204 protein-coding genes, 3 tRNA genes and 6 pseudogenes (1 of these 213 running past the window's edge) are annotated in these 230,686 nt (G+C 59.7%); 97 read left to right on the top strand and 116 right to left on the bottom strand.

Annotated elements, in window-relative coordinates; genetic code table 11:
- Positions 1 to 35: 35 nt before the first annotated feature.
- A pseudogene (locus JFT66_RS13105) lies at positions 36 to 266 on the bottom strand (fatty acid desaturase); the annotation flags it as partial.
- A 301-nt stretch (positions 267 to 567) separates the two neighbouring features.
- Between JFT66_RS13105 and JFT66_RS13100 the strand changes: the two are divergent.
- Positions 568 to 984, top strand: coding sequence for a GNAT family N-acetyltransferase (locus JFT66_RS13100; protein ID WP_198859368.1), 417 nt, complete (start codon positions 568 to 570; stop codon positions 982 to 984).
- A 64-nt stretch (positions 985 to 1,048) separates the two neighbouring features.
- On the opposite strand, the gene def is transcribed toward JFT66_RS13100, so the two are convergent.
- The 3 genes from def to JFT66_RS13085 all read right to left on the bottom strand — a co-directional run bounded on the left by def (position 1,049) and on the right by JFT66_RS13085 (position 2,911).
- Entirely contained in the window at positions 1,049 to 1,588 is a 540-nt protein-coding gene (gene def, locus JFT66_RS13095; protein ID WP_034115687.1) for a peptide deformylase, read from the bottom strand.
- Positions 1,585 to 2,544 carry a YihY/virulence factor BrkB family protein gene (locus tag JFT66_RS13090; RefSeq protein ID WP_034115688.1) on the bottom strand — a complete coding sequence of 320 codons (960 nt, stop codon included), beginning with the start codon at positions 2,542 to 2,544 and terminating at the stop codon, positions 1,585 to 1,587. The genes def and JFT66_RS13090 overlap by 4 nt, the downstream gene beginning before the upstream one ends.
- A 181-nt stretch (positions 2,545 to 2,725) precedes the next feature.
- Complete coding sequence (locus JFT66_RS13085; RefSeq protein ID WP_058414423.1) at positions 2,726 to 2,911, bottom strand: CsbD family protein; 186 nt, start codon at positions 2,909 to 2,911, stop codon at positions 2,726 to 2,728.
- Positions 2,912 to 3,108: 197 nt separating this feature from the next.
- On the opposite strand from JFT66_RS13085, the gene JFT66_RS13080 reads away from it, so the two are divergent.
- Positions 3,109 to 3,486, top strand: coding sequence for a hypothetical protein (locus tag JFT66_RS13080; protein WP_034115690.1), 378 nt, complete (start codon positions 3,109 to 3,111; stop codon positions 3,484 to 3,486).
- Positions 3,487 to 3,539: 53 nt separating this feature from the next.
- Here the strand turns inward: JFT66_RS13080 and fadD1 are convergent, their stop codons facing one another.
- Positions 3,540 to 5,231 (bottom strand): long-chain-fatty-acid--CoA ligase FadD1, encoded by a 1,692-nt coding sequence (gene fadD1 / locus JFT66_RS13075; RefSeq protein ID WP_034115691.1) that lies wholly within the window; start codon positions 5,229 to 5,231, stop codon positions 3,540 to 3,542.
- Between the two features lie 382 nt (positions 5,232 to 5,613).
- Positions 5,614 to 7,302 (bottom strand): long-chain-fatty-acid--CoA ligase FadD2, encoded by a 1,689-nt coding sequence (gene fadD2 / locus JFT66_RS13070; protein WP_153839045.1) that lies wholly within the window; start codon positions 7,300 to 7,302, stop codon positions 5,614 to 5,616.
- 209 nt (positions 7,303 to 7,511) lie between these two features.
- On the opposite strand from fadD2, the gene JFT66_RS13065 reads away from it, so the two are divergent.
- Together JFT66_RS13065 and JFT66_RS13060 are read left to right on the top strand one after the other, a co-directional pair.
- Positions 7,512 to 8,456, top strand: coding sequence for an alpha/beta hydrolase (locus JFT66_RS13065; RefSeq protein WP_153839046.1), 945 nt, complete (start codon positions 7,512 to 7,514; stop codon positions 8,454 to 8,456).
- A gap of 57 nt (positions 8,457 to 8,513) precedes the next feature.
- Positions 8,514 to 8,984 (top strand): MaoC family dehydratase, encoded by a 471-nt coding sequence (locus tag JFT66_RS13060; RefSeq protein WP_034115694.1) that lies wholly within the window; start codon positions 8,514 to 8,516, stop codon positions 8,982 to 8,984.
- 55 nt (positions 8,985 to 9,039) lie between these two features.
- Here JFT66_RS13060 and JFT66_RS13055 read toward each other — a convergent pair whose 3' ends face one another.
- A complete protein-coding gene (locus JFT66_RS13055) occupies positions 9,040 to 9,507 on the bottom strand; it encodes a ferritin-like domain-containing protein (RefSeq protein WP_198859367.1) in 468 nt (155 codons plus the stop codon).
- 204 nt (positions 9,508 to 9,711) lie between these two features.
- Between JFT66_RS13055 and JFT66_RS13050 the strand changes: the two genes are divergently transcribed.
- Positions 9,712 to 9,948, top strand: a complete 237-nt coding sequence (locus JFT66_RS13050; RefSeq protein ID WP_198859366.1) for a DUF3820 family protein — start codon at positions 9,712 to 9,714, stop codon at positions 9,946 to 9,948.
- Positions 9,949 to 9,958: 10 nt separating this feature from the next.
- Positions 9,959 to 11,134 carry an aminotransferase class V-fold PLP-dependent enzyme gene (locus tag JFT66_RS13045; RefSeq protein ID WP_198859365.1) on the top strand — a complete coding sequence of 392 codons (1,176 nt, stop codon included), beginning with the start codon at positions 9,959 to 9,961 and terminating at the stop codon, positions 11,132 to 11,134.
- 134 nt (positions 11,135 to 11,268) lie between these two features.
- Here the strand turns inward: JFT66_RS13045 and JFT66_RS13040 are convergent, their stop codons facing one another.
- From JFT66_RS13040 to zwf, 3 genes are read right to left on the bottom strand one after another with little or no spacing between them, the layout of a single operon-like run.
- Complete coding sequence (locus tag JFT66_RS13040; protein ID WP_065930484.1) at positions 11,269 to 11,934, bottom strand: bifunctional 4-hydroxy-2-oxoglutarate aldolase/2-dehydro-3-deoxy-phosphogluconate aldolase; 666 nt, start codon at positions 11,932 to 11,934, stop codon at positions 11,269 to 11,271.
- 17 nt (positions 11,935 to 11,951) lie between these two features.
- A complete protein-coding gene (gene pgl, locus JFT66_RS13035) occupies positions 11,952 to 12,665 on the bottom strand; it encodes a 6-phosphogluconolactonase (RefSeq protein ID WP_034115696.1) in 714 nt (237 codons plus the stop codon).
- Positions 12,652 to 14,118 carry a glucose-6-phosphate dehydrogenase gene (zwf, locus tag JFT66_RS13030; protein WP_034115697.1) on the bottom strand — a complete coding sequence of 489 codons (1,467 nt, stop codon included), beginning with the start codon at positions 14,116 to 14,118 and terminating at the stop codon, positions 12,652 to 12,654. Before zwf ends, pgl begins: the two co-directional genes overlap by 14 nt.
- A 219-nt stretch (positions 14,119 to 14,337) precedes the next feature.
- On the opposite strand from zwf, the gene JFT66_RS13025 reads away from it, so the two are divergent.
- A complete protein-coding gene (locus JFT66_RS13025) occupies positions 14,338 to 15,198 on the top strand; it encodes a MurR/RpiR family transcriptional regulator (protein WP_198809839.1) in 861 nt (286 codons plus the stop codon).
- Positions 15,199 to 15,317: 119 nt separating this feature from the next.
- Here the strand turns inward: JFT66_RS13025 and JFT66_RS13020 are convergent, their stop codons facing one another.
- The 10 genes from JFT66_RS13020 to JFT66_RS12975 form a co-directional block, all read right to left on the bottom strand.
- Positions 15,318 to 16,163 (bottom strand): D-hexose-6-phosphate mutarotase, encoded by an 846-nt coding sequence (locus JFT66_RS13020; RefSeq protein WP_034115699.1) that lies wholly within the window; start codon positions 16,161 to 16,163, stop codon positions 15,318 to 15,320.
- 99 nt (positions 16,164 to 16,262) lie between these two features.
- Positions 16,263 to 17,618, bottom strand: a complete 1,356-nt coding sequence (locus JFT66_RS13015) for a carbohydrate porin (RefSeq protein ID WP_034115700.1) — start codon at positions 17,616 to 17,618, stop codon at positions 16,263 to 16,265.
- Positions 17,619 to 17,703: 85 nt separating this feature from the next.
- Positions 17,704 to 18,864, bottom strand: a complete 1,161-nt coding sequence (locus JFT66_RS13010) for an ABC transporter ATP-binding protein (protein ID WP_034115701.1) — start codon at positions 18,862 to 18,864, stop codon at positions 17,704 to 17,706.
- 2 nt (positions 18,865 to 18,866) lie between these two features.
- Complete coding sequence (locus tag JFT66_RS13005) at positions 18,867 to 19,712, bottom strand: carbohydrate ABC transporter permease (protein WP_034115702.1); 846 nt, start codon at positions 19,710 to 19,712, stop codon at positions 18,867 to 18,869.
- On the bottom strand, positions 19,705 to 20,613 hold the full coding sequence (locus tag JFT66_RS13000; RefSeq protein WP_034115703.1) for a carbohydrate ABC transporter permease: 909 nt from the start codon (positions 20,611 to 20,613) through the stop codon (positions 19,705 to 19,707). Before JFT66_RS13000 ends, JFT66_RS13005 begins: the two co-directional genes overlap by 8 nt.
- A gap of 92 nt (positions 20,614 to 20,705) precedes the next feature.
- Complete coding sequence (locus tag JFT66_RS12995; protein ID WP_034115704.1) at positions 20,706 to 21,992, bottom strand: ABC transporter substrate-binding protein; 1,287 nt, start codon at positions 21,990 to 21,992, stop codon at positions 20,706 to 20,708.
- A 104-nt stretch (positions 21,993 to 22,096) separates the two neighbouring features.
- The gene (locus JFT66_RS12990) at positions 22,097 to 23,356 is read right to left on the bottom strand and encodes a D-mannose isomerase (RefSeq protein WP_034115705.1); all 1,260 of its coding nucleotides are present in this window, start codon (positions 23,354 to 23,356) and stop codon (positions 22,097 to 22,099) included.
- A 252-nt stretch (positions 23,357 to 23,608) separates the two neighbouring features.
- Positions 23,609 to 24,433, bottom strand: a complete 825-nt coding sequence (locus JFT66_RS12985) for an ATPase (RefSeq protein WP_153839048.1) — start codon at positions 24,431 to 24,433, stop codon at positions 23,609 to 23,611.
- Positions 24,434 to 24,560: 127 nt separating this feature from the next.
- Positions 24,561 to 25,559, bottom strand: coding sequence for an NAD-dependent epimerase/dehydratase family protein (locus tag JFT66_RS12980; RefSeq protein WP_034115707.1), 999 nt, complete (start codon positions 25,557 to 25,559; stop codon positions 24,561 to 24,563).
- A gap of 52 nt (positions 25,560 to 25,611) precedes the next feature.
- Positions 25,612 to 26,505 (bottom strand): LysR family transcriptional regulator ArgP, encoded by an 894-nt coding sequence (locus JFT66_RS12975; protein ID WP_034115708.1) that lies wholly within the window; start codon positions 26,503 to 26,505, stop codon positions 25,612 to 25,614.
- A 100-nt stretch (positions 26,506 to 26,605) separates the two neighbouring features.
- On the opposite strand from JFT66_RS12975, the gene JFT66_RS12970 reads away from it, so the two are divergent.
- The 7 genes from JFT66_RS12970 to JFT66_RS12940 all read left to right on the top strand — a co-directional run bounded on the left by JFT66_RS12970 (position 26,606) and on the right by JFT66_RS12940 (position 34,161).
- Positions 26,606 to 27,007 carry an ACT domain-containing protein gene (locus JFT66_RS12970; protein WP_153839049.1) on the top strand — a complete coding sequence of 134 codons (402 nt, stop codon included), beginning with the start codon at positions 26,606 to 26,608 and terminating at the stop codon, positions 27,005 to 27,007.
- A 5-nt stretch (positions 27,008 to 27,012) separates the two neighbouring features.
- The gene (locus tag JFT66_RS12965) at positions 27,013 to 27,612 is read left to right on the top strand and encodes a LysE/ArgO family amino acid transporter (RefSeq protein ID WP_034115710.1); all 600 of its coding nucleotides are present in this window, start codon (positions 27,013 to 27,015) and stop codon (positions 27,610 to 27,612) included.
- A gap of 178 nt (positions 27,613 to 27,790) precedes the next feature.
- Complete coding sequence (locus JFT66_RS12960; RefSeq protein WP_003212997.1) at positions 27,791 to 28,387, top strand: superoxide dismutase; 597 nt, start codon at positions 27,791 to 27,793, stop codon at positions 28,385 to 28,387.
- A 150-nt stretch (positions 28,388 to 28,537) separates the two neighbouring features.
- The gene (locus JFT66_RS12955) at positions 28,538 to 28,723 is read left to right on the top strand and encodes a hypothetical protein (RefSeq protein ID WP_153839050.1); all 186 of its coding nucleotides are present in this window, start codon (positions 28,538 to 28,540) and stop codon (positions 28,721 to 28,723) included.
- A gap of 228 nt (positions 28,724 to 28,951) precedes the next feature.
- Positions 28,952 to 31,003: a putative bifunctional diguanylate cyclase/phosphodiesterase gene (locus tag JFT66_RS12950; protein WP_153839051.1), complete on the top strand. Its 2,052-nt coding sequence runs from the start codon at positions 28,952 to 28,954 to the stop codon at positions 31,001 to 31,003.
- Between the two features lie 126 nt (positions 31,004 to 31,129).
- Positions 31,130 to 32,458 (top strand): imelysin family protein, encoded by a 1,329-nt coding sequence (locus tag JFT66_RS12945; RefSeq protein ID WP_153839052.1) that lies wholly within the window; start codon positions 31,130 to 31,132, stop codon positions 32,456 to 32,458.
- Between the two features lie 248 nt (positions 32,459 to 32,706).
- On the top strand, positions 32,707 to 34,161 hold the full coding sequence (locus JFT66_RS12940) for a TrkH family potassium uptake protein (RefSeq protein ID WP_034115714.1): 1,455 nt from the start codon (positions 32,707 to 32,709) through the stop codon (positions 34,159 to 34,161).
- On the opposite strand, the gene JFT66_RS12935 is transcribed toward JFT66_RS12940, so the two are convergent.
- Complete coding sequence (locus JFT66_RS12935; protein WP_034115715.1) at positions 34,118 to 35,176, bottom strand: AraC family transcriptional regulator; 1,059 nt, start codon at positions 35,174 to 35,176, stop codon at positions 34,118 to 34,120. The two genes, JFT66_RS12940 and JFT66_RS12935, sit on opposite strands and share 44 nt — an antisense overlap.
- A 160-nt stretch (positions 35,177 to 35,336) precedes the next feature.
- On the opposite strand from JFT66_RS12935, the gene JFT66_RS12930 reads away from it, so the two are divergent.
- A complete protein-coding gene (locus JFT66_RS12930) occupies positions 35,337 to 35,648 on the top strand; it encodes an Mpo1-like protein (RefSeq protein ID WP_034115716.1) in 312 nt (103 codons plus the stop codon).
- A gap of 10 nt (positions 35,649 to 35,658) precedes the next feature.
- Here JFT66_RS12930 and JFT66_RS12925 read toward each other — a convergent pair whose 3' ends face one another.
- Positions 35,659 to 35,997, bottom strand: a complete 339-nt coding sequence (locus JFT66_RS12925) for a hypothetical protein (RefSeq protein ID WP_162524927.1) — start codon at positions 35,995 to 35,997, stop codon at positions 35,659 to 35,661.
- A 14-nt stretch (positions 35,998 to 36,011) separates the two neighbouring features.
- Between JFT66_RS12925 and JFT66_RS12920 the strand changes: the two genes are divergently transcribed.
- Both JFT66_RS12920 and JFT66_RS12915 read left to right on the top strand, forming a co-directional pair.
- Positions 36,012 to 36,194, top strand: coding sequence for a hypothetical protein (locus JFT66_RS12920; protein WP_032879737.1), 183 nt, complete (start codon positions 36,012 to 36,014; stop codon positions 36,192 to 36,194).
- A 103-nt stretch (positions 36,195 to 36,297) separates the two neighbouring features.
- Positions 36,298 to 37,494: an MFS transporter gene (locus JFT66_RS12915; RefSeq protein WP_153839055.1), complete on the top strand. Its 1,197-nt coding sequence runs from the start codon at positions 36,298 to 36,300 to the stop codon at positions 37,492 to 37,494.
- Here JFT66_RS12915 and arfB read toward each other — a convergent pair.
- The 3 genes from arfB to JFT66_RS12900 all read right to left on the bottom strand — a co-directional run bounded on the left by arfB (position 37,491) and on the right by JFT66_RS12900 (position 40,127).
- A complete protein-coding gene (arfB, locus tag JFT66_RS12910; RefSeq protein WP_034115719.1) occupies positions 37,491 to 37,904 on the bottom strand; it encodes an alternative ribosome rescue aminoacyl-tRNA hydrolase ArfB in 414 nt (137 codons plus the stop codon). The genes JFT66_RS12915 and arfB overlap by 4 nt on opposite strands.
- A 12-nt stretch (positions 37,905 to 37,916) precedes the next feature.
- Complete coding sequence (locus JFT66_RS12905; protein WP_034115720.1) at positions 37,917 to 38,600, bottom strand: pentapeptide repeat-containing protein; 684 nt, start codon at positions 38,598 to 38,600, stop codon at positions 37,917 to 37,919.
- Positions 38,601 to 38,705: 105 nt separating this feature from the next.
- A complete protein-coding gene (locus tag JFT66_RS12900; RefSeq protein ID WP_034115721.1) occupies positions 38,706 to 40,127 on the bottom strand; it encodes an amino acid permease in 1,422 nt (473 codons plus the stop codon).
- Between the two features lie 648 nt (positions 40,128 to 40,775).
- Here JFT66_RS12900 and JFT66_RS12895 point away from each other — a divergent pair.
- Positions 40,776 to 40,913, top strand: a complete 138-nt coding sequence (locus JFT66_RS12895) for a hypothetical protein (protein WP_003237751.1) — start codon at positions 40,776 to 40,778, stop codon at positions 40,911 to 40,913.
- 73 nt (positions 40,914 to 40,986) lie between these two features.
- Positions 40,987 to 41,946 (top strand): hypothetical protein, encoded by a 960-nt coding sequence (locus JFT66_RS12890; RefSeq protein WP_034115722.1) that lies wholly within the window; start codon positions 40,987 to 40,989, stop codon positions 41,944 to 41,946.
- Between the two features lie 95 nt (positions 41,947 to 42,041).
- Here the strand turns inward: JFT66_RS12890 and rluB are convergent, their stop codons facing one another.
- The 6 genes from rluB to JFT66_RS12860 all read right to left on the bottom strand — a co-directional run bounded on the left by rluB (position 42,042) and on the right by JFT66_RS12860 (position 46,980).
- Positions 42,042 to 43,253, bottom strand: a complete 1,212-nt coding sequence (gene rluB, locus JFT66_RS12885) for a 23S rRNA pseudouridine(2605) synthase RluB (protein ID WP_071484392.1) — start codon at positions 43,251 to 43,253, stop codon at positions 42,042 to 42,044.
- A gap of 144 nt (positions 43,254 to 43,397) precedes the next feature.
- Positions 43,398 to 43,589: a DUF1289 domain-containing protein gene (locus tag JFT66_RS12880; RefSeq protein ID WP_034115724.1), complete on the bottom strand. Its 192-nt coding sequence runs from the start codon at positions 43,587 to 43,589 to the stop codon at positions 43,398 to 43,400.
- Between the two features lie 126 nt (positions 43,590 to 43,715).
- Positions 43,716 to 44,642, bottom strand: a complete 927-nt coding sequence (gene scpB / locus JFT66_RS12875) for an SMC-Scp complex subunit ScpB (protein ID WP_034115725.1) — start codon at positions 44,640 to 44,642, stop codon at positions 43,716 to 43,718.
- Between the two features lie 12 nt (positions 44,643 to 44,654).
- Complete coding sequence (locus JFT66_RS12870; RefSeq protein WP_178115112.1) at positions 44,655 to 45,353, bottom strand: segregation and condensation protein A; 699 nt, start codon at positions 45,351 to 45,353, stop codon at positions 44,655 to 44,657.
- A 120-nt stretch (positions 45,354 to 45,473) separates the two neighbouring features.
- Positions 45,474 to 46,103, bottom strand: coding sequence for an L-threonylcarbamoyladenylate synthase (locus JFT66_RS12865; RefSeq protein ID WP_034115727.1), 630 nt, complete (start codon positions 46,101 to 46,103; stop codon positions 45,474 to 45,476).
- A 13-nt stretch (positions 46,104 to 46,116) separates the two neighbouring features.
- Positions 46,117 to 46,980: a PHP domain-containing protein gene (locus JFT66_RS12860; protein ID WP_198859364.1), complete on the bottom strand. Its 864-nt coding sequence runs from the start codon at positions 46,978 to 46,980 to the stop codon at positions 46,117 to 46,119.
- An 87-nt stretch (positions 46,981 to 47,067) separates the two neighbouring features.
- Between JFT66_RS12860 and JFT66_RS12855 the strand changes: the two genes are divergently transcribed.
- The 7 genes from JFT66_RS12855 to JFT66_RS12825 all read left to right on the top strand — a co-directional run bounded on the left by JFT66_RS12855 (position 47,068) and on the right by JFT66_RS12825 (position 52,557).
- Positions 47,068 to 47,664, top strand: coding sequence for a septation protein A (locus JFT66_RS12855; protein ID WP_034115729.1), 597 nt, complete (start codon positions 47,068 to 47,070; stop codon positions 47,662 to 47,664).
- A 1-nt stretch (position 47,665) separates the two neighbouring features.
- Positions 47,666 to 47,965 (top strand): YciI family protein, encoded by a 300-nt coding sequence (locus JFT66_RS12850; RefSeq protein WP_153872490.1) that lies wholly within the window; start codon positions 47,666 to 47,668, stop codon positions 47,963 to 47,965.
- Between the two features lie 106 nt (positions 47,966 to 48,071).
- Entirely contained in the window at positions 48,072 to 48,479 is a 408-nt protein-coding gene (locus tag JFT66_RS12845) for a translation initiation factor 2 (protein WP_034115731.1), read from the top strand.
- A 7-nt stretch (positions 48,480 to 48,486) separates the two neighbouring features.
- On the top strand, positions 48,487 to 49,164 hold the full coding sequence (locus JFT66_RS12840; RefSeq protein ID WP_034115732.1) for a response regulator transcription factor: 678 nt from the start codon (positions 48,487 to 48,489) through the stop codon (positions 49,162 to 49,164).
- Between the two features lie 130 nt (positions 49,165 to 49,294).
- Positions 49,295 to 49,756 (top strand): LTXXQ domain protein, encoded by a 462-nt coding sequence (locus tag JFT66_RS12835; RefSeq protein ID WP_034115733.1) that lies wholly within the window; start codon positions 49,295 to 49,297, stop codon positions 49,754 to 49,756.
- A gap of 67 nt (positions 49,757 to 49,823) precedes the next feature.
- Positions 49,824 to 51,167, top strand: a complete 1,344-nt coding sequence (locus JFT66_RS12830) for a sensor histidine kinase (protein ID WP_198859363.1) — start codon at positions 49,824 to 49,826, stop codon at positions 51,165 to 51,167.
- Positions 51,168 to 51,207: 40 nt separating this feature from the next.
- Positions 51,208 to 52,557: a CoA transferase gene (locus JFT66_RS12825; RefSeq protein ID WP_034115735.1), complete on the top strand. Its 1,350-nt coding sequence runs from the start codon at positions 51,208 to 51,210 to the stop codon at positions 52,555 to 52,557.
- A gap of 131 nt (positions 52,558 to 52,688) precedes the next feature.
- On the opposite strand, the gene arcD (JFT66_RS12820) is transcribed toward JFT66_RS12825, so the two are convergent.
- Entirely contained in the window at positions 52,689 to 54,116 is a 1,428-nt protein-coding gene (gene arcD / locus JFT66_RS12820; RefSeq protein ID WP_034115736.1) for an arginine-ornithine antiporter, read from the bottom strand.
- 433 nt (positions 54,117 to 54,549) lie between these two features.
- Here arcD (JFT66_RS12820) and arcD (JFT66_RS12815) point away from each other — a divergent pair, with 433 nt between their 5' ends.
- The 12 genes from arcD (JFT66_RS12815) (at position 54,550) to JFT66_RS12760 (ending at position 68,938) form a co-directional block, all read left to right on the top strand.
- Positions 54,550 to 55,977, top strand: coding sequence for an arginine-ornithine antiporter (arcD, locus tag JFT66_RS12815; RefSeq protein ID WP_034115737.1), 1,428 nt, complete (start codon positions 54,550 to 54,552; stop codon positions 55,975 to 55,977).
- A 33-nt stretch (positions 55,978 to 56,010) separates the two neighbouring features.
- Positions 56,011 to 57,267 (top strand): arginine deiminase, encoded by a 1,257-nt coding sequence (gene arcA / locus JFT66_RS12810; RefSeq protein ID WP_153839060.1) that lies wholly within the window; start codon positions 56,011 to 56,013, stop codon positions 57,265 to 57,267.
- 69 nt (positions 57,268 to 57,336) lie between these two features.
- The gene (locus tag JFT66_RS12805; protein ID WP_005790837.1) at positions 57,337 to 58,347 is read left to right on the top strand and encodes an ornithine carbamoyltransferase; all 1,011 of its coding nucleotides are present in this window, start codon (positions 57,337 to 57,339) and stop codon (positions 58,345 to 58,347) included.
- 71 nt (positions 58,348 to 58,418) lie between these two features.
- Positions 58,419 to 59,348 (top strand): carbamate kinase, encoded by a 930-nt coding sequence (gene arcC / locus JFT66_RS12800; RefSeq protein ID WP_034115739.1) that lies wholly within the window; start codon positions 58,419 to 58,421, stop codon positions 59,346 to 59,348.
- Between the two features lie 18 nt (positions 59,349 to 59,366).
- The gene (locus JFT66_RS12795; RefSeq protein ID WP_034115740.1) at positions 59,367 to 59,729 is read left to right on the top strand and encodes a DUF5064 family protein; all 363 of its coding nucleotides are present in this window, start codon (positions 59,367 to 59,369) and stop codon (positions 59,727 to 59,729) included.
- A gap of 209 nt (positions 59,730 to 59,938) precedes the next feature.
- Positions 59,939 to 61,447 (top strand): sigma-54-dependent transcriptional regulator, encoded by a 1,509-nt coding sequence (locus tag JFT66_RS12790; protein WP_153839062.1) that lies wholly within the window; start codon positions 59,939 to 59,941, stop codon positions 61,445 to 61,447.
- Positions 61,448 to 61,875: 428 nt separating this feature from the next.
- A complete protein-coding gene (gcvH, locus tag JFT66_RS12785) occupies positions 61,876 to 62,259 on the top strand; it encodes a glycine cleavage system protein GcvH (protein ID WP_032879722.1) in 384 nt (127 codons plus the stop codon).
- Positions 62,260 to 62,269: 10 nt separating this feature from the next.
- Complete coding sequence (gene gcvP / locus JFT66_RS12780; RefSeq protein ID WP_198859362.1) at positions 62,270 to 65,107, top strand: aminomethyl-transferring glycine dehydrogenase; 2,838 nt, start codon at positions 62,270 to 62,272, stop codon at positions 65,105 to 65,107.
- Between the two features lie 96 nt (positions 65,108 to 65,203).
- Entirely contained in the window at positions 65,204 to 66,580 is a 1,377-nt protein-coding gene (locus tag JFT66_RS12775; protein ID WP_198859361.1) for an L-serine ammonia-lyase, read from the top strand.
- Between the two features lie 39 nt (positions 66,581 to 66,619).
- Positions 66,620 to 67,744: a glycine cleavage system aminomethyltransferase GcvT gene (gene gcvT, locus JFT66_RS12770; protein ID WP_153839065.1), complete on the top strand. Its 1,125-nt coding sequence runs from the start codon at positions 66,620 to 66,622 to the stop codon at positions 67,742 to 67,744.
- Positions 67,745 to 68,138: 394 nt separating this feature from the next.
- A complete protein-coding gene (locus tag JFT66_RS12765; RefSeq protein ID WP_198859360.1) occupies positions 68,139 to 68,354 on the top strand; it encodes a cold-shock protein in 216 nt (71 codons plus the stop codon).
- A 95-nt stretch (positions 68,355 to 68,449) separates the two neighbouring features.
- Positions 68,450 to 68,938 (top strand): RDD family protein, encoded by a 489-nt coding sequence (locus JFT66_RS12760; RefSeq protein WP_153839067.1) that lies wholly within the window; start codon positions 68,450 to 68,452, stop codon positions 68,936 to 68,938.
- A 138-nt stretch (positions 68,939 to 69,076) separates the two neighbouring features.
- On the opposite strand, the gene nadA is transcribed toward JFT66_RS12760, so the two are convergent.
- The gene (gene nadA, locus JFT66_RS12755) at positions 69,077 to 70,135 is read right to left on the bottom strand and encodes a quinolinate synthase NadA (protein WP_034115747.1); all 1,059 of its coding nucleotides are present in this window, start codon (positions 70,133 to 70,135) and stop codon (positions 69,077 to 69,079) included.
- Positions 70,136 to 70,615: 480 nt separating this feature from the next.
- Here nadA and JFT66_RS12750 point away from each other — a divergent pair, with 480 nt between their 5' ends.
- The 3 genes and pseudogenes from JFT66_RS12750 to JFT66_RS30195 form a co-directional block, all read left to right on the top strand.
- Entirely contained in the window at positions 70,616 to 72,331 is a 1,716-nt protein-coding gene (locus JFT66_RS12750) for a ShlB/FhaC/HecB family hemolysin secretion/activation protein (RefSeq protein WP_162524931.1), read from the top strand.
- Positions 72,332 to 72,452: 121 nt separating this feature from the next.
- Complete coding sequence (locus JFT66_RS12745; RefSeq protein ID WP_198859359.1) at positions 72,453 to 77,408, top strand: hemagglutinin repeat-containing protein; 4,956 nt, start codon at positions 72,453 to 72,455, stop codon at positions 77,406 to 77,408.
- A 32-nt stretch (positions 77,409 to 77,440) separates the two neighbouring features.
- Positions 77,441 to 77,527 (top strand): annotated as a pseudogene (locus JFT66_RS30195) (outer membrane lipoprotein carrier protein LolA); the annotation flags it as partial.
- A 25-nt stretch (positions 77,528 to 77,552) separates the two neighbouring features.
- On the opposite strand, the gene JFT66_RS12740 reads toward JFT66_RS30195, so the two are convergent.
- From JFT66_RS12740 to JFT66_RS12575, 34 genes and pseudogenes are all read right to left on the bottom strand, one after another.
- On the bottom strand, positions 77,553 to 78,020 hold the full coding sequence (locus tag JFT66_RS12740) for an SRPBCC family protein (protein WP_153872483.1): 468 nt from the start codon (positions 78,018 to 78,020) through the stop codon (positions 77,553 to 77,555).
- A 19-nt stretch (positions 78,021 to 78,039) separates the two neighbouring features.
- Positions 78,040 to 81,516 carry an amino acid adenylation domain-containing protein gene (locus JFT66_RS12735; RefSeq protein WP_198859358.1) on the bottom strand — a complete coding sequence of 1,159 codons (3,477 nt, stop codon included), beginning with the start codon at positions 81,514 to 81,516 and terminating at the stop codon, positions 78,040 to 78,042.
- Between the two features lie 12 nt (positions 81,517 to 81,528).
- Entirely contained in the window at positions 81,529 to 82,458 is a 930-nt protein-coding gene (locus JFT66_RS12730) for a diiron oxygenase (RefSeq protein WP_034115751.1), read from the bottom strand.
- A gap of 25 nt (positions 82,459 to 82,483) precedes the next feature.
- Positions 82,484 to 82,831 (bottom strand): DUF4437 domain-containing protein, encoded by a 348-nt coding sequence (locus JFT66_RS12725; protein ID WP_034115752.1) that lies wholly within the window; start codon positions 82,829 to 82,831, stop codon positions 82,484 to 82,486.
- Positions 82,828 to 83,604 (bottom strand): DUF3050 domain-containing protein, encoded by a 777-nt coding sequence (locus tag JFT66_RS12720; protein ID WP_153839070.1) that lies wholly within the window; start codon positions 83,602 to 83,604, stop codon positions 82,828 to 82,830. The genes JFT66_RS12725 and JFT66_RS12720 overlap by 4 nt, the downstream gene beginning before the upstream one ends.
- 448 nt (positions 83,605 to 84,052) lie before the next feature.
- Positions 84,053 to 85,597, bottom strand: coding sequence for an MDR family MFS transporter (locus JFT66_RS12715; RefSeq protein WP_153872481.1), 1,545 nt, complete (start codon positions 85,595 to 85,597; stop codon positions 84,053 to 84,055).
- The gene (locus JFT66_RS12710; RefSeq protein WP_198859357.1) at positions 85,590 to 86,762 is read right to left on the bottom strand and encodes an HlyD family secretion protein; all 1,173 of its coding nucleotides are present in this window, start codon (positions 86,760 to 86,762) and stop codon (positions 85,590 to 85,592) included. The genes JFT66_RS12715 and JFT66_RS12710 overlap by 8 nt, the downstream gene beginning before the upstream one ends.
- Positions 86,759 to 88,252, bottom strand: coding sequence for an efflux transporter outer membrane subunit (locus JFT66_RS12705; RefSeq protein WP_034115756.1), 1,494 nt, complete (start codon positions 88,250 to 88,252; stop codon positions 86,759 to 86,761). The genes JFT66_RS12710 and JFT66_RS12705 overlap by 4 nt, the downstream gene beginning before the upstream one ends.
- A gap of 209 nt (positions 88,253 to 88,461) precedes the next feature.
- The gene (locus tag JFT66_RS12700; protein WP_153839072.1) at positions 88,462 to 89,202 is read right to left on the bottom strand and encodes an AraC family transcriptional regulator; all 741 of its coding nucleotides are present in this window, start codon (positions 89,200 to 89,202) and stop codon (positions 88,462 to 88,464) included.
- A gap of 1 nt (position 89,203) precedes the next feature.
- On the bottom strand, positions 89,204 to 90,898 hold the full coding sequence (gene leuA, locus JFT66_RS12695; protein WP_034115758.1) for a 2-isopropylmalate synthase: 1,695 nt from the start codon (positions 90,896 to 90,898) through the stop codon (positions 89,204 to 89,206).
- A gap of 391 nt (positions 90,899 to 91,289) precedes the next feature.
- Positions 91,290 to 91,889, bottom strand: coding sequence for a hypothetical protein (locus tag JFT66_RS12690; protein ID WP_034115759.1), 600 nt, complete (start codon positions 91,887 to 91,889; stop codon positions 91,290 to 91,292).
- 13 nt (positions 91,890 to 91,902) lie between these two features.
- The gene (locus tag JFT66_RS12685; protein WP_198859356.1) at positions 91,903 to 92,487 is read right to left on the bottom strand and encodes a papain-like cysteine protease family protein; all 585 of its coding nucleotides are present in this window, start codon (positions 92,485 to 92,487) and stop codon (positions 91,903 to 91,905) included.
- A 391-nt stretch (positions 92,488 to 92,878) separates the two neighbouring features.
- Complete coding sequence (locus tag JFT66_RS12680; protein ID WP_198859355.1) at positions 92,879 to 95,482, bottom strand: autotransporter family protein; 2,604 nt, start codon at positions 95,480 to 95,482, stop codon at positions 92,879 to 92,881.
- A gap of 69 nt (positions 95,483 to 95,551) precedes the next feature.
- A complete protein-coding gene (locus JFT66_RS12675; RefSeq protein ID WP_198859354.1) occupies positions 95,552 to 96,139 on the bottom strand; it encodes a hypothetical protein in 588 nt (195 codons plus the stop codon).
- Positions 96,136 to 96,765 (bottom strand): hypothetical protein, encoded by a 630-nt coding sequence (locus tag JFT66_RS12670; RefSeq protein ID WP_153872476.1) that lies wholly within the window; start codon positions 96,763 to 96,765, stop codon positions 96,136 to 96,138. The genes JFT66_RS12675 and JFT66_RS12670 overlap by 4 nt, the downstream gene beginning before the upstream one ends.
- 36 nt (positions 96,766 to 96,801) lie before the next feature.
- Entirely contained in the window at positions 96,802 to 97,083 is a 282-nt protein-coding gene (locus JFT66_RS12665) for a hypothetical protein (RefSeq protein WP_065892966.1), read from the bottom strand.
- Between the two features lie 148 nt (positions 97,084 to 97,231).
- Positions 97,232 to 97,732: pseudogene (locus tag JFT66_RS12660) on the bottom strand (POTRA domain-containing protein); the annotation flags it as partial.
- 401 nt (positions 97,733 to 98,133) lie between these two features.
- Positions 98,134 to 98,209 (bottom strand) — tRNA-Lys (locus JFT66_RS12655).
- A 133-nt stretch (positions 98,210 to 98,342) separates the two neighbouring features.
- On the bottom strand, positions 98,343 to 98,990 hold the full coding sequence (queE, locus tag JFT66_RS12650) for a 7-carboxy-7-deazaguanine synthase QueE (RefSeq protein ID WP_153839076.1): 648 nt from the start codon (positions 98,988 to 98,990) through the stop codon (positions 98,343 to 98,345).
- A 165-nt stretch (positions 98,991 to 99,155) separates the two neighbouring features.
- Positions 99,156 to 99,986, bottom strand: coding sequence for a tol-pal system protein YbgF (gene ybgF, locus JFT66_RS12645; RefSeq protein ID WP_034115765.1), 831 nt, complete (start codon positions 99,984 to 99,986; stop codon positions 99,156 to 99,158).
- A gap of 6 nt (positions 99,987 to 99,992) precedes the next feature.
- Positions 99,993 to 100,493, bottom strand: coding sequence for a peptidoglycan-associated lipoprotein Pal (gene pal / locus JFT66_RS12640; protein WP_003193861.1), 501 nt, complete (start codon positions 100,491 to 100,493; stop codon positions 99,993 to 99,995).
- Positions 100,494 to 100,548: 55 nt separating this feature from the next.
- Complete coding sequence (tolB, locus tag JFT66_RS12635) at positions 100,549 to 101,829, bottom strand: Tol-Pal system beta propeller repeat protein TolB (protein ID WP_034115766.1); 1,281 nt, start codon at positions 101,827 to 101,829, stop codon at positions 100,549 to 100,551.
- 17 nt (positions 101,830 to 101,846) lie between these two features.
- Entirely contained in the window at positions 101,847 to 102,920 is a 1,074-nt protein-coding gene (tolA, locus tag JFT66_RS12630; RefSeq protein ID WP_198859353.1) for a cell envelope integrity protein TolA, read from the bottom strand.
- Positions 102,920 to 103,372 (bottom strand): protein TolR, encoded by a 453-nt coding sequence (gene tolR / locus JFT66_RS12625; RefSeq protein WP_161793227.1) that lies wholly within the window; start codon positions 103,370 to 103,372, stop codon positions 102,920 to 102,922. The genes tolA and tolR overlap by 1 nt, the downstream gene beginning before the upstream one ends.
- Before the next feature lie 23 nt (positions 103,373 to 103,395).
- Positions 103,396 to 104,091 (bottom strand): protein TolQ, encoded by a 696-nt coding sequence (gene tolQ / locus JFT66_RS12620; RefSeq protein ID WP_034115768.1) that lies wholly within the window; start codon positions 104,089 to 104,091, stop codon positions 103,396 to 103,398.
- A gap of 1 nt (position 104,092) precedes the next feature.
- Positions 104,093 to 104,548 (bottom strand): tol-pal system-associated acyl-CoA thioesterase, encoded by a 456-nt coding sequence (ybgC, locus tag JFT66_RS12615; protein ID WP_034115769.1) that lies wholly within the window; start codon positions 104,546 to 104,548, stop codon positions 104,093 to 104,095.
- Positions 104,549 to 104,686: 138 nt separating this feature from the next.
- Positions 104,687 to 105,745, bottom strand: a complete 1,059-nt coding sequence (gene ruvB / locus JFT66_RS12610; RefSeq protein WP_034115770.1) for a Holliday junction branch migration DNA helicase RuvB — start codon at positions 105,743 to 105,745, stop codon at positions 104,687 to 104,689.
- Positions 105,746 to 106,357, bottom strand: a complete 612-nt coding sequence (gene ruvA / locus JFT66_RS12605) for a Holliday junction branch migration protein RuvA (RefSeq protein WP_003175802.1) — start codon at positions 106,355 to 106,357, stop codon at positions 105,746 to 105,748. It abuts the gene before it with no gap.
- A 68-nt stretch (positions 106,358 to 106,425) separates the two neighbouring features.
- Positions 106,426 to 106,950 carry a crossover junction endodeoxyribonuclease RuvC gene (ruvC, locus tag JFT66_RS12600; protein WP_024077147.1) on the bottom strand — a complete coding sequence of 175 codons (525 nt, stop codon included), beginning with the start codon at positions 106,948 to 106,950 and terminating at the stop codon, positions 106,426 to 106,428.
- 130 nt (positions 106,951 to 107,080) lie between these two features.
- Positions 107,081 to 107,827 carry a YebC/PmpR family DNA-binding transcriptional regulator gene (locus tag JFT66_RS12595; protein ID WP_153839083.1) on the bottom strand — a complete coding sequence of 249 codons (747 nt, stop codon included), beginning with the start codon at positions 107,825 to 107,827 and terminating at the stop codon, positions 107,081 to 107,083.
- Positions 107,828 to 107,963: 136 nt separating this feature from the next.
- Positions 107,964 to 109,739, bottom strand: a complete 1,776-nt coding sequence (aspS, locus tag JFT66_RS12590) for an aspartate--tRNA ligase (RefSeq protein ID WP_034115772.1) — start codon at positions 109,737 to 109,739, stop codon at positions 107,964 to 107,966.
- Between the two features lie 107 nt (positions 109,740 to 109,846).
- Complete coding sequence (locus JFT66_RS12585) at positions 109,847 to 110,068, bottom strand: FmdB family zinc ribbon protein (RefSeq protein ID WP_003193872.1); 222 nt, start codon at positions 110,066 to 110,068, stop codon at positions 109,847 to 109,849.
- A 170-nt stretch (positions 110,069 to 110,238) separates the two neighbouring features.
- On the bottom strand, positions 110,239 to 110,592 hold the full coding sequence (locus JFT66_RS12580) for a ribbon-helix-helix domain-containing protein (RefSeq protein ID WP_034115773.1): 354 nt from the start codon (positions 110,590 to 110,592) through the stop codon (positions 110,239 to 110,241).
- 181 nt (positions 110,593 to 110,773) lie between these two features.
- The gene (locus JFT66_RS12575) at positions 110,774 to 111,247 is read right to left on the bottom strand and encodes a Dps family protein (RefSeq protein WP_003193874.1); all 474 of its coding nucleotides are present in this window, start codon (positions 111,245 to 111,247) and stop codon (positions 110,774 to 110,776) included.
- 428 nt (positions 111,248 to 111,675) lie between these two features.
- Here JFT66_RS12575 and JFT66_RS30020 point away from each other — a divergent pair, with 428 nt between their 5' ends.
- The gene (locus tag JFT66_RS30020) at positions 111,676 to 112,278 is read left to right on the top strand and encodes a cold-shock protein (protein WP_005790922.1); all 603 of its coding nucleotides are present in this window, start codon (positions 111,676 to 111,678) and stop codon (positions 112,276 to 112,278) included.
- A 72-nt stretch (positions 112,279 to 112,350) separates the two neighbouring features.
- Here JFT66_RS30020 and JFT66_RS12565 read toward each other — a convergent pair whose 3' ends face one another.
- Positions 112,351 to 112,557 carry a SlyX family protein gene (locus tag JFT66_RS12565; RefSeq protein WP_003193876.1) on the bottom strand — a complete coding sequence of 69 codons (207 nt, stop codon included), beginning with the start codon at positions 112,555 to 112,557 and terminating at the stop codon, positions 112,351 to 112,353.
- Positions 112,558 to 112,560: 3 nt separating this feature from the next.
- Positions 112,561 to 112,986 carry an HIT domain-containing protein gene (locus tag JFT66_RS12560; protein ID WP_034115774.1) on the bottom strand — a complete coding sequence of 142 codons (426 nt, stop codon included), beginning with the start codon at positions 112,984 to 112,986 and terminating at the stop codon, positions 112,561 to 112,563.
- A gap of 744 nt (positions 112,987 to 113,730) precedes the next feature.
- On the opposite strand from JFT66_RS12560, the gene JFT66_RS12555 reads away from it, so the two are divergent.
- Positions 113,731 to 115,026 (top strand): OprD family porin, encoded by a 1,296-nt coding sequence (locus JFT66_RS12555; RefSeq protein ID WP_034115775.1) that lies wholly within the window; start codon positions 113,731 to 113,733, stop codon positions 115,024 to 115,026.
- Positions 115,027 to 115,208: 182 nt separating this feature from the next.
- Here JFT66_RS12555 and JFT66_RS12550 read toward each other — a convergent pair whose 3' ends face one another.
- Together JFT66_RS12550 and JFT66_RS12545 are read right to left on the bottom strand one after the other, a co-directional pair.
- On the bottom strand, positions 115,209 to 116,051 hold the full coding sequence (locus tag JFT66_RS12550) for a mechanosensitive ion channel family protein (RefSeq protein ID WP_034115776.1): 843 nt from the start codon (positions 116,049 to 116,051) through the stop codon (positions 115,209 to 115,211).
- A gap of 136 nt (positions 116,052 to 116,187) precedes the next feature.
- Positions 116,188 to 116,673 carry a YajQ family cyclic di-GMP-binding protein gene (locus JFT66_RS12545; RefSeq protein ID WP_034115777.1) on the bottom strand — a complete coding sequence of 162 codons (486 nt, stop codon included), beginning with the start codon at positions 116,671 to 116,673 and terminating at the stop codon, positions 116,188 to 116,190.
- Positions 116,674 to 116,796: 123 nt separating this feature from the next.
- Here JFT66_RS12545 and JFT66_RS12540 point away from each other — a divergent pair, with 123 nt between their 5' ends.
- From JFT66_RS12540 to JFT66_RS12530, 3 genes are read left to right on the top strand one after another with little or no spacing between them, the layout of a single operon-like run.
- Positions 116,797 to 117,714: a putative 2-dehydropantoate 2-reductase gene (locus JFT66_RS12540; RefSeq protein ID WP_034115778.1), complete on the top strand. Its 918-nt coding sequence runs from the start codon at positions 116,797 to 116,799 to the stop codon at positions 117,712 to 117,714.
- A gap of 46 nt (positions 117,715 to 117,760) precedes the next feature.
- A complete protein-coding gene (locus JFT66_RS12535; RefSeq protein ID WP_198859352.1) occupies positions 117,761 to 119,797 on the top strand; it encodes a sensor histidine kinase in 2,037 nt (678 codons plus the stop codon).
- A gap of 2 nt (positions 119,798 to 119,799) precedes the next feature.
- A complete protein-coding gene (locus JFT66_RS12530; protein ID WP_198859351.1) occupies positions 119,800 to 120,378 on the top strand; it encodes a cob(I)yrinic acid a,c-diamide adenosyltransferase in 579 nt (192 codons plus the stop codon).
- A gap of 129 nt (positions 120,379 to 120,507) precedes the next feature.
- Here the strand turns inward: JFT66_RS12530 and JFT66_RS12525 are convergent, their stop codons facing one another.
- From JFT66_RS12525 to secA, 3 genes are all read right to left on the bottom strand, one after another.
- The gene (locus JFT66_RS12525; protein WP_034115781.1) at positions 120,508 to 121,452 is read right to left on the bottom strand and encodes a Nudix family hydrolase; all 945 of its coding nucleotides are present in this window, start codon (positions 121,450 to 121,452) and stop codon (positions 120,508 to 120,510) included.
- A 19-nt stretch (positions 121,453 to 121,471) separates the two neighbouring features.
- Entirely contained in the window at positions 121,472 to 122,689 is a 1,218-nt protein-coding gene (argJ, locus tag JFT66_RS12520) for a bifunctional glutamate N-acetyltransferase/amino-acid acetyltransferase ArgJ (protein ID WP_034115782.1), read from the bottom strand.
- 124 nt (positions 122,690 to 122,813) lie between these two features.
- Positions 122,814 to 125,549 (bottom strand): preprotein translocase subunit SecA, encoded by a 2,736-nt coding sequence (gene secA / locus JFT66_RS12515; RefSeq protein ID WP_034115783.1) that lies wholly within the window; start codon positions 125,547 to 125,549, stop codon positions 122,814 to 122,816.
- A gap of 305 nt (positions 125,550 to 125,854) precedes the next feature.
- Between secA and JFT66_RS12510 the strand changes: the two genes are divergently transcribed.
- Entirely contained in the window at positions 125,855 to 126,310 is a 456-nt protein-coding gene (locus JFT66_RS12510) for a DUF721 domain-containing protein (RefSeq protein WP_034115784.1), read from the top strand.
- Positions 126,311 to 126,314: 4 nt separating this feature from the next.
- On the opposite strand, the gene JFT66_RS12505 is transcribed toward JFT66_RS12510, so the two are convergent.
- Entirely contained in the window at positions 126,315 to 127,793 is a 1,479-nt protein-coding gene (locus tag JFT66_RS12505; RefSeq protein WP_198859350.1) for a helicase HerA-like domain-containing protein, read from the bottom strand.
- A gap of 203 nt (positions 127,794 to 127,996) precedes the next feature.
- On the opposite strand from JFT66_RS12505, the pseudogene JFT66_RS30190 reads away from it, so the two are divergent.
- The 4 genes and pseudogenes from JFT66_RS30190 to JFT66_RS12490 all read left to right on the top strand — a co-directional run.
- Positions 127,997 to 129,028: pseudogene (locus tag JFT66_RS30190) on the top strand (HAMP domain-containing protein); the annotation flags it as partial.
- 93 nt (positions 129,029 to 129,121) lie between these two features.
- Entirely contained in the window at positions 129,122 to 129,886 is a 765-nt protein-coding gene (locus JFT66_RS30185) for a methyl-accepting chemotaxis protein (RefSeq protein WP_411829037.1), read from the top strand.
- A 159-nt stretch (positions 129,887 to 130,045) separates the two neighbouring features.
- The gene (locus tag JFT66_RS12495; protein WP_034115787.1) at positions 130,046 to 131,167 is read left to right on the top strand and encodes a glycosyltransferase family 4 protein; all 1,122 of its coding nucleotides are present in this window, start codon (positions 130,046 to 130,048) and stop codon (positions 131,165 to 131,167) included.
- Positions 131,160 to 131,912, top strand: coding sequence for a DUF2334 domain-containing protein (locus JFT66_RS12490; RefSeq protein WP_153839090.1), 753 nt, complete (start codon positions 131,160 to 131,162; stop codon positions 131,910 to 131,912). The genes JFT66_RS12495 and JFT66_RS12490 overlap by 8 nt, the downstream gene beginning before the upstream one ends.
- Positions 131,913 to 131,943: 31 nt before the next feature.
- Here the strand turns inward: JFT66_RS12490 and JFT66_RS12485 are convergent, their stop codons facing one another.
- A complete protein-coding gene (locus tag JFT66_RS12485) occupies positions 131,944 to 132,129 on the bottom strand; it encodes a hypothetical protein (RefSeq protein ID WP_034115789.1) in 186 nt (61 codons plus the stop codon).
- Between the two features lie 84 nt (positions 132,130 to 132,213).
- Positions 132,214 to 133,062 carry a formyltetrahydrofolate deformylase gene (gene purU / locus JFT66_RS12480; protein ID WP_034115790.1) on the bottom strand — a complete coding sequence of 283 codons (849 nt, stop codon included), beginning with the start codon at positions 133,060 to 133,062 and terminating at the stop codon, positions 132,214 to 132,216.
- Positions 133,063 to 133,413: 351 nt separating this feature from the next.
- Here purU and mvaT point away from each other — a divergent pair, with 351 nt between their 5' ends.
- A complete protein-coding gene (mvaT, locus tag JFT66_RS12475) occupies positions 133,414 to 133,788 on the top strand; it encodes a histone-like nucleoid-structuring protein MvaT (RefSeq protein WP_005790963.1) in 375 nt (124 codons plus the stop codon).
- Positions 133,789 to 133,878: 90 nt separating this feature from the next.
- On the opposite strand, the gene sbcB is transcribed toward mvaT, so the two are convergent.
- Positions 133,879 to 135,306, bottom strand: coding sequence for an exodeoxyribonuclease I (sbcB, locus tag JFT66_RS12470; RefSeq protein ID WP_034115791.1), 1,428 nt, complete (start codon positions 135,304 to 135,306; stop codon positions 133,879 to 133,881).
- Positions 135,307 to 135,473: 167 nt separating this feature from the next.
- Between sbcB and JFT66_RS12465 the strand changes: the two genes are divergently transcribed.
- The 11 genes and pseudogenes from JFT66_RS12465 to JFT66_RS12415 all read left to right on the top strand — a co-directional run bounded on the left by JFT66_RS12465 (position 135,474) and on the right by JFT66_RS12415 (position 150,053).
- The gene (locus JFT66_RS12465; RefSeq protein ID WP_034115792.1) at positions 135,474 to 136,166 is read left to right on the top strand and encodes an RDD family protein; all 693 of its coding nucleotides are present in this window, start codon (positions 135,474 to 135,476) and stop codon (positions 136,164 to 136,166) included.
- On the top strand, positions 136,163 to 137,143 hold the full coding sequence (locus JFT66_RS12460; RefSeq protein ID WP_034115793.1) for a stage II sporulation protein M: 981 nt from the start codon (positions 136,163 to 136,165) through the stop codon (positions 137,141 to 137,143). The genes JFT66_RS12465 and JFT66_RS12460 overlap by 4 nt, the downstream gene beginning before the upstream one ends.
- The gene (locus tag JFT66_RS12455; RefSeq protein ID WP_034115794.1) at positions 137,130 to 138,653 is read left to right on the top strand and encodes a DUF4129 domain-containing protein; all 1,524 of its coding nucleotides are present in this window, start codon (positions 137,130 to 137,132) and stop codon (positions 138,651 to 138,653) included. Before JFT66_RS12460 ends, JFT66_RS12455 begins: the two co-directional genes overlap by 14 nt.
- Positions 138,650 to 139,801, top strand: a pseudogene (locus JFT66_RS12450) (DUF4350 domain-containing protein); the annotation flags it as partial. The gene JFT66_RS12455 and the pseudogene JFT66_RS12450, both read left to right, overlap by 4 nt.
- A 541-nt stretch (positions 139,802 to 140,342) precedes the next feature.
- Positions 140,343 to 140,909, top strand: coding sequence for an SLATT domain-containing protein (locus tag JFT66_RS12445; protein ID WP_198859348.1), 567 nt, complete (start codon positions 140,343 to 140,345; stop codon positions 140,907 to 140,909).
- Complete coding sequence (locus JFT66_RS12440) at positions 140,906 to 142,270, top strand: reverse transcriptase domain-containing protein (RefSeq protein WP_198859347.1); 1,365 nt, start codon at positions 140,906 to 140,908, stop codon at positions 142,268 to 142,270. The genes JFT66_RS12445 and JFT66_RS12440 overlap by 4 nt, the downstream gene beginning before the upstream one ends.
- 216 nt (positions 142,271 to 142,486) lie before the next feature.
- Entirely contained in the window at positions 142,487 to 143,476 is a 990-nt protein-coding gene (locus JFT66_RS12435; protein WP_045791667.1) for an AAA family ATPase, read from the top strand.
- 155 nt (positions 143,477 to 143,631) lie between these two features.
- Positions 143,632 to 145,989: a S8 family peptidase gene (locus tag JFT66_RS12430; protein WP_269836381.1), complete on the top strand. Its 2,358-nt coding sequence runs from the start codon at positions 143,632 to 143,634 to the stop codon at positions 145,987 to 145,989.
- 668 nt (positions 145,990 to 146,657) lie between these two features.
- On the top strand, positions 146,658 to 147,572 hold the full coding sequence (locus tag JFT66_RS12425; protein ID WP_198859346.1) for an AbiJ-NTD4 domain-containing protein: 915 nt from the start codon (positions 146,658 to 146,660) through the stop codon (positions 147,570 to 147,572).
- Positions 147,573 to 147,718: 146 nt separating this feature from the next.
- Positions 147,719 to 148,714 (top strand): AAA family ATPase, encoded by a 996-nt coding sequence (locus JFT66_RS12420; protein WP_198859345.1) that lies wholly within the window; start codon positions 147,719 to 147,721, stop codon positions 148,712 to 148,714.
- A gap of 7 nt (positions 148,715 to 148,721) precedes the next feature.
- Positions 148,722 to 150,053, top strand: coding sequence for a DUF58 domain-containing protein (locus JFT66_RS12415; protein ID WP_198859344.1), 1,332 nt, complete (start codon positions 148,722 to 148,724; stop codon positions 150,051 to 150,053).
- A 10-nt stretch (positions 150,054 to 150,063) separates the two neighbouring features.
- Here the strand turns inward: JFT66_RS12415 and JFT66_RS12410 are convergent, their stop codons facing one another.
- Complete coding sequence (locus tag JFT66_RS12410) at positions 150,064 to 150,423, bottom strand: PilZ domain-containing protein (protein ID WP_034115997.1); 360 nt, start codon at positions 150,421 to 150,423, stop codon at positions 150,064 to 150,066.
- 222 nt (positions 150,424 to 150,645) lie between these two features.
- Positions 150,646 to 151,020 carry a tetratricopeptide repeat protein gene (locus JFT66_RS12405; RefSeq protein ID WP_034115798.1) on the bottom strand — a complete coding sequence of 125 codons (375 nt, stop codon included), beginning with the start codon at positions 151,018 to 151,020 and terminating at the stop codon, positions 150,646 to 150,648.
- Between the two features lie 175 nt (positions 151,021 to 151,195).
- On the opposite strand from JFT66_RS12405, the gene pyk reads away from it, so the two are divergent.
- Positions 151,196 to 152,647 (top strand): pyruvate kinase, encoded by a 1,452-nt coding sequence (gene pyk, locus JFT66_RS12400; protein ID WP_034115799.1) that lies wholly within the window; start codon positions 151,196 to 151,198, stop codon positions 152,645 to 152,647.
- A gap of 160 nt (positions 152,648 to 152,807) precedes the next feature.
- Here the strand turns inward: pyk and JFT66_RS12395 are convergent, their stop codons facing one another.
- Complete coding sequence (locus JFT66_RS12395; RefSeq protein ID WP_034115800.1) at positions 152,808 to 153,740, bottom strand: iron-sulfur-binding ferredoxin reductase; 933 nt, start codon at positions 153,738 to 153,740, stop codon at positions 152,808 to 152,810.
- Between the two features lie 216 nt (positions 153,741 to 153,956).
- Here JFT66_RS12395 and JFT66_RS12390 point away from each other — a divergent pair, with 216 nt between their 5' ends.
- The 5 genes from JFT66_RS12390 (at position 153,957) to JFT66_RS12370 (ending at position 161,057) form a co-directional block, all read left to right on the top strand.
- Entirely contained in the window at positions 153,957 to 155,480 is a 1,524-nt protein-coding gene (locus JFT66_RS12390) for a fumarate hydratase (protein WP_005790979.1), read from the top strand.
- A 147-nt stretch (positions 155,481 to 155,627) separates the two neighbouring features.
- A complete protein-coding gene (locus tag JFT66_RS12385; RefSeq protein WP_034115801.1) occupies positions 155,628 to 157,385 on the top strand; it encodes an ATP-binding protein in 1,758 nt (585 codons plus the stop codon).
- A 2-nt stretch (positions 157,386 to 157,387) separates the two neighbouring features.
- Positions 157,388 to 158,713: a sigma-54-dependent transcriptional regulator gene (locus JFT66_RS12380; RefSeq protein ID WP_198859343.1), complete on the top strand. Its 1,326-nt coding sequence runs from the start codon at positions 157,388 to 157,390 to the stop codon at positions 158,711 to 158,713.
- Between the two features lie 284 nt (positions 158,714 to 158,997).
- A complete protein-coding gene (locus tag JFT66_RS12375; protein ID WP_034115803.1) occupies positions 158,998 to 160,317 on the top strand; it encodes an MFS transporter in 1,320 nt (439 codons plus the stop codon).
- A 107-nt stretch (positions 160,318 to 160,424) separates the two neighbouring features.
- Positions 160,425 to 161,057, top strand: a complete 633-nt coding sequence (locus JFT66_RS12370) for a flavin reductase family protein (protein WP_034115804.1) — start codon at positions 160,425 to 160,427, stop codon at positions 161,055 to 161,057.
- Between the two features lie 70 nt (positions 161,058 to 161,127).
- Here JFT66_RS12370 and JFT66_RS12365 read toward each other — a convergent pair whose 3' ends face one another.
- Both JFT66_RS12365 and JFT66_RS12360 read right to left on the bottom strand, forming a co-directional pair.
- Positions 161,128 to 161,406, bottom strand: coding sequence for a hypothetical protein (locus JFT66_RS12365; RefSeq protein ID WP_198859342.1), 279 nt, complete (start codon positions 161,404 to 161,406; stop codon positions 161,128 to 161,130).
- An 8-nt stretch (positions 161,407 to 161,414) separates the two neighbouring features.
- Positions 161,415 to 161,756 carry an antibiotic biosynthesis monooxygenase family protein gene (locus JFT66_RS12360; protein WP_198859341.1) on the bottom strand — a complete coding sequence of 114 codons (342 nt, stop codon included), beginning with the start codon at positions 161,754 to 161,756 and terminating at the stop codon, positions 161,415 to 161,417.
- A gap of 328 nt (positions 161,757 to 162,084) precedes the next feature.
- Between JFT66_RS12360 and JFT66_RS12355 the strand changes: the two genes are divergently transcribed.
- The gene (locus JFT66_RS12355) at positions 162,085 to 163,014 is read left to right on the top strand and encodes an AraC family transcriptional regulator (RefSeq protein ID WP_034115807.1); all 930 of its coding nucleotides are present in this window, start codon (positions 162,085 to 162,087) and stop codon (positions 163,012 to 163,014) included.
- A gap of 122 nt (positions 163,015 to 163,136) precedes the next feature.
- On the opposite strand, the gene JFT66_RS12350 is transcribed toward JFT66_RS12355, so the two are convergent.
- The 4 genes from JFT66_RS12350 to edd all read right to left on the bottom strand — a co-directional run bounded on the left by JFT66_RS12350 (position 163,137) and on the right by edd (position 168,278).
- The gene (locus tag JFT66_RS12350; protein ID WP_034115808.1) at positions 163,137 to 164,606 is read right to left on the bottom strand and encodes an ATP-binding protein; all 1,470 of its coding nucleotides are present in this window, start codon (positions 164,604 to 164,606) and stop codon (positions 163,137 to 163,139) included.
- A complete protein-coding gene (locus JFT66_RS12345) occupies positions 164,596 to 165,330 on the bottom strand; it encodes a response regulator (RefSeq protein WP_034115809.1) in 735 nt (244 codons plus the stop codon). Before JFT66_RS12345 ends, JFT66_RS12350 begins: the two co-directional genes overlap by 11 nt.
- A gap of 168 nt (positions 165,331 to 165,498) precedes the next feature.
- Complete coding sequence (locus tag JFT66_RS12340) at positions 165,499 to 166,455, bottom strand: glucokinase (RefSeq protein ID WP_034115810.1); 957 nt, start codon at positions 166,453 to 166,455, stop codon at positions 165,499 to 165,501.
- On the bottom strand, positions 166,452 to 168,278 hold the full coding sequence (gene edd, locus JFT66_RS12335) for a phosphogluconate dehydratase (protein WP_153839097.1): 1,827 nt from the start codon (positions 168,276 to 168,278) through the stop codon (positions 166,452 to 166,454). The genes JFT66_RS12340 and edd overlap by 4 nt, the downstream gene beginning before the upstream one ends.
- 222 nt (positions 168,279 to 168,500) lie before the next feature.
- Between edd and gap the strand changes: the two genes are divergently transcribed.
- From gap to JFT66_RS30175, 8 genes and pseudogenes are all read left to right on the top strand, one after another.
- A complete protein-coding gene (gap, locus tag JFT66_RS12330; RefSeq protein ID WP_005791003.1) occupies positions 168,501 to 169,502 on the top strand; it encodes a type I glyceraldehyde-3-phosphate dehydrogenase in 1,002 nt (333 codons plus the stop codon).
- A gap of 226 nt (positions 169,503 to 169,728) precedes the next feature.
- Positions 169,729 to 170,247 carry an RNA polymerase sigma factor gene (locus JFT66_RS12325; RefSeq protein WP_034115812.1) on the top strand — a complete coding sequence of 173 codons (519 nt, stop codon included), beginning with the start codon at positions 169,729 to 169,731 and terminating at the stop codon, positions 170,245 to 170,247.
- A gap of 74 nt (positions 170,248 to 170,321) precedes the next feature.
- Positions 170,322 to 171,290 carry a FecR family protein gene (locus JFT66_RS12320; protein ID WP_034115813.1) on the top strand — a complete coding sequence of 323 codons (969 nt, stop codon included), beginning with the start codon at positions 170,322 to 170,324 and terminating at the stop codon, positions 171,288 to 171,290.
- A gap of 117 nt (positions 171,291 to 171,407) precedes the next feature.
- A complete protein-coding gene (locus JFT66_RS12315) occupies positions 171,408 to 173,969 on the top strand; it encodes a TonB-dependent receptor (RefSeq protein ID WP_198859340.1) in 2,562 nt (853 codons plus the stop codon).
- A gap of 137 nt (positions 173,970 to 174,106) precedes the next feature.
- Positions 174,107 to 174,715 (top strand): biliverdin-producing heme oxygenase, encoded by a 609-nt coding sequence (locus JFT66_RS12310; RefSeq protein WP_034115815.1) that lies wholly within the window; start codon positions 174,107 to 174,109, stop codon positions 174,713 to 174,715.
- A gap of 95 nt (positions 174,716 to 174,810) precedes the next feature.
- Complete coding sequence (locus tag JFT66_RS12305; protein ID WP_034115816.1) at positions 174,811 to 175,212, top strand: YbaN family protein; 402 nt, start codon at positions 174,811 to 174,813, stop codon at positions 175,210 to 175,212.
- A 64-nt stretch (positions 175,213 to 175,276) separates the two neighbouring features.
- Positions 175,277 to 176,632 (top strand): annotated as a pseudogene (locus JFT66_RS30180) (PDC sensor domain-containing protein); the annotation flags it as partial.
- A gap of 102 nt (positions 176,633 to 176,734) precedes the next feature.
- Positions 176,735 to 177,490: a methyl-accepting chemotaxis protein gene (locus tag JFT66_RS30175; RefSeq protein ID WP_411829036.1), complete on the top strand. Its 756-nt coding sequence runs from the start codon at positions 176,735 to 176,737 to the stop codon at positions 177,488 to 177,490.
- Between the two features lie 71 nt (positions 177,491 to 177,561).
- On the opposite strand, the gene JFT66_RS12295 is transcribed toward JFT66_RS30175, so the two are convergent.
- The gene (locus JFT66_RS12295; RefSeq protein WP_153839100.1) at positions 177,562 to 178,125 is read right to left on the bottom strand and encodes an NAD(P)H nitroreductase; all 564 of its coding nucleotides are present in this window, start codon (positions 178,123 to 178,125) and stop codon (positions 177,562 to 177,564) included.
- 140 nt (positions 178,126 to 178,265) lie between these two features.
- Between JFT66_RS12295 and JFT66_RS12290 the strand changes: the two genes are divergently transcribed.
- From JFT66_RS12290 to JFT66_RS12280, 3 genes are read left to right on the top strand one after another with little or no spacing between them, the layout of a single operon-like run.
- The gene (locus JFT66_RS12290) at positions 178,266 to 179,693 is read left to right on the top strand and encodes a di-heme oxidoreductase family protein (RefSeq protein ID WP_198859339.1); all 1,428 of its coding nucleotides are present in this window, start codon (positions 178,266 to 178,268) and stop codon (positions 179,691 to 179,693) included.
- A 31-nt stretch (positions 179,694 to 179,724) separates the two neighbouring features.
- On the top strand, positions 179,725 to 180,789 hold the full coding sequence (locus JFT66_RS12285) for an imelysin family protein (RefSeq protein ID WP_034115820.1): 1,065 nt from the start codon (positions 179,725 to 179,727) through the stop codon (positions 180,787 to 180,789).
- Between the two features lie 2 nt (positions 180,790 to 180,791).
- Positions 180,792 to 181,889, top strand: a complete 1,098-nt coding sequence (locus JFT66_RS12280; protein WP_153872540.1) for a DUF1513 domain-containing protein — start codon at positions 180,792 to 180,794, stop codon at positions 181,887 to 181,889.
- Positions 181,890 to 181,953: 64 nt separating this feature from the next.
- Here the strand turns inward: JFT66_RS12280 and JFT66_RS12275 are convergent, their stop codons facing one another.
- The 5 genes from JFT66_RS12275 to colR all read right to left on the bottom strand — a co-directional run bounded on the left by JFT66_RS12275 (position 181,954) and on the right by colR (position 185,724).
- A complete protein-coding gene (locus JFT66_RS12275) occupies positions 181,954 to 182,181 on the bottom strand; it encodes a hypothetical protein (RefSeq protein WP_034115822.1) in 228 nt (75 codons plus the stop codon).
- The gene (locus JFT66_RS12270; RefSeq protein ID WP_034115823.1) at positions 182,178 to 182,897 is read right to left on the bottom strand and encodes a lipopolysaccharide kinase InaA family protein; all 720 of its coding nucleotides are present in this window, start codon (positions 182,895 to 182,897) and stop codon (positions 182,178 to 182,180) included. The genes JFT66_RS12275 and JFT66_RS12270 overlap by 4 nt, the downstream gene beginning before the upstream one ends.
- Before the next feature lie 4 nt (positions 182,898 to 182,901).
- Positions 182,902 to 183,582, bottom strand: coding sequence for a class I SAM-dependent methyltransferase (locus tag JFT66_RS12265; protein ID WP_034115824.1), 681 nt, complete (start codon positions 183,580 to 183,582; stop codon positions 182,902 to 182,904).
- Positions 183,583 to 183,770: 188 nt separating this feature from the next.
- Entirely contained in the window at positions 183,771 to 185,051 is a 1,281-nt protein-coding gene (locus JFT66_RS12260; protein WP_198859338.1) for a sensor histidine kinase, read from the bottom strand.
- Positions 185,041 to 185,724: a two-component system response regulator ColR gene (gene colR / locus JFT66_RS12255; protein ID WP_003208587.1), complete on the bottom strand. Its 684-nt coding sequence runs from the start codon at positions 185,722 to 185,724 to the stop codon at positions 185,041 to 185,043. The genes JFT66_RS12260 and colR overlap by 11 nt, the downstream gene beginning before the upstream one ends.
- A gap of 201 nt (positions 185,725 to 185,925) precedes the next feature.
- On the opposite strand from colR, the gene JFT66_RS12250 reads away from it, so the two are divergent.
- From JFT66_RS12250 to JFT66_RS12235, 4 genes are all read left to right on the top strand, one after another.
- Positions 185,926 to 187,875, top strand: coding sequence for an LTA synthase family protein (locus tag JFT66_RS12250; RefSeq protein ID WP_198859337.1), 1,950 nt, complete (start codon positions 185,926 to 185,928; stop codon positions 187,873 to 187,875).
- A gap of 75 nt (positions 187,876 to 187,950) precedes the next feature.
- Entirely contained in the window at positions 187,951 to 188,649 is a 699-nt protein-coding gene (locus JFT66_RS12245) for a response regulator transcription factor (protein ID WP_034115827.1), read from the top strand.
- Entirely contained in the window at positions 188,639 to 189,937 is a 1,299-nt protein-coding gene (locus JFT66_RS12240) for a sensor histidine kinase (RefSeq protein WP_034115828.1), read from the top strand. The genes JFT66_RS12245 and JFT66_RS12240 overlap by 11 nt, the downstream gene beginning before the upstream one ends.
- A gap of 83 nt (positions 189,938 to 190,020) precedes the next feature.
- Entirely contained in the window at positions 190,021 to 191,451 is a 1,431-nt protein-coding gene (locus tag JFT66_RS12235; protein WP_198859336.1) for a glycosyl hydrolase family 8, read from the top strand.
- Between the two features lie 198 nt (positions 191,452 to 191,649).
- Here JFT66_RS12235 and JFT66_RS12230 read toward each other — a convergent pair whose 3' ends face one another.
- The 7 genes from JFT66_RS12230 to JFT66_RS12200 form a co-directional block, all read right to left on the bottom strand.
- Positions 191,650 to 191,874: a DUF2188 domain-containing protein gene (locus JFT66_RS12230; protein WP_047282339.1), complete on the bottom strand. Its 225-nt coding sequence runs from the start codon at positions 191,872 to 191,874 to the stop codon at positions 191,650 to 191,652.
- A gap of 114 nt (positions 191,875 to 191,988) precedes the next feature.
- Positions 191,989 to 193,650, bottom strand: coding sequence for a group II intron reverse transcriptase/maturase (gene ltrA, locus JFT66_RS12225; RefSeq protein ID WP_083331120.1), 1,662 nt, complete (start codon positions 193,648 to 193,650; stop codon positions 191,989 to 191,991).
- A gap of 1,036 nt (positions 193,651 to 194,686) precedes the next feature.
- Positions 194,687 to 196,333 (bottom strand): chaperonin GroEL, encoded by a 1,647-nt coding sequence (groL, locus tag JFT66_RS12220; RefSeq protein ID WP_034115830.1) that lies wholly within the window; start codon positions 196,331 to 196,333, stop codon positions 194,687 to 194,689.
- A gap of 50 nt (positions 196,334 to 196,383) precedes the next feature.
- The gene (locus JFT66_RS12215; RefSeq protein WP_003175874.1) at positions 196,384 to 196,680 is read right to left on the bottom strand and encodes a co-chaperone GroES; all 297 of its coding nucleotides are present in this window, start codon (positions 196,678 to 196,680) and stop codon (positions 196,384 to 196,386) included.
- Between the two features lie 248 nt (positions 196,681 to 196,928).
- A complete protein-coding gene (locus tag JFT66_RS12210) occupies positions 196,929 to 197,405 on the bottom strand; it encodes an FxsA family protein (protein WP_198859335.1) in 477 nt (158 codons plus the stop codon).
- 66 nt (positions 197,406 to 197,471) lie between these two features.
- Positions 197,472 to 198,203 (bottom strand): HugZ family pyridoxamine 5'-phosphate oxidase, encoded by a 732-nt coding sequence (locus JFT66_RS12205; RefSeq protein WP_034115832.1) that lies wholly within the window; start codon positions 198,201 to 198,203, stop codon positions 197,472 to 197,474.
- A gap of 103 nt (positions 198,204 to 198,306) precedes the next feature.
- Positions 198,307 to 199,314, bottom strand: a complete 1,008-nt coding sequence (locus JFT66_RS12200; RefSeq protein ID WP_034115833.1) for a DUF481 domain-containing protein — start codon at positions 199,312 to 199,314, stop codon at positions 198,307 to 198,309.
- 194 nt (positions 199,315 to 199,508) lie between these two features.
- Here JFT66_RS12200 and JFT66_RS12195 point away from each other — a divergent pair, with 194 nt between their 5' ends.
- From JFT66_RS12195 to JFT66_RS12180, 4 genes are all read left to right on the top strand, one after another.
- Positions 199,509 to 199,823 (top strand): MGMT family protein, encoded by a 315-nt coding sequence (locus JFT66_RS12195; RefSeq protein WP_233097089.1) that lies wholly within the window; start codon positions 199,509 to 199,511, stop codon positions 199,821 to 199,823.
- 43 nt (positions 199,824 to 199,866) lie between these two features.
- Positions 199,867 to 201,399, top strand: a complete 1,533-nt coding sequence (locus JFT66_RS12190) for an AmpG family muropeptide MFS transporter (protein ID WP_153839108.1) — start codon at positions 199,867 to 199,869, stop codon at positions 201,397 to 201,399.
- Between the two features lie 217 nt (positions 201,400 to 201,616).
- Positions 201,617 to 203,332, top strand: a complete 1,716-nt coding sequence (locus JFT66_RS12185) for a proline--tRNA ligase (RefSeq protein WP_198859333.1) — start codon at positions 201,617 to 201,619, stop codon at positions 203,330 to 203,332.
- A gap of 20 nt (positions 203,333 to 203,352) precedes the next feature.
- On the top strand, positions 203,353 to 204,306 hold the full coding sequence (locus JFT66_RS12180; protein WP_034115837.1) for a lipoprotein: 954 nt from the start codon (positions 203,353 to 203,355) through the stop codon (positions 204,304 to 204,306).
- A 132-nt stretch (positions 204,307 to 204,438) separates the two neighbouring features.
- On the opposite strand, the gene dinB is transcribed toward JFT66_RS12180, so the two are convergent.
- Positions 204,439 to 205,497 (bottom strand): DNA polymerase IV, encoded by a 1,059-nt coding sequence (gene dinB, locus JFT66_RS12175; protein WP_034115838.1) that lies wholly within the window; start codon positions 205,495 to 205,497, stop codon positions 204,439 to 204,441.
- Between the two features lie 278 nt (positions 205,498 to 205,775).
- On the opposite strand from dinB, the gene JFT66_RS12170 reads away from it, so the two are divergent.
- The 4 genes from JFT66_RS12170 (at position 205,776) to JFT66_RS12155 (ending at position 210,307) form a co-directional block, all read left to right on the top strand.
- A tRNA-Met gene (locus JFT66_RS12170) sits at positions 205,776 to 205,852 on the top strand.
- Positions 205,853 to 206,028: 176 nt separating this feature from the next.
- Positions 206,029 to 206,105, top strand: a tRNA-Met gene (locus JFT66_RS12165).
- Positions 206,106 to 206,384: 279 nt separating this feature from the next.
- A complete protein-coding gene (gene mprF / locus JFT66_RS12160) occupies positions 206,385 to 209,027 on the top strand; it encodes a bifunctional lysylphosphatidylglycerol flippase/synthetase MprF (protein ID WP_034115839.1) in 2,643 nt (880 codons plus the stop codon).
- Positions 209,027 to 210,307 (top strand): virulence factor family protein, encoded by a 1,281-nt coding sequence (locus JFT66_RS12155; protein WP_198859332.1) that lies wholly within the window; start codon positions 209,027 to 209,029, stop codon positions 210,305 to 210,307. Before mprF ends, JFT66_RS12155 begins: the two co-directional genes overlap by 1 nt.
- 137 nt (positions 210,308 to 210,444) lie before the next feature.
- On the opposite strand, the gene recJ is transcribed toward JFT66_RS12155, so the two are convergent.
- Together recJ and JFT66_RS12145 are read right to left on the bottom strand one after the other, a co-directional pair.
- The gene (gene recJ, locus JFT66_RS12150; RefSeq protein ID WP_198859331.1) at positions 210,445 to 212,154 is read right to left on the bottom strand and encodes a single-stranded-DNA-specific exonuclease RecJ; all 1,710 of its coding nucleotides are present in this window, start codon (positions 212,152 to 212,154) and stop codon (positions 210,445 to 210,447) included.
- A gap of 85 nt (positions 212,155 to 212,239) precedes the next feature.
- Positions 212,240 to 212,782 (bottom strand): YaeQ family protein, encoded by a 543-nt coding sequence (locus JFT66_RS12145; RefSeq protein WP_003193952.1) that lies wholly within the window; start codon positions 212,780 to 212,782, stop codon positions 212,240 to 212,242.
- A gap of 148 nt (positions 212,783 to 212,930) precedes the next feature.
- On the opposite strand from JFT66_RS12145, the gene JFT66_RS12140 reads away from it, so the two are divergent.
- Together JFT66_RS12140 and JFT66_RS12135 are read left to right on the top strand one after the other, a co-directional pair.
- On the top strand, positions 212,931 to 214,130 hold the full coding sequence (locus tag JFT66_RS12140) for a CaiB/BaiF CoA transferase family protein (RefSeq protein ID WP_034115842.1): 1,200 nt from the start codon (positions 212,931 to 212,933) through the stop codon (positions 214,128 to 214,130).
- On the top strand, positions 214,130 to 215,017 hold the full coding sequence (locus tag JFT66_RS12135; protein WP_198859330.1) for a TIGR02285 family protein: 888 nt from the start codon (positions 214,130 to 214,132) through the stop codon (positions 215,015 to 215,017). The genes JFT66_RS12140 and JFT66_RS12135 overlap by 1 nt, the downstream gene beginning before the upstream one ends.
- A 183-nt stretch (positions 215,018 to 215,200) precedes the next feature.
- On the opposite strand, the gene JFT66_RS12130 is transcribed toward JFT66_RS12135, so the two are convergent.
- Positions 215,201 to 215,485 (bottom strand): DUF3509 domain-containing protein, encoded by a 285-nt coding sequence (locus JFT66_RS12130; protein ID WP_153839114.1) that lies wholly within the window; start codon positions 215,483 to 215,485, stop codon positions 215,201 to 215,203.
- Positions 215,486 to 215,692: 207 nt separating this feature from the next.
- Here JFT66_RS12130 and JFT66_RS12125 point away from each other — a divergent pair, with 207 nt between their 5' ends.
- A complete protein-coding gene (locus JFT66_RS12125) occupies positions 215,693 to 216,355 on the top strand; it encodes a response regulator transcription factor (protein ID WP_198859329.1) in 663 nt (220 codons plus the stop codon).
- On the opposite strand, the gene JFT66_RS12120 is transcribed toward JFT66_RS12125, so the two are convergent.
- The 6 genes from JFT66_RS12120 to xerD form a co-directional block, all read right to left on the bottom strand.
- On the bottom strand, positions 216,324 to 217,568 hold the full coding sequence (locus JFT66_RS12120) for an EAL domain-containing response regulator (protein WP_198859328.1): 1,245 nt from the start codon (positions 217,566 to 217,568) through the stop codon (positions 216,324 to 216,326). The two genes, JFT66_RS12125 and JFT66_RS12120, sit on opposite strands and share 32 nt — an antisense overlap.
- A gap of 75 nt (positions 217,569 to 217,643) precedes the next feature.
- On the bottom strand, positions 217,644 to 221,222 hold the full coding sequence (locus JFT66_RS12115; protein ID WP_198859327.1) for an ATP-binding protein: 3,579 nt from the start codon (positions 221,220 to 221,222) through the stop codon (positions 217,644 to 217,646).
- A 120-nt stretch (positions 221,223 to 221,342) separates the two neighbouring features.
- Entirely contained in the window at positions 221,343 to 222,752 is a 1,410-nt protein-coding gene (gene thrC, locus JFT66_RS12110; RefSeq protein WP_034115846.1) for a threonine synthase, read from the bottom strand.
- A 67-nt stretch (positions 222,753 to 222,819) separates the two neighbouring features.
- Complete coding sequence (locus JFT66_RS12105) at positions 222,820 to 224,124, bottom strand: homoserine dehydrogenase (protein WP_034115847.1); 1,305 nt, start codon at positions 224,122 to 224,124, stop codon at positions 222,820 to 222,822.
- Positions 224,125 to 224,253: 129 nt separating this feature from the next.
- On the bottom strand, positions 224,254 to 224,985 hold the full coding sequence (locus JFT66_RS12100; protein WP_034115848.1) for a disulfide isomerase DsbC N-terminal domain-containing protein: 732 nt from the start codon (positions 224,983 to 224,985) through the stop codon (positions 224,254 to 224,256).
- A gap of 149 nt (positions 224,986 to 225,134) precedes the next feature.
- On the bottom strand, positions 225,135 to 226,031 hold the full coding sequence (gene xerD / locus JFT66_RS12095) for a site-specific tyrosine recombinase XerD (RefSeq protein WP_153839117.1): 897 nt from the start codon (positions 226,029 to 226,031) through the stop codon (positions 225,135 to 225,137).
- 107 nt (positions 226,032 to 226,138) lie between these two features.
- Here xerD and JFT66_RS12090 point away from each other — a divergent pair, with 107 nt between their 5' ends.
- Positions 226,139 to 227,947: a cation:proton antiporter gene (locus tag JFT66_RS12090; protein WP_198859326.1), complete on the top strand. Its 1,809-nt coding sequence runs from the start codon at positions 226,139 to 226,141 to the stop codon at positions 227,945 to 227,947.
- Here the strand turns inward: JFT66_RS12090 and JFT66_RS12085 are convergent, their stop codons facing one another.
- The 6 genes from JFT66_RS12085 to ffh all read right to left on the bottom strand — a co-directional run.
- Positions 227,948 to 228,361, bottom strand: coding sequence for an acyl-CoA thioesterase (locus JFT66_RS12085; RefSeq protein ID WP_034115851.1), 414 nt, complete (start codon positions 228,359 to 228,361; stop codon positions 227,948 to 227,950). It lies immediately after the preceding gene.
- Positions 228,362 to 228,443: 82 nt separating this feature from the next.
- A complete protein-coding gene (gene rplS, locus JFT66_RS12080) occupies positions 228,444 to 228,794 on the bottom strand; it encodes a 50S ribosomal protein L19 (RefSeq protein ID WP_003175895.1) in 351 nt (116 codons plus the stop codon).
- Positions 228,795 to 228,839: 45 nt separating this feature from the next.
- Positions 228,840 to 229,613, bottom strand: coding sequence for a tRNA (guanosine(37)-N1)-methyltransferase TrmD (gene trmD, locus JFT66_RS12075; protein ID WP_198859325.1), 774 nt, complete (start codon positions 229,611 to 229,613; stop codon positions 228,840 to 228,842).
- On the bottom strand, positions 229,595 to 230,131 hold the full coding sequence (gene rimM, locus JFT66_RS12070; protein WP_003175898.1) for a ribosome maturation factor RimM: 537 nt from the start codon (positions 230,129 to 230,131) through the stop codon (positions 229,595 to 229,597). The genes trmD and rimM overlap by 19 nt, the downstream gene beginning before the upstream one ends.
- A 5-nt stretch (positions 230,132 to 230,136) precedes the next feature.
- Complete coding sequence (gene rpsP, locus JFT66_RS12065) at positions 230,137 to 230,388, bottom strand: 30S ribosomal protein S16 (RefSeq protein WP_003175899.1); 252 nt, start codon at positions 230,386 to 230,388, stop codon at positions 230,137 to 230,139.
- Between the two features lie 251 nt (positions 230,389 to 230,639).
- A protein-coding gene (gene ffh / locus JFT66_RS12060; RefSeq protein WP_034115852.1) for a signal recognition particle protein crosses the window boundary here: on the bottom strand, positions 230,640 to 230,686 show its end. 1,330 nt of this gene lie beyond the right edge of the window; only the last 47 of its 1,377 coding nucleotides appear in the window; its start codon lies off the right edge, out of view; its stop codon occupies positions 230,640 to 230,642.

The raw sequence follows: 230,686 nt of genomic DNA, 5'->3' as shown, positions 1-230,686 counted from the left end.
GCGCGATGCAAGGCCACTAGTCAGCCAGCATTGCCAGGATGACCAGGGAGCAACTCGTGTTGCAACGACAGCCAGAGTGTCACCCGCAGGATCAGTAGCAGAGTGCTGCACCACAGGCCCAGCCAGTGGCTGGCGAGCAACACACCGAACCAGCCGGCATACACGCCGAGCAACAACAGCCAGGTCGGCCATTCGGCCTTTGCGGTGAAACTTCGTACCAGGGCTTCGATTTCCCGGCGGTGGGTCAGATCAAGGTAGTTGGCCATCGGCAGCTCAGAGCAGTGTTTCCTGCTCTGTGCAGCGAGGCGCGCAAAACGTGCAGATCGTAGGGTTCTAAGGTTGTAACTCAGTGACCGAACAGGCCGGTCTCAGACTTCTTGGCTTTCTTGTCGGCGCGTTTTTCATCGGCGGTCTTTGCCGGTTTTTTCTTCGCGGCTTTCTTTGAATCCATACCTTTGGCCATGATGCATGCTCCACTGAAAGGGGATGTAGCACTGGGTATACCACCTATTGCCCAGCAGAAGGCGCTTATAATCCCCGCCCCCTGACAATGCTGGCCCAAAGACCATGCCCGAACTGCACATCGAACCGCTGGCCGAGCCCCTGTGGCCACTATTGAACAAGTTTTACCGCAGTCACAATTCGCCGATGAAGGCCCAAAAGGGTGGGCGCTTATGGGTGGCGCGAGACAGCGAGATAGTGGCCGGGCTATGCCTGACTCAAGTGGTCGGCGGGCAGTTTCTGACCGGCGTGTTTGTCGATCCGACCTATCGCGGCCAGGGGCTGGCGGCGCGTTTGATTCGCCAGGCGGTAGCTGAAGTGGACGGCACGGTGTGGCTGCTGTGCCATCCGGATCTGGAGGGTTTGTACCAGCGTCTAGGGTTCTCTCAAGACACCGTGCTGCCGCAATCGCTCAGTGAGCGGTTGGTGCGCTACAAGCGGAACAAGCCGATGATTGCGATGGGGCTTCAATCACCTGAATGATGCAGGACAAAAATGTGGGAGGGGCAAGCCCCCTCCCACATTTTGATCTCATGCTGTCAGAACGTTACTCGTCAGCCGTTGGGTCCATCTCCGGGAACATCACTTCGATAAACCCGAACTTGCTGAAATCGGTAATCCGCGACGGGTACAACCGACCGATCAGGTGATCACACTCATGCTGCACCACCCGCGCATGAAAACCATCGGCAAACCGCACAATCGGCTCGCCCTTGGGATCGAAACCCTCGTAGCGAATCTGCTGGTACCGGTCCACGGCCCCGCGCAGTCCGGGTACGGACAGGCAACCTTCGTAGCCCTCTTCCAGCACCGGGCTCAAGGGGGTAATCAGCGGGTTGATCAGGATGGTCTGTGGCACCGGTGGCGCATCCGGGTAGCGTTCACTGGCTTCAAAACCAAAGATCACCAGTTGCAGGTCGACGCCAATCTGCGGTGCGGCCAGCCCCACCCCGCCCACATGCTCCATGGTCTGGAACATGTCGTCGATCAGTTGCCACAACTCCGGGCTGTCGAACATTTCCGGTGGTACCGGCGGGGCGATACGCAGCAGGCGTTCGTCGCCCATTTTCAGGATTTCACGGATCATCGATCAGGCACTTCATCAGGGGTAGGTTTGGAGTGGTCCCGGCCTAGGCCCGAGACGTGCTGTTTTTCATCGGTATGGGCCGGTTCGTCGAATTCCTTTTCACCCGGGTCTTTGCCTTCGGCCGACATGTGTTCGATTACCGCATTCATTTCCGCACCCAGCAACAACACGGCAGCGGAAATATAGAAGTACAGGAGCAGGACAATGATCGCACCGATGCTGCCGTACATGGCGTTGTAGTCGGCGAAGGTTTTGACGTAATAGCCAAAGCCCAGGGAGGCAACGATCCACACCACCACTGCCAATACCGAACCCGGGGTGATAAAGCGAAACTTCTGCTCCACGTCTGGCATCACGTAATACATGAGGGCCACGGCGAACATCAGCAGGATCACGATCAGCGGCCAGCGCAGGATGGTCCACAGGGTGACGACGAATTCCTGCATGCCGATCTGCCCGGCAAGCCATTCCATGACCTGTGGGCCAAGCACCATCAGTGCGGCGGCGGCCAGCAACATGCCGGCGATGCCGACGGTGTAGAAAATCGACAGCGGGAAACGCTTCCAGATCGGCCGGCCTTCGACCACATCGTAGGCGGCGTTCATGGCACTCATCATGAGGCGTACACCCGCGGAGGCGGTCCACAACGCGATGACGATACCCACCGAGAGCAGGCCACCCTTGGATTGCTGCAACTGGTCGATCACCGGGTTGACCTGCTCCAGCGCCTGGGGCGGCAACACCAGCTCCGATTGCAGGCGCAGCCAGGTGAAGAAGTCCGGCAGGTGCAGGAAACCGATCAGGGCAATGAGGAACAGCAGGAAGGGAAACAATGAGAACAGCATCTGGTAGGCCAGTGCCGAGGCATAGGTAGGCATCTCGTCATCGACGAATTCCTTGACGGTGCGTACCAGCACCTTGTGCAGCTTGAGACCATCGAGTACCGGAAAAATCATAGCGTCTCCTTTCGCCGCAAAGAGGTTGAGTTCGTGGGCGACTCAGGGGCCGTTTTCTACATCAAAGTAGCCCATTTGGCGACTTTGAAACAATTTCCAAAGTTTAGTTGCACCGGTTCACATAAAAACGGCCATCCATGGATGGCCGCAGGGCTGCGAGAAACCAGCCGGCGAAGCAGGATTACTTGGTGGCTTTTTTTACCGCGTCTTTGGTATCGCCGACCGCTTTCTGCACTTCGCCTTTCTTCTCTTGAACCACGCCTTCAGCGCGCAGCTTGTCGTTGCCGGTGACTTTGCCGACACCTTGCTTGATGTTGCCGACCGCTTCGTTCGCCAAACCTTTTGCCTTATCCGATGTGCTGCTCATGGTATTTCTCCTGGAAAAATCGAGGTTTTTGGTCATTACGTAGGAATTGACCCAGGGCTCCGCGGCAGAGTTTCAAATATTTTCGGCAGGCATTTCATCGCAGGCCGCAGGTTTGGCTTTATGTTTTGCGGCCAACCCACGAGAATGCCCGGCAGATTCAGGCTGCAAGGCTGAATAACAGATCCCGTAGGAAGGTTATGAAACTCAATAAAGCACAGGCCATCGCCCGTAGAAACCAGGAACTGGGCGGTGCCGTACTCGGCGTCAACAACTGCCACTTCACCGACCTGGACCACAAACGCAACATCTGGTGGTTCGACCTGCCAGTGGCGCGGATTGCCGTGGGCCAGTACGAGTGGATCCACCTGTTGATGCACAACGCCGAGACTGACCAGTTGCTGCACCTGAAGGTGCCGACCGTGTTCCTGCGTGAAAAACTCGAAGGGTTGGTGGTGCGCAATGCAGGCAAGCGCAAGCCGGAAATCACCCTGGAGCTGAGCGCGGACAAGGATTCCTTCCTCAAGGATGTGCGCCCGGCGGGTGCGGGTGTGAGCTTCGCGCAGTTCGCCCTGTAAGAGCGTAGTAAAAAATGTGGAAGGGGCTTGCCCCCTTCCACATTTGAAGTGCGTTACTTTTTAAGACCGAGTTTCTTCAATTCTTCATCGCGCAATTCACGCCGCAGGATCTTGCCCACGTTGGTGGTCGGCAGCGCATCACGGAACTCCACGGCCTTGGGCACCTTGTAGCCGGTGACGTTGGCGCGCATGTGTTCCATCACCTGGTCCTTGGTCAGGGTAGCCCCTGGCTTGACCACGATGAAGATCTTGATGTGCTCGCCGGACTTCTCGTCCGGCACACCGATGGCCGCGCATTGCAGCACGCCCGGCAGGGTCGCCAGCACGTCTTCCAGTTCGTTGGGGTAGACGTTGAAGCCGGAGACCAGAATCATGTCTTTCTTGCGGTCGACAATGCGCATGTAGCCGTCTTGCTGGATGATCGCGATGTCGCCGGTCTTCAGCCAGCCTTCGCTGTCGAGCATCTCGGCAGTGGCGTCTTCGCGCTGCCAGTAGCCCTTCATCACCTGCGGGCCCTTGACGCACAGCTCGCCGGTTTCGCCCAGCGCCAGTTCGGTGCCGTCGTCGGCGATGACTTTACACACCGTGGACGGCACCGGAATGCCAATGGTACCGATCTGGATATTCTGGATCGGGTTCACCGTGGCCACCGGGCTGGTTTCGGTCATGCCGTAGCCTTCGCAGATGCCACAGCCGGTCACGGCCTTCCAACGCTCTGCCGCTGCCAGTTGCAAGGCCATACCGCCCGACAGGGTGACCTTCAGCGCGGAAAAGTCCAACTTGCGGAAGGCTTCGTTATTGCACAGCGCCACGAACAGGGTGTTCAAGCCGACAAAGCCGCTGAACTTCCACTTCGACAGTTCCTTGACCATCGCCGGCAGGTCGCGCGGGTTGCTGATCAGGATATTGTGGTTGCCAATCAGCATCATCGCCATGCAATGAAAGGTGAAGGCATAGATGTGGTACAGCGGCAGCGGCGTAATCAGGATCTCGCAGCCCTCGTTGAGGTTGGAGCCCATCAGTGCCTTGCACTGCAGCATGTTGGCGACGAGGTTGCGATGAGTCAGCATCGCGCCCTTGGCCACGCCAGTGGTGCCGCCGGTGTATTGCAGCACGGCGACATCACTGCTGGCCGGGCTGGCATCGTTGACCGGCTGGCCATGACCCTTGGCGAGTACGTCGTTGAACCTGATCGCCTGGGGCAAGTGATAAGCCGGGACCATCTTCTTCACGTACTTGATCACGCTGTTGATCAGCAGGCGCTTGAACGGCGACAGCAGGTCGGCGACTTCGGTGACGATCACATGCTTGACGGCGGTCTTGGGCACGACTTTTTCAGCCAGGTGCGCCATGTTGGCCAGGCAAACCAGGGCCTTGGCCCCGGAATCATTGAATTGGTGTTCCATTTCCCGCGCGGTGTACAGCGGGTTGGTGTTGACCACGATCAGGCCCGCACGGATGGCGCCGAACACGGCAACCGGGTATTGCAGGACGTTGGGCAGTTGCACGGCGATTCGATCGCCAGGCTTCAAGTCGGTATGCTGTTGCAGGTAGGCGGCGAAAGCGCCGGACAATTCGTACAGTTCACCGTAGGTGATTGTCTTGCCCAGGTTGCTGAAAGCCGGTTTGTTGGCGAAGCGCTGGCAGGACTGCTTCAGTACCGCCTGAATATTTTGATACTCGTCTGGATTGATCTCTGCAGCAATCCCGGCGGGGTACTTATCCTTCCAAAAGTCTTCGTTCATGGAAGCCCACTCCTCAGCGACGCGAATTCATCATCGCATTTGATGCGATTATTATTGGTGTATGTTTTTTAAGGTGAATCTGGCGCTTTCAAGCAGGCCGAGACGTCACAAAGCGCGCCGAGAGTAGCAGCTTTGCCAAGGGCCGCCTAGAGCCAAAAGAGGCCCCTACAGTCATAAACATGACTCAAGAATACGTAATGGTCACTTTTAGAGCAAAAATTCTATATCGCTGAAGTCTGCTCTGGAATGGGCCTTACGGGCGACAAATAACAATTGTGGGAGGGGGCTTGTCCCCGATAGCGATGGTCCAGTCAATTAACCAGGTGACTGACACTCCGCAATCGGGGGCAAGCCCCCTCCCACATTTTGACCCTATTTCAAATCAGGCGCTGTCACGCAGCTCCCGCCGCAGGATCTTGCCCACCGGCGTCATCGGCAATGACTCCCTCAGCACAATATGCTTGGGCACCTTATAGCCGGTGAAGTTGGCCTTGCAGTACGCCTTCAACTCCTCAAGGGTCACCCCCTGGGCTCGCGCCACGACGAACAGCTTTACCGCCTCCCCCGTACGCTCATCCGGCACGCCGATCACCGCGCAGTTGGCCACGGCCGGGTGGGCCATGACCACGTCTTCGATTTCGTTGGGGTACACGTTAAAGCCCGAGACGATGATCAAATCCTTCTTGCGATCCACAATGCTGACGTAGCCATCGGTATCGATCACCGCAATGTCACCGGTCTTGAGCCAGCCTTCGGCGTCCAGGGCCTCGGCGGTGGCAACCGGCTGCTGCCAGTAGCCCTTCATCACCTGCGGGCCCTGGATGCACAGCTCGCCGCGCTCGCCCAACGGCAGTTCGTGCCCCTCATCATCAATGACTTTCATCGCCGTGCCCGGCACCGGGATACCCACGGTGCCCAGGCGCGATAGGCCGCCGTACGGGTTGGTGCTGGCCACCGGTGAGGTTTCGGTGAGGCCGTAGCCTTCGCCGATGGAACAGCCGGTCAGCGCCTTCCAGCGTTCCGCCGTGGCCTTGACCAGGGCGGTGCCGCCGGAGTTGGTGATCTTGAGATGAGAAAAATCCAGGGTCTTGAAATCCGGGTGATCCATCAATGCCACAAACAGGGTGTTGAGCCCCAGCAGGCAGGAGAACCGCCACTGCTTGAGCTCCTTGATAAAACCGCCAATGTCCCGTGGGTTGGTGATCAGCACGTTGTGGTTGCCGGACACCATCATGCACATGCAGTTCGCCGTGAATGCATAGATGTGGTACAGCGGCAGCGGCGCAATCATCACCTCCTGCCCATCCTTGACCAGCGGATGGCCGTCTTCGCCCAGTTGCGACATGCACGCGCGCACTTGCTGCATGTTCGCCACCAGGTTGCCGTGGGTGAGCATCGCGCCCTTGGCCAGGCCGGTGGTGCCACCGGTGTATTGCAGCACGGCGATATCGTCCAGGGCCACCGGATGCCGCGTCACCCCAAGGCCCGCGCCCATGCGCAAGGCGCGCTTGAACGACACCGCCCGTGGCAGGCGGTAGGCCGGGACCATCTTCTTTACCTTGTCGACCACAGTGTTGACCAGCCAGCCCTTGGCGGCGGGCATGAAGTCGCCCATCCTGGCTTCGATCAGGTAGTCGATCTCGGTATCGGTACAGACCTCCTGCACCCGCGCCCCGAACAGGTTGAGGTAGACCAGCGCCCGTACGCCCGCGTCCTTGAACTGGTGGCGCATTTCGCGCGGGGTATACAGTGGGTTGGTATTGACCACGATCAGCCCGGCCCGCAGTGCGCCGAAAACCGCAACCGGGTAATGCAGCACGTTGGGCATCTGCACTGCGATGCGCTCGCCGGGCTTGAGGTCGGTGTGCTGTTGCAGGTAACCGGCGAACGCCGCACTCTGGCGTTCAAGCTCGGCGTAGGTCAGGGTAATGCCCATGTTGCTGAACGCCGGACGGTCGGCAAAGGTCTTGCAGGAACGCTCGAAGACCTCGATCACCGACTTGTAAGTCGTGAGGTCGATGGCATTGGGCACGCCCGCCGCGCGTTTGTCATTCCAGAAATCAGGTTGCATTGTTCTTGTCCTCTTACCTGAGTGTGTCCGGCCGCTTTATACATTTATAACAAGCGGAGCTTTGGGGACGTTAGCAGCTATAACCAAACAGGCAAATACGCTAAATCGTGTCATTGATTGTGTGAATCTAGCGGCTAACGTGTAGGCAGATGCTCCGCCCCTCTGCCGATGAGCTATACACTGCAACGACCCTGAGCAAAGGAATCGCCATGAACCACAGTACCTTCTGGCTGAATGCGAACGACCGCAGCCGCCTGTACGTCAACCAATGGTTGCCAGACGGCCCGCCCAAGGCCCTGGTGATGCTCTCCCATGGCATGGCCGAGCACAGTGGTCGTTATGCCCGCCTGGCCGAAGCCCTGTGCGGCGCTGGCTACGGTGTGTATGCGCTGGACCAGCGCGGCCATGGCCGTACTGCTGACGAGGGCACATTGGGCCTGTACGCCGAAAAGGATGGCTGGAACAAGGTGGTGGGCGACCTGGCCAGCCTCAACCAGCATATCGGCCAGCAACAGCCGGGTGTGCCGATTGTTTTGCTCGGCCACAGCATGGGCAGCTACATCGCCCAGGCCTACCTGCTGCACCACAGCGCCAGCCTGCATGGGGCGATTCTCAGTGGTTCGAATTTCCAGCCGGTGGCGTTGTACGGCGCGGCGCGGGTAATCGCTCGGGTCGAACGCCTGCGCCAGGGTCTGCGCGGCCGGAGTGCGTTGATCGAATTCCTGTCGTTCGGCTCGTTCAACAAAGCGTTCAAACCCACGCGCACGGCGTTCGACTGGCTCAGCCGCGACCCGACTGAAGTCGACACGTACATCAACGACCCGCTCTGCGGCTTCCGCTGCACCAACCAGCTGTGGGTCGACCTGCTCGGCGGCTTGCAGCAAATCAGCAAAGCGTCCAATCTCAGTCAGATCGACCCGGGCCTGCCGATCCTGGTAATGGGCGGCGAATGTGATCCGGTGAGCGAAGGCAAGCGTCTCAAAAGCCTGGCCCACGCCCTGCGAGAAGCCGGCTGCCAGAACCTGCAATTGAATCTCTACCCGCAGGCGCGTCACGAAGTGTTCAATGAAACCAACCGTGATGAAGTCACAGCGGATGTATTGAAGTGGCTCGACCAGGCCCTGGCCTTGCGCAGGCCGGCCCGCTGCGAATAACTTTTCGTTTAAAATCAGATTATTAAATTACCGATTAGCCACAGGATGCCGCTTTAGATGACCCAGGTAACCAACACCCCGTACGAAGCCCTCGAAGTCGGCCAGACCGCCAGCTTCAGCAAAACCGTCGAAGAGCGTGATATCCAGTTGTTCGCCGCCATGTCCGGTGACCACAACCCCGTACACCTGGATGCCGAATACGCCAAGGCAACCATGTTCAAGGAGCGTATCGCCCACGGTATGTTCAGCGGCGCCCTGATCAGCGCGGCAGTCGCCTGCGAACTGCCTGGGCCGGGCACTATTTATATCGGCCAGCAGATGAGCTTCCAGAAGCCCGTCAAGATCGGCGACACACTGACTGTGCGCCTGGAGATCCTCGAGAAGCTGCCGAAGTTTCGCGTGCGCATTGCCACGCGAGTGTTCAACCAGCGCGATGAGTTGGTCGTGGATGGCGAAGCGGAGATTCTGGCGCCCCGCAAGCAGCAGGTTGTGACCTTGACCGAGTTGCCGCCGATCAGCATTGGCTGATCGTCGCACATAAAAAAGCCCCGCATCTGCGGGGCTTTTTCTATTCAGACAGGTCTTATGACTGAGCACGAGCCTGGTTACGCAGGGCTTTCACCTGGTCGTGGTTGCGCTGTACACCGTGGTACTGACGCTCAACCAGGTCACGAATGCCCAGCAGGTTGTGCTTGTTGATCTTCTCGATGGCTTCTTTATAAGCCTTCAGAGCGTGGTCTTCACCGCGCTCGGCTTCGTTCAGTACAGCCTCTTCGTCTTTACCGGTGACCATCGATTTTACGTCGACCCAACCACGGTGCAGAGTGCCGGCTACGCTACCGGAATCTTCCGGGTCGCCACCCAGTGCGCGTACTGCAGTTTTCAATTCAGCGGCGGCAGTCGCGCAATCGGCAGAACGCTTGGCGAACAGCGCCTTGAGTTCTGGGTGTTTGATATCTTCGGCACATTCCTTGAAACCCTTTTGGCCGTCGATGCTGGTCTCGATCAGGTCGTTCAGTACGGAGATCGATTCTTTATTGATGTCAGTCATTTTTCAATTCCTTGTACGGGTTAGAAGGTTGTCTTAGTTATTGCAGCGCCCGTGCCAGGTTTTCAAAAACAAAATTAACCAATAATTTCAAATACTTACGAATTATTGAACCATCTGTATCGATGTTATTTGCATGATCTGTCATTTGGCCTTCATGCAGAATGCCTGTATTTTCGAAGACCTCGCCTCTATCGCACGAAGCTCATGAACCCCGAAAAACTCGAACTGCTGATCACCCGCGAAATGCCCTTCGGCAAATACAAAGGCCGGATCATCGCCGACTTGCCCGGGCCCTACCTGAACTGGTTCGCCCGTGAAGGCTTCCCCCACGGGGAATTGGGTGGCCTGCTGGCCCTGATGCAGAAAATCGACCATAACGGCCTGTCCGAACTGCTCGAGCCGCTGCGCGTTAAACACGGTAAACCTGCCCCACGTCATTAAGAGACTCGCCATGCCAAGGAATGCAGATAACGAACCCCACTGGCACGCCATCGCCCAGCGCTATGACGTGGAGCCTGGGCCGATCAACCTGGAAAACGGCTATTTCGGGCGCATGAGCCGTGCAGTACAGGCGCACTACCTTGAGCACATCAGCTTTATCAACCGCAGCAACTCAGTGCATGTGCGCCAGCGCTTTGAGCAGGGTGAAAACGTCGAGATCCGCCGCGAGCTGGCGGGGTTGATCGATGTCGACCCAGAGTCCGTCGCCTTCACTCGCAACGCCACCGAAGCCTTGCAATCGCTGATTCGCAACTACAACCGCCTGCAACGGGGAGACCAGGTGCTGATCAGCGACCTGGAGTACGACACGGTCAAAGGCGCCATGCGCTGGTTGGCAGGTAGTCGCGGCGTGGAGGTAATCGAGGTGTCCCACAACCACCCGGCCAGTTTCGACAGCCTGGTGCAGACGTATCACGACGCGTTCGTTAAGTACCCACGCCTCAAATTGATGGCCCTGACCCATGTCACCCACCGCACCGGCCTGGTCATGCCCGTTGCGGCCATTGCCAAGGCCGCACGCGAACAGCATATCGACGTGATCCTCGACGGCGCCCACGCCCTGGGCCAGTTCGAGTTCAACCTGGCTGAACTGGGCATTCAATTCGCGGGGTTCAACCTGCACAAATGGATGGGTGCACCGCTAACCCTGGGCTTTATATATATCGCCCCCGAGCGCCTGGCAGATATCGACCCGGACATGGGCGAGTTTCACTACCCGGCCACTGATGTGCGCGCTCGTACGTCCTACAGCACACCGAACTTTCCCGCGCTGATGACCTTACCGTTGGTATTTGAAGAACATCGGCAATTGGGTGGCGCCGCGGCCAAGGGTGCGCGTGTCAATTACCTGCGGGATCTGTGGGTAAGCCAGGTGCGCCCCTTACCGGGGATTGAAGTGCTGACCTCGGATGATCCGCGACTGTATTGCGGGATCACCGCGTTCAAGTTCATCGGGCGGGATCAACAGGTGATGGTGGATAGGCTGCTCAAGGAGTATGACGTGTTCACCACGACCCGCTCGGGGGCGGCGTTTGGCACCTGTATTCGGGTAACGCCGGGGCTGGTGACGTCAGCGGCGGATATCAATGTGTTGGTCAACGCGATTACCGAGCTGAACAAAGATTGAAACTGTGGGAGCTGGCTCCCACATTTGGACTTGTGGTGGGTCGAGTTTTCTACAGGCAAAAAAAAACGGCGCACCGACCAAGTGCACCGCAAAAATGCCGTTAAGCACAGCAACAACGATTCAGTAAAAGCAGATCAATCCAGCAGCGCCAGCGCCTGCGCGGTGACTTCCTGGATACGCGCCCAGTCGCCGTTCTTCACCCATTCAGGGTCAAGCATCCAGCTACCGCCTACGCACATCACGTTTTTCAACGCCATGTAGTTCTTGATGTTGGCCGGGCCAACGCCGCCGGTAGGGCAGAATTTCACTTCGCCAAACGGACCACCGAGGGCCTTGATGGCCGCGACGCCGCCGCTGACTTCGGCCGGGAACAGCTTGAAGCGGCGATACCCCAGGCCATAGCCTTCCATGATGCCCGAAGCGTTGCTGATCCCAGGCAGCAGCGGGATCGGGCTGTGCACCGAAGCTTCCAGCAGGTCACGGGTAATGCCGGGGGTGACGATAAATTGCGAGCCGGCCACTTCAGCCGCTTCGAGCATGTGGCGGTCGAGCACAGTACCGGCGCCGGTGCACAGCTCCGGACGTTGCTCGCGCAATACCTGGATGGCCTTGAGGCCGAACTCAGAACGCAGGGTCACTTCCAACGCGGTCAAACCGCCGGCTGCCAGGGCGTCGGCCAGCGGCAGGATGTCCTGTTCGCGGGCGATGGTGATCACCGGCAGGATCCGCGCCCTGGCGCAGAGGCTGTCGATCAAGGCAACTTTATCCGCCATGGACACGGTCGGTTGAGGGCTTTTCATAGCGGCTGATCCTTGGCTCATGGGCACCAGTAAATCTCTAGAGTAGGTTGCAAAAACGCGCGAATCGGCATGGCAGCAACATCGTCACTGGCCAGGGCGGCGCTCAAGGTGGTCAATTTCGAGCTGCCGGAAATCGACAGCACGGTGTAGTCGGCCGTGGCCAGCAGCGCACGACTCATGGTCAGGCGCTGGTGCGGCACGGTGGGCGCCAGCATCGGCCAGCAACGGCGGGTACCGTCGGCCTTCAGCGCTTCGCCCAGGTTCGGGCTGTTGGGGAACAGCGATGCGGTGTGGCCGTCATCGCCCATGCCCAGCACCAGCACATCAATGGCTGGCAGTTCGGCCAGTAGGCGATCGGCCTGCTCGGCAGCGTCTTCGAGGTTGGCAGCAGCGCTGTACAGGCTGAGGAACCTGGCCTTGGCCGCCGGGCCTTGCAACAGGTACTGCTTCAACAGGCCGGCGTTGCTGTCGGCGTGTTCTACCGGCACCCAGCGTTCATCGGCCAGGGTGATGGTGACCTTGGACCAGTCCAGGCCCTGCTTGGCCAGGTTCTGGAAAAATGCCACGGGGCTGCGCCCGCCGGACACCACTAACGTCGCCTCGCCACGGGCACTGATGGCCCCGCGCAGTTGTTCCGCCACGTCATTGGCCAGGCCATCGGCCAGCAGCGCGGGCGTGCGGTACTCATGGGCAGTGACGCCCTGAGGCAGTTTCAATTCAGATATCGCCATACCACGACCTCCCATCCCGCGTGATCAGTGCAATCGAGCTCATCGGCCCCCAGGACCCCGCCGCATACGGCTTGGGAGCATCACCGGATTTTTTCCACCCGGCGATCAACTGGTCGCACCACTTCCACGCAGCTTCGATTTCATCTTTGCGAACAAACAGGTTCTGATTGCCGCGCATTACTTCCAGCAACAACCGCTCGTAGGCATCGGGAATCCGTGCGCTGCGATAGGTGTCGGAAAAATTCAGTTGCAGTGGTCCGCTGCGCAGTTGCATGCCCTTGTCCAGGCCCTGCTCCTTGGTCATCACGCGCAAGGAAATACCTTCGTCCGGCTGCAGGCGGATGATCAGCTTGTTGCTGATCTGCAGGCGCTGCTCCGGGGCGAAGATATAGTGGGACGGTTCCTTGAAATGGATGACGATCTGCGACAGCTTTTGCGGCATGCGCTTGCCGGTGCGCAAGTAGAACGGCACCCCGGCCCAACGCCAGTTACGGATATCGGCACGCAGGGCGACGAAAGTCTCGGTGTCGCTCTGGGTGTTGGAATTGTCTTCTTCCAGGTAGCCCGGCACGGCTTTACCAGCGCTGTAGCCGGCGATGTACTGGCCGCGCACGACCTGGGTGGTCAGGCCCTCGGGGCTGATCGGCGCCAGGGCCTTGAGCACCTTGACCTTCTCGTCACGGATGCTGTCGGCGGACAGGTCGGCCGGCGGGTCCATGGCAATCAGGCAAAGCAGTTGCAGCAGGTGGTTCTGGATCATGTCGCGCAGCTGGCCGGCCTTGTCGAAGTAACCCCAACGGCCTTCGATGCCGACCTGCTCGGCCACGGTAATTTCCACGTGGGAGATGTAGTTCTGGTTCCACTGGGTTTCGAACAGGCTGTTGGCGAAACGCAGGGCGATCAGGTTCTGGACGGTCTCTTTGCCCAGGTAGTGGTCGATGCGGTAGGTGCGGTTTTCCGGGAAAAACTGCGCCACGGCGTCGTTGACCTTGCGCGAGGATTCCAGGTCCGAGCCGATGGGTTTTTCCAGCACCACCCGGGTATTTTCCGCCAGGCCGACCTTCGCCAGGTTCTCGCAGATCGCGCCATACACCGCCGCTGGGGTGGCGAAGTAGGCGATCAGACGTTGTTCGCTGCCGACATTTTCGGCGAGAGCGACATAGTCGTCGGCCTTCATGAAGTCGACATGCACATACGCCAGGCGCGCTAGAAAGCGTGCGGCCACAGCTTCGTCGAGTTCCTTGCCGACGTACTTACGCAATTCTTTTTCGATATGGCCCATGTGCTGCTGCTCGGACCCGGCTTCACGGGCCAGGGCCAGGATGCGCGTGTCGTCGTGCAACAACCCGGCGCCATCGAGTTGATAGAGAGCAGGAAATAACTTGCGCAGCGCCAGATCACCCAAGGCGCCAAACAGGGCAAAGGTGCAGGGTTCTACGGTTATCGAAGGCATGATGTTTGTTCTTTTATCAAGTTAAGCTACAAATACCTTTTTTCAAGGCATCACTCAAGGAAAAATGTAGTAATAAACACAACATTTTCCCGTAATTCGCATTCCGAGTGGTGGTGTTCAGCTACCCTCAGTAGGATAGGCCACCGCAAAGGGCCACTCATCGATTGGCCACTGCCCTTTATTTGCATCGTCGCCCGAAGGAAAGACTGAATGGACCGCGTGCGAAATCTTCTGGAACAGATCCGGAACCGCCTCGAAGAATTGAACAAGGCCGAGCGCAAAGTCGCTGAAGTCATCCTGCTCAACCCGCAGCAGGCCACACGCTTCTCGATCGCCGCCCTCGCCCAGGCCGCCTCGGTCAGTGAACCGACGGTCAACCGTTTCTGCCGTTCGTTCGGTGTCAGCGGTTACCCTGAACTCAAATTGCAGCTGGCGCAAAGCCTGGCCAGTGGCGCTGCGTATGTCAGCCGCGCCGTGGAGGCCGATGATAACCCCGAAGCCTACACCCAGAAGATCTTTGGCAGTGCCATTGCGTCCCTGGACAGCGCCTGCCAGGCCCTGGACCCGGCCCTGATCAGCAAGGCCGTGGACTTGTTGATCCAGGCGCGGCAGATCCACTTCTTTGGCCTGGGTGCTTCGGCCCCGGTAGCCATGGACGCCTTGCACAAATTCTTCCGGTTCAACCTGTCGGTGACCGCGCATGCGGACGTGCTGATGCAGCGCATGATCGCTTCGGTGGCGCATACCGGTGAGTTGTTTGTGATCATTTCCTACACCGGGCGTACCCGAGAGCTGGTGGAAGTGGCGCGTATCGCCCGTGAAAACGGTGCCTCAGTGCTGGGCGTCACCGCCGAGAACTCGCCGCTGGCCAAGGCCAGCACAGTGAGCCTGAACATCCCGTTGCCCGAAGACACCGACATTTATATGCCGATGACTTCGCGGATCATTCAGTTGACGGTGCTGGATGTGCTCGCAACCGGCATGACGTTGCGTCGCGGAGTGGATTTCCAGCCGCATTTGCGCAAGATCAAAGAAAGTTTGAATGACAGCCGGTATCCGGTGGGGGATGAATTCAACTGAGTCAGTCTGTGTTGGCTTCACTGGCCTCATCGGGAGCAAGCCCCCTCCCACAGTTTGATGTGTGAATACCGTCAAATGTGGGAGGGGGCTTGCTCCCGATGAGGCCATCAGCCACACCATTAAGCCCCTGCCCTGGCCTGCAAACTCAAATGCGCCCTCTCCCCCGGCGCCAGGCTGGCTGCCGCCATCGCCGACTCCACGCACACAAACCCCGACGCCTCGTTAAAGCTCACGCCCAATAGTGGCCGGCTGCCCGGGTGCCACACCACGGTGTCGGCGCTGTCGCCGGTGTCGATGCACAACTCACGCTGCCAGGCGTGATCCTTGAGCTGTAACTCGCCCTCATGCTGGAACACCCGCTGGCAACCGCCATCGACCCGCAGTTCGCCTTCCTGCTGGCAAACCTGACGATTGAGTTGGTCGTAACCCTGCGCCCCGTCGAGCCCAGACAGCGCTACCTCATCAACGTGACCGATACGCCAGTAAGCGTGCAACGCATGGCTCAACTGGCACGGCAGTTCGTCCTGATGCTCGGTGCTCAGGCGCAGCTCCAGGGTTTCGCCCAGGTGCGCGTGCAAGTCCACCTGCCAGTCGCACAACTGCAATTGCCAGTGCAGGCGCACGCCATCGTCGTCGGTGCTGCTGTCGAGTAGCTTCCAGTCGATCAACCGCGCCCAACCATGGGAAGGCCAGGCGTTTTCGCTGGGATGGCGGCCATACCACGGCCAGCACACCGGCACGCCACCACGGATCGCGCCGACTTGCGGCCACTTGGCGGCGCACCACAGCCAGGGTTTCTGGCCCGTGGGCTGAAAGTGCAGCAATTGCGCGCCCTGGCGACTGAACACCGCCTGGCACAGGGGATGGTCGATCACCAACACGTCGCGCATCTGAAAGCGCTCCCAGGCGAACACCGGACGCTCGCGCAGGGATTTGAAAAAGCGTTGCAACGGTTGCTCATGCATGTGCCCAGGTCCCGAATATCACAGTGCAACCCAAAAAAAAGCGGATAGCCATGGCTACCCGCAAATGCGCACAGAGAGAAGGAGCTTATCGCAACCGCATTAGAACACCGACTGAATTTTCAGGCCGGCGACCAAGGCGTTGTCGATCTCGTCATTGCCACCTGGGTGGGTGACGTATTGCAGGTTCGGGCGCACGGTCAGCCAGTTGGTCACGTGGAAGCCGTAGTTGATTTCGTAGTTGTATTCGGTGCTGCGCACCGGTGTGAAACCGGCTTGGGTGTAGTCGGTGAAACCACCGCCTGCGTTCAGCAGCTCCGCGTTTTTCTTCACATCATCGTTGACATGGATACGGGCGAAACCGATACCGACGTCATCTTTCGGACGCGCATCGAATGGGCCTTTGTACACAAACATCAGCGACTGGTAGTTGTCGATGAAGTTAGTGTCTTTGTCGTGGAAGGTCGCGTTGGCTGCAATGTTCAAACCGCGAGAGGCGTCGCCGTTGTGTGTGGTGAGTTGTTGTTGAATGACGCCCCAGTAGCCGTGTTTGCTGCTGTGAACGCGGTAACCGTCACCGCTGAGGGCAGCGTCATTACCATTGGCATCTTCACGCACGTCATTGGCGTCAGCCGTGCTCTTGTAGTAACCCACACGGTATTCGCCCGGCAAGCCATTGACCTTGGGCGACCAAACCAGTTCTACCGGCAATACGGTGCCTTTGGTGCCGCTGCCGCTGAGCTTGAAGCCGTTGCCGTGTTCAAGCTGCGATGGGTTCTGGTTGTACGCGCCGATTTGGGCATACAGCTCTGGCGTGATGTTGTATTTCACGCGCAGAGCGGCTTGGCTGACCGGCCAGTTGTACCAGATGTTGGTGGCCCAGTTACCCACTTGGGACCCGCAGAACGCCAGGTTCTGGAAGTCGCATGGGAAAGTGTTGAAGTCTTCGCCTTCACCGAAGTAACCGGCTTTCACGTCCAGTTTGCCGTCGAGGAACTGATGCTGGATCCACAATTGAGTCAGTCGCACCATGTGGCCGCGACCGTAGACTTCTTGAGAAGAACTCAAGGTCGCCGGACCTCTGCTGGAGTCGCCAACCCGGTCATTGGAGATGTTTTGGCCATTACGGTTAGTCAACTGGATCTTGGCCTGGGTGTTATCCCAGCCCCACAGCTTTTGCAGGTCCAGTGCCACGCCCAGACCAAACTGGTCGGAGTAACGACCGGTCTTGTCATCGTTAAAGCCGCCGTGGGCGTTGTAGCCCATTTCCCCAACGTAGTCGGCCTTGATGTCGATACCTTGCTCGATCAGCTTGGTGCGCTCGCCGCCCCAATCGCCGGTCATCCATTTGGAATCGGCACTGAAGGCTTCGTCCGCCATCGCATTGGCGGACAAAACCAGGGCTGCTACTGCTGACAGTTGGCAGATCAGCCGGGTGTTGTTGTGTTGCTTTTTCATCCCTACATCCTCGTCTTTATTGTTATTAAACTGTTTTTATCTAACGCGGGTTACATTTTTTAACTAAAACAACTGCTTATCTGCTTCAGCGACCCTTGAACTGGGTCACATTGTCGGCATGCCCCTGTGCCGCCAGCGAAGCAGCGGTACCCAGTCGCTCACCGGTCTTGGCGTCAAACAGCAATACCTTGGCCGGGTCAAATTGCAGGGTCAGGGTCTCGCCTACCTGCGGCGCCACGTCTGGTGCCAGGCGGCAGCAGACCTTGGTGTCGTTGAGCTGTACGAACACCAGGGTGTCCGGGCCGGTCGGCTCGGTGACCTGGACTTCGGCACGAATGCTCGAGGCACTGTTGCCCTCACCTGTCGCCAACATGATTTGCTCCGGGCGCAGGCCCAGGATCACGTCGCGGTCTTCCAGGCCCGCGTCAGTCACGTTCAGCGCCAGCTCGCAACGGGCCTGGCCGCTGTCGAGCAGCGCCACCAGGCGACCGTCCTTGCGTTGCAGGCGCAGGGGTACGAAGTTCATCGGCGGCGAACCGATAAAGCTCGCCACGAACTGGTTGGCCGGGTTGTTGTAGATCTCTTTGGGCGTGCCGAACTGCTGGATGATGCCGTCCTTCATCACCGCCACTTTGTCGCCCAGGGTCATCGCTTCGATCTGATCGTGGGTGACGTAGACGGTGGTGGTTTTCAGGCGCTGGTGCATCAGTTTCATTTCGGTACGCATCTCCACGCGCAGCTTGGCGTCGAGGTTGGACAGCGGTTCGTCGAACAGGTAGATCTTCGGCCGACGCGCCAGGGCACGGCCCATGGCCACGCGCTGTTGCTGGCCGCCAGACAGTTGGCCAGGCTTGCGGTTGAGCAGGTGTTCGATCTGCAGCAGCTTGGCCACCCGCGCCACTTCGGTGTCGATATCAGCCTGGGGCATCTTGCGGATTTTCAGGCCGAATTCGATGTTCTCGCGCACGCTCATGGTCGGGTACAGCGCGTAGGACTGGAACACCATGGCGATGTCACGGTCCTTGGGGCTCATGCCGCTGACGTCCTGGTCGCCGATCATGATCGCGCCACCGCTGATGGTCTCAAGGCCGGCAATGCAGTTCATCAGCGTGGATTTACCACAGCCCGACGGGCCGACCAGGATCAGGAATTCACCTTCCTTGATCGACAGTTCGATGTTCTTCAAGGTGTCGGGCAGGCCGGCGCCATAGGTCTTGTTTACATTGCGAAGTTCAAGCGTAGCCATGATTACCCCTTGACCGCGCCGGCCGTGAGGCCGCGCACGAAATACTTGCCTGCGATCACATAGACCAGCAGGGTCGGCAGCCCGGCGATCATCGCCGCCGCCATATCCACGTTATATTCCTTGGCCCCGGTGCTGGTGTTGACCAGGTTGTTCAGCGCCACCGTTATGGGCTGGGAGTCACCGCTGGAGAACACCACGCCAAACAGGAAGTCGTTCCAGATCTGGGTGAACTGCCAGATCAGGCAGACCATGATGATCGGCGTCGACATCGGCAGAATGATCTGACGGAAGATGGTGAAGAAACCCGCACCGTCCAGGCGTGCCGCCTTGATCAGCGCATCCGGGATGCTCACGTAATAGTTACGGAAGAACAGCGTGGTGAACGCCAGGCCGTAGACCACGTGCACAAACACCAAGCCGGTGGTGGTGCTGGCCAGGCCCATCTTGCCGAGGGTGAACGACGCCGGCAGCAGCACGGTCTGGAACGGCAGGAAGCAGCCGAACAGCAACAGGCCGAAGAACAGCTGCGAACCCCGGAAGCGCCAGAACGACAGCACATAGCCGTTCAAGGCACCGATGGCGGTGGAAATCAGCACTGCCGGAACGGTGATCTTGATCGAGTTCCAGAAGTAGCCATCCACGGTAGCCCAGGCCTTGACCCAGCCGATACCGCTGACCACAGTCGGCCAGCTCAGCAGGTTGCCGGTGCTGATATCTTCCGGGGTCTTGAAGCTGGTGAGCAGCATCACCACCAGCGGTACCAGGTACAGCAGCACCGCGAGGATCAGCACCGCGTAGATCGCGATGCGACTCAGGCTGATGGCAGGTTTGGCAGCGAGACTAGTCATTGCGCTTGGTCCTCAGCTCGGAATACAGGTACGGCACGATGATCGCGAGGATCGCACCCAGCATCAGGATTGCACTGGCCGAGCCCATGCCCATCTGGCCGCGGCTGAAGGTGAACGAGTACATGAACATGGCGGGCAGGTCGGACGAATAGCCCGGGCCACCCGCGGTCATTGCCGCGACCAGGTCGAAGCTCTTGATCGCGATATGCGCCAGGATCATCACCGCACTGAAGAACACCGGGCGCAGGCTGGGCAGCACCACGCTCCAATAGATGCGCGGCAGGCTGGCACCGTCGATCTGGGCAGCACGGATGATCGACTGGTCGACGCCACGCAGGCCGGCGAGGAACATTGCCATGATGAAACCGGAGGCTTGCCACACGGCGGCAATCACCAGGCAGTAAACCACGCGGTCCGGATCGATCAGCCAGTCGAGACGAAAGCCTTCCCAGCCCCAGTCACGCAGGAGTTTGTCCAGGCCCATGCCCGGGTTGAGCAGCCATTTCCAGGCGGTACCCGTGACGATCATCGAGAGCGCCATCGGGTACAGGTAAATGGTGCGGATAAAGCCTTCACGGCGGATTTTCTGGTCGAGGAAAATCGCCAGCGTCACGCCGATCACCAGGGTGATGCCAATGAACATACCGCCGAACACGGCCAGGTTTTTGCTCGCTACCCACCAACGGTCGTTGTCGAACAACCGCTCGTACTGCGCAAGGCCCGCCCACTTGTAGCTGGGCAGGAACGTGGACGTGGTGAACGACAGCACGAACGTCCACAGGATGTAGCCATAAAAGCCCACCAGCACGATGAACATGCTGGGCGCCAGCACCAGTTTAGGGAGCCAGCGCTGCAGTGCATCGAACGGCGAGGCCTTGCTGAACACAGCAACAGAACTCATGGGAAAATCCAGTACAGGGAAAAAGGACTACAGAAGCATGCCTTGTGAGGGGTCAGGGGGTTTCCCCTCACAAGGACCAGCAGTGCTAACCGTTACTTGGCCGACTTGATCGCCGCGCCAAGTTTTTTGGCGGTATCGGCCGGGTCGGCTTTCGGGTCGTTGATGTAGTTAGTCACGACATCAAAGAACGCACCTTGTACCGCCAGGGTGGTGGCCATGTTGTGGGCCATGCTTGGCTGCAGGCCGCCGGTCTTGGCGTCGGCCAGGAAGTCCTTGGCGGCAGTCTGGGCGCAGGAGTCGAAACCGAGCTTGTCCATTTCAGTGAGCATGTCGGTGCGAACAGGGATCGAGCCCTTGTTGATGCTGAAGACTTTCTGGAAGTTTTCACCCAGCACGACTTTGGCGATGTCTTGCTGGCCAGCAGCAGTGCCTTTGTCTTTCTGCTTGAACACCGCCAGGGAGTCGATGTTGTAGGTGAAGGCTTTGTCGGTGCCAGGGAAGGCTACGCACTCGTAGTCCTTGCCGGCGACTTTCTTGGCCGCGGTCCACTCGGACTTGGCCCAGTCACCCATGATCTGCATGCCGGCCTTGCCGTTGATGACCTTGCCTGCTTCGAGGTTCCAGTCTTGGCCTTTGCCGTCGACGTCCATATAGGTCGCGACTTTCTTCAGCTCGGTGAGTGCCTTGACCATTTCCGGACCGGTCAGTGCACCATTATCCAGATCGACCAGGGCTTTCTTGTAGCCATCGGCACCCATCACCGACAGAACCACCGCTTCGAACACGGTGCTGTCCTGCCAAGGCTGGCCGCCATGGGCGAGCGCAATGAAGCCCGCGGCTTTGAGCTTGTCGCCGGCCGCATAGAATTCTTCGAGGGTGGTGGGGTTCTTGGTAATACCGGCTTTCTTGAAGACTTCCGGGTTGATCCACAACCAGTTCACACGGTGAATATTCACCGGTACGGCAACGTAATCACCGTCGTATTTCACGGTATCGGAGACTTTCTTGTCGAGCAGGGAGTCCCACTTTTCTTCTTTGGCGACGTCTTTGAGCACGTCGGTGTCGAGCAGGCCGGTGGACGCCCATTCCTGGATGTCAGGGCCTTTGATCTGGGCAACGCCTGGCGGGTTGCCGGCGACCGCACGGCTTTTCAGCACGGTCATGGCGGTGGCGCCACCGCCACCTGCAACGGCACCGTCTTTCCAGGTGAAGCCGTCTTTCTCAACTTGGGCCTTCAGGACATCCACAGCCGCTTTTTCACCGCCGGAGGTCCACCAATGCACCACTTCAACCGTTCCTTTGGAGTCGGCGGCAAATGCACTGAGGGGAAATAACGAGGCAATGGAAATAGCGACGGCGAGGCGATTAATCGCGTTCATCTGAGTACCTTTTCTTGTTGTTATGCATGCAAGTCTAGAGCTTGCGCTGCACGGAGTTTAAACATGGAGTTTCGGGGTGCAGGTAACAAAGGGACGCACAAATGTCACCACTTGGTGACATAACCGCCCCGGGCTAAAGCGCTGGTCATACTGGGTGACAAGGGTAGCGCAGGCAGCACCACCGCTTGCCAGGCATGGTACAGGTCGGGTTTGCCGCCCCAGATCTTGCTGCTGGGCTGGTTGTGGGGGCTGAGCTCGTGGTGCCAGCTCCCGTTGATGCGGTCGATAAAGTGGGTTTCGCAGAACTCCCAGAATCGACGGTACCAGGTCTCGTAATGCAGCTCGCCGGTACGCTTGAGCAAGGCTTGCGCTGCGGCGCTGGCTTCGGCGTGGGTCCAGTGCAGACGCTCGCGTACCACCGGGCGATGATTCCAGTCCAAGGTGTAGACGATGCCGGCAGCGCCATCCACAGCCCAGGCGTATTCGCAGGCGCTGGCAAACAGGTTTTTGGCGTCGCTCACCAACCAATCTGGCGTGCTGAGCCCTGCCTGCTGGCGAGCGGCTTCCAGGTGCAGCACCAGCCGCGCCCATTCGAAACCATGGCCAGGGGTGATGCCGTAGGGGCGAAAGCCGTCGGCGGGGTGGTCTTCGTTGTAGCCCAGTAGCGGCTTCCACTGCGCATCGAAATGCTCGATCACCATGAACTGGTTGCCGGCGGCGTGGGTATGGATCACCCGCTCGACGATGCGCAGCGCACGGTCCAGCCAACGGGTATCTGCGGTGACATCGGCCAGGGCCAGGAAGGCTTCGGTGGCGTGCATGTTGCTGTTGGCGCCGCGATAGGCTTCAACGCCGCTCCAGTCCTGGGCAAAGGATTCGAGCATGACGCCCTCCTCCTCGCTCCAGAAGAACTGGTCGATGATATGGATAGCGTCGTTCAACAAGGTCTGCGCACCGGGTGCGCCGGCCACCACGGCAGAGCTGGCGGCCAGGGCTACAAAGGCATGCAGGTAAGCGGCTTTGCCGGTGTTGCCATCGAGGGCGTTGGGCGCGGCGAACCAGCCACCGTGCTCGCTGTCGCGCAGCGGCCCGCTGAGGGCATTGACGCCATGCGCCACCAGCTCCGCGTAACCGGGCAGCCCCATGGCATGGGCCATGGCGAAACTGTGGGTCATGCGGGCGGTGTTCATGGTTTCGGCGTGGGCATTGGCCGGCAGTTGGCCTTTATCGTCCAGGTTGCCGAAACCGTCCGGGAGCCTCGACGCCTTGGCGAACGCCAGCAGGCGCTGGCCTTCGGCGGCGAGCCAGGTGTGATGGGCAGGTGCGTTCAGCCAACTGCTGGCAGGCAGTGGTTGCGTGGTCATGGGGAGCCCTTATTGTTTTTTGTGGGATGACCGGAGTCTAAACAAGGGCGTGGGAGGGGCAAGTAACGAAGGGGAAAAGAAATGTCACCGGGTGGTGACAATCGAAGCCCTGAGGATCGTGGATATCTAAATGTGGGAGGGGGCTTGCTCCCGATGGCGGTGTATCAGCCACTCTATTGGGTGACTGACATACAGCTATCGGGAGCAAGCCCCCTCCCACATTTAGACCTCATTTACAGCTTATAACTGTGGTCATTGACCCAACGGAGTAATCGCCGCCGGCGCATTGAGGCGCTGATGCAGGTTCTGAACCTGGCTCTGCAAGGTGGTGATGTTGCGGGTGGTCTGGATGCGGAACACGTCGAACTCCTTGTTGGTTGGCGCATCGATGTTGGCTGGCTGGTTTTCCTGGGTGCTCTTGAGTACCAGCAAGTCCTGCTCGAGGCGGGCGATGGCCGCGCTTGGGTTGCCCTGCTTTTTCAAGGCCGCCACATCGGTGGACAGGTCCTTGATCTCACCCTGTGCTGCCTTGAGGGTGGCAACGGCGTCGGTCAGGGCCTGCACCTCGCCTTGCAACTTGGCGTTCGCCGTCGTCAGCTCGGTGGTGCTGGCGCTCATTTGAGCCAGGCGGCTGTCCAGCTCGGTGGCTTGGCCGGCTACGCCCATCTGTTGCTTGCCCTGCTCCTGCAACTGGTCTTGCAACTGCTTGATCTGCAGTTTCAATGCTTCGCTGCCGTTGTTGACGTTGGCTTCGCTGGCCACGACCTTGCCGGAAATAGCCTGCAGGCGTCCCGCTGCTTCCTCACTGATACGTGCAAAGCTTTCCTGGGTGGCGACCAACTGCTGGCCCATCAGGGAAATCTGCTGAAAGCTCCACCAGGCCAGGCCGGCGAAGGCGATCAGCAGTGCGCCGACCAATGCCCATAACGGGCCGGTGCTGGCGCTCTTGACCTTGACCACGGGCGTCGTTCGCGAGCGCACCGACGTGGCTGGAGTCGGCACGAAATCATCGTCGTCCCCATGGTCGGCCCGCAGGGTGGGAACGTTGTCGAGATCGTCGTTTGCATCGTTACGCATGAATCTACCCTGAATCAATGAGATGGCTGGCTGGGAAGCCGAGCGGCAGGAGTATAAACCGCACTCCCGGCGCATGGATCGACCGGGAACCTGGAATTCGGTTCCCGATGTGTTGCTGGTTATGAGCTTATTTGAGGCCCGGGTCCTGGGCCTTCCACCAACTGCAGAACTCGTCGAGCGCGGCCCACAGGCTGACCTTGGGCTCGTAGTCGAGATAATGCCTGGCGCGGCTGATATCGAGGCTGAAATCTTTGTTCATCACTTGCATGCCCAGGCGCGACAAGGCCGGCTCGGGCCGCCCCGGCCACATCGCGCAGAAGGCTTCATTCAGGGCCGCTACGCTATAGGACAAACCGTAGGAGCGGTAACGGGTCACCTGAGGCAACTCCATTTGCCGCATCACATAGTTGACCACATCCCACACCGGCACCGGCGCGCCATTGCTGATGTTGTAGGCCTTGCCCAACGCCGAGCCGGGGGCGAGCAGGCTGCTGAGCAGTGCTTCGTTAAGGTTATGCACGCTGGTGAAGTCGACCTTGTTCAGGCCGTCGCCGACAATGGCCAGGCGATTTTTGCGCTGCATCTTCAGCAGGCGCGGGAAGATGCTCATGTCGCCGGCACCGGTGACAAACCGCGGGCGCAGCGCCAGCACTTCGAGGCCGAACTCCTGGGCACCGAAGACCTTCTGCTCGGCCAGGTATTTAGTCGCGGCATAGGGATGCTTGAAACGCTTGGGTACCTGCTCTTCGGTGAGCCCCACGTGGTCGCGGCCATCGAAGTAGATCGACGGCGACGACAGATGCACCAGGCGCCCGACGCGCTGCTTGAGGCAGGCTTCAACGACGTTTTCGGTGACCAGCACATTGCCTTGATGAAAGTCCTGATACTTGCCCCACAGCCCAACGGCACCGGCGCAATGCACCACGGCTTCGACATCGCGGCACAGGTCGCGTACCAGGTCGGCATCATTCAAATCACCCTGGATAAACTCGGCACCGCGCCGTACCAGGTGTTCCACACCTTCGGCGCGCCGCCCGTTGACCCGCACATCCAGGCCCTGCTCAAGGGCGAAACGCGCAAAGCGCCCGCCGATGAAGCCGCTTGCGCCGGTGACCAGAATTTTCATGTAGTACTCCGTGTTCTTTCGTTTTTCATCGCTGTTGCCTTGACGTCCGCCGCTACTCCAACGGCACCAACCATTGACCACACGCCTGGGCCAGATGGTCGGTCAACAAGCCCAACAGTTGCCCGCCACTGCGCCAATGATGCCAGTACAGCGGCACGTCGATGGGCTTATCTGGCAATAACTCGACCAATACGCCGGTTTCCAACTGGTCGCGCACCTGCAATTCAGGCACCAGGCCCCAACCCAGGCCGGCTTCCGTCAGGCGGATAAAGCCTTCAGATGAGGGGCATAAATGGTGTTCGAAACCACCGTCCACCCCGAGGGAGGCCAGGTAACGGTGTTGCAGGAAGTCATCCGGGCCGAACACCAGCGCCGGCGTGCGTGCCAATTGGTCCGCCCGCACGCCCTCGGGAAAATGCCGGGCTATAAAGGCTGGGCTGGCCAGCGCCCGATAACGCATGGCGCCCAGCAACAGGCTGCGAGCGCCGGCCACCGGGCGCTCGCTGGCGCAGATACAGGCCGCCACTTCACCGGCACGCATGCGTTTGAGGCCGACAGTCTGGTCTTCCACCACCAGGTCCAGCAACAAATGCTGTTCGGCACAGAAATCGCTGACGGCCTCGGCCCACCAGGTGGCAAGGCTGTCAGCATTCAGGGCGATACGCAGGCGCTCGGGCATGCCCTCTTCATCAAGGGCCGGCACCTGGCTTTGCAGGTCACGTTCGAGCAAGCGCACCTGTTGCACATGGTTGAGCAGGCGCCGACCGATATCGGTGGGCGTCGGCGGCGAGGCACGTACCAGCACCGGCTGGCCGATGCGCGCCTCCAGCAACTTGATGCGTTGGGAGATGGCCGACTGCGACAACCCCAGCACCTGGGCACCGCGTTCAAAGCCAGCCTGTTCCACCACCGCCGCCAGGGCAGACAGCAATTTATAGTCGAACATCAGTTTCTCTAATGAGCGATCAGCAATATTGGTTTTTCTTATACAGCCTCCGCCGTGACAATGACCAGCATTGCTTCCCCCTCTTTTAAGGAAACCTCACATGGCTGGCGAAACCGCCCTGGCTACCCTGCTGCGCAGCATGAGCCCGCACTTGAATGACGGCGACTATGTGTTCTGCACATTGCCTGATAACCACATTCCTCAAGGGTGTGAAGTCATCGGCAGCTTTCGTGAACAGGAAGGGCTGACGTTGATTGTCGAACGACAACAGGCTGAACAGGCCGGGTTGAACGTCGACTATGTCGCCGCATGGATCACTCTCAACGTGCATTCCGCGCTCGAAGCCGTGGGCCTGACCGCCGCTTTCGCCAGCGCGCTGGGCAAGGCAGGTATCAGTTGCAATGTGATTGCCGGCTACTACCACGACCATCTGTTTGTCGGTCGCGCCGATGCCGAGCGGGCCATGGACGTATTGCGGCAACTGGCAGCGGACGCGGAGTAAACCCTATGTGGCAAAGTTATGTGAACGGTTTGCTGGTAGCCCTCGGCCTGATCATGGCGATCGGCACCCAGAATGCGTTTGTATTGGCGCAAAGCCTGCGGCGTGAACATCACCTGCCGGTGGCGGCACTGTGCATCGTGTGCGATGCCATTCTGGTGGCGGCCGGGGTATTCGGCCTGGCCACGGTGCTGGCGCAAAACCCGCTGCTGCTGGCGATTGCCCGCTGGGGTGGCGCAGCGTTTTTGTTGTGGTACGGCACCCTGGCCTTGCGTCGGGCGTTTTCGAAACAGAGCCTGGAGCAAGGGGCAAACCTCAAGGTGCGTTCATTGCGAGCTGTATTGCTCAGTGCCTTGGCCGTGACGCTGCTCAACCCCCATGTGTACCTGGACACCGTACTGCTGATCGGCTCACTGGGTGCTCAACAAACCGAACCTGGCGCCTATGTCGCGGGAGCGGCCAGTGCTTCGTTCCTGTGGTTTGCCACCTTGGCCCTCGGTGCCGCATGGTTGGCCCCCTGGCTGGCTCGACCGGCCACCTGGCGTTTACTGGACTTGCTGGTCGCCGTGATGATGTTCTCTGTGGCCTATCAATTGATCAGTGCCTGAGGAATATTCCAAAACGCTCTGGAACCTCTATCCCACACAGTTGTTGCGTGGTTTTGCCGCAACCCCGGTGCTATGATCCGGACCCTGCGCCGCAAAGAGTACAAACTCCCCGGCGCTTGTTTGGCCGCCCGTGATCGGCCTTGCGCTCACCGCAACTGACCTGATTAGGAGAATCATCATGGCTTTCGAATTGCCGCCGCTGCCCTACGCACACGATGCCCTGCAGCCGCACATCTCCAAGGAAACCTTGGAATACCACCACGACAAGCACCACAACACCTATGTCGTGAACCTGAACAACCTGGTGCCAGGCACCGAGTTCGAAGGCAAGACCCTGGAAGAAATCGTCAAGTCTTCCTCGGGCGGTATCTTCAACAACGCCGCTCAGGTCTGGAACCACACCTTCTACTGGAACTGCCTGGCGCCAAACGCCGGCGGCCAACCTACCGGCGCACTGGCTGAGGCCATCAACGCTGCGTTCGGTTCGTTCGACAAGTTCAAGGAAGAGTTCACCAAGACGTCCGTCGGCACCTTCGGTTCCGGTTGGGGCTGGCTGGTGAAAAAGGCTGACGGCTCCCTGGCCCTGGCCAGCACCATCGGCGCCGGCAACCCGCTGACCAGCGGCGACACCCCGCTGCTGACCTGCGATGTGTGGGAACACGCCTACTACATCGACTACCGCAACGTGCGTCCAAAGTATGTGGAAGCGTTCTGGAACCTGGTCAACTGGAAGTTCGTGGCTGAGCAGTTCGAAGGCAAGACCTTCACTGCCTAAGCAACGCTTGCAGTAGAAAGAGCCCGGCAATTGCCGGGCTTTTTTATGGGCGCCGGACTGATAGGCCAGAAATACCGGAACTCAACAGTAACAATTCACCACACAAACGCCAGGAGGAATAAACCTCCTAACTCAATGTGGAGAGTGACGATGGATCCTATTTCGATGGCAGCGGGGGTTGCGGGTGCAGTCCCAATCGTAGCGGGTATTGTTGATAAAGGGCTGGACCTGGCAGACGGCGCAATGGACCTGGCAAACAAAGTCCTGGACACGGTCGGTGAAGGCGCGAAGGTCGGTGGGGAAGAGCAACAGCCTCAAGGTCAGGTCAATTTTTAAAAACGTCGACAACTAGAAGGCGGATCTCCTCCGCCTTCTTCCTGCTGGGCTTCGCCCCCTAACCTTCCTCGCTTCTGACAAGCCCGGACATAAGCGAGCGCCTCTCTAGGCTTATCCAGCCAAAACCTCAATTGCACTCAGGTCCCAATGTCCCTTTGACTGCCCTCTCGAGATTGCCAATACTCATGGCATATTGAAGGCCACCCGCATGAGACAAGGAATGCCCCTTTGAAGCTGGAACTCAAGAACAGCTTGTCGGTGAAGTTGCTACGGGTTGTGCTGCTGTCGGCATTGATCGTGGGCGTGGCGCTGAGCGTGGCGCAGATCGTTTTCGATGCCTACAAGACGCGCCAGGCCGTGGCCGGCGATGCCCAGCGCATCCTCGACATGTTTCGCGACCCATCGACCCAGGCCGTCTACAGCCTGGACCGCGAGATGGGCATGCAGGTGATCGAAGGGTTGTTCCAGGACGACGCGGTGCGCATGGCCTCCATCGGCCATCCCAACGAGACCATGCTCGCGGAAAAAACCCGCGCCTTGCAGCAGTCCCCCAGCCGCTGGTTGACCGACCTGATTCTTGGCCAGGAACGCACGTTCACCACCGCATTGGTCGGCAAGGGCCCTTACAGCGAATATTACGGCGACCTGAGTATCACCCTCGATACGGCCACCTACGGCAAAGGCTTTATTGTCAGCTCTGTGATCATCTTTATTTCCGGCGTCCTGCGCGCCCTGGCCATGGGCCTGGTGCTGTACCTGGTTTATCACTGGCTGCTGACCAAACCACTGTCGCGGATCATCGAGCACCTGACCTCGATCAACCCGGACCGCCCCAGCGAGCACAAGATCCCTCAGCTCAAGGGTCACGAACGCAACGAGCTGGGGCTGTGGATAAACACCGCCAACCAGTTGCTCGAATCCATAGAGCGCAATACCCATCTGCGCCACGAGGCTGAATCGAGCCTGTTGCGCATGGCCCAATACGACTTCCTCACCGGCCTGCCGAACCGCCAGAAGTTGCAGGAGCAACTGGACAAGATCCTCACCGATGCCGGCCGTCGCCAACGACGCGTGGCGGTGTTGTGCGTGGGGCTGGATGACTTCAAGAGCGTCAACGAACAATTCACCTACCAGGCCGGCGACAAACTGCTGCTGGCCCTGGCCGACCGCTTGCGCGCCCACAGCGGTCGCCTTGGCACCCTCGCCCGCTTGGGCGGCGACCAGTTCGCCCTGGTGCAAGCCGATATCGACCAACCTTACGAAGCCGCCGAACTGGCGCAAAGCATCCTCGACGACCTGGAAGCTGAGTTCGCCTTAGACCATGACCTGATCCGCCTGCGCGCAACCATCGGCATCACGCTGTTCCCGGAAGATGGCGACAGCACCGAGAAGCTGCTGCAAAAAGCCGAGCAGACCATGACCCTGGCCAAGAGCCGCTCGCGCAACCGCTATCAGTTTTATATCGCCAGCGTCGACAGCGAAATGCGCCGGCGCCGCGAGCTGGAAAAAGACCTGCGTGACGCCCTTGGCCGCGACCAGTTCCACTTGGTGTACCAACCGCAGATCAGCTACCGCGACAACCGCGTGGTCGGCGTGGAAGCCCTGTTGCGCTGGCACCACCCGGAACACGGCCTGGTACCGCCTGACCTGTTTATCCCGCTGGCGGAGCAGAACGGCACCATTATTCCGATTGGCGAATGGGTGCTCGACCAGGCGTGCCGGCAACTGCGCGAATGGCATGACCTGGGCTTCACCGCGCTGCGCATGGCGGTCAACCTGTCCACCGTGCAATTGCACCACACCGAGTTGCCGCGCGTGGTCAACAACCTGATGCAGATCTATCGCCTGCCGCCGCGCAGCCTGGAGCTGGAAGTCACCGAGACCGGCCTGATGGAAGACATCAGCACCGCCGCCCAGCACCTGCTGAGCCTGCGTCGCTCCGGGGCGCTGATCGCCATTGATGACTTCGGCACCGGCTATTCATCCCTGAGTTACCTCAAAAGCCTGCCGCTGGACAAGATCAAGATCGACAAGAGCTTCGTTCAGGACCTGCAGGATGACGACGATGACGCAACGATCGTGCGCGCCATTATTCAACTGGGCAAAAGCCTGGGCATGCAGGTGATTGCCGAAGGCGTGGAGACCGCTGAGCAAGAGGCTTACATCATTTCCGAGGGTTGCCACGAGGGGCAGGGCTATCACTACAGCAAACCGCTGCAGGCGCGGGAGTTGGCGGCTTATTTGAAACAGTCCGAGCGCAATAACGCGGTGAGTCTTTGAACTAACAGACCGATACTAAATATTTCCCGCGCATAAGCCTTTACACAAAATGCAAATCTTTCGCATTATGTCGCAGCTTTTGCGCTCCCCGCGCGCCCTATTCACAATCGAAGCAGGATGTTCGCCATGATTCGTATGCCCCTGGCCACCGCCAGTCTGCTGGCCATTGCCATTTCTCTTGCCGGTTGCGGCGAAGGTAAAGACAAGGCCGCCGCGCCTCAAGCACCCGCTGCCGCCAGCACTACCGCACCGGCGGCAGGCCAGGTCGACGAAGCGGCCGCCAAGGCCGTGGTCGCGCACTACGCGGACATGGTATTTGCCGTCTACAGCGATGCCGAATCCACCGCGAAAACCCTGCAGACCGCGATCGATACTTTCCTCGCCAACCCGAACGACGATACCCTGAAAGCGGCCCGTACCGCCTGGATCGCCGCTCGCGTGCCGTACCTGCAGAGCGAAGTGTTCCGCTTCGGCAACACCATCATCGACGACTGGGAAGGCCAAGTGAACGCCTGGCCGCTGGACGAGGGCCTGATCGACTACGTCGACAAATCCTACGAGCACGCACTGGGTAACCCGGGCGCCACTGCCAACATCATCGCCAATAACGAGATCCAGGTTGGCGAAGACAAGATCGACGTCAAGGAAATCACTCCGGAAAAACTCGCCAGCCTCAATGAACTGGGCGGTTCCGAAGCCAACGTTGCCACCGGCTACCACGCCATCGAATTCCTGCTCTGGGGCCAGGACCTCAACGGCACCGGCCCAGGCGCGGGCAACCGCCCGGCCTCGGACTACATGACCGGTGACGGTGCAACTGGCGGCCACAACGAGCGCCGTCGCACTTACCTGCGCGCCGTGACCCAACTGCTGGTCAGCGACCTGGAAGAAATGGTCGGCAACTGGAAGCCCAACGTCGAAGACAACTACCGCGCCACCCTGGAGTCGGAACCTGCCACCGACGGCCTGCGCAAAATGCTGTTCGGCATGGGCAGCCTGTCCCTTGGTGAGCTGGCCGGTGAGCGCATGAAGGTGTCCCTGGAAGCCAACTCGCCGGAAGACGAGCACGATTGCTTCAGCGATAACACCCACAACTCGCAGTTCTACGACGCCAAGGGCATCCGCAACGTCTACCTGGGCGAATACACCCGTGTTGACGGCACCAAACTGACCGGTGCCAGCCTGTCGTCCCTGGTGGCCAAGGCCGACCCGACGGCCGATGCAGCCCTCAAGGCTGACCTGGCGGCGACCGAAGCCAAGATCCAGGTGATGGTAGACCGCGCCAACGACGGCGAGCACTACGACCAGTTGATCGCCGCCGGCAATGAAAAGGGCAACCAGATCGTACGCGACGCCATCGCCGCACTGGTCAAGCAGACCGGTTCGATCGAAGCGGCTGCGGGCAAACTGGGCATTACCGACCTGAACCCGGACAGCGCTGATCACGAGTTCTGATCCGTACGCAGTTGAGAAAGGCGACCTTCGGGTCGCCTTTTTCATACCCGCGACCAAACACCACAGATCCCCTGTGGGAGGGGGCTTGCCCCCGATAGCGGTGGACCAGCAGCCACATTCTTCACTGACCCACCGCAATCGGGGGCAAGCCCCCTCCCACATTTGATCGGCATCGTCTGGGGCAGCCCGGTTTACATGCCCTGCACCACAGGTAGAATGGCGCCACTCCCCATACCCGAGCGAATTTCATGGCGTTGCCGACCCTACGCATCATCGGTTTCATCATCGGCATCTTCCTGATCACTCTTGCGATCGCCATGGTCATTCCAATGGCCACCCTAGTGATCTTCGAACGTACCAGCGATTTGCCCTCGTTCCTGTGGGCCAGCATGATCACCTTTATCGCCGGCCTGGCCCTGGTCATCCCCGGTCGCCCCGAACATATACACCTGCGCCCCCGGGACATGTACCTGCTGACAGTCAGCAGTTGGGTGGTGGTGTGCATCTTCGCCGCCCTGCCCTTTTTGCTGACCCAGCACATCAGCTACACCGACTCCTTCTTCGAAAGCATGTCGGGCATCACCGCTACTGGCGCCACCGTATTGAGCGGCCTGGACAGCATGTCGCCGGGCATCCTGATGTGGCGTTCGCTGTTGCACTGGCTCGGCGGTATCGGCTTTATCGGCATGGCGGTGGCGATCCTGCCGCTGCTGCGCATCGGTGGCATGCGCCTGTTCCAGACCGAATCCTCGGACCGTTCGGAAAAGGTCATGCCCCGTTCGCACATGGTGGCGCGGCTGATCGTAGCCGCGTATGTGGGCATCACCATCTTAGGCAGCCTGGCATTCTGGTGGGCCGGAATGGGTTTGTTCGATGCGATCAACCACGCGATGTCGGCGATTTCCACCGGTGGGTTTTCCACCTCGGATGAGTCCCTCGCGCACTGGAAACAACCGGCGGTGCACTGGGTCGCGGTGGTGGTGATGATCCTCGGCAGCTTGCCATTCGCCCTGTATGTGGCCACGTTGCGCGGCAACCGTCGGGCACTGATCAAGGACCAGCAGGTGCAAGGTTTGCTCGGCCTGTTGCTCGTGACTTGGCTGGTACTCGGCACATGGTACTGGTGGACCACCGACTTGCACTGGCTCGATGCCTTGCGCCATGTGGCGCTCAACGTGACGTCAGTAGTGACGACCACCGGCTTTGCACTGGGGGACTACAGCCTGTGGGGCAACTTCTCACTGATGTTGTTCTTCTACCTGGGCTTTATCGGCGGCTGCTCGGGCTCCACGGCCGGCGGTATCAAGATCTTCCGTTTCCAGGTCGCCTATATCCTGCTCAAGGCCAACTTGAACCAACTGATTCACCCACGCGCGGTGATCAAGCAGAAGTACAACGGCCATCGCCTTGACGAAGAAATCGTGCGCTCGATCCTGACCTTTTCGTTCTTCTTCGCCATCACCATCTGCGTGATCGCCCTGGCCTTGTCATTACTGGGTGTGGACTGGATGACCGCGTTGACCGGCGCCGCCAGTACCGTCTCCGGAGTCGGCCCGGGCCTTGGCGAAACCATCGGCCCGGCCGGCAACTTCGCCACCCTGCCGGACGCCGCCAAGTGGATCCTGTCGCTGGGCATGCTGCTGGGCCGACTGGAAATTATTACGGTGTTTGTGCTGTGCATTCCGGCGTTCTGGCGCCACTGACCGCCGACATTTCCAGCAATCGCGCCCGGTACTCGCCGGGCGTAGCATCGAACCAGCGACGAAACGCGCGGAAAAAGTTGCTCGGGTCGGCAAAACCCAGCAGGTAGGCAATTTCCAGCAAGGTCATGCCTGGCTGCGCTAGATATTGCTCGGCCAGTTCGCGCCGGGTGTCATCGAGCAAGGCCTGGAAGCTGGTGCCTTCTTCCTGTAAACGCCGCTGCAACGTGCGCTGGGACAGGTGCAGCGTCTGGGCCACCGCTTCGCGCTTGGGTTCGCCCTGGGGCAAAAGGCGGCACAACACCTGCCGCGCCTTGTGGGTCACGCGGCTTTCGGAAAAGCGCGCCAGGTATTCACCGGCAAAGCGGTCGTGCAACCGCGCCATGGCTTCGTTGGCCGTGGGCAACGGCGCGTCCATGTCGGCTTGCTCGAAGATCAGCGCGTCATAGGGTGCATTGAATTGCAAAGGCGCATGGAACGCCTGTTTGTAAGGCGTCAGGTCCGCCGGTTGATCGCCCTGCAGCAGCACTTTGCGCGGTTGCAGGGTGCGCCCGGTAAGCCAGCCGCACAGGGCCAGGGCGCTGGCCAACGAGGCTTCGGCGCTTTGTCGGGTCGGTGGCAGGTGATCGCCATGGACCGTCAGAATCAACGCATAGCCTTCGGGTAAGAGTCGGAAACTCAAGTCGGCGCTTTCGGCGATGATGCGCTGGTAACGCACCAGTCGCCTAAAACCTTCGGCGAGGGTGTTGCTCGACATCAGGGCATAACCGGCGACATGAAACGAGGCCGGGCGCACCACCTTGCCCATGTTCAGGCCAATTGCCGGGTTGCCCGACACCTCCACCGCACGCTGCCACAGCCGGGTCATGGCGTCCTGAGGGAAACGCGCGTCGGGGTCACTCAGGGCCGCATAATCCAGACCCAGTTGTTTGAACAAGGCACGGCAATCCAGGCCGTCCATTTCCAACGCCTTGACTATCCCCATCGCCCAGCTTGCAGAAGTTGTTCGTTCGCTCATGGCGTCTTCTTGATAAAGCAGGCTCAAACAGCAGCCAGGAAGCCAAGGATACTAAAGTGGCATCTATTGTCACTGGCTGTTACCACTGATCACTCTAGACTCAAATAAGCTCCCCGCCGAACACCTGTTGGGCGGCACAACAACCAGAGGGCCGGTCACCGTGGAAAACGTCAAGAAATTCAACAGCTTTTCCGAATTCTACCCGTACTACCTGAGCGAACACGGCAATAGCACCTGTCGGCGCCTGCACTTTATCGGGACCACTTTGGTGATCGGTATCCTCGCATACGCCGTTGGCAGAGGTTCACTGCTCTTGCTGCTGGCCGTGCCGGTTGCGGGCTACAGCTTTGCCTGGATAGGGCATTTCTTCTTCGAAAAGAACCGCCCGGCGACCTTTCAGCATCCGTTCTACAGCTTGTTGGGGGATTTTGTGATGTACCGCGACATGATTCTGGGCAAGGTGCCCTTCTAGGGGTGTGACGTCATGTCACTTGCGTTTGAACCATGAAAAATTCTGCATACGTGGAGATAAAAGTCTTTTTGTCATTTACGGTGCTGTATCCTGCCAAGGCTTTTTGAGAGCGCGGAATTACCTGCGATTGAAAAAACAGACCTTGCGAGGAGCGACGACGATGCACGAGATACCTAATCTCCCCTTCCCAAGCCTGCACCCAACTGAGCAGCCAACACCGCAGCAGGCCAGCGATAAGCAGCCTGAGGCCAAAGAAGCAAAACCAGTCGACAGCAAAAGCCAGGACTGACGCCGTACCAGACCGTGTGGAAAGCGCACCTTCAAGCGCTTTCCACACTGCCTGAATCATCCGAGACCCCCATCATGACCACTACCCTCCCCGATACGCCGGACGCTGCTGTACTCGACGCTGCCTTGCAGATGGTCGAAGTCTGGAACCGCCTCAGCGCAGACAAGCAAGCGGCACTGCTCAAGCGTTTCGGCACCCAGGAAAACGCCCTGGCGGCCCTGGTGACCACCCAACTGCTGGCCCCCGCCCAGGCCTGATGCGTTCTTGATCTGACGTTTTACATTTTTGCCGCCCTGCCCGGCCTTCGCGCCGGTATCATTAGCAGCCTATCTTTGCCTGCTGCGACAGTGGACCTCTCCCATGCCAGATACCCAGCGCCCCATGGCGGTCACGCTGCAAGTCGTTTCCATCGTGCTGTTTACCTTTATTGGCTACCTGAATATCGGCATTCCCCTGGCCGTATTGCCGGGCTATGTGCATAGCCAATTGGGCTATGGCGCGGTGATTGCCGGGCTGGTGATCAGCGTGCAATACCTGGCTACCCTGCTGAGCCGTCCCTATGCCGGCAAGATCATCGACAACCTGGGCAGCAAGCGCGCGGTACTGATTGGCCTGGTGGGGTGTGGCCTGAGTGGCGTGTTCATGTTGCTCGCGGCGTGGTTTGCCAGCCTGCCGGCCATCAGCCTGGGCAGCCTGTTGATCGGTCGACTGGTGCTGGGCAGCGCTGAAAGCCTGGTGGGCTCGGGTGCAATTGGCTGGGGCATCGGCCGCGTCGGAGCGGCGAATACGGCCAAGGTCATCTCCTGGAACGGTATCGCCAGTTACGGCGCGCTGGCCGTCGGCGCACCGCTGGGGGTGCTGCTGGTCAGCCACTTCGGGCTGTGGAGCATGGGCCTGAGCATCATTCTGCTGGCGGTGGTGGGCGTGCTGTTGGCCTGGAAGAAAGAAGCGGCGCCGATTGTGCCCGGTGTACGTTTACCGTTCATGAATGTACTGGGGCGGGTGCTGCCCCATGGGTGCGCGCTGGCGCTGGGCTCCATCGGCTTTGGCACCATCGCCACCTTTATCACGCTGTACTACAGCACCCAGCAGTGGGATAACGCGGTGTGGGCCTTGAGCTTGTTCGGCGCCAGCTTTATCGGTGCTCGCTTGCTGTTTGGCAATTTGATCAACCGCATTGGCGGCTTTCGGGTCGCGATTGCCTGCCTGTCGGTGGAAGTGCTCGGCCTGCTGTTGTTGTGGCTGGCGCCGGATGCACATCTGGCCTTGGCTGGCGCTGCATTGAGTGGCTTCGGCTTTTCCCTGGTGTTCCCGGCGCTGGGCGTGGAGGCGGTCAATCTGGTGCCAGCCTCCAGCCGTGGCTCGGCGGTGGGCGCCTATTCGCTGTTTATCGACTTGTCGCTGGGCATCACCGGGCCGCTGGCCGGTGCCGTGGCGGCAGGCTTCGGCTTTGCGTCGATCTTCCTGTTCGCCGCCCTGGCCGCGTTCGCTGGCTTGTTGCTGAGTGTGTACTTGTACCGCCAGGCCCCCAAGGCCCGGGAAATACGCGACGCCTAGAAGTCGACCTTGCCGCGCCCGGCCTTGATGCTGCCGCGCTTGGTCTTGGACTCCAGGCGGCGCTTTTTCGAGCCCAGGGTAGGCTTGGTCGGCCGGCGCTTTTTCTCCACCTTGGTGGCGCTCTGGATCAATTCCACCAAGCGTTCCAGCGCATCGGCGCGGTTCTGTTCCTGGGTACGATATTGCTGGGCCTTGAGCACCAGCACGCCTTCGCTGGTGATACGGCTGTCGCGCAACGCCAGCAGGCGCTCCTTGTAGAACTCCGGCAACGACGACGCCGGGATATCAAAACGCAGGTGCACCGCACTCGACACCTTGTTGACGTTCTGCCCGCCGGCGCCCTGGGCACGAATGGCGGTCAGCTCGATCTCGGCATCGGGCAGGTGCACAGTGTTGGAAATTACCAGCATCAATCAAAAACCCTAGGCAACGGACAAGCCCAACTCGGATAACAGCATCGACGCCTGGGCTTTGGAAATCACGGCGCCTTTGAACAGTTTGGCATCATTGAGGCGAAACCCGCTCAAATCTGCACCGCGCAGGTCGGCTCCGGCGAAATTGGCGCCATTGATGCGGGCATGGGCGAGGCTGCAGTCGATCAGTTCAGCCTTGCGAAAGTCTGCATCCGACAAGTCGCTGTCGGAGAAATCCAGATTGTTGAGCACAGTGCGGGCAAACGACAGGCCGGATAAAAAGGCACTGTTAAGCAGGGTTTCGCTGAAGCTCAACCCCAATGACGCGCAATGAGTGAAATTGGCGCCGGTCAGCTTGCACTGGGTGAAATTCGCCTGGGACAGTTTGCTGCGTTGCCAGCGGGTGTTGTTCAAGTCGCAGCTATTGAACTGCGCCTCCAACAGGTTCGCCGCCTCGAACACGGCCTGGCCGGCGCGGCAGCTTGTCCACTGCGTGCCTTCAAGGCGCGCACCGAGAAAAGACGCCTGGGCCAGGATGCAGCGCTCGAACACCCAATGGTCCAATACCATCCGCGACAGATCGGCCCCACTCAAATCCACCCCAATCAACCGTAACGGCTCGCTGTGCTGGTCGATCAGGTCTTCCAGATCAGAGCGCTGCAAGGTGCCGCCGTCGATATCGGTGTGCTGCATAGGACCTCCGGGCAAGGGTCGACAAAAAACGAGGGGCGAGTCTACCCTGCTCGCGCCCACAAAAAACCCGGCTTGGCGCCGGGTTTTCTGTTTATCGGAAACGGCCTACTCCAAAACCGTCCTCGCTGTGCCCTCGGCGGCTTGTGCCTTGCGTCTGTTCTTGATCCAGTAGCACAACCCCATGAACGCCACCCATACCGGGATCGCGTACACCGAGCGGTCGATGCCGGGGATCATCAACATGGTGCCCAGGATAAACACCACGAACGCCACGCAGAGAATGTTGCCGTACGGGTACCACAGCGCCTTGAACAACGGCACCTGGCCGGTGCGGTTCATGTGCTGGCGGAACTTGAAGTGCGAGAAGCTGATCATCGCCCAGTTGATCACCAACGTGGCCACCACCAGCGACATCAGCAGTTCCAGCGCGTTATGGGGCATCAGGTAGTTCATCAGCACCGCCACCAGGGTGATCGCCGCCGAGGCCAGGATCGAACGCACCGGCACGCCGCGCTTGTCGATCTTCGCCAGGGCCTTCGGTGCGTCGCCCTGCTCGGCCATGCCCAGCAGCATGCGGCTGTTGCAGTAAGTGCCGCTGTTGTACACCGACAGCGCCGCGGTCAGTACCACGAAGTTAAGGATATGCGCAGCGGTGTTGCTGCCCAGCATCGAGAACACCTGCACGAACGGGCTGCCACTGTAGGCATCGCCGGACGCATTGAGGGTCGCCAGCAGGCTGTCCCACGGCGTCAGTGACAGCAGCACCACCAGGGCACCGATGTAGAAAATCAGGATGCGGTAGATCACCTGATTGATCGCCTTGGGGATCACGGTGCGTGGCTGGTCGGCCTCGGCTGCGGTAAAGCCGAGCATTTCCAGGCCGCCGAAGGAGAACATGATGATCGCCATGGCCATCACCAATCCGCCGACGCCATGGGGGAAGAAGCCGCCGTGTTCCCACAGGTTACTGACCGAGGCTTGCGGGCCGCCGCTGCCGCTGACCAGCAGGTAGCTGCCCAGGGCAATCATGCCGACGATAGCCACCACCTTAATGATGGCGAACCAGAACTCGGCTTCACCGAAGACTTTGACGTTGGCCAGGTTGATCACGTTGATCAGCACGAAGAAGGCCGCCGCAGAAACCCAGGTCGGTATCTCCGGCCACCAGTAGTGCACGTATTTGCCGACGGCGGTCAGCTCCGACATACCCACCAGGATATACAGGATCCAGCAGTTCCAGCCCGACAGGAAGCCGGCGAAACCGCCCCAGTACTTGTGGGCAAAGTGGCTGAAGGAACCGGCGACCGGCTCTTCGACAATCATTTCGCCAAGCTGGCGCATGATCATGAAGGCGATAAAGCCGCAGATGGCATAGCCCAGGATCATCGACGGGCCGGCGGACTTGAGCACCCCGGCCGAGCCCAGGAACAGGCCGGTGCCGATGGCGCCACCGAGGGCGATCAACTGGATATGCCGATTTTTCAGGCCGCGTTTCAGCTCGCCTGAAGAGGAATGGGGTCCACTCATGAAAAGGGTCTCACGCAAGGTTTGAGGAGGTTGAATGCAGGTTGCTGCCTTGAATTACCGACTCAAGCAGCGCCGCTCAAACCCCAGCGCAGGCACCAGGAGTACAGCGTCTTTCTAACGGTCATGCGTCACCTGTTTGTTTTTATCTGTGACGAAATCGAACCCGTCCGGCTCGTGGCCAGGCGGAGTGATCAGGGGAAACAAACCCTGGGGTCTTGGCCTTTTGCGTGGGTACGCAAGGGGGGTCACAGTAAAACGCGGCGCATTGTACACCGCTCGACCGCTTCGGGCCGAGCCCACAAAGCAGCTAAGACAAACTGTCAGACATTCCTTACGCCGCTGCCATGACTAATGGCAGCTGGACATTATCGTAAATTTATCGTTACACCCCGGAAAACCTGCGTTACAGGTAGCTTTTATCGTCAGCCAACAGAAAATTGTCGGTGGGACGTTTCCGAAGAATCGGTTCAGCCAATTCGCTGTTTTGCTTGAATAAAAAAACCGTCGAAAAAACAGAAGAAAAAATCCAAATGAAACCGTGTCAATAAATTTTTTGCATTTCGAAACACTCTCTTCTAGGTTCTTTCCACTTGCTTGCGAAGCCCGCGGGCAAGCCGTTCTCAAACAACGTCCTCTAGGAGATCCACCATGCAAGCACTGGAAAAAGACCTGGAAACCGAACTGCAACTTGACGATTGGTTTGAAGCGCCGACCCATGAGGCCGCCGTTGAAATGATGCAAGCCGATGCCGTTGTGCCTTTCGGCACTGCGATGTGGCCTTTCTAACACCCGGCAGGCATCCGGCAGGTGCTGTGCACGGCACCTGCCCCCTTACCCAAGGCACAGAAGGACACCCGTCATGGACAAGGCCCGCGCCGTCGAACACTTTCTCTACTACCTCGCACACCACCCGGCCCTCAGCGGCCTGAGTCGCCCCACCGTGCTGCTGGGCCACACCGAACGCTACGACGCCATCGCCCAGGCAATCACCCACGGCAGCGCCGCCCGCTTCAACTTCCAGTTGCAACGCCTGGACCTGACTCCCAGCGAAACCCTGGCCCAAGCCATCGAAGCCAGCGACCTGTACCTGTTTCTCTACGATTCCTCCACCCTGCCCAACCCACGCGCCGAAGGCCCGGACTTTATCCGCGCCCTGCAAGGGGTGATGGCTGAGCATTGGAAGAAATCCCTGCTGTTCAAGGATTATGGCGACTATTTCTACGACACCTTCAGCGTCGAACCGCAACGCATCGCCGACCTCAACGCCACCCTGATCCGGCGTATGTCCCAAGCCAATGTGCTGAGCTTTACCGACAAGCACGGCTCGCGCCTGGAAGCGCCGATGAGCAGCATCAAGAAGTGGACCAATATCAATGGCGTCGGCAACCACGACCTGGCCCCCGGCGAAATCGCCACCCACAGCGAAGCCATCAACGGCCAGGTGCGATTTGTCGGCACCTTCCTCAGCACCATTCCGTTTGCGCGCAAATACGGCGTGCTGCAATCACCGCTGGAGTTGTGGATCGAGAACTCGACCATTTGCAGCGTGGCCAGCGACGTGCCGGGGCTGGCGGATGATTTCAACAAGTACCTGAATGCCAACCCGTCCAACCGTCGTGTGGAGGAACTGGGGATTGGTACCAATGAAGGGGTCAAGGATTTGTATGCACGCAACGCCGGGTTCGAGGAGCGCCATTGCGGGTTGCACCTGGGCCTGGGCGGTGGGCAGAAAGGCAGTCATCACCTGGACTTGATCTTTGCCAGTGGGGTGTTGGCGCTGGATGACAAGCCGGTGTTTGATGGCTCCTTTGCCTTCTGAACACAGGGCTCGAAAACACAGTTGATTGCATTTCAAATTTAGATCAAAAAAAACGCCAACCCTGAGGTTGGCGTTTTTGTGTAGCACTTAAAGCATCACTGCGGCTTCTTGCGACCAAAGCCCGGACGCTGGCCGGAACCGGCCGGTGCGCCGCGGCGCTTGCCCGACGGCTCATCGGCTACCAGCTTAGGGCCAGGGCGCTTGTTAGCGGCCGGCTTGGCCGGACGCTTGGTGCTGGCGTTGTCAGCTGGGCGATCGGCTTCACCACGGTTGCTGCGACCCCCCGCCGGGGCTGGGCGTGGTGTGCGTGGAGCACGGTCGCCTTCCTGACGGGACGGCGCGGTTGGGCGACGCTCGCCTTCGATCTGCGGCTCACGGGAGATACGCCCGCCAGTGGCTGGTGCATTCAGCGCCGGGCGCAGCGTGCGGGCCACGCGCTCGGTACGCGCTACCGGGCGCGAAGATTTACGCTGCATACGCTCAAGCTTGTCTTTGCTCTTGGCGTTCATCTGCGGCATGGCGACGGGCGTCAGGCCAACTTCGGCGCTGAGGATGTCGACTTCGTACTGGCTCATTTCGCGCCAGCGGCCCATCGGCAGGTCGGAGTTCAGGAACACCGGGCCGAAACGCACGCGTTTCAGGCGGCTGACCACCAGGCCCTGGGACTCCCACAAGCGACGCACTTCACGGTTACGGCCTTCCATCACCACGCAGTGGTACCAGTGGTTGAAACCTTCACCACCTGGCGCCTGCTTGATGTCGGTGAACTTGGCCGGGCCGTCTTCCAGCACCACGCCCGCCTTGAGGCGTTCGATCATCTCGTCATCGACTTCACCACGTACACGCACGGCGTATTCACGGTCCATCTCGTAGGACGGGTGCATCAGGCGGTTGGCCAGTTCACCGTCAGTGGTGAACATCAGCAAGCCGGTGGTGTTGATGTCCAGACGGCCGATGTTGATCCAGCGGCCTTCTTTGGGCTTGGGCATCTTGTCGAACACGGTCGGACGGCCTTCCGGGTCGTCACGGGTGCAGATCTCGCCATCGGGCTTGTTGTACATGATCACGCGGCGTACCGATTCGGCAGCCTCTTCACGCTTGATGACCTTGCCATCAATGGTGATTGCATCGTGCAAGTCAACGCGTTGGCCGAGGGTGGCCTCGACGCCGTTGACCTTGATGCGCTTCTGGGTGATCCAGGCTTCGACGTCGCGGCGCGAGCCCACGCCGATACGCGCCAGCACCTTTTGCAGTTTTTCGCCTGCTGGGCCGATTTCCTGGCTGTCGTTCTGGTCTTTGTCGTTCATCTTAAGCACCTCCCGGTGGGTCGATTCAGGCGTGGCCTGAAGAGTGTTGAAAGCGGGGCCTTGGACGAAGAGGTCGCCAAGGGGTCGCGAATCATACGCGCATGGCGCGTGTTGCGCATCACAGACTAGTCGATAAGCACCAAGTCATTTGCTTTTCCGCCGACCGGTGGCACCCAGGGCCAGCAAGCGCAGCTCGGCTTCGGCCAATACTGTGCGCTTGTCGACTTTATCGAGTTTCTTCCAGGCGCGGATTTCACGCTTGCTGCGCCCGCAGCCGACGCAGATGTCGTCGTTGAATTTGCAGATGCTGATGCACGGGTCTTTGGTGGAGTTCATGTTTTCTCCCAGGCAATGGGGATCAAATGTGGGAGGGGGCTTGCTCCCGATGGCAGTGGGTCAGTTGATGCAACTGTTGACTGACACACCGCTATCGAGGGCAAGCCCCCTCCCACATTGACCGCATCAATCTTCGAATTCGCGGCGCTCCGCCTCAATAGCTTCGGCCAACGCCCGGGCTTCGTCTTCTTCGTCGCTCAGCGGTGGCTGTTCTAGGGCAGCGACAGCGGCCAGGAGTTTTTCCCGGGCTTGGGCCACGCCGAGGATATCTTCCTCGGCTTCTGCTTCGACTTCAGGCTCAACTTCAACGTTCACCTGGGTTTCAGGTTCAGCCGCGCCGTCACGCAGCAAGTCGTCGAAATCGGTCTTGAGCCCCTGCTCCATATCGTCCAGCTCAAGCAGCAAGGTATGGAAACTGGTTTCATCCTTGGGCTCTTCAGGCTCGGCGCTGGCGTCGGCCAGTTCCTGCAGGCTGGCCGGGACCGGCGCATCGTCGAAGTCCAGCACCGGCTCGGCCTCCATTTCGCGCAGTTCGGCCAGGGGCGGCAAATCGTCGAGATTTTTCAGGTTGAAGTGATCGAGGAACACCTTGGTGGTAGCGAACATCGCCGGTTTGCCCGGCACGTCACGGTAGCCGACGATGCGGATCCACTCGCGCTCCAGCAGGGTCTTGACGATATGGCTGTTGACCGCCACGCCCCGCACATCTTCGATTTCGCCACGGGTGATCGGCTGGCGATAGGCGATCAGCGCCATGGTCTCCAGCATCGCTCGGGAATAACGCTGCGGGCGTTCTTCCCACAACCGGCCGACCCACGGCGAAAATTTCTCACGAATCTGCAGACGATAACCCGACGCCACTTCGCGCAATTCAAAGGCGCGGCCGTCGCAGGATTTGCGCAGGATCTCCAGGGCCTTCTTGAATACCGGCGGCTCCGGGCGCTCGGCTTCCTCGAAGAGTTCGAACAAGCGCTCCAGGGATTGCGGTTTACCCGAGGCCAGGAGAAAGGCTTCCAGCAAGGGTGCCAGTTCGCGGGGTTCAGTCAGATTCATCGATTCAGCTCTTTATTCGGCTCGCGCCCGCACGTGGATAGCCGCAAAAGGCTCATTCTGGACCAGCTCCACCAAGGACTCCTTGACCAGTTCAAGGATCGCCATAAAGGTCACCACGACCCCAAGTCGCCCCTCCTCGGCGGTGAACAGCTCGACAAACGGCACAAAACCACCGCCTTTGAGACGCTCCAGCACATCGCTCATGCGCTCGCGGGTGGACAGCGCCTCACGGCTGACCTGATGGTGTTCAAACATGTCGCCACGGCGCAGTACTTCGGCCATGGACATCAGCAATTCTTCCAGGCTCACATCCGGCAGCAATTTGCGCGCACGCGCTTCGGGCGCATCGAGCTTGGGCACCACCACATCACGGCCCACACGGCTCAGGCCGTCGATGCCTTCGGCAGCGGCCTTGAAGCGCTCGTATTCCTGCAGGCGACGGATCAGCTCGGCGCGCGGGTCATCCTCTTCGGCTTCCACCGTTTCCGAGCGCGGCAACAGCATGCGCGACTTGATCTCGGCAAGCATGGCGGCCATCACCAGGTACTCGGCGGCCAGTTCCAGGCGCACCGACTGCATCAGCTCGACGTAGCCCATGTACTGGCGGGTGATTTCCGCCACGGGGATGTCGAGGATATTGATGTTCTGCTTGCGAATCAGGTACAGCAGCAAGTCCAGCGGGCCTTCGAAGGCTTCAAGAAACACCTCCAGGGCATCCGGCGGGATGTACAGGTCCAGGGGCATTTCCATGACCGCCTGGCCATACACCATGGCAAACGGCAGTTCCTGCTGGGCGCCGGCCTGGGGATCAGCGGTTTCCACGACCGACATTCAGGCCTCGACCATGAACGGGGTCGGATCGCCGCAACCCACGCGCACCACCTCCGGTTCGCCGTCGGCGAGGTTGATCACGGTGGAGGCCTTGTTGCCGCCGTAGCCGCCGTCGATGATCAGGTCGACGTGCTTTTCCAGCAGGCGCCGCATTTCGTAAGGGTCGTACAGCGGCTCGGTTTCACCCGGCAGAATCAACGACACGCTCATCAGCGGTTCACCCAGTTCAGCCAGCAGCGCCAGGGCTATCGGGTGTTCCGGCACACGCAGGCCGATGGTACGTTTCTTCGGGTGCAGCAACAGGCGCGGCACTTCGCGGGTGGCGTTGAGAATGAAGGTATAGGGCCCCGGCGTGTGGGCCTTGAGCAGGCGGAAGGTGCCGGTGTCGACCTTGGCGAACAGCCCCAACTGGGACAGGTCGCTGCAAATCAGCGCGAAGTTGTGCTTGTCGTCCAACTGGCGCAGGCGCCTAACGCGCTCGACCGCGCCCTTGTCGCCGATCTGGCAACCAATGGCATAGGACGAATCAGTCGGGTAGATCACCACGCCGCCGGCACGGATGATCTCCACGGCCTGTTTGATCAGGCGCGCTTGAGGGTTTTCCGGATGAATCTGGAAGAATTGACTCACGTGTTCTACCTGTTCAGACGGTGGCAATAATGGGGTCATGCTTGAATCGCCCCCACAACAGCGGCAGATCTTCCGGGACCTGGCGATACTCACCAATCTCGGACCAGCCGCCTGGGCCATGAAAATCACTGCCGGCACTGACCAGCAGACCAAATTCGCGGGCAAGAATCGCCAGGCTACCCACCTGTTCGGCGGGTTGATGCCCGTTAACCACTTCAATTGCGTGGCCGCCCGCTCCAATATAGTCGCTGATCAGCTTGCGACGCTTGCTGCGGGTGAAATCGTAATGCCAGGGATGCGCCAGGCTGACCCAGGCGCCGGAGGCCCGCAAGGTCTCTACGGTGTCTTCCAGGGTCGGCCAATGCAGCTTCACATCGCCCAACTTGCCGGCCCCCAGCCATTTGCGAAAGGCTTCGGCGCGATCCTTGACATAACCTTCGCGCACCATCCAGTCGGCAAAATGCGGACGGGCCGGTGCGTTACCGCTGTCGCCCAGTTCCTGCTGGATGGCGCGGGCGCCGTCCAGGGCACCGGGCATGCCTTTAAGGCTGAGCTTGCGGCTTATTTCTTCGGACCGCAGCCAGCGGCCATCGTGCAATTGGGCGATGGCCGCTACCAGTGGCGGGGCATGTTGATCGAAACCATAGCCGAGCACATGAATGGTGGCGCCGCCCCAGGTGCAGGACAATTCCACACCGTTGACCAGTTGCATGCCCAGGGAGTGCGCAGCTTCACGGGCTTCATCGAGGCCCTCGAGGGTGTCATGGTCGGTCAACGACAGGACTCGCACGCCTTTTTCAAACGCACGCGCAACCAGTATCGCGGGCGCCAGGGCGCCGTCGGAGGCTGTGCTGTGGCAGTGCAAATCAACATTCACGGGGGTGTGTAACCTCAAGTCAGCTGGCGCTATCGCAACCAAGGATGTTTGTTATTATGCCGCCACATCCAGCTTCTGGCTCTTACTGTGAAACAATTCATCGACTTCATCCCGCTGTTGCTGTTTTTCATCGTTACCAAACTCGACCCCAGGGTCATCGAAATCGCCGGTCACCCGCTGTCCTTCGGGGGCATCTACAGTGCCACTGCCGTGCTGATCATCAGCTCTATCGTGGTCTACGGCGCCATCTTCATCTCCCAGCGCAAGCTAGAAAAAAGCCAATGGCTGACCCTCGTCGCCTGCCTGGTCTTCGGCGGCCTGACCCTGGCCTTCCACAGCGAAACCTTCCTTAAATGGAAAGCCCCGGTCGTCAACTGGCTGTTCGCGCTGGTGTTTATCGGCAGCCACTTCATTGGTGACCGCCTGCTGATCAAGCGGATCATGGGCCACGCGCTGACCTTGCCGGAGCCGGTGTGGGTACGCCTGAACGTGGCCTGGATCGTGTTTTTCCTGTTCTGCGGTGCCGCCAACCTGTTCGTGGCCTTTACCTTCCAGGACTACTGGGTCGACTTCAAAGTGTTCGGCAGCCTGGGCATGACCGTGTTGTTCCTGATCGGTCAGGGTATCTACCTGTCGCGTCACCTGCATGACACCGCCCCTACCACGCCGAAAACCGAGGACTGACATGCTCTACGCCATCATTGCTACCGATGTTGCCGACTCACTGGAAAAACGCCTGAGCGTGCGCCCGGCCCATGTCGAACGCCTCAAACAGCTGCAGGCCGAAGGCCGAATCGTGCTGGCCGGCCCGCATCCTGCGGTGGACAGCAATGACCCGGGCGAGGCCGGTTTCACCGGTAGCCTGATTGTCGCCGAGTTTGCCTCCCTGGCCCACGCCAAGGCCTGGGCCGATGCTGACCCGTATGTCGCGGCAGGTGTCTACGCCAATGTCGTGGTCAAGCCGTTCAAGCAAGTCCTGCCTTGAGCCCGGCGGCGCCGAACCAAATCGGTTCGGCGTACTCCTAATGGCTCATTATTCCCGGTAACCTGCCGACAACGTTCTGAATATTCGTGTGGAATCAGGAGTTCCGATGCGCTTACGTCAGTTGTGCCTGTTGGCAGTGTTAACGATCGGGGCTACGGCCCACGCTGAAGAGGCCTCGAACACCGGCGCTGCCGCGCCCCTGCCCTCGAGTGCCGACGCCCAGGTCACCGAGTTGCAGCAACGTTTGAAAGACAGCGAACGCCAGCGTGAAGAACTGAGCAAACAACTGCAACGCGCAGACGCTACCCGCGAAAGCGCTCAATTAAGTCGTTTGCGCCAAGAGAACCAACGCCTGGCCCAGCAACTCAAAGAGACGCAGGGCGGGGCCTTGACCCGCTGGCTGACCGAACAGCAGCAATGGTTCGTCACCGGCGGGGCCGTCGCCCTGATCGCCCTGCTGTGTGGGATCTTCGCCAGCGGTGGGCACCGTCGCCGTCGACAATGGCTAAATTGAGTGAGTCATGAGCGAGCTGTTACTGATTGATGATGACCAGGAGCTCTGTGAGCTGCTGACCAGTTGGCTGAGCCAGGAAGGTTTCCAGGTGCGCGCCTGCCACGATGGCTTGAGCGCCCGCAAAGCCTTGGCCGAAGCCGCCCCGGCGGCGGTTGTGCTGGATGTGATGCTGCCTGACGGCAGCGGCCTGGAGCTGCTCAAGCAATTGCGCAACGACCATCCGGAGCTGCCGGTGCTGATGCTCTCGGCCCGTGGCGAACCCCTGGACCGCATCCTCGGCCTGGAACTGGGCGCCGACGATTACCTGGCCAAGCCCTGCGACCCTCGCGAGCTGACTGCGCGCCTGCGCGCGGTACTGCGCCGCAGCCATCCGGCCGCGGTGTCGACCCAGCTCGAACTGGGCGACCTGTGCTTCAGCCCGGTACGCGGCGTGGTCAGCATCGATGAGCAGGAATTCACCCTCACCGTCTCCGAAAGCCGCCTGCTCGAAGCCCTGTTACGCCAACCCGGCGAGCCCCTGGATAAACAGGAATTGGCGCAGATCGCCCTGGGTCGCAAGCTGACCCTTTACGATCGCAGCCTGGACATGCACGTCAGCAACCTGCGCAAAAAGATCGGCCCGCACGCGGATGGCCGGCCACGGATCGTGGCGTTGCGCAGTCGCGGTTACTACTACAGCCTCTAGGGGCAGCTTGCCGCTTGAAGCTGCCACCCCCAGCCTTACCAAACCTTTACCCTCTCCTGACGGCGGCTGACCTTGTTCTGCGTAACCTACTCACATCCGGACTCACCGGAATAGAGACAGGAGAATCACCATGCGCAAGACCCTTATCGCTTTGATGCTCGCCGCTGCACTGCCTACCGTTGCCATGGCCATGCCAGAAGGCGCAGGCCCGATGGGCGAACCTTCCGGCCACATGATGGGTGGCCCGGGCCACGGTGGTGAACACGGTCCGCGTGGCAAAGGTGGCCCGTTCAGCCAACTGGACCTGAGCAAGGAACAGCGCCAGCAGATCGGCAAGCTGATGGGTGATCAATGGCACGCTCGCAAAGACCTGGTCAAAAAGTACCTGGACAAACTCCCGGCCGCTGACCAGAAAGCTATGCAAGACGAAATCGCCGCCGGCAAGCAGAAAACCCAGGCCGACATCCGCGCCCTGCTCAAGCCCGACCAACAGAAGAAATACGACGAGATCGTCAAGAAGCAAGCCGAGCGCCGTGCCGAGTGGAAGGAATTCCAGGCCTGGAAAGCCCAGCAAGCGCAAAAAGCGCAATAATGCGCGAGCGTTAAGCCTACAGCCCAGTGGTTCACGCCACTGGGCTTTTCCTGTTTGAGGGTTTCCTGTGCGTTCATTGTTCTGGCGTATCCTGGCAAGTTTCTGGCTGGCTATTGCCCTGGTTGCCGGGTTGTCGATCCTGCTTGGGCACATGCTCAACCAGGACGCCTGGATTCTCAGCCGCCACCCCGGCCTCAACAACCTGGCGCAAGAGTGGACGCAACTCTACGAAGCCCAGGGCGAGGACGCCGCCCAGGATTTGCTGCAACAGCGCAAACGCCAGTACCACATCGACGTGCAAGTGCTCAACGAAAGTGGCGAGCCAGTGGTGCGCGGCACCTTCCCGCGCCGCGCCGCCGCCTTCGAAGCCCGGCAGAATGACAGCCAGGACGGCCACCTGCCCTGGCGGCGTCTGACCGCCGAGTACACCAGCGACAAAACCGGCGACACCTACCTGTTGATCTACCGCATTCCTCACCCGGAGCTGGACGCCTGGCACCGCAGCAGCCTGTTGTGGCCGTTCAGTGCATTGGCGATTACCCTGGTGGTGCTGACCCTGTTCAGCCTGTTGGTGACGCTGTCCATTACCCGCCCACTCAGCCGCCTGCGCGGCGCGGTGCATGACCTGGGCCGAGCCACTTATCAACAAAACAGCCTGGCGCAATTGGCCAATCGGCGCGATGAATTCGGCGTGCTGGCCACCGACTTCAACCGCATGGGCGCGCGCCTGCAAAGCCTGATCGGCAGCCAGCGCCAGTTGCTGCGCGATGTCTCCCACGAACTGCGCTCGCCCCTGGCGCGCTTGCGTATCGCCTTGGCCCTGGCCGAACGCGCCAGCCCCGAAGAACGCGAGAAACTCTGGCCGCGCCTGACCCGCGAATGCGACCGCCTGGAAGCCTTGATCAGCGAGATCCTGGTACTGGCACGGGTCGACGCCGACAATGCCAGCGCCGAAGACATCGACCTCAACCCGCTGCTCAAGACCCTGCAAAAGGACGCTCAGCTCGGCGCGCCGGACCAAGCGGTGCAATTGCGCACCGACGCCGACCTGCACCTCAAAGGCTGGCCGACCATGATCGAACGGGCCGTGGATAACCTGCTGCGCAACGCCCAACGCTTCAACCCGGTCGGCCAACCGATTGAATTGCAGGCCCAGCACCAAGGCGGGCGCATTCTGATCAGCGTACGCGACCACGGCCCCGGCGTTGACGCCGAGCACCTGAGCCAACTGGGCGAGCCGTTCTACCGCGCCCCCGGCCAGGTTGCTCAAGGCCATGGCCTGGGGCTGGCCATCGCGCGTCGCGCTGCCGAGCGCCATGGCGGCAACCTGATCCTGGCCAATCACCCTGACGGCGGTTTTATCGCCAGCATCGACCTGCCGCTGGAACCAGGCGTTCTCACACCCGTGTGAAGATCTTCTATAGTGGCCCTTCTCTTACGGAGGGCCTTTGATGACTGACCTGCTGACTCCCATCCAAGCCGCACTCGATCTACCACACACCGCGCCGCCCATGACTGAAGTCGGCGCGCTGCCCTCGACCTTCGCCGTCACTGACCTGGCCGCCGCCAGCATCGGCGCTGCCGGCCAGGCTGTCGCCCAGTTGATCCAGCTACAAACCGGGCGCCTGCCCAGCGTCAGTGTGGACCGACGCCTCGCGTCGCTGTGGTTCTCCTCTTCGATTCGCCCAGTGGGTTGGCAAGTGCCACCGCTATGGGACCCGGTGGCGGGCGACTACGCCAGTACCGACGGCTGGATTCGTTTGCACACCAATGCGCCCCATCACCGCGCAGCGGTCGAGCGGGTGCTGGGGCGTGTTGCCGACCGCGCCGAGATGGCGACCAAAGTCGCGACATGGAGCGCCGCTGACCTGGAACAGGCGATCGTCGACGCCGGCGGTTGTGCGGCGCAGATGCGTTCGTGGCAAGCCTGGCAGCAGCACCCACAAGGCTTGGCGGTAAATGCCGAGGAATTGATACAGCGGCAGGTCTTCGAAAGCGCCACCGACAAACCCTGGCTCGGTTCGGCTGCCCGCCCGTTGGCCGGCGTCAAGGTGCTGGACTTGACCCGCGTGCTCGCCGGCCCCGTGGCCAGTCGCTTCCTTGCAGGATTAGGTGCGGACGTATTGCGCATCGACTCGCCGACCTGGAACGAACCCGGCGTGGTACCGGAAATGACTTTGGGCAAGCGCTGCGCCCGCCTCGACCTGAAAAGCCCTGAAGGCCGGCAGGTATTCGAAGCGTTGCTCAAGGACGCTGACGTGCTGTTCCACGGTTACCGTGCCGATGCACTGGAGCAACTGGGTTACACCGCTGGCGAACGGCAACACCTCGCCCCCGGGCTGATCGACGTCAGCCTCAACGCCTACGGGTGGAGCGGGCCGTGGCGCAATCGTCGCGGTTTCGACAGCCTGGTGCAGATGAGCAGCGGCATTGCCGAGGCGGGCATGGCCTGGAAGCAGGCGGATAAACCGGTGCCGCTGCCGTTGCAGGCGCTGGATCACGCCACCGGCTACCTGATGGCCGCCAGTGCGATCCGGGCCTTGAGCGAACGCCTGGCATCCGGCCGGGGTGGGTCAGCGCGCTTGTCATTGGCGCGCACGGCGAAGTTGTTGGTGGATGCGGGGCAAGTGCCGGAGCAGGTAGCGTTGCGTGCCGAAGAGCCAAGCGATCAGGGGTTGGTGGTGGAGCAGACGGCGTGGGGGCAGGCCCATCGGTTGCTGTCTCCGTTGAGCATCAGCGGCACGCCCTTGCAGTGGGATTTGCCAGCCGGGGAATTGGGCGCGCACCGGCCTCAGTGGTGACCTGAAGACCGCCATCGGGGGCAAGCCCCCTCCCACATTCGGCCGCATTTCAAAGGAACTACTCGGTCAAGTGTGGGAGGGGGCTTGCCCCCGATGAGGCCAGTACAGCCACCCTCCATCCAATGCCCCTCTCACAACGACAAAACCCCGCTATACAACCCGTACGCCGCCACCCCGGCGCCCGCGATCACACAGCTGAAAATGCCTTTTTCCATGTGGGTAAACAAGGGTTGGCCCTGCTCACGCTTGGCCAGGGCGAACAGGATCACACCCGGCGCATACAGCAGTGCCGACAGCAGCAAGTACTTCAAGCCCCCCGCATACAACAGCCATACCGCGTAACCGAGGGCAATCAGCCCCACCAGTAAATCCTTCATGCGCTGGCGCTGGGCGCCGGCATAGGTTTCGCCGCGCCCGCTCAACAGCACCGCATAGGCCGCCGACCACAGGTAGGGCACCAGGATCATCGACGACGCCAGATAGATCAGCGTGGTGTAGGTGCTCTGCGAAAACAGCGTGATCACCAGGAAGATCTGAATCATCACATTGGTCAGCCACAGGGCGTTGACCGGCACCTGGTTGGCATTTTCCTTTTTCAGGAACGCCGGCATGGTTTTATCGTGAGCAGTGGCGTAGAGGATTTCGGCGCACAACAGCGCCCAGGACAGCAGCGCGCCGAGCAGCGACACCGCCAGCCCGAGGCTGATCAGCATGGCGCCCCACGGCCCGACGATATGCTCCAGCACGCCGGCCAGGGACGGGTTCTGCAATTGCGCCAGTTCCGGCTGGCTCATGATGCCCAGGGACAGCACATTCACCAGCACCAGCAATGCCAGCACCCCCAGAAATCCAATCAGCGTGGCGCGCCCCACATCCGAGCGTTTCTGCGCCCGCGCGGAGTACACACTTGCACCTTCGATGCCGATAAACACAAACACCGTGACCAGCATCATGTGGCGCACCTGCTCGACCACACTGCCCATTTGTGGGTTGCCCAGGCCCCAGATATCGCGGGTGAAGATATCCGCCTTGAACGCGACAGCGGCGATCACGATGAACACCAACAGCGGCACGATCTTCGCCACCGTGGTGATCTGGTTGATAAACGCGGCCTCCTTGATCCCGCGCATCACCAGGAAATGCACCGCCCATAGCAACAGCGATGCGCAGCCGATCGCCAGCGGTGTATTGCCCTGGCCGAACGCCGGAAAAAAGTAGCCGAGCGTGCTGAACAGCAACACGAAGTAGCCAACGTTGCCCATCCACGCGCTGATCCAGTAACCCCAGGCGGATGAGAAACCCATGTAGTCACCGAAACCGGCCTTGGCATAGGCATATACGCCGGAATCCAGTTCGGGTTTGCGATTGGCCAACGTCTGGAAGACAAACGCCAGCGTCAGCATGCCGATGGCGGTGATGCCCCAGCCGATCAATACAGCGCCCACCTCTGCACGGGCGGCCATATTTTGCGGGAGCGAGAAGATCCCACCACCAATCATTGAGCCAACCACCAGGGCGATCAGGGCACTAAGCCGAAGTTTGTGGGCCGGTTGCGGCATGAAGTCTCCTGAATTAACTAACAACTTGAGCTGACACGTGTGCACTCAATATTAAACGGGGGGAGTGTAGCGTTTATTGGCGACCGTATTTAAACCAACAGGTTCATAACTTATGGGTCTTCAAGAGGTGAAGTTTAGGCTTATTTAGAATTTAAATACGCCTAAATCAAACGCTCGTCGAACACAGCCGAAAAAGGTTGCACATTCGGGAATAGGGTCTAGTTTCAACTGTCCATGCCCACCGCAAAATAATTCGAAATAAGTGCAAAGGCCGCTCTGGATCGCGCCTTTCCAAGGTTCTTATTGCCCACTGATTTGCGTCCCAAGTCATTAATTCACAATGGAATGTGCCAATGAAGTGATCTGAGTCAGCTGTTTGATTAGCGCACGGATTTATTCTGTGGTCTCTCTTCTCCTGCATTGGAGTCATGCAATGTCTGAAACTCCCGGAAAACTTCGATTAGGCGCCCTGGTCGCTCTTGTCGTGGGCTCGATGATTGGCGGCGGGATCTTCTCACTGCCGCAAAACATGGCCGCCAGCGCCGATGTAGGCGCGGTGTTGATCGGTTGGGTAATTACCGCCATCGGCATGTTGACCCTCGCATTCGTGTTCCAGACCCTGGCCAACCGCAAGCCTGACCTCGACGGCGGTGTATACGCCTACGCCAAGGCCGGTTTTGGCGACTACATGGGTTTCTCATCCGCCTGGGGTTACTGGATCAGTGCCTGGCTGGGCAACGTCGGCTACTTCGTGCTCTTGTTCAGCACCCTCGGCTACTTTTTCCCGATGTTTGGCGAAGGCAATACGCCGGCGGCGGTGATCGGTGCGTCGGTGCTGTTGTGGGCCGTGCATTTCCTGGTGCTGCGCGGGATCAAAGAGGCGGCGTTCATCAACCTGGTGACCACCGTCGCCAAGGTGGTGCCGCTGCTGCTGTTCGTGCTGATTGCATTGTTCGCGTTCAAGCTGGACATCTTCACCGCTGACATCTGGGGCGTGAAAAACCCCGACCTGGGCAGTGTGATGAACCAGGTGCGCAACATGATGCTGGTGACCGTCTGGGTGTTTATCGGCATCGAAGGCGCGAGCATCTTCTCGTCCCGTGCAGAGAAACGTAGCGATGTGGGCAAGGCCACCGTGATCGGCTTTATCACCGTGCTGCTGTTCCTGATGCTGGTGAACGTGCTGTCCCTGGGGATCATGACCCAACCGGAATTGGCCAAACTGCAGAACCCTTCGATGGCCGCCGTGCTGGAACACGTGGTGGGCCACTGGGGCGCGGTGCTGATCAGCGTCGGCCTGATCATCTCGCTGCTGGGTGCGTTGCTGTCGTGGGTGCTGCTGTGTGCGGAGATCATGTTCGCCGCCGCCAAGGACCACACCATGCCGGAGTTCCTGCGTAAGGAAAACGCCAACCATGTGCCGGTCAATGCCCTGTGGCTGACCAACGCGATGGTGCAGATCTTCCTGGTGATCACGCTGTTTTCCGCCAGCACCTACCTGTCGCTGATCTACCTCGCCACCTCGATGATCCTGGTGCCTTACCTGTGGTCGGCGGCCTACGCCCTGCTGCTGGCGGTGCGTGGTGAGACCTACGAAAACGCCCTCAAGGAGCGCAAGAAAGACCTGTTCATCGGCGCCATCGCCCTGATCTACGCGATCTGGCTGTTGTATGCCGGCGGCACCAAGTACCTGCTGCTCTCCGCCCTGCTCTATGCCCCCGGCGCGATTTTGTTCGCCAAGGCCAAGCGTGAACTGGGCAAACCGATTTTCACCAACGTCGAGAAGCTGATTTTCGCCGCAGTGGTCATTGGCGCCCTGGTGGCGGCCTATGGGCTCTACGACGGCTTCCTGACTCTGTAACCCAAGATGAATGTGTTCACTGGAGGATCTGTAATGACCACGGAAAAAGTGAAGTACGGCGTACATTCCGAAGCCGGCAAACTGCGCAAAGTCATGGTGTGCTCCCCAGGTTTGGCCCACCAGCGGCTGACCCCCAACAACTGCGATGAACTGCTGTTCGATGACGTGCTGTGGGTGGCCCAGGCCAAGCGCGACCACTTCGACTTCGTGACCAAGATGCGCGAGCGGGACATTGATGTGCTGGAAATGCACAACCTGCTCACCGATATCGTCGCCATCCCCGAAGCCCTCGACTGGATCCTGGAGCGCAAGATCACCGCCAACACGGTGGGCCTGGGCCTGGTCGATGAAGTCGGCTCGTGGCTGCGCAGCCTTGAGCCGCGCAAGGTCAGCGAGTTCCTGATTGGCGGCGTGTCGGCCGATGACCTGCCGAGCAGCTTCGGTGGCAAGACTATCGAGATGTTCCGCGACTTCCTCGGCCACGCCAGTTTCATTCTGCCGCCGCTGCCCAACACCCAGTTCACCCGTGACACCACCTGCTGGATCTATGGCGGTGTGACGCTCAACCCGATGTACTGGCCGGCGCGACGCCAGGAAACCCTGCTGACGTCCGCCATCTACAAGTTCCACCCCGAGTTCACCAACGCCGACTTCCAGATCTGGTACGGCGACCCCGACCAGGAACACGGCGCTGCCACCCTGGAAGGCGGTGACGTGATGCCGATTGGCAATGGCGTGGTGTTGATCGGCATGGGCGAGCGCTCGTCTCACCAAGCCATTGGCCAACTGGCGCGCAACCTGTTCAAGAACAAAGCCGTGGAACGCGTGATCGTTGCCGGCCTGCCGAAATCCCGCGCAGCCATGCACCTGGACACCGTGTTCAGCTTCTGCGACCGCGACCTGGTTACCGTCTTCCCCGAAGTGGTCAACCAGATCGTGCCGTTCACCCTGCGCCCTGACGAAACCAAGCCGCACGGTATCGACATCCAACGGGAAAAAACCAACTTCCTCGAGACCGTCGCCGCAGCCCTCAACCTCAAGGCACTACGTGTGGTCGAGACCGGCGGCAACAGCTTCGCCGCCGAACGCGAACAGTGGGATGACGGCAACAACGTGGTGGCTGTAGAGCCTGGCGTGGTGATCGGCTACGACCGCAACACCTACACCAACACGCTGCTGCGCAAAGCTGGTGTGGAAGTCATCACCATCAGCGCCGGTGAGCTCGGCCGTGGCCGTGGCGGCGGCCACTGCATGACCTGCCCGATCATCCGCGACCCTATCGACTATTAATTTCCAGGCCTTGGCCGGCGCCCATAAGGCGCCGGCCAGGGGGATAACCTAAACAGAAGGAGATCCATCATGGCTTTCAACATGCGCAACCGCAGCCTGCTGTCGCTGATGCACCACACCACCCGCGAGCTGAACTACCTGCTGGACCTGTCCCGCGACCTCAAGCGCGCCAAATACACCGGCACCGAGCGTCCGCACCTGCAAGGCAAGAACATCGCGCTGATCTTCGAAAAAACCTCGACCCGCACCCGCTGCGCCTTCGAAGTCGCGGCCCATGACCAGGGCGCCCACGTCACCTACATCGACCCGGTGTCGTCGCAGATCGGCCATAAAGAAAGCATGAAAGACACCGCCCGCGTATTGGGTCGGATGTTCGATGCGATTGAATACCGTGGCTTCGAACAGGAAATCGTCGAGGAGCTGGCCAAGTTCGCCGGCGTGCCGGTGTTCAACGGCCTGACTGCCGAATTCCACCCGACGCAAATGATCGCCGACACCCTGACCATGCGCGAACACAGCGACAAGCCGCTGCATGACATCAGCTACGCGTACCTGGGCGATGCACGCTACAACATGGGCAACTCATTGCTGATGATCGGCGCCAAGCTCGGCATGGACGTGCGCATCGGTGCGCCCAAAGCGCTGTGGCCGCACGAAGATTTCATCAAGCAATGCCAGGCGTTTGCCGAGGAAAGCGGCGCACGCATCACTATCACCGAAGACCCTAAGGAAGCGGTCAAGGGCGTGGACTTCATCCACACCGATATCTGGGTGTCCATGGGTGAGCCGGTCGAAGCGTGGGACGAGCGTATCGAGCAATTGCTGCCGTACCAGGTCAACGCCAAGATGATGAAAGCCTCGGGCAACCCTCGGGTGAAATTCATGCACTGCCTGCCGGCGTTCCATAACAGCGAAACCAAGGTCGGCAAGGACATCGCTGCGCGGTATCCGCACCTGGCCAATGGCGTGGAAGTGACCGAGGAAGTCTTCGAGTCGCCGGCCAACATTGCCTTTGAGCAGGCGGAAAACCGCATGCATACCATCAAGGCGATTCTGGTGTCGGCGTTGGCGGATATCTAATTTTTCCTGCTGGAACACAGTCAATGTGGGAGGGGGCAAGCCCCCTCCCACATTTCAAAAGGACATTCTTTATGCGCATCGTCGTAGCCCTGGGCGGCAACGCCCTCCTGCGCCGTGGTGAACCCATGACCGCGGACAACCAACGCGCCAATATCCGTATCGCCACCGAACAGATCGCCAAGATCCACGCCGGCAATGAGCTGGTGATCGCCCACGGCAACGGCCCGCAAGTCGGCCTGCTGTCGTTGCAGGCGGCGGCCTACACCAGCGTCTCGCCCTACCCGCTGGACGTGCTGGGCGCCGAGACCGAGGGCATGATCGGCTACATCATCGAACAGGAACTGGGCAACCTGCTGGACTTCGAAGTGCCGTTCGCAACGCTGCTTACCCAGGTCGAAGTGGACGCCAAGGACCCGGCGTTCCAGAACCCGACCAAACCCATCGGCCCGGTGTATTCCAAAGCCGAAGCAGAAAAACTCGCCGCCGAAAAAGGCTGGGCCATTGCGCCCGATGGCGATAAATACCGCCGTGTGGTCGCCAGCCCGCGCCCCAAACGCATCTTTGAAATCCGCCCGATCAAGTGGCTGCTGGAAAAAAGCGCCATCGTGATCTGCGCCGGCGGCGGTGGCATCCCGACGATGTATGGCGAAGACGGCAAGCTGAAGGGCATCGAGGCAGTGATCGACAAAGACCTGTGCTCGTCGCTGCTGGCCTCGCAACTGGACGCTGATTTGCTGGTAATCGCCACCGACGTCAACGCCGCCTTTATCGACTTCGGCAAGCCCACGCAGAAAGCCATCGGCCAGGCCCACCCGGACGAAATGGAAAAACTCGGCTTCGCCGCCGGCTCCATGGGCCCCAAGGTGCAAGCGGCCTGCGAGTTCGCCCGCCAGACTGGCAAAACCGCAGTGATCGGTTCACTCTCGGACATCGAAGCCATCGTCCAGGGCAGCGCCGGCACCCGCATCAGCACGGCAAAACCTGGCATCACCTACCTGTGAAGTAGAGGAGCAACGCCTATGGCCACCTTTGAACCCGGTCACCTGCACGTCGAACGTCACGCGCTCAACAAAGACGACTACAGCTACAACCTGTGTATCGACTACGAAGTCAGCCAGGACCCAAAGGAAGGCAAGGGAATGCTCTTCAAGTTGCACGGTTCGGTAGAAGGCAAGGAGCTCAAAGAAGAGTTCTTCCTGCCCAAGGACCAGGCCTTCGACTTTGCCCGGCATGCGATGAACATTGCGCAGAAATACGGCATGCCGAAAGTCGCGGTGCTCAATGGCTCGATGCACAAGCAGTACGACTTGATGTTCGAGGATGTGCGGCATCAGCTGGATGTGAAATCAGGTGATCCAGTCAAACCCGAACACCTGGAGTAACACGCCTGCACTGACACAATGCAGTTCAAACTGTGGGAGGGGGCTTGCTCCCGATAACGGTGTATCAGCCAATCAACCTGTGGCTGACACACCGCTATCGGGAGCAAGCCCCCTCCCACATTTTGATCTTCATCATTTGTCAGATTTCACCTGCGCCCCGCGCCAAGGCATACTTGCCGCCTCTGCTCTCCAGAATTGCCAATCGCCCCATGCGTATCCACGTCAGCTTCATCGACCGCGTCGGCATCACCCAGGAAGTCCTGGCCTTGCTCGGTGGGCGCAATCTCAACCTGGATGCGGTGGAGATGGTGCCGCCCAACGTCTATATCGACGCGCCGACCCTCAGCGCCGAGGTGCTTGAAGAACTACGCGACGCGTTGTTCAGCGTGCACGGCGTGCAGGCGGTGAAGGTGGTCGACATCCTGCCGGGCCAACGCCGCCACCTGCAACTCGACGCATTGCTGGCGGCCATGACCGACCCGGTACTGGCCCTGGACAGCGCGGGCAAGATCCTGCTGGCCAACCCGGCACTGATCGCGCTGTACGGGCGCGAGCCGGCCGGGGAAAGCATCGCCGAGCTGTTCAACGACCCGGCACTGCTGGACACCTTGCTGGAGCACGGCTTTCGTTTGCCGTTGCGCGAGATCAGCGTCAACGGCCAGACCTTGCTGCTGGACGCCACACCGATCACCGACGCCGGCGCCCTGCTCACCCTCTACCAGCCCAACCGCATCGGCGAACAACTGTCGGCGCTGCACCACGACCATGCCGAAGGCTTTGATGCACTGCTGGGCGAATCCCCGGCGATCCGCACCCTCAAGGCGCGGGCGCAACGCGTGGCGGCGTTGGATGCACCGCTGCTGATCCAGGGCGAAACCGGCACCGGCAAAGAGCTGGTGGCGCGTGCCTGCCACGCCATCAGCACGCGCCACAGTGCGCCGTTTCTGGCCCTGAACTGCGCGGCGCTGCCGGAAAACCTCGCCGAAAGCGAGTTGTTCGGTTACGCCCCGGGCGCCTTCACCGGTGCGCAGCGCGGCGGCAAGCCGGGGCTGATGGAACTGGCCAACCAGGGCACGGTATTTCTGGATGAAATCGGCGAGATGTCGCCATACCTGCAAGCCAAGCTGCTGCGGTTTCTCAATGACGGCAGCTTTCGCCGCGTAGGCGGTGACCGCGAAGTGAAGGTCAATGTGCGCATTCTGAGCGCCACCCACCGCGACCTGGAAAAGATGGTCAGCGAAGGTACCTTTCGCGAAGACCTGTTTTACCGCCTCAATGTGCTCAATGTCGAGGTACCGCCCCTGCGCGAGCGCGGCCAGGACATCCTGCTGCTGGCCCGCTACTTCATGCAGCAGGCCTGCGCGCAGATCCAGCGCCCGGTCTGCCGCCTGGCGCCCGGCACTTACCCGGCGCTGCTGGGCAACCGCTGGCCGGGTAATGTGCGGCAACTGCAAAACGTGATCTTCCGCGCCGCCGCCATCTGCGAAAGCAGCCTGGTGGACATCGGCGACCTGGACATCGCCGGCACCTCCGTCGCACGCCAGAGCGATGGTGAAGTCGACAGCCTGGAACAGGCGGTAGAAGACTTCGAGCGCAACCTGCTGGAAACCCTCTACACCAGCTACCCCTCGACGCGCCAACTGGCCAGCCGCCTGCAGACCTCCCATACGGCGATTGCCCATCGCTTGCGCAAGTACGGCATTCCCAGCAAGCACTGACTGCAAGGGTGTGGGATCTAAATGTGGAATACAGACAATGTGGGAGGGGGCTTGCTCCCGATAGCGGTGGGTCAGCTATAGATTAGTTGCCTGACATACAGCTATCGGGAGCAAGCCCCCTCCCACAGTGGAATGCATTCCAAAATATTTTGGTCTGAGAACGACATCGGCTGTACTGAAAGCGCTACAGCGTAACGATATCGCTACAACCCTGTTTTTTACGCGCCATGCAAGGCTTTGATCCACATAGGCTTTTTTTCACGCACCCGACTGTAGCGAAATCGCTACACCCAAATACACTAACGTCATAACCAATTTTATTAACTCTTTGATTTGTAAAGAATTAGTAACCTTGGCCGCAATATTGCTAAGCAACTCCCATTATTCCAATCCCGTCCACCAGACGATTCTGGCCCTGAGGAGTTTCCATGAGCGAGTTGCGTTTCACTGAAGATCACGAATGGCTGCGCGCCGAAGCCGATGGCAGCGTCACCGTGGGCATCACCGCTTTCGCGCAGAACGCGCTGGGTGATGTGGTTTTCGTGCAACTGCCGGAGTTGCAGGCTTACGACAAGGGCGCCGAAGCGTCTACCGTAGAATCGGTCAAGGCCGCCAGCGGCGTATACATGCCGTTGGACGGCGAAGTACTCGAAGTCAACGACAAACTTGATGGCAGCCCGGAACTGGTCAACGAAGACCCGATGGGCGAAGGCTGGTTCTTCCGCTTTAAACCGGCCGATGCCGAGGCGGTAGCTAAACTGTTGGATCAGGACGCGTACGACCGCCTGATCAAAGCCAACGCTGAAGCCTGAGGAGCGCGCCATGACCGTTAATCTCACGACCGCCAACGAATTCATCGCCCGCCACATCGGCCCACGCCAGGAAGACGAGCAGCAAATGCTCGCCAGCCTGGGTTTTGATTCCCTGGAAGCCCTGAGCGCCAGCGTGATCCCGGAAAGCATCAAGGGCACCAGCGTGCTCGGCCTGGAAGACGGCCTGAGCGAAGCCGAGGCCCTGGCCAAGATCAAGGCCATCGCCGGCAACAACCAACTGTTCAAGACCTACATCGGCCAGGGCTACTACAACTGCCACACACCCTCACCGATCCTGCGCAACCTCCTGGAAAACCCGGCCTGGTACACCGCTTACACGCCGTACCAGCCTGAGATTTCCCAAGGCCGCCTGGAAGCACTGCTGAATTTCCAGACCCTGATCAGCGACCTCACCGGCCTGCCGATTGCCAACGCTTCCCTACTCGATGAAGCCACCGCCGCTGCCGAAGCCATGACTTTCTGCAAGCGCCTGAGCAAGAACAAGGGCAGCAACGCCTTCTTCGCTTCGGTGCACAGCCATCCGCAAACCCTCGACGTACTGCGCACCCGTGCCGAGCCGCTGGGCATCGACGTGGTGGTCGGCGATGAGCGCGAACTGACCGACGTCAGCGCGTTCTTCGGCGCCCTGCTGCAATACCCGGCGAGCAACGGTGACGTGTTCGACTACCGCGAACTGACCGAGCGCTTCCACGCCGCCAACGCCCTGGTGGCCGTGGCTGCTGACCTGCTGGCCCTGACCCTGCTGACGCCACCGGGTGAGTTCGGTGCCGACGTCGCCATCGGCAGCGCGCAACGCTTCGGCGTGCCGCTGGGCTTTGGCGGCCCGCACGCGGCGTACTTCTCCACCAAGGATGCGTTCAAGCGCGACATGCCTGGGCGCCTGGTCGGTGTTTCGGTCGACCGCTTCGGCAAGCCGGCCCTGCGCCTGGCCATGCAGACCCGCGAGCAACATATCCGCCGCGAGAAAGCCACCAGCAACATCTGCACCGCCCAAGTGCTGTTGGCCAACATCGCCAGCATGTACGCCGTGTACCACGGCCCCAAAGGCCTGACCCAGATCGCCCAGCGCATTCACCAACTGACCGCGATCCTGGCCAAAGGCTTGACCGCCCTGGGCCTGAAGGTCGAGCAGAAAAACTTCTTCGACACGATTACAGTCAACACCGGCGCCAACACCGCCGCCCTGCATGACAAGGCCCGTGCCCAGCGCATCAACCTGCGCGTGGTAGATGCCGAGCGTGTCGGCCTGTCGGTCGACGAAACCACCACCCAGGCCGATATCGAAGCCTTGTGGGCCATCTTCGCCGACGGCAAGGCCCTGCCGACCTTCGCCGCAACCGAAAGCACGCTGCCGAGCGCCTTGCTGCGCCAGTCGGCGATCCTCAGCCACCCGGTGTTCAACCGCTATCACTCCGAAACCGAGCTGATGCGCTACCTGCGCAAGCTGGCTGACAAGGACCTGGCCCTGGACCGCACCATGATCCCGCTGGGCTCGTGCACCATGAAGCTCAACGCCGCCAGCGAAATGATCCCGGTGACCTGGGCCGAATTCGGCGCCCTGCACCCGTTCGCGCCAGCCGCACAAAGCGCCGGCTACCTGCAACTGACCACCGAACTGGAAGCCATGCTCTGCGCGGCCACCGGTTACGACGCGATCTCCTTGCAGCCGAACGCCGGTTCCCAGGGTGAATACGCAGGCCTCTTGGCCATCCGTGCCTATCACCAGAGCCGTGGCGAAGAACGTCGCGACATCTGCCTGATCCCGTCGTCGGCCCACGGCACCAACCCGGCGACCGCCAACATGGCCGGCATGCGCGTGGTGGTGACCGCTTGCGATTCGCGTGGCAACGTCGATATCGAAGACCTGCGCGCCAAAGCCATCGAACACCGCGAGCACCTCGCCGCGCTGATGATCACCTACCCGTCCACCCACGGTGTATTCGAGGAAGGCATCCGCGAAATCTGCGCGATCATTCACGACAACGGCGGCCAGGTGTACATCGACGGCGCCAACATGAACGCGATGGTCGGCCTCTGCGCACCGGGCAAGTTCGGCGGCGACGTATCCCACCTGAACCTGCACAAGACCTTCTGCATCCCCCACGGCGGTGGCGGCCCGGGCGTTGGCCCGATTGGCGTCAAGTCCCACCTCACGCCATTCCTGCCCGGCCACGCGGCCATGGAACGCAAGGAAGGCGCGGTGTGTGCGGCACCGTTCGGCAGCGCGAGCATTCTGCCGATCACCTGGATGTACATCAGCATGATGGGCGGCGCCGGCCTCAAGCGCGCTTCGCAGTTGGCGATCCTCAACGCCAACTACATTTCCCGTCGCCTGGAAGAGCACTACCCAGTCCTCTACACCGGCAGCAACGGCCTGGTGGCGCATGAATGCATCCTCGACCTGCGCCCGTTGAAAGACAGCAGCGGCATCAGCGTGGATGACGTGGCCAAGCGCCTGATCGACTTCGGTTTCCATGCGCCGACCATGTCCTTCCCGGTGGCCGGCACCTTGATGATCGAGCCGACCGAAAGTGAATCCAAGGAAGAACTGGACCGCTTCTGCGACGCCATGATCGCCATCCGCGAAGAGATCCGCGCGGTGGAAAACGGCACATTGGACAAGGACGACAACCCACTCAAGAACGCGCCGCACACCGCTGCTGAATTGGTAGGTGAGTGGTCGCACCCCTACAGCCGTGAACAAGCGGTGTACCCGGTTGCGTCGCTGATCGAAGGCAAATACTGGCCGCCGGTTGGCCGGGTCGACAACGTGTTTGGCGATCGCAACCTGGTGTGTGCGTGCCCTACAATCGAGAGCTACGCGTAACCTGAGGCTGAAATCAATCAAATGTGGGAGGGGGCTTGCTCCCTCCCACACTGACCGAGTGCACCCGATACATAATAAGAAACCGGAGAACAACTCATGTCTTTAAGCGTGTTCGACCTGTTCAAGATTGGCATCGGCCCCTCCAGTTCCCACACTGTCGGCCCGATGCGTGCGGCGGCTCGATTCGTCGAGGGCCTCAAGCGTGACAACCTGCTGAGCGCCGCCACCGGCATCAAGGTGGAACTCTATGGATCGCTGGGTGCTACCGGCAAAGGCCACGGCAGCGACAAGGCCGTGCTGCTGGGCCTGGAAGGCGAACACCCGGACACCGTGAATACCGAAACCGTCGCTGCACGCCTGGCGCAGATGCGCAGTGACGGGCGCCTCAACCTGCTCGGCGAACACAGCATCGCGTTCAACGAGAAAGAACACCTGGCGATGATTCGCAAACCCCTGGCCTATCATCCCAACGGCATGATTTTCCGTGCCTTCGACGCCGCCAATATCCAGATCCGCAGCCGTGAGTACTACTCGGTGGGCGGCGGTTTTGTGGTGGATGAAGACGCGGCTGGCGCCGACCGGATCGTCGAAGACGCTACGCCCCTGACCTTCCCGTTCAAACACGCCAAGGACTTGCTTGGCCATTGCACCACCTATGGGCTGTCTATCAGCCAAGTGATGCTGACTAATGAAAGCGCCTGGCGCCCGGAAGCGGAAACCCGCGCCGGCCTGCTGAAAATCTGGCAGGTCATGCAGGACTGCGTGGATGCCGGCTGTCGCAACGAAGGCATCCTGCCCGGAGGCTTGAAGGTCAAGCGCCGGGCGGCGGCGTTGCACAGGCAGTTGTGCAAGAACCCTGAGTCTGCACTGCGTGACCCGCTGTCGGTGTTGGACTGGGTCAACCTCTATGCGCTGGCGGTCAACGAAGAAAATGCCAACGGCGGCCGGGTGGTCACCGCGCCCACCAACGGTGCGGCAGGTATCGTGCCGGCGGTGCTGCATTACTACATGCGCTTTATCCCCGGCGCGAACGAAGACGGCGTGGTGCGCTTCCTGCTCACCGCCGCCGCCATCGGCATCTTGTACAAGGAAAACGCCTCGATCTCCGGCGCCGAAGTCGGCTGCCAGGGCGAGGTCGGCGTGGCCTGTTCCATGGCCGCAGGCGCCTTGTGCGAAGTGCTGGGCGGCAGCGTATCCCAAGTGGAAAACGCCGCCGAGATCGGCATGGAACACAACCTCGGCCTGACCTGCGACCCGATTGGCGGGTTGGTACAGGTGCCGTGCATCGAGCGCAATGCCATGGGCTCGGTGAAGGCGATCAATGCGGTACGCATGGCCTTGCGCGGTGACGGGCAGCACTTTGTATCCCTCGACAAGGTCATCCGCACCATGCGCCAGACCGGCGCCGACATGAAAAGCAAATACAAGGAAACCGCCCGTGGCGGTTTGGCGGTCAACATTATCGAGTGCTGACGCCTACAAGCGCGCCGGCACGTTTTTCAGGAGCTGAATATGTCCACCGAAACCCTGTTGAAAACCCCATTGCACGCCCTGCACCTCGAACTGGGCGCACGCATGGTGCCCTTCGCCGGCTACGACATGCCGGTGCAGTACCCGCTGGGCGTGATGAAGGAACACCTGCACACCCGTGAGCAGGCCGGGCTGTTCGATGTGTCCCACATGGGCCAGATCCGCCTGACCGGCGCCAATGCCGCCAAGGCCCTGGAAACCCTGGTGCCGGTCGACATCATCGACCTGCCGGTGGGCATGCAGCGCTACGCAATGTTCACCAACGAGCAAGGCGGTATCCTCGACGACCTGATGGTCGCCAACCTGGGCAACGACGAACTGTTCCTGGTGGTCAACGCCGCCTGCAAAGACCAGGACCTGGCACACCTGCGCCAACATATCGGCGACCAATGCACCATCGAGCCGCTGTTCGAAGAACGCGCCCTGCTGGCCCTGCAAGGCCCGGCAGCGGTGAAGGTACTGGCGCGCCTGGCGCCGCAAGTGTCCAAGATGACCTTCATGCAATTTGCCACCCTGCGCCTGCTGGGCGTGGACTGCTACGTCAGCCGCTCCGGCTATACCGGTGAAGACGGTTTTGAAATCTCGGTACCGGCAGCCAACGCCGAAAGCCTGGCCCGTAGCCTGCTGGCAGAAACCGAAGTACAAGCCATTGGCCTGGGCGCTCGCGACTCCCTGCGCCTGGAAGCCGGCCTGTGCCTGTACGGCCATGATATGAACGCCGACACCACGCCTATCGAAGCCAGCCTGTTGTGGGCCATTTCCAAGGCCCGTCGCGCTGACGGCGCACGCGCTGGCGGCTTCCCGGGTGCCGACCGGATTTTCACCCAGCAGCAAGCCGGGGTCAGCCGCAAGCGCGTGGGCTTGTTGCCCCAGGAACGTACCCCGGTGCGTGAAGGTGCCGAAATCGTCGACGAACACGGCACGGTGATCGGTAGCGTGTGCAGCGGCGGCTTTGGCCCGACCTTGGGCGGCCCGCTGGCAATGGGTTACCTGGACAGCGCATTTGTCACACTGGATACCGAAGTCTCAGCGCTGGTACGTGGGAAAAAGGTGCCATTACGTGTAAGTAAAATGCCATTCGTACCGCAACGTTACTATCGTGGTTGAGTTACTGTTTCTATAAGTAACGCGGTTGCGTTAACGCGCACTAATCTGTAACGCAACCGCCATAAAACAGTGCATTGTCGATAGTCTTTTCTATTGGAAAGTTTCTATAACAAGTGAACATCTCTATCGAATAAGCCACGCCCACCGACATTCAACAAAGTGTCATGACCCCAGCAAAACCTGGGGTTTTGTCAGGGCTTGTGTTTTTCATCTTAGTTGGCGTAGAGTTTGCCCACTGTGTTTGCATGGGTCGCTTGGAACCTGGACCTGGGCAGTAGCTGAAGTAGTTGTGCTACAACCCGTTCGACGTCTCTTACTTTCCTGCAACCCAGCCCAGTACTCTTTCATGTGAAAGGGGCTGTCATTAATTTCAAGCGTCAAAGGAAAGAAGAAAATGGCTGAACGTCAGAGCGGTCTCGTCAAGTGGTTTAACGACGAAAAAGGGTTTGGTTTTATCACGCCAGAAAGCGGCCCGGATCTGTTTGTGCATTTCCGCGCTATCCAGGGCAACGGCTTCAAGAGCCTGAAAGAAGGCCAGAAAGTGACCTTCGTGGCTGTTCAAGGCCAGAAAGGCATGCAGGCTGACGAAGTACAAGCAGAGAACTCCTGATCCTTCCTGCGACAAAAAGCCCCTGATATGACATCAGGGGCTTTTTTATGGGCGTTTGTCCGTAAAATGCTGCTTTTCCTCCAGAGAGCCCTGCCATGTCCAAGCACCTGCTAAGCCCCCAAGGCCAATACCCCGCCGTTGGCCTGGGCCGTCGCCTGGCAGCGATGTTCTACGACTTTCTGTTGTGCACGGCCCTGCTGATCGTCACAGCATTTGCCTACAAGCTGGTGTGGATCGCCTTCGTGGGCGAAGCGAAAATGCGCACGCTCACCGAGTCCGGTGCGCTGGACGGTGACCCGTTGCTGTCGACGATCCTGTTGTTTGTGCTGTTCGGTTTCTTTGCCAAATTCTGGACCCATTCCGGGCAAACCCTGGGCATGCAGGTGTGGGGCGTGCGTGTGCAGAACGCCGACGGTTCGCGCATCAGCCTGTGGCAGGCGCTGTTGCGTTTTGTGGTGTCGATTGCGTCGTGGTTGTGCGTGGGGCTGGGTTTTTTCTGGTCGTTGTTCGATAAACAGAAACGCAGCTGGCATGACATCTATTCGGACACGCAGTTGGTACGGATCCCGAAGCAAAAGAAGTAACGCCCTGCCAAGTGGAGATCAAAAATGTGGGAGGGGGCTTGCTCCCGATGGCGGTGGGTCAGCCACAGATGTATTACTGACACGCCCTCATCGGGAGCAAGTCCCCTCCCGCATTTTGAAAATGTGTTCACACCTGGGTTATGCGTTGCCGGCCAGTTTGAGGCGCGCAGCCTGGGTGAAGTCCAACATCCGCTTGAGCGGCCGCACAGCCTGCGGAATCACCGACGGCTCGACGAAGATCTCGTTACTGCCCTCACGCAGACACTGCAACGTACGCTCCAGCGTATTCATCGCCATCCACGGGCAGTGCGCGCAACTGCGGCATGCCGCGCCGTTACCGGCGGTAGGGGCTTCAATGAAGACCTTGTCCGGGCACAACTGCTGCATCTTGTAGAAAATGCCGCGGTCAGTCGCAACGATAAAGGTCTTGTTCGGCAAGCGCTGCGCCGCGGCAATCAACTGGCTGGTGGAACCCACCGCGTCGGCCAGTTCGATGACCGAGGTCGGCGACTCCGGATGCACCAGGATTGCAGCGTCCGGGTACAGCGCCTTCATGTCTTCCAGCTGTTTGGACTTGAACTCTTCGTGGACGATGCAGGCTCCGTCCCACAGCAGCATGTCGGCGCCGGTCTGGCGCTGGATGTAGGTGCCCAGGTGTTTGTCCGGACCCCAGATAATGGTCTCGCCGTTGTCCATCAGGCTTTCGACGATTTCCAGTGCGCAACTGGAGGTCACCACCCAGTCCGCCCGGGCTTTGACCGCCGCCGACGTGTTGGCATACACCACCACGGTGCGCTCGGGGTGTTGGTCACAGAACGCGGAAAACTCATCCACCGGGCAACCCAGGTCCAGGGAGCACGTGGCTTCCAGGGTCGGCATGAGGATGCGTTTTTCGGGGGTGAGGATCTTGGCAGTCTCGCCCATGAACCGCACACCGGCCACCAGTACGGTCTTGGCCGGGTGAGCGGCGCCGAAGCGGGCCATTTCCAGTGAGTCGGAAACACAGCCACCGGTTTCTTCGGCCAGGGCCTGAATCACTGGGTCGCAATAGAAGTGGGCAACCAGCACCGCATCCTGAGCTTTGAGCTCGGCGGCGATGGCGGTACGCAGGCTCGCCTCTTCGGCGGCGCTAAGCACCTTGGGCTGCTTGGCGTCGAGGTGGGCTTGAACCAGTAGGCGTTCGGAAATTTGCGTCATGTTCGCAAGACCTGCAGGCGCAGTAGCGCGAAAGTCGAGTGTACCACCGGCTCTGGAGCCCTTCGGGCGCCGCCGGATGAAGTGTTGGTATTCATCAAGCACGGGTAAAAGTGAGGCTGCGCAAGGCTACAGAATATCGAATGGATTCAAAAGCCAAATCTGGTGTGCCTGGACGCGCCTGCTGGGTGAATCACCACCACTATAAACACAATGATTAAGCGCTTTAAATGCAACAATCAAAAAACATCTGCATCCCCCTCACCCCCTAAAATACGACACATGAGCTTACCACTCACGCATCACGCACCTATTTTGTGCGTTTTTTCCCTAAATAACGTGGTATTCCTCACGTTTTGTGCAATAAATCCCCCGCCCGTGTAACAAACCGTTTAATGATGACTCCAGTGTGGCAATACCCCTGGGCTGACGGTTTGGCCCAGGAAGCAAAGATCGTGTGTATTTCTACGTTAAGGATGTCGAGTGCCAAATCAGCCCTCAACCGGTCACCTGTGTTGTCTCCAGAAACTGGGCATCACCTTGCTCTGCCTGTGTGCGCTGCCAGTCGCTGCCGCAGACGGGCCTCAGCCAGGCCAGGAAGCATTGCGCTTGCAACAGCAACAGCAGCGCGACTTGCAGCAATTACAACTGGAGCAACGCCAGCGCCAGATGCAACGTGGCAGTTTCGGTACGCAACCGGTCACCCCAGCCTTGCCGAAGGACATCGCCCAAGATGAACGCTGCTGGCCGCTAAATGGCACGCGCCTGGCCGGGGTCACGCTGTTCAACCGTACCGAGCTGAACAAACGCATCGAGCCCTATGTGGCGCCTTGCATGGGCGTCACCCAGATCAACCGCCTGCTGGCGCAGATCACCCAGCTGTACGTCGAGGCCGGTTACATCGCCAGCCGGCCGTACCTGATCAGTGCACCGGCCGCCGGCCAACCGTTGGATATTCACGTCGAAGAAGGCTACCTCGAAGCCATTGAGCTGGCTGACCAGAGCCTGCCCGTGTCTTTAGGCGGGGCGTTTCCCGGGATGCTCGGCAAGCCGCTGAACCTGCGCGACCTGGAACAGGGCCTTGACCAGCTCAACCGCCTGCGCTCGGTCGACCTCACCGCCGATATCGCCCCCGGCAGCGAAGCCGGCGCCTCGCGCATCATTCTGCGCTCGCGCAGCAGTGCCTCGCGCTGGGCCCTGGGGCTTGGGGTGGATAACCTCGGCAGCGCCGGCACCGGGCGCGATCGCCATGCCATCAGCTTGAGCCTGGACAGCCCGCTGCAGCTTAACGATTCACTCAACCTGAGCTTCAGCGACACGCTCAACCATGGGCCGCGCTACAGCCGCAGCCACAGCCTGTTCTATTCCATCCCCTACGGCTACTGGACCTACAGCCTGTTCGCCAGCCATGCCGAATACCGCTCGCCGTTCAAGCTCAGCCGCACGACGCTTTACAACAGCGGCCGCACCGATCAAGTCAGCCTGCGCAGCGACCGGGTATTGTGGCGCGACCAGGGCCATCAACTGAGCGCCAACCTGCAACTGGCCTACAAGGACGTCGACAGTTACCTGCAAAAGGCCCGCCTGAACATCCAGAGCCCGACGCTGACAGTCGCCGAAGCCGGCCTGAACCTGTTCTGGCTCAACAGCGCGGTGTGGAACCTGGACGTCAATTACGCCCAGGGCCTGACCTGGTTCGGCGCAGATCGCGATGCCGGCCAGGTGCAAAAAACCCGGCCCCAGGCACAGTTCCACAAGTACCGCGCCAACCTCACCCAATGGCGCAACGGCCAATGGGCGGCACAACCGTGGCAGTGGCAGAGCCAGTTGTCGGTGCAATACAGCCCGGACGCCCTGCCCGCCATCGAACAACTGTTGGTCACCGACGACTCGGCGGTGCGCGGCTACCGCGAAAACAGCAGCTCCGGCGCGATGGGCGCGGTGTGGCGCAATACCCTGCGCCTGCCGCTAAACAGCGACTTACCGGTGAAGATCACCCCGCGCCTGGGCCTGGACAACGGCTGGGTCAAGCGCGAACACGGCGCCCAGAGCCAACGCCTGAGCGGCGCCAGCGCGGGGCTCAACCTGAGCTGGAAGAACGTGCAGCTCGACTTCGATTACCAACGCAACCTCAACACACCCTCAGGTTTTCGCCAGGAGCCGGAGGTCTGGCTGACACGCCTGAGCTTACAGATATAAGCCTGCAACTATGAACCAACACCTGTTTTAGCCTGAGTTAACCGCCGTACCTGAACCACCACAGCAGCGTTGCAACGAACAACGCACGTCGCGGATCAGCCAACACAGAGCGATATTATTTATGCCGACTATTCCCCACAGCTTTCACCTTTCTCCCCAGGGCAAACTGCGCTGGGCCATTGCCAGCCTATTCCTGTTGCCGCAGCTTGTGCTCGCCGCAGGCGTGACCGTCGCCGAAGGGCCTAGCGGCACGCCGCAACTGCAAAACCAGGGGGGGGTGCCGATCGTCAACATCGTCGCGCCGAATGCCGGCGGCCTGTCCCATAACCAGTTTCTGGACTACAACGTCGACCGCCAGGGCCTGGTGTTGAACAACGCCTTGCAGGCCGACGTCTCCAAGCTCGCCGGGCAACTGGCGGCCAACCCGCAGTTCCAGGGCCAGGCGGCGAGCGTGATCCTCAACGAAGTGATCAGTCGCAACGCCTCGGCCCTCAACGGCGCCCAGGAGATTTTCGGCCAGGCTGCCGATTATGTGCTGGCCAACCCCAACGGCATTTCGGTGAATGGCGGCAGTTTCATCAACACCCCGAATGCCAACCTGGTAGTGGGCCGCCCTGAGCTCAACGACGGCAAACTGCAAGCCTTGAGCACCCGCGATGCCAACGGCCAACTGACGGTGCAAGGCCAGGGCCTGCAAAACCGCGAGGGTTCCATCAACCTGATCGCGCCGCGCATCGACAGCGACGGTCGCGTCAGTGCCCGTGATCAATTGAACCTCACGGTCGGCCGCAACCAGGTCGACTTCGCCAGCGGCCAAGTCAGCCAGGTAGACCCTGCCAGCAAGACCCAGGACCAGCGCATCGACGCACGCCTGTTCGGAGCGATGCTGGCCGGGCGCATCAATATCATCAGCACTGCCGAAGGCGCCGGTGTGCGCGTGGGCGGCGTGCAGGTGCAAGGCACTGACGGCGTGAAGATCAGTTCGGCCGGCGACCTCGATATCAGCGGCCAGGTCCACGCCAACAGCCTCGACGCCACCCGCGCCGGCGTGCAGAGCCGCCAAGGTGACGTCGACTTGCACAGTGCCAAGGACCTGAACCTGGCCGCCACCGACGTCAGCGGGCGCAACGTCAAACTCGATGCCAGCCGCAACCTGACCCTCAGCAGCCTGGAAAGCCGCAAGCTCCAGGAAAAACGCGAACAGTGGAACAACAGCAACTTCCTGTTCACCTACGAAACCTACGACCGCACCACGACCGACAAGGACTCGCGCCAGCACGGCAACCAGGTTGTCGCGCAACAAGATGCCGCGCTGTCGTCCGGCGCCAAGACCGAGATCAAAGCCAGTCACGTGGAGGCGGGCAACGCCTTGCGCGTCAACAGCGGCGCCGACCTGCAGGTAAACGCCGCCACCGAAACCCATGAAACCCGCGACCAGGGCAACCATCGCAAGCACCTGTGGAAAGCCAACTGGGACAAGTCCAGCAGCGAACAACGCAGCATCACCAGCAGCCTCAAGGCCGGCAACACGCTGGAGCTGACCAGCAAGCAAAAACTGCAATTGCAAGGCGCCGAACTGAAATCCCCAGGCGACATCCAGTTGGCTGGCCGCCAAGTGGAAATCGCCAGCGCCAGCCGTACCCAGAGCAGCAGCGACAACGCCTACTCCGGTGACCTGACAGGTGGCAGCTTCTTCGGCAAGAACGGCGACGGCAACCAAGGCAAGACCTTGAACACCGGCAGCAAGGTCAACGCCGACGGCAAGCTGATCGTCAAGGCTGACGACGTGCGCATCAGCGGCAGCCAGGCTCGAGGTGGCAAACAGGCCAGCGTCATCAGCGACAAAGGTTCACTGGTGATCGACGGCGTGCAGGACACCTCCCACGACAACCGCTACAGCAACGACAGCAAGTTCTTCGGCATCTCCAAGGATGAAAGCCGCAAGAACCTCAAGGACAGCACCGTTGTCGCCAGCAACCTGCGCTCGGACAGCAACCTCAAGCTGCAAAGCGCCAAGGACATCACCGTCAGCGGCTCGCAGGTGTCTGCCGCCGGCGAACTGCAGGCGGATGCCAAAGGCGATATCAAGGTGGTTGCGGCTGAAAACACCCGCCATGACACCACTAGCACGCATACCCGTGGCTTCGACGGCTACGCCAAGGAAACCGCCGACGTCAGCCGTCAGTACCGTGCGGGCGTGAGCTATGAAGACCAGCAGCAAACCCGCAAGACCGACACCACCCGGCAGCAGGCTTCCGGCCTTGAAGGCGGCAGTGTGGTGGTCAACGCCGGTGGCGATGTGAGCATCAAGGGTTCCAACGTCAAGGCAACCCAGGGTGATGCCAGCTTGAGCGGCAAGAATGTCGAGCTGTTGGCGGCCGACGACAGCAGTACCCAAGCCGTCGACAAGACCACCACCGGCGGTAGCTTCTACTACACCGGCGGCCTTGATCGAGCTGGCAACGGTGTGCAACTCAGCCACCAGAGCAGCCAGGACACCAGCAGCAAAACTACCGCGCACACCAGCACCGTGGCAGCGGCCGGCAAGCTGACCATCAACGCCGGCAACACCCTCACCAGCCAGGGCGCGCAGGTAAAGGCTGGCTCCGAGTTGCTGGTCAATGCAGGCCAGATCGACAACCAGGCAGCCCATTCCACCGAGACCAGCACCCATAAGGAAAACGGCTGGACCGCCGATGTCGGCGCCAATGTGGAATACAAAGGCATCACCCGCCCGATCGAAAAAGCCGTCGAAGGCGTGGCCCAGGCCAAATTCCATCAGCCGGGCCTGCTGGACGCGTTCGAGCAGCCCAATGTCGGGCTGGATGTGGAAGTCGGGCATACCAACAAGACCCGCACACAACAGGACAGCACGGCGGTGGTCAGCCAGTTCAGTGGTGCCACGGTGCAGGTCGATAGCGCCGGCAAGTTGCAGGATGAAGGCACTCAATACCGGGCCACCGATGGCGGGTTGAAGATCAGTGCTGGCGAGCATATCGCCACGGCCGCCGCCAATACCCACAGCAGCAGTGAGCAAGGCGTGGACGCCAAAGTCGGCGTGCGGGTCTACACCACTACCGGTGAAGACGTGAACGTACGCGGCAGCGGTGCAGGCGGTAGCAGCGATGTACGCGAATCCACCAGCACGGCGGTAGTCGGCAGCTACGCGGGCACTCAAGGCGTGAACATCGAGACCAAGGGCGATGCGCGTTACGAAGGTAGCCAGTTCAATGGCGGCCAGGCGAGCGTCAATCTCAAGGCTGGTGGTGAGTTGGCGCTCAACCAGGCCAACGACACACAAAGCAAAAACAGCAGTACCTTGCGCGGCAACGCGTCATTGACTGTGGGCACCGCACCGGGCGCCAATGGCACCAACGTCAACCTCGGGGCCGGCGTGCAACTGGATAACAAACGCCTGGACACTCAGGACAGCCAGGCCCGCGTCGCGACGATTCAGGGCAGCGGGCCGATCCAGCTCAGCAGCGGCGGCGACATGACCCTGCAAGGCACCCAGATCGGCACCGCCAGCGCCAAGACCGGCGATATCAGCCTCAATGCTGGCGGCAAGCTCGACCTGCAAGCCGCCACCGACAGCCACGTCAGCAACGGTAGCAACCTGGGCGGCGGCCTGACTGCCGGCGCCGGCAAGACCAGCAGTGCCGAAAGCAGCAGCAAGACCGGCAGCCTCAGTGCCAATTTCAACATCGGCAAAGTGGCGGAAAATGACCAGGGCGTTGTGGTCGGGCAGTTGCACAGCAACGGTAAGGTCAGCCTCACCAGCGGCGCCAATGCAGCCGATGCCGTTCACCTGCAAGGTACCCAAGTCACGGCTGCCAGCGTCAGTCTCGACGCGCAGAACGGCGGCATCCTGCAAGAGTCCGCGCAGTCGACCCAGGCCCATGACAGCTGGGGCGTAACCCTGGGCGCAGGCGGCAGCGGCGGCAAGACCACTTTGGCCGATGCCGGTGAGCACGACACACCCAAGACCCAGCACGGCATCAATGCGCGGGCCAAGGTCGACGTGGATCACCTGCAAGGCACCACCCAGCATGACAGCCTGATCAAGGCCGACAACGTGGTCATCAACAGTGCCGGCGATACTCATCTGGCGGGCGCACGCATCGACGCCAAGCAGGTGACCGGCAAGGTTGGCGGCGACCTCGTTGTCGAGAGCCGCAAGGACCAGGTCAACAGCACCCAGGTCAATGTCGATGCCAGGCTGGATGTCGAGAAAAACCAGCCAGGCGTGGTCGATAAACTCGCCAAGACCACCGGCCCGCTCAAAGACACAGTAAAAGCCAAGGCCGAAGGCGCGTTCGACAAGCATCGCGACAAGCTGGAGAACGTCGTCGACAAAGGCACCGGGCACCTGGCCTCGGCCAAAGACAAGGTGGTCAACAGCGCCGTCAACGCCAAGGAGCGCCTGGAGGAAAAATTCACCCGCAGCGGTAGCTACGACGTGAATCCCGAGCCCCGTGGCGCCTTTGGCACCCGCGTGGACAAGGCCAAAACCTACCTGGCAGAGAAGAAGGAGGCCCTCGGCACGCGCTTGTCAGGCTTCAAGGATAAGGTCTGGCCAAAAACCAGCGACAGCTATGTCGTCAGCGGCAAAAACACCACCGGCAGTTCGGTGGCCAATACCGCCGAAAGCGTGTTGTTCGGTGACAAGAGCGGCAACACCAACTACACCCCGACCCTGTATCTGGATGTCAGCCATGTGGCCAAGGACAGCGTCACCCAGGCCTCAGGCATTCGCGGCAGCCAAGGCGTCAACCTGCAGGTGAGTGGTGATACGCGCCTCACGGGTGCGCGAATCAGCGCCGAGCATGGCAAGGTCGACCTGGGGGGCTCCAAGGTGACCGCCACGACACTGGCCGGCAGCGACTATCGTGCCGATGTCGGGCTGAACGTATCGAAATCACCGGTCAACCTGGCACTGGGGGCCAAGGACGAACTGACCCAGAAACAGGACGACGCCACGCGCAAGGATCAAGCCTTCAACCTGGGACTGCTGCGAGCGGGTGGGCACAGTGAGAGCCAGGCCTTGCAGGCGGGGATTGATCAGGGCATTAACTAAAGGGTAATGCCCACCCCTCTGTAGGAGCGAGCTTGCTCGCGAAGAACGTTAACGATGACGCTGGCATGCTTGGAGTACGCGGCGCCCTCAGGTTTTTCGCGAGCAAGCTCGCTCCTACACAGGCATTGCAGCCTGCGCGTTAGGTCAGTTGAAGAGCGCCTGTACGTTCTTCATTGCATCATCGGCAAAGCCTTGCAGGAATGCCTCGAACGCCGGCACGTCTTCCTTGCCGCCGGTGTAGGGCTGGCCAATGATGGTCCAGGTCGCCAGGCTCCGGTTCTCGCCTTGGGGAACGACTTCCATCACGGCCCACAGGTTGCCGATATTCAGTGAGGTGTAAATCAGTGACCACGTCATGTTCATGGCTTGGTCGTCATGGGTATTGAGTTGCTCAATCACCACATTGCCATCCTTGAACAGTTTCTTGCGTACCGAACGTATGCCCTCGCCGGTCATTTCGATATGGGACAACGCAGGAATAAACTTCGCGAAACCGGCGAAATCTCCGACGATCTTCCACACGCTGCGGGCATCGCCATTCACGGTCACGCTGGCGACAACAGGGTTGCCCACGGGGTTGCGGACCAGGGTATCGGGTTCAAAATGTGGCATGAGAAAGCTCCTTTTTTGTTCAGATAAAATCGATTTGCTTGAGGTAGTCACAGCCTTTTTGCAGCAGCGCACTGTTCTTGGCCGGGTAGTCTTCACCCATGCTCTGGATGCCTGAGAGCGCATTGCGGTACTCGATCATCGAGATATCGCCGATGTCTTCTTCAAACCCATTGAGGTAGAACCCGACCACGCCGAACAGCGCGTTATCACTGTCGATGGCCGACAGGCGTTGCTGCCATTGCGTCACCGGGACCATCTGGAAATCGTGACCGGCCGCGCGGAACGCCTCCAGATAGTGGGCCCAGGTCAAAGGCAGCGGGTTGTGCAAGTTGAACACCGCCTTGGCGCGGTTATGGCGGCTGGCGTGAAACGCAATAAAGCGGGCAAGAAAGTCCACCGGCATCAGGTCGAAGTTGAGCGCCAGTTCGGGCACTTCCTTAAGCTGCAAGGAGCCTTTGAGCATCAACATCAAACGGTTCTGATGTGGCTGGCACACGCCGGTACGCGTATTGAAGGCAATGTTTCCCGGGCGGTAGAGGTTGACCCAGACGCCCGACTCACTGGCGTTCCACAAGATGCGCTCAGCCACCCACTTGGAAAGGTTGTAACCATTGCGAATGTAGATCGGCGGCGTGAATGCCGGCGGCTCTTCCAACACCCGGCCCTGTTCATCCACCGTGCTTGACGCAGACAGAGTGGAAATGAAGTTGAAAATCTTCTTGCTGCGCCCTTCACACAGTTGCAGACATTCCAGCACTGGCGTGACGTTGTCCTTGACTAGCGACTCGTAGTCGAGCACGTGGTTGACGTTGGCCGCGTTATAGATCAACACGCCGTATTCACGGTCCAGCCATTCATAGTCATGCTCGGATAAACCCAGGCGCGGCTTGCTGATATCGGCCGCCAGTACCTTTACCCGGCTCAGGTCCAAATGCTCGAGGCGGTTCTGGATCAGCGCATCCTCGAACCGCTGCTGGGCAGTCATCCCGCCCGACTCGCGCACCAGGCAAGCCACTTCAGTGCTGCCCAGTTCCAGCAGTGCCTCGACAATATGCACGCCCAGAAACCCATTGGAACCGGTCACGATGACCTTGTGTATGTTGCCCAGCCGACTGATGGGCAGCACATCCAGCTCAGGTCGCAGCATCGCGTCTTGCAGTGCCTGGGGGCTGACCGTTGCAGTGGCCTCGACGTCCTGGTCTATCAGGTTGGCGAGGTTGACCAAGGTCGGTTGCTCAATAAAGCGGTTGATCGACACCCCTTTGCCGAACGCCTCGCGAATCCCCATGAGCATCTGCGACAACAGGATCGAATGGCCGCCCAGGTTAAAGAAACTGTCGTCCACGGAAATGTCCGGCCCGGGCAAGTCGAGCAGCTTGGACCACAGGTCCAGCAACTGCGCCTGGGTGGCATTTTGGGGGGCCAGGCGTGGTCCTTGGGTCTTGTAGTTGACCGGCAAGTCTTTCAAGGCTTTGCGGTCGACCTTGCCATTGGCCGTGGCCGGCAACCGCTCCAGCAGGCAATAGGCGCTTGGCCGCATGTAGTCGGGCAAATGCTTGAGCGCGTAAGCCTGCAACTGTTCACTGGCCGCTTGGCCCTCGCCACTTTGAGGCTGGGAGAAAAACGCCAGGATGCGGCGCTGGTGATCGATGACCACCGCCAGTTGCCGGAACAACTGACTCGATTGCAGCAGGTGTTCGATTTCTTCTGGCTCGACCCGAAAGCCGCGAATCTTCACCTGGTTATCCAGGCGCCCGATAATCTGGATACCCTCCTGGGTCCACCGCGCCAGGTCGCCGGTACGGTAGAGGCGTACAAGCTGGCCGTCGGGCAATTCGTGCAGCCGATATCGCTCGGCAGTCATTTGCACAGCGCCCAGGTAGCCGGCCCCCACCCCTGGCCCTTCAATGTGGATCTCACCGCTGTCGCTTTCGCCAACCGGTTGGCCGTGCTCATCGAGCAGGTGGATTGAGGTATTGGCAATCGGCACACCCAGGTTGCGATTGTTGTCCCCCGGCTGGAAGGTGCGGCAGGTGGCGAGCACCGTGGTCTCGGTGGGCCCGTAGATGTTGTGCAGGGCACAGTGGCCCACCAGTTGTTCGATCACATGGGGCTCGCACACATCGCCGCCCGTTACCAGATGCTGCATGCCGTAGAGCGATTCGAGCTGGATGATGCTGAGCAGGGCCGGCGGCAAAAAGGCGTGGGTGACGTGCTCCTGCTGGATCAACTCGGCAAGCGCCACCGGATCGCGGCGCTGGTCTTCGGTCGGCACGATCAACTCGCCGCCCTCGATAAGCGTCGGGAAGATATCCAGCAACGAAGCATCGAAATTGATGGTCGAGAACTGCAAGGCACGGCTGGTGTGGCCCAGTTCCACATAGCGTGAATACCACGCACAGAAGTGGCTCAAGTTATCGACCGTCAGCAGCACGCCCTTGGGTTGCCCGGTGGTGCCCGAGGTGTAGATCGCCACGCAGGGCGCCGAACCCGCCAATGTAACGCGCAGCAGACTCTGGTCCGGTGCCAGGGCTACCCGGCTATAACCCTTGGCACCATGGTGGAAGAAATCCAGATGGCCGATATCGAGGGTGGCCAGGCCCGGTAGCGGGTTACCCGCCTCCGTATCCTGGATCAGCAAGCTGGCGCCGGCATGCTTGAGGATGGCCGCGCGACGTTCGACAGGATGGCTCGGGTCCAACGGCAGATACACAGCACCGCAGCCAATCACCGCGAGGATCGCTGCATACAGCGCCGTGCCCTTGGGCAATGAGATGCCGACCACCACCAGCCCACCCGCGGACACTTCAAGCAATGGCTGCAAGCGTTCCTGAATCGCCACGCTGTAGGCGTGCAGTTGGGCGTAGGACATACCCCGCCCTTGTACTTTCAGGGCGTTGCGCTCGGCATTGGCCAGCAGGCTGTCGGCCAGGCGTTGTACAAAGGGGCGTTTGGCCTCTTCCAGAATCCCGGCATTGGCGGTCGCATTGTGACGATGACGCCACGCCAGACGGTCCACCAGGGTCAGGCTCGACAGCCGGTCAATCGCCTGCACCGGCTCACGCGGTACATCAAGGTAGTCGACGCTGCGCGAAAAACGGCCGATGTGCACACTGGCCATTTCTACCACTTGCGCTACAGCTTCGCGTGCCAGGTCAGCACCGTTGCCCGCAGCGTTGGCGCAGACGTCACGATGCCCCAGCAGCATCCAGTCGCCATCGCCAGGTCGCCACAGGCAATCGACCTGCACGGGCGCAAAGACATCGCTGGCATCGCCGGACTGCGCCCGCAAAGACAGGTGGTGACACGACGGATAATGCGGGAGTTGCGCCGTGCTGGCGTCGTCTATCAGCAAGTCCGGCGCCGGTAACCGGCAAAGCTCAATGGCGTTATCACTGGTTAACAAATGGGCCGTATGCCCCATCTGTTCCAGCTCTTGCGTAAGGCAGGCGAGCGCATGGCTGCGCCCGCACAGAACGATATCAAGATGTCTCATTGAAGGTGTCCTCTAGCGCAGATAATCGGCGAGCGCTTCCTGCATGCAGGGAGCGTCGAGCAAGGCGCTGTGTTTGAAGAATCGGACGATGTTGCCTACCAGTGGGTGAGACGGCGTGATCGGAAAACTCATGCCTTCGACCTCCTCACGCAACGCCGCCTTGACGCCGGGGCTCACGGGCAGTTGCTCGATCAGCGCGAAATCAAACCCCTGCTGGATCTCGTTGGTCAGGTACTCACCCAGGAACACCGGCATGATCGAGGCCAGGGCACGCTTGTCCTCCTCACTCGCGGTACTCCAGTAAATACGCGTCAACTTGGCCCAGAAACCGGAGTGTCGACCCTCGTCAGCCAGGTGGTCTGCCATCAAGCCCTTGACCGATGCCTTGACCGAGTCGTCGCGGGCAAAGGCCGCGACATCGTTGGTCAGGGTGTTTTCCGCGATGGCGACACAGATCAGCTCGACCGCCGCCTTGAGGTGGTCGGGCGCCATGGCCAATGCCTTGGGAATCGACCGACTGAGTTCGATTTCCGCCGGCAAGCTGATGGGTTGGATTCCGGTCAGCTCGATGGTCTGTTGCATGTAGTCCATCGCCACCAGCGCGTGATAGTCCTCATCGACCACCACGGTCATCGCGTCATATCGACAGGCAAACGGGAAGCGGATGGCGAAGTTATCTTTCGCAATGCTCCTGGCGGTTTTGTCGACAATTTCCGTTTCGAAAATCACTACATCATTAATGAACTTGTACAAGCTTTGAACGAGCACAAAATGTTGTAAGTGAGCACACTCCCGCATAAAGGTCGCGCCCATTACCAGCGGCTGGCGACTGATCGGGAATATTAACTTCCCATCATCTTCCAGACGCCGCCTGGGACGCGTGCGAATGGTCGCCCGCTCCTCCCACGCCTCGGAAAATGATTGATATTCTTCAGCTCTCATGAAGCGTTCCCTTTGTTCATGATGATCAGTAGTAGTGCACTTCAAACAACAGACATCCGTCTTTTGAATTAAACGGACCGTGCTCGGTATGTGCAGCCCTGAAGAAGTAACTGCCGTCGCGGTAGGTTTTCTCTGGGCGCCCCTCACTGGCCTGTTCAGTCTGGTCGCCTTCAATCAAATACACTTCTTCGTGATAATCGTGGGTGTAGATTTCACGGGTGCCGCCCCCTGGATGAAAACGTACCAACCGCGTACGTACACCGGTTTTGGCAATGGGGTCCAAAGTGTCCTTGAAGACGGTCAGGGTGATGCCGCGTTCAGACGTCACCTCGAACCATTGAGCCTGGTCGGCCTCGATGACTTCGAAGTTCATGCCACACACTCACTGACTGTTTCACGCATGGCCACGCGCAGGTTGTCCCACAACGCCAAGCGGCTTTGCACCGCCGCGATGGCCGATACATAGACCTCTTCCTGACGCTGGGGATCGCCATTGACCAGGCGCGCCAACAGGCTTTCTGCCGCTGGGCCGTGATCTTCCGAGTCGACTTCGATGTGGCGTTGCAGGTAATAGCGGAACGTTGGCGCGTCGTCGGCCGTGATGTCCCAATCATCGAGAATGCGCTGGAACATCTCCGGGATGACGCTCTCGCGGCCATGCAGGAACGCGGCAGCAACACTGTGGGTGGAGGCGTTAATGGCGGTTTCGATGGTGTCGGTGACAAAGGCCGAGGCTGCCAGGCCCGCGCCGCAACGCGTCAGGGCAGATTGCAAGTCGACGCCCTCGCGCATCAGTTTGACAAAGTATTCGATCTTGTCGGTGCTGGCGCCCACTTCCCGCATGGCATGCAAGTAGAGCTCGAAGTGGCTGTAGTGACCGCCTTGCAAGTTCTGGTCAGACTCTTCGCCCAGGATGATTTCGTTGATCAGGTGCGCGGCAGCCGGATCCACCGGTGGTAGCCAAGGCAGGCAAGTACAGGTCAGGTCCTGTTGCAGGCGCTTGGCCAGGGACATGAAATCCCACACGGCAAACACATGGGTCTCCATAAAGGCGCGCAGCACCGGCATTGAATTGATTTCAGCAAAAATCCGGTGATTACCCAGTTCCACTTTCTTTGCATTCAACAGCGTCTTTTTATTTTCCATGTTGCGCTCCTTATCAGACTTTAGTTAGCACCGACCACCTGGCAAATACCGGCTGATCTTTTTCCAGGCATAAGCAGGCCTGTCTCGCCATCGACGGCCAGTGCTAAGTCTTATTCAAGTTAGTTATACGCTTAAGCTTCGTTAGCACGAGAGGTCTGCCGCCGAAGCAAGACGAAACTTAGAGGAAGTTCATAACGATCAGCAAGTGTTTTTTCTAAAATTAATACAATTTATTTCCACACTACAAAACAACCAACAACAGAAGCCCGACCAAAGTTAATAACATCAACTTCGTCAGGCAATAGTTGGCCGACACCCCCAATGGAGTGCACATAACCTTTATGTAGTTGCTAAGTTAGCAATTCATGAGTCTATTAAGAGTCTTACCATTCAAGTTCCCTCTTGCAGCTGACAAGAGCCCGCGCACTGCCTGCGGGCCATGATGGTTTCAGTTCTTTGCTTGTTGTCGTAATGCCAAGGCCGCTACACCACACAAGATCAAGGCGATACAGGACACGTAGAACGCATCGCTGTAGGCCATCAGGTACGCCTCACGACGCACGGTGTGGATCAACCCCTCAAGGACCTGCTGTTGAGCGGGTAACAATTGGTTGAAGATAAAATCCTCGCTGTCGGCCATGCCGGCACGCAGGCGCTCCTGCAAGGACGGAGAAAACAAGGTGATCGACTCCCCTACCCGCTCGGAGTGAAAGCGCTCGCGCATGGCGACGATCTGCGTCAAGCCCGCAGTGCCCACGGCACCGCCCAGGTTACGCAGCATGGAGAACAAGGCAGAGGCGGAACCGGCTTCATCCTTGGCCAGGCCAGACACCGCCAGCACCGACAACGCCACCATGATCAGCGGCTGTCCGATACCGCGCACCACCGTGGAAGGAATGATCACGTTGGCGGCGCTATCAACATTCAGGTGCGCGCCGAGGTAGCAACCCAGGGCCATGATGAAAAAGCCGCTGGCGACCATCAGTTTCGGGTTGAGCCACTTCATCAGGCGCGGCATGAACGGCGCCAGCACCAGCTGCACCATGCCGTAGGCGATCAGGCTGATACCAATTTCCCGGGCGTTATAGCCCTGCAACTGGGAAAGGTAATTGGGCACCAGGAACACCAGGCCGAAGGTCGCCCCGCCGAAAATGAACATCGCCGCACTGGCCACCCCGAAGTTGTAGCTCTTGAGCAGGCGCAGGTTGATGAAGGAACGGCTGCCATACAGCTGCGACAGCACGAAGTACACCAGGGCAATGCCGGCGACCAGTGACATCCACACAATGAAATCGGAGCCGAACCAGTCCTTGCGCCCGCCTTCCTCCAGCACGATCTGCAAACCGCCCAGGCCGACGATCATGGCAATGATTCCGCCCCAGTCGCCGCGTTTGAGCAGGCTCAACTGCATGGGCTTGGCATCGATGGACCACGCCACCGCCAGCAGCAAGAGAATGCCTGGGGCCAGTTGCAGGTAGAAAATCCAGCGCCAGGAATAGGCATCGGTCAGCCAGCCGCCAATGGACGGTCCGGCGGCCTGGGCAACGCTGTTGGACAAGGCGAACAAGGCCATGCCCATTGCAATCTTGCTGGGCGGCAGCTCGGTGATGATCAACTGGAATGACAAGGGGATCAGCACCGCGCCGGCGGCGCCCTGGATCACCCGGATGATGATCATCACTTCCAGGTTGGGCGCCCAGGAACAGGCAATGGACGCCACTAGAAACACAAACGAACCGACGAGCATCACCCGGCGCAGGGAGAACACCTGGACCAGCCAGGCGGTCAGCGGAATCATCACGATCTCCGCAACCAGGTAGGCGGTGGAGATCCACGAGCCTTCCTCGAAGGTCGCCCCCAGGGAACCTTCGATTTCCGGCAACGCGGCGCTAGTCACATGCACGTTCATACCGGCCATGAAACAGCCGAACAGCCCCCCGATCACGGCCACCCAGGCGCGAAAGGAAACACTTTTTTCAGCGGCTTCAGTCATGTGCAACGCCCTGGGCAGCGGGCCGGGTATCCACGGTGGTGATCACCGACATGCCCGGCAGGATAGGCCCGCCCTCATCATGCTCATCGATGACGATCTTCACCGGGAAGCGCTGCACGATCTTGGTGAAGTTGCCGGTGGCGTTGTCCGACGGCAACAGCGCGAACACCGCCCCGGAACCTGGCGAAAAACTCACCACGTGGCCTTTGAGCTTTCGTCCCGAATAGCTGTCAACGCTGATGTCCACGGGTTGGCCGGCACGCATGTCGCGCAACTGGGTTTCCTTGTAGTTGGCCACCACGTAGGCCTGTTGCAAGGGCACCACCGCCAGCAGCGGCAAGCCGGGCGCGACATATTGGCGGGTACGCACCTTGCGCTGCCCCACCACCCCATCGATGGGCGAACGGATCAATGTGTCCTCCAGCGCGTGGGTCGCCAGGTTCAACTGCGCCTCGGCCTGGCTGCGCCGGGCAATCTGCTGTTGAAGCGAGGCTTCGGCCAATTGGTGCCGGGTAATGGCGACGGTCAGCCGCGTTTCCTGTTGGCGCTGCATCGCCTTGGCAATTTCCACGGCGGCATTGGCCTGGGTGTAGCTGGCGGCAGCGGTTTCCAGACGCTGGGCGCTGGCGGCGTGCTCGCGGACCAAGCCTTCGTAACGGCGCTGGTCGAGGCTGGCGCGGCGCAACTCGGCACCGACGCTGCGGGAGTGGGCCTCAGCTTGGGCGACGCCGGCCTTTTGCTGGGCGATCAGGCTGTCGGTAACTTGCAGGTTGGCCTGTTGCGCCGCCACCGAGGCTTGGGTTTCGGCCAGTTGCGCGCGGGCCTGCGCCAAGCGTGCCTGGTAGTCACGGTCCTCGATGCGCACCAGCACATCCCCAGCCTTGACCGGCTGATCATCCTCCACCATGACCTGGGCCACATACCCGGAGACCTTCGGGCTGATGGGAATCCAGTCGGCACGCACATAGGCATCATCGGTCTCTTCCAGGTAACGACCCACTGTCATCCAGTACACCCCGAACACCACCGCCGCGATCAACAGTGCGGCGCCGCCCAACAGGATCAGATTGCGTTTGTGGCGTTGCTTGCGCGCATGCATGAGTTGCTCGACCACATTCTCCTGCTCGTCCTGGAAAGCGGTTTTTTCATCAACGGCGATATTCATGGCTGGGTACCGGAAAAAGAGGTGGAAGCGTGGGCGACCGGGGTATTGGCGGAGGCGGACTGCCAACCGCCGCCAAGGGCACGAAACAGGCTGATCTGGCGTTGCAGCAACTGGCCATCAGCGTCGGCGCGCGTGGCCTGCAAACGGATCAGCTCACGTTCGCTGTCCAGCACGTCAAGAAAGTCGATTGAGCCTGCGTCGTAGTTGAATTGGGCCAACTTGTAAGCGTGGCGGCTGCTGTCCAGCGCCTGGCTCAGGGCCGCGTGGCGCTGCCGTTCGCCGTCATACAACGCCAGCGCCTGGCGTACATCCTTGAGGGCCTTGAGTACGCTGGCCTCGAATTGCGCCACCTCCACCTGCTCGAGCGCCCGCGCCTGGTTGACCCGCGCGCGGTTGGCTTTCCAGTTCGGAAATTGCCAGGTAATCAGCGGGCCGATGCCGAACATGACGGCGCTGCTGTCCCCCAGTTCATGGGGTTTATTGGCGGACGAAGACACTGAAGCGCCGAAGGTCACCTTCGGGTACAGGTCGGCCTGGACGATATCCACTTGCAGCGTGGCCGCCTGCAGCGCTCGCTCGGCCTGACGGATGTCGGGGCGGCGCGCCAATAATTGCCAGCCATCACCCACCGGCAATTCGGCATTCAGTTGCGGCACCACCTCACAGGTCGCGGCGCCAGAGCCTTGTTCCAGGTCGGCGACGCCGGTGAGCATCGCCAGCTCGTACAGCGCAGCTTGCCGGCGCGCCTCCAGCATCGGCAGCAAGGCCAGGGTTTCGCCCTGCAACGCCTGCATGCGGGTGTATTCAAGGTCCGTCACCACACCGGCCTGACGCTGGCGATCGGTCAACGCCAGGCTGTGGCCGACCACGTCCAGCGAATGCCGCTGGACCTTGGCGCGTGCGCCGAGCGCGCAAGCATTGACATAGGCGCGGGTGGTTTGTGCCACGACGGTGATGCGCAACAGGTCTTCGGCGTCCTGCGCTGCTGCGGCTTGCACCTGAGCCCGTTCGATGGTGCGCTGAACCTGGCCCCAGACATCCACTTGATAAGCCAGTTCGAAGCCTGGGTTGAACGCCCACTGTGACGGAGCATGACTATCGGTGGCCTTGGCCAGGGTCTGATCATCGGCCGTCTTGCCGTACTCGGCGCCCAGTGACGCCTGGGTGGACGGCCAGCGCTCGGCATCGGCCTGCATGATCCCGGCCAGCATGGATTGCACATGGGCCTGGGCCGCCGCCAAGTCGCGGTTGTGCAGCAACGCCTGCTGCACCAGCGCATCGAGTTTCGGATCGTTGTACAACTGCCACCAGCGCTCGGGTAACGCTTGGGCCGAAACACCTTGCGGCAGGCGGCTCAGGGCATTGATGCGTTCCGGGTGTGGCTGTGCCGGCGTATGAGCGACCCAGGACGAGCAACCCGCCAACAACACCACCGCCACGCCAACGAGCGAAAGACGGCCATGCCGTGGGGAAAAAGAAGGCGAACCCATCGAAGAAATCCAGAATGCCAAGTAGAGACGCAGGGTAAAAGAGCAACGGGCTGCGCATCTCCCGAGTTCCAGACAACCATCGTTTCGATTGGGACAACGTGTCTGCGACCGCTCTGGATCAAGGGCCCCATACGCCGGGCAGGCAAAAACATGGCCCTGCCTGGCGGCGGGCCATGTTCAATGGGAGGCTGTGCTATCGCCAGGGCGAATCAGACCAGGCGGCAGTTGCTCGGGGTGTACCCCATGGTGCGTTTGAACATCGCAGTAAACGCACTCGGGCTCTGATAGCCATGCTCCAGCGCCACTTCCAGGATCGACACGCCGCAGGCCAACCGCTGCATGCTGAGCAAAAGTCGCGTGCGCTTGCGCCACTCGCCATAACTCATACCCAACTCTTTCTGGAACAACCGAGCCAGGGTGCGCGAACTCATATTGAGTTGCGCCGCCCAACTCTCCAGTTTCGACTCCTGGGAAGGGTTGTCGATAAAGTCCGCACACAGCGACTTGAGCCTGGGCTCATCCGGAATCGGCACATGCGCCAGCACTCTTTGCGCCCTGTCGAGCTCCGAGAAAATCAGCTCGACAATCTGTACATGACGCAACAACGCCGGCTCGCTGTCAGGCTCATCGCCGGCGGCGACGATCAGCTCACGCAGCAACGGCGAGACCCTGATGACCTGGCACTCTTCGGTCAACCGGCGGTGCGCCCCCGGCGAGATCAGCAAGGTGCGCATACGCACCTCGCCGGTCATGCGGATCTGATGCTCCAGCCCCGAAGGCACCCACAGGGCATGCCCGGAAGGCACCACCCACGTCGTCTCCTCCACCGACACGAGCATCACGCCATTGATGGCGTAGACCAGTTGGCCCTCATCATGTCGGTGGGAAGCCACGATATCTCCGTGCCCATAGTTACCGGCGAGTGCCGCCAATGCGGTATGCGCGTTCATGTCAGGACGGCACCGCAGCGTTCACCACGCTGAGCAGGCCCAGGCGCGATGCGCGATTGACGGCACTCGTCACCGCCTTGAGGGATGCCAGCAAGCTGCTGCCATCGCGTGCGGCTCCGAACAGCAACTGGTTACCCACGCGAATTTCCACATAGGCCAATGCTTCGGCCTGGGCCCCGTCACGGGTGGCATGCTCGTGGTAATCGGCGATATCGAAGTGGATCCCTCGCTGGGCAAAGGCATCGACCAGCGCCGCCAGTGGCCCGTTACCCTCGCCGCTCAAGTCAATGCGCTGTGCACCCTGCTCGAGGGTGGCTTCCAGATAAGTCACGTCGCCCTCACTGACCAGTTTTGGCGCACGTAACGCGTAAGGCTTGCCCTGCTCCAGGTAGTGCCGGGTAAAGCAGGCCAGGATCATCTCGCCGCTGATTTCCTGACCGGAGCCATCTGCTTCCTGTTGCACCAGGCTGCTGAATTCCATCTGCAAGCGCCGCGGCATCACGATGCCGTGCTGCTCCAGCAGATAGGCCACGCCGCCTTTGCCCGACTGACTGTTGACGCGGATCACTGCTTCATAGCTGCGGCCCATATCGGCGGGGTCAATCGGCAGGTACGGCACTTCCCACATGCCGTGAGGGTTAGCCTGGCGCGCCGCAAAACCTTTCTTGATCGCATCCTGGTGCGACCCGGAAAAAGCGGTGAACACCAACTCACCGGCATAAGGGTGGCGTGGGTGGGTTGGCAACTGATTACAGAACTCCACCTCACGCTGGACGTGGAGGATGTCCGAGAAATCCAGCTGCGGGTCGATGCCGCTGGTGTAGAGGTTCATCGCCAGCGTCAGGATATCCACGTTGCCGGTTCGCTCACCGTTACCGAACAACGTGCCCTCGACACGCTCGGCGCCGGCCAGGCACGCCTGCTCCGCGGTGGAAACTCCGGTGCCACGGTCATTGTGCGGGTGGACGCTGATCACCACACTGTCACGACGGCTGAAGTGTCGGCAGAACCATTCGATCTGATCGGCGAACACATTGGCCGTGGAAACTTCAACCGTGGTCGGCAGGTTCAGGATCATTTTGTTGGCCGGGGTAGGCCCGAAGGTTTGCGTCACCGCCTCACACACCTCAAGGGCAAAATCCAGCTCGGTGAAGCAGAAGGTTTCCGGGGAGTACTGGAACGTCCACTGCGTCTCTGGGTTCGCGTCCATATGCTGCTTGATTTCCCGGGTGGCCTGGGTAGCAATCTCGATGCAACCCGCCCGATCCACGTTAAATACAACCTCTCGGAACACCGGTGCCGTCGCGTTGTAAACGTGCACGATGGCGCGCGGCGCGCCCTTCAGCGCCTCAAACGTACGCTCGATCAGATGGCTGCGCGCCTGGGTCATGACCTGGATCGTCACATCATCAGGAATCGCACCGCTTTCAATCAGTTCGCGGACGTAGTCAAAGTCGGTCTGCGAAGCGGCAGGGAAACCCACCTCGATTTCCTTGAAACCGACCTTCACCAGCAGATCGAAGAAACGGCGCTTGCGCTCGGCATTCATCGGCTCGATCAACGCCTGGTTGCCATCGCGCATATCCACACTGCACCAGGTAGGTGCTGCGGCTTGGACAGTACTGGGCCATGTGCGATCCGGCAGGTTGACCGTGGTGAAGTGGCGATATTTGCGGGAAGGGTCCTTCAGCATCATGGCATTTCTCCTTTTTATAACAGTGCGTCTGTGGCGATGGGCGCAACCTGCACGTCGCCTGATTGGATCCAATACTAAACGAACATAGTTTGATACAAATTGCGTTGTTGGCGTGGGAAGATGAAAAAAACCGTATAAATAGCCAATATTAGCGACGTAATTGGTTATTTATTGCATGTGCATATGAGATATCACAATTTAATGACTGTAACTCGTAGGTTTTTGGCAAGCGAAGTGATACGCAGGGGCAGGCGCTGGTGAGGAGTCAGGGAGGAGGGAAAGGAGATAAATGTATTACTCGACAGTACAATACAGCGCGCCGCCTTTTTACAGGCGGCGCCTTTTTTACAAGGCAAACCCGGACAGCGTCCGGTTTTTACCCAAGGGTTTATCAACTGCCCAACAGTCCACTGGTGTCCGCGTCGAAGCGCTTGCGGGCCTGATCAGCCGCCGGTTTGAGCAGCATGAGCAGCGCCGCCTCACTGTACAACTGAGTGACCGCCAGTTCCTTGGGGGTCGGCTCAATCGGGATCAGCACATCTTCGCTGTCGGCGTGTAGCCAGATTGCCACAACGTGCAATGCCGAGATGAACAGCACTCGCAGCTCAACGGTTTTACCTTGCAATTGCGGGGACTGTTCCGCCAGTTTCAGCGCATCCACCGTCGCCGCTGCCACGGGCCCGTGGTTGAGCGAAGCGAACTCGACATGCCCGCCTACGTCGGCCAATTGCGCATCCGCAATCGTCACGCCATCGGCAAATACCAAGTAACGCCAATCGCCGACCTCAGCGTCTTTTAGGCCTTTACCGTGAGTCAAATCCTCGAGGCTGAGCGAATAGCCACGATAGGCTTCGCTCAGCCTGATGTTGCCCGGTGCGGCGGCCGCGAATGAGTGATTGCGCCCCAGGCCCTGGGTTTGCAGCGCGGCTTGCAACGCCGGACGCAGTGTCTGTACACCGTTTGAGGGCGCCTTTGGATAAATCAGTTGCATGATGCAGCCCTCCTCAGTTTTTTACGGTGAAGTAAGTGTTGGTCCAATTGCCGCCGCCGTTGTACGAACCAGGGAACGCGTTCAACGCACGGGTCGAGTAGCCGTAGATCGAATCTGCGATCAACAAGTAGTTGCCGTTGGTCCCGTAGATCACCAAAAAGTGCGCACCGCCACCGTACCAGGCACAACGCAAACCGATGGGGCGGCCCCGGTTGATCTGGTTCTGGATGGCCGACATCTGCAACGAGCCTTGATTCATGCCGTTGTAGCTGCGCGTAGTTCGTAAGGCGGAATCCAGATAGCCGTAGACGTTGCACGGTCCAGGTTGATTGCAGCAGTTGCGGTCAAGCTCGCTGCTGGCTACACCGCACTGGGTCCAGGACCCGGTGCCGTAGTAGTTGCCGACCGAGGCAGAGAGCGCCGCCCAGCACCAATTGCTCTGGGTTTGTCTCTGCATGCTGAAATTGAGACTGGCGGCAGCCATTGCTTGGGGCTGAGCAGCCGCTTTGACTTCGACCAGTTGCGGATCGAGCAGATGGCCGATCAGGCAATTGGGCGGTGTGTCGCCGGTGAGTCGGGTTGTTTCAGTGGATAACATTTTTCAATCCTCCATGAATGAAAACCAGCGTCCTGCTGGTAAGCGTGTAGCGGTGCTGCTGAGCTATCGACGTTCAAGGTGACCCATATTTGATGGGGGCGTTGCGATCTGGCTCGGGGTAACCCTAGATGTGAATATGCGTTTACGCAAATATATAAATGCGCTAATGCATAATTACTGATAAGGGAGTGCGGTTTGTCGGGCGGGGACAAAGGGGGACAGATTTATTTATTCAGAAAAAGTAAATCCGTCAACTTTTCAGGACGGGACAGGCCAATAAAATGAATCTGTCCCTTTTTCCTTAAATATCGGGGAATAGATTTCAACGAAGAAAGATTATTGCTTTTGGGAGTAACAGGGGCTCGCAAAGAGCCCCTGTTCGGGTTTAACCCTAAAACGCGTAACGCGCCTTGACCATCACCCCATCAGCATCAAACCCGCTACGCGCCTGGCGGGTATAGCTGGCGCCCACCGTCAGCGCCGACACCTGGTAATTCAGGCTCAGGCTGGCTTCGTAACTGTCACGTGCGACCGAAGCGCCCGTGACGGTAAACGCCGAACCGCCCAGCACAAAGCTGGAGGTTTGCGCCACGCGGTCGCCCATCAGGTCGTGATAAGCCATCAAGGTCGCCTCCGGTTGCAGGCTGCCGGTGGCCAACGGGAAGTTGCCAGCCAAGCGCACACCCGCGCCCAACTCACCCACTTCATAGCGTTGCGAGCCGGTGCTCAGCGCCGCTGAAGAGCCCTTCTCGGTAAAGCTGTCCATGCGCACGTTGGAGTAACGCGCCGCCACTCGCGGTTCTATCACGGCAGCATCCGACAGCTTGAAGCTGTAGCCGCCCAGTACGCTGGCCGACAACACATTGCTGTCGTAACTGCCCTTGGCGGTAGTGCCCGCCACACGACGCTTGCTGTCATTGTCGTTATGGCCATAGCTCAGGCTGCCGTCGACGAACCAGTTCTGCAGCGACCAGTTGCCGTACAACGACAGCGCATTGCCCTGCACGTCGGTCTTGGTGCCCAGGTCCGAATGGATGTTGGAATTGAGGTAGCTGTAAGCCACACCCACCGTGGTGCTGTCGTTCAACCGACCATCCACACCCACCGCCATGCCGCTGCTGTTGGCCGAATAACCGTTCTCGCCGCTGCGGCCATCCTGATCCATGTTGCTGCTCAAGCCTTGCAACCACACACCCACGGCTTCGCGATTATCACGCTGGCCCGAGAGGCGATTGAGGATCGCGCCATTGATCACCGTCTGGCGCGACAAGGCCACGTCCAGCGCACCACGGTTGACGTCCGGCTTGAGTTGCTCGCCCACCTGCGCCAACTGCTGCGCCGTGCCCGCGTTGGCCAGGGCCTGGAACACCGGATCATCCGTTGCCAACTGCCCGAGCACGTCATTTTTTGCTTCGTTGACCACAGTGACAACCGGCTCAGTGGCGCCCGCGCCGGTCAGTTCCTCTTGCACTTGCTGATTGCTCTTCAAGCCCACCACGGCCTTGACCGTTTGCGCGTCGGCCGAGTAACTCAGCACGTCCAGCAACGACGAAGTGCTGGCAACCGACAGGCCGCTGTTCTGCACACTGCTGGCTTGCAGCAAGGTGTACTCGGTGCCGCTCGGCACGGCGGTGAAATCACCAGGGGTGGCGCTCAAGGTCACTGTCGATGCCTGGGCGAAATTCGCCGCACCATTGACCGTCAGGTATGGCGTGGTCGGCACTACGCTGTTGGACAGGCGCATATCAATGCCTGCACCGCTGGCGATGTTGAGGTCACCGGTGAGCACAGTGCTGGGGGTCGACAGATTCAAGGAACCCGAGTTGATCGACACTGGCGCGATGATGCGGCTGCCGGAAAAGTCAGCCTGGCCAGCGATGTTCATCGCGTTGACGTTGAGTACGTCGCCGACGATTTTGCCGCCGGTCCAGTTGAGGGTGGCGCGGTTGGCTGCATCGATAGCGATGCCGGAATTGCTGCGGATTTCACCGGCTTGCTGGTTGATTTCGAAGACGGAAGTTTGCTCGGCTGCGTCGACAGAGATGGCCGTGCCATCGGCAGTGATCGTGCCGCGGTTGATGATGCCGCGGGAGCCAGTGGGGCTGTTTTGGGTGAAGGTGGCACCCAGGAGGTCGATCGCTTTGGCGTTGGTGCCTTTGGCTTCGAGGGTTCCGGTGTTGAGGATGGAGTCGACGGTGCCGGCATAAAAAACAATACCGGAAGCATCTGCGCCGTTCACAGACAGCAGGCCACTGTTTTCAATGCGCAGCGGGCTCGTGGTGGTTTCAACTTCTATGCCCCAGGCGCGCTGGCCCGTTGCCGAGATGGTACCGGAGTTGATGATTTTACCGCCGATATTGATCGGGAAATCACTCGGGCCATCCACTGCCAGCGCCACTACTTCATCGCCGACCACCTCGATCACGCCCGTGTTAGCAACGTCGCCTGCCACTTGCGTGTTATGCAGGAACATACCCTCGCCGCCCACCGTGCCACCAAAAGCAGAAGTGCCCGATACAACGGGAGTTGTTTTAATGGTGCCGGAGTTGATTACGCTGCCCCCAATCACGGCTTCACCGATCTCAAAACCTTCATAACCCCCATTGTTCATGGTGATGTTACCGGCCTGAATCAGATCGCCCGTAATTGTGCTGGGGGTTGAAGTTCCATCTCTGAAACCGAATGGGTCCACGGCAAACGCTCGGATGGAGCGCCCGTCCGACGTCATCACAATATCGGCACGATTTATCAGCGAACCTTGGATGTGGGTTTCGGAAACACTGACTCCCATCAACGCAGTAGTGCCAGACTCAGGGGTGGGCGTTTGATTGGTTGCTTCAGTCAGCCTCCCGATGAAGGTCAGAGATTCGTTAAACGTCTCGCCCTTCCACGAGGTTTTGCCTTGACCCAGATCTACTTCAACGGCCAATGCCTGGCTGCTGATTGCACCGACCACCACGGCCAACAGTTTTTGCTTGAATGGATTTCGCTTCATTTGAAAACTCCATGTACGACAGAAAGCAACGCCACAAACCCATGGCGATTACAGATATAAAAAGAACGACTACAACAAGCGCCGCTGCACCGCCTCATCCAACGTGCTGCGGGTCAGGGCTTGCACCACCTCGTGGGTGTCCTGGCGGAAAGGCACGGCAACGATCAACAACAATTGCATCCAGGTACGCAGCGACTCACTCTTGCGCACACGACCCAGCTCCTTGCCGTCCTTGTTCTTGAATACGGTCTCCAGGGTGAAGGTGTTCTTCGCGGTAGAAGGGATAATGAAAAACGTCACCCCGGTGATGATGGCCGACGCCATGCTGAACTGTTCGTTGTTGTACAAGGTGGCCTCAACATAGAGATCCGCCTCGGACTTATCCGTACTCACCCACGCAAAACGCCCAGATTCACGAAAGCCCTCGGCAACCGTCGCTTCCCCAACCGCTGCCGCAGCCCCCGCAGCCGTATTGGCCGGCCCACCGTTGACCTGATTCATGACCGTGGTGCGCACGAACACCTTCGGCTTTTGCTGCGGCACATTGGCCGTGGGTGGCCACGCCTGCACGGGAGGCAACTCGTTTTGCGAATACGTCACGCAACCAGACAGCAAAATCGCAGCGAGCACCACACAGTGCTTGATTGAACCGATCATTTTTGTTCTGCCTTAAGTTGTGGTTGTGCCAACTTTGCCGTGGCGTTATCGAGCAGGGTTGAAAGCGCGAGGACGGGAATACGCTGCGCGGGATCGGTGATGTCATACACATGCTGCTCACAGCCCGCGCCGACGATCACGAACTCCACCAGGTAAACCTTCTGCTTCTGAGGCTTGAACGCCGAGCTCATAGGGCCGCAGGCGTAGACAATTTTTTCGGCGTAGCGGTAGTAGTTCGAGTCATACACCCGCGACTCGCCCAATACCTCGATTGTCTGCCCCGGATCAGCCAACACTTCCAACTGCGGGAAGCGCTTGACCGCCGCGCTGTTGGCAACCTCACTCATCTTGGCGATCCAGCCGAACACCTTGCCCCGGCCCGAATCCACCACCGTGCCGAGGATCTCCGGCCGCTGATCGGCATCACTGCCACGGCGCACGGAGAACTGCACAGGGTAGGTAAAACCGGTGGCCCGCATGATCACCTTGGCTTGCTCGGCATCGGCCACAACCGTGTTCTGCTGCAACTGCACGCCGTCTTTGAGCAGACTGGACGACGAGTCGCGAGCATTGGAGTGACAGCCCGCGAGGATCAAGGCCGAGAGGATAAAGGCAACTTTTCTCATAAGGGTTTTCCGTATAGATACATGGCCATGCAAGGATCAAAAACTCAAAAAAAATACGACCCCGTATAAAAACAGGGCGAAGCCGGCCAACGCCGCTCGCCACTCCGGGTCGGCATCCTTACTCATGCCGCCCGGCGCGATGGCCACCCTGGCGCCTCGCGCATAGCTGTAGACCGCCTGGCCAAACCACAACTGCACCAGCACCATGAGGAAAAAGCGCTTCCAGCTACCGTCAAATCGTAGAAAGCCATTGAGTAGCGCAGCCAGGAGTAAGACCAGGCCAATGCCGTGCTGATATTTGTATAAGTTCGCGATCATGCTACCCACCCTTGACTGTACCTTTGAGGCCTTCAACCAACTTGTCCCACACCCCCGCAGTACCCAAGGCATTGGAAAGTCACGAAGCGGTTTGCGGCGTAACGCCCTTGGTCACTGCAAACGTTTCAAAGTCCATGCTGAGTGCGTTACCTGTGGCCGCTTCCGGAAGTTCTTCTTTCAAGTAGCCAGGTTTGCCCTCCACCACCAGCACTTGCAGGTGCCCCTTGGACATGTCTTGCTGCGGCAAGTAAGCGCGGCTGGTGACCAGGCCTTTGTCGATGTAGTAGTCGGTGATGACCTTGAGCAATGCATTGAGCTGGGAGACGCCCGAGCACTCGCCGATATAGGGCTTGAGCAGGCGTTCGCGGTCAGGCGCTGGCAGGCTGTCGGCGCCCTTGAGTTCGATGTTTTGAATCGGGAAGCAACGGCTGTCCACCGGGGTTGCCAGCGCCTCGGGCTTGACCTCTTTGCCCGGCAACTCCTTGAGTTGTTCAAGGCGCCGCTGCTGTTCTTCGAGCAGGCGATTTTGGCGGTCGCGGATCAGGTCCTGATCACCCGGCAGGTTGGCGGCCATCACGCTATGGGAAGCGAGGCAAGCGAGCAGGAGAATGCCCAGTGAATACCGGGTCCGTGGCAGTAGGGGCGACATGTTCGATCCATCGAATTGCGAAGGGCGGCAAACTAACATCGTCGCCCTGGCTAGCCAATAATCTGACCCAAATTTAGAAATCCTCCTAAATAGTTACTAACTACATGATAAGTAAGGAATATTTTTATGCGGGAAGGAATATCGTATGAAGTTGAACGCTGTTTTCCGACCAGCGGTATCAGATTTGATACACATTAAGGACGCATGCGAATGACCGGACTATCCGGTCAGTGCCGGTCCGGAATATGAATATTTAGATTAAAGGGATGCGCTTGAACGGCAACCTGCCTCTGAGCACGGATGACGCCCTGTCGATTTGAACGGGCCAAATTTCAGGCAAAAAAAAAAACCCGGAAATCCTCACTTGCGTGGGCCTTCCGGATTTTCTAAACCGCCAAAAATGGTGGGTCGTGTGGGATTCGAACCTACGACCAATTGGTTAAAAGCCAACTGCTCTACCAACTGAGCTAACGACCCGCTGTGTGGTGGCGCGTATAATACTGATTTCTAAGGATTATTCAACACCTTATTTGAAATAAATCAGAAATAACGCGTTGGGGCCGTAATTGGGCAGGGTTGAAAGCCCGCCGTAGTCCCCTGATCAGCCTTTTCAGCGCCCCGGTTCGTCGTTCCACAGGTACTTATGCAGCTGCAATTGCAAGCGCACCGGCAGGTTGTCCGCCACTACCCAGTCCGCCAACTCACGGGCATTCAGGTCATGATGGCTGGGCGAGAACAACACCTCCCCCGCGCGGCGCTCCAGGCCGTACTGGATCAGCTTGGAAGTCGCCCAGTCATAATCGTCACGGGAACAGATGACGAACTTGACCTGATCGTTGGCCGTCAGCAAGTCCATGTTCTCGTAGCGGTTGCGGTGGGCCTCTTTGGAATCTGGGGTCTTGAGGTCGACCACCCGGCTTACACGCGGGTCGACAGCGGAAATGTCCAAGGCGCCACTGGTTTCCAGCGAGACCTCGTAACCGGCGTCACACAGCTGCTTGAGCAAAGGAATGGCATTGGGTTGCGCCAATGGCTCACCACCCGTCACACAGACGTAGCGCGGCCGGTAGCTGGCAACCTGTTCCAGGATGTCGTCGAGGGTGCGCACGGTGCCGCCACTGAAGGCGTAGGCGCTGTCACAGTATTGGCAACGCAATGGGCAGCCGGTCAACCGTACAAATACGGTGGGCAGGCCAGCAGTGCGCGTTTCACCCTGTAACGAGTAAAAAACTTCGGTGATGCGTAATGTGTCTTGCATAGTCGCCACGGGCGTAACAGCTAAACAGGCTGTCCGCCTCCGTCAGGCACTTCATGGGATTGCGCCAACGCGCCAACCCCAAAAAGCGTATTTCATAAAAGGGCGTGGATTCTAACGAAAAAACCCGCGCCAGGCGCGGGTTTCTTCTAAACGGGAAAGGCGCGCTTACAAGCGCTGTAGATCCCGTTGGGCCAACTGGGCAGCGGAAGTACCGGGATACTGGGCAACCACCTGCTGCAGAATGCCTTTGACCTTGTCGGTATGACCCAGGCGGCGCTCTACGTCAGCGAGTTTGTACAGTGAGTCCGGCACCTTGGCGTGCTTTGGGTACAGCTGGCTGACCTTGGCAAATGCCTGGCCCGCAGCTTGCAAATCACCCTTTGCCAGGTTCACCTCACCCAACCAGTACTGGGCATTGCCCGCGTATTGGCTGTTGGGGTACTTGCGCAGGAATGCGGTAAAAGCCTGGCTGGCCTTATCGAAATCCTTGGCCTTGATCAGGTCGAAGGCTGCATCGTAATACAGTTTTTCCTTCGCCGGATCACCCGGTTCACTACTGGCAGCGGGGGCGGCAGCTGCGGCCCCCGCTGCTGCGCCACCGGCAGCGGCGCTAGGCGCGCCACCGGCAGAAGAATTATCAGGAGTAGCGGCAGGTGCAACACCGGCTCCAATACGACGATCAAGATCCTGGTATCGCTCCAGGCCTTCTTGCTTCAGCTGGTTCACTTGATTCTGCAGAACTTCAATGGCGCCTTGTTGCTGCGACAATTGATCCTGCATGCGTTGCAGCTGGTTGAACAGTTCGCCCTGTGCCGAGGGTGCGGACGTAGCCGCTCCCCCAGCATAGGCGCCGTTCGTGCCATAACCCGCTGGCGGATAACTGCTCCCGCTATTGTTATAGCCTGAGTTGCTATCCGTTACAGGAACCGCAGCCCACACCGCAAGCGGTGCGAGGCTGAGAGCCAATACAGTTAGAGCACGACGGCACGTTCGCATGACGAATTACTTACGCAGTTCGACGCGACGGTTCTGAGCCCACGACTGTTCGTCGTTGCCAGTTGCAACTGGGCGCTCTTTACCGTAGGAAACCAGTTCCAGTTGGCCTGGAGCAACACCTTGCAGTACCAGGTAGCGCTGAACGGCTTTCGCACGACGCTCGCCCAGTGCCATGTTGTACTCACGAGTACCACGGGCGTCAGTGTTACCTTCCAGAACAACGCGAGCGCCGTTAGCTTTCAGGTCCTTGGCGTGAACGTCCAGAGCGCGCATGGCTTCTGGCTTCAGGTCCGAACTGTCGTATTCGAAGTAGAAAGTGGTGATAGCGCGCAGAGCAGCTTCTTCGCTCAGGGAGCCGTCAACTGCACCAGTGTTAGCGCCGTAACCAGCGTTTGGATCAACAGCAGCGCCTTCACCGGCATTGTCGCCGCCTTTAGAGGAGCAACCAACGGCTACGGACAGAGCCAGAGCCAGAGCAGCAAACTTACCAAACTTCAGCATTTCCATCGTGAAACTCCTAATGAACCCCAGTGTGTTAAGTACTTCTTTTTGTAGCGCCGCGTCAGTTCAGGTAAGGGGACCAGGATGGTTCTCTGACTTCGCCTTGTGCGGTAGGAAGTGGGAGCCTTACGCGTCCATTAATGGACACGAGCATCAAGACTCCCCGGCCCTGCTGGCGGGTGGCGTAGATTACCATGGTGCCGTTGGGTGCAACAGTGGCTGACTCATCAAGGTTGGTATCTGTAAGGATTTTTACGGTTCCGCGCTGCAAATCCTGGGCCGCAACCCGGAAATTAGTGAAACCATCCTGACGGTGAATCATCACCAACGTCTTTTCATCCGCCGAAAGCTTAGGGTTGGCGTTGTAGTTACCGATAAAGGTCACACGCTCAGCACCGCCACCGTTCACGTTTGCCTTGTAAACCTGAGGCTTGCCGCCACGGTCGGAAGTGAAATAGATGGTCGAACCATCTTTACCCCAGAACGGTTCGGTGTTGATACCCGGGCCGCTGGTCACACGGCTGAGCTGGCGCGAGGCCATGTTCATCACGTAGATATCCGGGTTGCCGTCCTTGGACAGCACGAAAGCCAGGCGCGAACCATCCGGCGACCAGGCCGGTGCACCGTTGAGGCCTTCAAAGTTGGTGATCTGCTCACGACGGCCAGTATCAATGTGCTGCACGAAGATACGCGGGCGGCGCTGCTCGAACGAAACATAGGCGATTCGCTTGCCGTCCGGCGCGAAGCGCGGCGACAGGATTGGCTCACGGGACTGCAGCAAGGTCACTGCGCGGGCACCGTCGTAGTCCGAACGTTGCAGGGTGTAGCGAGTGTTGTCTACCGAGAACCGCTCAGCCGTCACATACAGCAGGCGCGTGGAGAACGCCCCCTTGATACCGGTGAGTTTTTCAAACGATTGGTCCGAGATGTAGTGGGCCATGTCGCGCAGTTGTTCGGCGGTACCCGAAACGCTGCCGGTCAAGACCTGCTGCTCGGTGGCCACGTTGAACAACGTGTACTGGATCTGCAGGCGACCGCCGGCTGGCGTGATGTTGCCAACCATCAGGTACTGCGCGCCCACGGCTTTCCAGTCACGGAACACGACTTCGCTGGCCTGGTTGGGCTGGCTGATCATGTTGCCTTTCGGAATCGGCGCGTAGTAACCGGAGTTACGCAGGTCGTCGCTGACGATCTGGGCCATGTCGTCCGGCAGCACGCTGCCGCCCTGCCAACCGAACGGTACAACTGCAATCGGGGTGGCCCGATCGCTACCGCTGGTAACCAGGATGTTCTTTTCATCCGCCGCCGCTATCCCTGCCATACAGCAAATAACGACAAGCATTCCTCGAAGAAGGTTTCTCACAAGGCTAGATCCTCAGGTGTGAATGTCATCTTGAATGAACGATAGGGAGCGAAGTCACTTGGTTTCATTCCCTGCATCTCGGTCAACCGGCCAATATTCTTGACCGCGGCAACCGCCGAACTGTCGAACGAACCGTCACCACTGGACTTGGCCACGCTGACCGAAGTCACCGTACCGTCCGGCAACATGCCGATCTGCAGCACTACTGTCATGCCTTTACGTGCCGAAGGTGGACGTGTCCAACCTTCCGCTGCCCGTGCCCGAATCAGGTCGTCGAAACTGCCCGCGACTTCATCACCACGCTCATCGGCCAAGGCTTGCTGACGTTGCGGCGTGTCGGAAAGCAAATCTGCCAGGGCCTGGGCCTTTTTCTCTTCGGCGGATTTACGGGCTGCTTCCTGGGCCTTTTTCTTGGAGGCGTCGGCGGCAGCTTTCTTCTTCGCGTCGTCGGCGACTTTCTTCTTCGCCTCGTCTGCTTCAGCTTTTTTCTTGGCGTCTTCGGCGGCTTTCTTCTTCGCGTCTTCGACTATCTTTTTCTTGGCTTCTTCAGCGGCCTTTTTCTTGGCCTCTTCTTCGGCAGCCTTTTTGGCTTCTTCTTCAGATTTCTTCTTGGCTATATCAGCCAATTGTTTCTCTTCGGCCTTTTTCGCTTCGGCAGCTTTCTCGGCTTTCTTGGCCTCATCAGCCTTTTTCGCTTCGTCGGCTTTCTTCGCTTCGTCAGCCTTTTTCGATTCCTCGGCCTTTTGAGCCGCCTCTTCTTTCTTTTGTTCCGCAGCAGCCTTCACCGCTTCCTGCTCGACCTTCTTCTGTTCCATCTGCTCGACTTCAGTCTGGCGCGCAGCCGACTTCTGGGCCTCACCCGCGATCTTCTGATTGGTCTGGGTGGTGGCCTGGCTTTTCGATTTCATCTGATACAGGGTCGCCTGCACGATCGGCTTGGCTGGCGGCAGGTCCGGGGTCATGGCAAAGCTGACGAACAGCATGCCGAACACCAGGACGTGCAGGGCTATTGCCCACACGCCAGGCCAGAAGTAGCTTTCCGAGGCGGACGGCTCTCGCTGTTGCTGCATCAGGGCGCCTCGGTAATCAAGCCAACGTTACCGACGCCGGCCTTCTGCAGCCCGCCCATGGCGCCCATGACGGAGCCGTAGTCGACCGATTTGTCGCCGCGGATAAATACCTGGGTGTGCTTGCCGCCTTCGTTGCCGGAGCGAATGATCTTGGTCACCGCATCGGTCATCGCCGGCAAGGTCAGGGCCTTGTCCTGCTGCTTCTGCGTGTCGACTTCGCTGCCAAGGTTCCAGTAGTAGGTCTTGTCAGCCTTGATCGAAATGGTCAGGACCTGAGTGTTGTTGTCCTGCGGCAAGGCTTCACTGGAAACCTTGGGCAGATCAACCTTCACGCCCTGGTTGAGCATCGGCGCGGTCACCATGAAGATGACCAGCAGCACCAGCATCACGTCGATGTAGGGCACTACGTTCATCTCGGCGACCGGCTTGCGCTTTTTGCGAGCTCGAGCGATTAAAGCCATTGGGAATTACCTGCTTATTCTTCGCTGGTGTGCACTTTACGGTGCAGGATCGCCTGGAATTCATCGGCGAAGGTGTAGTAACGGCCGATCAACGTTTCGCTGGTTGCAGCAAAACGGTTGTAGGCGATTACTGCGGGGATAGCGGCGAACAGGCCGATCGCGGTGGCGATCAGGGCTTCGGCAATACCCGGGGCCACGGTGGCCAGTGTGGCTTGCTGGGCCTGGGCCAGGCCGCGGAAGGAGTTCATGATCCCCCACACAGTACCGAACAGACCGATGTACGGGCTGACGGAGCCTACGGTGGCAAGGAACGGCAGGCTCTGTTCCAGCTTCTCTTCTTCACGGGAGATAGCCACGCGCATGGCACGCGCTACGCCTTCCATCACCGCTTCCGGGTCAACCCCAGGCTGCTGGCGCAGGCGGGAGAATTCCTTGAAGCCGGCACGGAAGATCTGCTCGACGCCCGAGTCCGGGTCCGGGTTGCTACCGGCCTGGCGGTACAGCTTGGACAGGTCGATACCCGACCAGAAGCGCTCTTCGAAGCTCTCCAGGGCACGTCGACCGGCGCGCAGCAGGTTGCTGCGCTGAAAAATCATGACCCAAGAGGTAACCGATGCGGCTACCAGGGTCAGCATGACCAGTTGAACCACGATACTGGCATTGCTGACCAGGCTCCACATGGAGGAATGGTCGACGACGGTAGGTTCCACGCTAAATCTCCTGCTTTGATTGTTGACCCGCGCCGCTCACGGCAGCAAAGGCCGCACGTAGAGTTTCGGGAATGGCCCGAGGTTTCAAGCTGTTGGTGCGCACACACGCCACCAGGAACTGCCCCTCACAGAGCAGCGTTGCATCCGTGGCCCGCCTGACCTGCTGTTTGAAACGCAGGCTGGCACGGTTCAATTCGATTACTTCAGCGCTGACCAGCAGCTCGTCGTCCAGTCGCGCCGGTGCGTGGTAACGCGCCTCGCTGGAATGCACGACGAATAACAGGTCCTCCCCTGCCAGCATGGACTGGGCAAAGCCCAGCTCCCGTAGCCGCTCGGTTCGAGCCCGCTCCATGAACTTGAGGTAATTGACGTAATACACGATGCCGCCAGCATCGGTGTCCTCGTAATAAACGCGACAGCGATGTGCGAACGACTGATCCCCGTTTTGCGCGCGCATACTCTAGTGCTTACTCCTCAGGTTGCCAATTGGCTGGGCAACTGTTTTTTCATTAGCTGAAACATTTGTACTGCCTGAATGACGACGCCAGCCACTAGGACAGCACAAACCTCAGATAAATCGTCTGGCGTGACCTTTTTAATCGTCCACTGCATCAAGGAATTCGTCTACCGCAGGCATCTCCCCCAATCGTGACGGAATGTTTAGCCCAAAGTGCAGATAAGCGTGGCGCGTCACCACCCTGCCCCGCGGTGTACGCATGATGTAGCCCTGCTGGATCAGGTATGGCTCCAGCACGTCCTCGATAGTATGACGCTCTTCACTGATGGCCGCGGCCAGGCTGTCCACGCCGACCGGGCCACCGTCGAACTTCTCGATCATGGTCAAGAGTAGACGCCGATCCTGGTGATCGAAGCCATGCTCGTCCACGTCCAACAAGTTCAACGCCAGGTCCGCCACCGGCTTGGTGATGTGGCCCTTGGCGCGCACCTCGGCAAAGTCGCGCACGCGGCGCAGCAGGCGGTTGGCAATCCGTGGCGTGCCACGGGCGCGGCGGGCGATTTCAAAGGCGCCTTCCGGGTCCAGGGGCAAGCCGAGAATGCTCGCCGAGCGGCTGACGATGGTCGCAAGATCGGCGGTGCTATAGAACTCTAGACGTTGGACAATGCCGAAACGGTCTCGCAGCGGGTTTGTGAGCATGCCCGCACGCGTGGTCGCCCCCACTAGGGTGAACGGCGGCAGGTCGAGCTTGATCGAACGGGCCGCCGGGCCTTCACCGATCATGATGTCGAGCTGGAAGTCTTCCATGGCCGGGTACAGCACTTCCTCGACAATCGGCGACAACCGATGGATCTCGTCGATAAACAGCACATCGTGGGGCTCAAGATTGGTCAGCAGCGCCGCCAAGTCGCCAGGACGCTCCAGCACCGGGCCGGAGGTGGACTTGATCGACACGCCCATTTCCTGGGCAATAATATTGGCCAGGGTGGTCTTACCCAGCCCCGGCGGGCCGAAGATCAAGGTGTGGTCCAGGGACTCACTGCGCCCACGCGCGGCCTGGATGAACAGCTCCATCTGCTCGCGCACGGTAGGCTGGCCGATGTACTCGGCCAGGCTCAGGGGGCGGATGGCCCGGTCCTGGACTTCTTCACGGTCACGCGGGCCGGTGGCCGCGATCAGACGGTCAGCTTCAATCACTTAAATCATTCCCTTCAGGGCTCGGCGGATCATGTCTTCGCTGCTCAGGTTCTTGTCCTTGATGGCCGATACCGCCTTGCTGGCCTCCTGGGGCTTGTAGCCCAGGGAGATCAACGCACTGACCGCATCGCTTTCGGCACTGGCGACCTGGCCTGCCGGCATATCCGGCTGGTTCGGCACCAGGGCAAACATGCTCGGCACCACCTCCCAGGCTTTGAAACGGTCCTTGAGCTCTACCAACAGGCGCTCGGCGGTCTTCTTGCCCACGCCCGGCACCTTGGTCAGGGCCGAAGTGTCCTGGGCAGAAACGGCACGTACCAGTTCATCCACTTCCAGGCTCGACATCAGCGCCAGGGCCAATTTCGGCCCCACGCCATTGAGACGGATCAGCTCGCGGAAGAAATCGCGATCACGCTTGCCGATGAAACCATAGAGCAGTTGCGCGTCTTCGCGCACCACCAAATGCGTGTGCAAGGTTATCGGCTCACCGACCGAGGGCAAGCGATACAAGGTGGTCATGGGCACTTCAAGCTCATAACCCAATCCATTCACATCCAGAATCAGGTGCGGCGGCTGTTTCTCAGCCAGGGTGCCGCGCAAGCGTCCAATCACGGTTCAGATCCTTAAAGCTTGGGGGTCAGATCAGGGCCTGACCGCAACTAACAATTGCGCTGATGCTATCAGAGACGCAGCCGCCCGCCACGACTACGTGCGGTGCCCAAGCCGTGAGGCAACAGGCTGGAGCGGGTGTGTGCATGGCAAATGGCAATGGCCAGGGCGTCGGAGGCGTCGATCTGCGGTTTTGAGGTGAGTTTGAGCATGTGCATGACCATCATCTGCACCTGCTCCTTGTTGGCCGCGCCGGTGCCGACAACCGCCTGTTTGACCTGGGTCGCGGTGTACTCAGCGATCTCCATGCCCTCCTCGGCACCTGCCACGATCGCAGCGCCACGGGCCTGGCCAAGCTTCAACGCCGAGTCGGCGTTCTTGGCCATGAACACCTTTTCGATGCCCATGGTGACCGGGCCATAGGTCTGAATGACTTCACGTACGCCACGATAGACGATCTGCAAGCGCTCGGCCAATTCACCCGCGCCGGTGCGGATACAACCCGAGGCCACGTAAACACAGCCGCGCGGGGTGTGTTGCACCACGCCAAAACCGGTGATGCGCGAACCGGGGTCGATACCTAGGATTAAAGTCATAACGCCTGCGGTTTGGATGAACACATTTTTTGATACACAGAGAATCCAATGTGGGAAGGGGGCTTGTGTGGGAGGGGGCTTGCACCCTCCCACACAAGCCCCCTTCCCACATTTGGACCTACATCGTTCTTCAGGCTAGCTGTTCGGCTACAGACTCGGGGATGTCGGCATTCGAATAAACATTCTGCACATCATCCAGGTCTTCAAGCATATCCAGCATCTTCAACACCTTCTGCGCACCCTCAAGGTCCAGCTCGGCACTGGTGGTCGGCAGCATCACGATTTCAGCGTCGGTACCTTTGAACCCGGCGGCTTCCAGGGCGTTACGCACCGCGTAGAAGCCGGCAAACGAGGTAAACACATCGATGGAACCGTCTTCGTTGGTCACCACGTCGTCGGCATCCGCCTCCATCGCCGCTTCCATAAGCGCGTCTTCATCGGTGCCAGGCGCGAAGGAAATCTGGCCCTTGCGCTCGAACAGGTAGGCCACCGAACCATCCGTGCCAAGGTTGCCACCGCACTTGCTGAACGCATGGCGCACGGCTGCGGCGGTGCGGTTGCGGTTGTCGGTCATGCACTCGACCATCACCGCTACGCCGCCCGGGCCGTAGCCTTCGTAGGTCAGCTCGACCATGTCGTCGGTATCGGCCGCGCCGGCACCACGGGCCACAGCGCGGTCAATGATGTCGCGGCTCATGTTGGCGCCCAGTGCCTTGTCCAGCGCCAGACGCAGACGCGGGTTGGAGCCTGGGTCACCGCCACCCTGGCGGGCAGCGACGGTCAGTTCGCGAATCCACTTGGTGAATATCTTGCCCTTCTTGGCATCCTGACGCTCTTTGCGGTGCTTGATGTTCGCCCACTTGGAATGGCCAGCCATAACACAACTCCGAAATTCTCTAGAAACCTTATCAATCCCGCCCCAGGCAGGATTTCCTTCTTTTAAACGCAAAGGCGCATCCGAAGATGCGCCTTTTTGACTGCGTACAACCTTATCGCGCTTTCACGCTGCAGCCTTACTCAGCCTTCGGCGTCTCGCGCAGACGGATGTGCAGCTCGCGCAGCGCCTTGGCATCCACCACACCCGGAGCCTGGGTCATGACGTCCGCAGCGCTCTGGGTTTTCGGGAAGGCAATCACTTCACGGATCGACTGGGCGCCGGTCATCAGCATGACCAGACGGTCCAGGCCGAACGCCAGGCCACCGTGTGGCGGTGCGCCGTACTTCAGGGCATCGAGCAGGAAGCCGAACTTCTCTTCCTGTTCCGCTTCGTTGATGCCCAGCAGGCGGAACACCGCCTGTTGCATCTCTTTGCGGTGGATACGGATCGAGCCGCCACCCAGCTCAGTACCGTTCAACACCATGTCGTAGGCACGGGACAACGCGCCTGCCGGGTTGGCTTCCAGCTCTTGCGGGGAGCACTTCGGTGCGGTGAACGGGTGGTGCAAGGCGCTGAAGCTGCCGTCGTCGTTCTCTTCGAACATCGGGAAGTCGACGACCCACATCGGTGCCCATTCGCAGGTCAGCAGGTTCAAGTCGTGGCCGAGCTTGATGCGCAGGGCGCCCAGGGCTTCGCTGACGATCTTGGCCTTGTCGGCGCCGAAGAACACGATGTCGCCATCAACTGCGCCAACGCGGTCGAGGATCGCGTTCAGGTTGTCCAGTGGAATGTTCTTCACGATCGGCGATTGCAGACCGTCAACGCCATTGGCGCGCTCGTTGACCTTGATGTACGCCAGGCCCTTGGCACCGTAGATGCCAACGAACTTGGTGTAGTCGTCGATCTGCTTGCGCGGCATGCTCGCGCCGCCAGGCACGCGCAGGGCGGCGATGCGGCATTTAGGGTCGTTGGCCGGGCCGCTGAACACCTTGAAGTCGACGTCCTTGAGCTGGTCGGCCACGTCCACCAGTTCCAGCGGGTTACGCAGGTCGGGCTTGTCGGAGCCGTAGCGGCGCATGGCTTCTTCGAAGGTCATGTGCGGGAATTCGCCGAACTCCAGGTCCAGCACTTCCTTGAACAGGTTGCGGATCATTTGTTCGGTCAGGCCCATGATCTCTTTTTCATCGAGGAAACTGGTCTCGATGTCGATCTGGGTGAATTCAGGCTGGCGATCCGCACGCAGGTCTTCGTCACGGAAGCACTTGGCGATCTGGTAGTAACGGTCGAAGCCGGCCACCATCAGCAGTTGCTTGAACAGCTGCGGCGATTGCGGCAAGGCGAAGAAGCTGCCGGCGTGGGTACGGCTAGGCACCAGGTAGTCACGCGCGCCTTCCGGAGTCGCCCGGGTAAGGATTGGTGTTTCGACGTCAAGGAAGCCGTTCTCATCGAGGAAGCGGCGGATGCTGGTGGTCATGCGCGAACGCAGGCGCAGCTTCTCGGCCATTTCCGGACGACGCAGGTCCAGGAAGCGGTAGCGCAGGCGGGTTTCTTCGCCCACGTCGGAGTATTCGTTGAGTGGGAACGGCGGGGTTTCCGATTCGTTCAGCACTTCCAGCTCGTAGCCCAGCACTTCGATACCGCCGGACGCCATGTTCTTGTTCACAGCACCGGCCGGGCGCAGGCGCACCTTGCCGGTGATTTTCACGACGTATTCGCTACGCACGCGGTCGGCGGCGGCGAAGCTCTCGGCGCGGTCCGGGTCGAACACCACCTGGGCCAGACCATCACGATCACGGATATCGAGGAAGATCACCCCGCCGTGGTCGCGGCGACGGTGAACCCATCCGCAAAGGGTGATTTCCTGACCTTCCAGGGTCTCGTTCAGTTGGCCGCAATAGTGGCTGCGCATCATGGTCGTGGTTTCACTTCTCGTAATTCGAAATTCGGTGGAGGCCTGCCTCGTCACCGTACAGTTAAGCAGGAGACGGATAATGCAGGAGCCTGCGCGTAGAGTTCAACTCAGTCTGCTTTGTCGCCGCCCGCCAGGTTCTTCTTGGCGCCGGTCTTGAAATCGGTCTCGTACCAGCCGCTGCCGCTCAGGCGGAAGCCCGGCATGGACAACATCTTCTTCAACTCAGGTGCCTGGCAGGCAGGGCAATCGACCAGCGGTGCTGCGCTGATCTTCTGAATGGCTTCCAACTGGTGACCACAGGAAGCGCATTGATAGTCGTACATGGGCATGGAGATGTCTCGGCGATCAGATCGTTACAGCGCCACGCCCTGCCCTGTGCATAAAGCCCGGCATGCGCAGCAAAGCGCGGGATTATATCTGGTAAATCAAGGCAGCGCAGCCGGCTTTCTGCCCCAGGCCCGGCCCGCGGGGATGAAGGGCCGGCCCCAAAGCCTGCCGCCTATTGCACAAGCGTGTCCGCAGACGTGAGGGCGGCGCGATCTTTTAGCACATGCACCACGCACACTACCCTCACCAACCCACTGAAGTTCTTGACGCCCCCGTAGCGCAAATGCACTTCCCTATCGACATAAGACAACAACGCACTGACTGAACAGGTATTGATCCTGGCGATCTCCGTCAGGATGTTCCAATAGATCTGTTCAAGCCGCAGACAGGTGGAAAACCCGTTGAGCCTGACCGACCGGGACAATGGCTTGGCCATCCCCATGTCAAACCCTTTATCAAAGGGGTCGATCTTTATCTTGTGAAAACCACAGGTTTCCATCACTCCCTTACCCACTCCACGTGACATACACCTGACACTCCATTGCCAAACAGCAGCCAATGGGCTTCTCCCATTGGGCGATGGGTCTATAAAACAGCAGGAGGCGCGGAGCAGCCAGAAGACGGGGAGTTGTTAGTCGTAGGACAACTCCAGGAAGCGCAGGGAAATAAGCAGGCAGCGCCCAAAAGGCGCCGCCCGGGTTCGGCAGTTACTGGTTTTCAAGCAGGGAACGCAGCATCCACGCGGTTTTTTCGTGGACCTGCATACGCTGGGTCAACAGGTCCGCCGTCGGTTCATCGCTGACCTTGTCGAGCAGCGGGAAGATGCCTCGCGCGGTACGCGTGACCGCTTCCTGGCCGGCGACCAGTTGCTTGATCATCTCTTCGGCGCTCGGCACACCCTCCTCTTCCTTTATCGAAGACAGGCGGGCGTAAATCGAATAGGCGCCCGGTGCCGGGAAACCCAGGGCACGGATGCGCTCGGCGATGGAGTCCACTGCCAGCGCCAGTTCGTTGTACTGCTCCTCGAACATCAAGTGCAGCGTACGGAACATGGGGCCAGTGACGTTCCAATGGAAGTTGTGGGTCTTCAGATACAGAACATAGGTATCGGACAGCAGCCGCGAGAGTCCGTCGACGATGGATTTACGGTCTTCTTCACTGATACCAATATCGATTGCCATGTTTTTTTCCTTCAATTGACGAGCATTCATTGATCAGGTGCAGGACCACTCTAGCAAGAGAGCGAGCCCCTTGCAGCCCGACACACCCAGGCAGCATGCGGCAAATCGCCCTTGCACCACCCGCAGACGTGAATTGGCAAGCCTTTCTACCCGTAGGAAGAGTCTCCAGCATGCCACTCAAAAAACCTGCACCTGTCTAGGACAAGCGTTTGCCGCAGAAATGCCGTGCCCGACGCAACACCCCGAAATGCTTGATTTGAGTAGGCACAGCCTTTGCTGTTAAATAGACGGCGTGTGGCTGCCGTTTATTTCTGCGGCACGCCACATAGGCTGATACCCGCGTACGTGCCCAACGCCTCCCATTGTTCAGAAGCGAACCGTGCCGGTCAGCTCTTCCTTGTGATCCGTCTTAACGTGAGTTAATCAAAATGTTGAAAATCGTCCACCTGCTAACGGGCGTTGCAGCGTTGCTGCTGTCCTTTATCCCGAGCCTGCAGCCTGAAAGCCTGCCCTACCTGCAACAACACGACGCTCTGTACCTGGCCTTGTTCGGCCTTCTTAACCTGACGCTCGCACCGGTAATCCCTTACTGGAACAAAGGCACGCGTCATCAACTGCAAAACCTGGTCAGTGCGCTGCTGGTGCTGACTGTTGTCGTACAAACCCTCACCCTCCTGGCGCCCATGCCTGAAGTCGGTGGCCACCCGGCCATCCTGCTCAGCCTGGTGATTGCTGTGGTCGCCATCGTTCTTCATTTGGCCATCAGCTTCTACCGTTCGTCCCCTGCGGCCGCGTCGCAAAACTACGACATGACCAACCGGGATACCGGGACCGTCAAGTGGTTCAACACCTCCAAAGGCTTCGGCTTCATTTCCCGCGATTCGGGCGACGATATCTTCGTCCACTTCCGGGCTATCCGTGGCGAAGGCCACCGCGTCCTGGTCGAAGGCCAGCGCGTGGAGTTCTCGGTGATGAACCGCGACAAGGGCCTGCAAGCCGAAGATGTAATCGCTGCCCTGCCGCGTCGCTGACCCCAGCCTTCGCTGCAAAAAAAACCGCGATCCAGCGTTGGCTGGATCGCGGTTTTTTATTGCCTGCACCTTTCAATAGTGCGGCGGTGGCGCTTCTTCTTCGGATGACTCGAACTGGCCGCCCATTTCTTCCTGGCGCTTGAGCAATGCGGTCATTTGCAATTGCAGGCGCTCAACCGCCCGTTGCTGTGCGACCAGGATGTCATTGAGTGTCTCGATGGTGTCGTCCTGGAAGGCCAGGCGGCTCTCCAGGTCGGTGACGCGCTCTTGCAGGTCCATGGTTCAGTCCTGGGTAAAGATAAAGTCGGCAGGCAACAGCTCACGCATACGGGCGCGAATCGCCGCCACTTGCTCGTCGGTATAAGGCCGGGCTGGGTGCTTGCCCCACACCGGCGCCGGCCAGGCGACGTCGTCACGCCTGCGTACGATCACATGCACATGCAACTGGCTGACGACGTTGCCCAGCGCACCGATGTTCATCTTATCGGCGGCCAACCCTTCGTTAAGCAACTGCGCCAGGGCCGTGGTTTCTTTCCACAACGTTTGTTGAGCGGCGACATCCAGTTGAAACACTTCGCTGATACCGTCGATGCGCGGTACCAGGATGAACCAGGGGTAGTTCGAGTCATTGGACAGCAGCAGGCGACAGAGCGGGAAGTCCCCAATGGCCAAGGTGTCTTGTTGCAGGCGTTGATCTAGGGCGAACACGTGGGCACTCCGTTCGGCAGGTCGGTTTCAGGCGCCCAGCATACCTTCGAATGCCCAAGGCTTCACGGCGAATACGGGGAGCCTTGAGGCAACCGGTTAAAAAAACGCACCCTTTAGAGGCAGGCAAATATTTGAACTACGCTAGGCCGGGCTTCAACGGGCCGCACCAAAATGACCCACTTATGCGTCAAAGGGCTCCCCCGACTACCCACTGATGAGGGTGAACCGGTAACGTTTTGCCCAGGTGCAGGTTTTGTGTACTACCGGTCAGGTGTAACACGCGGGCGTCAAGCCCGAACCAAATGGCGTAAAAAGCCCGTGCTTATGCGGTTTTTACACTCCCGTAACGCTTTTCACGAAAAAATGACATTCGGTTGGCGGTTTGTGCACGCTTGTTGCATTCACCACCGTATCGTCGGCAACGGCACCCGCTTGGAAGCAGGTGTTTCGCGATAAAAAACAGCAGCGATTCAGTGCGTATCAAGGAAGAGTTCAAACTTTGAAAGAAGTAGGAAAAGAGCATTGAAGTTGTCAGCCTGGTTACATTCAGGCTGTGAATTTGCGACATGGATCTAGCGATTTACGACAGCCTCGTAAAGAAGCTGAAAGGAAAGATGGGCAAGTATCGTCATTAGAGTCTGCGTGATATAACTTTGCGCCGACACAAATAAAGAAAGAGCCGCCCAGATAAAAATACAGGTGGGACGGCAGTTACTCTTCCTAAAACCAAAGGAGCAAATCACGATGCGCGTGATGAAGTGGAGCATGATCGCCCTGGCTGTTTCAGCAGGCACCTCGCAGTTCGCAATGGCGTCCGCCCAAGATGATTCCAAGGGCTTCATTGAAGACAGTACCGCCAGCATTCTGACGCGTACGCTGTACTTCAGCCGCGACTTCCGTAACAACGATACAGGCCAGAGCCGTCGTGAAGAGACCGGTCTCGGTTTCCACGGCCTGTTCAGTTCGGGTTACACCCAAGGCACCATCGGTGTCGGTGTAGATGTCATCGGCTTGATGGGCATCAAACTGGACAGTGGCAAGGGCCGCGCCAACACTGGGCTGTTCCCTAACGGCTCCGATGGCCGCGCACAGGATGAGTACTCAAAGGGTGGCGCCGCGGTGAAATTCCGCATTTCCAACACCGTGCTGAAAGTCGGTGATCAATACACCACCGCACCGGTGTTTGCCTCGGATGACAGCCGTTTGCTCCCGGAACTGCCGCAGGGCATCTCCATCACCAGCAACGAAATCAAAGATCTGAAACTGGAGGCCGGTCACTTCACCTCGATTGTGGCGCAGGACCAGACCTACAGGGACAGTATCGGCAGCTCAGAGCCAGATTCAAACCGCGGCCTGCGAGACGCCAACTTCGTGGGCGGTGTATACGCTTGGAGCCCGGAGTTCACCACCAGCCTCTACTACTCGAAAGTGGAAGACTACTGGAGAAAGCTCTACGCCAACGTGAACTGGACTCACGCGCTGAGCGATGACCAATCCGTGGCTGTCGACTTCAACATCTACGACACCAAGAGCGACGGCGCTGGCCTGGTACGTGCTGACAAGGACAGTACTACCAAGCTCGACAACCGCGCGTTCAGCTTGCAAGGCGCGTATACCATTGGCGCCCACACCTTCACCCTGGCAGCCCAGAAGGTCAGCGGCGACGGCCAGTACGGCTACGGCGTAGACGGCGGCGGAACGATTTTCCTGGCCAACTCCATCGCCCGTTCCGACTTCAACGCTGAAGGTGAGAAGTCCTTTCAAGCTCGCTACGACATCAACATGGCGACCTTTGGTATTCCTGGCCTGAGCTTCATGACTCGTTACGTAACGGGTAGCGGCGCCAACACCAACCTCACTAGCAACGGCAAAGAGTGGGAGCGTGATATCGAGGCTAAATACGTAATCCAGAGCGGTGCGGCAAAAGATCTGAGCCTGCGCCTGCGTCAAGCGACTTATCGCTCGTCTGATAACGTGTACGGATCGCCGTCCCTGGACGAACTGCGTCTGATCGCGCAATACCCGCTGAACATCTTGTAATTACCCATTTAATTACGAAGATGACTTAAGGCTTCGGCTTTAAACAAAAAAGCCGCTCCTGTGTTCAAACAGGGAGTGGCTTTTTTATTGCAGTTTTGTTTCACTGGAAAAATAACTAGCAAGCTAACTAACGAGAGCATTGAACCTGACCTTTCGGCCAAGTTCGATAGCGTCACGCCAAATTATTTTGTGACACTTTCCTGCATCACGCGAATAACCCGCTGCGGAAACGGAATATCAATCCCGGCAGCTTTCAAACGGTCACGCGCCAGTTCATTAAACATAAACATTACGTCCCAATAATCCGGGGTATTGGTCCAGCAGCGCAGGGAAACAGTGATGGAGCTGTCGCCCAAGGTCGAAACCACCGCCACTGGCGCAGGGTCTGCCAGCACGCGCGGGTCTTTGGCCAACTCCAGCAGGACTTCGCGGGCCTTCTGCAGGTCTGCCTCGTAATCCACACCTACATCAAACACCACCTTGCGGGTCGGCTGGCGATTGGTGTTGGTGATGATGCCGTTGGACAGGATGCCGTTGGGCACGATTACTGTCTTGTTGTCACCGGTGCGGATCACCGTGTGAAAGATCTGAATGCTATCGACCGTACCGGAAGTACCCTGGGCTTCGATCCAGTCACCAATGCGGAACGGGCGGAACAGCAGAATCAACACGCCACCGGCGAAGTTGGCCAGGCTGCCCTGCAATGCCAGGCCGATGGCCAGGGTTGCGGCACCGATAGCGGCGACGAATGAGGTGGTTGCCACACCGATCATTGAGGCTACGCTGACAATCAGCATGACCTTCAGCGCGATATTTGCCAGGCTGGTGATGAAATGTTGCAGCGCCAGGTCGGCATTGCGGATAGCCAGCAAACGCCCCACTCGGTGGGTCAACACGTTGATCAGCCACCAGCCAATGGCCAGGGTGATGACGGCCAGCAATACCCGGCTGCCGTATTCCATGATCATCGGGATCCACGACTGGGAGGTCTTGATCAGGTGATCCATTTCAGCGTTCAAATCCATCTACATTCTCCTGTTTACCGGATGTGCGGCTTTTTTGAGTACCCACTAACGCAATCGAGCCCCGCAGGGCTCAAGAGTAGGCGTAAGTTCTGGGGCGTGGGACGTCAAAAACGCCCACAGGTTCCCCAAAGTGCCATCAGTCGCGGAAGTTATTGAACTGCAGCGGCATGTCGAAGGTCTTGGCACGCAGGGCCGCAATGGCGTCTTGCAGGTCGTCGCGCTTCTTGCCGGTGACACGAACCTGTTCGCCCTGGATGGCGGCCTGGACTTTCAGCTTGGCATCCTTGATATGCGCGACGATCTTCTTCGCCAGCTCCTTGTCGATACCTTCCTTGAGCACGGCTTCCTGCTTCATCAGTTTGCCGGAGGCGTAGGCGTCCTTGACTTCAAGGCACTGCACGTCGATCTTGCGCTTGACCAGCGCCAGCTTGAGGATCTCGATCATCGCTTCCAGCTGGAAATCGGCTTCAGCGGTCAGGTTGACGGTCAGTTCCTTTTCCTTGAATTCGAAGCTGCCCTTGCCTTTCAAGTCATAGCGACGGTCCAGCTCCTTGACGGCGTTCTCGACGGCGTTGGTGACTTCGTGTTTGTCCAGTTCGGATACCACGTCGAACGAAGGCATGTCATTTCTCCAATATAAGGGGCGGGCTCAGTAGAGATGGAGCGCGCCCGAGCTAAAATGCCGAGGCATTATAGCGGTTCTTTCGCCCCGTTCACTGTGAGCGACCCTACGGAGCACAAACTGATGTCGACCCCCTGGCATATTCTCGGCGCTGGCAGCCTGGGCACCCTCTGGGCCACGCGGCTGGCGCGCGCGGGCGTGCCCGTCAGGCTGATCCTGCGCAATGAGGCGCGCCTGGCCAGCTATCGAGCCGGCCAAGGGCTGACCCTGGTAGAGCACGGCGTAGAACATACCTATGCGGTGATCGGCGAAACGCCTGAAAGCCCCGAGCCGATTCATCGCCTGCTGGTGGCGTGCAAAGCCTACGATGCCCAAAGCGCTATCGCCCAATTGCAACATCGGCTGGCACCGGACGCCGAACTGATCCTGCTGCAAAACGGCTTGGGCAGCCAGGACGCAGTGGCTGCGCAAGTGCCGTCAACCCGCTGCATCTATGCCTCCAGCACCGAAGGCGCATTCCGCGATGGCGATTGGCGGGTGGTGTTTGCCGGCCATGGTTACACCTGGCTGGGAGACGCGGGCCATCCCACACCAGCGCTGTGGCTGGACGACCTGCAAGCGGCCGGCATTCCTCACGAATGGGCGACCGATATCCTTACGCGCCTGTGGCGCAAGCTGGCGCTCAATTGCGCCATCAACCCGCTGACCGTGCTCTACCAGTGCCGCAATGGTGGCTTGCAAGCCCATCAGTGTGAAGTGGCAACCTTGTGCGCCGAATTGGCCGAGCTGCTGGAATACTGCGGCCAGCCCGCGGCAGCAGAGGATCTGCACGCTGAAGTGGAGCGCGTGATCCAGGCCACCGCGGCCAATTACTCCTCCATGTACCAGGACGTCGCCAACGCCCGACGCACCGAAATCAGTTACCTGCTGGGCTACGCTTGCCAGGCGGCGGCCCGCCACCAGTTGGTCTTGCCGCATCTGCAACAGTTGCAGGCGCGGCTGGTCGAGCATTTGCTCGCACGCGGATTGGCCAGCGACTGAGGCACGCGCTACCCTGCCTACCTGTCTATCACCTGGGAAAACCCTGATGCCACTGCGCCAGCGTCTTGAAAATCTACCGGTAGGGCAGAAACTGCTGGCGGCCTTGCTGGTGCTATTGACCACCGTATTACTGGTGGCCAACCTGACGTTTATCAGCGCCGCCTACTGGATCTCCCAGGAAAGCATGGCGCCCCAGGCATTGCAGGCGATTGGCCGACTGGTGTCCAACCCGTCGCTCGCCGCCGAGGCCCTCGAATCCCCAGCCAAGGCCGAAGCGCTGCTCAATGAACTGACCAGTTATTCCCCACTGCGTGCCGCCGCCCTGTACGACGGCGAAGGCAACCGCCTGGCGCAGCTGCAGCACGGCGACCGCCTGCACCTGCCGGACAACTACCGGCATATCGAGGCCTGGCGCGTCACCGAGTTTCGCAGCAACCAGGTCATCACCCTGCCCCGTGGCGCCCAGCCTTCCGGGCATTTGCTGCTGGTGGCCAGCAGTGAACTGCCGGTGGCTTTCTATACCGGTACGCTGACCGCGAGCCTGGGCATCCTGATTTTCAGTGTGTTGCTGTGGCTGGTCATCGCCCGGCAGATCAAGCGCCTGATCACGCGCCCGATCCATGAACTGGAAGAACTGTCCCGCCAGGTGACCCGCGAAGAGAACTACGCCCTGCGCGCCGGGCGTGGCAACCATGACGAAATCGGCAGCCTGGCCGAAGCCTTCAATACTATGTTGTCGCGCATCGAAGCCCGCGAGCAGCAGCTCAAGCGTGCGCGTGACGACTCCCAGGCCGCTTACGACCAGGCCCAGGGGTTGACCGAAGAAACCCGGCATACCAACCGTAAGCTGGAACTGGAAGTCCAGGTGCGCAGCAAGATCGAGAAAAAGCTCACCGGGTTCCAGAACTACCTCAACAGCATTATCGACTCGATGCCCTCGGCGCTGATCGCTCTGGACGAGCAGCTCTATGTCACCCAATGGAACCAGGAAGCCACCGCCCTTTCCGGTACGCGCCTGGACGAAGCCCTGAACCAGCCGATTTTCCTCGCCTTCCAGCCGCTCAAGCCGTACCTGCCGCAAATCAAGGCCACGGTGGAGCAGCACACGGTGGAACGGATCGAGCGAGTCACCTGGGTCAAGGACGACGAGCCCAAGCATTACGCACTGACGTTCTACCCGTTGATGGGCGGTGCCGGGCGCGGCGTGGTGATCCGTATCGACGACATCACCCAGCGCCTGTCCCTGGAAGAGATGATGGTGCAGTCGGAAAAAATGCTCTCCGTCGGCGGCCTCGCCGCCGGTATGGCCCACGAGATCAACAACCCACTGGGCGCGATCCTGCATAACGTGCAGAACATCCGCCGCCGCCTGTCCCCGGACCTGCCCAAGAACCTGGAGCTTGCCGAGCAGGTGGGCATCGAGCTGGATACAGTCAATCGTTACCTGCAAGGCCGCGAAGTCCCACAGTTGCTCGACGGCATTCAGCAGGCCGGTGCACGTGCGGCGAAAATCGTCACCCATATGCTCAGTTTCAGCCGTCGCAGTAATCGCCAGATGGCCCCCTGCGATTTGCCGGCCCTGATCGACCAGGCCGTGGAAATCGCCGGCAACGACTTCGACCTGACCATCGGTTTCGATTTCAAGGGCCAAGCGATCATCCGCCAGTTTGACCCGCAACTGGGCCCGGTGCCCGGCACCGCCAACGAGCTGGAGCAAGTGCTGCTCAACCTGCTGAAGAATGCCGCCCAAGCCATCCACCTGCGTGACAACGACAGCGAGCCGGGGCGCATTATCCTGCGCACCCGCCTCAACCCGCCGTGGGCAGAAATCCAGGTGGAAGACAACGGCATCGGCATGAGCGAAAACGTGCGCAAGCGCACCTTCGAACCGTTCTTCACCACCAAGGAAATCGGCCAGGGCACCGGGCTTGGGCTGTCGGTGTCGTATTTCATTATTACCAACAACCACAAGGGCCAGATGGAAGTGCATTCCACCCTGGGCCAAGGCACCTGCTTTACCTTGCGTCTGCCCCTGGCCGGCAGCCAATTGTCCCCCGCAGAACTTACCCAACTGGAGCACTGACCATGGGCTTTCGCCTGTCGAAGATCTACACCCGTACCGGCGACAAGGGCGAGACCGGCCTCGGCGACGGCCGCCGCGTGCCCAAGGACCACCCGCGCGTGGAGGCGATTGGCGAGGTAGATACGCTTAACAGCCAATTGGGCCTGTTGCTGGCCAACCTGGAAGAGCAAAGCGGCAAGCACCCGGCGCTGATGGACGTGATTGAGGTGCTCACACCGTGCCAACATCGTTTGTTCGACCTGGGCGGTGAGCTGGCGATGCCGGTGTACAAGGCGTTGAATGCAGCGGAAGTGGATCGGCTGGAAGCGGCGATTGATCGCTGGAACGAAGAAGTCGGGCCGTTGGAGAACTTCATCCTACCCGGTGGCTCAGCCTTGATTGCCCAAGCCCATGTGTGCCGCAGCATGGCGCGCAGTGCTGAGCGGCGCTGTCAGCAGTTGAATACGGTGGAGCCGTTGGAAGGCGTGGGGTTGGCGTACATCAATCGGTTGTCGGACTTGTTGTTTGTGGCGGCCAGGGTGATTGCCCGGCGCCAAGGTGTTGCTGAAGTGTTATGGCAGGCCGCTGCCAAGCCACACTGACATTTCCCAGGGGACTGACGGGGCCTCATCGGGAGCAAGCCCCCTCCCACATTCAGACCACATTCCAAAGTTGGAACTCGGTCGAATGTGGGAGGGGGCTTGCTCCCGATAGGGCCCGTCAGAACACCATCAAACCTGCGGCCAGAACGCCCTGATACCTGCCACACCCTGCGCCCCAGCCTCCCAAGCCTTCTCCCGCTGCGCAGGCCCAACCCCGCCCAACAGGAAAACTGGTTTGCTGAACCCGCGAATCAATTCCTGCGCCTGCTCCCAACCCAACGGCTGCGCATCCGGATGGGTCTGGGTCGGCTGCACCGGCGACAGCGTGACAAAATCCACGTCCATCATCTCGGCCAGCGCCAGTTCTTCAGCGTTGTGGCAGGACGCGGCCAACCAACGGTCTTTGGGCAGCGGGCGACCCTTGCTGGCGTATTTGCGCAACTGCGCCGAGGTCATGTGCCAGCCGGCGGCAGGGAAATCCCCCAGCCATTCAAACGGCCCCTTGAGCATCAATTGCGCCTTGCCAGCACACAGGCCAACCGCATCCACCGCCAGGTCACGGTATTTGGGGTCATAGCCATTGGGCGCACGCAGTTGAACCAGCTTGGTGCCACCGGCGATAGCCTTCTGGATACCACGCAACAGCGTCGGGGCTTCCAGCTCGCCCGGGGTGATCAAATACTCGGCGGGCAAGCGTGCAGCAGCTACAATCGGCGCATTCGCCGCCGGGAACTCATAGTTGACCAAGTCCCGTGGCGTCACCCATTCCAACGGCTGCCCTTCGGCGCCATGGGGCTCGCCGGTAAAGGCCGAGACTTCCCAGACATCCAGCAACACCTGCTTGTCCGGATAATCATGCTGCACCTTGATCAGCGGTCGCGCCGTGGTGACCTGGATGCCCAACTCTTCCTGCAGTTCACGGGACAAGGCCGTGGCGACCGATTCATCGGCCTCCACCTTGCCCCCGGGAAACTCCCAGAGGCCGCCTTGATGCTGGGTATCGGCACGGCGCGCCAGCAGGATCCTGCCGTCGACACCGCGGATCACCGCTGCTGCTACATGCACTCGTTTCACCGCCAGTTTCCTCTTGGTATCAGGTACGGTATTCCGCATTGATCTTCACGTATTCGTGGGACAGGTCCGTGGTCCAGATGGTTTCGCTGCACGCGCCACGACCCAATTCGATGCGGATGGTGATTTCTTCCTGCTGCATGACCGCCGAGCCCTGGGCCTCGGTGTAGGTTTCGGCGCGAGCACCACCGCTGGCGATGCACACGTCGCCGAGGAACACGTCAATCTTGCTCACGTCCAGGTCCGGCACACCGGCACGGCCAACCGCCGCCAGGATACGGCCCCAGTTCGGGTCCGACGCAAACAGCGCGGTCTTGATCAGCGGCGAGTGAGCCACGGTGTAGCCCACGTCCAGGCATTCCTGGTGGTTGCCGCCGCCGTTGACTTCAACAGTGACGAACTTGGTCGCGCCCTCGCCGTCCCGCACGATGGCCTGGGCTACGTCCATGCACACTTCAAATACTGCCTGCTTCAACGCCGCGAACAGCGGGCCGCTGGCTTCGGTGATGGGCGGCAGGCTGGCCTGGCCGGTGGCGATCAGCATGCAGCAGTCGTTGGTCGAGGTGTCGCCATCGATGGTGATGCGGTTGAACGACTTGTTGGCAGCGTCCAGGATCAGGCTTTGCAGCACCTCGCGCGAGACTTTGGCGTCGGTGGCGATATAGCCGAGCATGGTGGCCATGTTCGGGCGGATCATGCCCGCGCCCTTGCTGATGCCGGTTACGGTAACCGTCACGCCGTCGTGCACAAACTGGCGGCTCGCACCTTTGGGCAAGGTGTCGGTGGTCATGATGCCGGTGGCCGCAGCCGCCCAGTTATCCACAGACAGGTCATCCAAGGCAGCTTGCAAAGCGCCTTCGATTTTTTCCACCGGCAGCGGCTCGCCGATCACGCCGGTGGAGTATGGCAGCACTTGGCTGGCGTCCACGCCGGTCAGTTGGGCCAGCTTGGCGCAGGTGCGCGCAGCAGCCACCAGGCCTGGCTCGCCGGTGCCGGCGTTGGCATTGCCGGTGTTGGTCAGCAGGTAACGGATCGTGCCGGCCACACGTTGCTTGGCCAGGATCACCGGCGCAGCGCAGAAAGCGTTGAGGGTGAACACACCGGCAACGGTCGAGCCTTCGGCACAGCGCATCACTACCACATCCTTGCGCCCCGGGCGCTTGATGCCGGCCGAAGCGATACCGAGCTCAAAACCGGCAACCGGGTGCAATGTGGGCAAAGGACCAAGACCAACAGCCATGAATGCGCTCCTTAAAAATAGGTGATGTCTGTGCCGTCGTTAGCGACGGTGGGAATTAATGGCAAAACGCCGCGACGGCTAATGCCGGTCGCGGCGCGGGGTGTTGCAGCGTCAGGCGAAAATCTTAGTTGATTTCGCCGTGGCAGTGTTTGAACTTCTTGCCCGAACCGCACCAGCACAGTTCGTTACGGCCCAGCTTCTGATCGTTGCGAACCGGGGTTTGGGCCAGGGCCACATCGACCTCTTCGCCCAACACCTCAGGCGCTTCCAGGCCCGGTGCTTCGTCATGCTGGAATTGCAGGCGCGCAGCCAGTGCCTCGGCTTCCTGACGCAGGCGAGCTTCTTCTTCGATCGGGTCTTCGCGACGCACCTGAACGTGGGACAGCACACGGATCGAATCGCGCTTGATCGAATCCAGCAGTTCGGAGAACAGCGTGAACGACTCGCGCTTGTACTCCTGCTTCGGGTTCTTCTGGGCGTAGCCACGCAAGTGGATGCCGTGACGCAGGTGATCCATGGTCGACAAGTGGTCTTTCCACAGGTCATCCAGCACGCGCAGCACGATTTGCTTCTCGAAGGTGCGCAGTGCTTCGGCACTCGCCTGCTCTTCTTTCTCGTTGTACGCGGCCAGCAGTTCGGCCATCAGTTTTTCGCGCAGGGTTTCTTCGTACAGGTGGTCGTCTTCGTCCAGCCATTGCTGAACCGGCAGGTCAACACCGAAATCGCTCTTCAGTGCCGCTTCCAGGCCGGCGACATCCCACTGCTCAGGCAGGGACTGTGGCGGGATGTGGGCGCTGACGGTGGCATTCAGCACGTCCTGACGGAAATCAGCGATGGTCTCGCCAATATTGTCGGCGGCCAGCAACGTGTTACGCATGTGATAGATCACTTTACGCTGTTCGTTGTTGACGTCATCGAACTCGAGCAGTTGCTTACGAATGTCGAAGTTACGGCCTTCGACCTTGCGCTGGGCCTTTTCGATGGCGTTGGTCACCATGCGGTGTTCAATCGCTTCACCGGACTGCATGCCCAGGGCCTTCATGAAGTTCTTCACCCGATCAGAGGCGAAGATACGCATCAGGCTGTCTTCCAGCGACAGGTAGAAACGGCTGGAACCAGCGTCACCCTGGCGACCGGCACGACCACGCAACTGGTTGTCGATACGACGCGATTCGTGACGCTCGGACGCGATCACCTGCAAACCACCGGATTCGAGCACGGCCTGGTGGCGTTTCTGCCAGTCAGCCTTGATCTGGGCGATCTGCTCAGGGGTCGGGTTGTCGAGCGAGGCCACTTCCACTTCCCAGTTGCCGCCCAACAGGATGTCGGTACCACGACCGGCCATGTTGGTGGCGATGGTCAGTGCGCCTGGGCGACCGGCCTGGGCGATGATCTCGGCTTCTTTTTCGTGGAACTTGGCGTTGAGTACCTTGTGCTCGATGCCTTCCTTGTTGAGCAGGTTGGACACGTGCTCGGAAGTCTCGATGGTGGCGGTACCCACCAGGATCGGACGGCCCTGGGCGATGCCGTCCTTGATGTCATTGATGATTGCCGCGTATTTCTCTTCGGCAGTCAGGAACACCAGGTCGTTGAAGTCTTTACGCGCCAACGGCTTGTTCGGCGGAATGACCATCACGGCCAGGTTGTAGATCTGGTGGAATTCGAACGCTTCGGTGTCGGCCGTACCGGTCATGCCGGACAGTTTGTTGTACAGACGGAAGTAGTTCTGGAAGGTCGTGGACGCCAACGTCTGGCTTTCGGCCTGGATGTTGAGCCCTTCCTTGGCTTCGATGGCCTGGTGCAGGCCTTCGGACAGACGGCGACCCGGCATGGTACGGCCGGTGTGTTCGTCAACCAGTACGACCTGGCCGTCCTGGACGATGTACTCGACGTTGCGATGGAACAGCTTGTGGGCGCGCAGGCCGGCATACACGTGGGTCAACAGGCCCAGGTTGTGCGCCGAGTACAGGCTTTCACCCTCGGCCAGCTCGCCGATCTGGGTCAGCATCTCTTCGACGAACTGGTGACCGGCTTCGTTGAGTTCGACCTGGCGGGTCTTCTCGTCGATGCTGAAGTGACCTTCTTTGGTCACCACGCCTTCCACTTCCTCGATGTGCTGCTCCAGGCGCGGGATCAACTTGTTGATCTCGGTGTACAGGCGCGAGCTGTCTTCGGCCTGGCCGGAGATGATCAGTGGGGTACGGGCTTCGTCGATGAGGATGGAGTCGACTTCGTCGATCACGGCAAAGTTGAGTTCGCGCTGGAATTTCTCTTCCATGCTGAACGCCATGTTGTCGCGCAGGTAGTCGAAACCGAATTCGTTGTTGGTACCGTAGGTGATGTCGGCAGCGTAGGCGGCGCGCTTCTCTTCCGGCGGCTGGAACGGCGTTACCACGCCGACGGTCAGGCCGAGGAATTCATACAGCGGGCGCATCCAGTTGGCGTCCCGGCGAGCCAGGTAGTCGTTCACCGTCACAACGTGCACGCCCTTGCCGGACAGTGCGTTGAGGTAAACGCCCAGGGTTGCCACCAGGGTCTTGCCTTCACCGGTACGCATTTCGGCAATCATGCCTTCATGCAAGGTCATGCCGCCGATCAACTGCACGTCGAAGTGGCGCATGCCCATGACACGCTTACCGGCTTCACGGGCGACCGCAAAGGCTTCGGGGAGCAGCTTGTCGAGGGTTTCACCTTTGGCTATGCGGGCCTTGAACTCTTCGGTCTTGGCGCGCAATTGCTCGTCCGACAGAGCAACCATCTGCTCTTCGAAGGCATTGACCAGCTGCACCGTCTTGAGCATGCGTTTGACTTCGCGCTCATTCTTGCTTCCAAAAAGTTTCTTTAACAAAGGCGCAAACATATCGGCAGGTTCTTCCACACATAGGGATGGAGGGCGCACCGTCAGTGGCCCGAGCAGCCCTCACGGCCGCATGCGAACGCGCATTCTACCCGGAATCGTGGGTGAGGAAAGTGGCGTTGTTCCCCGATGCTGGCATGGGCCTGTGAGAGGGCTTGTTTAAAATAAGGGCTTTTGCTGGAACTTCAACCCATGAGGTGCAGAAGTTACCTATTGATTTCACGAGAAAAGCTCCGTAGATGCATGGCCTCGGGGTGTACCGGCGCTTTCTGTTAAGATGACCGCTCTGTTACTTAAGGTGTCCAGACATGGCATTTCGCCCACTTACAGCCCGCGCTCCCGGCGTGTTGCTCCGCGAAGCCAAGCCGTTGAAAGCCATCTTTGGCCATGCGCAACGCCTGGGCCATTTGCAACGCCTGCTTGAAAGCCAGCTGCAACCGGCCGCACGTGAACATTGTCATGTGGCGTCCTGGCGTGAAGGCAATCTGCTATTGATTGTGACCGACGGCCATTGGGCGACCCGCTTGCGTTATCAACAAAAACGCTTGCAGCGGCAACTGATGGTATTTGATGAGTTCGCCAGTTTGACGCGGATTCAGTTCAAGGTGCAGCCGCCCACCGTGCCGCAAGGCGCAGTGGGACATACCATGGACCTGTCGGAAAATGCGGCCGAAACCCTCCAGGCAACGGCCGACGGGATCAGCGACCCGGGCTTGCGCGCGGCACTTGAACGGCTGGCCGCACACGCTAGGCCCAAGCCCTGAATCGCTATTTGCGCTTACTGCCGCCCAGCAACGACCCCAACAAGCCGCGCACCAACTGGCGCCCCATCTGATTCGCGGCCTGCTGCATCGCAGACTTCAACGCCTTGCCGGCCGTGGTTCCCAGGAATGCGCCGGCCTTGTCGGTGAAGCTCGGTTCTTCGGCGGTCGGTGCAGCCTCGCCAGTGGGCCCAAGCTCCTTGCGCGCCATCAGCACCTCATAGGCCGACTCACGATCAACCGGCTTGTCATAACGCCCCAGCAGCGGCGAACTGGCGACCAGTGCCGCGCGCTCGGCTTCGCTGAGCGGCCCGATCCGCGATTGCGGGGGTGCAACCAATACGCGCTGGACGACTTCTGGCGTACCTTTTTCCTGCAAGGTCCCCACCAACGCCTCACCGGTGCCCAACTCTGTCAGCACCGACAACGTATCGAACGTCGGGTTGGGCCGGAAACCATCCGCCACCGCCCGCAGGGATTTCTGTTCTTTCGCGGTGAAGGCGCGCAAGCCGTGCTGGATGCGCAGGCCCAGTTGCGCCAGCACTGTGTCGGGCAAATCGCCCGGCGATTGGGTGACGAAGTACACGCCGACACCTTTGGAACGGATCAGGCGCACCACTTGCTCCAGACGCTCCTGCAAGGCTTTGGGCGTATCGGCGAACAACAAATGCGCCTCGTCGAAAAACAGCGCCAATAGCGGTTTCTCGGCATCGCCGCGTTCCGGCAATTGTTCGAACAACTCCGCCAGCAGCCACAACAGGAAGGTCGCGTACACCTTCGGCGCCTCATGCACCAGGCGGCTGGCGTCCAGCAGGTGGATGCGCCCCCGACCATCGCTGGCAGGCTGCAAAATATCCTCGAGTTGCAGGGCCGGCTCGCCAAACAGGGCTTCGGCGCCCTGCTGCTCTAATACCGCCAGGCGCCGCAACAGCGCCTGGCTGGAGCCGGTGGTCATCAGTGCCGCGTCGTCGCCCAGCAGTTCCGGGTGATAGCGCAGGTGATTGAGCAGCGCCTTGAGGTCCTTGAGGTCCAGCAGCAACAGGCCTTCACGATCGGCCACCTTGAAGGTCGCATAGAGCGCCGATTGCTGGCTGTCGGTCAGTTCCAACAGGCTGCCGAGCAATAACGGGCCCATTTCGCTGATGGTGGTGCGCAACGGATGACCGGACTGCCCGTGGATATCCCACAGGGTGACTGGGTACGCCTGGGCGGTGTAATTCAGGAACGGCATGCCGGCAATCCGTTCGGCCACTTTGCCTTGCGGGTTGGCGGCGGCACCCAGGCCGCAGAGGTCGCCCTTGATGTCGGCGGCGAACACCGCCACGCCAGCATCACTGAAGGCTTCCGCCAGGCGCTGCAAGGTGACGGTCTTGCCGGTGCCCGTAGCGCCAGCGATCAACCCATGACGGTTGGCCAGGCGCATGGACTGGGCGATGGGCTGGCCGCCTGGGCCGGCACCGATAAGCAGTTGTGTGGAGTCAGGCATTTCGTCACCTATGGTTAATCTTTAGTGCCGCGAGGTCGATACAGACGATGTGAACCCCACAAAGACTAAAAAACGGTCAGATAATTCCTAAATGGACCAACGGAGCTATCAGCAGAAATATCACACCTTTTTTGACGCTGCCATTTCGCGCCTCCCAAAAGGACGCGCTTCGGATATTAAGACCTTAGCGGACCCTACAAGCCATGAACAAAAATCTGCGCTTCAGCCACAAAATCCTGCTTGCAGCCTCCCTTATCGTCATCGCCGCCTTCGCGTTGTTTACCCTCTATAACGACTACCTGCAGCGCAACGCGATCCGCGACGACCTCAATAACTACCTGCATGAAATGGGCGATGTCACCGCCAGCAATATCCAGACCTGGCTCACCGGGCGTATCGCGCTGGTGGAAAACGCTGCACAGAACATTGCCATCAACCCTGAACCGTCCGTCGTCGCCAGCCTGCTGGAGCAGAAAGCGCTGACCTCTTCATTTATGGCGACCTACGTCGGTGACAGCCAGGGCACCTTCACCATCCGCCCTGACACCAAGATGCCCGACGGCTTCGATCCGCGTGTTCGCCCCTGGTACAAGGGCGCCCAGGCCAGCAATGGCTCGACCCTGACCGAACCCTATATTGACGCGGCTACCGGCCAGTTGATCATCTCTGTCGCCACTCCCAGCACCAAGGCGGGCCAGAATATCGGCGTGGTAGGTGGCGACCTGAGCCTGCAAACCCTGGTGGATAACATTGGCGCGCTGAACTTCGGCGGCATGGGTTATGCGTTCCTGGTCAGTGCCGACGGCAAAGTGTTAGTACACCCGGACAAAGCCCTGGTGATGAAGACCCTGGCAGACGTGTACCCGAAGGACACCCCCAAGATCAGCGCGGACTTCAGCGAAGTGCAAGCCAACGGCAAGGCCAATATCGTGACCTTTACCCCGATCAAGGGTTTGCCGTCAGTTAACTGGTACCTGGGTATTTCGGTGGATAAAGACACATCCTTCGCCATGCTCAGCAAATTCCGCACCTCGGCGGTGATCGCCACGATCATCGCGGTAGTCATCATCATCGCCCTGCTGGGCATGTTGATCCGCGTCTTGCTGCAACCGCTGCACCTGATGACCAAGGCCATGCAGGACATCGCCGACGGCGAGGGCGACCTGACCCGGCGCCTGGTCATCCAGAACAATGATGAGTTCGGCACCTTGGGCAATGCTTTCAACCGTTTCGTCGAGCGTATTCATACCTCGATTCGCGAAGTGTCTTCGGCCACCGAGCAGGTCAATGAAGTGGCCCTGCGGGTAGTCAGCGCCTCCAACTCGTCGATGGTCAATTCGGACGAACAGGCCAACCGCACCAACAGCGTCGCCGCCGCCATCAACCAACTGGGAGCCGCCGCCCAGGAGATCGCCCGTAACGCGGCCCAGGCCTCCAACCAGGCCAGCGATGCGCGGCACTTGGCCGAAGACGGCCAGCAGGTGGTGGAACGCAACATCAAGGCGATGACGCAGTTGTCGAGCATGATCAGCGCATCGAGCAGCAATATCGAAGCACTTAATAGCAAGACGGTGAATATCGGCCAGATCCTTGAAGTGATCACCAGCATTTCCCAGCAAACCAACCTGCTGGCGCTCAACGCGGCTATCGAAGCGGCGCGAGCCGGGGAAGCCGGGCGCGGGTTTGCAGTGGTGGCCGATGAAGTGCGCAACCTGGCTCATCGCACCCAGGAATCGGCACAACAGGTGCAAACGATGATCGAGGAGCTTCAAGTTGGCGCCCGTGATTCGGTGAGTACCATGAGTGAAAGCCAACGTCACAGCCTGGACAGCGTGGAAATCGCCAACCTCGCCGGCGAGCGCTTGAACAGCGTGACCCTGCGAATTGGCGAAATTGACGGCATGAACCAGTCCGTTGCCACTGCCACCGAAGAACAGACCTCGGTGGTGGAGTCGATCAATATGGACATCACCGAGATCAACACCCTCAACCAGGAAGGGGTGGAAAACCTGCAATCGACGTTGCGCGCCTGTTCGGACCTGGAGCAGCAGGCGTCGCGCCTGAAGCAATTGGTGGGTAGCTTCCGGATCTGATAGACAGCATTGCCCCCTCTTCTTGGAGCCGGTACTCGGTCTAAATGTGGGAGGGGGCTTGCCATCATCCTCACCTTGAACGCGCAGCACGACACCAATCCCGATAGAACATCTATCCTTACCTCAGGTCCACGTTAAGGAGAGCAATGGATCGGAGGGATGTTCATCGTGCATATCGCTGACATAACCATGTTCTACGCCCCCGCCAGCGGTGGTGTACGCACTTACCTCGACGCCAAGCACCGGCGCCTGGCGCTCAAGCCTGGGATTCGCCACAGCCTGTTGATCCCCGGCGCACACTTGAGCGAGCAGGACGGCGTCTATAAAGTGCCGGCCCCCGCCCTGCCCTTCGGCAAAGGCTATCGCTTCCCCCTTCGCTTGGCGCCATGGCGAAATGTCCTGCACGATTTACAGCCCGATCTGATCGAAGTCGGCGACCCGTACCTCACCGCCTGGGCGGCGCTGGATGCCCGGCGCCAGTTGGATGTGCCGGTCATTGGCTTTTACCACTCCGATCTGCCGCTGCTGGTGAGCAACCGTATGGGGCCGTGGTTCACCCCTAATGTTGAAGCCTATGTCAGCAAACTCTACGGGAATTTTGACCGCGTGCTGGCGCCTAGCCAGGTGATGGCCGACAAGCTCACCGGGCTTGGGGTAAGAAATGTCTTCGTCCAACCGCTGGGGGTAGACCTGCACACCTTCACCCCCGACGTGCGCGACCCCGGCCTGCGCGCCGAACTGGGAATTGGCGAAGACACCCGGCTGCTGATCTTCGCCGGACGCGGTTCCAAGGAGAAAAACCTGCCGGTACTGCTCAACTGCATGAAGCGCCTCGGGGACGGCTACCACTTGCTGCTGGTGGGCTCGGGGATGCCGGCCAACGTGCCGGATAACGTCACCGTGGTCGATGGGTTCCGCCCGGCCCGGCATGTGGCCCGGCTGATGGCCAGCGCCGATGCCTTGCTGCATGGCGGGGATCAGGAAACCTTCGGCCTGGTGATCCTGGAGGCCATGGCCTGTGGCATCCCGGTGGTCGCCGTCGCGGCCGGGGCATTCACCGAGATTGTCGACGAGCGCTGCGGCCTGCTATGTGCCCCCAATAACCCCAAGGCGATGGCCGATGCAGTGCGCGAATTGTTCGGTGCCGACAGCCGACGCCTCGGCGCCCAGGCGCGGCGGCATGTCGAACAGCATTACGCGTGGGACACGGTGGTCGATAGTCTGCTGGGGCATTACCAGGCGGTGCTCGGCAGCCATAAACCGATGCTCGCCCATGGCTGAGCGTTCGCTGATGCTGGTGCTGCACGATGTGGCGCCGAGCACTTGGGCCGACTATCGGCCTTTTGTCGAGGCCGTCGACGCGCTGGGCAACGTACCCATTACTTGGCTAGTGGTGCCGGACTTCCATCACCATGACGCCCTGGCCGCCCACAGTGATTTTCGTCGCCTGCTCGACGGCCGTGTGGCCAAGGGCGATGAACTCGCCTTGCACGGTTACTACCATTGCGACGACCAACCTCGGCCACGTTCGCCAAAAGAGTGGTTCATGCGGCGCATCTATACCCATGAAGGCGAGTTTTACCAGTTGCCCCAGGCCGAGGCGCTGCAACGGCTTACCGCCGGCATCGAGGTATTCCAGCGCAATGACTGGCCGCTGCAAGGGTTTGTCGCCCCAGCCTGGTTGATGAGCGACGGCACTCGCCAGGCATTGCGCCAGTTGCCACTTGGCTACACCAGCGATCCGCACCATATTTATCGCCTGCCTGACTTCAAGCGCATCGACGCCCCGGGGCTGGTCTGGAGCGCCCGCAGCGCCTGGCGCCGCGGGCTGTCGAAAGTCCTCAGCGACCGGCGTGAGCAACGCTGGCGGACAGCCCCGGTGATCCGACTGGGATTGCACCCAGTGGACATGCGCCACGAGTTTTCCCGTCTTTACTGGCTGCACACCCTGCAACGCCTGCTCAACGCTGGCCGTATGCCGCAGACCAAGGCCGCCTGGCTGGCGATGCAGCCATGGGACGGCTGACTACTCGCGCCCACGGTCGGCAAACCGCTGCTCAAGCGTCTTTTCCTGGGTCGGCAGGTGGCTCGTCCTGCTCCTGCATCTGCTCCCACAAACGGGCCGCCTCGGGAAAATCAGTACCATCCTCGGCGTCCAGCGCCTCAGGGTCGTAGCGACTCAGACAGCCCTCGCCCACTGTAGCGGGCGCCCTGGATGTGGCTTTATCGAGTGGGTCGGTCATGGGTGTGTCCTGAAGTCGGGATAAAAAAAGGGCCTGGAGAGTTGTACCTCCAGGCCCCTGTTTCTTTCAATCAATACCGATTGATCAAAAGACTACCGTCTTGTTGCCGTGCACCAACACGCGATCTTCCAGGTGATAACGCAGGCCACGAGCCAGCACCATCTTCTCGACGTCACGGCCGAAACGCACCATGTCTTCAATACTGTCGCTGTGGCTGACGCGCACGACGTCCTGCTCGATGATCGGGCCGGCGTCCAGCTCTTCGGTCACGTAGTGGCAAGTCGCGCCAATCAACTTCACGCCGCGCAGGGACGCTTGGTGGTACGGCTTGGCCCCGACAAACGAAGGCAAGAAACTGTGGTGGATATTGATCACCTTGCCGGCGTACTCGCGGCACAGTTCCGGCGGCAGGATCTGCATGTAGCGCGCCAGCACCACCACGTCAGCCTCGTGTTGCTTGACCAGGCGCGACACCTCGGCGAACGCCGGCTCCTTGTCCTGCGGGTTGACCGGCACGTGGTAGTACGGGATGCCGTGCCATTCGACCATGCTGCGCAGGTCGTCATGGTTGGAGATCACGCAGGCGATCTCACAGTCCAGTTCATCGCTGTGCCAACGATGCAGCAGGTCTGCCAGGCAGTGGGACTCACGGCTGGCCATTAGCACGACACGTTTCTTCTGCTCCGTGTCGGTGATGTGCCAGCTCATCGAAAACTCTTCGGCGATAGGCGCAAACGCCTCGCGGAAAGCCTCCAGGCCAAAGGGCAGCGTATCGGCACGAATTTCGTGACGCATGAAAAACCAACCGCTGAGATCATCCGAGTGATGGCTCGCCTCGGTGATCCAGCCATTGTGGGAAGCCAGAAAGTTACTGACCTTGGCAACGATGCCAACCCGGTCCGGGCAAGCAATCACCAGCCGAAAAGTGCGCATTAGGGGGAAACTCCAGAACTTCGCAAAGGCCGCTATTCTAGCGATTGCGCAGAAAAACTGCAGTATTCCTTGCGGCTTATTCTGATGCCTGCTCGATGCAACACCCCTTGATAGCGTAAGGTTTTACCATCGCCATATGACCGTACAAAGGCAAGCTCAGGCAGTTGGCGAAAAAAATAACGCGATTATCTTTAAGCATAGCGCCTACTAATTAACTCGTTTGCATAGCGTCGCCACAAACAATCAATGTAATTCACATAAATACCGTCTTAATTGTTTACTTGATGAATTTGCCTGACTATTATTAGGCCACTCACCCTGTCAATCAGCGTTCTACATAAGGTAGTCCACATGTCTCTGATCAACGAATACCGCGCCACCGAAGAAGCTATCAAAGAGCTGCAAGCCCGCTTGAAGAACCTGTCCCAAGACGACAAGCTGCAAACCGAGCTGGAATTCGAAGGCAAACTGCGCACCCTGATGGGTGAATACTCCAAATCCCTGCGTGACATCATCGCGCTGCTGGATCCAGAGTCGAAAGTTAAAGCACCGCGCGGCGCTGTGAAAACTACCGGCACCAAGCGTGCTCGCAAGGTCAAGCAATACAAAAACCCACACAACGGCGAAGTGATTGAAACCAAAGGTGGCAACCACAAAACTCTGAAAGAGTGGAAAGCCAAGTGGGGCGGTGACGTGGTTGAAGGCTGGGCTACCCTGCTGGGCTAAGCCTGGTCGGACGTTAACCCGATACGCTACACATAAAAAACGCCAGCTTGCTGGCGTTTTTTATTGTCTGGATATTCTACAGTTATCCGCTTACAGATTCAGGCGAGCGGCTAAAGAGTCCGCATAGTCCTGCCACTGGTCCAGCACCTGGCACTGAAACGATGTAGCACTAACCGCCAACTCCTCACGCGCTTGCTTAAATGCCAACAAGGTATTCGGTGCTCCCCACTGCGGGTCCGACAAACGTTGCTGACAGAAAAGTTTCCAGCGCTGTTGCTCCTCATTGTTCAAGGTTTCAGGAAAGTTACGCGCGCGGTAGCGAAATAATAATTCCGGCAAACGATGATCATCGAATGGCCACTGCTGACGCGCTAAATGCGCAGGCTCTGCCATGCGAACTTGTTCACATAAACGGCGATCGCGATCGCCAATAAAACCATCGTAGAGCTGCTGCTCCGGGTCTGCGTTCGCCGCAAAGTCTTCCTCGGCGTAAATGGCCGCCAACTTCCCACGCAAAACTTCCTGTGCGTCAGTTAGCCGCAGTGCTCGCGCCTGATAAGTGTCCATATCCAATTGCAGTCGCTCGCGGTCTTGCAAGCGCAGTACCTTTAAAGGAGCTACCACAGGGCAGCGATTGATATGCAACAACTTGAGAGGGACGGGCAGCTCACCTTCCGCCAACTCATCACGGCGCGTGTAAAGGCGCTCGCGCAGGGTCGCGGCATCCAGCTCCAACAGCCCCTGAGGGTCGAGCCCCAGGTCGCAGACGATCAAGGCATTGCGATTGCGCGGGTGCCAAGCCAGAGGCAGTACCACGCCCAGATAATGGCGCTCGGCGGAAAAACGCCCGGAGATATGCACCATCGGTTGCAACAACCGCACCTGATCCATGACCCGCTGCTTGCTACGCAGTTGAAACAGCCATTCATACAGCTTGGGCTGCTTTTCACGGACCAATCGCGCCAGAGCGATGGTCGCGCGTACATCAGAAAGCGCATCGTGGGCCTGGCCGTGATCAATGCCATTGGCTTCGGTCAGCCGCTCCAGCTTGAGCGTCACGCGCCCGTCTTGCTCAGGCCAGGTAATCCCCTCCGGCCGCAGGGCGTAGGCAGTACGCATCACATCGATCAAGTCCCAGCGACTGTTGCCGCCCTGCCACTCCCGGGCATAAGGGTCGAAAAAGTTGCGGTACAGGCTGTAACGCGTCATTTCATCGTCAAACCGCAGGGTGTTGTAACCGGCGCCGCAGGTGCCTGGCGCGGCCAGTTCGGCGTGCACCCGAGTCATGAAGTCGGCTTCGACGAGGCCCTTCTGCGCGAGAACACCCGGGGTAATTCCCGTAATCGCACACGCGGCTGGATGGGGCAGAATATCGTCGCTGGGCTGGCAATAAAGATTGATCGGCGCCCCCACCTCGTTGAGTTCGAGGTCGGTACGGATACCGGCTACCTGGAGCGGGCGATCGTTGCGTGGGTTGATGCCGGTGGTTTCATAGTCGTACCAGAAAATCGAGGTCACGGGCTATTCCTGTGCTGAAGACCGATAAAGTCTAGGCGCTGCAAGGCATTCGGGGCCAGCGATACCTTAACTGTATAAATATCCAGCAAAACCTCGAGTGGTTGCTTCCAGCGTCGACACTGCTAGCATCCGTGTCTCTTAGTCGCCTCGCAGTGCAAAGGATCGCAATGGCATCAACCCCTTTGGATACCCACTACCAGATCGAGACCCCGGAAGGTATCGACCTGCCCTTACGCCCTGCCGGCCTGCCGCCCCGCGCTTTGGCCTTTGCATTCGACCTGGGCGTGCGTGGGATCATCATGGGCATCCTGCTGGTGCCCTTGGCGCTGCTTGGCAACATTGGAGTCGGGCTGGGTTCGCTGCTGCTGTTCCTGGTGAGCTGGTGGTACATGGTGCTATTCGAAGTTCTCAACCAGGGTTGCTCTCCGGGTAAGCAGGTGATGGGCCTGCGAGTGGTACAAGATGACGGCACGCCCATTGGCTGGTCGGCGTCCCTGATCCGCAACCTGCTGCGTTTTGTCGACATGCTGCCTTTTGGTTACTTCCTCGGGGCAATCAGTTGCCTGCAACACCCGCATTTCAAGCGGCTCGGCGACTTGGCCGCCGGTACGCTGGTGATCTACCGCGAACTGCCACTGGTACGCCCGCGAATACCTCAAGCGGCCGCCCTGCGCCTGCCCTTTGCACTGGAACTGAGCGAGCAGCGGGCCATCCTTGGTTTCGCCGAACGCCAGGCCGAGCTCTCTAACGAACGGGTGCATGAACTGGCCGCGATCCTCGCCGCGCCCCTGCAAGTGTCCCCGGCACGCGCCGTGGAGCAACTCAACGGTGTGGCCCGTGGCTTGTTGGGGCCGACATGAAACAGAGTCTTTTTGAAAGCCGCCACCAGCAACAATGGCAAACCTTCGCCGAACAACTCAAGCAACTGGAGCAAGGTAAAGCCAAGGCCGCCGACGTCGCTGACTTCCCTCATCAGTATCGACGCCTGTGCCAACACCTGGCCCTGGCCCAGGAACGCGGCTATAGCAGTTACCTGATAGACCCGCTTCAACAACTGGCGCTGCGCGGGCATTCGCAGCTGTATCGCCATCGCAGCCAGCTGGCGGCAGAGGTACTGGCCTTCCTCCTCGCCGACTTCCCGCGCCTGGTACGCGAACAGTGGCGCTTCGTGCTGATCGCCGGCCTGCTGTTCTTTGGCAGCCTGTTAGGTATAGCGCTGCTGGTCTACCTGTTTCCCGACCTGATCTACAGCATCGTCAGCCCGCAGCAGGTGGCCGAGATGCAAAGCATGTACGACCCCGAGGCCAGCCGCCTGGGGCGCGCCGCCGAACGTGCCGCCAGTGAAGACTGGATGATGTTTGGCTACTACGTGATGCACAACATCGGCATCGCCTTCCAGACGTTTGCCGCCGGCCTGCTGTTCGGCCTGGGCAGCGTGTTCTTCCTGATTTTCAATGGCTTGGTCATTGGCGCGGTCTCCGGGCACCTTACCGGCATCGGCTATGGCCAGACCTTTTGGTCATTTGTGGTAGGTCATGGCGCGTTCGAGCTGAGCGCCATCACATTGGCCGGGGCCGCGGGGTTGCAACTGGGCTGGTCGCTGATCGCTCCCGGGCGTCTGACACGCAGCGACGCCCTGCGCCTGGCGGCCCATAAAAGTGTGCGAATGCTCTGCGGCGTCATGGTGTTCCTGCTGATCGCTGCGTTCATCGAAGCCTACTGGTCCTCCACTACCAGTATCGAACCCTGGATCAAGTACCTGGTAGGCGCCGCACTTTGGCTGCTGGTAGCCGCCTACCTGATCCTTGCAGGACGGACTCCCCATGCGCCTGACTGATTCCAGCGTGGTGATTCGCCCGCGTACCGCCTGGGAAGCCATGGACCTGGGGGTGCTGATGGCCAGGGAACATCGCCTCTTGCTGATGGGCAGTTGGGCGATCGTGAGCCTGCCGGTGTTTATCTTACTTACCCTGCTGCTGTGGGATTACCCGTCGTTAGCCATGTTTTTGTTCTGGTGGCTCAAGCCGGCCTTCGACCGCTTGCCGCTGTACATTCTGTCCAAGGCCCTGTTTGGCGAAACACCCAGCCTCAGGCACGCCGTTCGCCACTGGCCGCGCCTGCTCAAGGGCCAACTGTTCGCCAGCCTGACCTGGCGGCGACTGAGCATGAGCCGCAGCTTTACCTTGCCGGTAAGCCAACTTGAAGGCCTCGATGGTCATGCACGTCAACAGCGGCTGGGGATATTGCAGCAACGTAACGCTGGTGCCGCACGCTGGCTGACGACTATCGGCGTACACCTGGAAATCGGCCTGTGGTTCGGCTGCATGGCCCTGTTCTATCTATTCATCCCGCAACAAGTTGAACTGGACTGGGATTGGCAACGGGTAGTATTGGCAACGGGCTCGGATGTGCTATGGCTGGAGCACCTGAGCAATGCTTTCTACGCATTGGTGCTGGTGTTTTGGGAACCCATCTACGTAGCCTGTGGTTTCAGCCTTTACCTCAACCGTCGCACGGTCCTGGAGGCCTGGGACCTGGAGCTGATCTTCCGTCGCTTGCGCCAGCGCCTGAGCGGTGTTGCGCCGCTGTTGTTACTGGTCGTCGGGCTGGTACTGCTACCGCTCAGCCCATCCGTCATGGCAGATGAAACGACGAGCCATAAGCCACTCAGCACCCAGGCCGCCAGCCAATCCATCAAGGCACTCCTGGAAAAGCCGCCCTTCAAGAACCCGGAAACCGTCACTCGTTATCGGTTTGGCGAAGAGAAGGCGCCGGGTAAAAACGAGGCCCAGGGCGACGGTAAATTACCCGGCTGGCTCCAGGTATTACTCGATAACCTCAATAGCAACAATTTCAAAAACGTCGCTAAAACCCTGGAAATACTGCTATGGGGCCTGCTGATTGGCGGGCTTGCGCTCGTGGTGTGGCGCTACCGTGAATGGTTACGCACGTTTGTCAGCCGGCGCCCTCGCCCTCCAGCCAAAACACCCACTCCCGCGCAGTTGTTCGGGTTGGAGCTCGGCATCGAGACATTGCCCGAAGACATCGCCAGCACCGCCGAACAACTATGGCCCACCCAGCCACGGGAAGCTCTCGGCCTGCTGTACCGCGGCCTGCTCAGCCGTTTGTTGCATGAGTTCAACCTACCGCTGAAAAAAGCCGATACCGAAGGCCAGGTACTGGAGCTCGTTCAACATTTACAGCAAGCACAGTTGCTGGCGTTCAGCGACGAGCTGACACGCCACTGGCAAAACCTAGCCTATGGTCACCGCCTGCCACCTGCCTGCGCCCAACAAAAGTTGTGCAGCGATTGGCGTGCTCTGTTCAGTAACGGAGCGAGCCAATGAAGCGACCGTTATTGTGGGGGGCGCTGTTACTGGCTTGCCTGCTGGGCGTGGGCGGCTTGTATGCCTGGCACAAGGCAGTTCCCTATGACGAAGTGGTGGATCGCGGGCCATCGCCGGATGCTCGGGCCAACCCCTATCTGGCTGCCGAGCATTTCCTGCGCCAGCAAGGCCTGGCAGTGCAGCATGCCAACGGTCTTGAACGCCTCGTCGACCTGCCTTCCAAGGGCCGTAGCCTGTTGCTGCTGGGGGAACGCAGCAACATGTCCCCACGCCAGGTCGAGCAACTGCTGGAGTGGGCCAAAGCCGGAGGGCACCTGCTGCTGGTCGCCGAGGCATTGTGGGACGAAGAAGCGGGCAAAAGCGGTGACCTGCTGCTTGATCGCCTTGATATCCACCAAACCTTGAGCGAAAGCTTCGACGAACCGGCGCCACCTCGTAAAAAGCCAGCGCCAGACCTGACCAAACTCTACGTCGACAACGAAACCGCACCGGCGTATTTCAGTTTCGACACCGATTTCAACCTCACCGACCCCAAGCACCTGGCGCAGTTTTCAGCCAACAGCGCCCAGTCCAGCCACCTGATGCAACTGGACCTGGGGCAAGGCCGCGTCACGGTGATCACCGATAGCGACCTGTGGAAAACCCCGGGCATCGGTAAACACGATAACGCCTGGTTGCTGTGGTACCTGAACCAGGGCACCGACGTAACCTTGCTGTTCAACAGCGACGTGGACGATCTGTTTACCCTGTTGATGCGTTATTTCCCCCAAGCCATCGTCGCACTCGCGGCGCTGGTTGCCCTGGCACTGTGGCAGGCCGGCATGCGCCAAGGGCCGATACAGGCACCGGCTCCCAAGGCGCGCCGACAGCTGCAGGAACACTTGAAGGCCAGCGCCGATTTCCTGCTGCGCCGCAGCGGCCAGGGCACCTTGTTGCAAGCCTTGCAGCACGACATCCTGCGTGCAGCCCGGCGCCGCCATCCAGGCTTTGAACACCTCGACACGGCAGGACAATGGCAGGTGCTGGAACACCTGACGCGACAACCCCCTCATATCATCAGCCAGGCGCTCGGCCCACCTCCACTGAAACGGCTCTCCAGCGCCGACTTCAGCCGACAGGTGGCGTGCCTGCAAACCCTCAGGAATGCCTTCCTGAAACGCCTTTCGCAAATAGGACAGAACTGCGTTCTCAGAGATTGCCGGAAGCGTGCGCCACTCGGCCTACCTAGCGGTGTGCGCGTCGTAATCTAGATGATTGGTATGAGGGCAAACCTAGTCCACAGATCTATCCGCAGACGATGGCCGCCGGCAAGTCACTAAGATTGCTCGGGTACGCGGTATACCGGTTTGGGGCTCACGAGCACTTTCAGCTCGATACCGAAGACATAATCATTAACTTCTATCCAGCACCTTTTTGAACGCTACTCACTGCTGCCAGTTGATCTGAGAGCTACTTCGTAAGTTGCGCGTGGTCGGTTCGTCACCCACCTCTGCTGGAAATTAGGTTACGCCCATCTTGCTGGCATTGTAGAATCAGTCCCGAAGGGGTGGGTTTTTCCTCTCGTGCAAGCGAGGGCGGTTCTGATAATTAACAGCTTCGGCTGTTGGGCCTTGCCCACTGATCCCCTAGGGGATGTTCAACGGTACTCAAACCCTCCTGCCCCTTCGCCTTTTCTATGGAGAGATGTGAGTGAAAAAGGACGGCGTCTGGTTCACCTATAAAGCACGCATTCAGGCTCACAAGCGCCTGGAGTGGCTCGACTTTCACTCACAGCTTTTGCTGGTGTGGTACGCAATACTGAGTGCCGCACTCGGCGTGCTGACTATTAGGAACAGTGAGGTACTAGGCGCCAATACCGACATCATGGCGACCATTCTGTCGGTCGCTCTACTTGGCGTTTCACTCACTGTTACTAACCGCGACTTCCGAGCGCGCGCCACACAAATGCGCACGAACTACCTAGAGCTGCAAAAGCTCCATCGCCGGCTCCCTGACGAATCCCAAGATCCCAATTCTCCCAGGCCCACCGATGAACAAATCGAGCGGTATGACGAGTTGCTTGCGGCCAGTGAGAACCATCGTGAGATCGATGATCGAATTGCCCGCGTTTTTGCAACGGGACTCACAAGTAGATCACCTACGGCGTTCGAGAGCTTCGATGCTCTGTTATGGCTCACTTTGCGCTTTCTGATCACAGCAGTTCTTTATATTCTGCCGATAGCAGTAGGGCTTTACTCGTATTGGGCCAAGCCATGAATGCTGCCCTTAGCTTTAAGAGACGTTTCTCTCGCAAAAGCTTGCAGGAAATCTACACCGACAAGATCAAGCTATCTGGAGCAATAGGGCTGGATCGCGTGAGACCCGCGAATCTCGACAAGAATCTATCCGCCGAGCTGGATCACATCATCCAAAAGATTGGCCAATGCGCCTATCGATTCACGGCATACAAGGAAAAATTGATTCTCAAGGGGGCCTCGTCGCTTCCTAGGCAGATTTCCATCCCCACAGCTAGGGACAGAATTGTTTTAAGAGCCCTCTGTAACTGCCTCGCCGACGTATTCCCGACAGCCAAGCTAACCCTACCGCAAATCGTCATCGACGACCTCAAAGGTGCTCTCGACTCAGGCGCTTTCGCTGAATACGCAAAGATCGACCTAAAGACCTTCTACCCCAGCATTCCACACGAACTGATTACTAAAGCCACCAAAGCAAAGATCCGAAAGACAGAATTCAGGCGCCTCATAACCGACGCCCTCACCACACCCACTGTCCCGGAATCCCGAGGTGGCAGAGATGTGGATCGACCAAGTGTCGGGGTACCACAGGGATTGGCTATCTCAAACGTCTTAGCTGAAATTGCTATGCAGGGCATCGATACCACTTTCCAGTCGCGACCAGGAATTTGGTATAAGCGATATGTAGATGACATCCTGATTTTAACGCCGGAAGGTGAGGCTCAGTCCACCGCGAACGAGCTTATTGTAGCCCTTAAGGCACTCAAGCTGAATCCGCACGACTTTGGCCCGGACTCTAAATCCAAGGTCGATGACTTGACCGAGCCTTTTAGTTTTCTGGGATATCAAATCGAAGGTGGCGAAATCTTGGTTCGCCGGGAGAGCATTCTCAGATTTGAAGGCTCAATAGCAAAGATTTTCACTGCCTATCGTCATAAGCTTCAAAGCGCTCGCAGTCGCGCAGATAAAGAGCGTGCACTCGCCTATTGCCAATGGAAGCTCAATCTTCGGATCACCGGCTGTATTTTTGAGGGCAAACGCCTTGGGTGGGCTGCGTACTTTTCGCAGATAACCAGCACCTCTCAGCTCCGAGCGATAAATCACACCATCAGCAAGCTGACTCACCGCTTCTGTCCACGAGGCGAGGTTCGCCCGAAATCTCTTATCAAGACCTTCTATGAGCTGAAGCGGGGCTTAAGCGCAAACCATCGTTACATCCCTAACTTCGATGACCTGCACGTAGCTCAGAAGCGCCAGGTGCTTGAGATTTGGCTTGGCGCTGACGCCAGGCTTTTAAGCGATGCCGAGGTTGAGCGGCGGTTTGCGATCAAGATCAGTAAGGCGGTACGCGAACTGGAAGAGGATATTGCTCAAACGTCTTAGCGATTTTCAGCTCTTGGGTCTGTTAAAACGTTGAAGAATAACGGCAACACTCCTCCTTCATACCTGGATGACTATTGCTGCCAGCAAGGCAACCATGTACGGCAGATGACGCGATGGCGGCGGCGCTACTGACCAACGGACACAAATTTATCGGCGTACTTAAGGTATCGACAGTTCTTAGCGATTAAACTAGCTGGATGAAAAAGGTAAAGAATCATGGCTAGCGGCGAGCATTTAAAAGCGCTATTGCGCTCACACATCAAAGGAGATGACAGTCATTTCCTTGCCGTCGCTATGCAGATGGCTGCACACGAAGCGAAGCAAGGACATGGAAAGCTTGCTGAAGACTTACGCACGCTTATCGACTCTGCCCAGTCCAAGCGAAAGCCGATTCCGTCCGGACAACCGGTTCCCATTGGCCAACCCAGAGGGGAACTGAGCAATCTGCTATCTGTCGCTCTTCCGCAGACTCGTTTCTCAGAAATGATTTTGGACGACGCCACCCATGGACGGCTTGCACGCATCATCAGTGAACAGCGCAACTTCGAAAAAATACGTGCGCACGGTCTTTCACCCCGCCGTAAGTTGCTGCTGGTCGGCCCACCAGGAACGGGTAAAACAATGACGGCCTCGGCACTCGCTGGAGAACTCGGCATCCCGTTGTACGTCGTGCGCCTTGATAGCCTGATAACCAAGTTCATGGGTGAGACAGCAGCCAAACTTCGGCAGGTGTTCGATGCTATCCGAGACACTCGTGGGATTTACTTCTTCGACGAGTTTGACGCCATTGGATCTCAGCGTGGCCTTGCCAATGACGTTGGTGAGATTCGTCGTGTACTCAACAGCTTCTTGCAGATGATTGAGCAAGATCAGTCAAACAGCTTAATCATCGCAGCAACGAACCATCCGGAAATTCTCGACTATGCCTTGTTCCGGCGCTTTGATGATGTTATCGAGTACGGGCTACCTAATCAGGAACAGATTAAAGCCGTGCTGAGAACCCGGCTTGTTAATTTTTCGAAGTCGATAAAAAGCTGGGACAAGCTCACCACTGTAGCGAGCGGCCTGAGCTACGCGGAACTGGTTCGGGCAGCAGATGACGCAATTAAAGACGCGATCATTCATGATCGTGCTGAGGTAGACGCTAAGGACGTGGCAAAGCATCTCGAAGAACGTAAGGCTTTCCACGGAAGACAACGATTATAAGCCGGTAGAGCTTTTCGATGACGGAATCAAACGCAGGGCAGCGACGACACTTTCATTTACAACGCACAGGGCGACCAGAGCGATATCAATCAACGGCGTCCCCAACCCGCGAACCAGTCTTCCCGCCACGCGAGCGAAGAGATCATGGGGCGAAGTTGCTGAGCCAACTGGAGCAATTCAGAGTACGAATGGCGGAGGCTGTTCATCTTCAGCGCTCTGAAGGTCAGGAAGGAGGCTTTGGCTTGCAACTTGAGTTTGTAAGTGAGCCTGGTTTTGAACTGGCATTTGAGGGGTTGGCCCGAGGTCAGCAGCGAATTGAGTTGTTGAATTTGCGTTACGACGGGGCAACTCAAACGCATTTCGCAACCGTGTTCGTTCCAGATGGAAAATTAAGCGCGTTTGAAGGACTGGTAACCCAGTATCTGGACGTCAACACCAGTAAAGGCGTTCCGCGTAATACCCCTCTTCTAAACCCGATTCTTGAAATTCGAGCTGCAACTTTCAGCGCACTTTGGACTGATAGTCCTGGGGCTCTGCCAAGCTCTCCTGATGAGCCGATTTGGTGGGAGTTCTGGTTACCCGCTCGTGATAACCAAGCCGCAGTTCTTCAGCGATTCCGTACGATTGCGGAAGTGCTTGAATTCCAGATTTCACATGAAGCGCTAATCTTCCCAGAGCGAACGGTCATAAACGTGTATGGCACACAAGCAGACATCAGCTCATCCATGGCGCTGCTGAATGAGGTTGCAGAAATTCGCCGGGCCAAGGAAACGGCAGAGTTCTTCGATGCACTAAGCCCAATTGAACAACGCGAGTGGGCGGAGGAGCTGCTCGGGCGTACATCAGGCGGCGATGACAAAAGTGTTCGAATCTGCCTGATTGATACCGGCGTAAATCCCGGACACCCTCTACTGAGCAATCATATTGGAATGGCAGATCTGCACACTGTTGATGCCGAATGGGGAGTTCAAGATGATGTAGGCCATGGCACCGGCCTTGCTGGGATTGCCCTTTATGGCGATCTGATTGATCCACTGTCGGCACAGGGCCCGGTCTCTATTTCTCACCGTATCGAGTCCGTGAAGCTCTTACCTGGTGCCCAGGGCTACCAGCGCGAATCTTACGGTTCGTTGACCATGAACGCAGTAGCCCGGCCAGAAATCATCCAACCCAACATACGACGCGTATTCAACATGGCAATCACGAGCCTTGATGATCGTGACAAAGGTCGCCCTTCAGCGTGGTCGGCAGCAGTAGATCTTCTAACTTCCGATGCTCTGGGTGGCCGCACACAGCCAAGGTTGATGATTGTTTCGGCAGGCAACGCCGACACAGAACAATACCTCCGATACCCCTTCAGTAATCAATCTGACGGCATTCATGATCCCGGCCAATCATGGAACGCGATATGCGTGGGTGCGTATACCCAGAAGGTCACGCTAGATCCGTTGGTTCCGGGGGAATCTGCTCTTGCTGCCAATGGCAGCCTCAGCCCTTACAGCACTACGTCTTGCACTTGGACCAGAACTCCTTGGCCGTTGAAACCGGATGTCGTCTTCGAGGGAGGAAATCTAGTTCGGGACGCTCACGGAATTTTCAGCCATACCTCTCTTTCGCTGCTGACAACATCACATCAACCTCAAAGTCGCCTGTTCTCAACCACATGGGCCACCAGTGCCGCATCTGCATTAGCTTCTCGTATGGCTGCTCAGATCTCTTCTGCCTATCCGCAGATTTGGCCGGAGACGGTACGTGCATTAGTGGTGCATTCCGCCGAGTGGACGGAGCGGATGAAGGCCGACTTTCTGGCGGGCGATGCCAAATCGGACTATGAAGCACTGGTTCGCACCTGCGGTTTTGGTGTCCCTGATATAGGTAGAGCCCTGTGGAGCGCATCCAACTCTTTGACCTTGGTGGTGGAAGACTCTCTTCGCCCGTTCACCAGACAGGGATCCAAACCCGCAACAGCTCGTGACATGCATCTTCACCTACTTCCTTGGCCCCATCAGGAGTTGCTGAATCTCGGAAACGAGGATGTCGAGATGCGAGTAACCCTTTCTTACTTTGTTGAGCCTAATCCTGGCGTGGCGGAACGTGGAATCAAAGGGCGCTATCGATATGAATCCCATGGGTTACGATTCGAGGTCAGCCGATCTGGCGAGGATGCGACAGTGTTCCGTCAACGCATCAACAAACGCGCCCGAGAAGAAGATGATGAAGCCCCCTACCTCAGTAGTCCTTCCGATTCGCGTTGGCTGATAGGCACCCGGGGTCGCCACAAGGGGTCACTCCACTCAGACATCTGGCAAGGGCCTGCCTCTGATCTGGCGGGATTGGGAATGATCGGTATTTATCCAGCGCCGGGCTGGTGGAAAACCTTAGTCAAACAGCGGCGCTTTAACGATGACGTGAGATACAGCCTCGTCGTATCGATCAAGACACAACAAACGGAAGTCGATCTGTACAACGCCGTCGACGTCGCAATCACCAATGCGACGACAATTGTAACGTGAGGTAGTGCGCGACTCATTGCGCATCGGATTGAGCTGAAGGAGTGCTGGCACCCTTTGGGCTCAACCATACTGGATAACAGAACGGCTTGCGATAAACCGCCGGCGAATCATTTAGGGTGATGAACATGGAAGGGACAGTTGAAACACAAGCCGAAGATAGGCGACGCGCGTGGAGTTACAACGGCGCAGTGGAGGCTGGCTTCGAGCCTCAATCCTATTCCTGGGAGGACGTTCCTACAGGGGCGTGGGTTGCTCGACTCGACTTTAAAATTTGGTCGAATAAAACAGCCGCAGGCTGTCTTGGATGCTACTTCACATCGCTTGTTGATGGTCGCCGGTATCAACTATCCGCATTCCGTCCTTACAGATCGACTTCACGGCACTACTCACCGACAGACGAGGGTATTGATTTCTCACAACCTGGGCTTGATGGCCAGACCTTTTTATTGGAGGTAGGTAAATCCGCGAACGGGAAGATCAAATGGCTTTCAGCGGAGTTCCAGGAATAGCTCTAAAAGCGCCCAAATGGGCAACAATGCGGCCGTAATGCTGCGGATTTATCTCCTCGACGTACACCTCATTTTTGAGCATAAAGCCAATCAAACTGGCCCTTCAATACGAACTATGATGTCCCGATCTATAAAAACTCGGCAAACAAGGATGACCTAATGGCTGACTACTTCAGTGATCGTGAACGAGGACCCCGCCCCAGAACGGAACAAAAAATAGGGCAGGTCGCATGGGTTGGCCTCGTCACAATTGTGAACGTGCTTGCCCAACAGGGGGCATTTGGACGCAGCTTCCCAGAGCGGTGCCCTGATGGAACCGACATATACAGTAACAATGATCTATCCCTGAGAAGAGCCATCGAAGCTGAACTCGACGGTTTAACTTGGCCGCTGCCGACTGAGCATAAGGTCGAAGATGACATGCTCTTCCACAAGAGTGAACCATGGCATCCAGACACATTGATTGCCCTAGATCTCGTAGAGTTTGTATGGCGCACAGTAGCTCAACCCATCACCGGCTCCTACCACAGCTATCATCGGCATCACCATCTCACCTTTGATGAAGACGTTGGGCGTAATGCATTTCGCGAAGATGTGAACCGGGTTCTCGCACGTAATGGCCTTGCCTACGAGCTCAAGTCCGACGGCAAAGTTCGGCGTGTATTGCCCGCAGTGATTGGCGAGGCCTTGTCACGCCCCTACCTACGGACCGGTGATTCAACCCTGGACGTCATGCTGGAAGAGAGCCGTATCAAATTCTCTGATCCCAGCCCTTTGATCCGCCGCGAGGCGCTAGAACGACTCTTCGATTCTTGGGAGCGGGTGAAGTCTCTCGCCCATACGGATAAGGCGAAGTCGATTACTATCATCCTAGACAACTGTGCAACCGAAACCGGGTTTCGCGCCCTACTCGAAAAAGAGGCTCGCGAGCTTACTGCGATAGCCAACAGTTATTTATTGCGTCATCACGAGGTTGGACAGGAGCCTGTGATTGATGTCCAGCACGTTGACTATTTGTTCCACCGTCTGTTTGCGATACTTGACCTCGTCATCCGCAAGAACGCCCCTCACTGAAGGTCACGGCGCGACGAGATTGGCCTCTTCGTGAGGGCGGCTACTCAGCTGTCTCGCGCATAAAAACACGAAAGAAGTTAAATTGGGTAAGTATCTGATTTATGGACGATAAAACGCATGTAACAGTTACCAAGGCTCCAGAACCCATGAGCGACTCTCCAATGGCCACCACCCTGACCACCGAGAACCTTCGACATGCCAGCCAGCAGGCCCAGGCCCTGCGTGTGGAATTGCGCAAGGCAGTGATTGGCCAGGACCAGGTGATTGACGACGTGCTTACCGCCTTGATCGCAGGCGGCCATGTGCTGCTCGAAGGCGTACCTGGCCTTGGCAAAACCTTGCTGGTACGTGCCTTGGCGCGGTGCTTTGGCGGTGATTTCGCACGTATCCAGTTCACCCCGGACCTGATGCCCAGCGATGTGACCGGCCACGCCGTGTACGACCTGCATACCGAGCAGTTCAAACTGTGCAAGGGGCCGCTGTTTACTCACCTGTTGCTGGCTGACGAAATCAACCGCGCCCCCGCCAAGACCCAGGCGGCCCTGCTCGAAGCCATGCAGGAGCGACAGGTCACCCTTGAAGGCGAGGCACTGCCCATCGGCCAGCCATTCATGGTGCTCGCAACCCAGAACCCCATCGAGCAGGAAGGTACCTACCCGTTGCCCGAGGCCGAGTTGGACCGGTTCATGCTCAAGGTCCGCATGGACTACCCCGACGCCCAGCAGGAACTGGACATGGTGCGCGAAGTGACGCGCTCGTCCAGGGCTGACATGCTGGATGTACAGCCGTTACGCACCGTGCTGCAAGCCGAGGACGTGGTACTGATGCAGAAAATTGCCAGTGAGCTGCCCCTGGATGAACAGATCCTCGACTATGCCGTGCGCCTGGCGCGAGCCACCCGCAGTTGGCCAGGGCTGACCATCGGTGCCGGTCCACGTGCCTCCATCGCCCTGGTACGTGGCGCCCGTGCCCGCGCGCTGTTGCGTGGCGCAGAGTTCGTGACGCCAGATGACATCAAGGGCTGCGCCCTGGCAGTGCTGCGTCACCGGGTACGCATCGCGCCGGAACTGGACATCGACGGCTTGGAAGTCGACCAGGTGCTCAAGCAGTTACTCGACCAGATTGCGGCCCCAAGGCAATGACCCCGCCATGAAGCCGACCCGTTTGCTCCTGATCTGGCTGGGTCTACTGCTGGGCCTGAATACCCTGTTGGGCGCCTCGGTGGCGTTGCAGGTCAAAGTGTCTGAAACCTTGCATTCAGTGGCCTGGGGCCTGCTTCTGGCCCTGCTGCTATTGGCGATGCTGGATGCCGCACGCTTGCGCCGCAGGCCCTCGGTGCGGGTACACAGGAAACTGCCTGGCAGCCTGGCGCTGGGGCGTTGGGAAGAAGTCCGCCTGTCGCTGGAGCACAACTACCCACAGCCACTGACCCTGCTGGTGGTCGATCACGTGCCCGATGGCCTGAGTGTGGGTAACCTGCCCCAAGCCATCCAGCTACGCCCCGGCGAGCGCGGTGAGTTGGGCTATCGCGTTCGTCCCTTGCGGCGCGGGCATTTCAGCTTCAGTCGCTGCGAACTGCTGTTGCCCAGCCCATTGGGCCTGTGGTCGGCGCGACGATGGGTTGAAACCCATGATGCCACCCGCGTTTACCCGGATTTCGCCCGCTTATACGGCGCGCAGTTGCTGGGTGTGGATAACTGGCTGAGCCAACTGGGTGTGCGCCAACATCAGCGCCGGGGATTGGGCCTGGAGTTTCATCAACTGCGCGAGTTTCGTGAAGGTGACAGCCTGCGCCAGATCGACTGGAAGGCCACCGCCCGGCAACGCACACCCATTGCCCGGGAATACCAGGATGAACGCGACCAGCAGATCGTGTTCATGCTCGATTGCGGCCAGCGCATGCGCAGCCAGGATGATGAGCTGTCCCATTTCGACCATGCCCTCAATGCCTGCCTGCTGTTGAGCTATGTCGCGTTGCGCCAGGGCGATGCCGTAGGGCTGTGCACGTTCGCCAGCGACACACCGCGCTACCTGAAGCCGGTCAAGGGCACTGGCCAGTTGAACTTCTTGCTCAATGCGGTCTACGACCTGAATACCACTCGAAAAACTGCCGACTACCAGGCTGCCGCCGACCAGTTGCTGGCACGACAAAAACGCCGGGCACTGGTGATCATCGTCACCAACTTGCGGGATGAAGATGATGAAGCGCTGATGACTGCCGTCAAACGTATCGGTCGGCAACACCGGGTACTCGTGGCAAGCCTGCGGGAGGAAGTCCTTGACCGGTTACGCCAAGCTCCCGTGCAGACCTTGCCCGAGGCACTGGCCTATAGTGGCGCCATCGATTATCTCAACACCCGTAATCAGCTCCATGATCGTTTGACCGCCCATGGGCTCTCAGTGCTCGATACGTTGCCGTCGGACCTGGGCGCCACACTGGTGACGCGCTACCTGGGATGGAAAAAAGCCGGTGCGCTCTGAATGCATGCACTCAGACAGAGGCCTGTAAAGGATCAAAGCTGAAGTACTGCACCAGCGCGTTAATCAGTTGCCCGTACTCTTCGGGTGCCTGATGCACGGCAAACCCGGAATCGTAATGCTGTGGGTTGACATCTTCACGGCTCCACAAGCAGGTCGCCGTCAGGTCAATCGCCTGGAATTCGCCTTTCGCCACTGGAATTTTCAAGCACAGCTCGAAATCCACATCGATCATCATGGGTAACTGGCTGATCAGCATCAGCCCAGTTTCTGAGACATTGCCCAGAAACCCAATCGGCTTGTCGGTGACACGATTAAACACCTGCAAAAAATAAGGCAGTTGATGCCTTTCGATCCGTCGCTGGGTAAACATGGTGAAGTCGCCATCCAATAGCCAAGAGCCTGGCCGTGCCAGTGATTCGGAACGAGCGAATGCCCGCTCTCCCAGAGTCTCGGTGTGACGACAGGTACCGCTTGTCACCAGACAGCTGCCGAGTCAGGGCCTTGCATCCGTTCGAATAGAAACTTGTACAAACGAACATTCAAAGAATAGCCCAAGACTGGCGACGGGCCAGCTATGCAATGACAAATATCATTACAAAGACGCAGGCCGGGGTTTTGCTGCGCCTGCGGCTGGGAAATGCCCCAATTGCTGCAAGGTATCGAGCCTGGCGCGAGCACGGTAGGCATATTCGCTGGATGGGTATTGGCTGATGATGAACTGATAGGTTTGTGCTGCATCGACGAACAGTTTCTGGCGCTCCAGGCATTGGCCGCGCAACATCGAAACCTCCGGCTGCACATAACGACGGGTACGGCTTTCACGATCGACCTGGGATAACTCCAGGGTGACACGCTCGCAATCACCCACCCCATAGGCACGGTAAGCGTTGTTCAAATGGTGGTCCATCGACCAGCGGGTGCAGCCGACAACACTGACGGCCAGGGCAGCAACAAGCAAAATTCGCATGGGGGTTCTCCTGTCTTGTGCAGTGTATCGACCCGTGGTCGAAAATCTTCAAGGGTGTTTACCGATTCAACCGCAGCAAAAACAAGCCAATCGTCGATAAGTAGTGCAAACGAACAATGACTACAACGAAAGAGCATAGTAGCCTTCCCCAGCGCTTGAACTCAGGAGTCTGTGCATGTCCGTCCGTCGCACCAAAATCGTCGCCACCCTTGGCCCGGCCAGCAACTCGCCGGAAGTCCTCGAACAGCTGATTCTGGCTGGTTTGGACGTTGCCCGTCTGAACTTCTCCCACGGCACCCCGGACGAGCACAAGGCTCGCGCCAAGCTGGTGCGTGACCTCGCCGCCAAGCATGGCCGCTTCGTCGCACTGTTGGGTGACCTGCAAGGCCCGAAAATCCGTATCGCCAAATTCACCAACAAGCGGATCGAGCTGAAGATCGGTGACAAATTCACCTTCTCCACCAGCCACCCGCTGACCGAAGGCACCCAGGACGTCGTGGGTATCGACTACCCGGACCTGGTCAAGGATTGCGGCGTCGGTGACGAACTGCTGCTGGACGACGGTCGCGTGGTCATGCGTGTCGATACCGCGACACCGACCGAACTGAACTGCACCGTGATCATCGGCGGCCCGCTGTCCGATCACAAAGGCATCAACCGTCGCGGTGGTGGCCTGACGGCGCCGGCCCTGACTGAAAAAGACAAGGCCGATATCAAGCTCGCCGCCGAAATGGAAGTCGACTACCTCGCCGTCTCCTTCCCGCGCGACGCCGCCGACATGGAATACGCCCGTAAACTGCGCGACGAAGCCGGCGGTACTGCCTGGCTGGTAGCGAAGATCGAACGCGCCGAAGCCGTGGCCGACGATGAAACCCTCGACGGCCTGATCAAGGCGTCCGACGCCGTGATGGTTGCCCGTGGCGACCTGGGCGTGGAAATCGGTGACGCCGAGCTGATCGGCATCCAGAAGAAGATCATCCTGCACGCACGCCGCCACAATAAGGCAGTGATCGTCGCGACCCAGATGATGGAGTCGATGATCCAGAACCCTATGCCGACCCGTGCCGAAGTGTCCGACGTGGCCAACGCCGTGCTCGACTACACCGACGCCGTGATGCTCTCGGCTGAAAGTGCGGCTGGCCCGTACCCGCTGGAAGCCGTGCAGGCCATGGCGCGCATCTGCGTCGGCGCCGAAAAGCACCCGACCAGCAAGACCTCCAGCCACCGTATCGGCAAGGTCTTCGAAAGCTGCGACCAGAGCATCGCCCTGGCCGCCATGTACACCGCCAACCACTTCCCAGGTGTCAAAGCGATCATCGCCTTGACCGAAAGTGGCTACACGCCGTTGATCATGTCGCGCATTCGTTCTTCGGTGCCTATCTACGCGTTTACCCCTCACCGCGAAGCCCAGGCCCGCGCGGCGTTGTTCCGCGGCGTGTACACCATTCCGTTCGATCCGGCTTCGCTGGCACCGAACGAAGTCAGCCAGAAGGCTATCGACGAACTGGTCAAACGCGGCGTTGTAGAGAAAGGCGACTGGGTCATCCTGACCAAGGGCGACAGCTACCACACCACCGGTGGCACCAATGGCATGAAGATCCTGCATGTGGGCGACCCGCAGGTCTGAGTGACACGCTGAAAAAACAAAAGCCCTGTCATGAAAATGGCGGGGCTTTTTGCATTTAAAATGCCGGTTTAGGTGTTGAACCGTCAGGCCTCATCGGGGGCAAGCCCCCTCCCACAGTTAATCGCGTACACCCGCAAAGCCTGTGCTCGACAGTCAGCGCTCAACCACGGGGCAGGAACACATCGGCCAGCAGTTGATTACGCGGCAATCCCGCCAGGAACAGGCGCTTGGAGAAGGCCTCGACGCTGGCAGGGTGCCCGCAGAGCAAGGCCAGCGTTTGCCGCGAAACCAGCCGCAGTTGCGCTAATGCCTGGTTCAACTCCGCCGCCGTCCATAGCTCCACCGTCAGGTTCCCATGCAGCGCGGCAAGCGCCGCCAGGGGTCCGGCCAGGTAATGAGCATCGGCATCATGGGCCAGGTGAATAACCCGGATAGCCCCCTGATGATCCTGGCGCAACGCCTCGCGCAATACGCCCCACAACGGGCCCAGGCCGGTGCCGGAGGCCAGCAGCCACAACGGCCGCGACTGCCAGTCAGGGTCATATTGCAGCGCCCCGCCACGCAACTCGCCCAGGCGTAGAGGCTCACCGACCTTGAAGTGTCGAGCGGCATCGCTGAATTCACCGGGTTGACGGCAGTCGATATGAAACTCCAGGTACGCGTCCTCCTGGGGCAAGCTGGCCAGGGAATAGGGGCGCGCCACCTGCCCCGCCCACACCACCAGATGCTGCCCGGCCCGATATCGCAGGCCGCGCTCCGGTTGCAGGCGCAGGCGCAGCACCGTTGAGTTCAGCCAATCGGCGCCGACCACTTGGGCCGCCAGACCGTCGCGCTGTGGGTCGAACGCTTCGACCTTGAGATCGCCGCTGACCCGGCACTGGCATGCCAGGCGCCAACCCTCCTGGCGTTGCGTCGGGCTCAGGGCCTCGGGCTGCTGGTCGTCAACGTCTCCCTGGCACCGCACCAGGCACGCGTGGCAACTGCCAGCGCGACAACTGTAGGGCACGGCCACACCCGCCTGATTCAAGGCATCCAGCAGGTTACTGCCGGTGGCGACCGACCAGTGGCGTTCGCCGACGTGCAGTTCAGGCATATGAGGTCTCGATCAATAGGTTTGCGCACAGGGAATCACGCCCGGCAGAGTTTGACCATAGTCGGGTGTATCGGCCACCGCGCCGGGTTATACTGCCGCGCCTTTTTAGCGTCGCGCCTGCACCACTTTGGCGTGCCTTGGAAAGATGGTTTCAGCCGACCGACGTAACACTGAAGCCACCTTTATTGAATGTTCCCTTATAGAGGAGCGCGACTCATGACCGTGATCAAGCAAGACGACCTGATTCAGAGCGTTGCCGACGCCCTGCAATTCATTTCCTACTACCACCCCGTTGACTTCATCCAGGCCATGCACGAAGCCTACCTGCGCGAAGAATCGCCGGCGGCCCGTGACTCCATCGCCCAGATCCTGATCAACTCGCGCATGTGCGCCACCGGCCACCGCCCGATCTGCCAGGACACCGGTATCGTCACCGTGTTCGTGCGCGTAGGCATGGATGTACGCTGGGACGGCGCCACCATGGGCCTGGACGACATGATCAACGAAGGCGTGCGTCGCGCCTACAACCTGCCGGAAAACGTCCTGCGCGCCTCGATCCTCGCCGACCCGGCAGGCGCGCGCAAGAACACCAAGGACAACACCCCTGCGGTGATCCACTACTCCATCGTCCCGGGTAACACCGTGGAAGTGGACGTGGCAGCCAAGGGCGGCGGTTCCGAGAACAAGTCGAAAATGGCCATGCTCAACCCGTCCGACTCGATCGTCGACTGGGTGCTCAAGACCGTTCCGACCATGGGCGCCGGCTGGTGCCCACCGGGCATGCTCGGCATCGGCATCGGTGGTACCGCCGAGAAGGCCGCGGTGATGGCCAAGGAAGTGTTGATGGAATCCATCGACATCCACGAGCTGAAAAAGCGCGGCCCACAGAACCGTATCGAAGAGATGCGCCTGGAGTTGTTCGAGAAGGTCAACCAACTGGGCATCGGCGCCCAGGGCCTGGGTGGCCTGACCACCGTGCTCGACGTGAAGATCATGGACTATCCGACCCACGCCGCCTCCTTGCCGGTGTGCATGATCCCCAACTGCGCCGCCACCCGTCACGCGCACTTCGTGCTCGACGGTTCGGGCCCGGCGTCGCTGGAAGCGCCATCGTTGGACGCCTACCCGGAAATCGTCTGGGAAGCCGGCCCGTCGGCCCGTCGCGTCAACCTCGACACCCTGACACCGGAAGAAGTGCAGAGCTGGAAGCCGGGCGAAACCGTATTGCTCAACGGCAAGATGCTCACCGGTCGCGACGCCGCACACAAGCGCATGGTCGAGATGCTGAACAAAGGCGAAACCTTGCCGGTCGACCTCAAGGGCCGCTTTATCTACTACGTCGGCCCGGTTGATCCAGTGCGCGAAGAAGTGGTTGGCCCGGCTGGCCCAACCACCGCGACGCGAATGGACAAGTTCACCCGCCAGATCCTCGAGCAAACCGGCCTGTTGGGCATGATCGGCAAATCCGAGCGCGGCCCGACCGCCATCGAAGCGATCAAGGACCACAAGGCCGTGTACCTGATGGCCGTGGGCGGCGCTGCTTACCTGGTGGCGCAAGCCATCAAGAAGTCGCGTGTGGTGGCGTTCGCCGAACTGGGCATGGAAGCCATCTACGAGTTCGACGTGAAAGACATGCCGGTCACCGTTGCAGTAGACAGCAAGGGTGAGTCGGTACACATCACCGGTCCTGCCATCTGGCAGAAAAAGATCAGTGAAAGCCTGGCGGTAGAAGTGCAGTAAGCACTTTTTCCACACGCATAAAGGCGACTGCGGCCCCACGGCCCAGTCGCCTTTTTTATTGGGGTGAAGGCGCTTGCTCCTACACCACAAAATGCAGTCCGGCTCATGGTATGGTGCTCGCCCCTTACCGCGCTTGTTCATCATCGTATGATCGTGATCCCTCGCCCTCTGCGTCTGACCTTTTACTCGCTGTTGATCATCGCCGGTGCGGTGCTGGCCGCTGCCTTGGCTACGCGTCATGCCGAACGCCAAGCCTTGGTGGATGACGCCGCTCGTGCCAATCAACAGCTGGCGTTATACGCCAACTCGCTGCACACCCTGATCGAACGCTACCGTGCCCTGCCCGCCGTGCTGGCCCTGGACTCGGAAATGATCCGCGCCTTGAAGGGCCCACTGGATAGCACCACCCAGGACGTGCTCAATCGCAAGCTCGAACGCATCAACGGCGCCGCCCAGTCCTCGACCCTGGAACTGATGGACCGCACCGGCCTGGCAGTGGCCGCCAGCAACTGGAACCTGCCCAGCAGTTATGTGGGGCACAACTACGCGTTTCGACCGTACTTCAGCCAGACCCTCAGCCAAGGCACCGGGCGCTTTTATGCGGTGGGGGTGACCACTGGCATTCCGGGTTACTTCCTCTCCAGCGCGGTGGTCGATGAACACGAGCAGTTCCTCGGCGCCATGGTGGTCAAGCTGGAGTTCCCCGAACTGGAACGCGAATGGGCCCAGGGTAATGACTTGCTGCTGGTCAGCGATGCGCGCGGCATTGTGTTTATTGCCAATCAGCCCGGCTGGCGTTATCGCAACCTGCGGCCGTTGTCAGAGAGCGACCTGGCTGAACTCAAGGCCACCCGTCAATACGACAAGAAACAGCTGCAACCGCTGGAAACCAACACCCTCCAGCACTTCGACGAAAACAGCCTTCTGGTGCGGGTCAACGGCCCGGACGGCAATGCTAATTACATCTGGGAATCCCTGCCGCTCAAGGCCGAAGGCTGGACCCTGCATCTGCTGCGCAAACCCCAGTTCGCCTTTGAAGACCAACGCAACGCCGGCCTGGCGGCTGCCGGTTCCTGGCTGGCGGTGGTGTTCCTGGTGCTGTTTCTCAGCCAACGCTGGCGCCTGGCCCGCTTGCGTCAGCGCAGCCGCGAAGAGTTGGAACAGCTTGTGGAAGAGCGTACCCAGGCGCTGCGCACCGCCCAGGATGGCCTGGTGCAGTCGGCCAAGCTGGCGGCACTGGGGCAGATGTCCGCCGCCCTCGCCCATGAGATCAACCAACCACTGACAGCCCAACGCATGCAATTGGCGACGCTGCGGCTGTTGCTCGACCACGGCCGGGTGGACGATGCCTACAAGGCGCTCACGCCGCTGGACGACATGCTCACGCGCATGGCCGCGCTCACCGGCCACCTCAAGACCTTTGCACGTAAAAGCCCCAGCGGCCTGCGCGAACGCCTGGACCTGGCCACCGTGGTCGACCAATCCCTGCACCTGCTGGATGCGCGCCTGCGCGATGAAACCATCGGCGTAGTGCTGGACCTGACACGGCCAGCCTGGGTACGCGGCGACGCAATTCGACTGGAACAGGTGCTGATCAATCTGCTGCGCAACGCCCTCGACGCCATGGCCGCCAAACCACGCAAGCGCCTGGAAATCCGCCTGCACGCCGATCAGCAGCTGTGGCAACTGACCGTCAGCGACAGCGGCGGTGGCATCGCCGAAGAACACTTGAACAGCGTGTTCGACCCGTTCTTCACCACCAAGCCGGTGGGTGACGGCCTCGGCTTGGGGCTGGCGGTGTCCTACGCTATCGTGCATGAATTGGGCGGGCGCCTGAGCGCCGGTAACCGTGGTGACGGCGCGGTATTTACCCTGACCTTACCGATTGCACTGGAGACGCCATAGCCATGTTGAACGCAGTGATTGTGGTCGATGACGAAGCCAGCATTCGCACAGCCGTCGAGCAATGGTTGAGCCTGTCGGGGTTTGAGGTGCAGCTGTTCAGCCGCGCCGAAGAGTGCCTGACGCAACTGCCCAAGGACTTTCCCGGGGTAATTTTGAGCGACGTGCGCATGCCCGGGCTCAGCGGCCTTGAGCTGCTGGCCGAGGTACAGCGGCGGGATGCCGACTTGCCGGTGATTCTGCTCACTGGCCATGGCGACGTACCGATGGCCGTCGAAGCCATGCGCGACGGTGCCTACGACTTCCTGGAAAAACCCTTCAGCCCGGATGCCTTGCTCAACAGCCTGCGCCGGGCGCTGGACAAGCGCGGCCTGATCCTGGAAAACCGCCGCCTTCACCAACAGGCCGATCACCGTGCACAACTGGAATCCAGCCTGCTGGGGGTGTCGCGCAGTTTGCAGAACCTGCGCCGCCAGGTGCTGGACCTCGCGACCTTGCCGGTCAACGTGCTGATCCGTGGCGAGACCGGCAGCGGTAAGGAGCTGGTCGCTCGCTGCCTGCATGATTTTGGCCCGCGGGCGAAGAAGCCGTTTGTGGCGCTCAATTGTGCAGCCATCCCCGAGCAGCTATTTGAAGCCGAGTTGTTCGGCCACGAAAGCGGTGCGTTTACCGGCGCCCAGGGCAAGCGCATCGGCAAATTGGAATACGCCCACGGTGGCACACTGTTCCTGGATGAAATCGAAAGCATGCCCCTGGCCCAGCAAGTCAAATTGCTGCGGGTGTTGCAGGAACAGAAGCTGGAGCGGTTGGGATCCAACCAAAGCATTCATGTGGATCTGCGCATCATTGCCGCCACCAAACCGGACTTGTTGGAAGAGGCTCGCGCCGGGCGCTTTCGTGAAGACCTGGCCTATCGCCTGAACGTCGCACAACTGCGCTTGCCGCCGTTGCGTGAGCGTCGCGAAGATATCCCGTTGCTGTATGAACATTTTGCGCACAGTGCTGCCGAGCGTTTGGGCCGCCATGTCGAGCCCTTGAGTGGGCCGCAGCTGGGGCGCCTGCTCAGCCATGACTGGCCGGGTAACGTACGCGAACTGGCCAACGTCGCTGAACGTCAGGTGCTGGGGCTTGGCGAGCCGGAACCGGAAGAGATCGAAGCCGGGCAATCGCTGGCGGCGCAGCAGGAGGCGTTTGAGGCGCATTGCCTGAAAGCTGCGTTGACTCGGCATAGAGGCGATATCAAGGCGGTGCTGGCCGAGCTGCAACTGCCGCGCCGCACGCTTAATGAAAAGATGCAGCGGCATGGGTTGGTGCGGGAAACATTTCTCTGACCTAGCTTATGTAGCGATTGTAAGGACGTCTTCGCGAGCAAGCCCGCTCCCACATTTCGATTTGTGAATACATTCAAGTGTGGGAGCGGGCTTGCTCGCGAAGGGGCCAGCAGCCATAAGCGGATTTCCGCTCACCACCTCAAATCCATCAGCAACTTTCCGCTCAAAAAACTCTTACAACCCTTCTATTCCGGGCCCTCATCTACCTGGCACAGCTCCTGCTATAGCCGAATCAGGCTGCGTTCGCGCCGCTCCATAAAAACAACTAGATGAAGGATCCTTCAATGGATAACTCCAACACCTTGCCTCTTGGATCGACGGCAGAAAAAACGCAGGGACGCACCACCTCCAGCCGGATCAAGTCGATCTTCAGCGGATCGGTCGGCAACATGGTCGAGTGGTACGACTGGTACGTCTACGCCGCCTTCTCACTGTACTTCGCCAAGACCTTTTTCCCCAAAGGCGACACCACCGCCCAATTGCTCAACACCGCCGCGATCTTCGCCGTAGGCTTCCTGATGCGCCCGATCGGCGGCTGGCTGATGGGGCTGTACGCCGACAAAGTCGGACGTAAAAAAGCCTTGATGGCCTCGGTGTACCTGATGTGCTTCGGCTCGCTGCTGATTGCCCTGAGCCCAGGTTATGAAATGATTGGTATCGGCGCGCCGATCCTGCTGGTGTTTGCCCGCTTGCTGCAGGGCCTGTCGGTCGGTGGTGAATACGGCACCTCCGCCACTTACCTCAGCGAGATGGCGACCAAGGAACGTCGCGGCTTCTACTCCAGCTTCCAGTACGTGACCCTGATCTCCGGACAGCTCATCGCGCTGGCGGTGCTGATCGTGCTGCAACAACTGCTGACCACCGAGCAGCTGTACGCCTGGGGCTGGCGTATCCCGTTCGCCATTGGCGCCCTGTGTGCAGTGGTCGCGCTCTACCTGCGTCGTGGCATGGAAGAAACCGAGTCGTTCACCAAGAAGGAAAAGGCCAAGGAAAGCGCAATGCGCACCTTGATGCGCCACCCCAAGGAACTGATGACCGTGGTCGGCCTGACCATGGGCGGCACCCTGGCGTTCTACACCTACACCACCTACATGCAGAAATACCTGGTGAACACCGTCGGCATGAGCATCTCCGACTCCACCACCATCTCGGCGGCCACGCTGTTCCTGTTCATGTGCATACAGCCGCTGGTCGGCGGGCTGTCGGACAAGATTGGCCGGCGGCCGATCCTGATCGCCTTCGGTATCCTCGGCACCCTGTTCACCGTACCGATCCTCACCACCCTGCACACCATCCAGACCTGGTGGGGCGCGTTCTTCCTGATCATGGCGGCGCTGATCATCGTCAGCGGCTACACCTCGATCAACGCCGTGGTGAAAGCCGAACTGTTCCCCACAGAAATCCGCGCCCTGGGCGTGGGCCTGCCGTATGCCCTGACGGTGTCGATCTTCGGCGGTACCGCTGAATACATCGCCCTGTGGTTCAAGAGCATCGGCATGGAGACCGGCTACTACTGGTACGTGACCGCGTGTATCGCAGTGTCGCTGATGGTCTACGTGACCATGAAAGACACCCGTAAGCATTCGCGGATTACCACCGACTAACTGTCCGACGTGGTAAAAACTGTGGGAGCGGCAGTGCGACGATTCGACTTACTCGCTCCCACATTGGATATGATGGCCGCCCCCAAAATTCAAAGCAGGACCGGCCCATGTCCGATGATATCCACTTCTATGAACCCGCCAACGGCCACGGTCTGCCCCACGACCCGTTCAACGCGATTGTCGGCCCACGGCCGATTGGCTGGATCTCGTCACACGACAGCGAAGGCCGCCTGAACCTGGCGCCCTACAGCTTCTTCAACGCGTTCAACTACATTCCGCCGATCATTGGCTTTTCCAGTGTCGGGCGTAAAGACAGCCTGAACAATATCGAACAGACCGGCGAATTCGTTTGGAACCTGGCCACTCGCTCGCTGGCCGAGCAGATGAACCAGAGTTGCGCAGCGGTATCGCCTGAGGTGAATGAATTCGAGTTATCCGGCCTTACGCCGGTGGCCTCGAAAGTCGTCGGTGTGCCACGGGTGGGCGAGAGCCCGGTGTCGTTCGAATGCAAGGTGACGCAGATCATCCAGCTGCAACGCGCCGATCAGCAGTTGGTACCGAGCTGGCTGGTGCTGGGCGAAGTGGTGGCGGTGCACATTGCCAAGTGGCTGCTAAAGGATGGGATCTACGACACCGCTGCCGCCGAGCCGATTTTGCGCGGTGGCGGCCCAGCGGATTACTTCCAGCTGGGGCCGGAAGCGCTGTTCAAGATGTACCGCCCAGGCGTCACAAAACCCTGACTGAAATGCAGTAAAAATATGGGAGGGGCGGTGCGGCAAGCCCCCTCCCACATTTGCTCATCTGTGTTGTTTAGTTCGCAGCAGTTGCCCAGCTCAGTCGGCCTTCTTCGTCCACATCGACCAGGCACTCAAGCTGCAGCGTCGCCGCATCATCGGCATCCGAAGCCGTCTTGAACTTCTGCCCATCAAGGATCTTGTGAAACTGCGGTGCACACATGCCATCCAGTGCCTTGACGGCAACGGCGGCGCTGTAGCCCTCTTCACCTGGTACTACGGCGGAAACGGCTTCGTGGTGGGCAAATTGTTTACGTGCCATGTTGCAGGTCCTGGCCAATGGAAAGTCGGCCATTGTAACCCTCAACCGGCGAGTTGCAGGTACTCGCCGTAGGCGTGTGCGGCGGATGCATCGGTGAAGGTCTGGAAGTCCATGCTGCTGACCACCATGTCGTTCAACAGCTCGGTGAAGATCATCAGGGCCGGAGAGCTGAAGTAGGCACTCATGGCCTGCTCGCTGCTCCAGAACCCCGACACCAGCCAGACATCGGGATCGACCTGGGAATGCTGCAACGAGAATTGCAGGCAACCCTGGGCCTGGCGACCCGGTTCAATCAAACTGCTCAAGCGTGCACCGAGTTCGGTGCTGCACCCGCTACGGGCGCGGATAAAGGCCATATGGCTCGCGGGAATGGGGGTGGACATGTTCGACTCTCCCGTTGAGAAGTGATGCTCGGCAAACACTGTGGGGGCGTGTTGCCACAGGATCAAAGATAACGACGTGGATGCGGGTGCGGTTAGTCAATTCCTGCAGGCTTATTGCACAATCCTGCGAAAAACGTAGAGAGGGCGTTTGGCATCGCTGATTCATTCCATGCACAGGCCCAGTGTTTCAGGGAGATGACAGCCTGCATGATTGCCTGATTCGCGACATATCGCAGGATCAGGCAAGGATCAGGCAGAATCGACGTAACACTATTTGAAAAGCCGCCACTAAGCTGAGCCCATCAAAGCAGCGTGTAGAGGACGCCCAATGCCGTCGCCCAATCCAAAGTCCACTCCCCTCGATGCCGAGATGGAGAAACAACGCGCCGAGCTGGCCAGTATCGTGCACCGCCATACCTGGGAAGACGGTTCCTACGGCACGGCGATCACCTCGCTGTACCTGAACCGCCACAACACGCCACGGGATTTCATGCCGGTGCTGGTGGAACCTGCGCTGTGCATCCTCGCCAGCGGCAGTAAGGAAGTGCGCCTGGCCGACGAAATCTTCGCCTATGACCCACTCAACTACCTGGTGTTTTCGGTGGCGATGCCCGTGGCCGGGCGGATCATTGATGCCACCGCCGAAGACCCCAACCTGTCGGTGCGCATCAACATCGACCCGGCGCAACTGACAGCCCTGATCGCAGAGGCAGGGCCGATGGGCGTGCCCTCGCGCCCGTCGACCCGCGGGATGTACGTTGACCGCATCGACCACCCACTGCTCGACGCGGTGCTGCGCCTGACTCGCCTGCTGGATACACCCAAAGACATCGCCATGCTCGCGCCGTTGATCAACCGGGAAATTCTCTACCGTTTGCTGCGTGGCCCACAGGGTTATCGCCTGTATGAAATTGCTGTGGCCAACAGCCAGAGCCATCGGGTCAGCCAGGCGATCAAGTGGTTGAACGGCAACTACGAACAACCGCTGCGCATCGACGATCTGGCCAAGGAAGTGAACCTGAGCGTCTCGACCTTGCACCATCGCTTCAAGGCGATCACCGCCATGAGCCCGCTGCAATATCAGAAACAACTGCGCTTGCAGGAGGCCCGTCGGCTGATGATTGCCGAAGGGCTCGAAGCCTCGGCGGCGGGGTATCGGGTGGGGTATGAAAGCCCGTCGCAATTCAGCCGGGAGTACAGCCGGTTGTTTGGCGCGCCGCCCCTAAGAGATTTGGCCCGACTGCGCCAAAGTATCTGACCGGATGAAGATCAAAATGTGGGAGGGGGCTTGCTCCCGATGGCGGTATGTCAGTCACTGATTTGTTAACTGAACCACCGCAATCGGGAGCAAGCCCCCTCCCACATTTGATCAGCGTGTGTTCAGTCTAAACCGCGGGGCAGTTGCAGGGTGACGCGCAACCCACCCTCGCGCAAATTCTGCAAACTCACCTCGCCCCCATGGCTATGGGCAATGTTGCGCGCAATCCCCAATCCCAAGCCGTAGCCCTGTTGTTGCCCGGCCAGGCGGAAGTGCGGTTCGAACACCTGTTCCAGCCTCTGTTCCGGTACGCCGGGGCCTTCGTCATCCACATGCAGGATGAACTGCGCGCCATCATCTTCGATATGTAAATGCGCGTTCTGCCCATACTTCAAGGCGTTGTCGATCAGGTTGCCGATGCAACGCTTGAGCGCCAGCGGCTTGCCGGGGTAAGCCGCCAGCGCCGCGCCATCCAGAGTCACGCGGCCATTGCCGTTGGGCGCCAGGTACGGCTCCACCAGGCATTCGAGTACGTGGTTGAGATCCACCGGCTGGATGTTCTCGTGGATGTCGGTGTCTTTCACGCACTGCAGCGCGCCTTTGACCAGCAGTTCCAACTCATCCAGGTCACGGCCGAACTTGGCTTGCAGGTTCTCGTCTTCGAGCAACTCCACACGCAGGCGCAGGCGGGTAATCGGTGTGCGCAGGTCGTGGGAAATCGCGCTGAACAATTGGCTGCGTTCGGTCAGGTAACGGCTGATGCGTTCGCGCATGGCATTGAACGCACGGCCCACTTCCACCACTTCACTGCCACCGCCTTCGGCCACCGGTTCTACATCGGCGCCCAGGGACATATCCCGCGCTGCCCGTGCCAGGCGCTTGAGTGGCCGGCTTTGCCAGTGCACCAGCAGGCCGATGAACAACAGCAGGAAGCCGCTGGTCAGCACGATAAACCACACTTGCTGGGACGGCAGGCCTTGTTCTTCAAGGCTGGTATAGGGCTCGGGCAACAGCGAGGCGATGTACAGCCATTCGCCGGGGGCGAGTTGAATCTGGGTGACCAATACCGGTGGGTTCACCGGCTCCAGGGTTAACGCGTAATGGGCCCAGGAGCGTGGCAGCTCGTCGAGCTTGAGCCCGGCATTGAAGATGCGCAGGTCTTCGGCGCTGACGAACTCCACCGAGATATGCACGTCGGCACCCAGGGTCTGGCGCAGCACTTCGTCCACCGCGACCAGTACCGCCTGTTTGCGCGGGGTTTCAGGTAATACCTGCATGTCCAGCGGGCGATCATTGAGGGTCACGACAAAACGGGTGCCGCCCATGCTGCGCAACTGGTCGAGGACCAACGGCCGATAGGCCACCGGTAGCGAACGAAAGTAACTCACGCTGGCAGTCATCGAATGCGCCAGGCTGCGGGCGCTGGTGACCAGACCCTCGAGCTGGGTGGCGCGCAATTGCGAAACCCAGATCACGCTGGACAGCGCCTGGGCGAACAGCACCGCCAGTAACGTCAGCAGCAACATGCGCCCCAGCAGTGAACGGGGCACCGGGAAGCGCCGGCGGCGCTCGCTTAAAGGCTCAGTGGGCATTGCCGGCAACCACGCTGGCTGCCAGTTGATAACCGCTGCCACGCACGGTGCGGATCAGCCTCGGGGGTTTTTCGGTATCGCGCAAGCGTTGGCGCAGGCGGCTGACGGCCATATCGACAATGCGGTCCAACGGCATCAGGTCACGCCCACGGGTGGCGTTGCCGATGGTGTCGCGGTCAAGGATCTGTTGCGGGTGGTCGAGAAACAACTTGAGCAAGGCGAAGTCGGCACCGGAGAGGATCACCTCTTCACCGTCAACGTGGAACAGCCGGTGGCTGATCATATCCAGGCGCCACTCGTCGAACACCAGCACATCGCCTCCGCTGCCGCGCTCCTGGCCAAACTGGCAGCGACGCAACAGCGCCTTGATCCGCGCCTGCAACTCGCGGGGGCTGAACGGCTTGCCGATATAGTCATCGGCGCCCAGCTCAAGGCCAATCACGCGGTCGGCTTCATCGGAACTGGCAGTGAGCATGATGATCGGCACCTGCGCCTGGCGCGGGTGCTGGCGGATCCAGCGGCAAAGGCTGAACCCATCTTCGTCCGGCAGCATTACATCGAGGATGACCAGGTCGCACGGCGCCTCGTTCATCGCCTGACGGAACCCCGCACCATCCGGCACGCCACGCACCTGGAAGCCGGCGCGACTGAGGTAGGTTTGCAGCAATTCGCGGATTTCCTGGTCGTCGTCGACGAGGAGAATGGATTTACTGATTACGCTCACGGGGTCCTCCTTGTTGTTATGGCCAAGCTTAAGTCATTTGTTGCTCTTGAGGCCGCTTTCGCGAGCAAGCCCGCTCCCACATTTGCCTGCATTCCAAAGTTGGAACGCGGTCAAATGTGGGAGCGGCGGTGCGACGATTCGACTTGCTCGCGAAGAGGCCATCAGCCCCTACGCAAAAGCCTGCTCAAGCGCCACGCCCGCCCCGGTCAACCCCGAGTACGGCGCAGTCACCAACCACACCGGAATACCTTTGAAGTAGTCACTCATGCAGCCCTTATCGCTGAAACTCTTGGCAAAACCGCTGTTGATAAAGAACTCGGCAAACCGCGGAATCACCCCACCCACGATATACACACCACCGCGCCCACCCGTGGTCAGCACATTGTTACCGGCCACCCGGCCCAGCCAGATGCTGAACTGGTCCAGCACTTCGATTGCGATAGGGTCGCCGGCCAGGCCCGCTGCGGTAATGGCTTCGGGGCTGTCCAGCACCGGCGTATGCCCATCGACTGCACAAATGGCGCGGTACAGGCGCGGCAACCCGCCGCCGCTCAAGGCGGTTTCGGCGCTGACATGGCCGATCTCGGTGTAGAGGTGCTGCCATAACTGGGTTTCCCGCGGGCTGCTCAGTGGCAGGTCGACATGCCCGCCCTCCCCCGGCAAGGCCGCAAAACGGCCAGCGCCCAGATCCAGCAAGGTACCCACACCGAGGCCGGTGCCCGGGCCGATCACCACCGCCGGGCGCAACGGTTCCGGCGTGCCTTCGCAGACCACGCGGAACTCATCGGGTTTGAGGCGCGTCATGCCCAGGGCCATGGCCGAAAAGTCATTGACCAGCAGCAGTTCATCCACTTGCAAGCGCTTGCAAAAAGCAGTCTTGCTCAGGCGCCAGTGATTGTTGGTGAATTTAAATTCATCCCCGCTCACCGGCCCGGCCACCGACAGGCACACTGCACCGATGTCCCCGATTTCCAGGCCTTCCTCTTTGAGGTAGACCTTGATCGCCTCTTCGGGGCTCTGGTGATCCGCCGTGGCATGCACTCGGATCGAATGCAGCTCCTGGTCCCGCCATAACGCAAAACGGGCGTTGGTACCCCCGATATCACCGACCAGCGCAAGCTTCACTTAAGCGTCTCCAAGGCAGAGGTAAAGGCGCTGGCGCCCTGCTCTGCGGAGCTTGCGGCCAAGCGCATGAATGCAAACAGCTCGCGACCGGCACCCACGTTATTACCCAACAGGCCCGTGGCAGGCGTACGCGCTGCAAATGTTGCAGCGTCTACCTTAAGCTCCAAGGTGCCGGTAACGCCATCCACACGAATGATATCGCCATCCTGCACCCGCGCCAGCGGCCCGCCGCTCTGGGCTTCGGGGTTGACGTGAATCGCGGCGGGGATCTTACCCGACGCGCCGGACATACGCCCGTCTGTCACCAACGCCACTTTGAAACCACGGTCTTGTAACACGCCGAGGAACGGCGTCATCTTGTGCAATTCCGGCATGCCGTTGGAGCGTGGGCCCTGGAAGCGCATCACCGCGACGAAGTCTTTTTCCAGCTGGCCGGCCTTGAAGGCGTCGGCCAGGTCCTGCTGGTCCTGGAACACTACCGCTGGCGCTTCGACAACCTGATGCTCCGGCGCCACGGCCGAGACTTTCATCACGCCACGGCCGAGGTTGCCTTCCATCACGCGCAGGCCACCTTCCGGCGAGAACGCACGAGCCACCGGCCGCAGGATGGTTTCGTCGAGGCTTTCAATCGGGCCGTCGCGCCAGACCAGCTCGCCGTCCACCAGGAACGGCTCCTGGATGTACCGGCTCAGCCCCTTGCCGGCCACGGTGTTGACGTCTTCGTGGAGCAGGCCGGCTTCGAGCAGTTCGCGGATCAGGAACGACATGCCGCCCGCCGCCTGGAAATGGTTGATGTCGGCCTTGCCGTTTGGGTACACGTGGGACAGGGTCGGCACCACCTCGGAGAGGTCGGCCATGTCTTGCCAGGTCAGGATGATGCCCGCCGACATGGCGATGGCCGGCATGTGCAAGGTGTGGTTGGTGGAGCCGCCAGTGGCGTTGAGGGCAACGATGGAGTTGACGATGGACTTCTCGTCGACAATCTCACCGATAGGCGTGAAGTTGCCACTGGCCTTGGTCAACCGCGTGACCTGGTGCGCGGCTTCGCGGGTCAACGCATCACGCAGCGGCGTGTACGGGTTGACGAACGAGGCGCCCGGCAAGTGCAGGCCCATCACTTCCATCAGCAACTGGTTGGTGTTGGCGGTGCCATAGAAGGTGCAGGTGCCGGGGCTGTGGTAGGACTTCATCTCCGATTCCAGCAACTCTTCGCGGCTGGCCTTGCCTTCTGCATAGCGCTGGCGCACATCGGCTTTCTGCTTGTTGGAGATACCCGACGGCATCGGCCCGCCCGGGACAAAGATCATCGGCAGGTGGCCATAGCGCAGCGCGCCCATCATCAGGCCGGGGACGATCTTGTCGCAAATGCCCAGCATCAGCGCGGCGTCGAACATGTTGTGGGACAGCGCTACCGCCGTGGACATGGCGATGACTTCACGGCTGAGCAGGCTGAGCTCCATGCCCGGCTCGCCCTGGGTCACACCGTCGCACATCGCGGGAGTGCCGCCGGCGAACTGGCCGACCGAGCCGACTTCGCGCAGGGCTTTCTTGATCTGTTCAGGGAAATGTTCGTACGGCTGATGCGCCGAGAGCATGTCGTTATAAGAAGAAACAATTGCCACGTTGGCGGCATTCATCATGCGCAGGCTGTTTTTGTCTTCGGTGCCGCAACCGGCCACACCGTGGGCGAAGTTGGCGCATTGCAGCTTGCCGCGCATCGGACCGTCGCTGGCTGCGCCGCGAATGAGCGCAAGGTAAGCCTCACGGGTGGCGCGGCTGCGGGCGATAAGCCGTTCGGTGACCTCAAGAACGCGGGGATGCATGTATAGAACTCCAGGCTAACGGATGTGGCGACCTGAGAGTCTATGCTGATCAAACGCCCACGGCTCATGGGATGGCAGGGGGTCGTTTGGATCATCGGACCAGTTGATTCAGGTCACTCGTTGTAGATTGAACAAAATATTGCCACTAAAAAGGCTTGTTTTCTATTTTTATGCGAATAATCTTGTAATTCTTACAACAAATCGACGACAGGCACTTTTCCAATGACTCTACGTATCGCAATCAATGGTTTTGGCCGTATCGGCCGTAATGTCCTGCGCGCACTGTATACCCAAGGCTATCGCCAGGATTTGCAGATCGTCGCCATCAATGATCTGGGCGACAGCTCGATCAATGCCCACCTGCTCAAGTACGACACCGTACATGGCACTTTCGATGCAGAGGTTGCCCACGATCAGGAAAGCCTGACCGTCAATGGTGACCGGATTGCCGTCAGTGCCATTCGCAACCCCGCCGACCTGCCGTGGGCTGCACACAAGATCGACGTAGTGTTCGAATGCACCGGTCTGTTCACCGACCGTGACAAGGCTGCCGCCCATATTACCGCCGGCGCGCGCAAGGTGATCATCTCGGCCCCGGCCAAGGGCGCGGATGCCACCGTGGTGTACGGGGTGAACCATGACATTTTGCGTCAATCCCACCAGATCATCTCCAACGCTTCGTGCACCACTAACTGCCTGGCGCCGGTGGCCCAGGTGCTGCACCGTGAGCTGGGTATCGAAAGCGGCCTGATGACCACCATTCACGCCTACACCAACGACCAGAACCTCACCGACGTCTACCACACCGACCCGTACCGCGCGCGCTCGGCCACCCAGAACATGATCCCGAGCAAGACCGGCGCCGCTGAAGCAGTCGGCCTGGTGCTGCCGGAACTGGCGGGCAAGCTGACCGGCATGGCGGTGCGTGTACCGGTGATCAACGTGTCCCTGGTAGACCTTACCGTGCAGTTGAAAAAAGAAGCCACGGCCGATGAGGTCAATGCCCTGCTGAAACAGGCCAGCCAGCACTCCAAGATCCTCGGCTACAACACCCTGCCGCTGGTTTCCAGTGACTTCAACCATAACCCGCTGTCGTCGATCTTCGACGCCAACCACACCAAGGTCAGCGGCAAGCTGCTCAAAGTGCTGGCGTGGTACGACAACGAGTGGGGCTTCTCCAACCGCATGCTGGATAACTGCCTGGCGCTGTGCAACGCCGAGTAATCCCACCCTTTTATGGGAGTCGGGCTTGTGTGGGAGCGGGCTTGCTCGCGAATGCGGTGGTTCAGCTGGCCTATTCGCTGACTGACACGCCGCATTCGCGAGCAAGCCCGCTCCCACATGGGGTTTGGGCATTTCCTTGCACCTGCGCTGGCCCACAGAAATAGCCACTTGCCATTTCAGTTGATGATAAGCATTATCATTCGCTGCAAATCGGTCTGGTATCACTGTGAGCCAATCTCGCTTCAACCAAGTCTTTCTCACCCAACGGGTGATTCTGCTACGCACCTTGCAGCGGATGGTGAATAACCACAGCACTGCCGAGGACCTGTTGCAGGAAACCTACCTGCGCGTGACTCGGGCCCTGAGCGAGCGGCCAATCGACCACCTTGAGCCTTTTGTCTACCAGACGGCGCGTAACCTGGCGCTGGATCACTTGCGCGCGCGTCGGATCCAGGCCCGTACGCTGCAGGAAGATGTCCCGCTGGATGTCCTGCAAAGCGTCGCCGCCCCGGTCAGCACACCTGAAGAAGCCACCCAGGCCGAGCAACTGCTGGAACACCTGAGTGTCAGCCTCGGCCAGTTGAGCGCCCGCCAGCAGCGGATTTTCATCCTCAGTCGCCTGCACGGTTGCAGCTATCAGGAAATTGCCGATCAATTGGGCGTGTCCTTGAGCACCGTGCAAAAAGAACTGAAATTGATCATGGCCATCTGTGTAGGTGTGGCCGAACGGCTGGATCAGCCTTAAGCTTCACCCCACAGAGGTGTCGATCCAAGCTGTAGGAATGATGAATAGAACGTGGCGAAGACCCGAGGAACACCGTGACGGACCCGAATAAACTGCGCCCCCATGAGCTGGCTCATGAGGTGTTGCAAGACACGGCCATGGACCAAGCCCTCGATTGGCTGATCGCCTTGCAGTGCCCGCAACCCGGGCAGCAGGCTGAGTTCGACGCCTGGCTGGCCAAGGACCCGGCACACGTCCACGCCTTCAGCAAGGCCCAAGCCGCCTGGGGTGGTGCGCCGGTACACAGCGCCGCGGTGGCCCTCGCAGCGCCGCGCAAGCCGAGCGGCTGGCGCCGGATAAAACCGCATTGGAAACCCCTGGCCACCGCCGCTGTGCTGCTGATTGGCCTGTTCAGTTTCAGCAACCTGCCGGTGCGTCTGCAGGCCGACCATCTCACCGTCGTCGGCGAGCGCCAGCGCCTGCAACTGGATGATGGCTCCAAGGTGCTGCTGAACACCAACTCGGCGTTTTCCAGCAGCATCAAGGACCACCAGCGCATTGCGCGCCTGTACCAGGGCGAGGCGTTTTTCGAAATTGCCCCCACCCGTGGCCTGCCCCTGGAAATCGACGCCGGCCCCGTGCGCGCCAGCGTGCGCGACACCGCTTTTGCCGTGCGCTACCTCAATGGCGAAGCCCAGGTACAGGTGCAACGCGGCGATGTCGACCTGAGCAATACCTTCGACGATGCCCGCGTACGTCTGAGTGCCGGCGAAAGTATCCGCATCGGCCCCAAGGGTTTCGGCCAGCCGGCCAAGCTGGATGCCAGCAAGGATCTGGCCTGGGTCCAGGGCCGGCTGGTGTTCGAAAACTGCCCGATGAGCGAAGTGCTGGCCGAACTGCGCCGCTATTACCCGGGCTGGATCGTCAACAACAACGAACAACTGGCCAGCGTCGCAGTCACTGGCAACTACCGCCTCGACCAGCCTCTGGACGTGGTGCGCTCCCTGGCCCACATCACCTCGGCCAAGCTGTCGGAATACCCAGCGTTGGTGATCTTGAACTAAATGAGAATTATTTTTACTCGATAGTGCACGGTGGTACGTCTCGTCTTAGCCAATGCAACTGATTCCTATTTGGTTCGGTTCGCAACTATAAGATTCGTATTCCCCGGAGCGCTCTCGATGTCATCTCGTTTCAACCGCCGGTGTTCTTCGCCCGTTTTGTCCTTGCTGACCGCTGCGATCCTGCTGGCTGGCGCGCCGGTCATGGCCGCCGCCGCCGAACCGGCCCCACGCAGCCACGCAAATTACACGTTCAGCATCGAGCAGCAACCACTGGTGTCGGCACTCAACGCTTTTACTGCAGTGACGGGTTGGCAAGTCGGCCTGCCGGCTGAGCTGGGCCAGGGTGTGTCGTCCCCTGGCGTTCGTGGCCCGTTGTCGCCGGAAAAAGCCCTGGACCGGCTGTTGGCGGGGACCAACCTGAGCTACCGCAAACTGGGCAGTAACAACATCGTGCTGGAGAAACGTGCAGCGGGCGGCGCCCTCAACCTGCAACAGGTGACCATCAGCGCCACCCGTAACGAACAGGATGTGAACAGCGTACCGAGCACCGTCAGCGTGCACGATCGCCAGGAACTGGACCGCCAGAACACCAACAACATCCGTGAACTGGTGCGCTACGAACCCGGCGTTTCCGTCGGCGGCGCCGGTACCCGTTCGGGTAACGCGGGCTACAACATCCGTGGTATCGACGGCGACCGCGTCCTCACCCAGGTGGATGGCGTCGAAGTGCCCAACAACTTCTTCAACGGCCCCTACGCCAAGACCCGCCGCAACTACGTCGACCCGGAAATCGTCAAGCGCGTGGAAATCCTGCGCGGCCCGGCCTCGGCCCTGTACGGCAGCAGCGCCATTGGCGGTGCGGTGAGTTATTTCACCCTCGACCCGGATGACATCATCAAGCCCGGCAAAGACGTCGGCGCCCGCCTGAAGACCGGCTACAGCTCCGCCGACGAGAGCTGGCTGACCTCCGGCACCTTCGCTGGGCGTGTACAGGACTTCGACGGCTTGCTGCACCTGAGCCAGCGCAATGGCCATGAAACCGAATCCTACGACGGCAACAACGCCACCGGCCTGGCCCGCACCGGCGCCAACCCGGAAGATGCGCGCACCACCAACATACTGGCCAAGCTGGGCTGGAACTATGGCGATGACAACCGCCTGGGCCTGACCTACGAGAAGTTCAAGGATGATCGCGACGTCAATCTGAAGAACGCCGTGGGCGGACCGTTCATCGGTGGCCGGGGCATGAACCTCTACCGTGCCCGCTCAGGCAACGACACCATCACTCGCGAGCGCTTCGGCCTGGAAAACACCTTCGCCCTGGAGTCGCCGATTGCCGACCGCATCAAGACCAGCCTCAACTACCAGATCGCCAAGACCGACCAGACCACCGCCGAAATCTACCAGGCTGGCCGTCGCGTCCTGCGCACCCGCGACACCCTTTACGAAGAAAAACAGTGGGTCTTCGACGCTCAGTTGGACAAGGCTTTCAGCCTCGGTGAGACCGACCACCAAGTAACCTATGGCACCACCCTCAAGCAGCAGAAAGTCACCGGCTCCCGCGAAGGCTCGGCCTCGTGCCTGGCCGTAGGCTCCGGTTGCACGGCGATCGGCGCGCCCAGCCCGCAAGCGGGCGACAGCGTGAAAAAAGCCAGCGACTTCCCCGACCCGACCATCAACACCTACTCGCTGTTTGCCCAGGACCAGATCACCTGGGACAAATGGACCTTCCTGCCCGCCGTGCGTTATGACTACACCCGGCTCAAGCCCAAGCTGACCGAGGAATTCCTCAGCACCGTCAACCCCACCGGCGCATATAACGTCGACGGCAAGGACAAAACCTGGCACCGCGTAACGCCCAAGTTCGGCCTGACCTATGCTCTGACCGATAACTACACCTGGTTCGGCCAATACGCCGAGGGCTTCCGTACCCCGTCCGCCAAGGCCCTGTACGGTCGCTTCGAAAACCTCGACCTGGGCTACAGCGTCGAACCCAACCCCGACCTCAAGCCGGAAACCAGCAAAGGCATCGAAACCGGGATTCGCGGCAAGTTTGACGAAGGTTCCTTCGATATCGCGGTGTACTACAACAAGTACCGTGACTTTATCGACGAAGACAACGCCGTGGTCGGCGGCACCGTGGAGCAGTTCAAGGCCGTCAACATCAAGCGCGCCACCATCAAGGGCGCGGAAGCCAAGGGCCGCCTGAACCTGGACGCCTTCGGCGCGCCGAAAGGCCTGTACACCCAAGGCTCGATTGCCTACACCTACGGCCGCAACGACGACAATGGCCAGCCGCTCAACAGCGTCAACCCACTCAAGGGCGTGTTTGGCCTGGGCTACGACCAGGACAACTACGGCGGCCTGCTGAGCTGGACCTTGGTGAAGAAGCAGAATCGTGTCGACAGCAGCACCTTCCACGCGCCCGACGGCAGCACCGACGGCCCGTTCAAGACCCCAGGCTTCGGCATCCTCGACCTGACCGCCTACTACAAGGTCACCAACGACGTCACCCTCAATGGTGGCCTCTACAACCTCACGGACAAGAAGTACTGGAACTGGGATGACGTGCGCAGCTACGACAGCGTCGGCGAAGCGGCGGTGACCGGCCCGGCCAACCTCGACCGCCTCACCCAGCCGGGTCGCAACGTTGCGATCAACCTGATCTGGGACATCTGATCCACCCGCCTCACCTCGCCGGAATCAATCAGCGGCGGGGTGAGGATTTTTTACTGTGCCGCGTCATCTTGTTCGTCTAGTTGATAACAGCTCTCTTTAGGGCACCCAGGCGCTCCCCCTTCTCAAGGACTTTTTTCATGACCGCTTCTCCTACCGCAGAACGCCCAAGCCTGCGCTCCCAGCGCCTGAACCAGATCACCAACGCGCCACACACCAAGCTCGATGCGCTGGTGAAGGCTCACGCCCCGTTCGAAACCCAAGCCAACTTCGCCCGTTTCGTGGTGGCTCAGTACCTGTTCCAGTCGGAGCTGGTAGCCCTGTACAACGATGCCGAACTGATCAAGATCGTCCCTGACCTGGCTGCACGCTGCCGCGCCGAAGCGGCCAAGCTCGACCTGGCTGACCTCGACACCGAAATCCCGGCCCCAGTCGCCGGTGCGGTGAACAACCCGAGCAAGGCCGAAGCCCTGGGCTGGCTGTTTGTGTCCGAAGGTTCCAAGCTGGGCGCTGCGTTCCTGATCAAGCGCGCCGTGGGCCTGGGCCTGAGCGAAACTTTCGGTGCCCGTCACCTGGGCGAGCCGGCCGGTGGCCGCGCCGAAGGCTGGAAGAGCTTCACCCGCACCCTCGACGGCCTGGAATTCAGCGCTGAAGAAGAAGCCGCCGTGGAGAAAGGCGCGATCGATGCGTTTGTGCGCTTCACCGTGTTGCTGGAACAGGCGTACGCTAGCGCCCCTGAAATGGCCTGACCTCCAGATTGAAATGCAATCAAATGTGGGAGGGGGCTTGCCCCCTCCCACATTTAGAACTCATTTCACATTGATTTTCTGTGATACCCCCACCTATGACCGGCAAAACCCAATCCTCCTCCAAGATCGCCCAGTTCCTCTACGGGCTGCTGGCCTATGTCAGCCTGGGGATCGGTTTAGTGGCGATTGTGATACCGGGTTTGCCGACCACCGAATTCATCCTGCTCGCCGCCTGGGCCGCCACCAAAAGCTCACCGCGCCTCAGCGCCTGGCTGGAAAACCACCGCCTGTTCGGCCCGATCCTGTTCAACTGGCGTAACGGCAAGATCATTGCGCGCCGGGCCAAGGTCAGCGCCACCGTGAGCATGTTGCTGTGTGCCGTTTTGATGCTGGTGATGCTGGATCACGGCTGGCCGGTGTACCTGGCAATCGCCGGGATGAGCCTGGGTAACCTGTGGATCTGGTCCCGCCCCGAGCAGCTCGTACGCCCCGTATAAGGCTACATGTAGGCGTTTTCCTACCGCTCATCGCCTGTTCCTCATGAATTGATTTGTTACGCCGATGTTTCAGGCATGGCGCCGAATGGACTTGGCTCGCTTTGCTTGCATTCCAACAAGACCATTCGTGAGTGAACCTATGTTCGACACCCTCTCCATCCGCTTGAAAATCGTGCTGCTCTCCGGCCTCTGCCTGTTGGGGGTGATTGCACTGGTGGTCGGCATCAATATCTACAACACCAACCAGAACGACCTATTGGTCAGTGATTCAAGCTCACGAATGCTGACTGCCAGCGTGGAACAACTGCTGCAAGCCAAAGCGGCGGAGCAGGCCGGGCAATTGCAGAAAACGTTCGGTGAAAACCTGCTGGTAGTCACCGCCCTCGCCGACCAGATCAAAGACCTGCGTCAGTTGGGGACCAAGCGTTCCCTTGAAGCCGGTGCCCTGCGCGAAGAAATCAACCAGAGCATAAAAACCGCGTTCGAGCGCAACACCAAGGTGCTGGGCATCTGGCTGTCGTTCGAACCCAACGGGCTGGATGGCAAGGACAGCGACTTCGTCGACGACAAGGCGCGCGTCTCCAATGAGAAAGGGCGCTTTTCCAGCTACTGGAGCCGTGCCGGCGGCGAAAGCCTGAACACCATCATGGTCGAGGATGACCTGACCAAGACCACCCTCAACCTCAGCGGCACGCCCTACAACATTTGGTATACCTGCCCACGAGACACTCGCAGTACTTGCCTGCTGGACCCGTACGAAGACACGGTTGCCAATAAGCCGGTACTGATGACTACCATTTCCCTGCCCTTGATAGTCGACGGCAAAGTCATCGGCGTCGTCGGTGTCGACATCGCCCTCACAGCCCTGCAAGCCACCACCGATGCCGCACAGAAAGACGTGTTCAACGGCGCAGCGCACCTGGAGATTCTGTCCAGCACCGGCTTGATCGCGGCCTACAGCGGTGAACCGGCCAAAGTCGGCAAGAACCTGATCGACAGCATCGGCGCTGAAGGCAAGGAGATCGTGCAACTGCTCGCCAATGACCGGCCCGCGCTCCGCGAACAGGACGACACGATTCGCGCCGTATACCCAGTCAAGCCGATTGCCGACGCCAAGTCCTGGGGCGTGGTGATCAAGCTGCCAAAAGCGGTGATGCTGGCCGATAACGTGAAACTGCAAGCCGTGCTCGACGAAGCCCAGGCCACCGGCACCCTCAAAGCCTTGCTAGTGGCAGCGGCCGCTGGCCTGTTGGGTTTGCTGCTGATCTGGCTGACCGCTACCGGCGTGACCCGGCCGATCAACAGCGTGGCCGCGATGCTCAAGGACATCGCCAGCGGCGACGGCGACCTCACCCAACGCCTGGCCTACGCCAAGAAAGACGAACTGGGCGAATTGGTGAATTGGTTCAACCGCTTCCTCGACAAGCTGCAGCCAACCATCGCGCAGATCAAGCAAAGCATCACCGAAGCCCGTGGTACGGCGGATCAATCGTCGGCCATTGCACGCCAGACCAGCGAAGGCATGCAGGTGCAGTTCCGTGAAATCGACCAGGTGGCGACCGCGTCGAATGAAATGAGCGCCACTGCCCACGACGTCGCCAACAGCGCCTCCAATGCCGCCAGCGCAGCTCGCGGCGCCGATCAGTCGGCCCGTGAAGGCATGGCGATCATCGAGCAGAGCACCCGCGACATCACCACCCTCGCCGACGAAGTCAGCAAAGCCGTGACTGAAGTCGAGGCCCTGGCAGTCAACAGCGAACAAATCGGTTCAGTCTTGGAAGTGATCCGCAGCATTGCCGAACAGACCAACCTGCTGGCGTTGAATGCGGCAATCGAAGCGGCGCGGGCCGGTGAAAGCGGGCGTGGGTTTGCGGTGGTGGCCGACGAAGTGCGCAACCTGGCCAAGCGCACCCAGGACTCCGTCGAGGAAATCCGCCTGGTGATCGAACGTATCCAGAGCGGCACCCGTGGGGTGGTGGCGACCATGCACTCCAGCCAGCACCAGGCCCAGAGCAATGCCGGGCAGATCCATCAAGCCGTGCAGGCCCTGGGCAAGATCAGCGACGCGGTCACGGTGATCAGCGACATGAACCTGCAAATCGCCAGCGCCGCCGAACAGCAGAGCGCGGTGGCCGAAGAGGTCAACCGCAACGTTTCGGCGATTCGTACCGTGACCGAAACCCTCACCGGCCAGGCCACCGAGTCGGCGGCGATCAGCAGCCAGCTCAATGCACTGGCCAGCCAGCAGATGAAACTGATGGATCAGTTCAGGGTGTAATCGATCTCAAAGGTACTGGGTTCAAATGTGGGAGGGGGCTTACTCCCTCCCACATTTTGACCGTGTGCCGCTTAGCGTCCGGTCCAGGCCTGGACAAACGGCGTCAGGTCTTCCTTCGGCGCCGTACGCGGCGGGTTCTGCGGGGTACCCAGGTAGAGGAAGCCAATCACCTCTTCATCCGCCGTCAACCCCAGGCCTTTGGCGACATGCGCCGAGTAGGACAACTCCCCCGTACGCCACACCGCACCGATCCCCTGGGCATACGCCGCCAACAGAATGCCGTGGGCCGCACAGGCCGCGGCCAGCAATTGCTCGGACTTGGGCACTTTGAAGTGCTCCTGCAAACGTGCAATCACTACCACTACCAGCGGCGCACGCAGCGGGCCGTTCTGCGCCTTGTCGATGACGGCTTGCGGGGCGTCGGCATCCTGCAGGCGGGCGGCTTCGGCCAACAGCGTGCCCATCTGCTCGCGGGCCGCGCCTTCTACGGTAAGGAAACGCCATGGGCGCAGTTGACCGTGGTCGGGCGCACGCATGGCGGCGGCGAACAGCAGGTCGCGCTGCTCCTGGGTCGGTGCCGGTTCCAGCAAACGGGGCACGGAAACACGGTTGAGCAAAGCGTCGAGAGCCTGCATTGGCCACCTCCAGAGAAAAATGTGCGCTCATTCTAGCGGGAAAGAATCGGGATGCCACCAAACGATAATTGCTCTTATTCAAACCGCCCTGCCCTGTTAGACTTTGCGACCATATTTTCTGCCCTCGTCCAGGAATCTCGATGTTCCGTTCGTTTTTTCGCCTGTCCGCAGCGTTGATGGCTTTGAGCCTGACTGCTTGCGACGACGCTCCATGCTTCACCAAGGCAGAGCCTGGTGAATCGCGGTCCGGTGGCGCGACGACGGTGAACAAACGCGACCAGAACGCCTTTTCCCTGCCCTCGGCCAACCTGGCGCCGACCCGCCGCCTGGATTTCAGCGTCGGCAACAGTTTCTTTCGCAACCCCTGGGTGATTGCCCCGGCCACGACTACCGCACGGGATGGCCTGGGCCCGCTGTTCAACACCAACGCCTGCCAAAACTGCCATATCAAGGACGGCCGTGGCCATCCACCGCTGCCCGACGCACCCAATGCGGTGTCGATGCTGGTGCGCCTCTCCATCCCTGATGCATCACCTTACGCCAAGCTTATCGAGCAGATCGGCGTGGTGCCCGAGCCAGTCTACGGCGGGCAACTGCAAGACATGGCCGTGCCCGGCGTGGCGCCGGAAGGCAAGGTGCGGGTCGATTACACGCCCGTCCAGGTCAGATTCAAGGACGGCACCGTCGTCGAATTGCGCAAGCCCACCCTGCAAATCACCCAACTCGGCTACGGCCCGATGCATCCCGATACACGCTTCTCGGCGCGTGTCGCCCCGCCGATGATTGGCCTGGGCCTGCTCGAAGCAATCAGCGACGCCGATATCCTGCGCAACACCGACCCCAAGACAGCCGATAAAGACGCCGTCATCGGCCGCGCCAATTGGGTCTGGGATGACGCCCAGCAGAAAACCGTACTCGGGCGTTTTGGCTGGAAAGCCGGGCAACCCAACCTCAATCAACAAAATGTTCACGCGTTTTCTGGTGATATGGGCCTCACGACCTCCTTGAGACCCTTCGATGATTGCACCGACGCCCAAGTGGCCTGCAAACAGGCGCCCAACGGTAATGGCCCGGATGGCGAGCCGGAAGTCAGCGATAACATCCTGCGCCTGGTACTGTTTTACACCCGCAACCTTGCAGTGCCCGCACGCCGAGACGTCAACACCCCGCAGGTGCTGGCCGGCAAGAACCTGTTCTACCAGGCCGGTTGCCAGAGCTGTCACAAGCCGACGTTCACCACGGCTGCCAACGCCGCCGAGCCTGAACTGGCCAACCAGGTGATTCGCCCCTACAGCGACCTGTTGTTGCACGATATGGGTGAAGGCCTCGCCGACAACCGTACCGAATTCAAGGCCACTGGCCGCGACTGGCGCACCCCGCCGCTGTGGGGTATTGGCCTGACGCAGACCGTGAGTGGTCACACCCAGTTTTTGCATGACGGCCGCGCCCGCAACCTGCTTGAAGCCGTGCTGTGGCATGGCGGCGAAGCACAAGCGGCGCAGCAGCATGTGCTGTCGTTCAATGCCGAGCAGCGTGCCGCGTTGCTGGCGTTCCTGAATTCTTTATAAGCTTTGCCCCACTTACAGAAGGGAGCTCGACATGTTTCGTCCCAAGTTGTTGTTCACCAGCCTGGCCGCCCTTGCCCTCGGCGCCTGCTCGCCCCAGGACCCGCAAGCGGTGACCTCGGCGGCCATCGCCAAGCAAGTGATCCTGCCGACCTACAGCCGCTGGGTTGAAGCCGACCGCCAACTGGCCGTCAGCGCTCTGGCCTACTGCCAGGGCAAGGAAAGCCTGGACACCGCCCGTGCCGACTTCCTCCACGCACAAAAAGCCTGGGCCGAGTTGCAACCGCTGCTGATCGGCCCGCTGGCCGAGGGCAACCGTGCATGGCAGATACAGTTCTGGCCGGACAAGAAGAACCTGGTCGGGCGCCAGGTCGAGCAACTGGTCAGCGCCCAGCCGCAGATTGATGCAGACGCCCTGGCCAAGTCCAGCGTCGTGGTGCAGGGCCTGTCGGCCTACGAATACATCCTCTACGACGCCAAGCCCGACGTCGCCGATGAAGCCCAGAAAGCCCGCTACTGCCCGCTGCTGATGGCGATCGGCGAGCGTCAGAAAGCCCTGGCCGAAGAGATCCTCGCCAGCTGGAACAGCACTGACGGCATGCTCGCGCAGATGACCAAGTTCCCGAACCAGCGCTACGCCGATTCCCACGAAGCCATTGCCGACCTGCTGCGCGTACAAGTGACGGCCCTAGACACCCTGAAGAAAAAACTCGGCACGCCCATGGGCCGCCAGACCAAGGGCATTCCGCAACCGTTCCAGGCCGATGCGTGGCGCAGCCAGTCGTCCCTGCAAAGCCTCGAGGCCAGCCTCGCCGCGGCCCAGACCGTGTGGGTGGGCGTCGACAACAAAGGCTTGCGTGGCCTGCTGCCGGCGGATCAGAAGGCGTTGGCCGAGAAGATCGACGCCGCCTATGCTGCCTCCCTGAAACTGTTCGCCAGCAACCAGCGCACCCTCAACGAACTGTTGAACGATGACGCCGGGCGCCAGCAGCTCAACGACATCTACGACAGCCTCAACGTGGTCCACCGCCTGCACGAGGGCGAGCTGGCCAAGGCCTTGGGTGTCCAACTGGGCTTCAATGCCAACGACGGTGACTGATGATGCTCAGGCGACAGGCTTTGGCGATGGGCAGCGTACTGCTCAGCGCCCTCACGTTGGGTGGCTGGACGCTGTTCAAAGGCAAAGACAAGGGCCCGCTGCTGCTGTCGGCGCGCGATGATGCCGACGGCAAGCACTACGCCGTCGGCTATCGCCTGGATGGCAAGCAGGTATTTGCCACCCAGGTCGGCCAGCGCTGCCACGACATCATCAACCACCCGACGTTGCCGATTGCGCTGTTCGTTGCCCGTCGCCCAGGCACCGAGAGTTACCTGATCGACTTGCGCGATGGCGCGTTGCTGCAAACCATCACCTCGAACGCCAACCGCCACTTCTACGGCCATGCGGTGATCCACAAGAGTGGCGACTGGTTGTACGCCACCGAGAACGACACCTCCGACCCTGGCCGTGGCCTACTGGGTGTGTATAAGTTCGAGGGCGAGCGGCTGGTGCACAGCGGCGAGATTTCCACCCACGGCGTCGGACCCCACCAGGTTTCCTGGATGCCCGACGGTGAAACCCTGGTGGTGGCCAACGGCGGTATCCGTACCGAAGCCGAAAGCCGGGTGGAGATGAACCTCAACGCCATGGAGCCCAGCCTGGTACTGATGCACCGCGATGGCAGCCTGATCAGCAAGGAAACCCTGGGCCAGCAGATGAACAGCGTGCGCCATATGGGGATTGCCAGCGATGGCACCATCCTCACCGGGCAGCAGTTCATGGGGCCGTCCCAGGAGCGTTCCGAGTTGCTGGCAATCAAGCGTCCGGGCCAGCCTTTCGTGGCGTTCCCGGTGGCCGACGAGCAGTTGCAGGCGATGGGGCACTACACCGCCAGTGTGGCGGTGCACAGCGAACTGCGCCTGGTGGCGCTGACGGCCCCAAGGGGCAACCGCTTCTTTATCTGGGATATGGACAGCGCCGAGTTGCGCCTGGATGGGCCGTTACCCGACTGCGCCGGTGTCGGTGCGGTGGCGGATGGGTTTGTGGTGACATCAGGACAGGGGCGCTGCCGCTTCTATGATTGCCGCCAGGAACAGTTGCTGGCCAAACCGTTGGAGTTGCCGGCGGGGTTTTGGGATAACCACCTGCACCTGGTCTGACTCACGATCCAAAAGGCAAAAAAAAGGGCCTCGCATCGCAAGGCCCTTTTGGGGGTCAATCGTTTCAACTTTGCGGCCTCATCCCTTGAGACATACCGAACATGAATAACAGCAATTCATGGTCAGGCTTGGCCGCCACACTCGCCTTGGCAATACGCGGCAGCAGGCATTGCCCGCCACCTTGCACCGCACTGAGCACTTGTGTGCGAGGTTGCTCCCACACGGCCAGGGCCAAGGCTGAAACGCCCAACGCCCCGACCAGGAACAAACCTCGTGCTATTTCTAGCTTCATCTGGTTAAACCCTTGATAGCGCTGCCAAACGCCGTCTCGTAAAAGTAGCTGAGTTTTTTCCAGTCGGCATCGTTCCACGACGAATGGCGGCGCAATTGCAGCATGTCATGGGACGCGGCCCGATAAGCGGTCAAGCGCTGGCGACATTTTTCGAAGTCCAGCAGGGCCACTTCCACAGTCGCCGCATCGGGCTCGCCGGTGACCCGCACGAAGATGTGCTTGATGTACAGGCAACCATGCTGCCAGCGGCCTTTGTGCATGCGCGCCAGGGTAGCGGCCAATTCCTGCAGCAAGCGCTCATGGACTGCCTCGCCATACTGCTCACGGCCACCGGCGGCGTACCAGTTTTCGATCTCGTCGAACCCGTCCAGGGACGCGGTCACCAGCAGGGCTTTCCATTGGTGCTCCGGGTCGCGTCGCGCCTCGCAGAACACCAGTTCCGGCACGCGCACATCCAGCAAACGCAGGCCCTTGAGGGCATCACGTTCACGAAGCACGGTCGGACGCCCAAAAGGGTGTAACCAACTGCGGTAGATGTGACCGGTCTGGCGCTTGCTATAGAGCAATCGCCCATTGGCGCTCACAACCCGCTGCACACCACTTTCACCACCACGCCGACGATTAGGTTCTTCGACCCACTCGCCCTTCTGGCGCCAGAAATAATCAAACCGCTCCTCGGGAGCTACATGACTGCCTGCTACGCACTCAACTGCCATCCTGTTACCTCTTACGCAATACATACACTCGCCACATGGCGTAGAGCGGTATGAAGTCCAGGGATTCCTGAACACGGAAACCGGCCTGCTCGAATTCTGCCTCGACAGTAGCAGCCGGTAACACAAACCGGTTTTGGTAACCTTCCTGCTCACCTCGTTTGCGACGACGTACTTCGCTGCGCTTGCGCTTCCAGGCCTTGAAATTGCCGTCTACCCACAACGAAAGAATCACGCTGTCGCGGGTAACCCGCTGAAACTCACGCAGTATTGTCAGCCTGTGCTCCGGTTCACCGATGTGGTGCATCAGGCGCATGCAGAAAATACTGTCGACGGAGTTATCTGGCAAATCGATATCAAAGGCAGACGTCTGCAAGGGCCGTACCCGTTTCACCACATCCGCCGGTTGGGCGGTGGTGGCGATCTTCAACATCGACGCCGAATTGTCAGCCCCGATAATCACGCGGTTGGGTTTTTCAGCCAGCAACGGCCAGAAACGTCCAGCGCCACACGGCAAGTCCAGCACCAGGCCCGGCTCACCGGCCATGGCCAGCGCACCGCGCGCCAGTTGCTCGTCGCGTTTGTGGGACAACCGGCGAGCCAAATTGTCCTGATGTTTGAGCAAATATTGTTGCGCGTGTTGATCGTCGTACTTTTCGGAAAATTCCAACTTGATTGGGGAAGGCATCGTACGTCTCCAGTATCTGATGCCTACAACCATATGCAGCGAACTGTGATCAACAGGTCAACTCATTGTGAAAATCTTGTCCTGTCTAATTGCATACATTTCAAGACTTTACAGAAACATTCAGTAGCATGGGGCCATCTTCGCTGAAAAGCGTTCAGTCTGCACCAGCAAAACGACAGACTGAACGGTCAGGTTTTGACTTGGCTCAACTCCACATGAAAGCGGCAGCCATTGGGCTCCATGGTGCTCAAACTCACGCTCCAGCCTTGGCTCTCGCAGATCCGTTGCACCAGTGACAGGCCAAGCCCCAAGCCCTCGCCGCGGTTCTCACTGCCGCGTACAAACGGCTCGAACATTGCTTCGCGCTTTTCTTCGGGAATGCCAACACCCGTGTCCTCCACCACAAAGCCACTGGGCTCCAGCGTGAGGCGGATAAACCCTTGCTCGGTGTAGTGCAGGGCGTTGCGCAGCAAGTTGCCCATCACCGCATGCAGGAACGTGGTGTTGTACCGCGTGTCCAGGGGGTTGCCGGGCCGATAGATCAACTCCAGGCCTTTTTTCTCGATGGGCTCGCGCCAGATGCCAAGCAGGTCTTCGGCGACCTGGGTCAGGTTGCCTTGGGGCGATGCGGCCGCATCGTCGTGTTTGGCGCGGGCCAGCATCAGGAAGGTCTGCACCAGTTCGCGCATTTCTCCACAGGCCCGGGCGATGCGTTCCACCTGGTTGCGGCCGCGCTGATCAATGGCAGGGTTTTCCAGCAACAGTTCGCAGGAACTGGCCAATACCATCAAGGGCGTGCGCAACTCATGGCTCACATCGCTGGTAAACAGTTGCTCGCGGGACAGCGCCTGGCGCAAGCGGCCCAGGGTGGCGTCGAACGCCACCGCCAACTCGCCCACTTCATCGGCGGCGTAATCCGGGGCCAAGGGCGGGGCCAGGCCCAACAGTTGGTCACGATGACGCACCTGCCGAGCCAGACGCACCACCGGCGCCATCACCTTGCGGGCGAGTACCCAGCCGAGGAATACCGCCAGCGCCAGGCTGAGCACGAACCCCACCAGCACCACAGCAAACAGCACACGCTCACGTTCTTCGAAATCGCTTTGGTCCTGCAGCAGCACATAACGCCGGCCATCGACCACTTCGACCATGGCGTGGTACGACAGCGACTCGCGGAACACCTCATGAAAACCCGGTTCCAGATGTCGCAAATCCTTGGGCAGCTCGAAATCGCCGCGCCCGCCGCTGAAATAAAACAGCTGGTCCGGCTCCGGCCGGTGGCTCCAGTCTTCGACACTGTCCATCAACAGCAGGCGTTGCAGGTCACCGCCCAGGCCCGCCGAGATCAACTTCTCTTCCACCAGGTGCACCGTCGCAACGATCCCCATGGCGAAGGCCCCAGCTACCAACGCACTCATCAAGGCAAAGGCGATGATGATCCGTTGGGCAAGGCTTTGCTTAAACTCCATCACGCCCCTCGGCCAGCCGATAACCCACACCGTGCACCGTTTGCAGCAATGGCTTGGCGAAGGGCTTATCGATCACCTGGCGCAATTGGTGAACGTGGCTGCGCAGGCTGTCGCTGTCCGGGCAGTCATCGCCCCACAGGGCTTCTTCGAGAATTTCCCGGCGCAGTACGTGCGGGCTCTTCTGCATCAACACCGCCAGCAGTTTCAGGCCCACCGGGTTGAGCTTGAGCAGGCGCCCTTCGCGGGTGACTTCCAAGGTGTCGAGGTCGTAGTTCAGGTCACCCACCTGCAGGGCACGCCGCCCGCCACCCTGGGCACGACGCAGCACCGCCTCGATACGCGCGGCCAGCTCCGACAAGGCGAACGGCTTGAGCAGGTAATCATCGGCGCCGGACTTGAAGCCCTGCAGCCGGTCATCCAATTGATCTCGGGCGGTGAGCATGATCACCGGCGTATCGCGGCGCGCGTCTTCGCGCAGGCGTTTGCACAGGGTGTAGCCATCGATGCCTGGCAGCATGATGTCGAGCACGATCAGGTCGTAATGCTCGGTTGCCGCCAGGTGCAGGCCCGACAAGCCGTCCTGCGCACAGTCCACTGTGTAGCCTTTTAGCCCCAGGTAATCGGCCAGGTTGGCGAGGATATCGCGGTTGTCTTCAACCAATAGAATTCGCATGGGCAGTGTCTCCGTACGCGGTAACGGCCGTGTTGGCTCGCGCAGCTTAAGGCCAAGCGAAGCTCAGGGATAGAGCTGAAAAGCCCGTCGATAAAGGTTTTCAACTGATTGTATGGTCAAACGAGTTTTTCACTATAGCTTCACAAACTGACCACAGTCTCAGGGTGAAGATCGCGCCCCATTGATATAAGGAACTTCGACATGGGGTTTTTCAAAACAGCGCCAATGCGCTATTTGCTGTTGATAACCGGTGCCTGGTTATTGGTTTTCCTGCTGACCCGCAGCGTGCTGCTCATGACTCACCTGGATGAAGCCGGTGGCAACTTGCTGCCGGTGTTTGGCGTGGGTGTGCTCTACGACCTGGGCTTCCTCGCCTACGCAGCCTTGCCGCTGGGTTTGTACCTGCTGCTGTGCCCGCCTGCGCTGTGGCGCCGCCGCGGCCATCGCTGGTTCCTGCAAGCGGTGCTGACCATCAGCCTGTTCGCCATGCTGTTCACCTCGGTGGCCGAATGGTTGTTCTGGGATGAATTTGGTGTGCGCTTCAACTTTATCGCCGTCGATTACCTGGTGTACTCCGATGAGGTGCTGAACAACCTGCTGGAGTCTTACCCAATCGGCAAGCTGCTGAGCCTGCTGGCGATGCTGGCCATCCTCCTGAGCCTGGCCCTGCGTAAACCTTTCAATGCTGCCATGGCGGCGCCGTTGCCGACAGGGCGTGGCCGCTTGGTCAATGCCTTGGGCCTGCTGGTGGTCGCCGGCCTCAGCCTGCAGCTGATCAGCCAGGACAGCCCGCGCGCCCAAGGCGGTAACGCCTACAAAAACGAATTGGCCAGCAATGGCCCTTATCAATTCTTCGCCGCTTTCCGCAATAACGAACTGGATTACACCCAGTTCTACAAAAGCCTGCCCACCGAAGTGGTCGCCCGGCAATTGCGCGCCGAACTCAGCGAGCCGAACGCGCGCTTTATCGACCAGGACCCACTGGATATCCGCCGGGCCATCGACAACCCCGGCACCTTGCGCAAACCCAACATCGTCCTGGTGACCCTCGAAAGCTTCAGCGCCAGGTACATGGGCAGCAATGGCGATGAGCGCAACCTCACGCCCAACCTTGATGCGTTGCGCAAACAAAGCCTGTACTTCAATAACTTCTATGCCACCGGCACCCGCACTGACCGCGGCCTGGAGGCCATTACCCTGGCAATCCCTCCCACACCAGGGCGTTCGATCGTCAAGCGCATCGGCCGTGAAAGCGGGTTCGCCAGCCTTGGGCAACAACTCACGGCCATCGGCTACGACAGCGTATTTGTCTACGGCGGGCGCGGTTACTTCGACAATATGAACGCGTTTTTCAGCGGCAATGGTTATCGGGTCGTGGACCAGAGCAGCGTGCCGGAGTCCGAAATCTCATTCAAAAATGCCTGGGGCATGGCCGACGAGGACCTGTTCAAACAGACCCTGAAACTGGCCGACGACGACTACGCCAAGCAGCAACCGTTCTTGCTGCAACTGATGACCACCTCCAACCATCGTCCCTACACCTACCCGGACGGGCGTATCGACATCAAGTCCGGCAAGGGCCGCGACGGCGCGGTGAAATACACCGACTACGCTATCGGCCAGTTCCTTGAGGCTGCGCGCCAGAAGCCGTGGTTCGATAACACGATATTTGTGTTCGTCGCCGACCACACGGCCGGTAGCGCAGGCAAGGAAGACCTACCGATCACCAACTATCAGATCCCACTGTTTATTTATGCGCCCAAGCTGATCGACGCTCGGGAGTCCGCTCAACTGGCCAGCCAGATCGACCTTGCGCCGACGTTGTTGGGCCTGCTCAACCTGAGCTATGAGTCGACCTTCTTTGGCCGCAACCTGCTGCAGGACAACCCGCTGCCACCGCGAGTAGTGGTCGGCAATTACCAGCACCTGGGGTTGTTTGACGGCAAGGACCTGGCGATCCTCAGCCCGCGCCAAGGGCTGCGTCGCCACGACCAGGCCCTTGGAGAGAGCCAGGAATTGCGCGTGGGCAGCGATGACCCGTTGATCCAACGGGCGATCACCTACTACCAGGCCGCCAGCTATGGCTATAAACAGCAACTGCTGAGCTGGAAAGCGCCCAAGGACACCACGCACGCGATCAGCGCACGCTGACGCCCACTACAGCCCTTGCCTCCCGTCAGGCAAGGGCGTAACACTGGCGGCCTTTCCCGGCAACGACACCTGTTCATGTCCGACACCCTGCTGTTGATTGAAGATGACCTGCCACTGGCCGCACTGACCGCCGAATTCCTGCGCGCCGAAGGTTTTACTGTCGCTGTCGAGCACCGTGGCGACCGCGCTGCCCAGCGTATTCTCGACGAACAGCCAGCGCTGTTGATCCTGGATGTGATGTTGCCGGGCATCGACGGTTTCACCCTGTGCCGGCAGATCCGCAGCCAGTACCCCGGGCTGATCCTGATGATGACCGCGCTGGATGAAAACGCCGAGCAGTTGACCGGCTTCAACGTCGGTGCGGATGACTATGTGGTCAAGCCCGTCGACCCGCTGCTGTTGCTGGCACGTATTCGCTCGCTGCTGCGCCGTCACCCTCAAGCGCCCCGCGCCACCTATCAATGGGGCAGTTTTCGCCTGGACCTGAACAGCCATTTCGCCTGGCTCGATACAACCCCCTTGCAGTTTTCGGTGGCCGAGTTCGAATTGCTGGCGATCTTCGCCCGCCATTGCGGCGTGTTGCTGACCCGGGAAAAACTGCTGCAGAGCCTGCGCGGCCTGGAGTACGACGGGCTCAACCGCTCGATTGATATGCGTGTGTCGCGCCTGCGCAAAAAGCTGATGAACCTGGCCTGCCCGGTGACCATCCAGACCATCACCGCCCAAGGCTATCTGTTTGTCGAAGCCCCGCAGGGCGACCAAGATGCTGGCTAACATGCGCCCCGGGATGGCCGTCGTGGCGGGCACCGCTTGGGCGACCTTGACGTTTTATCTATTGTGGCTGTGTGCCAACGCCTCGGTATTTGTCGGTGAAGACAGTTTCTTGCGCCTGATGGCCGGGCCGGGCTACCTGGTGGCCGAGCAGCTCAAAGCCTTGCCAGCCGACCAACGCGAAGCGCACATGGACACCCTGCGTGCACATTTCCAGTACCCCGTGGAGCTGGTCACGCTGGATGAGGTCGAGCTGCCGCCAGAAGCCTTGGTCATGCTGGAACATCAACAGCCGGCGCTCAATAGCGACGAAGACATCACCTACTTTCCGCTGGACGACGACACCGTGATCCAATTCGGCCCCATGTGGGGTACGGCCGAGGTCAAGGACCTGCTGGAGTTCCCCATTTACTGGGTAACCGCATGCGTCGCCGGCCTGCCGGTGCTACTGCTGCTTTGGGTCGGTTTACGTGCGCACCGTCGGCGTACCGCCGAACTGAACAGGCTTAATGCCTGCCTGGGCACGCTGGCGCACACGCCCAATGTGATGTTGCCCGCCATGGGCAAGGAATGGACACCGTTGCTGCTGACGTTGCAGCAACATGCCCAGGACATCAACGCCATGAACGAACGCCATCGCGAAGTCTCCCAGGCCGTGTCCCATGAACTGCGTACGCCACTGGCACGCATGCGTTTCGCCTTGACGCTGCTGAGCAAAAGCGACGACCCGCTCACACGTACCCGCCTGCAAGAACGTTTGCACACCGACGTCGAAGAACTTGAAGCCTTGGTGCGTGCCAGCCTGGCCTTTGCCCGTATGGCCGGCGCGCCCACCGACCTGCAACATGAACCGATCCCCATCCGCGACTGGCTGCATCAGGAGTTTGCCTTGCTGGACGGGCATCAGCGTCGCTTGAGCCTGGACACCGAGCCGCCGCAATTGCAGGTGATCGGCGACCGCGCCCTGTTGCACCTGATTGTGCGCAACCTGTTGAGCAACGCCATCACTTACGCACGCGATCAGGTGTGTGTCAGCGCCGCTTACCATGGCCAGGATCATCTGGTGTTGCATGTCGACGATGACGGCCCCGGCGTGCTGGCAGAAAACCGCGAAAAAATCTTCGAGCCCTTTGTACGCCTGGGTATGGGCGGCGATGAACCCACGGGCTTCGGCCTCGGCCTGGCGCTGGCCAAACGCGCGACCCAATGGCACCACGGCGAGTTGTCGGTGAGTCGCAGCCCCTTGGGAGGCGCACGCATGACATTGATCCTGCCACTGCGCCCGCAGTAGGCAGCGTGTTACAGCCTGTGACAGTGAAGCCTGCTGATTGCTCGTAACCTCGCCGCCTGAATCCCAGGTTGGAGAGCCCTTTCATGCGTCGCCCCAAGCCGTTTTTGCCCACATGGATGCTGTCGCTGTGCATCGTGACCGGCGCACTGTTGTCCGGCAATGCGCGTGCCTTTATCTCGGCCACGCCTTATTACCCGGGCACGATCAAGCCCAGCCATATTTCCCAAGCCGTCATGGACCAGCAACTGACGGCGTTTTATACCGAGTGGAAAGCGCTCTACCTGTCCCAGGCGTGCAGCAGCGACAGCTACTTCGTCAACGTCAGTGCCGACCACAAGCCGGTGGGCGGCGGTACGGCGCCGAACACCCTCACCGTGTCCGAAGCCCATGGCTACGGGATGTTGCTCAGCGTGATGATGGCGGGCCAGGACCCTGACGCACAAAAGATCTTCGATGGCATGGTGCGCTACTTCGAGGACCACCCGACCAAGTCCGACCCTGGGCTGATGGCCTGGAACCAGGTCGAAGGCTGTGGCAATGCCATTGGCCGGTTTCGTGGCGACGCCAGTGCCACCGACGGCGACCTGGATATCGCCTATGCCTTGCTGTTGGCCGACCATGTCTGGGGCAGCCAAGGCAGCATCGACTACCGCAGCCAGGCCAACACAGTCTTGGCCGCGATCCTGAAACATGAAGTGCACCCGCGTACCCATCATTTGATGCTGGGTGATTGGGCCGGCACCGATGGCGACACCGAACTCGAATATGCCACCCGCAGTTCGGACTTCATGCCGTCGCACCTCAACAGTTTTTTTGAGATGACCGGTGATAAACGCTGGCTCGCCGTGCGCGACAAAACCTACGCGATCATCGACACCTTCATCGCACGCTACAGTGCGCGTAGCGCCTTGGTGCCGGACTTTATCAGTCACCTCGACACAACACCCACACCAGCCCGCGCCGGCCTGGTGGAAGGCAAGCACGACGGTGATTACGCCTGGAATGCGGCCCGCTATCCCTGGCGCATCGCCCTGGATTACCTGATGTATGGCGACCCACGCGCACTGGACACCCTGAGTACCTTCAATTTATGGGCCCGCGCGACCACCGCGAATTCACCCGCTGCATTCAACAGCGGCTATCACGTCGATGGCAGCGCCTTGGACGCGGCCCCAGACGATCCTGCGTTTATTGCCGCATTGGGCGTCAGCGCGATGATCAGCCCCGACAACCAGCCATGGCTGAATAACATTTGGGACAACTTGCAACACCGCTCGCTCAAAGCCCACGACTACTACGCCAACACGCTCAAGTTGCTGGGCATGGTGGTCATGGCCGGGCATTGGGAGCGGCCCAGGCCAGCGCTCCATAAAAAGCCCACGCACCTGTCTGTCCATCATTCATTCAACGCAACTGCTGCGCCGGGGGCCCTGGCACTTATGCCGCGTACCGAATTGACCCTGGCACGCGGGTTCACCTTCAAGCGGTTATTGCGACGCCGCCTCATAGGCTGACGTAAAAGCCGCCCATAAAAAACCCCGCCTGCATCACTGCAGGCGGGGTTTTTCAGTGCCGGGTGAGGCTGGCTGTCGGGTAAGAAGCGGCCATTACTGGCCGCCCCTCCCCTAAGAACTGTACGTGCGAGTTTCCCCGCATACAGCTCAAGCCTTTGTAAGCCCTTCCAAATGGGAGAGCCAGCAGTGAGCTCACTCCTAACCCTTGGGTGGATATGGATCGTTGCCGTAGGAGTCCCGGGCGCGGATCTTTCCATCCTGACCATGGATCAGAACTTCACTCTTTTGGTTCTGAGCAATGCTACGTGCTGCTTCAGCGGCTTCCTGCTGGGTTCTGTGATGAGAGGTATCTTTCGAATTCCCCTCCCCACGTACTGCCCAACCCTCATCCCACTTCACAACGTGCTGGTTCTTACCTGACATAGGACACCTCGACATTTGAGAATGTCCTTGGAGACTAGCAGGCAACACCAACAAACACAACATGTACCAAAAACCAACCAACCGAAGCACATCATATAGTGATCTGATAAAGCATCACCGATTGGATTGTGCATGTAGCTGCCGATGACAGTTGGGATGCAACAACACCAGATTGTCCAGCTCGTCACCTCCACCCATGTGCCGCTCGATAACATGGTGGATGTTCCACCCGCTTTCGAACGTAATTAACTGCTTGCACATCGGGCAGCGCTTGCTCTGGCCAAGCCACAACGTCAGCGTCTTCCGCTTCCCTTCATCCGAACTCCGCCACGCATATTCCAGCCGTTGCTCGAAGTACATCTCGTCCTCTGGGGCGTATGGGTTAGCCTCCGCCTTGATCTTGGTGTGCCGCTTGATCGGCGTATCGCTGGCGTACAACAGGTGGAGCAGTTTGCCGCTGGGGTGTAGCCCGGTGAATACCCAACTGCGTGTTCCCACGCGCTTGAAGTATTTTTCCTTGATCCAACGTTTGCAGCGATTCAGATGTCGCCGTCTGCACCATCGCCATAGCAATTTCCAGATCCTGTAATCCACGTAATTGAAGGTCTGCTTGGCGACAATCGGCCGATGATAATTGGCCCAACCCCGAATGACTGGATTGAGTTGCTTGATCAACAGACTGGCCGGTGCCGCTTTGTTTGCTTCAACCAACGCCTTAACCTTGGCCAGAAATGCTTTCACGTTCTTGTGGGCTGGCTTTATCAGCAGCTTGTCACCGTACTTGCGAATATTCTGACCGAGGAAATCGAACCCATCCGCTACGTGCGTGAACAGCGTTTTCTCCACCGCAAGGCTCAACCCCCGCTCGGCCATGAAGGCTTCGACGAGTGGCTTCACCTCGTTTTCCAGCAACTCTTTCGAGATGCCGGTGATGACGAAATCGTCTGCGTACCGCACATAGTTGACCTTGGTCTTGTAGCTGGCTTTGGTATTGCGCTGCCCGAACCGAGATTCGAGCTCCTTTTCCAGTCCATCAAGGGCCAGGTTGGCCAATACTGGCGAGATGATGCCTCCTTGCGGAGTTCCCGCCCCGATTGGGTTCAATTGACCGGATTCCATATATCCCGCTTTCAGCCATTTCCTTAGAACCACCTTGTCCATCGGGACATTGGTGATCAGCCAGTCGTGACTGATATTGTCGAAGCACCCCTTGATATCCCCCTCCATGACCCACTGCGCAGAGTGCTTGCGACCGAGATTGACGAACAATTGCTCGATTGCATCTGCCGTGGAGCGATGAGGACGAAAGCCATAGGAGTTTCGGTCGGCTGTGGTCTCGGACACCGGTTCGAGGGCAAGCAGGTATAACGCCTGCATTGCTCGATCCAACATCGTCGGAATCCCCAGCGGTCTGCGCTGGCCATTTGCCTTGGGAATGTAAATCCGCCGCAGTGGCCGGGGCTTGTACCCCCTGCGCTCTAACCGAAAAACTGCCTTCCATTTGCTTTCAGGCGTGCTCCAGGTTTCCCCATCAACGCCGGGAGTCCTGCGACCCCGGTTTTCAGTGACCCGTTTAACCGCCAATACCTTGGCGGCAAACGAGCGAACCAACATGCGCTGCAAGGTTTTCACCTGCCGCCATTGCTGATTCTTGGCTGCCTTCGCGATCCGTACCTGTAGCCCTCGCACCTGTCGATGACCTGTTTCCCAGTCTATCGAATGCCAACTGGTGACCAGATGGGAGGACGCAGGTACTTCTATTTCAGACGCACTCATCTTGCTTTTCCTCCAGAGAAGATTTCCCCAGAGGGCAGCAGACGCACGTCGCCCTTGTGGGAGAGTGAGTACACTGCCCCGCAAGGGATTTCTATGAATTAGACGCAGCCGGTCAGACCGACACACGTCTGTTCTTGATGGCTTTACAAGCCTTCTCGCGATCAAAGACCAGTCGGAAGTCAGCACCATTTCCGGTCAGGGCACAGCCCCTATCCAACCCCATTACAGGGTGGCATTCGCTTTTTCCGACATCCTCTACCCGCACTTTCAACAGTCTTCCTCACGGTCGACCTGCCTTGCCATACAGGCCAGTGGCAAAAATACGGGCTTACCGAGTTCCATAACCGTCACAAGGATGGGTTAGGCCCTGCCTATTCACCGATGACTCAATGTCAGCGTGCCCCCAGATGTAAAAGGGACAACCAGTCATGCACCATTTTGGTCAAAGCCTATCAGCAACTTTGGCTCCATGCGGTTGACGGTGTTTATCAGCAGTTCACTTACGTTGGCCATACCAACCAGCCTAGCGTCTCGCCCGCGTGTTGCTCGCAGGGTCTGCATGGCGCCTCGCGGCGATCACACACCACAAACATCGTGGGACTACATTGTCAGGAAGCTTCGCACCCCGCCGTTACCAGCGACGCACTATCCCTAGGCTACTTTTGGCTGAACAAAAGGTCTCGCGCCCCGTCTACCTTGCGGTTTCTGGGTGAGACAATGACAGCTATGGCTTGCGCCCTATAGATAGGAGCAGGCCAGCTCTTTAGACACGATTTCCCATACCTCCCTCGCAGTGTTTCAAAATCTGCAAGCTCAGTACGTATATCGTTCTGATGATTTTCGGGGAGAGAATCACGATATATAGGCGACATTGCGCCGAATTCTAAGCACCTTGTGGGTGCCGGAAATCCGGGCTTTGACGCCCGGACTTCGGGTTTTTTAAGCTGTTTCTGCGGGAAAGTGGCCACCGGTTCAACCGGTGGCCACCTAGGATGTAGCCCGCTAGGTGCTTCTACCTATAGCGACTCTCGTCGCACTACATCATGCCGCCCATGCCACCCATGCCGCCCATGTCTGGCATGCCGCCGCCCGCTGCGCCTTCAGCCTTCGGCTTGTCAGCGATAGCAGCTTCGGTGGTCAGGATCAGGCCACCGATGGAGGCTGCGGCTTGCAGCGCGGAACGAGTCACCTTGGTAGGGTCCAGGATGCCCATTTCGATCATGTCGCCATAGACGCCAGTCGCAGCGTTGTAACCGTAGTTACCTTTGCCGTTCTTGACTTCGTTGACCACAACGCTTGGCTCGTCGCCGGAGTTGGCAGCGATCTGGCGCAGCGGTGCTTCAACAGCACGACGCAGCACAGCGATACCGACGTTCTGGTCGGCGTTGTCGCCGGTCAGGTTGGTCAGCGCTTCCAGAGCACGGATCAGCGCAACGCCACCGCCAGGTACCACGCCTTCTTCAACGGCTGCACGGGTAGCGTGCAGGGCGTCTTCAACGCGGGCCTTCTTCTCTTTCATTTCAACTTCGGAACCCGCGCCAACCTTGATCACTGCAACGCCACCGGACAGCTTGGCCAGGCGTTCTTGCAGTTTTTCACGGTCGTAGTCGGACGAAGTCTCGGCAACCTGGGCGCGGATCTGAGTGATGCGCGATTGGATGTCGCCTTCAACGCCAGCACCGTCAACGATGATGGTGTTTTCCTTGGAGATGGTCACGCGCTTGGCGCTACCCAGGTTTTCCAGGGTGGCGCTTTCCAGGCTCAGGCCGATCTCTTCGGAGATAACGGTACCGCCGGTCAATACGGCGATGTCCTGCAGCATGGCCTTGCGACGGTCGCCAAAGCCTGGCGCCTTGACGGCTGCGACTTTAACGATGCCACGCATGTTGTTCACGACCAGGGTCGCCAGGGCTTCGCCTTCAACGTCTTCGGAAACGATCAGCAGTGGGCGGCCGGCTTTGGCAACGGCTTCCAGCACTGGCAGCATTTCGCGGATGTTGGAGATTTTCTTGTCGACCAGCAGGATCAGCGGGTTGTCCAGTTCGGCAACCATGGTTTCTGGCTTGTTGACGAAGTACGGGGACAGGTAGCCACGGTCGAACTGCATGCCTTCTACAACCGACAGTTCGTTTTCCAGGCCAGTGCCTTCTTCAACGGTGATCACGCCTTCTTTACCGACTTTTTCCATGGCTTCGGCAATGATGTCGCCGATGGAGCTGTCGGAGTTGGCGGAGATGGTACCTACCTGGGCGATAGCCTTGGTGTCAGCGCATGGCTTGGACAGGTTTTTCAGCTCGGCAACGATGGCGATGGTCGCCTTGTCGATGCCGCGCTTGAGATCCATCGGGTTCATGCCGGCAGCGACGGCCTTGTAGCCTTCGTTGACGATCGCCTGGGCCAGGACGGTAGCGGTGGTGGTGCCGTCGCCTGCGTCATCGTTGGCACGGGAGGCAACGTCTTTGACCAGCTGCGCGCCCATGTTCTCGAAACGGTCTTCCAGTTCGATTTCTTTGGCTACGGAAACGCCGTCCTTGGTGATGGTCGGAGCGCCGAAGCTCTTCTCGATGATCACGTTACGGCCTTTCGGGCCCAGGGTCGCTTTTACTGCGTCAGCCAGGACGTTGACACCGGTGAGCATTTTCTTGCGGGCGGAATCGCCGAATTTAACTTCTTTAGCAGCCATGATCGATATTCCTTAAATACTTTGTAGTAACGGGAAAATGAGCGGGAAAATCAGTCTTCCAGTACGGCGAGAATTTCGTTCTCAGCCATTACCAGCAGGTCTTCGCCGTCGACTTTCACAGTGTTGCTGCCGGAGTAAGGGCCGAAAACAACCTTGTCACCCACTTTCACGGCCAGTGCGCGTACATCACCGTTCTCCAGGGTCTTGCCTGGGCCAGCAGCGACGATCACACCGTGGTTGGCTTTTTCAGCAGCCGAACCTGGCAGAACGATCCCGCCAGCGGTTTTCTTTTCTTCTTCGCTGCGACGGATGACGACGCGGTCGTGCAGAGGACGAAGCTTGCTCATTGTCGATCTCTCCTAATTGTGTTTTTCATCGGCCGGTATCAATTCCGGCGGGTTAAATTCCGGCGGTGCCGGTCGCGGCTCGCTGGGCGAGACGCGGAAGTCTGTCTGGTGTTGCCACCAGAAACCTTGCGGTGACCGTTACATAAGGGCGCACAAGCTTATTACAAGGGGCCGAAGCGGAAATTTTTTCGTTTTGATGCCCGGTCAAATGCAACACGGCACCCGAAGGTGCCGTGTCAGTGAAGCGCTTATTTGCTGTCGCGGTGTTCGAACTCGCCTTCGATCACGTCGCCTTCACGCCCCAGGGGTTGGCGCGGGGCCGTGCCGCCACGGGGTTGCAGGTCGTCGGCGAAAGCGCGTTGGCGAATCGCCGCTTCTTCGGCGCGCTGGCGCATCTTGCCGGCGAGCAACTTGCGCGTGAATGGCAGTAGCAGGATCAGGCCAAGCACATCGCTGACAAAGCCCGGCAGGATCAGCAGGCCACCGGCCAGGGCCATCATCAGGCCTTCAAGCATGGTCTGGGCCGGCAGTTCGCCGCGGTTCAGGCTTTCACGGGCACGCAGCGCCGTGGCCAGGCCGGCGACGCGCAGCACCAGGACGCCAAGCATCGAGCCGGCGATGATCAGCAACAGCGCCGGGAAAAACCCGATCGCACCGCTGACTTGAACGAATACGAACAGCTCCAACACCGGGAATAGCAGAAAGAGCAATAAAAAAGGGCGCATCAAATGGTTCCTCAACGCAAGAATGCCTTGCCAGTCCACCTTAGATGACGTCGTCGTTTCGTGAATTCAAGCGCTGGCGGCGGTTTTTTTCGGCCAGGCCTCAGCATGAGCCAATGAAACCAAGGCTTCGCGTACTTGTGTCGGCGTGTTGCAAGGCTCTTCAAAAGGCAACCAATAAAGGGATTGGCCGATACGCAGGTGCATGCCTTCACTGTCGATGCCGGCCAGTTGCGCAGGCTCGGTGGTCGGCAAACCGCTGAGGTCGACGTAGTGGGCGATGGCCTTGGTGTGATCGCTGTTCATGTGCTCGATCATGCTGCGTTCGGCCTTGCCGGCGAACGGGTTGGCCAAGGTCAACTGGTCGACCCAGTGGATCGCGCCAAACCCACCGATATAACGGTGACGTACCGGTTTGAGCACCCAGAAATCGAAGTCGTGGGCCTTGTGGTAGTTGGCCGAATCAGGGAAATAGCGGTAATAACGCTCGGCGGCGGCTTCAATCGCCGCGCCGTCTTCCAACTTCTCAGCTTCGGCCAGGTAGGTCAGGCGCCCTACCGCCTGCACATCATCGGCCTCGCGCTCACCCACCAGCAGCGAGCACTTGGGGTCTTTTTGCAGGTTATGGGTGTGCTGGGCGATGCGGCTGATCAGGATCAGCGGGCGACCCTGCTCATCGAGGCAGTAAGGCACGACCGAGCCGAAGGGAAACCCGGGCATGGCTTTGGACAGTGTGGAGAGAGCCCCACGGTATTCCTTGAGCAACAGCTCTCGGGCGTTCTTGGCAACGTGCGCGCTCAACGTATGACTCCTCGGGTGTTCCGCCGCCCATGGCATATGGGAATGGATCTCAACACAAGGTAATCAATATCCGCGCAGGTTGCCAGAGCGGCCGACGCAGGTTTTACCAGGCCACGCCAAAGCCTGCGGTGTAGCGGGTCTTGCTCAAGCTGCTGTCGGAATTGCCACTGACCTCGTTGCGCTCAGCCTTCAAATTGAGCGAGGCCCACTCGGTGACCTTGTAGCGCAGGCCCATCTCGGCATCCAGGGAATATTCGGCCGGCCCGGCAAGGGGTTTGCCCAATTCACCGTTGGTGAAGAACTCAACCGTCTTGCCCACCAGGTAGCGGTTGTAGTTCCACTTCATGGCCAGGGAATAGAAGTTGTCCTTGCCGCCGTCGGCATATTCGTAATCGGTGCGGTTGACCAGCGAACCGAGGGAGAATGCGCCCAGCTCATCGTCCCAGAACTGATAGCCCGGGCCGGTACCGACAACGCGCTGGCGAGCCAGGTCTTCGACCTTGTCACGCTTGTAGGTCAGGCGACCTTCCCAGAACCAGTGCTCGGTGATAAAGCGGTCCAGGTTGTATTCCAGCGCCCAGTTGTCGGTAGTGGTGACGTCATCCTGGAATTCGCGGTTGTATTCACCCTTGCCCGTATGACGCCACTGGCCGTGACGGGCCGAGGTCTTGAAGTCGATGTCGTAGTCGTTGGTGTCTTTGTCTGCGCGCTTGTAGTCCAGCGCCAGATCGACGTTGCCCTTCCACACCAGGTCTTCGATGACGGGCTTGGGCTTCATGATCTGCTGGATACTCGCCAGCTCCACAGTCTTGGGCGCCTCGCCATTGGCCAGTACCACCTTGCCATCATCCGACGCCTGCAAGGACTTGGCCTTTTCGCCGCTGTAGGCATCCTGCTTGACCAGCAGTTCCTGGTCGCTTTCCAGGGTCTTGACCTGCTTCCAGTCCACCGGAATGGAGCCTGCGTAGGCAGTTTGGATCAGCAATTTGCCACCGTCGAAGACTTTGATCTTGCCGGTCAGGCGATCACCGTTTTTCAACCAGACGGTATCGGCGAGCAAAGGCGTGGAAGCACTGAAAACAGCAAGGCACAACAGGGTTCTGGACAACATAAGCAGATACGGGGCTCAGGGTAGGCGAAAATAAGGGGCGTTATAGTGTTACATGGCTAGAACTGACTCAAGGATTTATATTGAGTTCAATTCTCAACGCCATACTTACAGACGTTTCCGACAAAACAACGAAGATCTAAACGGATACCCTCACAGTGAACCCACCTGCCGATACACCGCAAAGCTCCGCCGAGATGCGTCGCACCGCCTTGTACCTGACGTTGGCACAGGTGCCGGCAGGCTGCGTGGTGAGTTACGGCGAGCTGGCCCACTTGGCGGGGCTGGGCCAAGCTGCCCGCTGGGTCGGGCGCACCCTGAGCCAGTTACCCGAGGGCACCCGATTGCCCTGGCATCGAGTGCTGGGTGCCGGCGGTCGGATAAGCCTGCCGGTGGGCAGTGCCTCGGGTGACGAACAACGTGCGCGTTTGCGTAGCGAAGGCGTCACTATCCTGAACAATCGCGTGGATATTCAGCGTCATGGCTGGCGCCCGGTAGAGCACAGCGGTTAGAGTGCGCGCTTTGTTTCCGCAAACCTGAGGCAGACTCCAGCCCATGCCCCGTAAAACCTGGCGCGCCGCGCTCGCCGCCTATGCCAGCCCCTCGACGTTAGTGCTGTTGTTGCTCGGTTTCGCCGCCGGCATGCCTTATATGTTGGTGTTCTCGACGCTTTCCGTGTGGCTGCGTGAAGCCGGTGTGGCCCGCGAGACCATCGGCTACGCGAGCCTGATCGGTCTGGCCTACGCCTTCAAATGGGTCTGGTCGCCGCTGCTCGACCAATGGCGCCTGCCGTTGCTCGGCAAACTGGGGCGTCGTCGCTCCTGGCTGGTACTCGCCCAATCGCTGGTGATCCTCGGATTGATCGGCATGGGCTTCTGTGACCCGCAAAAGCACCTGTCCTGGTTGATCGCCATTGCGGTGGTCGTCGCTTTTGCGTCGGCCACGCAGGACATCGCCGTCGACGCCTATCGCCTGGAAATTGCCGACGACAGCCGCCAGGCCGCCCTGGCCGCGAGCTACATGTCTGGTTATCGCATTGCCGCGCTGCTGGCCACGGCCGGGGCGCTGTTCTTTGCCGAAGGCTTCGGATCCACCGGCTTCAACTACAAACACTCGGCCTGGACCGGCACGTATGTGCTGTTCGGCGTGTTGATGATTCCGGCGCTGCTGACCACCTTGCTCATGCGTGAACCCGATGTGCCCCTGCGCACCCAGTTGCAGGCCGGTCGCTACAGCTTCGCGCACCAACTGGTGTCGGTGTTCGTACTGATCGTGCTGCTGGTGTCGGTGCCGGCGATGTTCACCCAGCTCTACAACACCGACTTTGCCAGCGTGCTGTTCCAGGGCGTGAGCCTGTGGGAACTGCTGATGGAAGACCGCGCGTTCCTGCGCGCTATCCTCTATATCACCCTTACTACGCTCTGCCTGTCAGCCATGGGTCGCCGGGGCTTGGCGCCAGTACTGACGCCGGTCAATGACTTTATCCTGCGTTACCGGTGGCAGGCGCTGCTGCTGCTCGGGCTGATTGCCACCTACCGCATGTCCGATACGGTCATGGGCGTGATGGCCAACGTGTTTTACATCGACCAGGGCTTTACCAAGGACCAGATCGCCGGGGTGAGCAAAATCTTCGGCCTGATCATGACGTTGCTCGGCGCGGGCATGGGCGGCCTGTTGATCGTGCGGTTCGGGATCTTGCCGATCCTGTTTATCGGCGGCGTGGCCTCGGCCGGCACCAACCTGCTGTTCGTGATGCTCGCCGACATGGGCCCCGACCTGCAGATGCTGATCGTCACCATTTCCCTGGATAACTTCAGCTCGGGCATGGCGACTTCTGCGTTTGTCGCCTACCTGTCGAGCCTGACCAACCTCAAGTTCTCCGCCACCCAATACGCACTGCTCAGCTCGATCATGCTGTTGCTGCCACGCTTGATCGGCGGGTATTCAGGGGTGATGGTGGAGAAGTTCGGGTACCACAATTTCTTCCTGATCACCTGTTTGCTGGGTGTGCCGACGTTGTTCCTGATTGCGTTGCACTGGTTCCAGGAAAATCGGCGGATTCGGTTGAGTCCAACACAAGACGACTGATACGACTCGGTCAATGTCGGAGGGGGCTTGCCCCCAATTAGCAGTGCGTCAGTTATAAGATACTTAGCTGACCCACCGCCATCGGGGGCAAGCCCCCTCCCACATTTGGATCTCCAATAGTCAGATCCCCCCCCGCAATGTCACGCCTGTACTCCGGCAGCAACCGCCCGTACAATCCCAAGTCATTTCAAGTCCAAGCAACCGACAACGGCCTACCATGCGTACCAGTCAATATTTGCTCGCCACACAGAAAGAAACGCCTTCCGACGCGGTTGTGATCAGCCATCAGCTGATGCTGCGCGCCGGTATGATCCGCAAACTGGCCTCCGGCCTGTACACCTGGTTGCCCATGGGCTTGAAGGTGATGCGCAAGGTCGAAGCCATCGTTCGTGAAGAAATGAACGCCGCCGGCTCTCTGGAAGTGTTGATGCCGAGCACCCAACCGGCTGAGTTGTGGCAGGAATCCGGGCGCTGGGAAGAGTACGGCCCTGAGTTGCTGCGCTTCAAGGATCGTCATGGCCGCGATTTCTGCGCTGGCCCGACCCATGAAGAAGTGATCACCGACCTGATGCGCAACGAGTTGAGCAGCTATAAACAGTTGCCGCTGAACCTGTATCAGATCCAGACCAAGTTCCGTGATGAAATCCGCCCACGCTTCGGCTTGATGCGTGGCCGCGAGTTCATCATGAAGGACGCCTATTCATTCCACGCCGACCAGGCTTCCTTGCAGGTCACCTACGACCGCATGCACAAGGCCTACTGCAACGTGTTCACGCGCCTGGGCCTGAAATTCCGCCCGGTTGAAGCGGACAACGGTTCCATCGGCGGCGCCGGCTCCCACGAGTTCCATGTACTGGCCGAGTCCGGCGAAGACGATATCGTGTTCAGCAACGGCTCCGACTACGCAGCGAACATCGAGAAAGCCGAAGCCGTGCCACGGGAAACCTCCCGTCCAGCACCGGTTGAGGAACTGCGCCTGGTGGATACGCCAGAGACCAAGACCATCGCGGCACTGGTGGAGAAATTCAATCTGCCGATTGAAAAGACCATCAAGACCCTGATCGTGCGCGCCGAAGAAGAAGGCAAGCTGATCGCCCTGGTGATCCGTGGCGACCACGAGCTCAACGAAATCAAGGCTGCCCAGCAACCTGGCGTGGCCAGCCCGCTGGTCATGGCCACCGACGCCGAACTGCGCGACGCCATTGGTGCCGGTGCCGGTTCGCTCGGCCCGCTGAATCTGCCGCTGCCAATCATCATCGACCGTTCGGTCGAGATGATGAGCGACTTCGGTATCGGCGCGAACATCGACGACAAGCACTACTTCGGCGTGAACTGGGAGCGTGACCTGCCGGTTCCTACCGTGGCCGACCTGCGTAACGTCGTGGCCGGTGACCCAAGCCCGGACGGCAAGGGCACCCTGGAAATCAAGCGCGGTATCGAAGTCGGGCACATCTTCCAGCTGGGCAACAAGTACAGCAAGGCGATGAAGTGCGAAGTGCTGGGCGAGAACGGCAAGCCGATCACCCTGGACATGGGCTGCTACGGTATTGGCGTATCCCGCGTGGTTGCGGCTGCCATCGAGCAGAACAACGACGAGAAAGGCATCATCTGGAGCGACGCCCTGGCGCCATTCCAGGTTGCCCTGGTACCGCTGCGCTACGAAACCGAGCAAGTACGCGAAGCCACTGACAAGCTGTACGCCGAACTGACGGCCGCCGGTTTTGAAGTGCTGCTGGATGACCGGGACAAGAAAACCAGCCCGGGCATCAAGTTCGCCGACATGGAACTGATTGGCATCCCGCACCGGATCGTGATCAGCGACCGCGGCCTGGCCGATGGCAATCTGGAATACAAGAGCCGGACCGAAGCCGAAGCCCAACCGTTGCCGGTGGCTGACGTGCTGTCTTTCCTCCAGGCGCGTATTCGTCGCTGAAAACCAGATCAAGAGAAGTCATGTTCAAGCGAAACACCAGAGCCCTGGGGGGCGCCGCCTTGTGCGGCGCCCTGCTGGTCAGCGGCTGCGCCAATCAGATGTCGCAACGCAGTGAGCACGAGGAGCGGATCGAGCGTAAGTTGCTCGATCACAGCCTGCAGATCGATGTAGGCGAACCCAAAGTGCTGGAGCTGCCGCAACGCCGGGTTCGCATTCATGAGCAGAAGACCTTCGAGGTCACCGAATTCGAAGTCACCCGTCGTTACGACCGCTATACGCCCTACCAGCCCTGGCGCAAACTCTATGAGATGCCGCTGGGTGCAGTGGCGTTGGTGGCCGGCGTGGGCGCCAACGTTGCGAATATCTTCGCCCTCGGCAACCTGCCCACGAGCGTGACCCGTGACTGGCTGAGCTACGGCGTGGACGGCATCAACCCGTTCATGAACGTGCAATCCCACGGCCGTGCGCAACAGAACCTGGCAGCTATCGATGAAGTCCAGCGTGACAAGCGCCTGGAGTATTCGAGCCTGCCCTGGAGCGAGCGCCCGGTACAGGTCAGCGCCGGCAAGCAGACCCATGAGCTGACCACCGACCGCAACGGCATACTGCGCCTGAACCTGTTGGACAGCCCATTCGCCGAGCAGGACCTGAACCGCGTCACGACCTTGAAGATCAGCGTGGAAGATGGCCAGGACGACGTGCATACGGACTCGACCCTGGCAGTCAGCAACAGCCTGCGCGGCAAATTGCTGGAAGCCCATGCCCTGATCTACGACGACCTGGAAGATGACGAAGTGAACCAGTGGGTACACCGGGTCAAGCGCCTGTCGGAACTGGGCCTGGAAGAAGAAGCCAGCGAACTGGAACAGAGCCTGATTGAACTGACTCGCAATGATCCGGAGTTGCAGCAGGAGTTTGTGCAGGCGCTGACCAAGGATGCGGGGCGGCTTGTCGCAGATCCCGGCGCACGCTGAAACCTGAGGACTACCGCAGATCTAAATGTGGGAGGGGGCTTGCTCCCGATAGCGGTGTTTCAGTCACTGAATACATTGACTGACCTACCGTCATCGGGAGCAAGCCCCCTCCCACAGTTTTAATCCGGGTATCTACCAGGAGAACTCTAACTGTTCATTGCCGCCGCTTAGGTCCAGCAAGCGCACGCCAATTCCCAACAATCGCACTGGCTTCCCCCCGCGATTGAACGCCTGGGTCAGCAACTGTTGATAACTTTCCAGATCCCGCCCTGCCCCGGCTTGCTCCAAGGTGGTCTGGGTAAAGTCATGAAACTTCACTTTGACGAACGGCTTGCCCGCCCGGTAGCTACTGTCTATACGCGCAATGCGTCCAGCCAGGGTTTCCATCAGCTCGGGCAGTTTCGCCAGGCAGCTTGAAAGATCCGGCAAATCCACATCGTAGGTATTTTCCACACTGATGGACTGTCGACGGCTGTCGTTCTGCACCACGCGATCATCAATCCCACGGGCCAGGCTCCACAGGCGCTCGCCAAAACTGCCGAATTCGCGCACCAGCGCCAATTTGTTCCACTCGCGCAACTGCAAGCAGTCTTCGATACCCAGGCGCGCCAGTTTGTCTGCGGTTACCTTGCCGACCCCATGCAATTTGCTCACCGGCAATATCGACACAAAGTCTTCGACCTGGTCCGGGGTAATCACGAATAGGCCGTTGGGTTTTTTCCAGTCGCTGGCAATCTTGGCCAAAAACTTGTTCGGCGCCACCCCGGCAGACACGGTGATATGCAGCTGGTTGGAGACCCGCCGACGGATGTCCTGGGCAATACGCGTGGCACTGCCGCCAAAATGCGGGCTGTCAGAGACGTCGAGGTAGGCTTCATCCAGCGACAACGGCTCGATCAAGTCGGTGTAGTCGCGAAAGATCGTCTGGATTTCCTTGGACGCTTCTTTATAGGCATCCATGCGCGGCTTGACGATGGTCAGGTCCGGGCACAGCTTCAAGGCGTGGCGCGACGACATGGCGGAACGAACCCCGTACGCCCGCGCTTCGTAGTTGCAGGTGGCGATCACCCCCCGACGATCAGCCGAGCCGCCGACGGCCAACGGCTTTTGAGCCAGGCTCGGGTCGTCGCGCATCTCGATGGCGGCGTAGAAGCAATCACAGTCGACGTGGATGATTTTGCGCTGCGTCATATAAACGGGGTGTGAACCAACGGGTGGGCAGTATCGCATTCACCCCTGTATATAGCACCAGTAGTTTGATTCTTCCTTCCAAGTGGTAGGAAATTTCCCGGATGAATTTATTTTCTCAATCGAATTTAGCCTTCCGATAGAGCTGAAAGCCTTGGCCTGACTGGTCCCGAGCGGTTCACGACCTCGCATTGGAGAGCTAACCGATTGAACCACAAGCGCTTTTCTTTGATTCACAGGTTGACACACCCGCGTTCCTCTGTAGAATGCCGACACACAGACGCGGGATGGAGCAGTCTGGTAGCTCGTCGGGCTCATAACCCGAAGGTCGTCGGTTCAAATCCGGCTCCCGCAACCAAACATCAAAAAAGGCTACTCGAAAGAGTGGCCTTTTTTGTGCGCGCCTGTTTTTCATCCGCCGCTTCTGCAAAATGCGGCCAAGGCCTTGATTTCAGAATAATTAGCGCTTATTTACGCCATCGGCGCATTAACGGTTGACACCCTGCCGCTGGGCTGTAGAATGCCGCCCACAGACGCGGGATGGAGCAGTCTGGTAGCTCGTCGGGCTCATAACCCGAAGGTCGTCGGTTCAAATCCGGCTCCCGCAACCAAACATCAAAAAAGGCTACTCGAAAGAGTGGCCTTTTTTGTATCCGGTGAAAAAGTTCTTCTGAAACAATGGCATGGCATCTTTCATGAAACCGCACAGGGTTTGTGGAGTCCATCTCACTGCACGCTATGCTCAATGCTCAAGCGCTACCCTCTACGACCAATGGCCGCAGTCGCCGCACCCGGCGATCCGCGTTAATATTTGTAATTATTTTGTCCATAGGGATTGGTAACTTGGCTGGATACCTCCATCCTGTCGCGCACAATCCACGAGGTGATTGATGCGCGCCAACTCGTCTGAACCACACGACACCGTCACAGCGGAACAACCAATCGCCCCCACCCGTTTGCGTTGGCTGGAGCTGTTGAGCAAGTACCGGCAACCCATCGGCCTGGCCGTTACGCTGCTGTTGTTTGCAATCGCCTTGATCGCCTGCCGACACCTGCTGTTGGAACTGGACCTCTACGCCCTTCACGATTCGATTCTGGAAGTGCCCAAGCCAGCCTTGCTCGGTGCATTTGCGGCGGCGGTCGCCGGCTTCATTATCCTGCTCGGCTATGAATTCTCCGGCGCACGTTATGCGGGGGTGAAGTTGCCCGCCAAGACCCTGGCCCTGGGTGGCTTCACCGCTTTTGCCATCGGCAACGCCATTGGCTTGTCGATGCTCTCGGGCGGCTCGGTGCGCTACCGTTTATATGCACGCCATGGCATCGGCGCGTCGGAAGTGGCGCACATGACGGTGTTCGCCAGCCTGGCCCTGGGCTGCGCCCTGCCGCCACTGGCCGCATTGGCCACATTGAGCAACCTGCCGGCAGCCTCCACTTACCTGCATTTACCGCAAAGCCTGCTCGGCGGCGTCGCCGGCGCCGTGCTGCTATTGTCAGCCGCATTGTGCATCGGCATCTATCGCCGCCGCCTGCCGGAACAACCCTACCCCGACAACCTGCTGGTCAAGGCCGGGCGCCGTACATTGCGCCTGCCCGGTCGGCGCCTGACCTTCCTGCAACTGATCATCACCGCCCTGGACGTCGCCGCTGCCGCCACCGTCCTTTATCTGCTGTTGCCGGAAGCACCACCCTTCGGTCCATTCCTGCTGGTGTACCTGCTGGCCCTGGCCGCCGGTGTGCTCAGCCATGTACCGGGCGGCGTGGGTGTGTTCGAAGCGATCCTGCTGGCAGCCTTCGCCGACAAACTCGGTGCCGCGCCTCTGGCTGCTGCCTTGCTGCTGTACCGGATGATCTACGTGGTGCTGCCGCTGCTGATCGCCTGTGTGTTCCTGCTGGTCAACGAGGCACAGCGCCTGTTCCAGACCCAGCAGAGCCTGCGGGTGGCTTCGGGGCTGGCGGCGCCAGTACTGGCCGTCCTGGTTTTTTTGTCCGGCGTGGTCCTGCTGTTTTCCGGCGCCACGCCGGAGATCGACTCACGCCTGGAAAACATCGGCTTCCTGATTCCCCACCGCCTGATTGACGCGTCGCACTTTGGCGCGAGCCTGATCGGCGTGTTGTGCCTGCTGCTAGCCCAGGGCCTGCGTCGACGTTTGTCGGCAGCCTGGATGCTGACCATGGTGCTGCTGCTGGTGGGTGCCCTGCTCTCGCTGCTTAAAGGCTTCGACTGGGAAGAAGCCAGCCTGATGACCATGACGGCGGTGCTGCTGGCAATCTTCCGTCGCTCGTTCTACCGCGCCAGCCGCCTGACCGAGCTGCCTTTTTCGCCGCTGTACCTGGTGGCCAGTGTCTGTGTACTCGGCGCTTCGATCTGGCTGCTGTTGTTCGCCTATCAGGACGTGCCCTACAGCCATCAACTGTGGTGGCAGTTCACCCTCGACGCCAACGCCCCGCGAGGCTTGCGCTCATTGCTGGGCGCCGCCGTGCTGCTGGTGATTGTGTCGCTGACCTGGCTGCTGCGCACTGCACGCCCGGTCATCCACTTGCCTACACCTGAAGAACTGGAGCGCGCCACCAAAATCCTGATGGCCTCCTCCCAACCCGACGGCGGCCTGGCGCTGACCGGTGACAAGGCGCTGCTGTTCCACCCTAACGATGAAGCCTTCCTGATGTACGCCCGTCGCGGGCGCAGCCTGGTGGCCTTGTATGACCCGATCGGCCCGACCCAACCCCGCGCCGAGATGATCTGGCAGTTCCGTGACCTGTGTGACATCCACCACGCCCGCCCGGTGTTTTATCAGGTACGTGCCGAGAACCTGCCGTACTACATGGACATCGGCCTCACTGCGATCAAGCTGGGCGAAGAAGCCCGCGTCGACCTGAAACGCTTTGACCTGGAAGCCAAGGGCAAAGAGATGAAGGATTTGCGCTACACCTGGAACCGTGGCACCCGGGACGGTCTGTCCCTGGAGATCTTCGAGCCAGGCCAGGCACCGATGGATGAATTAAAAGTCATCTCCGATGCGTGGCTTACCGGTAAGAATGTGCGCGAAAAGGGCTTCTCCCTGGGCCGTTTCAGTGACGACTACCTCAAGCACTTCCGTATCGCGATCATTCGCTTCGAAGGTCGCCCGGTGGCTTTCGCCAACCTGCTCGAGACTTACAACCACGACCTGGCCAGCCTCGACCTGATGCGCGCCCACCCGGACGCACCCAAGCTGACCATGGAATTCATGATGGTTGGCCTGATTCAACATTATAAGAACCACGGCTACGCCCGCTTCAGCCTCGGCATGGTGCCGCTGTCGGGTCTGCAACCCCGCCGTGGCGCACCCTTGACCCAACGCCTGGGCTCGATGGTGTTCCGCCGTGGCGAGCAACTGTATAACTTTCAAGGTTTGCGCCGCTTCAAAGACAAGTTCCAGCCTGACTGGGAACCCCGTTACATGGCCGTGCCCGCAGGACTTGATCCGCTGGTGGCACTGGCCGATACCGCCGCCCTGATCGCGGGCGGCTTGACTGGATTGGTGAAACGCTGATGATTCGACGCTCCTGGCGGTATGTATTGGCCCTTGTAGTGCTGCTTGCGCTGATCGCGGCGGGTGGCTTTTGGTACTGGAACCGCCCTGCCCCGCAACCGACCCTGGAGCAATTGCCCCAGGCCGACGGTTCGGTGATGACCCGCGTGACCCCGGCCAGCGCCGCGAAAGCCCGCGTGGCCGTGGCCGTGATGGCCGACGAAGCCCTGACCGACAGCCAATTGATTGCCCTGAGCCAGGGCGGCGCAGCGCAAATCGTTCAGGTGATCCTGCCCAAGGCTGACTGCACATTGCAGGAACAAGCCCTGCAAAGCGCCCTGGCCCAGCTTAAAGGCCCGGCGACGCTGGTCAGCGGCATCGGCCCTGGCGCCGCCCTCGCCTGGCGCTGGCTGGCCACACAGAACGACGACAAGGCCAACGCCATCTCCGTAGGCTTCGCACTGTCTCAGGAAGGCTGCAAGGACCCGCTGCCGAAAACCTCCGCCCATGGCAACTGGCTGGTGGCGTGGAACGACAACCCTGACGATGAAAGCGCCAGTTTCGTACGCGACACACCGCGTGCCACCACCAGCATCAGCGACTACGACATTCATTACCCGCAAGTACTGAACAATGAGTTGCGCAAGCAACTGATCGGCTCGGACAACGGCGGCCTGGCGATTCCGGTGGTGGAAGTGCCGGCTGGCCAAGCCAAGGACACCGTGACCCTGTTCCTCTCCGGTGACGGCGGCTGGCGTGACCTGGACCGCGACGTGGCCGGCGAGATGGCCAAGCTCGGCTACCCGGTGGTCGGCATCGACACCCTGCGCTACTACTGGCAGCACAAGACCCCGGAGCAAAGCGCCAAGGACCTTACCGAGCTGATGCAGCACTATCGGCAGAAGTGGGGCACCAAGCGCTTTGTGCTGACCGGTTACTCGTTCGGCGCCGACGTACTGCCCGCTATCTACAACCGTCTGCCGGAAAGCGAGCAACAGCGGGTCGACGCGATCATCCTGCTGGCATTCGCCCGCACCGGCAGCTTTGAAATCGAAGTGGAAGGTTGGCTCGGCAACGCCGGCAAAGAAGCCGCGACCGGCCCGGAAATGGCCAAGCTGCCGGCGGACAAAGTGGTGTGCATCTACGGTGCCGAGGAAGTCGACGAGAGTGGCTGTACTGACAAGACGGCCGTGGGTGAAGCGTTGAAGCTGCCGGGCGGGCATCACTTCGATGAGAACTACCCGGCACTGGCCAAGCGCTTGGTGGATATCATCGTCAAGCACCAGGCCAAAACCGAATAGCTCCAGGGCTGTACACAAAACCAAATGTGGGAGGGGGCTTGCTCCCGATAGCAGAGTGACAGTCAATGATGTTGTGACTGCGCTACCACTATCGGGAGCAAGCCCCTCCCACATTTGCCTTGTGCTGTGGCTGAGATTCAGCGTGGTTCGATGTGCGCGATCATCAACTGCACGGTTTCATTTCCACGAAACTCGTTCACGTCCAGCTTGTAGGCCAATTCCACCCAACGCACGGTCGGGTTCGGCCACACCTCACGGTCCACGCCAAAGGCAATGCCATCGAGCTTCACTGAACCGCATTCGGTCTTGAGCACGACCTTCAAGTGCCGTTCGCCCACGACACGCTGTTCCACCAACTGGAACACACCGTGAAACAACGGCTCGGGAAAGTGTTGCCCCCACGGGCCGGCATGACGCAGGGCGCGGGCCAGTTCGAGGTGGAACTCTTCCACAGCCAATGTACCGTCGGAGAGCAGGCGGCCGGTGAGGTCTTCTTCACGCAGTTGCCGACGCACTTCGGCATCAAAGGCTTCGGCAAACAGTGGGAAGTTCGCCTCAGGCAATGTCAACCCCGCCGCCATGGCGTGGCCGCCGTACTTGGTGATCAGATTGGGGTGCTGGCTGGCGACCACAGCCAGTGCATCGCGGATATGAAAGCCCTGCACCGAACGCCCAGAGCCCTTGAGCAGGCCGTCACCCGCATCAGCAAAGGCGATGGTCGGGCGGAAATAACGCTCCTTCATGCGCGACGCCAGGATCCCGATCACCCCTTGGTGCCACTCCGGGTCGAACAGGCACAAGCCGTACGGCATCGACTCCACCGGCAAGTCCTTGAGCTGGGCCAGGGCTTCGCGCTGCATGCCTTGCTCGATGGATTTGCGGTCCTGGTTCATGCCGTCCAGTTGCGCGGCCATTTCCCGTGCGGCGGCAAAATCCGTGGTCAGCAGGCATTCGATGCCCAGGCTCATATCGTCCAGGCGCCCGGCCGCATTCAGACGCGGGCCGAGGATAAAACCCAGATCGGTAGAGGTGATGCGGGCATGGTCGCGCTTGGCCACTTCGAGGATCGCCTTGATCCCCGGCCGTGCCCGACCGGCACGAATACGCTCCAGGCCCTGATGGACAAGGATGCGGTTGTTGGCGTCCAGTGGTACCACGTCGGCAACGCTGCCCAGGGCCACCAGGTCGAGCAGTTCACCAATGTTTGGCTGTGGACTGTTGTCATACCAACCCAGGCTGCGCAAACGCGCGCGCAGGGCCAGCAACACGTAGAAGATTACGCCGACACCGGCCAAGGCCTTGCTGGGGAACCCGCAGCCCGGCTGGTTAGGATTGACGATGGCGTCCGCCGCCGGCAATTCATCGCCCGGCAAGTGGTGGTCGGTCACCAGTACCTTCAAACCCGCCGCCTTTGCCGCTGCCACGCCTTCGACGCTGGAGATACCGTTGTCCACGGTGATCAGCAACTGCGGCTCGCGCTGCAGCGCCACCGCGACAATTTCCGGGGTCAGGCCGTAGCCATACTCGAAGCGATTAGGCACCAGGTAGTCGACATGGGCCGCCCCGAGCAAACGCAGGCCCAAGGTACCCACCGTGCTCGCCGTGGCGCCATCGGCGTCGAAGTCACCGACGATAAGGATGCGCTGGCGCTGCTCCAGGGCAGTCACCAGCAAGTCCACCGCCGCGTCGATACCCTTGAGCTGCTGATACGGAATCAACCGCGCCAGGCTCTTGTCCAGCTCGGCTTGCGATTGCACCCCGCGTGCGGCATAGAGGCGGGTCAACAGCGGCGGCAATTCACCGAGAAAAGGCAGGACGGCGGGCAATGGGCGGGGATCGATACGCATGGGGTGACGGGCGCTTCTCTTCTAATACAACGGTTAAACGACAATTCTTCAGGCAACACAGCTCAAATGTGGGAGGGGGCTTGCTTCAACCGCGCTCGCCAACCAGCCATTGCAGTTGCACTTCATGCTGGCCACGGTCGTCGGTGACGAAGATCGTGCCTTCGCTGATCATCACGTCCCACTTGATTACGCGGGGCATGTCCTTGGCCAGGGTCTCGAGGACTTCCTGGGGCACGGCGGCGATGTGCACGTTTTTCAGGTTGTTGGCCACCGGCACCACCTTGCCTTCCCACACGCGCAGGCTGCCATAGGCCAGCAGGCTGGTGCGTTCAGTGCGGCGCGAGCACCAGGTCAGGCGGTCGGCATCCGGCTGGCCGACTTCGATCCAGTGCAAAACCCGATCATCCAGGCTTTTTTCCCACAGGGCCGGCTCGTCTACATCTGACAGGCCACGCCCGAACGCCAACTGCTCGTTGTACCAAAGGGCGTAGGCCAGCAGACGCACGGTCATGCGCTCTTCGGTTTCCGAAGGGTGGCGGGCGATGGTCTGTTTAACGCTCTCGTACACCGAGCGGTCGAGGTCGGTGAGGTTGAGTTCGAATTTGTAGGTCGTGGACGGCTGGGCCATGAACGGGCTTCTAGAGACAAGGAAAGGCGGCCAGTCTAACCGATGGCGAGGCCATTCAACGAATACTGCGCTGCATCATCCTTATCCCTGGGGCGCTCGCCTATGTTAAAAGGCAATACACCACCGTCCCGCGCTTGTAAGGATCCCCATGTCGCTTAATGCCAAACCACTTGCCGGCCTGAAAGTCATCGAACTGGGCACGCTGATCGCCGGCCCGTTTGCGTCGCGTATCTGCGCTGAGTTCGGTGCCGAGGTGATCAAGGTCGAATCCCCGGACGGCGGCGACCCGCTGCGCAAATGGCGCAAGCTGTATGAAGGCACCTCGTTGTGGTGGTTCGTACAAGCGCGCAACAAGCAGTCGCTGACCCTCAACCTCAAACACCCGGATGGCCTGGCGATCCTCAAGCAACTACTGGCCGACGCCGACATCCTGATCGAAAACTTCCGCCCTGGTGTGCTGGAAAAGCTCGGCCTGAGCTGGGAAACCCTGCACGCACTGAACCCCAAGCTGGTGATGGTGCGCCTCTCGGGCTTCGGCCAGACCGGGCCGATGAAGGACCAGCCAGGCTTTGGCGCGGTGGGCGAGTCCATGGGCGGTTTGCGCTATATCACCGGTTTCGAGGACCGCCCGCCGGTGCGCACCGGGATTTCCATCGGCGATTCGATTGCTGCGCTGTGGGCCGTGATCGGCGCGCTGATGGCGCTGCGTCATCGCGAAGTCAATGGTGGCCTGGGCCAAGTGGTGGATGTGGCGCTGTATGAAGCCATCTTCGCCATGATGGAGAGCATGATCCCCGAATTCGATGTGTTCGGGTTTATTCGCGAACGCACCGGCAACATCATGCCCGGCATCACCCCGTCCTCGATCCACACCAGCGCGGACGGCAAGCATGTGCAGATCGGCGCCAATGGCGATGCGATCTTCAAACGCTTCATGGCGACCATCGGGCGTGACGACTTGGCGAATGATCCGCAGTTGGCCAGCAATGACGGGCGTGACCTGCGCCGCGACGAGCTGTACGGCGTGATCGACCGCTGGGTCAATTCGCTGCCGCTGGATCAGGTGGTTGAGCAACTGAACAAAGCCGAGGTACCCGCCAGCCGCATCTACAGCGCCGAAGACATGCTGGGTGACCCGCAATTCCTGGCCAGGGAAATGTTCCTCAAGGCACAGCTTCCAGACGGCAAGGACTTCAAGATGCCAGGCATCGTGCCCAAGCTCTCGGACACGCCTGGCAGTTGTGAATGGGTCGGCCCGCAACTGGGCGAACACAACAGTGTGGTGCTCAATGCCCTGGGCTACGACGCCGCGGCCATCACCCGCCTGCGTGAGGATGGCGCGATCTGATGGCGGGGGGCGCCAAGCGTCGACTGCTGCGCCTGTGTCTTATCACGGGGTTGGTAGCCACTTGGCCGCTACCGGCGAGTGCCGAGGGCACGCTGACCTGGTTGCTGCGCGACTTGCCACCCCTGACCATCTTCGAAGGCCCGAAAAAAGGCCAGGGCGCGCTGGATCAGCTGTTGCCCAAACTTATCGAGCGCTTGCCGGAGTATCAACATCAGGTCCTGCACGTCAATCGCGCCCGCGGCACGCAGATGCTGCGGGCCGCCGCGTCGACGACCTGCGATCCCTCAATGCTCTGGACACCGGAGCGGGCGCAGTACGTTGCGTTTTCGGCCCAGGCATTGGTGGTGGTGAGCAATGGCGTGATGATCCGGCGCAGCCAGCAGCAGGCCATGGCGCCCTTCATTGCCGCCGGCGAGTTCGATCTACAGGGTTTTCTCGACACGCCCGGCACCCGCCTGGGCGCGACTGCCGAGCGCAGCTACGGCCCTGTCATCGACGACCGCCTCAAGCATGCAGAGTCACACAAGCTGGCATTGCATTACGGTAACGATGCCTTGGGCAGCTTGTTGCAAATGCAGCGTCTTGGCCGGTTGGAAGCGGTATTGGGTTACTGGCCCGAGATCCGTTATCACGCCTTGCAACAGCAGATCGCCGCGGAAGACTTGAGGTTTTTCCCGATCAAAGGCACCGCGCCTTACCAGCGCATCCATATTGGCTGTTCGGACACCGCCGAGGGCCGCCAGGCCATCGAACGCATCAACCAGGTACTGCGTGACATCCCCCAGGCGCAGCTCCAGCAATCCTATGCCTCATGGCTGGACCCGCAGACCCGGGCGCATTATTTGCAAGATAACCCGCGCATTTTCCAGGACTCACCCGAGCCATGAAAAAATTCGTTGGTAAATCGCGGGCAAAAAGAAACCCCGAGCAGTGGGGAGACAACTCGGGGTTAAACGTGGCCTACAAAGACCAGTACAGCAAGCTACAAGCACCGGAGCACAATGCTCGCTCTTGCTGTTACGAACTCTGACTGACCGCCGCGTAGGAAGGTTCCGAAGAAAAATAATGTTTCATGCAAGGGCGCCGCCACGGGTTTGGGCGGCGTTGCGCAAGGCAGCAATGACAGAGGGTTCAAGGCGCCCTTCGGCGATTTTCAGGTCGCGCAGCAGGCAATCCACCACGTCCACCAACACGCGTTTGTCGGTCAACTGCGCACGGTCGACTTCGCGTTCAACCACGATGGCGCCACCGGGATTCTTCACGGTTACCAGGCAGTCGTCCCGCACACCAGAAGTGGTCAGCGTAACCTGATAAGGGCTCAGCGCTTCACTGAGCAATAGGTTGATACTTTCCATCTCGATCACCACTCAATCATTCGAAAAAGGTTCGAAAAACAAAAATGTCACGAAGAGGCTGACATTCAAGTGACCCGTGCTCAAAGCAGAAAGTTCTACATTTCGTGTAATCCACTGCTTAAGGAAAACGAGCATGCACGGAAAATATGACAGAGAAAAAACATCCGCTCACAGGCTAGAATCCCTGGATTAACCCGGGAGCCTGCCTTGAGAGCCGCGTCTGAACCGCCTTTGCGTATCGTCATTGCCGACGATCACCCGATTTTCCTGATTGGCCTGCGCGCCGTACTCGAGCGTGACCCGCACATCAGCATCGTCGGCGAAGCCAACTCGCCACAAGCGCTCAATGCGTTGCTGCAACACTGTGCCTGCGATGTGCTGGTGACCGACTTCATGATGCCCGCCGAACCCCAGGCCGACGGCTTGCGCCTGATCGAGCAACTGCGCCGGCACTATCCGGACCTGCCCATTGTGGTGGTGACCATGCTCAATAATGCCGGTCTGTTTCATTCCATCCTGGCGTTGGGCGTGATGGGCCTGCTGAGCAAGGCCAGCCTGGCCGATGAACTGCCGCAGGCGATCCGCCAGATGCGTCAGCAACGCCCCTATGTGGCCCAGACCATTCGCCAGGCGCTGAGCCTGGCCGGCGAAGTCGGCGCCGATCGCCTGCACTCCCAGGAACAGCTGTCACCCCGGGAGCTGGAGGTGATTCGCCTGCTGGCCAGTGGCATGACCGTGGGCGCGATCGCCGCCCACCTGCATCGCAGCAAGCAGACCGTCAGTGCGCAAAAAGTCGGCGCCATGCGCAAGCTGGGCCTGGGCAACGATGCCGCGCTGTTTATTTATGTGCAGGAACACGGGCTGGCCTAGCCTGGAATGCGATCCATTGCTTGAGCGCATCAGCGTCCATCGGCCGGGCAATGAAGCAACCTTGCAGCCACGCTGCACCCAGTTCCCCCACGGCGTGATAGTCGGCGGCAGTTTCCACGCCGGTGACCACCACGGCGATGTCCAGCCGCTTGGCCATGCTCATGGCTCCCGCCACCACCGCTGCCTTGCGGTCGTCTTTGGCCATCCCGCAGGCGAACGCCGGGGGAATTTTCAGTTCGGTGAAAGGCAATTCCAGCAAATGCTGCAGGCTGGTGCCGCCCATGCCGAAATCGCCGATGGACAACTGGCACCCCAACATTCGCAAGCGCAGCAACCCGGTGACATGGGCGCTGTCGGTTTTCAACGTTGAGGTTTCCACCAGTTCCAGGGTCAGGCTATGGGCGGGCACGCCATGAAGTTGCAGTAAGCCTTGCAGCACCTGGGGAAAGTGCCCGCGCTCGAGCATGCGCCCCGGAATATTCACCGCCACCGGCAGCACTTGGCCGGTCTCGCCCATGACCTGGTTCGCCAGGCCAAGCGCCTGTTCCAGCACGTGCCAGGTAAACGCCTCTTCCATGCCGGCAAACTCCAGCAGCGGCAGGAACTCGTCGGGCAGCAGCAACTCACCTTCCGGCAACTGCCAGCGCGCCAGCGCCTCGACACCTTGCAGCACACCTGCCTGGCTGACGATGGGTTGATACCAGACCCTGCCACAACGCGCGATGGTGGCCTGGCTGACATCCGCCGAAGGCGGCAACTGCTCCCTGTCGCTCAAGCCCAGCAACTGGCGCACGCGCTCCCAGGACAGCACCGGTGGCCCCGGGCGCAAGTGCGTCTGGCAATCGGCCAACACCTGCCCGATCAACGTTGCCGAGGCCGGTTTTGGCAAGCACGCCAACACCTTGAGCCCCAGTTGCCGCGCCATGTTCGCCACGCCTTCCAGCACATCAGGCTCGGCATTGCTGAGCAGAATCAGCACCTGGGCCAGGCGACGCTCAGCCAATTCGCGGATCAGCTCCAGGCCATCGCCCTGCTCCAGGTACAGATCGCAGATGGCGATATCCACCGGGCCTTTGCTGTCCAGGGATTGGCGGGCCGTTTCGACATTTTCAGCGGTCAGTACATTGAACACGCCGTTGGCATTGAACATCTGGTGCAGTGCCATCAATTGAAACGGGTTGTCTTCGAGGATCAGGACATTGAGAGATCGCATAGGGCATTGAGTCAGCATCGGGGCAGATGCCTGACACACTACTCAGAAGCCCCGCACAGCCCCATAGGACATGTCCTAATATTGGGCATCCAAGTAGGGTTGCAGGTCGCGACGAAACACCTTCAATACTTCGGACAACTTCAACCAAGGCTCCTCAAGCTCGGCGCCGCGTTGCTCACGCGCGCACTTTTCCAGGGCCACGCACGCCTTGGCCAGCGGCAGTGCGTCCACCAGTGAGCAAATGCCCTTGAGCCGATGCAACGCCGCATTCAAGCGTGCAACATCGCGCTCGGCCAGGGCGCTGGCCAATACCTCATGTTCGTGGTCCAGGCTCTTTGCCAGTTCCTTCAACATACTGTGCAGCACTGGCCCGTCGGCCTGGGTCATGGTGCGCAAGGCCTGGATATCGAACGACCGCTGCGGCGCAACTCGGGCCAGCACTCGGTTCCAGTGCTCCAGGGTCACCGGCTTGACCAACAGTTCATCCATACCGGCGTCCTCGCAGCGTCGTTGTTCATCTTTCATGGCGTTCGCGGTGCAACCGATCAACGCGCAACGGGTTCGTTGTTCCTCGGCTTCGATGCGCCGGATCGCCTCGCTCAAGGCATAGCCGGACATGCCCGGCATCTGGCAATCGGTCACCAGCACGTCGAAACGCTGCTCACGCCAGCGTTGCAACGCGGCCTCGGCCGAATCCAGGGCAATCACCTGATGACCGAGGAACTGCAACTGCTGAGCCAGCACCAGGCGATTGGCCGCCAGGTCATCGACCACCAGCACCGACAGACTGCGCCCCACGGGTGGCAAGGTTACGGTAGGCGTCGCCGGCACATCATCGGTGCTGACCCGATCCAGACGCAGATCAATACACACCACCGTACCCTCGCCCACCACGCTGTCGAGGTGAATGCGCCCGCCCATCAACTCCACCAATTGCTTGCAGATACTCAGGCCCAGCCCGGTTCCGCCATGTTCCGCCGCCGTCAATGCGCTCACCTGAGTAAACGGCTTGAACACCCGCGGCTGTTGCTCGGCACTGATTCCGGGGCCACTGTCCTCGACGCACAGGTGCAGGTATTCCGTATCGGTGTCATCCCTTTGGCAGGTGACACTGAGGCGAACACCGCCTTGCTCGGTAAACTTCAGCGCATTGCCCAACAGGTTGTGCATCACCTGGCGCAGGCGCAGCGGGTCGAACCAGTAATAGCCCTGGGCGGCGGGATCAAATGCCAGGGTCAAATGCAGGCCCTTTTTTTGCGCCGTGGCTTCGAACAGGCGCTGAATGCCTTCGAAGAAACCCTTCAGCTCAGTGGTCTGCGGAACCAGTTGCAGGTGACCGGCCTCGATCTTGGCCAGGTCCAGGCTGTCGCCCATCAGCGCAATCAGCTCGCGCGCCGAACGATGGGCCACCTGCAGCGCTTGGGAAACCGGCTGGCCGCTTGAAAGGCAGCGCTCCTGTTCCAGCTCGAGCAAACCGATGATGGCGGTCATGGGTGTGCGGATCTCGTGGCTCAAGGCCGAGAGAAATGCACTTTTGGCGTAGTTCGCTTCGTCGGCGGCCTGGCGGGCATCCATCAGTTGGTGCTCCAGGTCTTTGCGTTCGTTGATATCGATCCAACCGCCCAACAGCCCCTGCAAGCGGCCCTGGGCATCGAAGAAAGGCACGGTCCACTGGTAGACGTGGAAGCTGCCGCCGTTGAACTCCAACTGTCGGTCGACAAACAATGACTGCTGCGTCGCCAATTGCTCCATGTGGCTGGCGTGCAGGCGCGCCGCCGTCGCCTCGGGCATTACCCCGCTCTCCATCAGCGTCAGGCCCTGGATCAGCTCCAGCCGGGTCGCCAGTTGCTGTTCATAACTCTTGTTGCAGGTCATCAGCCGCCCGGCCAAGTCGCGCACGAACAGCGGGTTGGGCATGCCGTCGAGCAAGGCGCGCTTGAACGCCAATTGGTCATTGAGGCGCTGCTCGGCCTCCAGTCGCTGGCGAATTTGGCGCTTGAGCCGGCTGTTCCATACCAGCGATACCAGGACAAACAGCAACGCCGTGGCCACCGTCCAATAGGCCCAGGGCGGCACTCGTTGCCAGACCGGCAGCGGAATCGCCACGGCGCCAATCCAGCGCATGCGCAACGCGTTCAACTCGGCCACCGGCAACGCTTCCAGGGCCTTGTTCAGAATGCTCAACAGCTCAGGCTGGTCCTTGCGTACCGACAGGCAGTTGGATGACCACTTGCCGTCGACACTGCGGCCGATACGCAAGCCATCTTCGGTGTAACTCTGCACCTCGACTTCGGTCTGCAGCGTCGCCGCCGCCTCGCCGCGCTGCACCAGTTCACGGGCCTCGGCGTAATTGTTCACCAGGCGTAGTTCGATCCCAGGGTGCATCTGGCGGATATCACTCTCCAACACATGGCGCGCCGGCAGCGCCAGGACCTTGCCCTCCAGCTGTTTCAAACCGGTCAGCGGCGTGGCATCGGCGCGTTCGACAAACACCCAGCCGGAGCCACCAAAGCCATGACTGAAGTCGAGCAGCGCCCTGCGCTCCTGATTCGCCGCGAGGGTGGTGTTCATCTGCGCCCTGCCGGTTTCCAACCACTCCAGGGTTTGCGCGGTGGAGTGCACCTCTTCGAAGACAAACTGCAAACCGGTCATGCGCGAGATGCGATGCAGCAGGTCGACGTTCATGCCTACCCAGTGACCGTCCTTGTCCTTGAATATGTAGGGCGACATCTGCTGGGCCACCACCACGACATGAGGATGCTGCATCAACCACGTGTGTTCCGAAGCCGACAGCTCAACACGCTCACCGGTGAAACCGACGCCGAGCCCGGTGGTCCAGCGGGCGAGGATTTCCCGTTGCACCGACTCGTCGATGCTCGCCAGGGCGCGGTTCATCATCGCCCCCAGTAAAGGCTCCGCAGCGCGAGTGGCGAAGGCAAAGCCGATGGGCGCCAGCCGGCTTTGCTCCTTGATCTGCAAGCCCAGGTAAGGCCGCAGCGACTTGTAGGCCCGCACAATCACTTCATTGCCGATAAACGCATCGGCGTCGCCTTGCTTGAGTGCTTCCAGGCCGCTGTAAAGGTTGGGCGCAAGCATAATGTGGCTGTCGGGATAGGCCGCCTGCACCTTATGCACATTGGCGTAACCGTCGAGTAGCACCACTTTCTTGCCCGCCAGGTCGTCCTCTTGAAACTCGTCACGACGCAGCACTACCACCGATTGGTCGGGCATGTAGTCCTGGGTGAACTGCAACCCGGGGGTATCACGTTCATAGCCATTGGCGCTGGTCAGGATATCGATGGCCCCACTGCGCAACGCTTCAACCGCCTGGGCCCGCTCGGCAAAGCCCAGCACCTGCATGGGCATCTGCAGGCGAGCGCCGACCAGGCTCAGGTAATCGGCACTGATGCCCTGGTAGCGATTGCGGTCGCGGGTGATATCAATCGGCTGATAGTCATCAATGGAAATGCCCACCTTCAATGTCCGATGCGCCGCCAGCCACTGCTGCTCCGCGGGGGCCAGGGGCATAGGTTCAAGCGGGATAAACGCTGGCACCAGCTTGAAGGGCAAGCTGACGGCCGCCAGGCTTGCCGGTACTTGGGTGAGCCACAGCATGCACATCAGCCGCAATGTCCATTGGATCAAAACCTGCACCGATTGGGTTTCCTTGATTGGGCGAATGGGCAAGTATGGCTCGCCAGAATGAAAAAGCCCGTCGCGAGGACGGGCGTGGCCTGACGGACGATCAGTATTCAACTGATGACCACGATTCAATCAGAGCGGCTTACCGCGATTACCATGCTGGCTGACAAACGCCTGCACCGCCTTCAGGTCATTCGCCAGCACCGTGCAACGCTCTTCACGCGCAAACAGGTCGGTCAGGTGCTCTGGCAGCTCCAGTGCCTTGCCAACACCTGCCTTCTCGACTGCTTCCGGGAACTTGACCGGGTGGGCGGTACCGAGGATCACCATCGGGATATCCAGGCTGCGACGGCATTCGCGGGCGGCCTTCACACCGATGGCGGTATGCGGGTCAAGCACTTCGCCGGTCTGGGCATAGACCTCAGCGATGGTTTCGCAGGTCTGTGCATCGTCCACGGCCAGGGAATCGAACAGCTTGCGGGTTTCGGTCCAGCGCTCTTGCTCGACGCTGAAGCCGCCACCCTGCTTGAAGCTGTTCATCAGCTCGGCCAGGGCCGCACCGTTGCGACCGTGCATGTCGAACAGCAGGCGTTCGAAGTTCGACGACACCATGATGTCCATGGATGGCGACAGCGTGGCGTGCAGGGTTTCCTTGACGTACTGGTTGCCGCTCATGAAGCGGTGCAGGATGTCGTTGCGGTTGGTGGCGACGATCAACTGGTTGATCGGCAGGCCCATGTTACGCGCCAGGTAACCGGCGAAGATGTCGCCGAAGTTGCCGGTGGGCACCGAGAACGACACCGAACGCGCCGGGCCGCCCAACTGCAGCGATGCATGGAAGTAGTAGACGATCTGGGCCATGATCCGCGCCCAGTTGATCGAGTTCACAGCTACCAGGCGCGTGCCTTTGAGGAAGCTCTGGTCAGCGAAGCTGTTCTTGACCATTTCCTGGCAGTCATCGAAGTTGCCTTCGATGGCGATGTTGTGGATGTTCTCACCGAAGATGGTGGTCATCTGCCGACGCTGCACTTCCGACACGCGCTTGTGCGGGTGCAGGATGAAGATGTCGACGTTTTCGCAGTGCTTGCAACCTTCGATGGCCGCCGAGCCGGTATCACCAGAGGTAGCGCCGATGATGACCACGCGCTCGCCGCGCTTCTCCAGCACGTAGTCGAGCAAACGACCCAGCAGTTGCAGGGCGAAGTCCTTGAACGCCAGGGTCGGGCCGTGGAACAGTTCCAGGACCCACTCGTTGCCGTTCAACTGGCGCAGGGGCGCGATGGCGTTGTGGGAAAACACGCCATACGTTTCTTCCAGGATTTTCTTGAAATCCGCATCCGGGATGCTGCCGGTAACGAACGGGCGCATCACTCGGAATGCCAGCTCGTGGTACGGCAGGCCGGCCCAGGAGGCGATTTCTTCCTGGGTGAAGCGTGGCAGGTTTTCCGGCACGTACAGGCCGCCGTCGGTGGCAAGGCCTGCCAGCAAAACGTCTTCGAAATTCAGGGCCGGTGCCTGGCCGCGGGTGCTGATGTAACGCATGACTGGCTCCTCTAAAACATTCTCGAACAGAGGCCGCCGAACAGACGGGGCCCCTGGAACAAATCGGTTAGTTCAAGTGTTCGACGCGAATCCGCACCACCGGGCCGACCACGCCTTGCAGAGCTTCCAGGGCGTGGATGGCATCGTTGATATGCTGTTCGAGCACGCGGTGGGTCAGCAGGATCATCGGCACCTGGCCGTTTTGCTCCTCGACTTCCTTCTGCATGATCGACTCTATGTTGATGCCACGCTCCGACAGGATGCTCGCCACCTGGGCCAACACGCCCGGATGATCCTGGGCTTGTATGCGCAGGTAGTAGGCGCTTTCGCAGGCTTCGATCGGCAGGATCGGGTGGGCCGACAGCGAGTCCGGCTGGAAGGCCAGGTGCGGTACGCGGTTTTCCGGGTCGCTGGTCATGGCGCGAACCACGTCCACCAGGTCGGCGATCACCGACGACGCGGTCGGCTCCATGCCGGCGCCGGCGCCGTAGAACAGGGTAGAACCGGCGGCGTCACCGTTGACCATCACCGCGTTCATCACGCCATTGACGTTGGCAATCAGGCGGTCGGCCGGGATCAGTGTCGGGTGCACACGCAACTCGATACCCGCCGCGGTGCTGCGCGCCACGCCCAGGTGCTTGATGCGGTAGCCCAGGGCTTCGGCGTAGTTCACGTCGGCGGTGGTCAGCTTGGTGATGCCTTCGGTATAGGCCTTGTCGAACTGCAGCGGGATACCAAAGGCGATGGAGGCCAGGATGGTCAGCTTGTGGGCTGCGTCGATACCTTCCACGTCAAAGGTCGGGTCGGCTTCGGCATAACCCAGGGCCTGGGCTTCGGCCAGTACGTCTTCGAAGGTACGGCCCTTCTCGCGCATTTCGGTGAGGATGAAGTTACCGGTGCCGTTGATGATGCCGGCCACCCAGTTGATACGGTTGGCGGACAGGCCTTCACGGATCGCCTTGATCACCGGGATACCACCGGCCACCGCAGCTTCGAACGCGACGATCACGCCCTTCTCGCGGGCCTTGGCGAAGATCTCGTTGCCGTGCACGGCGATCAGCGCCTTGTTGGCGGTGACCACGTGCTTGCCGTTCTCGATGGCCTTGAGCACCAGCTCGCGGGCCACGGTGTAGCCACCCACCAGTTCGATGACGATATCGATTTCAGGGTTGGTGGCCACGGCGAAGACATCGTTGGTAATCGTAATACCGGTCGTTTCGAACTGAGGCTTTGGCGAACGCGTGGCAATTTGCGCCACTTCAATCCCGCGACCTGCACGGCGGGAAATTTCTTCAGCGTTACGCTGAAGTACGTTGAAGGTACCGCCACCGACGGTCCCTAACCCACAGATGCCTACTTTGACCGGTTTCACTGAAGAACTCCCCATGAAACGGCCGACTCAAGGTCGGCCGTGGAAAACAGCCGCGCAACTGCGGCTCTCAATTAATGACCCGTCGACGGTTCGGCGGGTCATGATCGTCAAAGGCTCGACGATTAATGCTTACTTGGCACCCAGTGCCAGTTTGGCAACTTGCGGCGCCGGCTGGTAGCCCGGAATCACCTGGCCGTCGGCCAAAACGATGGCCGGTGTACCGCTCACACCAATGGACTGGCCGAGCGCGAACTGCTTGGAAACCGGGTTGGCGCATTTGGCCGCCTTGATTTCCTTGCCGTCGACCATCTTGTCCATGGCGGCCTTCTTGTCGGCCGAGCACCACACGGCTTGCAACTGCTCGTCACCCGGCGAACCCAGGCCCTGGCGCGGGAACGCCACATAGCGAACTTCCACGCCCAGCTTGTTCAGCGCAGGGACTTCGGCGTGCAGCTTGTGGCAGTACGGGCAGGTGGTGTCGGTAAACACGGTGATGTGGGTCTTGGTTTCACCGATGGCGGGGTAAACCACGGTTTCAGCCACCGGGATGCCGTTGATCAACTTGGACACGCCCAGGCGCTCGGCTTTCTCGGTCAGGTTGACCGGCTTGCCGTCCTTGAGCTGGAACAGGTAGCCCTGGACGATGTACTGGCCATCGGCACTGGCGTACAGCACACGGCTGCCCTTGAGCTTGACTTCATACAGGCCGGCCATGGGGCTGGCGCTGATGCTTTCGATAGGCGTGTCGAGCTGCAAGTTGGCCAAGCTCTTGCGAATGGTTTGCTCGGCCGCATCATCGGCGACAGCAAAGGTGGAAACCAACGCAATGGCTGCGGCGGCGATAATCTGGGTCAAGCGCATGGGAACTCCTGAAGGCAGAGGCAGGGACGGGGGCAGAATATCGACCTGGAACACAACTCGGGCCGTCCCCTTTGCGAACCGGCAAAGCCTACCACAGTTGGGCCGGGGGGCAGACTGTGGCAGGCAAATTGGGCCGTTTCTGACAGTTTTTATCCGCGAGGATGGTGCTTGGCGTGCATGTCCTGCAAACGTGCCCGTGCCACATGGGTGTAGATCTGGGTTGTGGATAAGTCACTGTGGCCGAGCAGCATTTGCACCACACGCAAATCCGCGCCATGGTTGAGCAAATGGGTGGCGAATGCATGGCGCAAGGTATGCGGTGACAGGGCCTTGCCGATTCCGGCTACTTTGGCCTGGTGCTTGATGCGGTGCCAGAAGGTCTGGCGGGTCATTTGCTCGCCGCGCAGGCTGGGGAACAGCACATCACTGGGGCGGCCACCGAGCAACTCGTGGCGCGCATCGCGCATATAGCGCTCCACCCACACAATCGCCTCCTCGCCCATCGGCACCAGCCGCTCCTTGCTGCCTTTGCCCATTACCCGCAACACGCCCTGGCGCAGGTTGACTTGCTCAAGAGTCAGGCTGATCAGTTCGGTCACCCGCAAGCCGCAGGCATACAACACCTCTAGCATGGCGCGGTCGCGCTGGCCGATGGCTTCGCTCAGGTCCGGAGCGGCGAGCAAGGCGTCGACGTCGGCTTCCGACAGAGATTTGGGCAGCGGCCTACCGAGTTGCGGCATGTCGATTTGTAGGGTCGGGTCGAGGGCAATAAGCTTTTCCCGCAGCAGGTAGCGATAAAAACCACGTACGCCAGAGAGAAATCGTGCAGTGGAGCGCGGCTTGTAGTTCTGCTCCAGGCGCCAGGCCAAGTGATCGAGAATCAGCTCGCGCCCGGCATTGATCAGTTCGAGATTTTTCTCCTGTAGCCAACCGTTGAACAGGGCCAGGTCGCTGCGATACGCCTGGCGCGTGTTGTCCGACAGGCCTTTTTCCAGCCAGAGGGCGTCGAGGAAGCGGTCGATCAAAGGGTGGTCGATGGCAGGCATGGGTACTCAAGCTACGCGGCACGGGGCTTGGCGCAAATTATTTAGTGAACTGTGGCAAGGGTCGCTAGTCTTTCATAGCCCGCTACTTCAAGGAACAGGAAGCTTCAATGAACGAACAACAGATTCTGCTGGCCTTCGGTGGCATTGGCGTGGCGGCACTGGGCTGCCAATGGCTGGCCTGGCGCCTGAAGCTGCCGGCGATTCTCTTCCTGTTATTAACTGGCATCCTGGTCGGGCCGGTGCTCGGCTGGCTCGACCCTCAGGAGATGTTCGGCCCGTTGCTGATGCCACTGGTATCCCTGGCCGTGGCGCTGATTCTGTTCGAAGGTAGCCTCACCCTGCACCTTTCGGAATGGAAGGACATCGGCAGCGTGGTGCATCGCCTGGTCACGGTCGGCGCCCTGTCGACATGGGCGGTGATCACCCTGGCCACCCACTGGCTGCTGGGGTTTGACTGGATGCTCGCCCTGCTGTTCGGCACCCTGACCCTGGTAACGGGCCCGACCGTGATCGTGCCGATGCTGCGCGTGGTACGCCCCAAAGCCTCGATTGCCAACATCCTGCGCTGGGAAGGCATCGTCATCGACCCGATTGGCGCGCTGCTGGCGGTGGTGGTCTATAGCTTCATCATTGCCCGGGCCTCGGGCGACGGTTTGAGCCATAGCCTGCTGACTTTCGGCGGCGTGATCCTGTGCGGCAGCCTGTTCGGTATTGCCGGAGGCTGGGTGCTGGGGCAGATCATGCGCCGGCAGTGGTTGCCGGAATACCTGCATAACCTGGCGACGCTGGCCGGCGTGCTGGGCATCTTTATCGCCGCCAACCAGGTGATGCATGAGTCCGGCCTGCTGGCGGTCACGCTGATGGGCATGTGGATGGCGAATATGAAGGGCGTGGATGTAAGGCACATCCTGCACTTCAAGGAAAACCTCAGTGTGTTGCTGATTTCCGGGCTGTTCATCCTGCTGGCGGCGCGCCTGGACTTGAATGCCTTGATCGCTCTGGGACCGTTCGTATTGATCCTGCTGTTGATCATCCAATTTATTGCGCGCCCACTGAACGTCGCGCTTTCAACCTTCCGCTCCGGGCTGAACTGGCGTGAGCGCGCACTGCTGGCATGGATCGCTCCACGGGGCATTGTGGCAGCGGCGGTGTCGGCGATCTTTGCGATCCGCCTGGACGAGGCGGGTCACGAAGGCGCGTTGCTGCTCGTACCGCTGACCTTCGCGGTGATCATCGGCACCGTAGTGCTGCAAAGCGCCACGGCTCGCCCTTTGGCCCGTCTATTGAAAGTTGCCGAACCTGCGCCCAGTGGTTTCCTGATTGTCGGTGCCAACGGCCCGGCACGTGCACTCGGCAAGGCGTTGCAGCAATTGGGTAGCAGAGTGCTGCTGACGGATTCCAGCTGGGAAAACATCCGCGCCAGCCGCATGGAGGGGCTGCCCACCTACTTCGGTAACCCGGCCTCACAGCATGCCGAATCCCATCTGGATCTGGTTGGCCTCGGGCATTTGCTCGCGCTCTCGCCTTCCGGGGAACTGAACGCCTTGGCCACCATGCGTTTTCGCCATGACTTTGGCCATCGCTTGTTCGCCCTGGCCAGCAGCCAGGAAAGCCGTCGCACCGACAAACACAAGGCCAGCCACGAACACCGTGGCCACCTGCTGGGCAGCCAACCCTTGAGCTACGCCAAATTGGCCAGCCTGCTGGGCCAGGGCGCGGAGTTGTACAGCACCCACCTCACCGAGGGCTTTGGGTGGGAGCAATACCAGGCGCTGCATGGGGAGCGGGCCACCTTGCTGTTCGCCCGGGACACCAGCGGCTGGGTGCACGTGGTGACACCCGAGAGCAGCGTGAAACCTGGCGCCGGCTGGACCTTGCTGGCGGTGATCCAGCCAGAGAACAGTACTGTCGGGTAATCAGTCGGCAAACCCAGGCAGTACCGGTACAGGGCGTTTGTCTGCATCAATCGCGACAAAGCTGAACACGCCCTGGATCGCCTTTTCACGGCCATCGACGCTCATGCTCTCGACAAACACTTCCACTTCTACCTTGAGGCTGGTATTGCCGACCTTGATCACCCGGCCGATCAGCTCAACGATGGAGCCCGCCGGGATCGCGTGATTGAAGTCGATACGGTCGGTAGACACCGTCACCAGGGGCAAGCGACAGAAACGCGTGGCGGTGATGAACGACACTTCGTCCATCCACGCCAATGCGGTGCCGCCGAACAGGGTGTTGTGGTGGTTGGTGGTCGGCGGGAACACGGCCTTGGTCACGTGGGTGACGGACAGGTCGGTGCGGCGTTGGATTTCTTCGAGGCGGGTGGTCATGTCGGGATACCGGTAAATAGACAAATTTCAGGCACAAAAAAGCAGCCCGTAGGCTGCTTTTTTCTGCATCGGGAAGCTGGACTTAAGCCAGTTTTTCCTTGATGCGAGCTGCTTTACCGGACAGGTCACGCAGGTAGTACAGCTTGGCTTTACGTACGTCACCGCGACGCTTGACGGCCATGCTGTCGATTTGCGGGCTGTAGGTCTGGAAAGTACGCTCTACGCCAACACCGTTGGAGATTTTACGAACAGTGAAAGCACTGTTCACACCACGGTTACGCTTGGCGATTACCACGCCTTCGAACGCTTGCAGACGCGAACGGTCGCCTTCCTTCACTTTCACCTGAACGACAATGGTGTCGCCCGGGGCAAAGGTAGGGATCTCTTTGGTCATCTGCTCTGCTTCGAGTGCAAGGATGATTTTGTTAGTCATGCTGTGCTCCTAAGGTAAGTCAATGGACCTACCATCGATACGTTGTTAACTATCGTCCCGCGCGAGGATGTATTCCTCGAGCAGCTTCTTCTCTTCTCCAGAAAGCGAGCGGCTTTCCAGAAGATCGGCGCGTCGTTCATAGGTCCGACCAAGGGACTGCTGTAAACGCCAACGCCGGATGTGTGCGTGATTGCCACTTAGCAATACGTCGGGAACACGCTGATCCACATACACCTCCGGACGGGTGTAGTGCGGGCAATCCAGCAAACCATCCGTGAAGGAATCTTCCTCCGCGGAGTCCGCATGCCCTAAAGCTCCGGGCAGCAGTCGTGTAACCGCATCTATCAGGACCATCGCCGGCAGCTCGCCGCCAGACAGGACATAGTCCCCAATCGACCACTCTTCATCGACATGAGCTTCAATAAAACGCTCGTCAATGCCTTCATAGCGACCGGCAATCAGGATCAGTGCTTCCTCATTTGCCAGTTCGCGTACCGCCGCCTGTTTCAGCTGACGGCCTTGAGGGGACAGGTAAATCACCTTCGCCTTCTCCCCGGCGACTGCCTTGGCCTGAACCAATGCATCTTCCAGGGGCTTGATCTTCATCACCATGCCCGGGCCACCGCCAAATGGGCGATCGTCCACAGTGTGATGTCGATCCGTCGTGTAGTCTCGCGGGTTCCAACAGGTAAGCTGCAACAGCCCCTGTTTCACCGCCCGACTGGTGATGCCGTACTCGCTGATGGCGGAAAACATCTCGGGAAACAAACTGATCACTTCAATGCGCAAATTAGCCACGCTTAGAAGTCCGCGTCCCATTCCACCTTCATCTCGCCCGCTGCCAGGTCGACGGCCAACACGCATTGCTCGGTATAGGGCAACAGGCGTTCGCGATCATCCAGGCTGCCAGCGCAAGGCTTGACCACCATTACATCATTGGCGCCGGTTTCCAGAAGATGATCGATTTTCCCCAGCAATTGCCCGAGTTGATCAATAACCTTCAGACCTTCCAGCTGGTACCAGTAGTACTCGCCGTCGGTCAATTCAGGGAACAGGTTGCGCGGCACACAGATCTCATAACCGGCCAGAAGACGAGCTTCCTCACGATCATCAAGACCCTTGAGCTTTGCGACCAGGAACTTATCGCTCCCGCGTCCACTGACCAGCTCGACCTGTTTCACACTACCTTCGCGCTTGAGCGTCCAGGTCTTGTACTGCAACAGGTTTTCAGTCGGATCAGTAAAGGAATACACCTTCACTTCGCCGCGAACGCCATGAACAGAGTAAATCTTGCCGATAACGATCAAATCATCAGCAACAGCTGGCGTCGCGTTCATATTGCTCAGGCTGCGGCCTTAGCCGAGTCCTTCAACAGTTTTGCAACGCGCTCGGATGGCTGTGCACCAACGCTCAGCCAGTAGGCTACGCGCTCTTGGTTCACGGACAGACGAACTTCTTGACCACGAGCAACAGGGTTGAAGAAACCAACCTGTTCCTTGTGCGAACCGTCACGCGGGTTGCGGCTGTCGGTTACGGTCAAGTGGTAAAACGGGCGCTTTTTGGAGCCGCCAAGGGCAAGACGGATTGTTAGCATGTGAACATCGTTCCTGTAGTCGGTGCTGCAAATCTAAATGCACAGCGGGCATAGGTGCCCGAAAGGCCGCATATTCTAAGGAATATCCCGACTTTTGCAAATGTCTTTTTCTGGCGCCTATCAGCGTGCCACTCAGATCTGCTATAGAGCCGTCGGTTAAAACGGCGAGTCAGCGCCCGCCAACGGCGGGTTTGCTGGAGATCCCACATCCCTGTGGGTCGGAGCAGGAGCTGGGCTCCCGCTCGAATACTTTACATTTTCGGCATGCCGCCGCCGGGCAACATACCGCCCATGCCGC

The sequence above is a fragment of the Pseudomonas sp. MF6755 genome, from assembly GCF_016405635.1.
GTDB classification, from domain to species: Bacteria; Pseudomonadota; Gammaproteobacteria; order Pseudomonadales; family Pseudomonadaceae; genus Aquipseudomonas; species Aquipseudomonas haemolytica.
Note: the sequence above shows the minus strand (reverse complement) of the source record. Positions and strands in the feature narration are given on the sequence as shown.

Bases quoted from the DNA above. Each gene is read 5' to 3' on its own strand.
- JFT66_RS13100 (WP_198859368.1), top strand. From the start codon at position 568: ATGCCCGAACTGCACATCGAACCGCTGGCCGAGCCCCTGTGGCCACTA.
- def (WP_034115687.1), bottom strand. From the start codon at position 1,588: ATGATCCGTGAAATCCTGAAAATGGGCGACGAACGCCTGCTGCGTATC.
- JFT66_RS13090 (WP_034115688.1), bottom strand. From the start codon at position 2,544: ATGATTTTTCCGGTACTCGATGGTCTCAAGCTGCACAAGGTGCTGGTA.
- JFT66_RS13085 (WP_058414423.1), bottom strand. From the start codon at position 2,911: ATGAGCAGCACATCGGATAAGGCAAAAGGTTTGGCGAACGAAGCGGTC.
- JFT66_RS13080 (WP_034115690.1), top strand. From the start codon at position 3,109: ATGAAACTCAATAAAGCACAGGCCATCGCCCGTAGAAACCAGGAACTG.
- fadD1 (WP_034115691.1), bottom strand. From the start codon at position 5,231: ATGAACGAAGACTTTTGGAAGGATAAGTACCCCGCCGGGATTGCTGCA.
- fadD2 (WP_153839045.1), bottom strand. From the start codon at position 7,302: ATGCAACCTGATTTCTGGAATGACAAACGCGCGGCGGGCGTGCCCAAT.
- JFT66_RS13065 (WP_153839046.1), top strand. From the start codon at position 7,512: ATGAACCACAGTACCTTCTGGCTGAATGCGAACGACCGCAGCCGCCTG.
- JFT66_RS13060 (WP_034115694.1), top strand. From the start codon at position 8,514: ATGACCCAGGTAACCAACACCCCGTACGAAGCCCTCGAAGTCGGCCAG.
- JFT66_RS13055 (WP_198859367.1), bottom strand. From the start codon at position 9,507: ATGACTGACATCAATAAAGAATCGATCTCCGTACTGAACGACCTGATC.
- JFT66_RS13050 (WP_198859366.1), top strand. From the start codon at position 9,712: ATGAACCCCGAAAAACTCGAACTGCTGATCACCCGCGAAATGCCCTTC.
- JFT66_RS13045 (WP_198859365.1), top strand. From the start codon at position 9,959: ATGCCAAGGAATGCAGATAACGAACCCCACTGGCACGCCATCGCCCAG.
- JFT66_RS13040 (WP_065930484.1), bottom strand. From the start codon at position 11,934: ATGAAAAGCCCTCAACCGACCGTGTCCATGGCGGATAAAGTTGCCTTG.
- pgl (WP_034115696.1), bottom strand. From the start codon at position 12,665: ATGGCGATATCTGAATTGAAACTGCCTCAGGGCGTCACTGCCCATGAG.
- zwf (WP_034115697.1), bottom strand. From the start codon at position 14,118: ATGCCTTCGATAACCGTAGAACCCTGCACCTTTGCCCTGTTTGGCGCC.
- JFT66_RS13020 (WP_034115699.1), bottom strand. From the start codon at position 16,163: ATGCATGAGCAACCGTTGCAACGCTTTTTCAAATCCCTGCGCGAGCGT.
- JFT66_RS13015 (WP_034115700.1), bottom strand. From the start codon at position 17,618: ATGAAAAAGCAACACAACAACACCCGGCTGATCTGCCAACTGTCAGCA.
- JFT66_RS13010 (WP_034115701.1), bottom strand. From the start codon at position 18,864: ATGGCTACGCTTGAACTTCGCAATGTAAACAAGACCTATGGCGCCGGC.
- JFT66_RS13005 (WP_034115702.1), bottom strand. From the start codon at position 19,712: ATGACTAGTCTCGCTGCCAAACCTGCCATCAGCCTGAGTCGCATCGCG.
- JFT66_RS13000 (WP_034115703.1), bottom strand. From the start codon at position 20,613: ATGAGTTCTGTTGCTGTGTTCAGCAAGGCCTCGCCGTTCGATGCACTG.
- JFT66_RS12995 (WP_034115704.1), bottom strand. From the start codon at position 21,992: ATGAACGCGATTAATCGCCTCGCCGTCGCTATTTCCATTGCCTCGTTA.
- JFT66_RS12990 (WP_034115705.1), bottom strand. From the start codon at position 23,356: ATGACCACGCAACCACTGCCTGCCAGCAGTTGGCTGAACGCACCTGCC.
- JFT66_RS12985 (WP_153839048.1), bottom strand. From the start codon at position 24,433: ATGCGTAACGATGCAAACGACGATCTCGACAACGTTCCCACCCTGCGG.
- JFT66_RS12980 (WP_034115707.1), bottom strand. From the start codon at position 25,559: ATGAAAATTCTGGTCACCGGCGCAAGCGGCTTCATCGGCGGGCGCTTT.
- JFT66_RS12975 (WP_034115708.1), bottom strand. From the start codon at position 26,505: ATGTTCGACTATAAATTGCTGTCTGCCCTGGCGGCGGTGGTGGAACAG.
- JFT66_RS12970 (WP_153839049.1), top strand. From the start codon at position 26,606: ATGGCTGGCGAAACCGCCCTGGCTACCCTGCTGCGCAGCATGAGCCCG.
- JFT66_RS12965 (WP_034115710.1), top strand. From the start codon at position 27,013: ATGTGGCAAAGTTATGTGAACGGTTTGCTGGTAGCCCTCGGCCTGATC.
- JFT66_RS12960 (WP_003212997.1), top strand. From the start codon at position 27,791: ATGGCTTTCGAATTGCCGCCGCTGCCCTACGCACACGATGCCCTGCAG.
- JFT66_RS12955 (WP_153839050.1), top strand. From the start codon at position 28,538: ATGGATCCTATTTCGATGGCAGCGGGGGTTGCGGGTGCAGTCCCAATC.
- JFT66_RS12945 (WP_153839052.1), top strand. From the start codon at position 31,130: ATGATTCGTATGCCCCTGGCCACCGCCAGTCTGCTGGCCATTGCCATT.
- JFT66_RS12940 (WP_034115714.1), top strand. From the start codon at position 32,707: ATGGCGTTGCCGACCCTACGCATCATCGGTTTCATCATCGGCATCTTC.
- JFT66_RS12935 (WP_034115715.1), bottom strand. From the start codon at position 35,176: ATGAGCGAACGAACAACTTCTGCAAGCTGGGCGATGGGGATAGTCAAG.
- JFT66_RS12925 (WP_162524927.1), bottom strand. From the start codon at position 35,997: ATGATTCAGGCAGTGTGGAAAGCGCTTGAAGGTGCGCTTTCCACACGG.
- JFT66_RS12920 (WP_032879737.1), top strand. From the start codon at position 36,012: ATGACCACTACCCTCCCCGATACGCCGGACGCTGCTGTACTCGACGCT.
- JFT66_RS12915 (WP_153839055.1), top strand. From the start codon at position 36,298: ATGCCAGATACCCAGCGCCCCATGGCGGTCACGCTGCAAGTCGTTTCC.
- arfB (WP_034115719.1), bottom strand. From the start codon at position 37,904: ATGCTGGTAATTTCCAACACTGTGCACCTGCCCGATGCCGAGATCGAG.
- JFT66_RS12905 (WP_034115720.1), bottom strand. From the start codon at position 38,600: ATGCAGCACACCGATATCGACGGCGGCACCTTGCAGCGCTCTGATCTG.
- JFT66_RS12900 (WP_034115721.1), bottom strand. From the start codon at position 40,127: ATGAGTGGACCCCATTCCTCTTCAGGCGAGCTGAAACGCGGCCTGAAA.
- JFT66_RS12895 (WP_003237751.1), top strand. From the start codon at position 40,776: ATGCAAGCACTGGAAAAAGACCTGGAAACCGAACTGCAACTTGACGAT.
- JFT66_RS12890 (WP_034115722.1), top strand. From the start codon at position 40,987: ATGGACAAGGCCCGCGCCGTCGAACACTTTCTCTACTACCTCGCACAC.
- rluB (WP_071484392.1), bottom strand. From the start codon at position 43,253: ATGAACGACAAAGACCAGAACGACAGCCAGGAAATCGGCCCAGCAGGC.
- JFT66_RS12880 (WP_034115724.1), bottom strand. From the start codon at position 43,589: ATGAACTCCACCAAAGACCCGTGCATCAGCATCTGCAAATTCAACGAC.
- scpB (WP_034115725.1), bottom strand. From the start codon at position 44,642: ATGAATCTGACTGAACCCCGCGAACTGGCACCCTTGCTGGAAGCCTTT.
- JFT66_RS12850 (WP_153872490.1), top strand. From the start codon at position 47,666: ATGCTCTACGCCATCATTGCTACCGATGTTGCCGACTCACTGGAAAAA.
- JFT66_RS12845 (WP_034115731.1), top strand. From the start codon at position 48,072: ATGCGCTTACGTCAGTTGTGCCTGTTGGCAGTGTTAACGATCGGGGCT.
- JFT66_RS12840 (WP_034115732.1), top strand. From the start codon at position 48,487: ATGAGCGAGCTGTTACTGATTGATGATGACCAGGAGCTCTGTGAGCTG.
- JFT66_RS12835 (WP_034115733.1), top strand. From the start codon at position 49,295: ATGCGCAAGACCCTTATCGCTTTGATGCTCGCCGCTGCACTGCCTACC.
- JFT66_RS12825 (WP_034115735.1), top strand. From the start codon at position 51,208: ATGACTGACCTGCTGACTCCCATCCAAGCCGCACTCGATCTACCACAC.
- arcD (WP_034115736.1), bottom strand. From the start codon at position 54,116: ATGCCGCAACCGGCCCACAAACTTCGGCTTAGTGCCCTGATCGCCCTG.
- arcD (WP_034115737.1), top strand. From the start codon at position 54,550: ATGTCTGAAACTCCCGGAAAACTTCGATTAGGCGCCCTGGTCGCTCTT.
- arcA (WP_153839060.1), top strand. From the start codon at position 56,011: ATGACCACGGAAAAAGTGAAGTACGGCGTACATTCCGAAGCCGGCAAA.
- JFT66_RS12805 (WP_005790837.1), top strand. From the start codon at position 57,337: ATGGCTTTCAACATGCGCAACCGCAGCCTGCTGTCGCTGATGCACCAC.
- arcC (WP_034115739.1), top strand. From the start codon at position 58,419: ATGCGCATCGTCGTAGCCCTGGGCGGCAACGCCCTCCTGCGCCGTGGT.
- JFT66_RS12795 (WP_034115740.1), top strand. From the start codon at position 59,367: ATGGCCACCTTTGAACCCGGTCACCTGCACGTCGAACGTCACGCGCTC.
- JFT66_RS12790 (WP_153839062.1), top strand. From the start codon at position 59,939: ATGCGTATCCACGTCAGCTTCATCGACCGCGTCGGCATCACCCAGGAA.
- gcvH (WP_032879722.1), top strand. From the start codon at position 61,876: ATGAGCGAGTTGCGTTTCACTGAAGATCACGAATGGCTGCGCGCCGAA.
- gcvP (WP_198859362.1), top strand. From the start codon at position 62,270: ATGACCGTTAATCTCACGACCGCCAACGAATTCATCGCCCGCCACATC.
- JFT66_RS12775 (WP_198859361.1), top strand. From the start codon at position 65,204: ATGTCTTTAAGCGTGTTCGACCTGTTCAAGATTGGCATCGGCCCCTCC.
- gcvT (WP_153839065.1), top strand. From the start codon at position 66,620: ATGTCCACCGAAACCCTGTTGAAAACCCCATTGCACGCCCTGCACCTC.
- JFT66_RS12765 (WP_198859360.1), top strand. From the start codon at position 68,139: ATGGCTGAACGTCAGAGCGGTCTCGTCAAGTGGTTTAACGACGAAAAA.
- JFT66_RS12760 (WP_153839067.1), top strand. From the start codon at position 68,450: ATGTCCAAGCACCTGCTAAGCCCCCAAGGCCAATACCCCGCCGTTGGC.
- nadA (WP_034115747.1), bottom strand. From the start codon at position 70,135: ATGACGCAAATTTCCGAACGCCTACTGGTTCAAGCCCACCTCGACGCC.
- JFT66_RS12745 (WP_198859359.1), top strand. From the start codon at position 72,453: ATGCCGACTATTCCCCACAGCTTTCACCTTTCTCCCCAGGGCAAACTG.
- JFT66_RS12740 (WP_153872483.1), bottom strand. From the start codon at position 78,020: ATGCCACATTTTGAACCCGATACCCTGGTCCGCAACCCCGTGGGCAAC.
- JFT66_RS12735 (WP_198859358.1), bottom strand. From the start codon at position 81,516: ATGAGACATCTTGATATCGTTCTGTGCGGGCGCAGCCATGCGCTCGCC.
- JFT66_RS12730 (WP_034115751.1), bottom strand. From the start codon at position 82,458: ATGAGAGCTGAAGAATATCAATCATTTTCCGAGGCGTGGGAGGAGCGG.
- JFT66_RS12725 (WP_034115752.1), bottom strand. From the start codon at position 82,831: ATGAACTTCGAAGTCATCGAGGCCGACCAGGCTCAATGGTTCGAGGTG.
- JFT66_RS12720 (WP_153839070.1), bottom strand. From the start codon at position 83,604: ATGGAAAATAAAAAGACGCTGTTGAATGCAAAGAAAGTGGAACTGGGT.
- JFT66_RS12715 (WP_153872481.1), bottom strand. From the start codon at position 85,597: ATGACTGAAGCCGCTGAAAAAAGTGTTTCCTTTCGCGCCTGGGTGGCC.
- JFT66_RS12710 (WP_198859357.1), bottom strand. From the start codon at position 86,762: ATGAATATCGCCGTTGATGAAAAAACCGCTTTCCAGGACGAGCAGGAG.
- JFT66_RS12705 (WP_034115756.1), bottom strand. From the start codon at position 88,252: ATGGGTTCGCCTTCTTTTTCCCCACGGCATGGCCGTCTTTCGCTCGTT.
- JFT66_RS12700 (WP_153839072.1), bottom strand. From the start codon at position 89,202: ATGAACGCGCATACCGCATTGGCGGCACTCGCCGGTAACTATGGGCAC.
- leuA (WP_034115758.1), bottom strand. From the start codon at position 90,898: ATGATGCTGAAGGACCCTTCCCGCAAATATCGCCACTTCACCACGGTC.
- JFT66_RS12690 (WP_034115759.1), bottom strand. From the start codon at position 91,889: ATGCAACTGATTTATCCAAAGGCGCCCTCAAACGGTGTACAGACACTG.
- JFT66_RS12685 (WP_198859356.1), bottom strand. From the start codon at position 92,487: ATGTTATCCACTGAAACAACCCGACTCACCGGCGACACACCGCCCAAT.
- JFT66_RS12680 (WP_198859355.1), bottom strand. From the start codon at position 95,482: ATGAAGCGAAATCCATTCAAGCAAAAACTGTTGGCCGTGGTGGTCGGT.
- JFT66_RS12675 (WP_198859354.1), bottom strand. From the start codon at position 96,139: ATGATCGGTTCAATCAAGCACTGTGTGGTGCTCGCTGCGATTTTGCTG.
- JFT66_RS12670 (WP_153872476.1), bottom strand. From the start codon at position 96,765: ATGAGAAAAGTTGCCTTTATCCTCTCGGCCTTGATCCTCGCGGGCTGT.
- JFT66_RS12665 (WP_065892966.1), bottom strand. From the start codon at position 97,083: ATGATCGCGAACTTATACAAATATCAGCACGGCATTGGCCTGGTCTTA.
- queE (WP_153839076.1), bottom strand. From the start codon at position 98,990: ATGCAAGACACATTACGCATCACCGAAGTTTTTTACTCGTTACAGGGT.
- ybgF (WP_034115765.1), bottom strand. From the start codon at position 99,986: ATGCGAACGTGCCGTCGTGCTCTAACTGTATTGGCTCTCAGCCTCGCA.
- pal (WP_003193861.1), bottom strand. From the start codon at position 100,493: ATGGAAATGCTGAAGTTTGGTAAGTTTGCTGCTCTGGCTCTGGCTCTG.
- tolB (WP_034115766.1), bottom strand. From the start codon at position 101,829: ATGCTTGTCGTTATTTGCTGTATGGCAGGGATAGCGGCGGCGGATGAA.
- tolA (WP_198859353.1), bottom strand. From the start codon at position 102,920: ATGCAGCAACAGCGAGAGCCGTCCGCCTCGGAAAGCTACTTCTGGCCT.
- ybgC (WP_034115769.1), bottom strand. From the start codon at position 104,548: ATGCGCGCGCAAAACGGGGATCAGTCGTTCGCACATCGCTGTCGCGTT.
- ruvC (WP_024077147.1), bottom strand. From the start codon at position 106,950: ATGACTTTAATCCTAGGTATCGACCCCGGTTCGCGCATCACCGGTTTT.
- JFT66_RS12595 (WP_153839083.1), bottom strand. From the start codon at position 107,827: ATGGCTGGCCATTCCAAGTGGGCGAACATCAAGCACCGCAAAGAGCGT.
- aspS (WP_034115772.1), bottom strand. From the start codon at position 109,739: ATGATGCGCAGCCACTATTGCGGCCAACTGAACGAGACCCTGGAAGGT.
- JFT66_RS12585 (WP_003193872.1), bottom strand. From the start codon at position 110,068: ATGCCCATGTACGACTATCAATGCGCTTCCTGTGGTCACCAGTTGGAA.
- JFT66_RS12580 (WP_034115773.1), bottom strand. From the start codon at position 110,592: ATGTCACGTGGAGTGGGTAAGGGAGTGATGGAAACCTGTGGTTTTCAC.
- JFT66_RS12575 (WP_003193874.1), bottom strand. From the start codon at position 111,247: ATGGCAATCGATATTGGTATCAGTGAAGAAGACCGTAAATCCATCGTC.
- JFT66_RS30020 (WP_005790922.1), top strand. From the start codon at position 111,676: ATGTTGAAAATCGTCCACCTGCTAACGGGCGTTGCAGCGTTGCTGCTG.
- JFT66_RS12565 (WP_003193876.1), bottom strand. From the start codon at position 112,557: ATGGACCTGCAAGAGCGCGTCACCGACCTGGAGAGCCGCCTGGCCTTC.
- JFT66_RS12555 (WP_034115775.1), top strand. From the start codon at position 113,731: ATGCGCGTGATGAAGTGGAGCATGATCGCCCTGGCTGTTTCAGCAGGC.
- JFT66_RS12550 (WP_034115776.1), bottom strand. From the start codon at position 116,051: ATGGATTTGAACGCTGAAATGGATCACCTGATCAAGACCTCCCAGTCG.
- JFT66_RS12545 (WP_034115777.1), bottom strand. From the start codon at position 116,673: ATGCCTTCGTTCGACGTGGTATCCGAACTGGACAAACACGAAGTCACC.
- JFT66_RS12540 (WP_034115778.1), top strand. From the start codon at position 116,797: ATGTCGACCCCCTGGCATATTCTCGGCGCTGGCAGCCTGGGCACCCTC.
- JFT66_RS12535 (WP_198859352.1), top strand. From the start codon at position 117,761: ATGCCACTGCGCCAGCGTCTTGAAAATCTACCGGTAGGGCAGAAACTG.
- JFT66_RS12530 (WP_198859351.1), top strand. From the start codon at position 119,800: ATGGGCTTTCGCCTGTCGAAGATCTACACCCGTACCGGCGACAAGGGC.
- argJ (WP_034115782.1), bottom strand. From the start codon at position 122,689: ATGGCTGTTGGTCTTGGTCCTTTGCCCACATTGCACCCGGTTGCCGGT.
- secA (WP_034115783.1), bottom strand. From the start codon at position 125,549: ATGTTTGCGCCTTTGTTAAAGAAACTTTTTGGAAGCAAGAATGAGCGC.
- JFT66_RS12510 (WP_034115784.1), top strand. From the start codon at position 125,855: ATGGCATTTCGCCCACTTACAGCCCGCGCTCCCGGCGTGTTGCTCCGC.
- JFT66_RS12505 (WP_198859350.1), bottom strand. From the start codon at position 127,793: ATGCCTGACTCCACACAACTGCTTATCGGTGCCGGCCCAGGCGGCCAG.
- JFT66_RS30185 (WP_411829037.1), top strand. From the start codon at position 129,122: ATGGTCAATTCGGACGAACAGGCCAACCGCACCAACAGCGTCGCCGCC.
- JFT66_RS12495 (WP_034115787.1), top strand. From the start codon at position 130,046: ATGTTCATCGTGCATATCGCTGACATAACCATGTTCTACGCCCCCGCC.
- JFT66_RS12490 (WP_153839090.1), top strand. From the start codon at position 131,160: ATGGCTGAGCGTTCGCTGATGCTGGTGCTGCACGATGTGGCGCCGAGC.
- JFT66_RS12485 (WP_034115789.1), bottom strand. From the start codon at position 132,129: ATGACCGACCCACTCGATAAAGCCACATCCAGGGCGCCCGCTACAGTG.
- purU (WP_034115790.1), bottom strand. From the start codon at position 133,062: ATGCGCACTTTTCGGCTGGTGATTGCTTGCCCGGACCGGGTTGGCATC.
- mvaT (WP_005790963.1), top strand. From the start codon at position 133,414: ATGTCTCTGATCAACGAATACCGCGCCACCGAAGAAGCTATCAAAGAG.
- JFT66_RS12465 (WP_034115792.1), top strand. From the start codon at position 135,474: ATGGCATCAACCCCTTTGGATACCCACTACCAGATCGAGACCCCGGAA.
- JFT66_RS12460 (WP_034115793.1), top strand. From the start codon at position 136,163: ATGAAACAGAGTCTTTTTGAAAGCCGCCACCAGCAACAATGGCAAACC.
- JFT66_RS12455 (WP_034115794.1), top strand. From the start codon at position 137,130: ATGCGCCTGACTGATTCCAGCGTGGTGATTCGCCCGCGTACCGCCTGG.
- JFT66_RS12440 (WP_198859347.1), top strand. From the start codon at position 140,906: ATGAATGCTGCCCTTAGCTTTAAGAGACGTTTCTCTCGCAAAAGCTTG.
- JFT66_RS12435 (WP_045791667.1), top strand. From the start codon at position 142,487: ATGGCTAGCGGCGAGCATTTAAAAGCGCTATTGCGCTCACACATCAAA.
- JFT66_RS12425 (WP_198859346.1), top strand. From the start codon at position 146,658: ATGGCTGACTACTTCAGTGATCGTGAACGAGGACCCCGCCCCAGAACG.
- JFT66_RS12420 (WP_198859345.1), top strand. From the start codon at position 147,719: ATGAGCGACTCTCCAATGGCCACCACCCTGACCACCGAGAACCTTCGA.
- JFT66_RS12415 (WP_198859344.1), top strand. From the start codon at position 148,722: ATGAAGCCGACCCGTTTGCTCCTGATCTGGCTGGGTCTACTGCTGGGC.
- JFT66_RS12410 (WP_034115997.1), bottom strand. From the start codon at position 150,423: ATGTTTACCCAGCGACGGATCGAAAGGCATCAACTGCCTTATTTTTTG.
- JFT66_RS12405 (WP_034115798.1), bottom strand. From the start codon at position 151,020: ATGCGAATTTTGCTTGTTGCTGCCCTGGCCGTCAGTGTTGTCGGCTGC.
- pyk (WP_034115799.1), top strand. From the start codon at position 151,196: ATGTCCGTCCGTCGCACCAAAATCGTCGCCACCCTTGGCCCGGCCAGC.
- JFT66_RS12395 (WP_034115800.1), bottom strand. From the start codon at position 153,740: ATGCCTGAACTGCACGTCGGCGAACGCCACTGGTCGGTCGCCACCGGC.
- JFT66_RS12390 (WP_005790979.1), top strand. From the start codon at position 153,957: ATGACCGTGATCAAGCAAGACGACCTGATTCAGAGCGTTGCCGACGCC.
- JFT66_RS12385 (WP_034115801.1), top strand. From the start codon at position 155,628: ATGATCGTGATCCCTCGCCCTCTGCGTCTGACCTTTTACTCGCTGTTG.
- JFT66_RS12380 (WP_198859343.1), top strand. From the start codon at position 157,388: ATGTTGAACGCAGTGATTGTGGTCGATGACGAAGCCAGCATTCGCACA.
- JFT66_RS12375 (WP_034115803.1), top strand. From the start codon at position 158,998: ATGGATAACTCCAACACCTTGCCTCTTGGATCGACGGCAGAAAAAACG.
- JFT66_RS12370 (WP_034115804.1), top strand. From the start codon at position 160,425: ATGTCCGATGATATCCACTTCTATGAACCCGCCAACGGCCACGGTCTG.
- JFT66_RS12365 (WP_198859342.1), bottom strand. From the start codon at position 161,406: ATGGCCGACTTTCCATTGGCCAGGACCTGCAACATGGCACGTAAACAA.
- JFT66_RS12360 (WP_198859341.1), bottom strand. From the start codon at position 161,756: ATGTCCACCCCCATTCCCGCGAGCCATATGGCCTTTATCCGCGCCCGT.
- JFT66_RS12355 (WP_034115807.1), top strand. From the start codon at position 162,085: ATGCCGTCGCCCAATCCAAAGTCCACTCCCCTCGATGCCGAGATGGAG.
- JFT66_RS12350 (WP_034115808.1), bottom strand. From the start codon at position 164,606: ATGCCCACTGAGCCTTTAAGCGAGCGCCGCCGGCGCTTCCCGGTGCCC.
- edd (WP_153839097.1), bottom strand. From the start codon at position 168,278: ATGCATCCCCGCGTTCTTGAGGTCACCGAACGGCTTATCGCCCGCAGC.
- gap (WP_005791003.1), top strand. From the start codon at position 168,501: ATGACTCTACGTATCGCAATCAATGGTTTTGGCCGTATCGGCCGTAAT.
- JFT66_RS12315 (WP_198859340.1), top strand. From the start codon at position 171,408: ATGTCATCTCGTTTCAACCGCCGGTGTTCTTCGCCCGTTTTGTCCTTG.
- JFT66_RS12310 (WP_034115815.1), top strand. From the start codon at position 174,107: ATGACCGCTTCTCCTACCGCAGAACGCCCAAGCCTGCGCTCCCAGCGC.
- JFT66_RS12305 (WP_034115816.1), top strand. From the start codon at position 174,811: ATGACCGGCAAAACCCAATCCTCCTCCAAGATCGCCCAGTTCCTCTAC.
- JFT66_RS30175 (WP_411829036.1), top strand. From the start codon at position 176,735: ATGCAGGTGCAGTTCCGTGAAATCGACCAGGTGGCGACCGCGTCGAAT.
- JFT66_RS12295 (WP_153839100.1), bottom strand. From the start codon at position 178,125: ATGCAGGCTCTCGACGCTTTGCTCAACCGTGTTTCCGTGCCCCGTTTG.
- JFT66_RS12290 (WP_198859339.1), top strand. From the start codon at position 178,266: ATGTTCCGTTCGTTTTTTCGCCTGTCCGCAGCGTTGATGGCTTTGAGC.
- JFT66_RS12285 (WP_034115820.1), top strand. From the start codon at position 179,725: ATGTTTCGTCCCAAGTTGTTGTTCACCAGCCTGGCCGCCCTTGCCCTC.
- JFT66_RS12280 (WP_153872540.1), top strand. From the start codon at position 180,792: ATGCTCAGGCGACAGGCTTTGGCGATGGGCAGCGTACTGCTCAGCGCC.
- JFT66_RS12275 (WP_034115822.1), bottom strand. From the start codon at position 182,181: ATGAAGCTAGAAATAGCACGAGGTTTGTTCCTGGTCGGGGCGTTGGGC.
- JFT66_RS12270 (WP_034115823.1), bottom strand. From the start codon at position 182,897: ATGGCAGTTGAGTGCGTAGCAGGCAGTCATGTAGCTCCCGAGGAGCGG.
- JFT66_RS12265 (WP_034115824.1), bottom strand. From the start codon at position 183,582: ATGCCTTCCCCAATCAAGTTGGAATTTTCCGAAAAGTACGACGATCAA.
- JFT66_RS12260 (WP_198859338.1), bottom strand. From the start codon at position 185,051: ATGGAGTTTAAGCAAAGCCTTGCCCAACGGATCATCATCGCCTTTGCC.
- colR (WP_003208587.1), bottom strand. From the start codon at position 185,724: ATGCGAATTCTATTGGTTGAAGACAACCGCGATATCCTCGCCAACCTG.
- JFT66_RS12250 (WP_198859337.1), top strand. From the start codon at position 185,926: ATGGGGTTTTTCAAAACAGCGCCAATGCGCTATTTGCTGTTGATAACC.
- JFT66_RS12245 (WP_034115827.1), top strand. From the start codon at position 187,951: ATGTCCGACACCCTGCTGTTGATTGAAGATGACCTGCCACTGGCCGCA.
- JFT66_RS12240 (WP_034115828.1), top strand. From the start codon at position 188,639: ATGCTGGCTAACATGCGCCCCGGGATGGCCGTCGTGGCGGGCACCGCT.
- JFT66_RS12235 (WP_198859336.1), top strand. From the start codon at position 190,021: ATGCGTCGCCCCAAGCCGTTTTTGCCCACATGGATGCTGTCGCTGTGC.
- JFT66_RS12230 (WP_047282339.1), bottom strand. From the start codon at position 191,874: ATGTCAGGTAAGAACCAGCACGTTGTGAAGTGGGATGAGGGTTGGGCA.
- ltrA (WP_083331120.1), bottom strand. From the start codon at position 193,650: ATGAGTGCGTCTGAAATAGAAGTACCTGCGTCCTCCCATCTGGTCACC.
- groL (WP_034115830.1), bottom strand. From the start codon at position 196,333: ATGGCTGCTAAAGAAGTTAAATTCGGCGATTCCGCCCGCAAGAAAATG.
- JFT66_RS12215 (WP_003175874.1), bottom strand. From the start codon at position 196,680: ATGAGCAAGCTTCGTCCTCTGCACGACCGCGTCGTCATCCGTCGCAGC.
- JFT66_RS12210 (WP_198859335.1), bottom strand. From the start codon at position 197,405: ATGCGCCCTTTTTTATTGCTCTTTCTGCTATTCCCGGTGTTGGAGCTG.
- JFT66_RS12200 (WP_034115833.1), bottom strand. From the start codon at position 199,314: ATGTTGTCCAGAACCCTGTTGTGCCTTGCTGTTTTCAGTGCTTCCACG.
- JFT66_RS12195 (WP_233097089.1), top strand. From the start codon at position 199,509: ATGCGTCGCACCGCCTTGTACCTGACGTTGGCACAGGTGCCGGCAGGC.
- JFT66_RS12190 (WP_153839108.1), top strand. From the start codon at position 199,867: ATGCCCCGTAAAACCTGGCGCGCCGCGCTCGCCGCCTATGCCAGCCCC.
- JFT66_RS12185 (WP_198859333.1), top strand. From the start codon at position 201,617: ATGCGTACCAGTCAATATTTGCTCGCCACACAGAAAGAAACGCCTTCC.
- JFT66_RS12180 (WP_034115837.1), top strand. From the start codon at position 203,353: ATGTTCAAGCGAAACACCAGAGCCCTGGGGGGCGCCGCCTTGTGCGGC.
- dinB (WP_034115838.1), bottom strand. From the start codon at position 205,497: ATGACGCAGCGCAAAATCATCCACGTCGACTGTGATTGCTTCTACGCC.
- mprF (WP_034115839.1), top strand. From the start codon at position 206,385: ATGCGCGCCAACTCGTCTGAACCACACGACACCGTCACAGCGGAACAA.
- JFT66_RS12155 (WP_198859332.1), top strand. From the start codon at position 209,027: ATGATTCGACGCTCCTGGCGGTATGTATTGGCCCTTGTAGTGCTGCTT.
- recJ (WP_198859331.1), bottom strand. From the start codon at position 212,154: ATGCGTATCGATCCCCGCCCATTGCCCGCCGTCCTGCCTTTTCTCGGT.
- JFT66_RS12145 (WP_003193952.1), bottom strand. From the start codon at position 212,782: ATGGCCCAGCCGTCCACGACCTACAAATTCGAACTCAACCTCACCGAC.
- JFT66_RS12140 (WP_034115842.1), top strand. From the start codon at position 212,931: ATGTCGCTTAATGCCAAACCACTTGCCGGCCTGAAAGTCATCGAACTG.
- JFT66_RS12135 (WP_198859330.1), top strand. From the start codon at position 214,130: ATGGCGGGGGGCGCCAAGCGTCGACTGCTGCGCCTGTGTCTTATCACG.
- JFT66_RS12130 (WP_153839114.1), bottom strand. From the start codon at position 215,485: ATGGAAAGTATCAACCTATTGCTCAGTGAAGCGCTGAGCCCTTATCAG.
- JFT66_RS12120 (WP_198859328.1), bottom strand. From the start codon at position 217,568: ATGCGATCTCTCAATGTCCTGATCCTCGAAGACAACCCGTTTCAATTG.
- thrC (WP_034115846.1), bottom strand. From the start codon at position 222,752: ATGCGTTACATCAGCACCCGCGGCCAGGCACCGGCCCTGAATTTCGAA.
- JFT66_RS12100 (WP_034115848.1), bottom strand. From the start codon at position 224,985: ATGCGCTTGACCCAGATTATCGCCGCCGCAGCCATTGCGTTGGTTTCC.
- xerD (WP_153839117.1), bottom strand. From the start codon at position 226,031: ATGCCTGCCATCGACCACCCTTTGATCGACCGCTTCCTCGACGCCCTC.
- JFT66_RS12090 (WP_198859326.1), top strand. From the start codon at position 226,139: ATGAACGAACAACAGATTCTGCTGGCCTTCGGTGGCATTGGCGTGGCG.
- JFT66_RS12085 (WP_034115851.1), bottom strand. From the start codon at position 228,361: ATGACCACCCGCCTCGAAGAAATCCAACGCCGCACCGACCTGTCCGTC.
- rplS (WP_003175895.1), bottom strand. From the start codon at position 228,794: ATGACTAACAAAATCATCCTTGCACTCGAAGCAGAGCAGATGACCAAA.
- trmD (WP_198859325.1), bottom strand. From the start codon at position 229,613: ATGGGACGCGGACTTCTAAGCGTGGCTAATTTGCGCATTGAAGTGATC.
- rimM (WP_003175898.1), bottom strand. From the start codon at position 230,131: ATGAACGCGACGCCAGCTGTTGCTGATGATTTGATCGTTATCGGCAAG.
- rpsP (WP_003175899.1), bottom strand. From the start codon at position 230,388: ATGCTAACAATCCGTCTTGCCCTTGGCGGCTCCAAAAAGCGCCCGTTT.